Here is a 230686-nt window from a genome sequence, read left to right as displayed (position 1 = left end):
GTAAAAAATCACGTCATTTTGGCGCATATTTCAAGAGGATAAATATCTATGGCGACAATGAAGGATGTTGCCCAGCTTGCAGGAGTATCCACCGCAACCGTCTCACGAGCATTGATGAACCCAGAAAAAGTTTCATCATCGACACGTAAACGAGTTGAAGATGCCGTCCTTGAAGCTGGTTATTCACCCAATTCCTTAGCCCGTAATCTACGCAGGAATGAATCCAAAACCATTGTCGCGATAGTGCCTGACATTTGTGACCCTTACTTTTCTGAAATCATTCGTGGAATTGAAGACGCTGCCATGGAAAATGGCTACTTGGTTCTGCTCGGCGACAGTGGTCAACAAAACAAACACGATAATGCCTTAGTCAATCATGTGTTCACCAAGCAAGCGGATGGCATGTTGCTACTCGGTACCGACTTGCCCTTTGATGTCAGCAAGTCAGAACAGAAAAACTTGCCACCTATGGTCATGGCATGTGAATTTGCTCCTGAGCTTGAGTTACCTACCGTTCACATTGATAACTTGACCTCAGCTTTTGAAGCGGTCAATTACCTTACCCAACTTGGGCATAAACGTATTGCGCAAATCTCTGGCCCAGAGACCGCAGCCCTGTGCCAATTCCGCCAGCAAGGATACCAACAAGCTCTACGCCGAGCTGGTATCGAGAAACAAGATAAATACAATGTCTCGGCTGAATTCTCCTTCGAGGGTGGCGTACAAGCCACACGTAAACTGTTAGAACTGCCCGATCCACCTACCGCGCTTTTCTGTCACTCCGACACGCTTGCCATTGGTGCAGTACAAGAGGCCAAACGTCTTGGCTTCCGTGTTCCTCAAGATTTATCAATCGTCGGATTTGATGATATCCAGTTCTCACAATTTTGCGATCCACCATTAACCACCATTTCTCAACCTCGTTATGAAATTGGCCGCCAAGCGATCCTCATGATGTTGGAGATACTGCGAGGCCATGAGATCCATACAGGTTCACGTTTACTGGATACAGAATTGGTCGTAAGAGCCAGTACCGCTCAGCCAGGACGTTAGCATCGAGCCAAGTTACCACAAGGTATCTGGAAATGAGCTCTGCCCAAGTCACCCCTAGATGCTGTCTTCAGTTTGTGGTCACTTGGGTATCGAACTGAGTTACCTCTGGGGTCTAAATTCTCTATCTTTAAAGTGCGCCACAAGTTGAGCATGCTATCGTAGATAATGTTTATTTCGTTCTATTATTTTCATCGAGAACAAGCAAGATTCCTCTCAACAGGGTGTTTTCTGATGCTATTCTGGATTAACATATTTGGCAGAACCCTTGATGACCAGAAGTAACCGTGGCAAATAAAGATTATGTAAGACGTGGGCGTGGCGCGCCCAAAAAGTCGTCCAAGAAAAAAGTGTCCAGCAGAAAACCTTGGCGAAGTGGCTTGTTAGCGATTCTCCTTGTCGGCGGTTTTGGCTACGGGCTTTACCTACTTAACAACGACCCTGAACCACCAGCGCCTGTCGTACAATCTAAGACGACCTCTGCCCACAAAGCAAAGCCTGCTAAAGGTCTGCCACCCCCACCAGAAGAGAAATGGGAATACGTGGAGAGCTTGCCAAAGCGTGAAATAGAAGTCGTTGCCAAAGAAATTAAGGTTTCTAAAGTTCCTTATGTCATGCAATGCGGCGCTTACAAAAAACACAGCCAAGCCGAAGATCGTAAACTGGCCATTGCCTTTCAAGGCATCACCAGTCGAGTCATCAAAAAGCCCGGCAGCTCTTGGTATCGCGTTGTACTTGGACCCTACAAGTTCAAACGTGAAGCAGAAAAAGATCGCCACAAGCTCCAGCGCGCCAAAATCGAGCCATGTTCGATTTGGAAAGAGAATCTATAGGGGTTTAGGGTTTAGATCCTAGGGTCCTAAAATCCTAGGTCCTAGGTCCTTTCTTTTAAACCTACCTTCCCCCCTTGAATCCCAAAATCCCCTCCCCCATATATTGAGTTAAATCCAAAAAGAAATAATAAGAGGTCGACTGTGACTACCATTGTATCTGTACGTCGAAACAATAAAGTCGTCATCGCGGGTGATGGCCAAGTATCCTTAGGCAACACCGTCATGAAAGGCAATGCGCGTAAAGTTCGCCGCCTATACAACAATCAAGTACTGGCTGGCTTTGCTGGCGGTACTGCTGATGCCTTTACCCTATTCGAACGCTTTGAAAGCAAACTGCAAATGCATCAAGGCCACCTAACTAAAGCAGCCGTTGAACTGGCTAAAGATTGGCGCAGCGATCGCGCTCTACGTAAACTAGAAGCACTACTGGCCGTTGCAGATGAGACTGCATCATTAATTATTACTGGTAACGGTGATGTGGTTCAGCCAGAGAACGACTTGATTGCTATTGGCTCAGGTGGTTCCTTTGCCCAAGCAGCAGCAACCGCACTCCTAGAGAACACCGATTTAGACGCGCGCACCATTGCAGAAAAAGCCCTCAACATTGCAGGCGATATTTGCGTCTTCACTAACCATAACCATACTGTGGAAGAGCTAGAATCAACGGCAGAACTTCCTAAGCCAACGGCTTAATCGTAACGAAGTAAGGAAAGAATATGTCTGAAATGACCCCTCGCGAAATTGTTCATGAACTGAACCGTCATATCATCGGTCAAGACAAAGCCAAGCGTTCTGTTGCGATTGCACTGCGTAACCGCTGGCGTCGTATGCAGTTAGAAGAAAGCCTGCGTGCAGAAGTCACACCAAAAAATATCCTGATGATCGGTCCAACCGGTGTTGGTAAAACCGAAATCGCTCGCCGCCTTGCCAAATTGGCGAACGCTCCTTTTATCAAAGTAGAAGCGACCAAATTCACTGAAGTGGGTTATGTGGGTAAAGAAGTAGAAACCATCATCCGTGATCTAACTGATGTAGCGGTAAAAATGACTCATCAACAAGCCATGGAAAAAGTGAAATTCCGTGCTGAAGAACAAGCGGAAGAGCGCGTTCTTGATGCTTTACTGCCACCAGCGCGTGATGCTTGGGGCCAAAATGAAGAGAAAGAAGAGTCCTCTAGCACTCGTCAAACCTTCCGCAAAAAACTGCGCGAAGGGCAACTCGATGATAAAGAAATTGAGATTGATATTGCCGCTCCACAAATGGGCGTCGAGATCATGGCGCCTCCGGGCATGGAAGAGATGACCAACCAACTGCAAGGGATGTTCCAAAACCTTGCCGGTGACACAAAGAAAAAGCGTAAACTGAAAATCAAAGATGCGCTGAAGGCATTAGCTGAAGAAGAAGCCGCTAAGCTGGTTAATCAAGAAGAGTTAAAAGAGTCAGCGATCTTCAATGTAGAGAACAACGGCATTGTGTTCATTGATGAAATCGACAAAATCTGTAAGCGCGGTGAAAGCTCAGGCCCTGATGTGTCTCGTGAAGGCGTGCAGCGTGACCTATTGCCTCTTATTGAAGGCAGCACCGTCTCAACCAAACACGGAATGGTCAAAACCGATCACATCCTATTTGTAACATCAGGGGCTTTCCAAGTCGCTAAGCCTTCAGATCTCATTCCTGAGCTGCAAGGTCGTCTGCCTATCCGTGTTGAACTAGAAGCGCTAACCAGTAATGACTTCAAACGTATTCTTACTGAGCCTAAAGCTTCATTAACAGAGCAGTACATCGCTCTGATGCAAACTGAGAATGTTAACGTTGAGTTTACCGAAGACGGAATCAGCCAAATTGCAGAAGCCGCTTGGACCGTTAATGAAACCACGGAAAATATCGGTGCACGTCGTCTACACACGGTGATGGAACGTCTAATGGATGAGATCTCTTACGATGCTGCCGAACAAGCAGGTGCTAAGTTCGTTATTGATGCTGCATACGTGAAAGATCGTCTTGGTGACACGGTTGAAAATGAAGACCTCAGCCGCTTCATCTTATAATCTTTATCTTGTCATGTACGCTGAAAATGATGCGACATAGCAAACAATGTAACATGGCAAATAACGCAACGTAAAAATAACGCCTGCAACACAGCCTGTGTGCGAGGCATAAGTAATCAGAGCTGAGTGACTGCACTCAGCTCTTTTTTTACCTGAAGCACTTACACTTAATGGCTTTACTCTAAGACAGCCACCTAAGACCACTAGCCGATTGCTTCAGAGCGATGACGCTAATATTTAAGCTCGATGAGACTAATACTCCAGGTCGATAACACTAATATTTCAGGTCAAGCACACCAAACAGCCTAGCAAGGTGACTTGGAGATAAGACTTTGCTTGCTTGAGATCAATAGCGCAATACATAGAGTGTGCTTATACTGGTCGCATGAGTTACCTGCACAATAAGTCCATGAAACACACTTTATCTCTCTGGCTACAAGCCGCTCGGCCGAAAACCTTACCCCTCGCTCTCGTTTCAATTTTAACTGGCAGTGTCCTCGCCTACGCAAATGGACAATGTTCCATCATCATTACTGTGATGGCGTTTATCACTGCCACTTTGTTGCAGATTCTCTCTAATTTGGCCAACGACTATGGCGATAGCCAAAAAGGCACCGATAACGATCAACGTATCGGCCCAACTCGTGCCATGCAATCAGGGGCAATTTCGGCTCAGCAAATGCGTCGCGCCATTCTGTTTAATATCATGCTGACCATATTGTCTGGGTTGATATTAGTCTTTTATGCTTTAAATAGCTTTGAAAGCATCATGGCCTTCATTGGCTTAGGGTTCACCGCTATGGTGGCGTCTATCACTTACACCATGGGGAAAAAGCCTTACGGATATGTCGGTTTGGGTGATGTCTCTGTCTTTATCTTCTTTGGTTTGCTCGGTGTAGCAGGAACCTACTTTTTGCATACGGGTCACCTAGATACATCACTGGCTTTACCGGCGATAGGCTGTGGTTTATTGGCCGTCGCAGTGCTGAATATTAATAATATGCGTGACATAGACAATGACCGTGCTTGTGGTAAACGCACCATGGCAGTGCGACTCGGTCAAAACAAAGCCAAATGCTACCACCTACTTCTGCTTGGCATCGCGCTGTTGGTCTTTGTGCTGGCCTTAATGACATTCCATAGCCCACTGTGGCTTAATTTACCGTTTTTGATCAGCATCTATGTGGTCTATTGCCATGCACAAGTTGTCTGGCAAGCCAAGCAACCTATCGACTTTGCTCCAATGATGCCAGTGATTGTGAAGTGTGCTTTGATCACCAATATGCTATTTGCCACGATCGTCATCGCTCAAACTCTAATGAGATAAACATGAATTGTCATTGCATTGACTTAATGGCTGGATATACTCAAAGACAATAGTTTCTATTTGGAAGGCACGCTATGGAATACAATACCTCAGCTCTTTGTGATATCTACCTTGAACAAGTCGATGTCGTTGAACCCATGTTCAGCAACTTCGGCGGCCGAGCTTCATTTTCCGGTCAGGTAATCACAATCAAATGTTTTGAAGACAACGCACTCATTCGCGAAACTCTAGAACAAGACGGCATGGGTAGGGTATTACTCATTGATGGCGGTGGCTCCCTACGCAGAGCACTCATTGATGCTGAAATCGCAACCCTTGCGGAAGAAAACGAATGGGAAGGCATTGTCGTTTACGGTTGTGTAAGAGAAGTGGATGTCCTAGAAGACATGAACCTCGGTATTCAAGCCTTAGCATCGATCCCAGTGGGCGCAGCAAACCAAGGGGTTGGTGAAATCGATGTTCCCGTCAATTTTGGTGGGGTGAGCTTTTTGCCTGAAGACTATATCTATGCTGACAGCACTGGCATTATTCTTTCTCCAGAGCCACTCAACATTGACCTTGAGCTGGATTAATCTTACCGATAAATATCGATTCACGCTCTAACAACAGCGATACTGGCCCTGAAGGATACGTATCGCTGTCGCAAGGCAAGCGAACTATAAAATAATATCGCGAACTTCCGGGTCTTTGCGTTCTAAGTAGTGCGTCGACTTGATGCGGCGGATTGTACGACAACGACCACGAATCAATAACGTTTCAGTTGTTGCAACATTGCCTTGGCGAGAAATACCCTCAAGCAAATCGCCTTTCGTGATACCCGTTGCTGAAAAAATGACATTATCGCTGCGCGCCATATCTTCCATTTTGAGCACCACATTGGCAGAAACGCCCATCTGCTGACAACGTTTTAACTCTTCTGCACCATGAATGCGGTTTTCTTCGCTATCGCCTTTCACCTCATGACGAGGAAGAAGTCGGCCATGCATATCCCCATCTAGCGCACGAATAACCGCAGCAGATACTACCCCTTCCGGAGCACCACCTACACAGTACATCACATCCACTTCACTATCCGGCATACAAGTAAGAATCGATGCCGCGACATCACCATCAGGCACCGCAAAAACTCGCACACCCATCGCTTGCATTTCGGCAATTACAGCATCATGACGAGGTTTAGCTAACGTGATCACGACCAAAGTATCCAACGACTTATTCAATGCCTGGGCGATATTTTCAAGGTTAACCTTTAACGGCAGATTTAAATCAATCACTCCTTTCGCACCCGGTCCAACGACAAGCTTCTCCATGTACATATCTGGTGCAGTTAAAAAACTGCCTTTTTCACCAGCGGCAAGGACAGCAAGCGCATTAGATTGCCCCATTGCAGTCATGCGGGTGCCTTCTATTGGATCCACTGCAATATCGACTTCATCACCGCCCAGTCCAACTTGCTCACCAATGTACAGCATCGGTGCATCATCAATTTCACCTTCACCAATAACGATTTCACCGCTAATGTCTGTTTTATTCAGCAAGGTACGCATAACTTCAACAGCAGCGCCATCCGCAGCATTTTTATCTCCACGGCCGAGCCATTTATAGCCAGCTAATGCAGCGCCTTCCGTCACACGGGAAAATGCCATTGCTAAATCGCGTTTCATGATGTCTCCAATAAAATAAAAGGAAGTAAAATTTGCGCGGCGATTCTAACACAATGGCGGGTAAACGTTTGCTTTTTGCGCTGGATTTACTTGAACTAAATTGCATTCGATCAATACTTAGATGATTTTTTCGTCCGACAAACAGAAAACGTCTTACTGCAACAGAGTTTGTTATCGATAAAAATCAGCGTTTAGTGAGATTGCGCCGATTTTTTAATCAAATGATGCAAAATATCGAATATAGTGGGTGTTTCTCGTCGCGACGCTGAGTAGAATGAACTCATAGGTAAGGTGCACGCGAATGCTGCGTATCGTCCCAATGGAATAAAATAGGTAGGCCAAGATGTCTTTTGAAGTACTAGAACAACTAGAAGCGAAAATTCAAACTGCAGTTGACACAATCACTCTTCTTCAGATGGAAATCGAAGAGTTAAAAGAAGATAAAGTAAAGCTTGAAACAGAAGCGAATGATCTTCGCTCTCAACGTGAAGAGCTTGAGCAGAAGTCAAATCAAACTCAGCAAGAGCACGCTCAGTGGCAAGAGCGCATTCGTGCCCTGCTTGGCAAAATGGATGAAGTGGAATAAGTTTCCTTTCAGACTCAGAATCAACAACACCCGCTCAGGCGGGTGTTGTATTTTATAGGCCCACAAACCTGACCTCTTCCAACCAAAGCCTGCCTATCCAACCACGCCGTTGTCGTGACTTGAGTATACTTCCCCTATCCCGCATAATGAGTCATGTTACAAAAGTGGTGGGTGTATGAAGAGCATTGATAAAATTTTGCAAATCGTTAAACGGGACGGCAGCGTCACAGCAAAACAGCTCTCTTCAGAACTTAGCATGACCAGCATGGGCGCTCGCCAACACCTACAAGCACTTCAAGACGATGGGCTTCTCTCTATTAACGACGTCAAAGTGAAAGTAGGACGTCCAACCCGTCATTGGTCACTGACTCAAAAAGGCCACGAGCAATTTGCCGATCATCATGGCGAACTGACGATTCAATTTATTGATGTCGTTGAACAAGTATTTGGCAAGGAAGGATTAAATAAAGTCGTTCACGAACGTGAGAAACGCACGCTTCATAACTACCAGCAACACTTAGCCAATTGTCACACCCTTGCAGATAAGCTCAACATCTTGGTCCAACTGCGCGAGCAAGAAGGCTATATGGCTGAGCTAGAGCAAGACAGCGATGGGTTTATTTTGATCGAAAATCATTGCCCGATTTGTAAAGCGGCGACGCGTTGTCCCAACTTATGCCAATCTGAATTGAATGTCTTTCAAGCTCTACTGGGTTCGCAAACCACAATCGAACGCACAGAGCATATTATTGATGGCCACCGGCGCTGCGTGTACCGTATCTCGACTGTGTAACAAATTCTTATTGATGAGACAAAAGCGATCCCTCTGCTTTCACTTGGTTTGATTGAATTACGCTTTAATTAATAACATTATTAATTGGAGTGTTCTATGTCAGAGCCGATTCAACTGCCCCCTTTTGATGAACTGGTCAAGATGGCCGAACAGGATCCTGTCGCGTTTGAGCAGTTTCGTCACGATATGGCCAATAAAGCCATTGCTGGCGCATCAGAAAGAATGCAACCAAGGCTTCGAGCACAGCAAAGCCACATTGATCAGGTGATCAGTCACTGCAAAAACCCCAACCATACCAATGTCGTATTAATGAATGAATTGAGTAAGCAGATGGTCAAATTCAGAGAAGCCCTGATGGGCGAGACGCATTCTGATCAACAGGCAGAAATTATTGAGTTGAACGGGTTTAAGTCTGAGTGATTAGGCCCTAGGTCCTAGATTCTAGAACCTAGCTCCTTCTCTTTGGGCTACTTCGGCTCTGGTCCATATTGATTATCGCCGGACGTGCCTTTCATAAAACCGCATTCAACCAAAATCCAGATTCCACACACTAAACCAAGAAAACTCGACAATATCATTGAGATATCAGGCTCTGACGAAAGTTCCATCGTCGCGGGTGAAGCCAAACGAGCGGCAATCAGAGGAATCGTAAGAACTAACCAATAGGAAGACTTATCTCGGTCGTGCCAACGTTTTGCCGTAATGGCTAAGTCAGGAATAATCAGCAAAAATAAAAAAGTAGCAAGAAGTGTATCGGCATAAGCAGGGAACAGTGCACCAGTGCTCACCGTCAGGCCGATGACCGCAAGATAGTAGAACACATTCCATAGCCAGTAAGTCTTACGGCCAATACGCCCTTGAAAAGAAAATAGTAACGCTTGAATAGACATGTACTTTCACTCTAATTTAGAAAGCCATAGATTAGCCGAAGACTAAATTAAAGTACAAAAGAAACATGTTGATGAGTTAAATACAGAAGACGGGGCGCTTCGCTTACTGAGTAAGGGAAAGGCTGCCGAGAAAACTATCCTCTGACTATTTTCTGAAAGCTATCGATGTCCATATCCCTAATATTGACCGTCAAACTATGAATATGGCTGGCTGACTCTTGCAAGACTGCCATCAACGCACGTGACAGTTCGCGTTTCTGCTCCGGTGTACGCCCCACCAGCAAATCAAAATTAATATGAATAAAATCGACACTGTCGCCTTGCTCACCGACTAACCAATTATGGCAACGTAGCGTGCGCGATTTCACTGACGCTAATTCAAATAAACCGCTATCTAATGCCGCTTGATGCAAATCTTCTAGCAGGCCTTGCACGTTCACTTGCTCATCGACAGAGTTAGAATATTCTAAAACTAAGTTTGGCATTTTGTTTCCTTGTCATTGCTTGCGTCTGAGCAACATTTCCCAGCTCAGAGCTTTTCGTAAAACTCCCATATCATGTTACTTGCTTAACTTGTTGTATTCCTAGATAAATACCTAACTTTTCGGAAATAACATACCCAATATCCAATTTTCGCTGGCAAGGTTTGACCCAATTTAAGAGCAAAATCACGAACAATACCATCTCACTCAGATAAACAAGACATGACGCCAATCATGATCTGCAGGCATTATTCTGTTATATTCCTACGTAGATTTTTTACATCAATTGACTTTATACATAGAAGAGAAGGGAGATATTCCTATGCGTCGTCCTGTAGTGATGGGTAACTGGAAACTAAACGGTAGCAAAGCAATGGTCACTGAGCTACTAGCGGGTATTAACGCTGAACTTGAAGGCGTTGAAGGTGTTGACGTAGCCGTTGCTCCACCAGCTCTTTACATCGGTCTCGCTGAGTGCGTTATCGCGGAAGGCAGTAACAAAGTTATCCTAGGTGCACAGAACACTGACTTGCACAACAGCGGTGCATTTACTGGTGATATGTCTCCAGAGATGCTGAAAGACTTCGGCGCTTCTCACATCATCATTGGTCACTCTGAGCGTCGTGAATACCACAACGAGTCAGACGAGTTCGTCGCGAAGAAATTCAACTTCCTAAAAGAAAATGGTCTAACACCTGTTTTCTGTATCGGTGAGTCTGAAGCGCAAAACGAAGCGGGCGAAACTGAAGCCGTATGTGCACGTCAAATCAATGCCGTTATCGACACTTACGGTGTTGAAGCATTAAACGATGCCATCATCGCTTACGAACCAATCTGGGCTATCGGTACTGGTAAAGCAGCAACTGCTGAAGACGCACAACGCATTCACGCGTCTATCCGTGCGCTTATCGCAGAGAAAGACAAAGCAGTAGCAGAGCAAGTGATCATTCAATACGGCGGTTCTGTTAAGCCAGAAAACGCAGAAGCTTACTTCTCACAACCAGACATCGACGGTGCGCTAGTTGGTGGTGCATCTCTTGATGCGAAAAGCTTCGTAGCAATCGCTAAAGCAGCGGCGGCCGCTAAAGCATAATGGTGCTTTATCTTACTTTAACCTCTGAGGTTTAAGTAATCTGTTCTAAAGGGATGCACGAAGCATCCCTTTTGTTTTATGTGCCAACCCTGAACTCTGTCTCTATTCTAAAAATCCACCAAGCCATTTCTCCCTATTCTAAAACACCGTCATTCTAGCGAGCGCAGCGAGACTAAGAATCTCACTTCAGTACGCGCCAAAAACCGTCCTTCATCGCACTTCAATTAAGTCCACTTTATTCCAAGCAGCATAACCACTAAGCTGCTCTACTTTAGCTCTTCAGATACAAGAACTTAATACGCTTGCTCAAGGAGGAGCAATCAGTATGACGACTCAACTTTCAAACATAGCCAGTGTGATTCATCACGGCGGCAAAGATACCGTGACGGGCTCCTGTCATGAACTCAAACTACCGCACGGCAGCATCTTAATTGACTGCGGACTGTTTCAAGGTAAAGACTTGCATTTTGCAGGACGTAAACCTTCGTTAGAAATTGAATTTTCGATTAAATCCGTTCAAGCCTTAGTACTGACCCACGCTCATATCGATCACATTGGCCGCTTACCTTGGTTACTTGCCGCTGGATTCAAAGGCCCTATCTATTGCACTCAGGCCACTGCCGAATTAGTGCCATTAATGCTTGATGATGGGCTGAAACTGCAGCTTGGTTTAAACACTGCCCAGCGCCAACAGGTGCTCAGCTTAATCAAAAAACGCCTTAAACCCTGTCGCTACCAACAATGGATCCCACTTGGCCAGCAAACCTATTTGCGATTTCAGCATGCCGGGCACATTCTTGGCTCAGCCTATGTGGAATGCAAACTGGCCAACAATGAGGTAGTGGTTTTTTCTGGCGATCTTGGCCCGTGTGATACGCCTCTTCTGCCCGATCCGTTTTCTCCTGTTCGAGCCGATTATCTCTTTATTGAATCGACCTATGGCAACAAGCAACACGAAGCGATTGCCACACGCATTCAACGCTTAAACCGTATTATTGACCATGCTCTTGCCGATGGCGGTGTCATAATGATCCCAGCTTTCAGCGTCGGCCGAACACAAGAGTTGCTGTTTGATATCGAACAACTTATCCACCAGCGCAAACTCTCAGCTCAACTGCCTGTCATTTTGGACTCACCGCTGGCGAATAAGATCACCAAAACCTATCGACGTTTCAAAAAGCTGTGGGGGCAAGAAGCCAAGCAGCGTCTCGATAGCCATCGTCACCCATTAGCTTTTGAACAATGCATCAGCGTGCAAAGTCATCGAGAACATTTGGCGCTAGTCAATCGGCTTGCTTCAACGCAACAAGCCGCTTTGGTGGTTGCAGCTTCTGGTATGTGTCAAGGTGGCAGGATCCTTAACTACCTCAAGGCCTTACTGCCAGAGAGTAAAAATGATGTGCTGTTTGCTGGCTATCAAGCGCAAGGCACACTCGGGCAAGCCATTCAAAGCGGCCAAACCAGGGTTAACATTGATGAGCAAGTCATTGAGGTTAACGCTCAAATACACACGATTTCAGGTTATTCCGCCCATGCCGATCAAGCTGACTTATTACAGTTTATCGCTGGGATACCCACCCCACCCAAAGCGGTCCATTTGATCCATGGTGAACAACATGCCAAACAAGCCTTAGCAGACAAGATAACGCCAAGCGGAATTCAAGTTGTCTTATAAGAATTCTATTTTTGTATAAGAGTTTTACTTGCTTTATGAGAATCGCAGCCGTTTTGTTAGGTCACTGACCAAGCAAACCGAATAGAGAACCACAAGGAAGAATGATGTTACTTATTACCAACCGTCAGTTAAATCGCACTCATCACCGCTTCGCTAAAACCAATGAACTGAGCCAATCTTTACTGTATTGCGAACATCAAAATGGCCAGACGCAAGAAATTGGCAGTGACTCTTGGATGGAAGCCTTATTAAGCGCTAATGTTGAACGAGTGCTGCTGTATATCCATGGTTTCAGTAATCAGCCAGAAGCGGATGTGATTAAAAACAGCTTAAAAATGCAAACCATGCTCGATAACAGCCAACCAGGTTGCGTGGTTATTCCAATCATTTGGCCATGTGATAACGATTTTGGCATCATTAAAGATTACTGGGATGATCAACTCAGCGCCGAATTATCTGGTCATGTTTTTGCCAGAGCGTTAGGCAAGCTGATCAACTGGCAGCAGCAACACGCTCCTTGTTACCGGAAAATCTCGGTATTGGCGCACTCCATGGGCAACCGAGTTCTATTAAAAAGCTTAAACACGTTTGCTAAAGAGTTTGGCCATCAAGGTGTGCCACTGATGTTTGACGAGATATTTTTAATGGCGGCAGACATTGCCAATGATGCGTTGGAAGAGGATCAAGAAGGACGTTGGATTTTAGAAGCCGCGAATCAGGTGGTGTGCTTTTATGCCAAAGATGACTACGCGATGCCAGCCAGTAAAGTGATGAACATCCCACAGCGTTCTTACACGCGTCGTCTTGGTCAAACCGGACCAAAACATCACCTTGAGCGCGTAGAGTTAATCGATTGTTCGAGCTTTAATCAAAAACTGGATTACCCCAAAGGCCATACTTATTTTCTTGATGAAAGCAGCCCAGCTTGGCAGAGAGTGGTTGGGAAGGGATAGGGTCCTAGGGTCCTAGGGTCCTAGGGTCCTAGGGTCCTAGGGTCCTAGGGTCCTAGGGTCCTAGGGTCCTAGGGTCCTAGGGTCCTAGGGTCCTAGGGTCCTAGGGTCAAGGTGCGGTAAGTGGGTTTGGGAGTCAAGGCTTTTTAGTCGAAGCCTTGACTCAGATACAACCTAGTCGCTACCAAATAGGTCTCGGGTGTAAACTTTATCTGCAACATCCGCAAGCTCTTCAACCATACGGTTAGAGACAATCACATCTGCCGCTTGTTTAAAGGCATCAAGGTCTTTGATCACTCGTGAGTGGAAGAACTCTTCTTCTTGCAGCACCGGCTCATACACCACCACTTCAATACCTTTGGCTTTGATACGTTTCATAATGCCTTGAATGGAAGAAGCACGGAAATTGTCGGAGCCCGCCTTCATAATCAAACGATAGATCCCCACCACTTTAGGGTTACGCTTTAAAATAGACTCCGCGACAAAATCTTTACGAGTGCGGTTTGCTTCTACGATCGCACCAACAATATTATTCGGTACGTCTTGGTAGTTGGCTAGCAGCTGTTTGGTATCTTTAGGTAGGCAGTAACCACCGTAACCAAACGATGGGTTGTTATAGTGATTACCGATACGTGGGTCGAGCCCTACCCCTTCAATAATTTGACGCGCATCTAGGCCATGAGCTTCGGCATAAGAGTCCAACTCATTAAAGTAAGCCACACGCATGGCTAGGTAAGTGTTGGAGAACAGCTTAACCGCTTCTGCCTCGGTCGAGTCGGTAAACAGAACTTGAATATCTTGTTTTACCGCCCCCTCGACTAGAAGGTTGGCGAAGGTTTGTGCACGTTGACTACGCTCACCAACAATAATGCGCGAAGGGTGTAAGTTATCATACAGCGCCTTACCTTCACGTAAAAACTCTGGCGAGAAAATCACATTCTCACAGCCCAGCTCTTGCTTAACGCGCTCAGTGTAACCTACCGGCACCGTTGATTTGATCACCATCACTGCATCAGGGTTAATCGCCACAACATCCTTAATGACCGCCTCTACAGAAGAGGTATTAAAGTAATTAGTCACTGGGTCATAATCGGTCGGCGTCGCAATCACAACATATTCCGCACCTTGGTACGCCAACTGCTTATCTGTAGTGGCAGTAAAGTTAAGCGGTTTATTAGCCAGAAAGTCTTCAATCTCACTATCAACAATCGGTGATTGCTTTTGGTTAAGCAATTCAACTTTCTCGGCAATGATGTCTACGGCAACGACTTCGTGGTGCTGGGCAAGCAGCATCGCATTTGAAAGGCCAACATAGCCAGTACCTGCAACAGCAATTTTCATAGGGTAGATCTCAGGAAGTATTTTAGTTGAGGATAGCAGAACTCGTGTGTTTGCTTCAACAAACTCACACTTGCCGCCTTTACTAGACTCCTCTTACTTCATCTAGCACATGAGGTCTCTAAACAATCAAGTTTAAATCTACCTCAATGGATAGATTGTTTAGTTAAGTAAATCAATAGCATTCACGAAATCTATGGCGCAAGTTTTATTGATTAGTGCTTTGTTGGTGTAAAAAGTTGCTGTAGAATTGGGAAGTTTCAATCAAAATCACTATTGGCCGTTTTATGTTCCTTGAGCTTAGCTTTATCTTCTTTTCCTCATTTGCAATCTTGTTTCTTATGCGTAAAGTGGCCAAGCGAGTCGGCTTAGTGGATAAACCCAACGCCCGTAAAAAGCATGATGGCGCTGTCCCTCTTGTTGGTGGTATCTCAATTTGCTTAGTGTTAGCCCAATACCTTACCTTTAAGCCCAACATCATCGAACACAGTTGGCTTTATTTAATATGCATCATGATATTAACGTTTATTGGTGCCATTGATGACAAAATAGACCTGAGTTTTAAAATACGTATGGGCATACAAGCGCTCCTATCGCTTATGATGATCAACGTTGCAGGTTTGGAGTTACAAAGCCTCGGTAATATGTTTGGGGTTGGGGATATCTCACTTGGCTGGTTAGGCAGTTTGATTACCATTATCGCCGTGATAGGAGCCATTAACGCCTTTAATATGGTCGATGGTATTGACGGCTTGCTGGGTGGGCTTTCTATTGTGACCTTTGGAGCACTTGCAATCTTACTGCAAGTCGATAGCCAGCATGGCCTAGCTTATCTATGTGTGGTGATTATTGTGGCGATGCTGCCATACATCTGCATGAACTTAGGTATTTTAGGCCGAGAACGAAAGGTCTTTATGGGAGATGCCGGAAGCATGATGATAGGCTTTACTGTGATCTGGTTACTACTGGGAGTGAGTCAAACTCAAGGTTCAGAGCCTCTCATGCGTCCGGTAACAGCACTATGGTTAATTGCAGTGCCTCTCATGGATATGGCCGCCATTATGATCAGAAGAATTCGCAGAGGAGATTCACCTTTCAAGCCGGATAGAGAACACCTACACCATATATTCCAACGCCTTGGATTGAGCTCAAGACAAACCTTGCTTGTGATCTGCTTAATAGCAACACTTTATGCAGGCTTTGGTATATATGGTGAAGTAAATAACATCTCTGAAGTAGTAATGTTTGGCTTGTTTATTGGGTGTTTTGTTCTTTACTCGATAATTTTGGCGTATGTGTGGAAAATAACCAGCTTCTTACGTACTAAACTAAATAGCAGCAAGCACTAAACGCTATGAGTGGTTAAGTGCCTTATCAACATTTATTCAACTTGGTTAACAGACACTTAAATTAATTGCCATATTGAGTATCGCACTATTTATACTCTGGCTCTCCGGAGCTTGGGTGTTGGTTTCACCTAGGCTCAGTTGAGTAGTTGCGTTTAGGATAAATACCTACAGAAGAATCACTATAGGCCAATTTATAGTTAATTAAGCCTCGCTAAAGTTCTTGATTAGTTACCGAAACTTGTACTTTTGCAAATTGAGGGTTGAAAGGGCCTTCTTTGAACTCCAACAGCAATGCTTGCTCAGACAGACATTCCACGCTATGAATCTCATTAGGAAGAAACTCGATCACCTTTGCGCTCTCTCCATCACCTACAAGAAGTTCTGAAACAATACTTCCATTCATGTTGTAATGGCAAACTCGGATCAAGCCATGTATTACTACAAATATTTCCCATTGGTGAGAGTGTTCATGATAATGCGGTTCTACGTAACTTCCCTTTGTTAACGCAATGAATAGCCTCTGAACTTTTTCATCGTAACTTGTATGCAAATTAAGATGCGCTCTTTTTCTTGGCGAGACTTCAGCGGCTTGAAAAAGTGTCAATAAACTGTCATTACTATAGACTTTCATATTATCCCTTTAATGCTTCGAGAATCACTTTTGCTGCTACTGGAACTGAAAATTCTTGCTTAAGCAAGTAGTAAGCATTTGCTCCAATTTCTTTTCTTAGGGTGACATTTTTATAGAATAACAAGGCATTGTTAAACAAAGTTTCATCTTCACCATTAACAGAAATCATGCCCGCATTGTTGTCATTAACAATATCGAGTAAATCATTACCGCTATTAACACTACCTAAAATTGGAATGGACTGAACCATGTATCCTAGGAGCTTACCTGGAAAATTATGGGAGGTATGTTGAGCAGAAAGCGAAAACAGTCCAATATCAATATCCGCGAGGAGATCCTTGAACTCATTCTGATCTACCGAAGGAAGGTAAGTGAAATTATTAAGCCCCCACTCTTTAGCTAATTGGTTAATAAGAGCAACCTCATCGCCTTGGCCAACAAAAAGGAAATGTGCTTTTCTATATGGACTCATCGCTCTAGCTAGACGCATCAAATTCGCCATATCTTGAGCATGACCAATATTGCCTCCATAGAAGTAAATTATCTTATCTTCTAAATTTAGTTGGCGACGAATACTGCCTTTCTGAAAAGACAGTTTATGCGGGGCAAGCCCTGCCCAATTTCTTAATATTTCGGAAGTATAGCGATGGTCTGTAATCTCGTTAAAAAGTAATTGATTTTTTTCAGACATTAAGCCAATTGTATCGGCTTGCTCATAAGAAAGCTTTTCAAAGAATCGAAAATATCTTTCAATCAATGAACCTTGCTTTATCATGCCGGCGTCGATGACCCATTGGGGAAATAAGTCTCGCAAAACTAAGTATGCTTTACATTGACAACGTACTTTAATTTTTGAAACCAGTCCCCCAAAAAAGATCGATGGTGAGTAGTAAACAATACCATCGAACGTATCTGGCTTAACTTCATGAGAGATGGCATTCCAAGCACGAGTTGACAACAATGTTTCATTAATCGCTCGCTTTACTTTGGGGACATCTTTAATTGCACCACTGGCGAATCGCCAAACTTTTACATTATCTATAACGCTTTTTACTAACTTTGTTTGCTGCCCTTGTTCGGGGGTAATAACGGTAACATCATGTCCTAGCGCTGCGTAGTGGCAAGCCAATTCATGAAACATTTTTGCCCCAACACGTGTGCTATGGGGCAAGTAGTCATCAATAATTAAAGCTAAGCGCATTAATATTTTTTCCAAACAACACGATTCACGTAATCAGTGTACGAGTGAACAATGCGAACGACCTTATCTGACACATTCGGCATACTGTAGTCTTCCACTCTTCTTAATAAACGAGTTTCGCCACTTGGCTGACTTTCCAGTATCTGCAATCCCTGCATTATACGCTCAACCTCTAAGCCCACCATCATTACCGCAGCTTCTTCCATTCCCTCAGGACGCTCATGCGCTTCTCGTAAGTTCAACGCTGGGAAGTTCATAATCGATGACTCTTCATTGATTGTGCCACTGTCTGAAAGCACCGCTTTCGCGTTCTTTTGAAGACAGTTGTAGTCATGAAAACCTAACGGCTTTAGAAGCTGAATGTTGGTATGAAACTCAATACCTTGCGCTTCTATGCGGTTTCGTGTTCGAGGGTGAGTCGATACGATAACTGGGTATCCATACTTCGCCGCCACTGCATTCAAACTCTCCGCTAATTTAGCAAGCTGCTTTGGTGAATCAACATTTTCTTCTCTATGTGCACTCACAACAAAGAACTCACCTTTGACAAGACCAAGGCGCTCAAGAACGTCTGAGCTTTCGATTTGAGGCATGTAGTGGTTCAACACCTCGAACATTGGGCTGCCCGTTTTAATAACACGATCGGCTGGAAGACCTTCTGCTAACAAGTAATCTCGAGCAATCGTGCTGTAAGTAAGGTTGATGTCTGCTGTGTGATCAACAATGCGGCGGTTGGTCTCTTCTGGAACTCGTTGGTCAAAACAGCGATTGCCCGCTTCCATATGAAAGATAGGCACCTTACGACGCTTGGCTGGAATAGCAGAAATGCAAGAGTTGGTGTCACCTAAGACCAGCATGGCTTCTGGCTTTATCTCTTCCAGCACTTCATCCACTTTGATGATGACCTGGCCAATGGTCTCAGCAGCATTCTTGCCTGCGGCATTAAGAAAGTAATCCGGCTTACGAACCCCTAAGTCGTTAAAGAATACTTCGTTTAGCTCGAAGTCATAATTCTGACCGGTGTGCACTAAAATATGCTCACAGTGCTCATCCAATTTTGCTAACACACGAGACAGACGAATAATCTCAGGACGCGTGCCAACCACCGACATGACTTTTAGTTTCTTCATTTTTGTTCTCTTCGAGGTTTACAGTGGGAATGTAAAAGTATCAGGCGCTTCTCGGTCAAATATCTCATTTGCCCAAAGCATAACGATCATCTCTTCGTCGCCAATATTCGTAATGTCGTGTGACCAACCCGGTACGGTCTCTACGATTTGAGGAGCACAGCCTTCTGTCTCCAACTCATAGCGCTCGCCCGTCCCGATGTGTTCAAACTTAAAGCGAGCCCTACCCTTTAAGACAAGGAACTTTTCATTCTTGCTGTGGTGATAGTGCCCACCTCGAGTTATCCCTGGGTGCGCGGTAAAGAAAGAAAATTGGCCTGATTGCTTTGTTTTTAACATCTCGCTAAACACACCACGCTCATCACCATAACTAGGGATGGTATAGCTAAATTGCTCAGGTGACATATAGCTTAAGTAAGTCGAATACAATGCACGAACCAATCCTGTACCCACATCTTCCGTGACTAAGTTCTCTCGACTCTCTTTAAACGCGCGCAGTAAATCCGCGACCTCACCAACTGTGGTTGGGTACTCCGGTGAAACGGCTTTGGTCCCACTCGGCTCAGTACCATCAAGTAAAGCAATTAAGCTCCGACAAACATCATCGATATAAACTAGCGTTACCGGAGCTTTAGGGTCGTTGATGGTAATATCTATATCATTGAGCGTGTTGTAACAAAAGGTGGCCACAAAAGAGTTGTAGTTTGGGCGACACCATTTCCCAAAGACATTAGGAAAACGATAGATATAAAATGGCGCACCGCTTTCTTGCCCATACTGTTCAACACTCTGCTCGGCAGAGCGTTTGCTCTGACCGTATGCGTTATCTTGAAGAGCTTGGGTAGAAGAGCTCACTACAAGAGGGATCTTTCTGCCACTGGCTTTAAGTTGTTCAACAACAAAATCAGTAAAATCGGCGTTGCCCTCTTGAAATTCCGCTTCTGTTTTTGGACGATTAATTCCGGCTAAGTGATAAACAAAATCAGCTTCTGCTAACACCTGATTCGTTTGCTCACGTGAGGTATCACGGTCAATTTCAACAAGGTCATCATAGCCATGCTCACGAAGCATGACGCAAAGGTTTTTCCCAATGAAGCCCTTTGCTCCTGTTACAACAATCTTCATTTATACACCCTCTGGTACAACCAAGCTTCCCGCCTCAATATCGACAATGAAATCAAGCTTACGCAATAGCTGGACCATTCCATCAACATCCAAACGTTCTGTATTGTGTGAGTTGTAATCTTCAATAAGAGAAAGATCTTTCTCACCTTCTTCATTGTATTTTGAGTAGTTAAGATCTCGATTGTCTGATGGGATGCGGTAGTAGTTACCTTGGTCCTGCGCCACAAACATTTCTTCACGGCTACACAGTGCTTCGTAAAGTTTTTCGCCATGCCTTGTACCAATGATATTAACGATATGTTCTGGCTTATCGGTGATTTTTAACAAAGCTTTCACCAAAACGTCAATGGTAGCTGCAGGGGCTTTCTGCACAAAAATGTCACCGTTGGTTCCATGCTCAAATGCGTGTAACACGAGATCAACCGCATCATCCAAAGTCATCATAAAACGTGTCATATTCGGATCAGTTATGGTGATTGGTTGACCACTAATAATTTGGCGTAAAAATAGTGGAATAACCGAACCACGCGAAGCCATAACGTTGCCATATCGAGTTGCAGAAATTACCGTTTTTTCTGGGTCAACATTACGTGATTTTGCAACAATGACTTTCTCCATCATTGCTTTAGAAATGCCCATAGCATTAATTGGATAAACTGCCTTGTCTGTGCTCAAACAAACGACACGTTTCACTTCGTTCTGTATTGCGGCCTCAAGCACGTTTTCCGTACCTAATACATTCGTTTTAACCGCTTCCATTGGGTGAAACTCACATGATGGTACTTGCTTTAAAGCTGCGGCATGATAAATATAATCAACACCACGAGTGGCACTTAGAATACTATGGTAGTCTCGCACATCTCCAATATAAAATTTAAGCTTATCACTATTATATTTCTTACGCATATCATCTTGCTTTTTCTCATCACGAGAGAATATACGAATTTCTTCAATGCCTGTATTTAAAAACCGGTCAAGAACAGCATTACCAAATGAGCCCGTACCACCTGTGATTAATAACTTCTTCTTATCAAACATTCTAAAAACCCCAATTACCAGTAAAATAGTTTTTATCAGCCCTGAAAGGAACTGATTTATTTTTGGCTAACCTACTAAAAATACCGCATAAATCATCAACATTCTTGAAAGTAATTAAGCCGTCTATCCCCCCGAACTCCTTGTTCAAGGAGTTGATATATTCTCTTTCATAAACAATAGCTTGCCTATTGATGCTTAATGCTTCAAATATTGGCAAACAAACCGTTTCAAACAAAGAAAGAATGAGCACAGCATCGGATTGAATAAGCTGTGTATTGTATGATTCTTTGTCTAGTTTTCCTACATATTTTATATTTTCCCTAAATAAATTAATATCTAATGGCTCGGGTGAAGTAATAAAAAAAACAACATTATGAAATCCAAGCTTATCAATCGCAGCATATAGTAGATCGATATTCTTATTTCTATTCCCTAAATCAACAATAGGTACTAAAATCTTTAATTTAGACTTATCTATATGAAAGTTATCGAGATAAGCATATTTAGCTAAATTAATTGGAGTAACACCGGGCCAAGCTAAAAGATAATAGGTAGGTTTAAATATCTTTTTACAAAAATTAGCATATACAAATTTACTTTGAAACACATATTTTTGATTTACTCGACCGAATATCATAAGAGACATTCGAATCAAAAAAAACTTTAATGCCGAGCTGTGTAATATAAGATAATTATGAAAATAGGTTACTTTTTCAATACGTGTAAAGAACAAGTTAACATTGGAAAAACTAACTATCTTAGTGGATTTATATTTCACAACATAGAACAAAGAAAAAAATAATGCAAAGAGAACAGTCATTATTCCTTTTGTTTCAACCCGTTTCCAATAAAAATTGTTTGGTAATGAAATGGGAACATTGGGGCTAAGAAGTATATAGTCCGAACCATCGTTTGCGTGATGGGCCACATAGCTTTCTACAATCGTTAACGCTCCTCCTTCTCTTGCAGCGCTTGCATTAATGAGTATCCTATTCATAATCTTTCACTTTTAAGAATTCCTTTACCCAATTATCGACATGATATTTATGGTAAATTTTTTCACTTAACTCGACATATTCACCATCAATAAAATTGCGAGGTATTACTAGATTTTGACGGTCAATAATGTAGATATTACTGGGGTGATAGAAGTCATAGTTCACGACATCTTTATTTGTTGTTACTAATTTTCTTTTTAATCCTAGAGCTTCTAAAGTACGCATCGTAAGACCAGTCTGCTCTGGTTGAGTAATATCGAGTATAATATCTGATTCAGCCATAGCGTTTATAGTATCAACCTCATCTAGTGGTGCATAACTATATAAAGAGAAATCTTTACATAAGAAAAATCGAATGCTTTTTAAGCAATTAAGAATAATCGACTTTTTTGAACGATAAAGGTGCAAATAAAAGTCGTTTCTATCAATGCCATTTTGAAATATGATATCCTTGATAACTTCATTCCTATCGGAGTGGTCTGTACCAATAAAGTTAAAACGATATCTTTTATTTTTACAGGATGCCTTTTCATGAAGGGAATTAAAAAATAAAGGCTTGTGCCTAAGTCTGAGCTTATTGCTATCATTTTTATCAAAGCTAAATACAGCATCAAAGCAAGATATCTGAGACTTTAAAAGTGGTAAGTTTACTTCAAAATCCCATTGATACATCATAAAACAAGCGGTATTTATTGATTCTTTGAGAGTTAAAATACTTCTACGACTAAGATACTCACCTCTAATTACTAGTACAAGATCATAGTCCCCTTTGTTTTTTTTCAAAATTCGAGATATGTATCCCTCATGAGCTCTAATAATAATTTTTGGTGAAAGCTTATAGAAAAAATGGGACCATAAAGATTGCTTTTTAAAAGCATGCTCATCAAAATAGTCTACTTTCACACCCAATTTAGAGAAAGACTCAAGAATATGGAAACAAAACCCATATGCACTAGGAGCTATAAATAAAACTTTCAATTCTGCGCCTTAAAATATATAAAATAAAAAGTAAAAATGCGAATACAATAAAATAGTCTGTGTTCTTAAAGATGAAATCAAGCAGTCTAGAACGAGGACTAAATATAATATTTGGCAATACCATAAGTAATAGAGCTAAGATAGCACGATTAGATGATGCTAAATACATTATGGCATTGAGAAACATAGGTATACAAAAACCAATTAGACCTACAAAGCCAAGGCCTCCAATTACATATGCTTCTTGAAATAAGCTCCCACCAAAACTGAAACCTTTGCTTTTTGCATCAGGTGAGATTAAAAAATCAACTTTATCCTGCAGCATAAAATCTGGTGTGAGCACAACATCAAATAGGTTTATGATATCACCTGATAATAGACCTGATGACTTCAAGTCTACAGCATGTATCACAGCAAGGATTGATGTACCTTGATCGTATATAAAAGAATAGAAGACTAGAAAGCCTGTAGAAAAAGGACTGAGACCCAAACGATAGCTGGCAAAAAAATCGGCCAAGAGTATTATACTCAAGCCAATAAGGATTATTCTTCTAATGTTAACTCCTTTAGGGCTTATAATACTGTAGTAGTAAAATAAAATTGTCAATATAAAAGAGAAATAGTAACCCCTTATACCCGTCATCAAGTTTAGAATAATGAAAGGAAAAAACAAAACAAAGGCAATTTTAAATTCTCTCTTAGTCGGAATAGATACAAGAACCAGAAAGAATCCAAGCCTAAAAAACATTGCTGGAAGCTTTATAAAGGGTGGTGGATTGTAGGATATTTGGTGAGTAAATACACTCAAATAACCACCTTTCAAAAATTCAAGGTAGAACTGGTATTGTATATAATATGCTGGAAGTAGCCCAAACAACATAAAAAACATGCCACATTGAAGGTAAAATTTATTTCTCCTTAAAGCCCAAGTTACTTTAGACTTACCACTACTAGGTAATAAAAAAATTGAAAAGCAGAAGCATATTGAAAATACAAACAACATTCTTGCGGTAATAACAATACTACTAAACTTAAGGGTATGAAATGCCATAAAGTTTGGTACTGTAATATCAGTCAATCCGAGAGTGTGTAGAATGAATCTATTATAAATAAAAAGCCCAAGCATACCCCAAAATATCACAACTGGATGTAACCAATCATATTGAAAATTTTTCACAGTAACAAACGTTGAGATAAAATATGATAAAGTAACCAAACATGCATAAAGCAAAATCACCAAATCATCATTACCAATTATAACATTTTTGGCAACCTCACATACCAGAAATATAATAATCATAAAAGCAGCGCATATAAACTGCTCTAGTTTTAAGCTATAGGTATTCATTAATCACACTTGGAAAAACTAGTTCTTTATCCTGAAAATGCCCATCCTGAAGGTAATCAAAAATGAATTCATACAAGAATGATTCTACCTTTCTTGTATTAAATTTCTCAGTACATGCATGATAAATCAACTCCCTCAAGGAGCAGAAGTTACCATGAAAATCGTATGTGATACCTCGATGAGAATAGTAAGCTTCACCCAAACAAACAACATTAACTCCAAGCAATAAAGATTCGATTCCAACAGCTGAATTATTAAGAATAGAGCATGAGGACCCTACAATCATCTTTTTCAAATCAATGTAATTTTGAAAAGATACATTTTCATATTGATCGACTAGATCATAGATTCTACTATCGTACTTTCCTTGATATTGTGGATGTTCTCTAATTAGCAAGTGATATCCCTCAGGAATTACTTCGATCACGTCTTTAACCATTTGGTAAAAACATTGATAATGAGGTGCATGCTCTATTAGTTGAGCATCTACTGGAACTTGAAGATATAGAGCAATGTAAGGCTCATTCACACATTCAACCTCAACATTTTTCATTAGTTTCAGTTTGTTCGGTAAATGCTTTTTCATAAACGGTTCGAGATAGCCTTTAGAAAAACTAGGACCAAGACTTAGGTCTTTTGGAAAAAGACCTTCTAATATTCGTGGCGGATACATAAGAATTGTAGTCATAAACCTATATACCCTGTCAAGGAAACTAAACTGTTCGGCTGTCCAAAACTTTTCTCTTCGCATTCCTATAGAGCGAACAAATTCTGATAATTTATCGACTTCAAACTTCTTAAGTTCCCTAAAAGTGGGTTCAAAACTGATATTCGCATTGACCCCTTTGCGATCTATCATAGTCGTTCCAAAAGGACCTTGCTCAAAATATATAATTCTGACGTTATATTTTTTTGCTATATAAATTATAATAGCTGGAATCAATCTAGATTCACCAGAAGTTATTACATAGTCAAACTTGCTTTTGGCAAACTTTTCATCAAAATAATTTAGATATTTAACTGCATTTTTTCTAAGTGTTACTACCTCATCCTTACCAAAAAGATTTAATGCTTTGTTGTTAAATGAAATTAGCTTATCGATCAGATCCAAGTTATTATCAATAGAATACTTACCTTTCACGTTGGTAGAGATAGCCGGCATAACTGAGTGATATTTATTTTTCTTCCAATATCTATGTGCGCAAGGATATATACTAACATTGAAAAATTCCACCTCACTATAAGTATTATAAATATTTTTTTCTAAGAAAAGGAAGTATCTTGCAAAGTCATAAAAGTAAGTTACTGTCATTATTTTCATTTTCTAAAGCCTTCAATAACCTTAATAAACACAGGCTCCTTTACGATGTATAGTAAAATAGGATATGATATAATAGAATAAATAGATAAAATAGCTAAAGAGCTAAATCCTTGCCCTGCCAGTTTGAGCATTGATATAATAACGATTGAAATAAAGTACAAAAGAATAACAATAAATGTTCTATTTAACCTTTTACATAAATTTGAAAAAACCTGAATCTTATTACTTCTAATAATATATATTTGATAAATTAGAATCCCAAATTCGGCTAATACTGTACTATAGGCAGCACCATTATGCTTGTAAATTGGAGTTAGAAGAAGGTTAAAGCATATACATAGTACCGCTCCAATTGATAATGACTGAAGGACATACTTTTCCAAGTTTCGAGCATATAGAACTTGCATTCCCAAAAAGTTAGTTCCTATTGATATTATAATTAAGGTAGATAAGATCCTCAACGTTTCACTTGCATCTATGAATTCATTACCGGCGAATGAAACAACAATCAAATCGGAAAACATAGCCAAAAATATCGCTATTGGTGCACATATTATAAATATAAAAATAAATAAATCAGTGAGGCGTCCTGTATCAGTACTTTCTTTAATCTTTTGCCTCGCTGTATCAGCAAAAAACACCATTGTAATTGATGAAATAATCGTAATCACTACACGAACTAATCTAATTGCCGTACTATATAAACCTACATAATAATTTGAAGTTAATAATCCAAGAATTACACTATCAAGTACTGTATATACAGTTGATACTATTCGTGTAGATGAAAAGAATACTATATATTTAAAATGACGCATCAGATCTATATTAGTACATGTTAGCTTTACATACTTTCTAGACTCCATGAGATTAATTACATTAGCCAAACTAAGCCCCAGCAAACTAATGAATACATATTCGCCAACATTACTTGGTTGAGATATTAGGCTGTAGACCATAATTAAGGAAACTAACTTTACAATAAAATTCCTAACCATTAGTACTTTAAACTTTTCAATTCCCTGAAAAAACCAGTCAATTTGAAAGAAACTCAATACCAAGTTGAAACCTGCTAGCATATAAATAAATACATGTTCTCTAAAAGCATCAACATACATGATTAATGCAGCATATATAACAATAGAAACTAAAACTCCTACTGCATTTATTAATATAAGCTCACTAACTAAATAAGATAGTTTCGATTTATCTTCTCTACATTTCGCAACTTCTCGTATACCGTATATAGGAATACCCAAAGATGCGATTGTAGAAAAATATGTACCCAGACTGATGGCCAAATTCCCTAAACCTATACTATCAACGCCAAGAACCCTAGCAACATACGGATAGGTTAATAAAGGGAAAAGAATATTGAGTAAATAGTAACTGCAATTAAATAAAAGGTTTTTTAACTTGTGAGGTTCAAACAAGTTATTAGGATTCATTTCTTTAAAATTCCAACAAGTTTACCAGCTTCTTTTACCAACAGACTGCTTATTCCTTTATTATCCATTAATTCCAAAGCTGTACCCATCATTTCTGATGGCTCAACACTGTACGGTGAATAAGATGCCATACAATTTGCAGTTAAATCGAAGACACTTCGACCATGTTTTTCCATTGCTCTTCTTATGTCGCCATCTGTAATTATACCTAATTCAGGTCCGCTTTGAACGATACATAAACCTAGCATACCTTGTGATACCGTATTTACAACGTCCTGAAAAATTGTGTAGCTTTCGACTAAAGGCAAAGGTAGAGGGCTCATCTCATTTTTAACTCTGCTTAAAAGTCTCTTTCCTAGAGATCCGCCAGGGTGGAATCTCGCAAAGTTTTCTGGTCTAAAGTTTCGTTCTTCCATTAAAGCAACGGTTAAAGCATCCCCCATAACAAGTGTAGCAGTTGTTGATGACGTAGGGGCTAACTGAAGAAAGCAAGCCTCTTTGGGTACTGAGATATCTAAATGACAGTGAGAATTCTTCGCTAATGTAGAATCAGGACGGCCAGTCATCGCGATAAGAAAGTTGCCATTATCGCTCAAAAAAGGGAGCAGTTTCAGAACTTCTTCCGTTTCTCCTGAATTAGAGATAGCAATAAAAATATCCTCTGACTTTACCATACCTAAATCACCATGAAATGCCTCACCAGGGTGCATGTAGAAACTTGCTGTTCCGGTGCTCGCAAACGAAGCGGATATTTTCTTTCCGATAATACCAGATTTACCCATACCACAAATAATAACACGTCCCTTAGTGGTTAAAATGGCATTAACAGCCACTTCAAATGACTGGCCTAACTGCGTAGCCATAAATTCTAGACCGCAAATTTCTGTGTTAATAACTTCCCTAGCTCGTTCAATTACTGACATTTTCTTTTTCCATTATTAATTTAATATTAATGTAATCTTTTTCAGTATCAATACCGTGTGGTGGAGACTGTTCAAATATCGTTGCACCGATCGATAGACCATTGCTCAATGCACGTAACTGTTCCAGCTTTTCCATAGTTTCTAGATCAGACTCTGGGTATTTACAAAATTGTCGAAGACTCCTTACTGAGTATGCGTATATGCCTATATGCCTATATGCATATTCAATTGATGTCGGTTCTTCGCGGTTAAAAGGGATCGCTGAGCGAGAAAAATAAACCGCTCGACCATTCTCACCAATCGCGACTTTAACAACATTAGGGTTTATCAAGTCGTCAATAGTTCGAATAGGAGAAACTACAGTAGTAATATCAAAAGATGGCATCTTATTAGTGAATTTAATAAGGCATTGTATCAGTTGACTAGGAATTAGTGGTTCATCTCCTTGAATATTTATGATAACTGTTTCATCAGTCCACTTAAGCCTACTCGCAACTTCATTTAATCTATCTGTTCCACTAACATGCTCAATTGCAGTCATAATACAAGGAATCCCCAACTCGACCGCTTCTGAGTATATACGCTCATCATCTGTCGCTACTACAATATCTTTAGTTGGTATTCCTGCCTCATTAGCTCGTTGGAATACATGCCAGAAAATTGGTTTACCGCACAATGGGAGCAACGGTTTACCTGGGAGACGAGTAGAACCAAACCTAGCAGGTATCACAACTTTCATTACACTACTCATTGTTCTATGCCTTTAAGATCATCTGGACCAATTTTTTCTAATAGCGGTTGAAATATTTCTTTTAGATTAAGCTCATTTAAGCTCAACAATAATTGCCCTACAAAGATTTTCATCATCACAATACCACCTTTACATTCAGAGACCACCGCCTGCTTGCTCTCAAATTAGTTTATGTTCGCTTTCTGAAATTACCAATAAAATAAAGCCTTTCATTGCAGATAAATCTAGTACATCATAACCAAACAAAGTTATTTAATCTGAAATAATAAAACCATACCACTTTGACATACTAATGATTCCATCTGCAATGACTTCATATGCTTCAAACAGCCTTAACTTAATAGGTTTAGCTAATATTTAAGACATGGTATCAAGCTAATTTTGATTCAATAAAAGGACGGCGATGAACTACCTCATCAATCTCTAAAAGAGTTTCAAGGAGCTCTTCCATATGTTTTAAAGGTAACATATTAGGGCCATCGCATAGAGCATTATTAGGGTCAGGGTGAGTTTCAATGAATAAGCCATCGATACCTACTGCCACAGCAGCTCTTGCTATAGCAGGAACATGATAACGATTGCCACCTGTTGAACCATTCAATACCCCTGGCATTTGAACACTATGTGTCGCATCCATTACAACTTTACATCCCGTTTCCTTCATAATGGTTAATCCAGGCATATAGTTAATGAGCTGGCCAAAACCAAAGCTCGTACCTCGGTCACATAACCAAATATCCTCATTGCCAACTGCACGACATTTTTCAACCACTGGAGCCATTTCAGCAGGGTGCATCCATTGACCTTTTTTAATATTTACAGGCTTCCCCATAGAAGCGACCCTTTGAATAAAACCCGTTTGTCGTACTAAAAAAGCAGGGGTTTGGAGTACATCTACGACAGATGCAACCTCATCTAAAGGGGTGTCTTCATGGACATCAGTAATAATTTTTACACCTAATTGTTCTCTCGCTTTTTGAAGTATTTTCAAACCATCGTTAATTCCAGGTCCTGTAAATGCTTTCGCAGAAGAGCGATTTGCTTTTGTAAATGATGACTTTGCAATATATTCAATACCAAGTTTATCTGTTATTTCTTTTAATTTACCAAATGTGTCTACTACTAGCCCTTCAGACTCAATAACACAAGGCCCTGCAATCAAAAACATATCAACCTCATTTATTAAATTATTGTTTCAGTGGAATTCTCCAACTGATATATTATTTATCATTTTGAGACACCCTATTTCAGGCCGCTCATTCTAAATATGATTTTTTATTATTTAAAAAATCGCACCAATAGGAAACACAACCCTAGATTCAAAGTTCTGGGTCTTCCGTATCTTCTTTGCGAAATACAAAGTGCGCTAGAACAATAACAATAGCAAGCATTCCTCCAACTAAGGTACCTAGTATGCAAATCAGTGCTCTTTTCGGGCCTTCTTTCAATTCTGGCACCACTGCAGGGTCCACTACTTTGAATATGAATTCTTCTTGTACTTCAGCTAACATCAAGCTTTTGGTTTGCTCTTCAATTAACTTATAAAAAGTGCTTTGCATATCAGCAACAGCGGTTTTTTCTAATTGAGTATTGAGGTAGGCAAGATTTTGAGAGGTTTCCGCGATGGTGCGCTCACGCATCACTTTGTTGATGTCTTCGATTAGCCAATTCACCCACTGCTGAGCAATGTAAGGAGAATAGTGTTTTACTGACAATGTAAATAAACCACTCTCTTTATCTTGGTTGATCAATAAAACGTCTTTATTAAATTCTTCAAACGCTTCCTGAGCGCTTGGTTCGGCGCCACGTAAGCCTTTTGCTTCTCTAAGCCACTTGTCCGATTCTGGATTGTAAAGCTCTTCGTCGATGATTAACTGGTTATTGGCTAGGTCCCAGTCTTTAGCCGCCATTAATGGCACCAATAAGTCGTGCTTGGTAATAAACGCATCGATAAATTGGCGCGACTTGAGCACTTGAACCGCTAGATCGGTTTTTGATGATTCACCACCACCAAGGTTGATCCCCGCCATTGCAGCTAGGCCACCAAGTTGTCCTGCCATTTGTGACAAGCCACCACCATTCGAGCTTTCCGCCGGCGCTAGTAATGCGTCTGCTTTATAGATATTGGGCAAGCTTAACGCGTACAACACCGAACCAATGGCGAAAATGGCAGTGGTAATAAGGATAATCCACTTCCCTTTCCACAAGGCTTTAAACAGTTCGCGCAGATCGATTTCGTCATCTGCTGGCTGTTGAGCATGCGGCGGGTAAGGTAAATAATTCTGTTGGTGTTCTTTTTTTGGTTCCATGGATTCATTAGGTCCTAGGATCCTAGGGACTAGGATCGATAAAATAATTGATAGGTCCTAGGTCCTAGGATCCTAGGACCTAAATTACTTATTCGTGAATTTGTGTATTTTGGAGCTAGGGCCTAGTGCCTAGAGTCCTTATAACTTTGGTATTTTGCTTTAGGTTCTCTTACTGAGCCTTTTCTTCGCTTGATAAGTGCTGCAAGCATGGCTGAGATTTCTTTGGTTTCGCTTATTAGAACGAGCGCTTTTTGCTTATCAAGAAATCCCGCTTCTATCCCAATATAAAGTTGGGTAATCGCTTCACCCGCCGATCCTTTTGCAATGTAAAGAAACCTTGCAGACTCATTGGCCGTTTCACGCTCTTCACCCTCAGCGATGTTAGAAGCAATTGAGAGAGCACTTCTTGTTAATTGGTCTTTAAAGCCAAAGTTTTTACAACTTTCTAGCTCTTTGTAAACGTCACAAGATAAACGACAACTTCGCTTCCAAACATCTAGTTTTTCAAACCCCAGTTGTCGCATTACTCTTTCACCTTAGATCGATTTAAAAGTTTTAGGTTTTAGGTCCTAGGGTCCTAGGACCTATCTTTATTCCTAGTATCCTTTACTTCAACGCATTAATCGCTACACCGGTTTGGTATAGGATCTGCGTTGCAGCTGTCCAGGTGCTGAGAGCATCACGGTAATCGGTGTCAATTGGCACAACAATCGTGTCGCCTGCTTTTAGATCTTCATGATTGTTGCCGAACCAGTAGCCAGACGATGGTTTGTATACCGAGCCATCGGCACGGACAACAAAGATACGGTCTTCATCCGCTTGCTTTTTCGCGCCACCAGCTTTGTTCAGGTAGTCATCGACATCCAGCTTATCATCCAGCAAGTACGTAATAGGGACTTGAACTTCACCCATAATAGAAACGGTATTACGGAAGGTTGGCACAAATAAGAAGTCGCCGTCTTCCAACATAAAGTCTGCTGAGTGGTCACCTTTAAGAATACGGTTAAGCTGAACCACCATGCGTCCTAGAGCTTTACTATTGCTGGCTTCTTCAACAAACTTCAAGGTCTTTTCTGGGTCAGAAATTACCGAGTTGAAGTTGCCGTCAGCACGGAAAGCTTTTTTGGCCGTTTCTGCACGCATGTCTTGCGCGTATTGATTGAGCAGCTTCTGCTCTTGTAGGCGTAAAGCTTCACGAGTGAAAATTGCACCTTGAGGGTGAGCAAATTCTGTCAAGCCACCCGCACGTGTTAACAACTGATCGAGGGTTTCACCTTGGCGCACGGTGTACGTACCAGGGAAGCGCACTTCACCTTGAAGGGTCACAGTACTTTGCAGTTTCACATTTGGCTTTTCAAGGATATTTAAGCGGTCACGACCAGAGATCAACACATCTGCATTGCTATTACCTTGAATCGCTTTGCGCAAATCAACCCGTTCAACGTCAATCGATGCACGCTCATCAATATTATTGATCACCGTGTGTGCTAACTCAGCGTTGATGGTAAAGGCGTTATAAGTCAGCCCACCTGCTGCGGCCAGCAAGCTCGACACACTCATTCGTGGTGTGATTGGGTAACGGCCAGGATGTTTTACTTCACCAAATACTTCTGCAATTTGTGGCGCTAAACCTAAACGCGATTGCTGTTGCAACTGCAGTAAGACTGGCGCAAGCAAAGAACTGCGAGTATTTTGCTTGATGGCATCAAAGTCCTCTTGGGTGATTTCTCGGCCATGGAACATAATCTTAGGCTCGGCCATCACTAAACCTGAATTAACCTGCTGCCTATTACCTTGAAGATGAGCTTCTGCATTTAGGTTTTGAGAGCCCGATAAGTGACCTTGAGTCGTCATACCTTGAGCTAACATCTCTTGTGACAAGTTTCCTTGTGGCGCCGTGAGCAACGCAACAGATGAATTCAAGGCCGCTTGTTCTTTCTGTTGTGCTTGTTCCGCTTGCTGCTGTGCTTGCTCTAAGGTTTTCGCTTTGCTGGTCACTTCTTGTTCCGCAAAGGCATCAAGATCTTCATTGTTAAAGCGGTTAAACACCAATACTCGGTCACGCGATTGCAGTTCTAAGTTATCTTGGCTGTTAGGCGCTAAAATTGCGTTAGCCAAATTAATCTGGAACACTTCAATATCACGCTGTGGATTCACTTCACGAACTACAACGGCGTAATTAACGTCCGCGGTTGAGTTAAACGAGGTATCTACGGCTTGGAATAAGTTGGCAATACGTAGACCTGATTTCCATTCGACAAAGCCGGGGTGGCGAACATCACCTTCAATTTGCACATAACGCGTGAGCTCTTCGCTCTTGGTTAATACGTTGACTGTATCACCGTCTTTCACTTTGGTTTGCTTATCGCGAGCTTGGTTAAAATCAAGCGTAAGCGCGTTACGTGCGCCTTTGGCTGCGTAGCGTTTTATTTCAACCTGATCACGGTGAGCGTTTGCAGTAAAGCCCCCCGCCATATGAATCGCTTGTTGGTAGGTTTCACCCGGTTTGATTTCATAAATTGCAGGGCGGTTGACTTCACCGTCAATCGAAATGGTGTTACCCACTGGGCCAATGAACACCACATCACCGGGCATTAAGCGTACATCGTTGCGGGCATCGCCTTTTAATAGCAGGTCATACATATCCAGCTTGCGGATCACTTGGCCATTACGTTTGAGTTGAATATTACGTAACGCACCGCTTTCATCAAAACCACCACTGTAGTAAATCGCTTGCGAAATGGTTGTCAGCGCACTTACGGTGTAAGAGCCAGGTTTGTAAGCATCGCCCATGACAAATACTTGCATGGTACGCATTTTGCCCAATGAAATATCACTGCGTACACCAATCATTTGCTCTTTGACGCGTTGATTGAGTGATTCACGCACATCAGAGAAGCTCATCCCTGCGACTTGTACTGGGCCAAGAGAAGGAAAGTTGATGATACCAGCACGATTTACGCGTAGACGGTGGGTATTGTTCTCTTTACCAAACAGCTGAATGACGATTTCATCTCCGGCGCCTACCGTGTAATCAGCAGGAACAGGCACATCACCAACAGGAGCAAAAGTGGTCGGTGAGCCAGCAAATAAGTCCAAGCCAAATCGTTTTAAACCTTGTGGCTGTTGCTCCGCTTCCGCTTGCTGCTGCTCAGTGAGCACACGTTCACTGACCATGGGTCGAGGTGCCATCACTTGCGGATTATTGTACTCGCTCGACTGAGCTGATGAGCCGTTAGGTAGTGTAATACCATATTTACTGGCCAGCGCCTGTTGCTGATCCGCAGGCAAACTTTGAAACATTTTTATCTGTTCAGGGGTTGGCGTTTGCGCCTGTGCAGCCGACATCAAGGTGCTGGCTAACACACAAGCTGCAATTGAGAAATATCCTTTGAGCATGATCATTCGCTATGGTAAATCAAAATTGGGAAAGCCCAGCTGCTTTGAGCTGAGCCCGCTAATAATTAAAATAAAATTAACAATTAAAAACGGTGCTGAAAGCCTAAGGTAAAGGCATTAAGGCGCAAGTTTTCTTCTGATGCACTGTCTACAAACTCAAACACGACGGCGTTGTGTCGGCTTAACGCAAAATGCATCCCGACGCCAAAGCTAAAACCCTGCTCTTTAATAGAGCCATTTTGTTGCTGATTGATCTCAACGCTGGAATAGCCAGTAAGACCATACATGGCAAAGCGATCTGTGATAGGAACATTCATTTTGACATATGCACTGGCCAGTTGATCAACATTTAAGCCGCCGTCTCTTTGCATCGATGTGCCATAACGTGCCTCAAGTGCCAAGTAGTCATTAAAAAAGTACCCAGCTTGAGCTTGAATCAGTAATGGGCTGGCATCACTCACCTTGTATGAAGGTGATGGCGGGTTAAGTAGCTCAACCGATCCTAAAGAGGTCGATGATGTAGGAGCACGGTATTCTGCATCAGCATAACTGATTAATGCCCCAGCGTAGAAATCCGCCGATGCTGCAAACGAACTGAGCCCTAAACAGAGTGCACTCAGCGTCCCTAACCATGGTTGTTTATTCATTACGTATCTATTCCTGAGTATCGATGGACCATCATGCGGCCATGTATTTATGCACCTATCCCGTTTCCGGCCTCTAGCTACATTTAGCTACGCTACCGCCCAGCGGCATTACGCGTCAGCCACAGTTCGCGAGGTTATGAATCAATAACGCTATTGATAAAAATGTTAAATTTTGTGTACTATAATCAATCTGAATATCTTAAAAGATGTTTTGAGAAGACCCACACAAAAACTGACAAATTATGCACGGATCCGACTAAAACAGCAAGCTTAGCCGGGTCACTACGTCGCATCTTTAAAAACATCATCACATAACCAAAATCGTTCCATCAGGGTAATTATCTGAAAAGTTTGAAAGGTTCTATTTATCTGGGTTTCTGGGTTTGTAGATCCTAGGTTCTAGGTCCTAGGGTCCTAGGGTCCTAGGGTCCTAGGGTCCTAGGGTCCTAGGGTCCTAGAAGTAGCGTAAGGAAGTTTTGGTTAGGTGCAAGTTGAATACGGAATGATGAAAGAAACAGCTCCTAGGAACTAGGCCCTAGGATCCTAGGTCCTCAAAAACCTAGGACCTTAACTCCCCCTTTTTTTGCGAGTCTTTATTTAGAAAAACATTCATTAAGTAAGAAACTGTTTACATGCTGCTCGTTTTTTATCTAAAATGGGAGCTGGTATGTTATGAACAAACCAAACATCGATGTTTTAAAATCTGAAATACAAGGATTAATAATGAAGAATACAGCACTAGCTCTTCTTATGGCTCTAAGCGCATCAACTGCATTTGCAGCAGAAGAAGCAGGCAGCGCAGGTACAGCATCTGCATCTGCAACTGGTACTACTGCAGTAGCAGTAGGTGCAGCAGCAGCAGTTACTATTGTTGCAGTTGCAGCATCTGATAGCGACTCAACGTCTACTTCTACTTCTACTTCTACTTCAGTATCAACTAAGTAATTTAGTTTTGTAGAATGAGAGATAATCGCCCTGAATCATTCAGGGCGATTTTATTTGTACCAGCGTATTTATGAGAGAGCATCATGGCCTCCATCCTTCCTCCATCTTGGCGACGCCTGTTGATTGTCGCGCCTCTATTTGGCTTGCTTTTCGGCTGCACACAAAAATTTAATGATGTATCCGCCACCGTTCAAGAAGCTTACAGTAACTATATCGACGTTGAGATGTCCGCCGATGAGATCAACGCCGTGCCTTATGCCAGCGCCTATTTAAAAATTGGCGACCAAAAACAAGTTTTTGTGGTATTAGCGTTTGCTGAACCCAACCCATTAACAGGCAAGACCCAACTTAAATGGGTCAGTGCTGATAACGCCATGGTAGTGACCGAAAATGGGCACATCGTCAAAACTCTCGGTTTACAAGCGGGTAACCTTGCTGGGGTTTATGGTGACGTACCTAGCTACTCAACCACACCAACGATCAGTTACGCCCTTTCTTATGATTGGCCAGAACAATATCGCTATGGCTTCCCTGCTCAGGTGACACGCAGCTATCAAGGCAAACAAAGCGTAGAAACACCCCTTAACACTGTTCAAGCCGACGTCTATGAAGAACGGGTTGAGTTTCCGAGTTTATCCCGCGAAGTACACAACCGTTATTGGGTTAATGCTCAAGGAAAAGTGATTAAAACACGCCAACACTTAGGGCCTTCGATGGTACCTGTCGAATTGACCATTCTAAGAGAGTACAGCAAATCATGAGCAAAAGATGGTTACCTTTATCGCGCCTAGCGAAGATGATGACTTGGGCCAGTTGGGCATTGTTCTCTTCTGCGCTAACACAAGTACACGCTCAGCAAGATATTCCCTTACAAGTTGAACTGATTGGCACGCAGCAAGCCTTACAATTTCAGCAACCTGCCCGCCTTGAGCAAGTTTTAAAGCAGGCTCAAGCACAAGGTATGACTTTGCAGTACCCTTTGGCCGTGACGATTTTTGATCGCTCTCCACAAGCTGAGCAAAGCAGCATGGCACGTAAAAATTCGGTGTTGAATCAAATGATTCAGCATAACCTCGTCACTCATCCAACCTATCAGTTTATTCAGCAGAGTCAATTTGCTCCGCGAGTGCTGTCTGGCGTCGATATTGATGCGATTCGTCTAGATAAATTTGCCAATCCACGTTTAACCGGCCTACTGGCCCTGAGCGCTCCAGCACGAGAAGAAAACGTACTTTACTTGGGCAACCTCGATGGCCTTTACCGAGTCAGCAATTTGCCAGGCATCGCTTTAAAAGCGCAACTTGACAGCCTAGCCTCAACAAAAGAGCTCGCGACTCTGCCTCAACCGCCGATTCTGATTTACCCAGATGGAGAAGTGGTAGAGCCTCATCATGGCCGCTGGCTGACCACACAATATTACTTGCCACCACTGACCATGGTGTACATTCCATTTGAGGATTACCAAACCTCAACCATGGATCAAGACATCGTCCAACTGCTTAGTCAGCGTATCCCGACTGCAACGAAGAAATAACCATGAACCTGATTAGAACCCCTTTATCGCTCTGTTTAATCAGCCCAGCGTTGGTTTGGGCTCAAGAGATGCCTTTTGAAGTGCCGCCACTGCAACCCTCTCAAATGGACTTTGGTGGCGTTGGCTTGATGCAAATGCCAACCGGCCGTATGGCACCGGAAGGTGAATTTAACTTTGCCGTGACGGGCAGTGATGAATACCTGTTTTATAACGTTACTTTACAAGTGCTGCCTTGGCTAGAAACCACACTGCGCTACACCCTAGTTAACGATATGCTTTATAGCAGTGACCCTAGCTTTTCTGGTAAAACGAAATATACCGATAAGGGCATCGACTTTAAGGTTCGCTTATTGGAAGAGTCACACTATTTGCCTGAGTTGTCCGTGGGCATTCGTGATTTTGCCGGTACTGGCTTATTTGATGGTGAATACTTCGCGGCTACCAAGCGCTACTCTCACCCCAATGTCGGTACGTTTGATTTTACCTTGGGTTTAGGTTGGGGCTATTTAGGCACTCGTGACAATATCACTAACCCAGCCTGTAAAGCTTCCGATAAATACTGCTCTCGTCCATCCGACTATAAAGGAACAGGCGGCAGTGTCGATTTTGAACGTTGGTTTAAAGGCACTTCGGCTCTCTTTGGTGGCATTGAATATCAAACCTTATATGCTCCACTGCGTTTTAAGCTTGAATACGACAGTAACGACTATAGCGAAGATTTTCCTGTCATGCGCGGTGACGTTAATATGACACCCCACACGCCATGGAACATCGGTGCACTTTACCGTTTAGGCACCATGGGCGATCTGCGCTTAAGTTATGAGCGCGGGGATACTTTAGTTGCAGGGATTAGCCTCAATACCAACTTTAATGATATGCCATCGTTTTGGCGTGATACCCCAACTCCAGCCATAAGCCAACAGCAACCAGATCAGTTGTCGGATGTTGATTGGCAACGTGTCACAGAAGATCTGGATAAGATTGCAGGCTATCAAAATACCCAAATTTATGTCGATGGTGACACGGTATCTGTCGTCGGTGAACAGAAGAAATACCGCGATCGTAAAGAAGCGCATGAAAAAGCCGCAGCGGTATTAACCAACCAGATGCCTCAAGAGATTGAGACTTTTACCATCAACGAGCGTAATGGCGGTATTTTAAGCAACCAAACCGTGATCGATAAAAACAAGTATCGCGACTTTGCTGAAGTAAATTATCTCAACCCAAGCATTGAAGATGCCACCTCCAACTCAAGTGCACAGCCGCAAGGGACACCCACTTATGATGGCTTTGAGCGTTTTGATTGGGGCTTCTCGCCAAAGTTGGCTCAAACATTGGGTAACCCTGAATCATTCTATTTATTCAGTGTCGGTTTAACTGGCAGCGCTTCCTACTGGCTGACTGATAATCTCGAATTTGGCGGCTCTCTCTACTGGGATTGGTACAACAACTACGATAAATTTAACTTCGTCACTCCACCAGATGCGACTTCGGTTCCTCGCGTGCGTACCATGTTCCGTGCTTACCAAAATGAGCACCCTGTGACCATGTCTAACCTTCAAATGACGTGGTTCCAAGAGTATGGCGATAGCGTTGATCAGCAAGTTTATGCCGGTTATCTCGAGAGTATGTTTGCAGGGGTTGGTACCGAAGTGCTTTACCGTCCACAAGGCGCAAACTGGGCCATCGGTGCCGATATTAACCTGATCTCTCAGCGTGACCCGCAAAGCTACTTCGGTGTCTACGATCAAAAATGGCAGCAAATCCCTGAATACGGCCGCCCATTTGAAGTGATCGATAAAGGCTTTACTGGCTTTGTGTCTGGCTATTACTTCCCGCAATGGAATTTCCTACAAGACTTAATGATCCAAGTCGATGTCGGTCAGTTCTTAGCCGGTGATGTGGGTACTCAGATCAATGTCGCAAAACAGTTTAAGAGTGGTGTCATTGCCGGAGCGTTTGCTTCAATCAGTGATTTATCAGCCGATGAGTTTGGTGAAGGCAGCTTTACCAAAGGATTCTATGTCTCGATTCCATTCGATATTATGACGGTGAAGCCAAGTAATAATCGCGCCTTCTTTAGCTGGCAGCCTCTCACTCGAGATGGTGGTCAAAAGCTAGGACGTAAATACAGCTTGATTGAGCTAACGGATGAACGTAATCCGTGGTATCAACGTCCGAATGCGTCTGGGGAGTAGGTTTTAGGGTCCTAGAAGGAGCATACAGGGTGTTTCGTGTGTTTCAACAGTTCTTGAATATATTTTTGGTATACGGAATATGGGAAAGGTTCTAGGTTCTAGGTCATAGGTCATAGGTCCTAGGTCCTAGAACCTAGAACCTAGTTTATCCCTACCAATAGCGCTACTTTCCGTTTCTTGCTAAAATTCTGAAGAAAATTTTAATCTATGGTGGAAGTCTTATGATCATCGTAACTGGTGGTGCTGGCATGATTGGCAGCAATATTGTTAAAGCACTCAACGAAGCAGGAATTAACGATATTCTGGTGGTTGATAACCTAAAAAACGGTAAAAAGTTTAAAAATCTGGTTGATCTGGATATCACCGATTACATGGATCGTGATGACTTTCTTACACAAGTGATGGCTGGCGATGATTTCGGTCCTATCGAAGCGGTATTTCATGAAGGGGCTTGCTCTGCGACGACCGAGTGGGACGGCAAATACATGATGCTCAATAACTACGAGTATTCAAAAGAGCTGCTGCATTACTGCTTAGACCGTGAAATTCCTTTCCTTTATGCTTCATCTGCTGCCACATATGGCGAAACCGAAACCTTCATTGAAGAACGTGAGTACGAAGGTGCTCTTAACGTTTACGGTTACTCTAAACAGCAGTTCGATAACTACGTACGTCGCTTATGGCAAGATGCCGAGCAACATGGTGAGAAACTGTCGCAAATCACTGGCTTCCGTTACTTTAATGTTTATGGCCCACGTGAAGATCACAAAGGCAGCATGGCCTCTGTTGCTTTCCACCTGAATAACCAAATGAACGCAGGTGAAAATCCAAAACTGTTTGCAGGTAGCGGCCATTTTAAGCGTGACTTTGTTTATGTCGGTGATGTCGCAGCGGTTAACCTATGGTTTTTAAACCATGCAGTATCAGGTATTTTTAATTTAGGCACAGGTAATGCTGAGTCTTTTGAAGAGATTGCCAAAGCGGTGATCCAATACCATGGCAAAGGTGAAATCGAGACCATCCCATTCCCAGAGCACTTAAAAGGTGCTTACCAAGAATTCACTCAAGCCGATCTTACTAAGCTTCGTGCGGCTGGCTGTGACGTCGAGTTCAAAACCGTAGCACAAGGTGTCGCAGAATATCTTGCGATACAAAACGGTTAATCTTATTGCTATCAAACAAGGCAGGATATCCCCTGCCTTGTTTATTCTGTTATAGTTAAAAATATCAATTGAGTGATGAGCGACGGCTTTTTCCTTTGTACTAGGTACTTGCAAACTGATGACTGAACAACGTAATGACTTCGATCCTAAGGCCTATAACCCAGTCTTTCAGCGCCATTTCCTTGCGCCCAAATATTGGCTTACTTGGCTTGGGGTGATACTTGCTGTGCCTCTTTCTCTACTGCCTTTTAGCCTGCAAAAATGGCTGGCTAAAATCATCGCCAGCAAAATGGTTAAGTCTTCCAAAGGCCCAATTCATCGAATTAGAGTGAACTTCGAGCTGTGTTTTCCTGAAAAATCATTTGCAGAACGTGAAGCTTTAATTGAAAAGACACTTTACACCGCCGCTTTGTTTTTCTTTCGCTTTGGCTTACTCAGCTTACGTTCGTCTAAGTGGTTGCAGCGACGTTGTCAGATCCGTGGTTTAGACATCCTACAAAAGCACATTGATAACGATGAAAAAGTCATTTTGATGGTGCCACATTCTTGGGCTATTGATGTGCCAGCGGTATTGCTTGCTTCGATGGGCATGCCGGTATCAGCCATGGCAAAGAAACAGAAAAACGAAGTCGCAGATTGGTTGATGCACCGACAACGAGTGCAATATGGCGGCCGCGTTTACGAACGCTCTGGCGGTATTAAACCGTTTTTAAAATCGATTCGCGATGGCTATATTGGCTACTACCTGCCCGATCAGGATCATGGTCCTGAGCACAGTGTGTTTGTCGATTTTTTTGCCACTCGTAAAGCCACCCTGCCTGGCTTAGGTAAAATTGCCAAACTATCGCGCGCTAAAGTGTTGCCTATGTTCGCTTCAATAAATAGCGAAGATGGCTCGTTTGATATCGAAATCTTACCGGCGTTCGAGTTAGACAAAGGTGAAGAACAAGATGCACGTACTTGTAACCAAGCAATTGAGTACTTTGTTGCCAGTAAACCTGAACAATATATGTGGATACTGCAGTTGCTCCGCTCACAAGAAAATGGCAATAATTATTACAACCTCTTTAAACCGAGATATGATAGCGATTGGAAAGTTCAGTGAAAGTATTTGTCGTAAGCTTGGCTCGATCGCTAGATCGCCGAGAACGTATAGAAGAAAGGTTAAAACAACAGGGCGTTGAGTTTGAATTTTTTGATGCCGTAGATGGCTCTATTGACGGTTTTCTTCATTCAGAAAAAAACCGTCCAACCATTACTCAGCACCGCAAAGGGTATCAATTAAAAGCCAGTGAAGTAGCCTGCTTCTCAAGCCACTACGAGTTGTGGGTTCGCTGTACTGAGCTCGATGAACCGATAATCATCTTAGAAGATAACGTCGATCCTGTAGAAGGATTGAAGCAAATACTCGCACATACCTTTCCGCTGACTTCTACTTATGACTACATTAAGTTGTCTGCCACTAAGAAGCGGGTATTCACTCCAATCGCACCGATTGATGATAATCATATGCTCGGAGGCTACTCTGCTGGGACTTGTGGTACCACCGCTTATATTGTCACACCGAAAGCTGCCTCTAAGTTTGTTAGACATGCTCAAGAGTTTATCGAACCAGTCGATGACTACATGGAAAAACCATGGCGCCATAATGTTCAGACTTACAGCGTTGCCCCAGACCTTTTCACTAGAGCTCAAATCGCTTCAACCATTGGTACTAAAAGAAAAGACAAGTCGAAGATGACCCTACCTAATAAGATCTACGCAGAGCTCTTCAGAACCTACGAGTCCATTCTTAAGTTTATGTACTGGAAGAACAAAGCATGAAAATACTCATCATCGGACCATCTTGGGTTGGTGATATGGTGATGTCCCAGTCACTGTACATCGTTTTAAAGCAGCTTCATCCACAAAGCCAAATTGACGTAATTGCACCCGGTTGGTGTAAACCCATTCTTGAGCGTATGCCAGAGATCCACCAAGCGATTGAAATGCCTATCGGTCATGGTGAGTTCAACTTATTGGGTCGCCGTGAAATTGGCAAGTCTCTACGTGAAAAGCAATATGATCACGCTTACATTCTGCCTAAGTCGGCAAAATCTGCCCTGATTCCTTGGTTTGCCAATATTCCGCTTCGCACGGGCTGGAAAGGCGAAATGCGCTACGGGCTGCTTAATGACTTGCGTCCAAATATGAAGTCTTTTCAATTCATGGTTGAACGCTATGTGGCATTAGCCTATTCACAAACGGAGATGGTTGACTCCTCCTCACTGGGTGGTTTAGAAACCCTACCTCGCCCAAGCCTGTTTATTGATAAACAAGAGCAAGCTGAAGCTATTGCTAAGTTTAATCTCAACCAAGAAGCGCCTGCTATTGGCCTATGCCCAGGTGCGGAGTTTGGCCCTGCGAAAAAATGGCCCGAAGCGCACTATGCAGAAGTCGCCTCAGCAATGGCGCATTCAGGAAAACAAGTGTGGCTATTTGGCTCACAAAAAGACCTGGAGACCTGTAACAACATCAAACAATTAGTCCCTCAGGAACATCAGCACCAAATTCATGTTTTAGCCGGGCAAACAAGCCTGATTGAAGCAGTTGATCTGCTGGCGGCGTGTCAAACTGTAGTAGCAAACGACTCAGGCCTTATGCACGTGGCAGCGGCCGTTGGTTGTAATGTGGTGGCAGTTTATGGTTCAACCTCACCCAAATACACGCCACCACTGGCGGAAAAGGTAGAGATTGTTCACACTGACATTGACTGTCGTCCATGCTTTAAGCGTGAGTGTGAGTTTAAGCACCTTAAGTGTTTAACTGAGTTATCCCCGAAGCAAGTACTCAGTAGTATTCAAAAACTGGAAGCAATAACGGTCAGCTCATGCTAATTCGAGGCCTATATACTTTATTACTCGCCATCGCTTCTCCTTTGCTACTGTTTGGTTTGTATAAAAGCAAACCAAACAAGCCCAAGTTTGGCCAACGATGGAAAGAGCATTTTGGTATTACTCCAAAGCTAGAAGCAACTGAGCCCCCCATTTGGATTCATGCGGTTTCGGTAGGTGAAAGCATCGCTGCTATTCCACTCATTAAAGCGTTAAAAAAGAAAAACCCAACCCAACCTATTTTGGTCACCACCACAACCAGCACTGGTGCAGAACAAATTGCTAAGTTGGGTGACTTAGTTGAACACCGCTATATGCCTATCGATTTTAGCTTTGCCGTGAAAGGCTTTCTAAAGGCAATACACCCAAAGCAAATGTTGATCATCGAAACCGAGCTTTGGCCAAACACGCTTAATGTTGTCCATAATGCGGGAATCCCTATCATCGTGGTCAATGCTCGCCTATCTGAAAAGTCGTGTAAGAACTACGCCAAAGTTCAGCCACTGTTTAACCTATTAGCCCCTTGTCTGGATAAAGTACTTTGCCAGACAGAGTCAGATGCCGAGCGTTTCGAACGTTTAGGGGTCGAGAAAAACAAACTTTTTGTTACAGGCTCAATAAAGTTTGATATTCAAATATCGGATACGGTTAGAGAGCAAGGCAAAGCACTGCGCAATGAACTTGGCCGCGATCGCCCAGTCTGGATTGCAGCAAGTACCCACAAAGGTGAGGACGAGCAAGTTCTTGAAGCGCATAAACAAGTTCTAGAGTCACACCCTGACGCACTATTGATTCTTGTTCCTCGCCATCCAGAACGTTTCGACAACGTATTTGAGCTTTGCCAGAAGCTAGACTTTGAAACTGCTCGCCGTACAAGCCAAGAAGCCGTAACAACATCGACCCAAGTGTATCTTGGCGATACCATGGGTGAAATGTTAACTCTTATTGGTGCTGCTGATGTTTGTTTTATGGGTGGTAGTTTAATTGGCGATAAAGTTGGTGGACACAATGTGTTAGAGCCGGCAGCATTGGGGGTCCCTGTGATTACCGGACCAAGTTATTATAACTTTGAATTGATTGTATCAACACTACTCAAAAAAGAGATAATTAATATTATTGATCATAAACAAGCACTATCAGAATCTATTATTATCTTACTAAGCTCAAATCACAATATTAAGAATATAAATAAAGACTTAAAATACTTTATGTCACGACAAGTTGGCGTAATTGAAAGAACAACATCAATATTGATAGATGATAGGTAGAATATAATTATGAGAAAAAAGACCATTATCTCGATTGTCCCACACTTAAAAGGTGGAGGTGTAGAGAGCTCTGTTATAAATTTAAGTCAAGAGTTAGCTAAACTTGAGGATTGCTTTGTTCATATTATTACAACAAAGCCCTATAAAGGCCTAACACCAGAACCAAAATCTGTAATAATACATAAACTAAACACTGAAAAGAGAAATTTTCTTGGTTTAAAAATAGCCAACAAGAGTAAATGTAAAATCATCGATCATTACATTAAAGAAAATATTACACAAGATGAGCCAGACCTCATTATTTGCCACTTAGACACCATATCAAAAGTGATGAAATACTCTCGGTTTAAGAATGCTTATCATGTTGTTCATAGTAATCTTTCAAAAAATAAATTAAGCAAAAAAAACACTCTTGGCAAGCTCATCAAGAAAATAAAAATCTTTTTAATTTACAGAAATTTACCCGTCATTTGCGTCTCAAAAGGAATAGAAGAAGATCTAAACAAAAACTTTAAGATCAACAGGACCACAACTATTTATAATGGTGTTTCAACGGAATCAATAGCTACGCTCTCTCAAGAGGAATTCATTGCTCCTAACAAAGACTACTTTCTCCATATTGGCAATTTTAATGAAGCTAAACGGCAAGATCGCCTCGTAAAATCCTATATTGATTCTGATATAAAAGATACTGACCTTGTTTTACTTGGAGAAAGAGATACTGAAATAACCCAGAGAATACAAGGAATCATCACTGATAACCCCAATGCTGCTCAAAGAATTAAACTTCTTGGCTTTTGTGAGAATCCCTACCCATGGTTGGCAAATGCTGCTGGTTTGATACTTTGCTCCGATTATGAAGGCTTTGCTATCGTCATCGCAGAATCAATTGCATTAGGTACCCCTACGATATCGACCGACTGTCAAAGCGGCCCTAGTGAAATTTTTGGTGAGACGTATCAACATTGCCTTTGTGAGTTAAACAGTTCAAGTTTAAAAGAAAAAATCTTGGAGCTGCATAAGGAAAAGAATAAATTTATCGTGCCTCTTAATAAAAAGTTTACTGTAGAGTTTATGGCTACGCAGTACTACAATTTAGCTCAATATAGGTCAAAAAATTAAATGAATACAAAAAAACTTCCTTTAAAAGAAAAGATCGGATATTTGATATCACTTCCCCCATTTTTGTGGATTTTTTCGGGCCAATTGACGACCAATCATGCATACAAAGCCCTGGTGGGGTTGATAAGCATTTCACTAGTAATTTCTTGCTGCTACTACGGCCCTAAAGCGATTTTAAGTAATCTAACCAGTAACCGGTGGTTACAGATCCTTGCTTTGATGTTACTTTCTGCTATTCTTTTTCAAGAATACAATAATGGAAGCTCAACAGGGATGCTGAGAGCTTATGCCTGTATGCTCGTATTATTTATTTCTATACCAACATTTGAATCAAGAAGGATTTTCTCAAAGCTTCATTGGTATTTATTACTTTCTAGTATTGTTTTACTTACTAGTTCATTTTTACATGCTCATATTTGGCATACACCAAGAGCTTTATGGCCTATCAATGCAATCACTTTTACCACAATTTCAGCTGTTGTTGCCGCCTGCTCCCTTATCTACGCCTTACTATCTTCTTCTAAGCGAGTGCGTTCTGTTGGCTTGCTAAGCTTTACATTAAGTTTGAACTCGATATTAATAGGGCAAACAAGAGGAGTGATTTTAGCTTTGGTGGTTGCCGCAGCCATTATCATCATTCTGACCTATCGAAAAAAGCAGCTCTTAGTTAATCGCTTAGCTATTGTTGGTGTATTAAGTATATTTTCAATAATTCTGAATTCAAGCTCTATCATAGGGCGTATAAACTCAACAAAAAATGAAATAACGCACCTTAAGCAAGCACAATATACAACTTCTATCGGCATCCGTTTACAATTGTGGTCTTCGAGCATTTACCCTATCACTGATAACCCACTGCTTGGTATCGGTGACCAACATCAGGAATATCGTCAAAAGCTCTTTGAACAGAAATTACTTAAAAAGGAGTTCATTGCCTGGGACCATTACCACAATCAGTACGTAGACAAACTAGTAAGAAATGGTCTTATTGGGTTGATGCTATTTTTGTTACTTGTGACTTATCCGCTCACTCAGCTTCAGCGTTTAGATTTTCTGCCCCGTCTAATAGTGATCGGAACAATCAGTGTTTGCGCCACTGCTGCTTTGACTGATGTCCCTTTGACTCATGTTCAGCCCTTTATTATATTTGTCTCATTAATATCATTATGCTTAGCACAAGGAACTAATACAGGACGGCCTTGTGAGTCATCCAGCTAGGTACATAAATACGCTCTCGAAATAAACTAGACAAGCCTCAAAACGTTCATTTTGGGGCTTATTTTTATTTTTTGAATGGGCAGCTATCTAAAAGGGGGGGAGTATTTATATTGATATCGTATTGCTTGGGTAAAGCATATAAGTCTTCAAGGCTAGTGGACTCTGAAACTTTGCTTGGCAAATTACACTCTCGTCCCACAGAAAAGTAATAATCGAAGAACTTAAAGTCACCTCTTCCACTAAGTCATCAAAAGAAATATGGTGAGCAGGCACGCCATAAGCGTCAGCAATAATAATACCTTTCATTATTCACCTGCTCCGAGTCTTTCTAAACTGTATGAACCATCAAGCACACGTTGCCACCATTGCTGGTTGTTTAGATACCATTCAACGGTTTTTCGAATGCCACTTTCGAATGTTTCTTCAGGCGTCCAGTTAAGCTCTTGAGCAATTTTTGTTGCATCAATTGCATAGCGTATATCATGACCTGGTCGGTCTTTCACATACGTGATCAACGATTCATAAGATTCAACATCTGCAGGTTTGTTTGGTCGAAACTCTTCAAGTAACGAGCAAATGGTTTTCACGACTTCAATGTTCGCTTTTTCATTGTGACCACCAATGTTATATGTTTCACCGATTTCACCCTCAGTCACTACTTTGTAAAGAGCACGAGCATGATCTTCGACGAACAACCAATCACGGATTTGCATACCATCGCCATAAACTGGCAACGGTTTGCCATCTAATGCATTAAGGATCATTAGAGGGATTAACTTCTCTGGAAAATGGTAAGGTCCATAGTTATTCGAACAATTAGTAACAACGGTTGGGAAACCGTAAGTTCGCAGCCAAGCTCGAACTAAATGATCGCTGGATGCTTTAGAAGCGGAGTAAGGGCTACTCGGCGCATAGGATGTAGTTTCAGTAAACAAATCATCCGTACCTTCTAGGTCACCATACACTTCGTCGGTAGAAATATGATGAAAACGGAAAGTGGCTTTGCGTGTATCATCAAGTGTCGACCAATATTGGCGTGCCGATTCAAGAAGGTGATATGTTCCAATGACATTGGTTTCAATAAATGCCGCAGGTCCATCAATGGAACGATCTACGTGTGATTCCGCCGCAAGGTGCATCACGAGATCAGGTTGATGCTTTTCAAATACGCGATCAAGCTCGTCACGTTGACAGATATCAACCTGCTCAAAATGGTAACGTTCACTATCCGATACTTCCGCTAAGGACTCTAAATTACCCGCATAAGTCAATTTATCTAGGTTAATGACGGTATCTTGTGTATCACAAATGATGTGTCTTATGACTGCAGAGCCAATAAAACCAGCACCACCAGTTACGAGTATTTTCATTATGAATGTTACCGGCTTAATTATTGTGCTCACGTAAAGTGCGAGAAATCTTGTTTAATTGTAGTTGAATTTGCACTTAAACTACTCAACTTGGCTTGCCTTAATAAGATAGCCAAATTTAAATTTTTGACTGCTCGTCGTTAGCACCTAAAGACTTAAAGAGTACGTCTTTTCAAGCACAGCGAAGTCGCTTTCTTGCCAATGTATCTGGCGTTTCTTCAATTCTTTAAAAAACGAGCGCTTCAAACGCTCTAAATTGCCTTGCTTCCAATCACCATCCGGTTGCTGACGGCATTTATCAAAATCAATAATCCATACTTTTCTTTTGTCATCAATCAGAATATTGTGAATGTTCAGATCAGTATGATTCACGTTGGCATTGTGCATCTTGGCAATTTCTTGCCCTATCTTCTGATACATGGCTTCCGATAATGGCTTTTCTTGCAAAAGACTGACTAAGTCTTGAGCATTTGCAATCCTTTCACTTAATAAATCCGCTTTATAAGTTAAGCCTATTTTGACTGCTCTCGCAGCTATCGGTCGGGGAACATTGACCCCTGCATCAATGAGCAATTGCAGTAATTTAAGCTCTTGTGCGCTCCGAGTCTGCTCCCACCCTGCGAACCAATAATGGTCCTTGATAAGCTTACCAAACAAGCCACCACGACGATAATGGCGTAAAGCGACTTGTAAATCATTAAGTTGGATAAACCATGTAGTACCACGCCCAGAAGCACTACCCACAACTTTGTCTTGCTTTTGCCAATATTGAGCATCAAACAGCGATTGGTGTGGGTTATAAATGATTTGATCATCAAACCAAATCATACTGTTGTCTTGTTGGAGGCACTTAATCATGGTTTACACTCAGGTAGTGATAACATTATAGATAATGACCAGTAATAATGTACAGCCATACAAAGCCCGCAAACAGCATAGCGACCAAAACCGCAGCAGAGCCAATGTCTTTTGCTCGACCACTGAGTTCATGGTACTCCGTACCGATTCGATCAACAACCGCTTCTATGGCCGAATTAAGCAACTCCACAATCAATACCAATACCACCACTCCTAGCATGATAATGCGCTCTATAACGCTTAAATCTAAAAAGCAAACGGATATGATGGCAATGACCAGCAGTGCAAGTTCTTGACGAATAGCGGCTTCATATTTAAAAGCGGCTTTTAATCCTTGCATAGAGAACCCCGCAGCTTTGATGATGCGAGTTAGACCAGTATTACCCGGCTTACCAGAGGTTGGCGTTGAATTAGGCTGTTTTTGTGACATCGTTTTCTTCTTTCTTTGATTATAATAATTGCAAGTGCCCATTTTACATTTATTAGCAATGTCTGCATAATTTACTTGCTCTTAAATTATCTTACTAGACAGACACTATGTTCACTTCAGCTCCTGCCTCTCTGTGTATTTTACGATTATCCGCCTTGGGTGATGTGTGTAATGCCATTGCAACTGCTCAGGCGATTCAAAAACAATGGCCTACGACGCAAATTACTTGGATAACCAGCGCACTCGAAGCTCAACTCCTCCAAGCCGTAGAAGGTATTGAGATCATTGTTTTTGATAAAAAAGCAGGGTTCAAAGGCTATCAAGCTGTGTGGCGTCAGTTACAAGATCGTGAGTTTGATGCCTTGCTGCACATGCAATATGCACTTCGAGCTAGTGTGGTCACGTTAGGGATTAAGGCTAAGTACACCCTAGGTTTTGCTGCTGATCGCAGTCAAGATTTTCAAACCTTATTTACCAACGTAAAAGTTCCTTCCCCACCTTCACTGCATGTAGCAGATGGACTGCTGGCTTTTGCCTATCAGCTAGGGGTGGTTCCTACAGAGCCCACTTGGTCTTTAACTTATCCAGAAACAGATAAAGTGTGGGCAAATGCACAACTCCAGAAAGATAAACCACATTTACTGATCGTTCCAGGTGCCAGTAAAGCCTATAAGAACTGGCATGCTCAGGGCTATGTCGATGTCATTAACCATGCCCGCCAAAAAGGTTGGCAAGTTATCTTGGCAGGAAGCCCAGCAAAAGTGGAAGTTGATCTTGCAGAAAGTATTCAGTCATTACTGAGCGAACCTTGTCTAAACTTAGTAGGTAAAAGCTCCATTATGCAAATGCTGGCGCTGATTGATCACGTTGAGATGGTCATTTCGCCTGATACTGGCCCTGCCCATATGGCCAGTGCTATGAATACCCCTGTGATTGGTTTATATGCTCATCACAATCCAGCTCGCGTTGGACCTTATCGCTATTTGCAATACGCCGTTTCAGTGTATGAAGAGGCCATTTGGGCTGAAACAGGCAAAACCAGCCAACAACTGAGCTGGAGAACACGTGTGAAAGATGAAAAAGCGATGAATAGAATTTCCAGTCAATGTGTTATCGCCATGTTTGATCGCGTTTTACAAGATGTATATTCTTAATATCAATAAACTACATTGACGAATGACACAACTCAATCAGGAGATGACCTTGTCTAAACCCACGTTGGCAGTCGCCTTAATTGTAAAGAATGAAGAAAAACACCTTCAAGCTTGTCTAGAAACAGTAAAAGATTGGGTTGATGAGATTGTCTTGCTGGATTCAGGAAGCACCGATCAAACTGAAGCGATTGCAAGGCAATATACCGATAAGTTCTACACCAATTTAGAATGGCCGGGCTTTGGTAAGCAGCGTCAGCTTGCCCAACAATATGTCACTGCTGATTATGTGCTTTGGTTAGATGCTGATGAACAAGTCACACCAGAGCTGAAAGACAGTATTTTAAAAGCCGTCGAAAAAGATGAACCAAACACTCTGTACAAAGTAAATCGCCTGAGTGCCGCATTTGGTAAGTTTATCTATCATTCCGGATGGTCGCCAGACTGGATCGTTCGTCTTTATCGCACTAAGTATACTCATTACAATAATGCGCTCGTGCATGAAAAAGTTGAAGATAAAGGCTTTGCAATCAAAAAGCTGGACGGAAGACTGCATCATTATACGTATGAGAACCTCCATCATTATATCCACAAAACTACTGGCTACCTAAAAGCTTGGGCAGACGAGCGAGAGGGTAGGAAAAAATCCGGTCTCAGTACGGCTATCATCCATGCGTTAGCTAGCTTTTTGAAGATGTACATTCTCAAACGTGGTTTTCTTGATGGTAAGCATGGTTTCATCCTTGCATGGCTGAGCATGCATTCTACTTTCGTTAAATACATCGACTTATACTTACGCGAACAGGCAAAAAAACAATGAAAACAACGTTAATAATTACCACTTATAACTGGAAAGAAGCCTTAAAATCTGTTTTAGAAAGTGTAGAACGTCAAACTGTTTTACCTGATGAAGTCATTGTGGCCGATGATGGGTCTCGTAAAGATACTAAAGCAATGATTGACCAAATGCGTGAAGGTTTTCCGACGCCTCTGGTACATAGTTGGCATGAAGACAATGGCTTCCAGCTTTCTATGAGCCGCAACCGTGCAATCGCGAAAGCCTCTGGCGATTACTTAATTATGATTGATGGTGACATGGTGTTGTCACGGACCTTTATCGAATCTCATAAGCACGTGGCAAAACCAAATTGGTTTGTTCAAGGTGGTCGAGTTCTTACTGACGAAGCATGCAGCCGTGAAATTATGGAAAACGATTTGGTTCCTTCGGTGTTTAGCAAAGGGATCCGCAACCGTAAGAACTGCATTACCAACTCACTACTCTCGAGCTGGTTCTCATACGAACGCAACAACGACAAAGCAACTCGTGGCTGTAATATGGCGTTTTGGCGACAAGATGTCATCGAAGTGAATGGCTTCAACCAAGATTTTGTCGGTTGGGGACGAGAAGATAGCGAATTTGTTCATCGTATGCTAAATGCGGGTAAGTCACGCTTATACCTCAAGTTTGCCGGGGTAGGCTACCATCTCTACCACATAGAAAACTCACGCGCGTCGCTGGGTCAGAACGATGAGATCTTAGAAAACACGATTAAAAACAAGCTAAAACACTGCGAAAATGGTGTTGACCAATTTTTAGAACCTGAAAATGATTAATATCGGTCACACAAATCAATACAAGTAGACGTATACGAGAAAGTTTTACGATGAAAAAAGTTATATACCCAGGTACTTTCGACCCAATTACCAACGGTCATCTCGATATCATCACGCGTGCTGCAGACATGTTTGATAATATCATCATTGGCGTTGCAGCTAGCCCTTCTAAAAATACGTTATTTAGTCTGGATGAACGCGTCCAACTGGTCGAAGCATCCACTGCCCATTTAAGCAATGTATCGACAGAAGGCTTCAGTGGTCTACTGGTTGATTTTGCTCGTGAACAAAAAGCCAATATATTAGTCCGAGGCTTACGGACCACGGTTGACTTCGAATATGAATTTGGTCTAACGAGCATGTACCGTAAGCTCTTACCAGGTGTAGAGAGTGTTTTTCTAACACCCGCAGAAGAGTATGCCTTTCTTTCTTCAACCATTGTCCGTGAAGTCGCTATCCATGGAGGCGAGGTAACACAATTTGTGCCCCTTGCAGTCAATAACGCGCTCCTAACTAAATTCGACAAATCATGAAAAAGTTAAAATACTACTTAAGCAATATATTCCTTCCTTATTTACCTTCTTGTTTTTTCCGTTTCTATGCAAGAAATCTGATAAAGAAGCAAGGGACATACGAGCTAAAATATTTATTTGAGAGAGTTGAGTATTACAATAAATTAAATTCTGAATTTACTCTCACAAAGCAAGACTTAACTGAAGTCAGGAATTTCAAAAAAACAGGAGGGAGCACCTACTATTATGATTTACTTAAAGTAGTTAAGAGCTTCCCGGCCAAGGCAAAGTTCAAATACATCAATGGTGATGTCGTCGATATTCCCTCCGAGCCAACCTTTCTAAAAAGCAGACCCATTGAAGGTAATAACGCCAACTCAGTTCTGCTCAAGCTCAATGCTGTGAGACACTATAATTTTGTCAAGCAAGACAAACCTTATCAAAATAAAAAAGATCGACTTGTTTGGCGTGGGACTGGGTTTCGGCCAAATAGGAGAATATTACTCGCTACACATTTTCATAACCCTCGGTGTGATGTAGGTAGAGTAGACACTAAAGAGCAAGATCAATTACATTACGTCACGCCTCCGATGACGATAGCAGAGCAATTAGAGTACAAATTTATACTCAGCTTAGAAGGAATGGACGTTGCGACTAACCTAAAGTGGATTATGTCTTCAAACTCACTTTGCTTTACACCCAAGCTGCGCTTTGAAACATGGTTTATGGAAGGGAGACTCTTACCTGGCGTACACTATGTCGAGATAAAAGATGATTTTTCCGACATTAACGAAAAGATGGATTACTACCTTGCCCACCCTAAAGAAGCGGAAAACATCATCGCCAATGCGCATGCTTGGGTAGAACAATTCAAACACCCGCAGCGAGAGCGACTGATTTCATTAATGGTAGCCCAGAAATACTTTAATCTACAAGAAATCCCCCCGAGTAACACTGCGTAATACATTCAAGCACTTACCGTTTGATTCGACTCTCAGTTAACCACTAAATACTACCATTAAAAACAACAAATAAAGGCTACCTTAAATTCTGGGTGACCTTTAGTATTAACTAAAATTTATATTTAATTTTATTTAAAACTCTAAGAAACATATTTATTGGATTAAAAGTCTTTTTACCCTTACGTTTATTAGCAATACTCGATAAGTTTGCTTGCCGTTTCGCCACAACAATTGGGCTAATATAACCGTAACAACCGCTCAATTTAGGAATAGATAACCATTTATCGATGGGAACAGCGTAGGCTGTTTTTTGCATTTTGCTAAGGAGATCAACAGCCCTCAAAGGAGTTATACCATAGCATACCGTAGGAAAAGGCTTATTCTCCTCTACATCAGAGACTTTAAATGGTCTGTCTGATTCTAAAATATAACTAAAGTTCGTGAAGTTAATCAAGCCATATTTTTTAATATATTCGGATACATCCGCCCTAAGTAACCTCGAAGGTTCCTGTATAAATTCGATATTATCTTCGATGATTATTGCAGAGTTACCACTCGCAACTATTTTTTCCCAAGCTTGTGAATGAGTCTTAAAACAGCCGATTTCACCCGCCATGATGGCTTTTTGACGAAACTTATGGGAATAACTTTGATACTTTTTTTCAAGACAGAGGAGAGCATCATAAGGGTCTGATTGCACAAACTCAAAGTTAAACTCTTTAAGATAGCTGCGTATTCTCTCAACTCTTTCCTCGTTACCTGTTGTAATAACATATATTTTTAACGATGTATTAACGTTTGGTTCCATGAATATGCCTTAAAGTATTGAAAATTTGAGGTATACTGTTGGCAAGAATGGACTAATTCGAGCAAAGCAGTGTACCGTTAATTAGTGATTACTTAGAAAATTGATACCAAAATACTCCATAGTTTGAGCCATCTGTTTATCATTGCCCCCTTGGTAAACATTATACAAAGCAAGTCCTTTTCGCTTAGTAGATAACGTTATCACACTAGGATAAGTAACCAAACTGCGAGGCTTCGTTAGCTTGCTTTCAAAACCATTATAGTAAGTTAAGCATTTCAACCAAATATCATCAGCACATCGACTGTGCTGCATAAAGTCATTCTTTTGCTGTTCGAGGCCCATTAGAGAGGTGACGGGATAAAGGACACCACCAACCCCCGTTGGCATTATTAGATGATGCTTAATATGATCACAAGGGATATCATGCTGCCCATTCCACTGTCTATAGGCTTTTGGTTTGCCTTCAACATCTAAAGTAATGGTCTTACATCGGTGAGCGACCACTGCATTTGGATGCTGCGAGGACGCATGAACCAGCTCCTCCAACCAATTGGACGAATAAAGCACATCATCATCTGCCGTGACTAATAAAGCTTGTTCATTTTTATGATGTTTTAAGTATGAATAATAGATTTTTTTATATGAGCAAATATTTTCATCAACAAAACATAGTGTTAACCCACGCTTTTCCAAGCGTTTCAAACTAGAAGGTAACTGCTCTCTGCGCATATCTTGATTGGAGATATACAAGGTTAAGGAATTCATTGGAGCCGTTTGCTTCATTAACATTTCTATGATGATGAATACCTTATGCAGACGACGACCGTAGCTGGTAAGTGAGACATGAACAGGGCTGCTAGAATCAAAGTCTCTATTGTTTCGAACAACAAAATGAGCCCAACAAGCTTGCAGCATTAATTTCAAAGAAATCCATTTCTTTTTTACTTTTCTTAATTTTCTTAATTTTCTTATCATATCGACCAAACTATGAGAACTGCTTCTAACTATACATCTAAGCTAGCTAGACTTAAAAGTCAAAATAGTAATGATCATACCAGAAAAAATCAGATCATACGTAAACACTTAGATTACATTTTCAGCACTTATTGCTGACATTGTTCACAGAAAAACGTATTACGCTGACCGAGTTTCTGTTCTTGGATAATCTCTCCACATTCAGGACATGGCTCACCCGCTTTACCATAAACCAACAGTTCTTGTGCAAAGTAGCCGGGCTTCCCATCCGCTTGAGCAAAGTCTTTGAGTGTCGTTCCACCTTGCTGAATTGCCGTTTCTAAGGTCGATTTGATATTGTCGACTAACCGTTGCCACTCTTTGTTGTTTAGGCTACCTGCAGGTCGAGTCGGATGAATACGCGATTTGAACAAAGACTCATTGGCATAGATATTTCCGACTCCGACGACAGCTTTGTTGTCCATAATGAACTGTTTGACCGCAACACGCTTACTTTTAGCTTTGTCTATCATATATTCAGCGTTGAACTCTTCAGTCAGAGGCTCAGGCCCCATATGCCCTAATACCGAGTGAGATTCATTCGGTGCACTCCATAACCAAGCACCGAAGCGACGAGGATCGTTATAACGTAAGATCTTACCATTAGTCAGTTTAAGATCGACATGATCGTGTTTAGCTGCTGGAAAATCGGCATCAAGTACACGCAGTGAGCCTGACATGCCTAAATGCACAATCGCGGTTCCTTGATCGGTTTCAATCAGTAAGTATTTAGCACGCCGACTAATATTACGGATCACTTGCCCTTCTAAACGCTTAAGCTCTGGTGGAATATCCCAACGCAATTTTGGTGTCCGAAACACAAATGCCTTGATCGTCTGACCGACCATATGTGGGCTGATCCCCATACGACTCACTTCCACTTCAGGTAACTCAGGCATTAACTTCTCCTCACTCTCATTACTCTCATTACTCATTAGCTGACTAGCCTAATTGGAAAGCATTATTTTACAAAATTTTGCCTTATCGATTTGGCGTTCAATTAGGCATGATGTATTTGCCATCAACAGAAATCGCAATCCACTTATCTTGCCAGTTTTTAAACAGCCAAAAATTCTTAAGGCGGTAAAATGTGATCCTCTGTGGTTCTTCCACCCCTTGATACCAAATTTCAATACTTTCAGGCGCAGCTAATTGTGGCTTTAACTGCGCATATTGTTCAGCGGTCAGTTCCGTTCCTTCAAGAGATTGCCAACGCGACACAATCTCTTGCGCTGGGATCTCTGCTTTCAAATTGGATTGCCATTGGCCATGTTGTTTTTCAAGCGTCCATCCAGAAAAGTAAACGGCTCGTACGGGATAATCAGAGCGTAGCACTTTGGGGTAATCATTTTGTGGATCATCGATTAAATAAGTTTGAATCCAGGTAGGCGCATTAAGCAGCACCATAAAAGCAATAATGCCTAAAATAAGTATGTTATTCCAACGACGGCGGCGAGAAGGGCTGACACGCATAACAATTCCTGACCTTAATAGAAAAACTTAAAGTTAATAAGGATAACCCTATCAAAGCTTGCTAAGGTTGGCGAGGGCCAGAGATTTTTGATCATGAATTTTAGGTAATAAAAAACCCAGCTCGAAAGCTGGGTTTTCAAATCGACAAAGGGTAAAAACCAATTACTTGATTTTTGCTTCTTTGTACATAACGTGCTGGCGTACAACTGGATCAAATTTCTTGATCTCAAATTTGCCTGGCATGTTACGCTTGTTCTTATCAGTTGTGTAGAAGTGGCCTGTACCTGCTGAAGATACTAGACGGATTTTCTCACGAACGCCTTTCTTTGCCATTGCCTATTTCCTCTTAAACGTTTTCGCCACGTGCACGGATATCAGCAAGAACAGTATCGATACCTTTCTTGTCGATGATACGCATACCTTTTGCAGTAAGGCGTAGTTTAACAAAACGTTTTTCGCTCTCTACCCAGAAACGATGAGTTTGTAGGTTCGGCAGAAAACGACGCTTAGTAGCATTTCGTGCGTGTGAACGGTTGTTACCCGTTACTGGACGCTTACCAGTTACTTGGCATACTCGTGACATGAATGTCTTCTCCAAAATCGTTTCAGCTCGATATCAACCTTGGTGGCCGAACCTCTCTATTTCTCGGAAAGAAGTTTGAGGTTAAGAACCGCTATGGAAAATCCATACAAGGCTATCAAAGGTCGCGCATTATACTAACTTGATATGCATTGCTCAAGACCCGAACAGATCCTTTTTACAGGTTTTCGTGATCTTTTTTTAGACAGCAGGTTTTTCTAGCAGTCCAAGCTGAATTCAGTTAAAAATTTAGTGGCGAGGATGATAGCAGATTTTTAGCAACTAACAACCTAAAAAATGCACAGTTATATCCAACCCCTTTCTGCAAAGGAAACACTTTCACCATCACCAATGACAAAATGGTCTAAAACTCGAATATCCACCAGCGCCAAAGCATCGATTAATCGTCGAGTAATTCTTCTGTCTGCTTGGCTTGGTTCAGCAATACCCGATGGATGGTTATGAGCGAGGATAAGTGCTGCCGCATTATGATGCAGAGCCCGCTTGACCACCTCTCGAGGATAGACCGAAGCCGCATCCAGCGTGCCCTCGAATAAAATTTCATCTTTGATGACGCGGTGCTGATTGTCCAAAAAAAGAATATAGAAGGCTTCTCTTTGCCTGTCTCTTAATATAGATGAAAGATACAGTTTGGTTTGCTCTGGACTGGATAAAGCACTGCCTCGTTTTAATGTTTCAGCCAGATAACGCTGCGTCATCTCCAAAACCGCTTGTAATTGAACGTATTTTGCCTGTCCGAGGCCTTTATGCTGACAAAAAGATTTTTCTGATGCAGAAAAAAGTTGTCTTAAGGAGCCAAAATCTTTAAGTAAGAAGTCTGACAGCTCAATCACGTTCATCCCTCGGGTACCCGTGCGTAAAAATATCGCTAACAACTCGGCATCACTCAACGATTGCGGTCCACGTTGTAGGAGTTTTTCTCTTGGCATCGATTCATTGGGCAAAGTTTTCAGTGTCATTAAGCTGGCCTTTTTAAGCAACAAAGTCATTTCAAAGTTCATTGCACAAAATAAATCGTCAAAGGCGAAACTCACATTGCATTTTTTTGTGCTCCGCCGTACAACACTGAAATTGACTTTTTTGTCATTGACGAAAGACCTTCGTCCAGAGCAAACTTTGTCGGCATGATGAATATACCCAAGTGACCTCAAGATGCTTGATTCAGAGCGAGGTCACTGAGTCGAATTCAAGGAAGACAACGAAGCGGGATAGTATTCTATCTCCAAGTTGTCTGACGCAAGAAGTCGGCTCAGTGACACGCTCCCAAAGGGCGAGTGACCTTAACTCTCAGACTTTGTTAACGATTCTCAATGTAGGCTACTAAATCTTCGAATCGTTGCCGTGCCTGAGAGCTAAGGTCATCTCGCTGAACGCAGCATCTTGAGGTTACTTGGGTATATAACGAAATAGACTGAGGCCCATATCCAAGTGACTCGAAATTGGCAACTTGTTCTTTACCAGACAAGATGGCCCGTTCAATTGTGGTAAACTCAGCGCCAGATAGATTGGAGATATCATATGCACACACTCTCTGGAAAGAAAATCTTGCTTGGCATCAGTGGCGGTATTGCCGCTTATAAATGTGCTGAGCTCACTCGCCGCTTGATAGAAAGAGGCGCGCACGTTCAAGTTGTCATGACCGACGCTGCCAAAGAATTTATTACGCCATTGACCATGCAAGCCGTTTCAGGGCGCCCTGTCTCAGACAGCCTTCTTGATCCCGCAGCTGAAGCTTCTATGGGACATATTGAATTGGCGAAATGGGCTGATTTAGTTCTGCTTGCCCCTGCGACGGCAGATTTAATCGCTCGCATTGCTGCTGGTATGGGTAACGATTTACTTTCCACTCTGGTTTTAGCGACAGCTTCACCGATTGCCGTGTCACCGGCCATGAATCAACAGATGTATCGCAGTGCCGCCACTCAAGACAACCTTGCCACCCTAACACGTCGAGGGATGGAGGTTTGGGGACCAGCAGCAGGTGAGCAAGCTTGTGGTGATGTTGGCCCAGGGCGAATGCTCGAACCGATGCAATTGGTCGAAATGTGTGAGCAATTTTTTCAGCCCAAACTGCTTGCTGGTCAATCCGTGCTGATTACGGCCGGACCAACACGTGAAGCCATCGACCCTGTACGCTACATCACTAACCACAGTTCTGGGAAAATGGGCTTTGCATTAGCCAACGCCGCCGCACAACTTGGCGCCAATGTGACGTTAATCAGTGGTCCTGTCAGTTTAGCGACACCACCTAATGTAGAACGCATCAACGTCAATAGCGCGCAAGAGATGCACGATAGCGTGATGAAGCACGCCACCCAACATGATATTTTCATTAGCTGTGCGGCCGTTGCGGATTATCGTCCTGATACCGTCGCCAAACAGAAGCTGAAAAAGACCGAGAGCAACGAGCACATGACCATCAATATGGTTAAAAATCCAGATATCGTTGCATCAGTGGCTGCTCTAAAACAACAGCGTCCGTTTACCGTTGGTTTTGCCGCAGAAACCAACCAAGTCGAAGCTTACGCTCGTGACAAACTAGCACGCAAAAATCTCGATATGATTTGCGCCAATGATGTTTCTGTTGATGGGCAAGGTTTTAACAGCAACGACAACGCTATTACCCTATTTTGGTCACAAGGCGAATTGGCCTTGCCACTAGAGTCTAAACAAGCCTTGAGCGTTAAAATTTTACATCAGATACACCACTTAATGGACTAATGAGTGCTTTTTGCAATGCTGCTCTTCTGGTTCTGTTGCACCACGAACCTTAGTCATCAATTCAAAATGTTGGGGGGAGCAATAAAAGAACGCCTGCCACAAATTACACACAAACATGACAATTGGGGGATTAAATCTCCCATTACCTCTTTTGTGCTCTAGTTTGATGGTAAAGAGATCTTTATAATCCTCCCGCTTAACTATGTATTTTTTGGAAAGGAAATAAGAATGGCTGGTAGTAAAAAATCCAATCGTCGTGAAGAGATCTTACAAGCACTTGCACAGATGCTTGAATCGACAGAAGGAGCATCGCGCATTACTACAGCAAAATTGGCCAAGCAAGTTGGGGTCTCCGAAGCGGCACTGTATCGTCACTTCCCGAGTAAAGCTCGTATGTTTGAAGGGTTAATCGAATTTATCGAAGAAGCCTTAATGACACGTATTAATCGTATCTTAGAAGATGAAAAAGACACCTTAGAGCGTATCCGCATGGTGATGCATCTGATCCTTGCCTTTTCAGAACGTAACCCGGGCTTAACGCGCATTCTTTCCGGTCATGCGCTAATGTTTGAAAATGAACGTTTACGCGAGCGTATTAACCAATTGTTTGAACGCATTGAAACCCAACTTCGTCAAATTCTGCGTGAACGAAAACTGCGAGAGGGAAAGTCATTTCCTGTCGAAGAACGCATTCTAGCGGCACAAATACTCGGTCAAGTAGAAGGCAGCCTCAATCGCTTTGTACGCAGTGATTTTAAATATCAACCAACAGAAAACTTTGATGAATACTGGGCACTGCTCAGCGCACAAATTAAGTAGAGACTATGAGCAAAGATAAATACACCAAACCGGCGTTTTCTCTTTCCCTACTCCACCCTCGTTATTGGGGGGTTTGGAGCGGCTTTGGTTTATTAGCCTTAGTCGTTAATCTGCTCCCCTATCGCATGCTTCTTTCACTCGGCCAGACAATAGGCAAACTGGGCATGCGCTTTGGTAAAAAACGGGTTCATATTGCCACACGTAACCTTGAGCTGGCTTTCCCAGAAAAAACACCTGAAGAGATTCAGTCCATCGTCATTGAAAACTTCAAAAATACGGGGATGGCGCTGATTGAAACCGGGATTACTTGGTTTTGGCCGACATGGCGTTTCAAAACAATCATTGTTGAAAAAGATCTCATCGCCCTACGCATTAAGGCCGCAGAAGAGAAAGGCGTCCTGCTGTGTTGTGTGCATGCGCTCAATTTAGAGATCACAGCCCGCGCTTTTGCTGTGCTTGGTATGGCTGGTTATGGGGCCTTTCGTCCACACACCAATCCCGCTTATAACTTTATTCAATACTGGGGACGCTCTCATAACGGCAATAAACTGATAGATCGTAAAGATCTTAAGCAGATGATCCGAATTCTTCGTCGAGGCGAGCGCCTGTTCTATCTGCCCGACCATGACTATGGCCGTAATAAAGCTGTGTTTGTGCCATTCTTTGCGATTGAAGACGCCTCTACCACCACAGGAACAAGCATTCTAGCGTATACATCGAAGTGTTCGATTATTCCTGGTTCAGGGTTCCGTAACCAAAATGGCAAATACGAAATCATTGCAGACCAATGTATTGAAGACGATTACCCACAAAAAGATGAAGTCGCCGCAGCGGCTTATATGAATAAGTTTGTTGAGATGGTGATTTTACGTGCTCCCGAACAGTGGATGTGGTTACACAAGCGCTACAAGACAATGGCTGATGAGAACGTACCAAAAGGGATTAGGTATAAATAAGGGTTAAGGTTCTAGGATCCTAGGGCCTAGGTCCTAGGTCCTAGATATTATGCGCGGTATGTTTTATAGGCTTCGTTATCTTATGAGCAAACTTTGGGAATACGGAATACGGAGCGCTTCGCTTACAGAGAACAGGTCCTAGGGGCCTAGGGCCTAGACCCTAGGTCCTAGATATTATGCGCGGGATGTTCATAGCCTTCGGTAGCTTATGAGCAAACTTTGGGAATACGGAAGACGGAGCGCTTCGCTTACGGAGAACAGATCCTAGGGGCCTAGGACCTTTCTTTTAACCTAGGGCCTTTCTCTTAACCTATGACCTTTTCTTTAAATCCCAAACTCAGCACGGTAGGCTTTCACTGCGTCAAGGTGCTCGGTTGCATCACCTTTATCTTCAAGGTACGTGATCAAATCAGACAAGCTGACGATAGAAATGACCGCACAGCCAAAATCACGCTCCACTTCTTGAATTGCTGAAAGCTCGCCTTTGCCTTTTTCTTGGCGATCAATCGCAACCAAGACACCCGCCAGATCAGCACCATTCGCTTGGATAATTTGCATCGATTCACGAATCGCTGTGCCCGCAGTAATCACATCATCCACCAGCATAATACGACCTTCTAGTGCAGAGCCCACTAAGTTACCGCCTTCGCCATGGTTCTTCGCTTCTTTACGGTTGAAACAGTAAGGCGTGTCGACATCATGATGATCCGCTAACGCAACCGCCGTCGTGGTTGCAATTGGGATACCCTTGTAAGCAGGGCCAAACAACACATCAAACTCAATTCCTGAATCCGCCAATGCCGCAGCATAAAAACGACCAAGACGAGCAAGGTCACGACCCGTATTAAAAAGACCAGCATTAAAGAAATACGGACTTTTACGCCCAGATTTCAAAGTAAACTCACCAAACTTAAGAACCTGTTTCTCAAGTGCAAACTCAATAAATTCACGCTGGTATGCTTTCATTATTCTCTCTCAACTTTTACTGTGTAAATTTCTATTCGTATTCCAAGTACTAGGTCTTAGGTCCTAGGTCCTAGGTCCTAGGTCCTAGCAATAGGTAAAAAAATAGCTTCCTTAATGGGAAGCTATTTAAAAATCATTAATTTTCTAATGCCGCTTTCTGCGCCGCGACGATATCGCTAATGCCGATTTTGGCTGATTCGAGTAGCGCCATCAATTGCTCATGGCTAAACGGTTCACCTTCTGCGGTGCCCTGAATCTCGATCATCTTACCTTCTTCCGTCATCACAACGTTCATGTCTGTGTCTGCAGCTGAGTCTTCTACATACTCAAGGTCACATAGAACCTCATCACCGAGTAGGCCAACAGAAACGGCCGCAACGTGACCCTTCATTGGGTTTGCTTTCAGTTTGCCACTCTCAACAAGGTGTTGGAAAGCATCTGCCATGGCCACACTAGCACCACTGATGGATGCCGTACGCGTACCACCATCGGCTTGAATCACATCACAGTCAACAGTAATCATGCATTCGCCCATGGCTTTCAAATCCACAACCGCACGTAGGCTGCGAGCAATCAAGCGTTGGATTTCCATTGTACGTCCGCCTTGCTTGCCACTGGCTGCTTCACGACGAGTCCGTGAGTGTGTAGCACGAGGTAGCATGCCATATTCTGCCGTTACCCAACCTTTACCTTGGCCTTTCAACCAACGTGGCACCGATTCTTCAACGGTCGCATTACACAATACTTTGGTGTTACCAAATTCAACTAATACTGAGCCTTCAGCATAAGCCGTGTAGTTACGAGTAATTTTTATTGGGCGAACTTGATCCGCCTTGCGATCGTTTGGGCGCATGGGCATCTACCTTAGTAATGAGGAGAAGACGATTTGATTGGGCGCAGAGTATAACGGAATTAGCCTAATAAAGCTATCTGGTCGATCGCTTGTAACAATGACTGAGATCCCGCACATAGGTTGTGCTACTATTGCGCGGTAATTTTCAGCAAACAAAAGACAGGAAAATTCGATGATTTATAGTATGACTGCGTATGCACGCAAAGAGATAAAAGGCGACTGGGGCAGTGCCGTATGGGAAATCCGTAGTGTCAATCAACGCTACCTAGAAACCTACTTCCGCATGCCAGAGCAGTTCCGTGCTTTAGAGCCAGTACTGCGTGAGCGCTTTCGTAAACGTCTTGCTCGCGGCAAAGTAGAATGTAGCTTACGTTTTGAAGCAAACCCAGCAGCAAAAACAGAGCTCAGCATTAATGAAGCACTTGCCAACCAAGTGATCAAAGCTGCTGAACAAGTCATGCATATGACCGGTGAACTCAGCCGCATCAACCCTTTCCAAGTGATGCAGTGGCCAGGTGTCATGGAAACGCCAGAGCAAAACATGGACGAAATCAATAAAGCGCTTCTTGGTGCCTTTGATGAAGCAATCGACGAATTCATTGAAGCTCGTGGTCGTGAGGGTGATAACATGAAAGCGCTTATTGAGCAGCGTCTTGAGGCCATCACTGCAGAAGTCGTCAAAGTTCGCGCACGCATGCCTGAAATCCTTGAGTGGCAAAGAGAGCGCTTGTTCTCGAAATTTGAAGATGCCAAGGTTGAGCTAGACCCTTCTCGCGTTGAGCAAGAGCTGATTCTTTTGGCGCAAAAGTCAGATGTGGCAGAAGAGCTAGACCGCTTAGACTCGCACGTTAAAGAAACCACTAACATCATTAAAAAAGGCGGAGCCGTTGGTCGTCGTCTCGATTTCATGATGCAAGAGTTCAACCGTGAATCAAACACTCTGGCCTCTAAGTCCATCAGCACTGACATCACCGCCTCTGGTGTAGAACTTAAAGTACTGATCGAACAAATGCGTGAGCAGATCCAAAATATCGAATAACTTTCGCCTCACCTTATTCAAGCCCAGCATCAAACGTTGGGCTTTTTGTTATCTCGACCCGGCATCATGCACATTCTCAGCCTAGTCATCACGCTTCATACACAATCAAATCGCTTTTTTCAAAGGATGGACTACATTTAAAAGCAACGATAACAGAGGGTTAGTGCCCTTTGTTTCCGCTTAACCTCTAAAGGGAATGACATGAACAACACACTGATACTGATGCTTGGCGCTCTGGTTGCCGCCACTCCAGCTTTTGCCAGTAACGACACCATTACTGAACAAGCAGAGGTCACCACTCAACAAAGTGGGTTTGATGGCCCTAAAGTGAATGACACCTTAAATACTGTCGAAGATGTGATGGATGCCAGTTGGCTTACTGATGGTATGACCGTCACCATTATTGGTCATGTCACAGATTCCTTGGGTGATGATCAATACACGTTTAAGGATAAAACTGGTCAAATGAGCGTGAAAATTGGTCCTTATGTTTGGGGAGAACAAAAAGTCTCCCCCAAAGATCAAGTACAAATTGTGGGTAAAATCGCTAAAAATGATTCCAGTAGCGCGGTTATTGCCGACTCTCTAAAAGTGTTAAGTCACTAGTATTAAGCAACTGACGATTTGTTCTCGATAACGATTTTTTCGCAATAACAATCTGTTTGTGATAACAATTTGTTTGCAACAAGATCCGCTCGCAAGGTCAACAGCCCCGAACTAAACGCCCCAAATTCGAGGGGCGTTTTTGAACGTACTGCTTTCATCGGCCTAGTTTGACTCATTGCATGGTGGCACTACGCCACTCGCTGCTTTTTTTCGGCGAGACGCTTTTTCTTGCGGTATTTCGGATGATTGATCGGAATCGCAGCCAGTAGCTTTTTGGTGTAATCATGCTGTGGGTTAGCATAGATTTCTTTGGCACTGCCGGATTCTACAACCTTACCGAAATACATCACCGCGACTTTATCGGATACGTGTTTGACGACCGATAAGTCATGGGAGATAAAAATGATCGCCAGATTCATTTCTTGTTGTAATTGCAAAAGTAAGTTGAGGATTTGAGCTTGTACCGACACATCGAGCGCTGAAACCGACTCATCACAAATCAATAACTTGGGCTTGAGTGCAATCGCTCGCGCAATACCGATACGTTGGCGCTGACCCCCCGAGAACTCATGAGGGTAACGGTTGACCGCGCTTTCAGGCAGCCCAACTTTAACCAGCAGTTCTTTCACCCATTGTTTGCGCTCCGCAGAGCTACCGATATTGTGAATCACATACGGCTCTTCGAGGATCATCCCGATAGTGTGGCGCTGATTAAGAGATTCCATTGGATCTTGAAACACGATTTGCATGTCTTTGCGTAGTGGCCGCATTTGCTTGGCCGACAAACGGGTAATCTCCTGACCTTCAAAGAAAATCTTGCCGTCGGTAGGTTCAAATAATTTCAAAATAGTACGACCTAGGGTGCTTTTACCACAGCCCGACTCCCCAACTAAACCTAGCGTTTCTCCTTGTGCCACAGAAAAAGAAACGCCATCAACAGCTTTGATGGTGTAGCCCTTTTTAAACAGCCCTTTGCCCGAGACAAAGTGCTGCTTAAGATGTTCAATTCTTAATACTTCTTTTGTCATGAAGACCTCTCTATGACGTGTTCACTTTGTCTTATGAGTGCGCAAATATGCTGGCATCAATCGGTTTAATGTCGATCATTTGTTTCGGTTCATTATCCAAACTTGGCATCAATCCCATCAACCGCTCGGTATAAGGGTGCTGAGGGTTGTCAAATAGATCAAAGATCTCCGCTTTTTCGACGATACGTCCGCCGTACATCACCGCAACATCATCGCACACTTCAGCCACCACACCGAGATCGTGAGTAATAAAGATCATCGCCATGCCCGTTTCCTGTTGCAGCTCGTTCATCAGCTCAAGAATTGATGCTTGAACCGTTACATCCAACGCCGTGGTTGGCTCATCACAGATCAAAATATCTGGCTTACAGGCCAAAGCCATCGCAATCATCACCCGCTGACGCATGCCACCAGATAAATTATGCGGATACTCATTGAGGCGTTTTTCTGCCAGTGGAATTTTAACTTTTGCTAGCATTTCTACAGCGTACGCTTCACGCTGTTTACGATTGAGTTCTGGCCGATGTAGCTCAAGCACCTCACACAACTGGCGACCGATTGAATGAACAGGGTTAAGAGCAGTCATCGGATCTTGAAAAATAATCGCAATTCGATTGCCACGCATTTGATACATTTTTTCCGCCGGGAGAGTCACAAGGTTCGTCCCTCGGTACTCCACTTCACCGTGAACAATATTGCCATATGGTTTGGGTAACAGCCCCATGATGGCCATCGAGGTGACGCTCTTGCCGCTGCCTGATTCACCCACCAAACCCAAGGTCCGCCCCGCTCTAACCTCAAAGTTGACGCCGTGTAGGACTTTTACCGGGCCATCATCGGTGGTGAATTCGACTTCAAGGTCTTTGACGCGAAGAATGACTTCATTTTCCATGATTCCCCCTTACAGCTTATAGGTATCATCGACAACAACAACGGGAGCAAAAGTTTGGCCCGATTTCATTGCTTGTTGAGTTTGCTTTTTCACATCCGGATCAATCCAGTAAGTGCCATCGCCGATAATTCCGCCACTGAATAACGCCTCGGTCATTCGATTCATCGGCTTATCAGGCAATTTTAGCCACCGCCAGTGACCATAACGCACATACGGCACCATATAACCAGAGACAATCACATGCGCGTTGATAATGTCACGTTGAATATCATGACCTAGGCGGATTTTTTCATTCATATCCATACTGAAACGATACTGCATGATTTTCTCATCCAGCTCATCTGTGCTGTAATTGGTGAAAGAGTTGGTTTGTGGTTTGTTCGCATTATCGGAATGGAAATACTCCCAATAGGTTGGGATTTCAGAGGTTCCCATATCTAAAAAGGCAAGTTGGTGTTTTTTCTCGCGCACGTATTTGAACATGGATGAGCCATCGATTAGCTTCAGTTCAATCTCCAGGCCTGCTAATTTCGCTTGCTCGCGTAAAAAAGCAATCCGAGGTGTATGCAGTGGCGTGCTATAGGTAAGTTCGAAACTCAAACGCTGGCCTTTATCGTTGAGGCGAATGCCATCTGGACCAATCTTATCAAAGCCTGCTTCGGTAAAGGCTTGCGCGGCTTTTTGTGGATCAAATTTTGGAGCGACAGCATCCGGCAAAGTATATTTACCATGGCCAAAACCTGTTGGGTTCGGTTTACGGCTATAGTCTCCACGCATCAGATTTTCGATCATGCCATCAAAATCAATCGCAGAATGAATGCCTTTACGTACGTTGAGATCATCCAATAATGGCATGGCTGTATTTAGCCAAACACCTCCCGCCCCGACTGGATATTGATTGTAGCCCCAGAATTTTTCAATATAGCCTTTTTGGTACGGCGCAGTATTTGACTTGTCGTGCCACAAATTAGGCAACACTAAACCAAACGCATCTAATTTGCCTTTTTCAAAATGCTTTTTGGCAATGTCGTTATCACGAATAACGGTAATGCGGATCTTGTCGACGTTATAGCGGTTTTGATAATACTTATTGGAGTAACCCCACCAATCTTCACCTACATGCTTAAAGGTGACACTTTTGCCTTTTTTAATGTCCGCCAAGTAGTAAGCGGCTGTGGTCGGTTCACTCTTAAAGTTGTAATAGCGAACGAAATCATCATGAATGCCATCGCCATTGGCATCTTTTTTCGGATTAGCGTAAAAGTGAGCAGGTCGCGGACGCAACGCCCCCATACGAAGCAACAACTCTTCAGGGTTAAACTCGCTGGCAGCACGCACAGCAAAAGTTAAGTCGTCAAATTTGATCACTTCAGCAATGGTCTTGGTGTAATAATCATTATACCAAGGCTCTAGGATGTCTTTTGAGCGGTAAAAATCAAGCATAAACACAAAATCATCCGCCGTAACGGGGTGACCATCGGACCATTTTGCTTGTGGATTAAGCTTAAAGTACACCGTTTTATTATCTCCTGCTAATGCCCATTGGTTGGCTAATTCAGGAATAAAGTCGAGTGTATCTGGGTGACGAACCACCAGCCCCGGGGTTTCATCTAAAATAAACGAACGCAACCCCGAGTTAGCATCTGGCCCGACACTACGTAGGGTTTGTGGAAAGCTCGACATATAAGTACGATACGTCCCGCCACGTTTGGCTTGCGGTGAACCATACTGCGGCTCATCCCAATTGGTTTGCCAATCTAAGTCAGTCGGAAGCGTCGCTGAAATGGTCCCTAAACTCAAAGCGCTCAGGGTCGACGCTAAAAATAGTTGTTTCATAAACTTCCCTTTTTATGTTTTTTCACCACATCTTTTTAATGATCGTTATTACCTTTCATCATTAAACATAGCGTGTGAATTTTTTCGGGTCGAATGCCGCTCGAATGGCTTCACCGATGAAAGTCACCATCACCAAAACCAGCACAATAGAGGTCACAACAGAACTCACAATCCATGGTGAATCTAAGTTTGATTTACCCTGTTGCAGCAGTTCCCCCCAGCTCGGTGTCGGAGGCATCAAACCTAGGCCAAGGTAATCCAAAGCCGTCAGTGCAGTGATGTTGGCAGCAATGGTAAATGGCGCCAAAGTCACGATCATCACCATGGTATTAGGTAGAATGTGATTGAATAAAATCCTTGCAGTTGAAGCACCTAAAGCACGTGCAGCCATGACATACTCCCGGGCAGACTCTTTATAAGTCATGGTACGCATGTACCACGTCATCCCCATCCAACCGAAGAGTACGTTGATGGCAACAAATAAGGTAAAGGTAGGCTGTACAATCGAGACTAAGATCATGATGACGTACAAAAACGGCACCATCGACCAGACTTCAATTAAGCGTTGGACAAACAGGTCAAACTTACCGCCCCAAAAGCCCATCGCACACCCGACTGCAGTACCAATCGCGTATGAAATCGCCATCGTTAATAAGGCAAAACCCATCGCAGTACGAAAGCCGTATACCAGTCTGGCCAAGATATCTCGACCAATCACATCGGTCCCTAAGTAATGCTGAGTCTCCGCATTCGGTGCCGTTGGTGGGAAGTCTCCGCTAAAATCTTGCTCATAGGGGTTCCAAGGCACTATGGGTAAAATGACAAAATTATCACCACCTTGCTCTTGGAAGGTTTTTTGTAATTCCCGGTAGTTAACTTCACTAGAAGAAGCTTGACCAAATTCACTGCCTAAGCGGACATCACTGAAGACAGGAAAAGAGTAATCACCGTTGTACTTCACCACCAATGCTTTACTGTTAATCAGAAGTTCAGCAAATAACGAAAGCACCAACATCAATGAGAGGATCACAAAAGACCAGTAGCCTCGTTTAATCGCTTTAAAATGACGGATTTTCTTTTGAGTTAATGGACTGACTTTAATCATATTACGCTCCAAACTTCACTCGAGGGTCGACTAAAGCAACACAGACATCAGAAATGATATTACCAATCAGTAGCAAGACCGCATTAATCGCCACAATCCCCATGACCACCGGGTAGTCACGCTCCATGATCGACTCGTACCCCAGTAGGCCAATTCCATCAATATTGAAGATCACTTCGATAAGAAACGCCCCTGTCATAAAGAACAGCAACGAGTTGCCAAAATGAGAAGCGATGGGTATTAGGCTATTACGCAAAGCGTGTTTGCGCACCGCCTTGTTAAATGGCAACCCCTTGGCAATAGCAGTACGGATATAGTCTGACGATAAGTTTTCCATAAGGTTGTTCTTCATCGTCATCGTCAACGTGGCAAAATCACCAATCAAGTAACAGATCAAAGGTAATACCGCATGCCACATCACATCTTTAGCCCGCTCAAAAAATGTTTCATAGTCATCGAAGTCATCACCAACGAAGCCTCCCATTGGAAACCACTCTAAGTGATAGCTAAATAGTGTGATCAGCAAGACCCCGACCACATAACCAGGCAACGCGTAACCGACAAAAATGAGAATAGAAGAAGAAGAATCAAAAACGGAGCCGTGTTTCAAGGCTTTATAGTAGCCAAGGGGAATAGAAATAAAGTAACTAATAAAAAAAGTCATTCCACCATAAAACAGCGAAACAGGGAGACGTTCAGCAATCATATCCGAGACTGGCTCGTAATAGCGCGTTGATTCTCCAAGATCGAAAGTCACTAACCGCCCCAGCCACTCAATGTAGGCTTCCATGACAGGTTTGTCTAAACCATAAAAAGCGTTCAGCTCTGCAATCTGTTCTTCAGACAGAGCAGTACTGCCACCTGCGGAGGTCATTGACGCCGCACCGTCCCCTTGAGCCTGCATTTGAGAGAGCATTCGCTCAACAGGTCCACCGGGTACAAATCGGGTTATAGCAAAAATCAGAATAGTAATGCCGAGAAACGTTGGAATCACCAAAGCTAAACGGCGCAAAAAATATGACAGCATAAACAACTCACTCCTTGTTCTCTGTCCATTTAGGGAGAAGATAACGCAAACTATCCCCCCTGACATGGTGCTTTTTATTTGGCAGTCATTTGAGCTACTGAGACCGCTTCCTTTTGGCTCAGTCAGCCATTTTCCTGTTGCTGCAATCAATATTTATATCGAATTACCCTCTACTTCAAGTATTTGAAGCCGAAACACGACAAACTTCTTTTGTGTCTAAAAAATTGAAATGTTTTTGTAAAAAGTTATGAAAAACCACAAAATAAATTCACACAGGATATCAATCTGGCCGTTTTATCACTGAATTATCGTCTAAAAGCAACATTTGTGAAAAATAATGAAATAAAACCAGATATGTTAATTTGTGAAAGAAAGTTAGATGAGCCCTTTCATATCAAGGGGTATCATATTTTGATACCAATCACCTTACCTCTGTCATTCACCTCTCTGTTACAAAAACTCACAGTCAGCATATTATTCTGAAACTTTAAAGATATTCAGTATTAATATCGACATTAATTCATCAATACGACATAACGCATTAATGTTTATAACAAACACAAAATCAGCCCTTTTATTAGATGAATAAACTAAAAAATAAAAATAATAAGGATGAATAGACTAAAATATCACAACAAAACAGTATTTAACATTATTTTCACATTGGCACATAACTCTTTACCACTGGTTTGACTTCCTTTTTTCAACTCAGGTATACATGTTCCAAGCGTTAACGAAATATTAACGTCACATTTGGTCTCGATATGACCAAAGACAAGGAAGAATAAGAAAAAATTGGAGCAACAAGGATGTCTAAAAACACAACTGCTTTATCTGTTGCGATCAGCCTCGCTCTAGGCACCACGGCAGTGGCCCCTTTCACAGCACAGGCAGAAGAGCAACAAGTTGAAAAACTGCAAAAAATGAAAGTAACCGGTTCGCGTTTAACTCGCGCATCGATGGAAGGCAGCACCCCAGTTGCCGTCATCGGACGTGCAGAAATTGAACGTGCGGGTGACATTTCTATCGCTGACGTACTACGTAAAACTTCATTAAACTCTTTTGGTTCTTTCAGCGAAAGTTCGGGCAGCTCATGGCAAAGCCAAGCGACCGTCGCTCTACGTGGCCTTGGCGCTGAGCGCACCTTGGTATTGATCAATGGTAAGCGACTACCCGGCTCTGCCACTATGGGTGGGGGTGCGGCAAACTTAAATGTGATCCCTGCTGCAATCGTTGAGCGTGTAGAAGTCATGGCAGACGGAGGCTCTGCCGTCTATGGTTCCGATGCCGTTGCAGGTGTGGTTAACGTCATTTTAAAAGATGAGTTCGACGGCCTGAATATCACTGTTGGTAGTGGACTGCCTTCTCAAGAAGGGGGAGATGAGAAAAACTTCTCGATCGTCGCTGGTACTTCCGGTGAAAAAGGTAATATCTACTTCTCATTCGAACACGACGCAAAAGATGAAATCTATTATCGCGATCGTGATTACCTAAGTTCAAAAAATACGGGCGCAAGCAATTACTTCGACATGTCTGGCGTCAGCATTTATGGCCGAAATGTTTATCATGATGGCAAACTCAAGCCGCTCAATGGCTACGACACAGACGCGAAATGTGATCCTAGCAAAGGCTTTGTTGGCATAACGGAATACCCAGGTCTTGGTCCAATGTGTGGCTACGATTATACCTCAGAAGCGGCACAAACCGCGTCACTGGAACGAAATACAGTGTTTGTAAACGGTAATATTTTCTTATCGGACACAACAACTTTTAATGCGCAAATGCTGTTAAGCCGTAACCAAAGTTTTGGTCGCTTCGCACCTGCTGCAGGTTTCTTCCAAATCGATCCAAACACAGTCGGTGGTGCAAACTTCTTTACTGAAAATGGTCTTGACCCAGCAGCAGGCCCTGCCAGTGTCTACTATCGATTTACCAACGTGGGCACTCGTGATACCAACGTCACCGATTTTCAAGCCGATATGAAAGCGGGATTAGACGGGGCTTTTGAAACGGATGGCTTTGGTGAAGTTATCTGGGAAGCGGGCTATCACTTAAATTATTCCAACAGCAACGAACGTGGTACGGGTTATGTTTTGCGTTCACCAGCAGAAGCACTTGCCAATGCAGGTGAATTCATTAATGGTGAATTCAGTGCTGATGCGACGAAGGATTTGGCTGCAACCACCGCTCGTGAATCTCAAATGGAGATGCATCAATTTAATGGTGGCTTACAGTTTGATTTGGCAGAAGTGGGTGACATCACTATTCCCCTCTATCTCGGCGCTGAAATGACCACTTACGATTACTTTGATCAGTACGACTCACAAAGTGAAGCGGGAAATATCATCGGTAGTGCAGGTAATTCATCTGCTGGTGACCGTGAAACTTACGCGCTCTTTGCGGAATCGCTGTTAGCATTCACTGATGAGTTAGAAATGAACGTAGCGGTACGTTACGACCATTATAGTGACTTTGGTAGCGCACTTTCACCAAAAGCGTCTTTCCGCTATCAGCCACAAGACAACCTCATGTTCCGTGCTGGTGCAGGTATGGGCTTTAGAGCACCCTCTTTGAGTAACCTTTATGGTGCAGACAGTGAATCCAACGACTTCGCTAAAGATTACGTCTACTGTGAAGCGAATGGCATCTCTGAGGCTGATTGTCCAGAAAAGCAATACACGACTACACGCACCTCAAACAAAGATTTAGATGCCGAGACCTCAACCTCACTTAACTTTGGTATCAGCTACTCACCTATCGAAGATCTTGCCCTTACCGCGGATTACTACAACATCCGTATTGAAGATACGATAGTCATGAATACGCTACAAAGTATGATTGACCAAGAGCGCAGCAGTGGTCAGGCAAACGCCAACATCACTCGTGATGCAGCGGGCAGTATTACTCATGCGACCGTTCCACTATCGAACATTGGGGACCTTGAAACATCAGGGATCGACTTAAAGGTGAATTACCTTTATGACTTCGACCTGACTACGGTTCGCTACGACTTTGCTGGTACTTATGTACTTGATTACAGCAGCCCTGAGTACGTGAACGGCCCAACCAATAACAAAGTTGGCCGCAATGGCATGCCAGAGTATCGCTTCCAAACCGGTGTTGGATTTAACATTCTCAATGACCATGACATTTACTTTTCGGCGGATCACATTGCCTCTCAAGCGCAAGATGTCGATAAGAACTACAACAAAACGGGCAAGATACCAAGCTTGACCACATTTAATGTCGCGTACAACTACTCCACACCATGGGATGGAAAGCTGACAGCGGGTGTTCGCAACCTTACTGATGAAGATCCGGCTTTTGAATCCGATGGTGTCACCTATAACACTGACTTATACGGTATTCAGGGGCGTGTTTACTTCTTGAACTACTCACAAAACTTTTAAGCAAACTTTTGGCGCAGGTCATTTTCCTGCGCCACAACCGACTGACATTTTACACACTGACAAGGATGCAACTATGGCGTTAAAGGAATTTGGCGTAAGTGCAATCACTGCCGCTCTGTTGGCGGTAAGTGGAACAGCAATCGCAGCAGACTCAGGCACTGTGGTCGCGAATCAAGCGAAAGTAACCAAGTCTTCTCAGGCTTCACAACAAAAAATTGATCACTACGCAGAAAGTACAGAAAGCATGCTGAGCGAATACAAAGGCTTACTTCGCCAGATCGACAGCATGAAAGTCTACAACGAACAAATCAGCCGTATGGTTGAGTCACAGCAAGGAGAGCTGGATTCTCTCAACGCTCAGATTGCTCAGATCGACCAAACGGCAACGGAAGTGGTGCCCCTAACCTTAAAAATGATCGACGCATTAGATGAATTCGTGACCCTCGATCTGCCTTTCCAAAAAGAAGAGCGCACCATTCGTGTCCAAGAACTTCGTGACCTCATGGATCGTGCTGATGTCACCACATCGGAAAAATTCCGTAAAGTCATGGCGGCCTATCAAATCGAAGAAGGCTTTTCACGCTCGCTGGAGTCTTACAAAGCAAGCCTGGAGCGAAATGGGGAAACCGTGACGTACGATTTCCTACGTGTTGGTCGTACTGCCCTGCTGTTCCAATCACCTGATGGCGGTGAAACGGGCATGTGGAACCAACAAACTCGCCAATGGGAATCCCTACCTGAAAGCTACCGCCTTGCTGTACAACAAGGACTGCGTATCGCTAAGAAACAAGCGCCACCTGCGCTGATCAAACTGCCTGTATTTGCTGGGGAGGAATAAAAATGAAAGGATTCAAAACTCTAGCCGCTGGCTTACTTGCGAGTTTCATTATGGTCGCGGGCGTCAATGCCGACACTCCGAAAAATTTATCAGAACTGCTTAAAAACGTTCAATCAGAGAGTATCGTTGAGTCTAAGCAGAACAAAGTACGTGAAGCGGAGTTCAAAAATAACCGCGATCAGCAAGCCGCTCTCTTACAGCAGGCTCGTGATGAACTTGCCGCACAACAAACTCTAGGTGACCAACTGAAAGCCACCTTTGACGAGAACGACAAGCAGTTAACCGAGCTAACAGAAACTCTTCGCGTGCGTTCCGGCACCTTAGGTGAAATGTTTGGGGTCGTTCGTCAATATGCTGGCGAATTTAAAGGCTTATTTGCGGCGTCACAAAATGCAGTGCTGTTTCCTGAACGTGAAGCGCTTCTGACCAAACTGGCTGAGAGCAAAGCATTACCTTCTACTCAAGAGCTGGAAGCATTTTGGTACACCATTCTGCAGCAAATCGTCGCCTCAGGAGAAACAACCACGGCATCAGCAACGGTTGTTTACGGAGAAGGTAAAGAAGCCGTTCGAGACATCACTTTGGTTGGTGAATTCAACGCGATTGCAGACGGTAAATACGTCACTTATGTCCCTCAAACCGGTAAGTTTGAAGAACTGTCTCGTCAGCCAAGTAACAACATCACTGGTTTAGTTGGCGGCTTTGAAGCAGCAAATAACGCATACGAACCCCTTTTCCTCGATCCTTCACGTGGCGTGATCTTATCTTTGCTTGTTCAGAGCCCCACCGTGCAAGAACGCATCGACCAAGGTGGCGTTGTCGGCTATGTGATCCTAGCGATGGGAGCGGTTGGCGCACTGATTGCCCTTATCTGTTACGTACGTCTATTAGTGATTGGCAGCAAAATGCGCAAACAAGCCAGCTCAGACAGCGTGATACCAGGTAACCCTCTAGGTGAAGTAATTCAAGCTTACCAAGAGCATAAAGGGGACAACCTAGAAGATCTGGAAGCCAAATTAGATGAGATCATCTTACGTAATGCTCCAAGTATTGAACGCTTTGTGAGCTCAATCAAGCTGTTTGCTTCTGTAGCGCCTCTGCTCGGTCTACTTGGTACCGTTATGGGAATGATTGGTACTTTCCAAGCCATCACTCTATTCGGTACAGGCGATCCAAAACTGATGGCGGGTGGTATTTCTGAGGCACTAGTGACAACCATGCTTGGTCTAGTGGTCGCGATCCCACTGCTGTTCCTCTACACCATCGTACACAGTAAAGGCCGTCGCTTGGTGCAAACTCTTGAAGAACAGAGTGCAGGTTTCATCGCTCGCTATCAGGAAAAGCTGCATAAGGCCGAAAGCTAAGGAGGCGCTATGTGGTGGTTAATCGCAGAACTGGAATCAATTAGGCGCTTCTTGGGAATGGGTGGCGATGTACTCGTCGCCATTTTCATCCTCAGCTTTATGTTATGGGCAGTCTTGCTAGAACGTTGGTTTTACTTCGCTGCCGTCGCGCCAAAAGCCATGAAAAACACCATCAGCTCTTGGCAAGCACGTTCAGAGCATCAAAGCTGGAACGCTAAGATGATCCGACAAGAAATGGTCTCTCGTCAGGATATCGAGAATAAAAAGGGGTTACCCATCATCAAAGTGTTAATCGCACTTTGCCCTCTACTGGGTCTACTTGGCACCGTTGTCGGTATGATCCAAGTGTTCGATATCTTGGCAGTAACAGGAACAGGAAGCCCTAGAGCAATGGCCTCAGGGATCTCAAAGGCAACGATCCCGACACTTGCTGGGATGGTGGCTTCACTATCAGGACTTTTCTTCAGTACTCGTCTTGATCATTTAGCCAAAGTTACCACGCAGAAACTTGAAGATAAGTTAAAGCACATTGCCTGAGTAAACGGAAATAAGAGGTATAGGTCATGAAAAGACGCTATAGCAATAATAGCAGTGACGAAGCTGCTATCGATATGACTCCGATGCTCGACATCGTATTCATCATGTTGATCTTCTTTATCGTTACCACGTCGTTCGTGAAAGAAGCCGGTCTAGAAGTCAATCGTCCTACGGCAAGCTCTGCGCAAACCGTGAAAAAAGGGAACATCATGGTCGCTATCGGCGCTGCAGGTGATGTTTGGGTCGATAAACGCCGCATCGAAACTGATGCCGTACGTGCCAACATTGAGCGCCTTCGCGCAGAAAGCCCTGATGGTGCGGTTGTCATCCAAGCGGATACCGAAGCCAATGCTGGCGTGGTCGTAAAAGTGATGGACCAGATCAAGATGGCAGGTGTCGAAAGTATCTCCATTGCCGCAACCAATAAGGATTAAGCCTATGCGGTATTTGGCCTCCCTTGCCTTGGCGCTGATTGTCTCCCTCGGATTATTCTGGGGGATGGACAAGCTGGTAAATAAAGAGCGCCACGAATTAGTGTCAAATGAAGACCTCCGCATGGTGGAATTCATACGCATTAAACCCGATGAAAAAATACAGGAGAAAAAACGCGAATTACCCAAACCGCCACCACCGAAGCGCCCACCCCCTCCCCCAGAGATGAAGGTCACCGCAACGGTCAAGCCGGTTATGGAGCAAATTCCAATGGATATGCCAAAACTGGATCTGCCAGTCAATGTGACTGGTGGTTCGGTACTCGGTCACTACACCCAAGGTGGTGGAGCTAAATTGGCAGGAAGCGGCGGCCCCGTACCTTTGGCCACATTCCAACCTCAGATGCCACGTAAGGCAGCACGAGCAGGAATCGAAAAGGGCATCGTTTTAATCGAGTTTACCGTCAACCAACGAGGTGGGGTTCAGGACATCAAAGTACTCAAAGAAACGCCTCGCAAACTCGGGTTAGGTCGAGCCGCGAAAAAAACCGTTTCAAAGTGGACCTTTAAACCCAAGATGGTCGATGGTAAGCCCGCTGATGCCCGCTTATCACAGGAAATTGAGTTCTCAACCAATTAAGGAGTCACACAATGAAAGGATATATAAAGTGGTTGGCTTCTCTGGCGTTGATTTCAGGCGTGTCTAGCGCGCCTGTTATTGCCGCTAACCCGGAGCTATCTGACAGAACATTTCGGACAGTCAATAAAGTACAAGAGCTGATTGCTGAGGAGAATTACACCAAAGCCGTCGCCAAGATCAACGCGGCACTAAAAAGCTCGGGGAAAAAACAATATGACAAAGCCGTTTTGCTGCAACAAATGGGATTTCTATATTCATTAAAAGATGACTATCCCAAAGCTGCAAAATATTTTGCTCAGGCCTTAAGCCTTGACGCATTGCCAGTACCCGTAGCCCAGCAAGTGCGTTACAGCTTAGCCCAACTTTATCTCGCAGAGGGGCAATTTAAACAATCCGTTGTAACCATGAAGGAATGGTTTAAAACCGCACAGAGCACAGAAGAAAAACCACAAGCACACGCTTATATCACTCTAGCCAGTGCCTATGTTCAACTTGGAGATTACAAAAATGCAATCCCTCCCACCAAACAAGCGATTGCGATGAGTAAAAACCCGAGTGAATCTTGGTATCAGTTGTTGATGTCTGCCCATTACGAACTCAAACAGTTTAGAAGTGTGGCGGGGGTACTTAAGATCTTAACTACTGAGTACCCACAAAATAAGCGTTACTGGACTCAGCTCTCCGGCATATACATGGAGTTGAAACAAGAGCGCAATGCCTTATCCACATTAGAAATGGCCCACAAATTAGGTCTATTAGAAGGTGAAAAAGAGCATTTACGTTTGGTCAACTTCCAAGCTTATCAAGGTGTCCCTTATCGAGCAGCCACCACGCTACAAGCTTCCATAGAGCAAGGTCTGGTGACGCGCAGTGCCGCTAACTTAGAAAAGTTGGCTTCTTTCTGGCAACAAGCGCAAGAATTAGATAAGTCGATTGATACTTACCTTCTTGCTTATAACATGGCACCCACAGCCAAGACGCAGCTCAAAGTTGCTCGTTTAATGATTTTAGATAAGCAATATGCAGCAGCAACCAAGTTTGCCAAAAAAGCCGCGCCGGATGCCAAGCGAAAGGACAAAGGGGAACTGAGTTATATTCGAGGCATGGCACATTTTGAATTGAATCAGCCCAATCATGCTCTTAAAGCGATGAAAAATTCAGCTCTTGTACCAGAAATAAGCAATATGGCAGGCCCGTGGATAAACTTTTTAGAATCGCAAAGCTAAGCATGCATACGACAAATAGGAGACTTTGTTTATTCGCTGTACCCAAGTAACCTCAAGATGCTTGGGTATACACAAGTTCACCCCTAGGTAATGTGTAAATTAAGTGTGAGTCAGTCGCACGTTTGGGGGAAGTCTATGCTTCCCCTTTTTTTTCTTAGTCAATACCTAAGTCACCTCAAGATGCTGATGTCAGGTTGTTTAAAACCTATAATGCTTGTGAAGAATGTAGATAAAGGTATCTGGATTCAGAACGAGCAAGTACCACTTCTGCTGAAGGCTTAAATAATTCAACTTCTTGTAAGGACTTAAAGAAATCAAACTTTAAAAACGGCTCAATATCGCGACTCTCATCAGAGCGTCGACCCACTTCATGAATAATGAAAGTATTCGATTTTATATGGCTGTATTCGAATAAGCGAGAATACTGATAATGCTGGCCATTAGCGCTGAGCTCGGTTTCTAATAGCAGTTTACCATTACTCAATACATCAACTGAGTAAGCAAAATTAGCGCCAGAATCAGACAAAAACTGAGCATTCAGATGGTAACAAACCTCACTTGGTTCAGTTGCTTTTAACATCGTAGCACCTAAAAAAACCATAAACGCCATCAACAGCACACCTGACTTCTTAAAACGAAGAAACATAGATATTCCCTGCTGCTTTACTGATGATATAGGAATGATCTTGTGCAAAATTAAAGTCGCTGATATCGCTACAAGCCAAATTTTCTTGAGTAAAAATCAGCTCTGATGGAATGCCACAGTCTCCAACATGCAAACCAGAATTCGCCTTGTAAACTGGACTTGTCGGAAGCCGCGAAGTCTGGCGCAACAATAAAATCCCCCCAAAAAACACTGAAAGAAGCAACACGAAACCAAAATCGCGTATTCTAAATTGACGATCTTGGTTAAGACTAAACAGCTGTTTTAAAAATTGGCTTTGATAAAAGCGATATTTTTTTTCCGTCTCAGAATCTCTATCGTAAATCGTTTGTGGGGTGTAGCTTATTTCATCGTCATTAAACACATACCCTTCAGACATAGAAAGAAAGTAGCCCACACCACGTTGGCTTTTAATTTCCATGATTTTTTCAAGCGGTTTTAACTGCCGCCTAATTTTAGAGATTAACTGAATAAGATTTGAACTGTCTGCAGCATAGCTGCCCTTTGGCGAATCACCCCAAACTTGCTCAATGATCGATGAACTAGAACACACCTGTTGTTGCTGGGACAACAAGTAAAAAAACAGATTAAACTCATATTTGGTAAAATGTATCTCTATGCCATTTTCACCGTACAGTCTGCGATGGCTTTTATCCAGTTTCCAGAATACTTGCTTATTCATAAGAAAGCCCATAGATGGAAACACTGCGGCGTTTAGCCTTGTAAAATTCATCATTCGCACGAGTTGTATCTTGACCAAAAGCACCGATATTCAATAGGAAAATGTCTTTTCGGCCTTTTAAACGCTGTACAACTTGGTCTGCACGCTTCAACGATAAATTCAAGTTGTGGAAATCATCACCGATCACAGAGGCAGAACCAACAATTAATAAAGCATCGGCGTCAATAAATTCATTAGACGATGATATGTGCGAGAGGTCCCTATCATTGATTTCAAAAAAATCAGTCTCAAAATAGAGAGTTGAAAGATGTGTAAAGCGACTGGCGCTCAAGGTGCGATGAAGGAAAGAAAAATCACTTCTCTCACAGATATCATACGCAGCCGATTTAAACTCGCTCAACTTTTGCTTTAGTAGATAACTTTGCACTGAATGTGATTCGATCGTACGTCCCATAAAAGAATAGTAACTACCATCTTTTATTTTATTTTTCGGGATCAAGTATGCATCACAGTGATCAACAACATCATCTGCATAGGATAACTGTGTGATGCCAAAGAAAAAGGCAAAAGCACACAATAAGGTTCTCAAATTATGATTCATTTATATTTCCAATATAGTTTGAACTCGATTCTTGTAAAAGTTCATAGGCAATACGATCAGTAAGTAAGTCATCGTCATCAAATTCATCAATGTTAATAATACTGTATTGATCATGCCAGAGGTTCGCACATTCTAATGACTCAATCTCTGAGATATTAGAATCATCGTTAACAATGAAAATCGACTTAGCTGAAACATCGTGGATGTAATCTTTTTTTATTGTCTGGCAGAACTGTTGTAAAATATCTTTATCACTCTCTTTCTGATCTTGCTCAGATAACTTGTCATCAGTTAAAGCAGTAAGATGAATAACTGCCGTTCTGTTTGCTTTATTACTTAAAAAAGAGTGCTTCAACGCATAATTGACACCTTGAATGGGTGAGACAAACGGCGAACTAAAGCTCATTTGGTTCACGGTAGAGAGAAAAGCACGATAACTCGTTGTCTCCTCAATGACTGCTTTACTTGGGCAAGTCTGGCTGTTACCGAAATATTTATTCTTAGTAATGCTAAGCTTATTTAATGAACCAGGCTTAAACTCAGTAACAAGAGCGTCGTCTCTTGCATCATCTTCGGTATAGTCATAAGAGTGATCATAAAGAAAAGCATCGAAGTAATTGTCAATATAAAGATAATTTTGACCACTTTTAGCGTAATGGTCTGCTAATTCATTATATTTCATGAATGTTGGAGAAGACTGTAAATCCTCGATCGTCTGTTGCTGATCATTAACTTGATTATCAATGTCTTCCTTCTGGTTTAATAAATCTTCTAACTGCCTTTGCAACTCTTGTATTTCATCTTCAAGTGCTTCTTTTTCTGCGTTTAAATTATCGATTTCTTCTGGATCATCTGTTGTTGCCAGTAATTGATCAATTTCGTCAATGCGGGCTTGTTTTTGCTCAATCTGATGACGGGTATTAGCAATCAAATTATCGATATTTTGCTGTTGCTGCTCTAGAGCATCTAATATATCAAGTTGTGCATAATAGGCTTCCCACCATTGAAAAGAAAAACCATCTCCACGAGGAAAGGTTGTCCAGCATTTACCATTTATATTGATGCGATAGCCAAAAGGAACGACGGTCAAATTAGAGTTAGTGTGTTCAAATAAGACTTTAAGAGCATTATTCAGTGAATATTTGACACTATTGACCAAGTATTTAGTCTCTGAATCATCAGAAATTGTCACGATAATATTCAGATCCTCGTAATGCTTAGCTCGTATAGTCTTAGTTTCAACTTCAAATCCATCATCTGATACATCCGGTAATGCTTGCGTCAGTTTACGGTGTTGGGTCAAGTTAACTGTGGAAACAACAGAAATAACGTCATTTTCCTCATAGTTGTCATAAGACCAATCTCCTTTTGAATGATCAATATCCAGTCCATTTAGCTGTGCTATCGATTGGTTGATATCAGTAAGTGTGTCACCGCTAATTGAAATTAAATTATTAATTTCACGAGTGGTGTTAATTTGAACTTTAGCCGCTAAATAGCTACGGCTGATATCATAAGTGTAATAAGTGAACACAAAGGCAGAAAGCATGACTAATATAAATAAGGGGATAATCGAGCCTTGTTGCTTCTTCATTAGTGATGTATCCCATAGTGGGTCGAGGAAAACTTAACTTCAAACCAGTTATAGAGGGTATTGGGTATAGGAAGCGTATTGAAGCTCTCAATATGACGACATAGAGTCACTCGATAAACTGAGTGAAACTTATTAAAAGCATTAATTACTGGCTGAACAGATAATGCTTCATCTATGTCGCAGTGCCGACCATCAATATCATGATACAATTTTAATATATTGTAATTCTGTCCACTGGAGTCAATCTCTCCATACGCTAGCTCTTCAACAAAAATAGATATATTTCTTTCTTCAAGATGAAAAGCCTTAGATATCTTATTGATGTCTGTGCTAGATAGATTACCTGAAAACACATCATGTCTATTCGATATTAAACGCCCTATTTGAAAAGTCATATCAGATAACTCAAGTTTAAGAGAGGTGGCAGCAGAAAATTGCATAATAAGAAGCGTCAAAATCAACAGACATGGCATAAGTATCGTCGCTTCAACAGCAATGCTGCCGGAATCTGTATTAAATTGATTCATTTAAGATAATTAACTCCCTACTCAAACCTAAAAAGTCATCTGGAAATATTTTCGAGAATAACCAAGAAAATCTCTTGTAATCAAGTTGAAAGCTAATACGAATCACTTGAGATTCACCGATAGTACTTCTATTACATTCAATAGAATAAGAACTGTTTATAAGACTATTTAAATCATCAAAGCAATCAAAACGAAGGCTATCTTCATCTAAATTAATAACACTCTGATTCAAATTATAATTAAGAGATTCAATAAACTTCAGCTTCGATGCATCAAGATCATTATCGATAACGATAGAATTATAATCAAACAAATGTAATGCTCGAGTTATATTATAGTTAAATATACTTTCATTATGAACATATTGAAGAAAACCAACCATAACAATAAGGATATAAATCAGTATTGGAATAGTAAATATTGCTTCCACGGAAGCTGAGCCTGATTCACTCGTTAACTTTTGCATCTTTTATCGCTTCATAAATTAATAATACTTTGTCTTTATCTTTATATTTTTTATTTAATAGCTCGATGGCAATATCATCCTGACCTGAAATCACACCAGCCAGTACAACAGACTCCAGATCTTCCTTATTCGTTTCATAGGTATTATAAATCTTTAAGAAATTAGACTTGTCATTTGGCTGATAAACGAAGTGAGACAGGAGCATATTCTTATAAATAAACTCAGAGGTTGGATATTTTTTACTCAATGAGTTAAATTCCGTACTACATTGCTCTTTACCAAGATCATCACATTTGGCTAATAAATAGAGATTATCTACTTTTGCTGCCAGCTTGTTATCTTCTTGATAGGACTTGTGGGACTTTATTTTATCTAAGTAGTTTTTTGCACTTGCTTTATCATTATTTTCTAAATAAATAATAGCTAAAAGATAGAGATCATCATCCTTTAACTGCTTCTTACCACTCAGCAAAAATATAGCTCTATCACTTTGACCAATTTTATAAAAAGAATACGCCAACATGTAGTTTTCTCTGTCTGTAAGCAACTTCTTTTCAGATAATTGAGAAATCACCTTTTCGTAGCTTTTTAGGTTAAAAGTCAACTCAGGACCAATTTCAGAAGTCTTGGTTGCTTGACAAGCAGATAAACATAAGCCAAAAAGGCAATATATGATCAGTTTTTTCATTATAGTTTACTCATAAGATTGAGAACACCAGGAGCAATAATTTCAACAATGATTGGGAACATGATGAATAAAATAAGAGGCACGCCCATTTTAGCACTTATTTTCCCAATTTTTTCTTCGGTTTCAATAAAATGAAAACTTCGGGTTTCCTTAGATAACATTCGTAAAGCATCATTAACAGCAGCGCCACTTTCAACAGCATTCTCAAGTACAGCTGTGAAATCTTTTATTTCTTGAATTTCAATATTCTTTCTCAAGTTTTCACTTGCTACTGTGAATCCATTAGTCGAAATATCATTTGAGTATATATGAATGTAATTAGACAATGATAATGACATCGAACCGATATACTCAGAGACCGCAATTAATGCAAGCTCAATCGTCATACCTGATTTCGTTGCAGTTGCTAGCAAATCCAGAAAATAAGTAAAGTTTACTTTTATTCTAGTTCTTTCTTCCTTGATGAAGAACTTCTCAAAGAATAATTTAACTAAGATATTGTTAACATAAACAAAAACAATCACTATAGTAAAAGATTTAATTGACACTCCTGATATAAAAAAAATGAAGTAAATAAATAAAGCAACCTCTAAGAAAACACATAAAAAGAAGTTAGTTTTATGTTTTTTTCTATTAACCCTCCACTTGGTAGCATAGTAAACATTTCACTTTCAGAAAAGTACTTAGACAATAAACTATATAAAAAATCATCAAGTAACTTTTTCTTTTCAGAGATTTGGTTAAATATACTATAATATTCTTGTTTATCATCATGATCAGATATCATGAAAATAAAGTTATCAACATAATCTTGTTCCTTCTTCATATTTAAGCTATTAATTATAAAGATGAATACACCTATAAAAAATACAATAAGGCTTATAGCAACAATCATAATGAAACACTATTTATCATTTTTTGAATCATAACAAAACCAATTGTTACACTAACAACAACATAGACAATTATATACTTACCATATTGTTCATTAAGCAGGTAATTAAAATTATCTTGTGCCAAATTCTTTAATATAAACAACATAATGAAAGGTAATAATGCGAGTATCTTAGCTGCTCCCCTTGATTCAGAGGTCAGTGCTTGAGTTTTTTTTCTTATAACTTGTGAAGCAACAAGATCTTGAGCCAGCTCATTAAGTGAATCTTTAATACTCCCTCCACGCTTTAAGCTCATTTGCACGTTTGCACTGAAAACAATATAGCCTTTGTAAGGGTAAATTTTTTCTCCTGAAGCTAACGCCTCTTCCAAAGTATTACCAGCATGTACTTGTTTAATGATACGTTCAAATTCAAGGCGAATTTTTCCAACTGTATGACGGGATGCTGACTCCATAGCAGAAATAATCGTTCGGCCAGAAAGTAGATTCCTACTTATCATCCTTAAAGCAAATGCAAATTTATCTTCAAAGTAATCACTTAGCTTTCTTTTATACTCGTTTAAGATCTGATAAAAACCAATTAAAACCACTAGAGATATCAAAATACTCGTCAAAAAGTATGAAAATCTGAAAGTATCGGTAACAAAGAGCATAAAAGAAATATAAAATAAAACAACACCAATATGAATTATAAAATTACTTAGTCCATAAATATCGAAGAACATGATCAAAATATTTTGGCTCAAATACTTTAAGTAAAAATCGTTAAAACTCGCTTTTATTTTATCGAAGATATTATTTTCTTTAGATTCATTTATGATCGCATCTTCAATATAATCATCTAGTTTTTCTTTCCTAAAGGCCATTTTGAAATACCAAACTCATTTCGTTTTCTAAACCATTCGCTTTAACTTTACGGTCTAGAAGAGTAGATTTAACCTCATTAATATGCGTATCGGTCTTGTGATCGTATACAAAAATATCTTGGGTTGAGATCATGCCAGAATCATAGCTGCCGATTTCTGTTATATGTGTAATTTTACGTCTTCCATCAATAAGTCGGCTTGTTTGTATAATGATATCGACAGCTTGGCTTATTTGTTTCTTTATCGATTCCACTGACAAGTTGCTAGCCGTCATCATCATCATACTTTCTAAACGAATAAGTGCATCTTTAGGGTTATTAGAGTGTATAGTTGACATAGAACCATCATGACCCGTGTTCATTGCTTGCAGCATTTCAAATGCCTCATCACCACGACACTCACCAACAATAATTCTATCTGGCCGCATACGTAATGAGTTAATCACGAGTGAACGTATCGATACTTCACCAGATTCTTCACTACTTGCTGGTCTAGACTCTAAACGCACAACATGTCCATGTTGCAGCTGTAGCTCTGCTGCATCTTCGATAGTAACCACACGATGCCCATCATTAATTTCATTCGAGCACGCATTAAGTAACGTTGTTTTACCAGAACCTGTTCCACCTGAAATGATAATATTTGCTGCAGAGCGCACCATAACACTCAAATACAGAGCCATCTCTTCAGTCATTGATTCAAAATGGACAAGATCGACAATATCAAGCTTATCTTCACGAAACTTACGGATAGAAATACTGCAACCATCTAAAGCAACAGGGGGAACAATAATATTGACACGACTACCGTCTGGTAGTCTGGCATCAACCATTGGTGAGCTCTCATCAATACGACGACCTATGGGAGCAACAATCTTTTTCGCGATTCTTAAAACCTGTTCCTCGTTATGAAAAAATACATCGTATGCTCGATTAAGTTTACCATTGCGCTCGACAAAAGTTTCACTCAAGCTATTAACCATAATGTCACTTATTGTCGAATCAGACAATAGTTGTTCTAAAGGCCCGTAACCAAAAATATCATCTTTTATATCTTTGGTTAATTTCTGCCTATCTGACTCTGTTAATATAAAAGATGAACTAGATAAAAATTCAATGACCGTAGTGTAAATATATTCATACTTTATTGAGTCATCCTCACCTTGGATCTCGGTAATATCAACATTGTCTAGAACAAACTTTCTACATAAGACAAAAACATTTGAATCAATCATTTTTAATTAACCTATAAATTATTTCATCTCTAGATTTTTTTTCTTTAAAAAATCTTTTTCTTTTATTCAAGTTAAAATTATAGCTTATCTTCTGTCCTGTTTTCTTATAGATATTACCTTCATCTAGTAAATACCTGCCCTCATCATTTGAATCATATTTAAATGTCTTAATATTATTTTCTAAATTTTTACCTTCTTGCTCTGTGATATATTTGAGCATATAGACGGAATCAAGAGACGCATCTGTTACTAAAGTAACATTGTCAGAGCGATTTATTAGCTTGTGATAAATATCCAACTTAGAAATATAAAAAGGAACATATATAAAAATATATGAATAATCACCATCAAATAAATCAAAAAAACTCATCAACTTATCTGATATTTTATTTATAGAATTCAAGTTAGTATGATGTAATAGATCTATTGAAAAGTATGATAAGTTTTCTTCGATTTTTACAATATATTCCTGAGCAACTTTTATGTCTAAGCTTTCATCATTGATTAGAGAGTTTATTATTTTTGAATCAACTTTTTTCCCTATTCTTGCATCCAAAGAAATACTATACATATCAAGATTAATAAACAAAGTATTTAAGCTGGGACGCTGTTTAACATATGTGTGCAAGCTTTCATATAAATGTTGAAGGATCTGACCTCCATGACTTGAAGTTGTATCAGAAATCATAAACCAGTGGCTACTGCTCGATTTTGCAATACCAAAAAAGTATAAGATTACATTGAAAACCTGGTTAGTTTTATCGGATAAGCTTGTATACTCATCAATACCAGATGATTTTATTGTCCAATAGTAATCCAGTTCCTCTTTCTCTCCATAGAGTAATGTACCAACTCGCCCTTTAGTAACCTCTATAAACTTCTCTACTCCACCATTATCCTGTAAAGTAAGTTCATCACTAATAACATATACCTTAGACTTAAAATACAAGTTAAATAAGTTTTCGAGTGCGTCTAAACTATCATTGTACCTGATGACATCAACACTATATGCAGAAAAATAGTTCTGTATTTGCTCTATTAAATCTATGTTATTAGAAATAACAATGATGATATAAGGAGAAAATGATTTTGACTTTACACCAGATTGGGTTTTATTTACTTTTTTTAGTTTTTCGAGAATCATTTTGGCCAAACCTCTAGTGATGAACAAGCCGTTCCATTTACAAACTGATCAATTTCACTTTCATTCATCAAATGATGGCCACTGGGAACTTCCCAAGTTTCACACTTGATGAGCCTATGATCGCTTACATGCACTTCCCACAGTAATAATTTTCTGCCTTGATAACTTCCAATATTGGTAAACTTAGGGGAAAAGTCATAAATATTTTCAAGATCAATCTTTAATTGATAAAGTCTTTCTTTGGATATATTGTTTGTATGATATATATTGATGCCATGTATCCACGATACTGTACCATTCTTAATCTCTGAGTTTATCGCTTTAGAAAATGGAAGAGTATAGTTAATATTCTCTTCATTTTTTATTTCATGAACAATATATACATTTTCACCTTTAAAACTTTGACTGCATCCAAGCATAGAAAATAATAATATTGCAGATAAGGTTAACTTTAAACTAGTTTTCATAATGATACTTAGCATTCTCTATAAAATCTTTTATTTCAGGACGACTACTTTTTAAATCTATATTAGTAAAAACAGATAAAGACGATTTCATTTTGACTTGAGGAAGATTGGGTTGATCGATACTATTTTCAACAAAATTAACTTCAGCAAAAACCATTAGTTCAGTTTTGTTAGATTGAAAATTCTCAGAGGTAAATAATGCTCCAATAATTGGCAAGTAGCCTAATAGAGGTACTTTTGTTACAGCTTGGCTTTGACTATTATCAATCAGACCTGCTAGTACAAAAATATCGCCATCATGGACATTAAGCTCAGTATTTACTTTTCGAGTATTCAACTGTGGTGTTTGATTACCATCTAAATCGATAAATCCAGCGATTTGTGATGACGATATATTAGCCCTTAAATCAATACTTTGGTCTCTTTTTATTTCAGGTTTAAACTCAAGTTGTATACCATACTTTTTAAACTCGATATCAACATTACCATCGTCTGACTTTAAAACTGGTATTTCACCACCTGCTTCAAAGCTTGCAGTCGAATTGTTGGTAACAATGATCGAAGGTCTGGTCAGAACAGTAGCTAAATTATTTCTTGATAATATTCCGATCGTTGCTTTCAAGAAATCACTGGTTATCCCATCAATTTTGCTCCAGCCTGCGCTCCATTGAATGCCCAACTCTTCATCAATATGCTTTGATACTTCAGCCATAGTAAGTTTAATCTGGATTTGACGATTTTCAGTAATAGTCGTGTTATCTATATATTGAGAAGAGATGGCTTTCTTTATTAAAGTATTCAGTTCCCTTTTCTCGACACTATCTTTTATAGGCCCATTAATATATATTTTCCCTGCAACTTTTACAGCCCTGATATCTGAAAAACCTGCAGAATTAAGATATTTATTTAAACTTTCAATATCTTTATCAACATCACGAATATGAATAATATACTCTGTTGTTTCATCTTCACCTTTAACAATGACTTTACTCTTACCCGCAGCATGAGCAATAAAGTACAAGTTATTACTGTCGGTTAAGGTTACCCCAAGCATTTTTTCAGAACCTATCACTATATCTTTGGGTATATAAGACAAAGGAACATACCTTGTCTCATTAACCGACATTGATAAATAGACGCTTGCCTGAGTACCAAAAGCAATGAGTGGCAACATAAAAGCAAAAAATACTTTTCTATTTAATAATGTTGACATCATATTTATAACTTGAGCTAATATCATTGGCTTGAATTTCCTTTGAATAGTCAACTTCTAAAGTAGAGTAATTTTCTAAGTTAATTGTCTTTCTTGCCGACTTTACTATTTTAAAGTAACCAAGTTGATCAGCTTGAAGGTAGCGATCGATGAATCTGTTTTGTACTGAAAAAACGACTGGGCTTAGTTTTTCGTGTTCTTTATCAAATGGTTTCGTATTTTCTTCACCTTCTTCTACTTCACCAATCGTTCTGATAAATACATTCTTGGCAAAAAGCTTAATCTTCCTGTTATTCTTACTTCTCCCTGATTGGTTAAAATGCCAATAAATATCATAAAAGTCAGCTTTGAATTCTTCTACTGTGCTGCGATCAACTCTCATCACGACATCAGTAAAATCCCCACTATTGAGTTCCTGTAAGTTGCTCTTTTCGATAAGGGCGCCCGATTTCATTGACTTTTTAATAAAAAACACATTTGAAATTAAACTATCTTTATCACTTTCAGTAATATATTTATATCTATCTGCTTCATCAATTTGCGTTTTAATCGTTTTAAATGAATCATAAGATACTAAAGAGCCGGTCCCATAATCCTGTTTAATCGCCAAAGCTGATACTGTTATTTTTTCAATTTTTTTATCTTGGAGCTCTTTCTCATTAGTAGATATTTTATTTAACGCATCAGACTTATATATCCCTAGCGTCCCAAGAGCAATGATAAATATTGCTATTAAACCTATTGTCTTAAATCTCATGAAAAACCTTTATCTAAACAATATTGTTGAATGCATGACATAGGAAGCAATAATGGGTATGGCATACGGCACACCTTTCGAAGAGAATCCAACAAACTCAAACATCCTATTTAGCACTACCAGTTGAATTACTGCTAAAATCCCACCCACAACAGTCATATAAAATAAGAAATCCATGTAATTATCTACACCAATAAATGGCATAATAATCATAATGAGTTTGACATCACCCATGCCAATCAAACCTAGAGACCCAAGTAGAATTAATCCCGCAGAAATAGCAAGATATATAATTAACCCATACCAATGGAAGTCAATAGGTTCGCCTATCACTAGCAGTCCGAAGCAGAATTTGAAACACAGTAATCCCAGTAAAAATAGAACTCTTTTATTGTATATTTTCCTATATTTCATATCTTCAAAGCAAATGACCGATAGTAAAGTCATGATTATTGCATTTATATAAATCATTTTTTCATTTAACCATTTAGTGAAGAGCTATTTGTTCTGCTCATATCGATCAAGGCTTCATTAGTTGCATTAACGATTTCGCTACTTTCCGTTACGTATAAAATAAAACAGCTTATAACGCAGCCTATGATTGCGTATTCAACAGTTTCTAAACCTGACTCTGAATATATTAACTTTTTTAGTTGATTCAACATAACAAACCAAAAATAATTTTAACAATCTTATTAACCTAATTATATGTTGGTTAATAAACTACCATCTTAGATACAGCTTTTTGTCAGGAGTTTGAAAAAACACCTTTAGTCGAGAATAAATTCATTGTCTTTAAAAACATAAGCTTGATTTAAATTTCATTAATTAAGTCAAGGAAAAGTCAAATCTTTGTCACACAATCATGCTTTAGGTAAAATTTTCATAAAAATCAAAATTTACTTTTTATTTACTTAAATTGAAGTATTTTTCTCGTCAAATAAATAAATATTTTAAGAAAATTAATTATGTTATTTTTACATTGATTATCAATATTACATAGAAAATAAAAAGTTATTATCATTATTAATGTGGATCCACATTAAAATATATTCGACTATTGAAATCGTCCAAAGCCGAGACCTTTTCTAGGCTGTAAAAATCTAATTCCCTTAGGAGATTTAAAATGAACGCATTAAAAACTTTTATTAAAAACGAAGACGGTATCACAGCTATTGAATACGCAATCATTGGTGTTGCTATGTCTTCTGCTCTTTTCTACATCTTCAGCAGCGAAGGAACTGGGTTCCTAGAATCTCTAGAAGATGCATGGGAAAAAATGAGCTCCAACATCTCTCGTTCAGGTAACGTTTTAGGTAACTAATAGAACTAGGGTACTTGGAGAAATAACGTTTATTTCTTCCTTCTTTCCATATTATTTAAAGAGATTTATACATGAACACATTTAAAAACTTCCTAAACAACGAAGACGGTATCACTGCTATTGAATACGCAATCATTGGTGTTGCTATGTCTTCTGCTCTTTTCTTCATCTTCAGCAGCGAAGGAACTGGGTTCCTAGAATCTCTAGAAGATGCATGGGAAAAAATGAGCTCAAACATCTCTCGCTCAGGTAACGTTTTAGGTAGCTAATTCCTGATACTCTAAAAAGCCGTTACCTTTGTAACGGTTTTTTATTCACCTCAACACTTTTATCACTGAACCCTGCATAGTGTATATTCGCTAGCCACCGTCTTGAGAAGGTGATACCCTTCGACTCCATTTTTCTGGCAACTCTCTCTGACACTAAATCAATGACTTTGGTGTAGACACAATTAACGCCAGTGCTATCGTTTATAATATGCCGTCAATTTCTTTTCGGCAGTTCATCTAACCAACCGTGGAACAGTACAATGAGCAAGGGTACTCTCTATATCGTATCGGCACCAAGTGGCGCAGGTAAATCTAGCTTGATCTCAGCGATGTTGGAACGTAATCCAACTTACGCGATGAAGGTATCTGTGTCTCACACTACTCGTGATATTCGCCCAGGTGAAGTCGATGGCGTTCATTACCACTTTGTTGAGCAAGATACTTTCAAGTCACTGATTGCGAAAGGTGACTTTCTCGAATATGCAGAAGTGTTTGGTAACTTTTACGGCACATCTCGAGTATGGATAGAAGAGACGTTGAAAAAGGGCATTGATGTTTTCCTAGATATTGACTGGCAAGGTGCTCGTCAAATTCGCCAACAAATGCCACAAGCCAAAAGCCTATTTATTCTACCGCCATCAAATGGTGAACTCGAACGCCGCTTAAACACACGTGGCCAAGACAGTGATGAAGTGATTGCCAAGCGAATGGCTGAAGCAAAATCCGAAATTTCTCATTACAGTGAATATGATTACATCATTGTTAACGATGACTTCGATACTGCTTTGCTCGACTTCAAAGCCATACTGCGCGCAGAAAGATTGAAAGCAGAAAAGCAAGCGGCAAAATATAAAGGCATGCTTGACGCGCTTTTAGCTGAGTAACCGGGGAGCATTCCTCTATCTAACTCGTAACGGTCTTACTCACGACTGTATTTTTACTTACTACTTTTTAGACGATATCTAGGTTAACCCAAGGTTTCTGGGTATCTTTAAAAACGAAGTAAAAACCTCAAGAAAGTTATGTTAGTCTGATCTTATTGCTAGTAAATATGTTTCGAAGACTGTATACTTTCTCGTCATTCAAAATTTAGTTAATTATTGGAGTCCTCATGGCACGCGTAACTGTTCAAGACGCTGTTGAAAAAGTTGGCAACCGTTTCGACCTAGTACTGATTGCGGCACGCCGCGCTCGTCAAATGCAAACTGGCGGTAAAGATGCACTAGTGCCAGAAGAGAACGATAAGTCAACGGTTATCGCTCTACGCGAAATCGAAGAAGGTTTAATCACTAAAGACGTTCTTGATGCACGTGAGCGTCAAGAACAACAAGAGCAAGAAGCGGCAGAGCTAGCAGCAGTAAGTAGCATCGCTCACAACCGTTAATTCTGTCTTTAGAATTCATTTACCTTCCGGGCCTATAATTTGTATCTATTCGATAGCCTCAAAGATGTTGCCCAAGAATACTTAACAGAGCCTCAAATTGAGGCTCTGCGTCAATCTTATGTGGTAGCAAGAGATGCCCATGAAGGGCAAACCCGTTCTAGCGGGGAACCATACATCATCCACCCTGTTGCAGTGGCTAGAATCCTAGCTGAAATGCACCTTGATATTGAAACTCTCCAAGCGGCTTTATTGCACGACGTTATCGAAGATTGTGACGTCTCCAAAGAAGATCTTGAAGAGAAATTTGGCCTAACAGTCGCCGATCTGGTTGATGGTGTATCTAAACTGGACAAACTCAAATTTCGTGACAGGAAAGAGGCTCAAGCAGAGAACTTCCGTAAAATGGTTCTCGCAATGGTACAAGACATTCGCGTCATACTGATCAAGCTGGCTGACCGCACTCACAACATGCGTACTTTGGGTGCTCTTCGCCCGGATAAGAAACGCCGCATTGCACGTGAAACTCTCGAAATTTATGCCCCTTTGGCACATCGCCTGGGTATCCATAACATCAAGACTGAACTGGAAGAGCTTGGCTTTGAAGCCCTGTATCCAAATCGTTATCGAGTCCTAAAAGAAGTCGTCAAAGCGGCGCGTGGTAATCGTAAAGAAATGATCCAGCGCATCCATGACGAAATCGAGGGCCGCTTACACGATATTGGCCTAACAGTTCGAGTATTTGGTCGTGAGAAAAACTTGTTCTCCATCTACAACAAGATGAAAACTAAAGAACAACGTTTTCATACCATTATGGACATATACGCATTTCGGGTTGTGGTTGACTCTGCCGATACTTGTTATCGTGCACTCGGCCAAGTTCACAGTTTATACAAGCCACGTCCTGGTCGAATGAAAGACTACATTGCCGTTCCTAAAGCCAATGGTTATCAATCTTTGCATACTTCAATGGTTGGCCCACATGGTGTCCCTGTTGAAGTTCAGATCCGTACCGAAGATATGGACCAAATGGCTGATAAAGGGGTTGCGGCACACTGGTCTTATAAAGAGAAAGGCGATAAGTCTGGCACCACAGCCCAAGTCAAAGCACAACGCTGGATGCAAAGCTTACTTGAACTGCAGCAAAGTGCGGGTAACTCTTTTGAATTTATTGAAAACGTAAAATCTGACCTATTCCCAGATGAGATTTATGTCTTCACACCAAAAGGCCGCATCGTCGAATTACCTTTAGGTGCGACTGCGGTAGATTTTGCTTATGCAGTACATACCGATGTCGGTAATGCCTGTGTTGGTGCTCGTGTAGATAGATATCCATATCCTCTTAGCCAAGCTCTCAAAAACGGCCAAACTGTCGAGATCATCAGTGCACCTGGTGCTCGTCCAAATGCTGCTTGGTTAAACTACGTCGTGACATCACGCGCCCGTACGAAGATCCGTCAAGTACTCAAAACGATGCGCCGTGAAGAATCCGTTACTCTTGGTCGACGTTTGCTCAATCATGCACTTGGTCGACATTCGATTGATTCCATTTATCCCGAGAACATTCAAGAAGTACTGACTGATTTGCGCCTCGAAAGTATCGATGACCTGTTGGCTGCGATTGGCCTTGGTGAATTGATGAGCATCGTGATTGCCCGCCGTCTACTGGGGGACACAGATGAGCTGACCACAACCAGTTCGATCCCTAGTGATACCAGTCAAAAGCTTCCAATTCGTGGTGCGGAGGGGCTATTGCTGACTTTCGCTAACTGTTGTCATCCTATCCCCGATGATCACATCATTGCGCATGTCTCACCAGGCAGAGGGCTTGTGGTTCACCGAGAGACCTGCCCTAATGTTCGTGGTTACCAAAGAGAACCTGAAAAATACATGGCGGTCGCTTGGTCGAATGACTACAGCAAAGAGTTTATTGCCGAGCTCCAAGTTGATATGCTCAATAACCAAGGTGCGCTTGCAGAACTAACGAATGTCATCTCCAAAACGGGCTCCAATATCCACGGACTTTCGACCGAAGAACGTGATGGTAGAATGTATACCGTCACCGTGTTGCTCAGTACCAAAGATCGTGTGCACCTTGCCAGTATTATGAGAAAAATCAAAAGTATGGCACAAGCGACCCGAGTAAGAAGACGTAAGCACTAACCACTCAAAATCGATCTACCAAACCCTAGCCACCCGATAAAATAGGGTGGCTTTTTTATACCAAAATAGATTATGAACCTAGAACGTTACCATCGTATCCATCAGGTGCTCAAAGCACGCCAAACAGACCTTACCCTTTGTCTCGAAGAGGTCCATAAGCCCAACAATGTCTCAGCGGTTATTCGTACTGCTGATGCTACGGGGTTACACAAAGTGCATGCTATTTGGCCAGATGAAATGCGCACACTCAGCCATACTTCAGCAGGTGCTCGCAACTGGGTAGAGGTGGAAACTCATCATTCAATTGATGAAGCCATCACACAATTAAAAGCACAAGGCATGCAAGTCTTGGTGACAAATTTATCTGATAACGCCGTTGATTTTCGTGATATCGATTACACCAAACCGACAGCCATCATTCTCGGCAGCGAAAAAGTAGGCGCATCGGAACAAGCAAAAAAGCTCGCGGATCAGGATATTATTGTTCCTATGGTGGGAATGGTGCAGTCACTGAATGTCTCTGTTGCTAGCGCTGTGATTCTTTACGAAGCGCAGCGCCAACGTGAAGCGGCGGGTATGTATCAACGTGAAAACAGTGCTCTAGACCAAGAGACCATCAACCGTATTTTATTTGAGCGTGGTCACCCAGTGTTAGCCAAGGTAGCAAAACGCAAAGGGCTCACTTACCCACAACTTGACGAACAAGGCCAAATTGTTGCGGATGATGCATGGTGGCAAGAGATGCAAAGCAAGTAATCCACTCTAGTTATCCTGAACAGCGGTGAAGGAGCGTGATTCAGGATCGACTGTCTGAGCAGGCTAATGTTACTAACGTAAGCTTCACTTAGACACTAACGACAAGTCAATTCCTATGTCACTCCGTCCCCTCGGAATAACGGGGACAGCGAAATTCTACTCCTCACGAATACTTACCTATTTTTTCCTGTACAAAAACACAGCAACTTGGTTAACATACTACTATGTTAACCATTTTCTTGAGCCCCTTATGTCTGCCCAATTGTTATCTGCTGTTCCTTTAACCTCCTTGTCCGGCGTTGGCGCTAAAGTCGCAGAAAAACTGGCTAAAGTCGGTTTACATAACGTTCAGGATTTACTGTTTCATCTGCCATTGCGTTATGAAGACCGCACCCGTATCTACCCGATGGTAAAACTTCATGCCGGCTTATGGGCTGCGGTTCAAGGCAAAGTCATGGCAGTGGATACCACGTTTGGTAAACGAAAAATGCTGACGGTTAAAGTCAGCGATGGTAACGGCACTGTCACCCTAAGGTTTTTTAATTTTACCGCCGCGATGAAGAATAACTTTTCTCAAGGCAAGCCTGTTCATGCGTATGGAGAAATTAAACGCGGTGCAATGGGGCTGGAAATCGTTCACCCTGATTACAAATTTTATCTCAATGAACAGCAGCCAGATGTGGAACAAAGTTTAACTCCAGTGTATCCCACCACAGAAGGCCTGCGCCAAATCACGTTACGCAACCTTACTGATCAAGCCCTAACGCTATTAGATAAAGCCGCCGTCCAAGAACTCTTACCAACAGGGCTCTACCCTAATCAACTCTCGATGGCTCAGGCGCTGCATACTATCCACCGGCCTCCACCGAATATCAATTTAACCCTATTTGATCAAGGTAAGCACCCTGCTCAAATTCGTCTGATTCTCGAAGAATTACTGGCACAAAATCTATCCATGTTGGCTGTACGGAGTAAAGGAAAGCAAGATGCTGCGCTCCCTCTCACCGCTTGTGATACATTAAAGCAACAGTTACTTCAGCAATTGCCCTTTTCTCCGACCAATGCTCAATCGCGCGTCGTAAAAGAAATTGAAGCCGATCTCGAACAAGCACATCCGATGATGCGCCTAGTGCAAGGTGATGTTGGTTCAGGCAAAACATTGGTTGCCGCCCTTGCCGCCGTCCGAGCAATCGAACATGGTTATCAAGTGGCTTTAATGGCTCCGACAGAATTACTCGCTGAACAGCACGCCATTAATTTTTCGCAGTGGTTTGAAAAAATGGGCATCCAAGTTGGCTGGTTAGCAGGCAAATTGAAAGGGAAAGCAAAGCAAACTGAGCTGGCCAGGATTGCCAGTGGTGAAGCACAAATGGTGGTTGGCACTCATGCGCTATTTCAACAACACGTCGAATTCAAACGCCTAGCCTTAGTCATTATTGATGAACAACATCGATTCGGCGTTCACCAGCGCTTAGAACTGAGGGAGAAAGGCACCAAACAAGGCGTGTATCCTCATCAGTTGATCATGACAGCCACGCCAATACCAAGAACCCTAGCGATGACGGCGTATGCCGATCTTGAAACCTCGGTGATTGATGAATTACCACCGGGCCGAACGCCAATTCAGACTGTTGCCATACCTGATACCAAACGTGACGACATCGTAGAACGTGTTCGACATGCTTGTCTAAACGAAGGTAAACAAGCGTATTGGGTGTGTACACTGATTGATGAGTCTGAGGTTTTAGAAGCGCAAGCCGCCGCCGACACCGCCGAAGAGCTGCAACGTACATTGCCCGACGTAAAAATTGGCTTAGTCCATGGTCGAATGAAACCCAATGAGAAACAAGCGGTAATGCAGGACTTTAAAGACAATAAGCTGCATTTGTTGGTTGCAACGACCGTTATTGAAGTCGGTGTAGATGTGCCCAACTCCAGTTTGATGATCATTGAAAATCCAGAGCGTCTTGGTTTGGCTCAACTGCATCAGTTAAGAGGCCGAGTTGGAAGGGGCTCCGTTGCTAGTCACTGCGTCTTGCTTTACCACTCTCCTTTATCTAAAACAGCACAAAAGCGTTTAGGCGTTTTGCGTGAGAGTAACGACGGTTTTGTTATCGCTCAGAAAGACTTAGAAATCCGTGGACCGGGTGAACTGCTCGGAACCAAACAAACCGGTTTAGCTGATTTTAAAATCGCTGATTTAATCCGTGATCAGCACTTAATTCCTGAAGTTCAACGTATTTCGCGTCATATTCACCAGCAGTACCCCGATAATGCAGCGGCTATCATTGATCGTTGGCTTGGTGAGCGAGATATGTATTCCAAAGCCTAAAGGATGTCGTATTCGCCTTCATATCAGGTGATGGGAAGGCGAGTAACCAATCAGAGCAGCATATAAACGGCGTTATTGGGTTGGAAAACTGATCTGTGCCATCAAGCCGCCATCGCTGCGATTACGCATCGTGACCGACCCTGAATGCTGGCTAACGATACGCTTAACAATCGCGAGTCCTAATCCCGTCCCTTCACTACCCCGTGCTGTATCCCCGCGAGTAAAAGGTTCAAACAGTTTTGCCACCTGAGATGGCTCGATCCCCGGGCCATTATCTTCAATGCAGGCCCATACCAGTTTTTTGTCGGCGGTCATGCCCGTACTGATCTTTATCCAACCATTACCATAACGCTGAGCATTGACGACAAGGTTAGTCACAGCGCGTTTAATCGCAATTGGACTGCCCAAAGCTTCCAGCGGCAAGAGACTCAATTCTGTCTCTATTACTTGTTCATAACTGCCTTCTGCAATGGCAACCTCATTCGCGATAGTATTGAGGTCAACAAGCTCAAACGTGTCCTTATTTACCGGTTTAAGATAATCCATAAACTGGCTAATGATCTCATTACACTCTTCAGTATCACTAATAATGCCTTCAGCAAGGTAGCTGTCTTCGGGCGACATCATTTCGGTTGCTAAGCGGATACGTGTTAGCGGTGTGCGTAAATCATGACTGATCCCTGCCATCAACAGGGCCCGATCTTCTTCTAGCTGTTGTATCCCCTTGGACATCCGATTAAAGGCACGCGTCACCAAACGGATTTCTGACGCGCCTCTTTCAGGAATGGGCGCAGGAATTTCTCCTCGTCCAACGCCTTTAGCGGCTTTCTCTAACTCCAGCAATGGACGATTTTGCAATCGAATAAATAACCAACCACCAGCAATGATCAGTAAGGCCATAATCAAACTATTGCGAAATAAAGGAATAAAGTCCTCTTCTTGCAACTCTGACAATGGCACGCGAATGATGGAGTTAGGTAATTTATTGATTTTAACCCACAGAATATAACTCTCATCTCCCAGCAATAATCGTACTTCCGTCGGTGAATCGAGGGCTTGTGTCATCTCTGAGGACATTAAGTCTATCGACATCGCTTGCTCAAATTCATGCTTCATTTCACTATCAGCACGATGGACGGTCACCCCCAGCTTTTCTAATAATTGATGGCGCAATGGCGCATCCGCTTTGAGCAAATCATCCTGATCAATCACAATATTCAACTCATGCGCAATAATCTTGTTGAACTGCTGCAAACTGGGCATCAGAGCGTAGTTAAACAGGGCATAGTATGAAAAAGCTTGGCTGGCGAGCAAAAGGGTGATGAACAGCAAAATAGATTGGGTGAATGAGCTTCGAATGCGCATGAAAAGTCCTTGCACATCAGCCTCTCCAAAGGTACACGTTATCAGAGGCTGATGATTGATTCAGATCGAGGTTACTTAGGTATCAGCGTTACACTTCCTTACCATCTGGGACAAATACATAACCGAGCCCCCAAACCGTTTGAATATAACGAGGCTTGCTGGGGTCATCCTCCAACATACGACGTAAACGTGAGATCTGCACGTCAATAGAACGCTCCATAGCAGAGTACTCACGGCCGCGAGCCATATTCATCAATTTATCTCGTGACATCGGCTCACGCGCATTAAGCACTAAAGCCTTTAATACCGCGAACTCTCCGGATGTCAGTGGCATCGCCTCTTCACCACGGAACATTTCACGTGTGCCTAAATTAAGGCGAAATTCACCAAACTCGATAATTTTTTCTTTACTGCTTGGGGCACCTGGCAACTCCACCGTTTGGCGACGAAGTACGGCCTTGATTCGTGCCAATAATTCTCGTGGATTAAACGGTTTAGGTAGATAGTCGTCCGCCCCAACCTCTAGGCCGACAATGCGATCAACCTCATCCCCTTTTGCAGTCAGCATTAGAATCGGCAATGCATTATTCGCATTACGCAGTCGACGACAGATGGATAAACCATCTTCACCCGGCAACATTAAGTCCAATACCATAAGGTGGAAGTTTTCACGTGTTAACAGACGATCCATCTGCTCACTATTGGCCACACTTCTTACCTGAAAACCTTGCTCAGAAAGATAACGCTCCAATAGAGCACGTAAACGAGCATCGTCATCAACCACTAAAATTTTATGATTTTCTTGCATTGAAACATCCTTTCAGAAGCATCTGTAGCAAGAATGTATCACTGTTTTTTAAGATGCGCTTGTGCAAATTGTTACTCTTTTTATATTCCTCTCGCTTTTCACTCTTTCATGTGCTGATTTCGGCAGAATGGCGTGAGGAAGTAAAAAGGCATAACACTCAAAATGAGAGCAGAAACAGCTAGGTTTTGTCGTAAGAAATGCTATTGATGAACCATTCTTTTTCACCCTCTGGAGTGCGCACAACAAACTCTTCATCGACTTGCTTTTTGAGTAATGCGCGAGCCATTGGGGAGTCGATAGAAATGTACTCTTTTGCGTCACCGTAGATTTCTTCTGGCCCAACAATACGAAACTTCTTGATATCTCCTGCTTCATTTTCTATTTCAACCCAAGCTCCAAAGAAAACTTTCCCTTCTTGTTGAGGGGAATAATCAACAATCGTCACTTCAGGTAAGAACTTGCGTAAGAAGCGTACCCGACGGTCAATTTGACGCAATAAACGCTTATTAAATGTGTAATCTGCATTTTCTGAGCGATCGCCAAGGCTGGCCGCCCACGTGACGATTTTCGTGATTTCTGGGCGCTGCTCGTGCCATAGATAATCATGTTCTGCTTTCAGTTTGTTATAACCTTCTCGGGTGATCAGTTTGGTCTTCACTGCAATAATCCAAATTTATCTGTCAGGTTGATGATTTGCCCAAGTAACCTTGCTATTAATCCGCTTTTTGGCATCACTTGGGCTGATTCAGGTTACTTTTCGTAGTCAGGCTTTGGCGTAAGCAGATACTCGGCTTCACTGGCGACTAACGCCCCGTGCTTTAAAAAGTTTTTACCTAAAATCATACTGTAATGAAAACGACTGCGATCTTGTAAGTTGACTCGAATCTTTTTCTCTAATTCACCCAACTTCACGTGCATTTCTACCACAGGTCGAACACTGGCTTGTTCCCCGGTTTTCGCCGTAATTCGCATGGTATCCACCACAGGTTTAACAAATTCCTTTTTCACCCCATGATCATTTTCATAAGTAAAGCTGACCATCTCTTGGCCTTGTTGTTTGAAAAGCTTGATATTCTGTGCATTGATTGAACTCACATCCGCACCAGTATCAAGTTTCACCGGAAAAGAGAGTCCTTCGACTTCTGCAACTTCAATATGGCCAGCTCGAAATAAAGGTTTAGCATCCAACAAATGATCAGCACGGGTATTTAATAACACGCCTCCGCGACTGATTTCATGACCAAAAGTAAAATAAGGTTTTCCTTTGTCCTCTTTTTTCAACACATCAATCGCAAAGTTGAGTGTTTTCCTTTTACTTCCCAGTGTTATCTCACCTTCGACCACCGGACGAATCGTCTTACCAACCTTAAGCTTTTTCAACACGGGCTTCGTGATCTTTTCTTCTTTCCCTTCTTCTGTTGGTAAGTAAAAAGTCACTTGTTCTTGTTTGTCATGCTCGGTCAACTCAAAACCGTCCACTCGTAGCAAAGGCGTTTTAACCGCAAAAGTCGGATAAGCGGGCAACTGATGGCCATCAAGGTTGATGTTTTCTTGCGGAGAAATAATCAATGGCTTGGATTTCATGGCTTCTTTGAAGGGCTTTTTCACCCCACCGAGTAAGTTTTCCTTCTCGGTGTCGACAACAAAGAATTGGTTTAAAACATCCTTACCTAGTCTCACTTGCGAAGGGTAACCGCTGCGGTCACGCAAGTAGACCAACCACTGCTGCGTCTGGCCTTGATTAATCTGTACGGGTAAATAAACCAAAGGACGTTCGCCATGACTGGTTTTCAGCATTCGAACCAATGGAAGTTCCATTTGATGTCGCTTGCCATTTTCCCCTTCAAGAGTAAAAGAAACCTGCTGAGACTTCTCATCCACTTTAATATCCAAAGCATGCACACTGGTATAGTGATTAGTGTCTGAAATACTGACTCGATAGGTCACACCAGCAATATTGACCGTTTCTTTTTTACCAATCATCTGAGCATCTGGCTGAGCTTGAAGATAGTCATAGCCAGCAAAAACCCAAGCATGATTATCTAGGTAACTTTTACCGATTAAAATTGGACTGGAAAATTGGGAACGCTCTGTCAAATTCACCACCATATCGACCGTATGTCCTGCAATACTCATTGGCATGGTAATAGTAGGACGCAAAATGGGTTGTTTTTCTGAACGATTACGAATGGCACTGATACGCTCTAAGTCATCGGTAATTGTGACGTTCTTTCCCGTATAAGGGTGGCGCAGCGTAAAACTGACTTTGAGCTGATAAGGCTTAATTTTTTGATGATCGCGCGCGATCTTAGTGCCATTGAGATCATGCACAACAGCCCACATCAGCTCATTATCTTTAAGATGTTTAAAGTCTGGGTGCGTGCTGTAGACATGGATTTGCTCTGCATGCATGGACGAACTGTCCGCGCCAGTATCAATCTTCCCCGTAAACGGGACTTGCTCAAGCTCAGGAACCTCAGAATAGTAGACGTTCTCCATGCGGCCTAACACCATTTTATCATCGAGTTGATACACCGGGTTTTGCGTCGTCGCAGAAAGCGATTGCGACCAAGCATTTGGCTGTGCAAGTAAGGCACCAGAGAGGGCCAATATTAAAGACATTTTCTTCATCTGTTTTCCCATAGAGGCTAAGAACAAGTTGAAAGATTCACAGTAACTCAGTAAACGAAAAACTAAGCCATTAATTCAGTTACATTTTTGACATGCTTTGTCTGCTGTCCATTAGCAAAGGGTAAATTCTTACCGGAGTATTTTCCATTATTACTCTTATTTATCCCCAAATGACTTCAAGGTGCTTGCTTAAGAGCGAGGTCACTTGGGGAATAAAATACTTAGAGTGATGTTGCGTGCTGTAAGTTCAAAGCAACACGCTTTGCTTACAGACTTGATCAACGATTGATAATATAGAACAACGACCTTTTCGAATCGTTGCCGTGCCCGAGCACTCAGCTCGTCTCGTTAAAGGTCGTCTCGCTGAATATGGCATCTTGAGGTATATACCTAAGTGACCTCAAGATGCTTGGGTATAAAACATTGTAAATGCTGCTATGTACCCCCATGTTCTGTACCATACCAATACCTACATAAATTGAAAGAGAATACACGGATGAGCCAAGCTATCTGTCGCATGATTGCTCACGAGCTGAACGTTCGCCCCGAGCAAGTTACCGCCGCTGTTACATTGATCGATGACGGTAACACAGTCCCATTTATTGCTCGTTATCGTAAAGAGGTTACTGGAGGCTTGGACGATACTCAGCTCCGTAGCTTAGACAGCCGACTTTCTTATCTACGTGAAATGGATGAGCGTCGCCAAGCGATTCTTAAGTCGATTCAGGAACAAGGCAAACTCACACCTGAATTGGAACAAGCAATCACTCAAGCAGACAGTAAAACACGCTTAGAAGATTTATATCTGCCTTATAAACCTAAACGTCGCACCAAAGGTCAAATTGCGATCGAGGCCGGGCTCGAACCACTGGCCGACCAGCTCTGGAACCACCCTCAAACCGATCCAGAAGGCGAAGCAAATCAATACATTGACTCTGAAAAAGGGGTAGCTGACACTAAGGCGGCTCTTGATGGTGCACGCGCGATCATCATGGAGCGCATTGCCGAAGATGCTGACTTGCTTGAAAAGATTCGTACTTATCTCAATCGAAATGCTGAAATGTGTGCCCAAGTCGTGGAAGGCAAAGAACAGCAAGGGGAGAAGTTTAAAGATTACTTCAATCATAACGAACCTTTGAGTAAGGTTCCTTCTCACCGCGCGCTCGCCATGCTACGTGGCCGTAACGAAGGCTTCCTGACTTTGGCCATGGACGCCGACCCTGCTCAAGAAGAAGGCGTTCGTCAGTCTTATTGTGAAACCCTTATCGCCGATCATTATGGCGTGACCCTGAGTAGCGCTCCTGCTGATACATGGCGCAAACAGGTCATTAGCTGGGCATGGCGCATTAAAGTATCAATGCATATGGAAACCGAACTCATGGGCGCGATGAAAGAACGCGCAGAAGTCGAAGCCATAGAAGTGTTTGCCACCAATCTCAAAGATCTATTAATGGCAGCGCCTGCAGGACCACGTGCCACCTTAGGCCTCGATCCGGGCTTGAGAACGGGGTCAAAAATTGCGATCGTCGATGCAACAGGTAAAGTCCTGACGACTGAGACCATCTACCCTCACCCACCACAGAAGCAATACGACAAGTCGATGCAAATCGTTGACCAGTTGGTGCGCAAATATAATGTTGATTTAATCGCGATCGGTAATGGTACCGCCTCACGCGAAACCGACAGCTTTGTTGCAGACGTCATCAAGCGTGGTGGCTTGAAAGTACAAAAGATCATCGTAAGTGAAGCTGGCGCGTCGGTTTACTCGGCTTCTGAGCTAGCAGCAAAAGAATTTCCGAATATGGATGTTTCTCTGCGTGGTGCGGTTTCGATTGCTCGCCGCTTACAAGATCCTCTGGCAGAATTAGTAAAAATTGACCCGAAATCGATCGGAGTGGGTCAATACCAACACGATGTCAGTCAGTCTATGCTCGCAAAACGTCTTGATGCGATCGTTGAAGATTGTGTAAACGCAGTCGGTGTCGATGTGAATACGGCTTCTGCGGCTTTACTCACTCGCGTTGCCGGACTGTCGACCACCATCGCCCAAAATATCGTTACTTTCCGTGACGAGAATGGCCGTTTTGATGCCCGGACTGCTCTGAAAAAAGTCCCTCGCTTAGGGCCAAAAGCCTTCGAACAATGTGCAGGTTTCCTGCGTATTATGGACGGCAAAAATCCATTGGATGCCTCTGCGGTTCACCCAGAAGCATACCCTGTGGTGAAAGCCATTGCAGAGAAAAACAGTAAAGACATTAAAGCGTTAATCGGCGACTCAAGTTTTCTAAACAATCTGCATGCCGTTGATTACACCAATGAGCATTTTGGTGTACCAACCGTCAGCGATATCATTAAAGAATTGGACAAACCAGGTCGTGACCCGCGTCCGGAGTTCAAAACCGCAACCTTTGCTGAGGGCGTCAATTCGGTCGCAGATTTGGAACCAGGAATGGTTTTAGAAGGGGTTGTCTCCAACGTTGCGAATTTTGGTGCATTCGTTGATATTGGTGTTCACCAAGATGGTTTGGTGCATATTTCCGCTCTGACCGATCGCTTTGTTTCCGATCCGCGTGAGGTGGTAAAAGCTGGTGACATTGTCAAAGTCAAAGTGATGGAAGTCGATGTACAGCGTAAACGTATTGCTTTATCCATGCGCTTAAGCGATGAGCCCGGCCAGGATAACCGTAGCCAACGTTCATCCACACCACGTAGCTCTGCACCTCAACAACCGCGTCAACGCCAACCTCGTCGCGATGACTCATCATCCAACAGTGCGATGGGCGGTGCATTTGCGGCAGCTTTTGCTAAAGCAAAGAAGTAAAAACTCAATACACATCATATCGACTGCCCATAAGAAAACGGATAATCAGTAGATAAAAAAACGCTCCAACCCACTAACGGATTGGAGCGTTTTGTTTGCATAGGATCGTAAACCGTCATAACACCGCAATCACTTCTGACGGCGTATGAGGCGCAACCGAATGACCATAATGAAATTTGATCACTTTTCTGCGTTTTTCCATTAATCCTTGTTTGACCGCAGCCTCTAAAATGCGCTTAGGTAAACGAAAGCGTATCGTGTACCCCTTGCCTTGCTCTTCACTGTACGATGTAAGCGCAAGTAAACCAAAAAGACGCGCTAAAGGGTCTTCAGGTTCTTGATGCTCAGAGGCTTCAACGTCTTGTTCCATTTCATAGTCGGGATGCTGTGACGGATCCCAACGAGATTGACGCCGCCGCTTCTCATCGCTATTCACTTTGCGCTCTGCGTTGACTTGCGACAAAGCCACCGTTGGAGTGACCGGTTCTCGGGCTTTATTATCACGAGCCGCTTGTTCACTCTGCACATTTACCGATGGGGCGATCAGTGGCACACTGACATTGGCCGGTGATACAACCATTGCGAACCCTCCCAATCATCGCCCAACTCACCCTTTCCCATTTGGGAAAAGAGCAGTCAGAAGTTATATCGACCAATTTTTAATCAGCTTTAGCTTTTAATCATTTCAGCTCTAGCCATTGAAAGGACTCTACCCTGCAAACTGACGGATTTGCTCACAAAACTCATTCTGTTCAGTCATAAATGGAGCATGAGAAGAGCGACTGAAAATAAATTGCTGTGTATGAGGTAATTGTGTGTTCAGAGCACTTGCTACCTTGATCGGCACCAGTCCATCTAATCGACCATAAAGACGTAACACAGGCATAGAAAGCTTGCTCAACACTTCACGTAGATCGACATCGGCCAGAATATTCAAGCCAACCAATAATGAGTCTGGATTAGGTTGTGGTCGCGACAAAATGGCCTGTTTCAGTTGTTTGACATCCTGACGTGCAGAAGGGCTTCCCATCGCTTGTAACGCCATAAAGCGTTCAATTGTGAGAGAGAAGTCTTCGAGTAGTTGCTCCGTGAAAGCACTCAATATCTGAGGCTGAATACCTCGCCAAGAAGAATCCGCAGAGAATTTAGGCGAACTCGCTACGGTGATCAGTTTACTCACGCGCTCAGGCGCTTGCTCAGCAATGTATGTAGCAATCAATCCTCCTAATGACCAGCCCAACCAAACGGCTTGCTCTGGCGCTTGGACTAAGAGCATTTCTGCAATTTGGGCAAGATCTGCTGCATGGTACTGCGCACTATGACCATAACCAGGTAAATCGACAATATGCACGGTGAAGTCCTGCTTTAGTGATTCCACAGTCTGCTGCCATACTGCACCATTCATGCCCCATCCATGTAACAAAACCAAATCAGGCCCTTGACCCAGTGTTTGCCAGTATAAATTCGTGCTCACGCTCGCATAACCTCCGACTTATATGCTTCAAAACCCTGTTTAACACACGCTAACCTAGGGTTTGTTAACGACTTTTAAGGAATGAACGGCATGGTATTTCATCAGTGGCAAAACATCATGTCTCGCATGCTAAGCAGCCAATGTGGATTGTGCCACTTTCCTCTGCATACTTCACAACCATCAAATCCACTCAACTGGTGCCAACACTGCATCAATTATCTCACCGTTGTCAAACGATGCTCACGCTGTGGCTTGGCACTCAGCCCTTATGATGCAGAATATAGCGAACAATGTGGTCAATGCCTAGCTGAGCCTCCTCCTTGGCAACGCCTCTATACATTAGGAGACTACGATTTTCCATTATCCGGACACATTCAACGTTTCAAAGACCACGGTGAAATGTGGCAAGTAAACGCACTCACACAACTGCTGGCTGAGCGAATTGAACAGCCAGCTCCGCTGATCACTTATGTTCCGTTGCACTGGCAGCGCTACTTAACTCGTGGTTTTAACCAAAGCCATCTACTCGCACAACATTTAGCCAAGCATTTGCAGGTCAAACTGGGGACAAGGGTATTTCGCCGCGTCAAAAACTCACCTCCACAACGAGGGAGTAACAAAGACAATCGGCAAAATAATCTCCATCAGGCCTTCATTTTGCCTCGCAAACTCCCTGCGACACACGTTGCCATTGTCGATGATGTCGTCACTACCGGGAGTACGGTGCGACAATTATCCAATTTATTACTTGAAGTTGGCGTGGAAAGCATCGATATTTATTGCATCTGTAGAACTCCTGACCCTCGCTCACTTTAGTTCTCTGCCGAAGGAGATAACGGCAAAAAGACTAGACCACAGAGCGAACAGGAGTAAAATAGCCGTAATAACCTACAAATTCACTCAGGTACTTGTCGTGTCAAACATTACTATTACAGAAACAGCCCAAACGCATTTCGCTAACCTTTTAGGTCAACAGCCTGAGGGGACAAACATCCGTATTTTTGTCGTTAACCCAGGCACTCAAAATGCAGAGTGTGGTGTATCATACTGCCCACCAGAAGCAGTAGAAAGCACGGATACCGAGCTTTCTTTCCAAGGCTTCTCTGCTTTTGTTGATGAGCTGAGTTTACCATTCTTAGATGAAGCGGAAATTGACTTCGTTACTGACAAGATGGGCTCTCAACTGACGCTTAAGGCTCCAAACGCCAAAATGCGTAAAGTAGCTGATGATGCCCCTCTTTTGGAACGCGTTGAATACGCTATTCAAACTCAAGTTAACCCACAACTCGCTAGCCATGGCGGTCATGTCAACTTGGTTGAGATCACCGAAGATGGCGTCGCTATTGTCGCCTTTGGTGGTGGATGTAATGGCTGTTCGATGGTTGATGTTACTCTTAAAGAAGGCATTGAAAAAGAGCTACTTAATCAGTTTGTTGGCGAGCTTACTGCTGTTCGTGATGCAACAGAGCATGATCGCGGCGACCATTCTTACTACTAATCAATGCGCTCACCAAACGGTGAAATTAGCGACTGGTCACAGTGACATTAAAAATGGGAGGCACTGGCCTCCTGTTTTGTTTGTTCTCCCTGCGTTCTTCGCTGCATTATTATCATGCCATCAACCTTTGTGAACGATTTCTAGGAGCTAACAGATGTCGAAAAGGACGCCACCAAAGATACTTTCTTGTCAGACGGTTGCTCAATCCAAGCTGTTTCGAGTCGAGTCGCTCGACCTGTGCTTCTCTAATGGTGAACAACGCACCTATGAACGAATGAAACCAAGTGGACGCGACGCAGTAATGGTCGTTCCGGTGACTGAACAAGGTGACTTACTCTTAATACGCGAATACGCAGCAGGCACAGAGTGCTATGAGTTAGGCTTCCCGAAAGGCCTTATCGACCCAGGCGAGACTCCACAGCAAGCCGCAAATCGAGAACTCAAAGAAGAAATTGGTTTTGGTGCTCGCAGCCTAACGCCTCTTAAGCAAGTGATCATCGCCCCCTCACATTTTTCGAGTAAGATGACGCTCTTTCTTGGCCAAGATTTATACCCAGAACAGCAACAAGGGGACGAACCAGAGCCATTGGAGATCGTCCGCTGGCCACTTGCTCAAGCTGAAGACCTGTTAAGCCACTTAGATTTCCGTGAAGCCAGAAGTATCACAGCTTTATTACTGGCCTTACAACACCGACCAAACATCACTCCCAATCAAAACAAATAATAATAATTGCTCGCCATATTGTGAGAGAGGATAACGTATGCCCACAAACAAAGATGTATCCCACCTTCTACCACAAGTCATTGAAATTGCGCGGAGTGCTGGTCAGCTCATTTTAGATATTTATCAAAATAAGCAGTATCAAGCTTACACCAAAAGCGATGACACTCCCGTCACGAGCGCTGATATCGCTGCTCATAAGTTGATCGTAAAACGCTTGAGTGAACTCACACCAGACATCCCAGTCCTTTCAGAAGAAGCCGCAGATATTAGCTTGGAGCAACGTTCTCAATGGGGGCGCTACTGGTTAGTGGACCCTCTTGATGGTACCCAAGAGTTTATTGCTCGAAGTGGTGATTTCGCCACTATTATCGCCCTAATCGATAACAACATCCCAACAATGGGTGTGGTGTACGCCCCCGTTTCTGGTGTGACTTATTACGCTTACAAAGGGAAAGGAGCGTGGAAAATTCCAGATTTGGCAGAGAGTGTCAAAATCCACACCCACAAACATGAGCACGTGGGGCAGAATATTGCGATAGCCATCAGTCGTCGCCAAGATATCAATCGCATCACGACTCGTATGAGCCCAGCATGGAATTATGATTTGATCCCGCTTGGCTCAGCAGCGCTCAAAGCGTGTTTAGTCGCAGAAGGTGCGGTGGATTGCTACTTACGCCTTGGCCCGACGGGTGAATGGGATACAGCCGCGACTCAATGTATTGTCGAAGAAGCCGGTGGACGTATTCTCAGTACCCAATTACAACCACTTTCCTACAACGAGCGAGAAACATTAGAAAACCCTAACTTTATTGTATTAGGAGATGTCGATTTACCTTGGAATGAGATTCTGTTGGATAAAGACTAACCTTAACAAAAACCTGAACGGGCTTCTAAAATTGAGGCACTTAGGCAGAAAAAGAAGTAGAAGAGGTAGGGGTAGAAAAAAGAGCCATAATGATATGGCTCTTTTTTATTGCAGCGCTTCGTCACTGCATCAGCAGCAACTAAAATCGACCTTGATAGTCAAATTCATAACGCCCTTTAGGATTAGGGTCGCCGAGCCATTTCAGCTGCTCATTCATGCTTTGTGGGAACTCTGCACCAGGCTTAAACCAAGCTGTCGCCGAATAAGCTTGCTCTGGGGTTAGCTCGCCAGAGAACTCCGCAGACACTTGGCTGCTATTTTGGCTCCCTGATGCCTTAAGAAGGCTATTTTCACAGCTTAGGTTCGCAGTTGCTTCATCCAATTGCAGTTCCCCTACTGGACTCTGCACTCTGGCTTGAGTCAGAGTCAATGTCGCATCACCTGATTTGCACCATGGCGCGGCGTAAGTGGCTTGATTCACCTTTAGCGTCAAACGGCCACTGGCACCTACTGGTAAAGGAAGTTGTGCTTGCTGTAGCGCTTTATCGACTGGCATGGACACCTCAAGCTTCTCAGCATAGGGGCCATCCAATAAACCATAACCGACAAAGCCTTGGCCTTTGAAGTTTAAGTCGCTACCACGCCCAAATCCAACGTCAAACTCAGCCTTACCCATCAGTAAACTTGACCACTGAAAATCCCAGTTGAGTTTGCCTAAATTCTGTTGCTGCCATTGCACATTCGCAGCACGACCTTTCCACAAGGTTCCCTGTGGATTAGTGATCTCTAAACCTGGTGGTGTAGGAACCTGTGCTAGCACCCAAGATATTGGCAAGCCAGCAATCAGGCTTGCAAAAAAGAAGGTGACAAAAATGACTACATAAACAATGGTTTTCTTCACCTTAACCTCGCTTAAATTGCAGGCGATTTACATCTACCATACCCGCTTGTTCTGTACGATCGATATCAAGAAACTCCGTATCGATACCTTGCTGTTCTCTAAGGTAACGGAGCCAATCCACCAATTGATTAAACGCCAACGGTTTGATCCATACCTGTACACTTTCATCACGTGGCTGTACACGAATTAATTCAATTTTATAGCGGCGAGCAGACGAGGAAACCACTTGGTTCAGTGATTGACCAGAAAAGCTTACGCCACCGCTCTTGCGTAAAGCCGTAATCTCATCGGCTTTTTTCTGCACAAAGTTGAGAAACTGCTGCTCAGATTGAATACTTTTTTGAGCTTCCATCGCGCGCTGATTCATCGGTTGATATATGCCCCAATAGAGAATACCTATACCAAACACCACTCCAGCGACAATAACCATGCGTTGCTCACGTAAGGAAATGTCACTCCACCATGCTTGAAGTTGTGTGATTACTTTTTTCATTCTCACCTCACTTTTGTGTCAAGACAAAGCTACCAATCACCGCATCATTGTTACGATTCGACTGGCCTTGGCTGACATTAAACTGCTCTTCGAGCTTGACACGTGCTTGTTCGAATGGCTGAAAATCTGAGCTGCGTGCTTGAATGCGAACTTCGCCTTTTTTGCCATCGTACTTAAAATTGGTGATTTGTATATCTTGAACCTGACCTAATGTCTTAGGTAACGCTGCCAACCAAGGTAACATCCCTGCACTTCCTGCGCCTCCTGAGAGGTTATCTACTTCTGCTTTTAATTGACGTCTAAGAGAGTATTCGCCTCGGAACTTTGTTTTATCAGGAAAGATCTGCTTGATGATTCTCAGACTTTCATCTCGGTAGGCCTGGGCTTGTGCGTCATATTTATAGATCATCAACACATGTTGAACGATGGAGAGTGCTAACACGACACTGGCTGCAATCGCTGTTTTCTTCCATACCTTCAGGTGCTTGCCCCAAGACGATTTCGGTTTAAAGGCCCCTGTGAGTAAATTAATATTACTTTCTATCGCACCTTGGGCAAGTAAAGCCATCGCCATCTCTTCCGGCTTGGCAACCCAGTGGCTTAATAACGATGAGTCTGGCAGTGAGCTATGACACTCCAGTTTCAAGTCCTGATTATCCTGCTGTATATAAGCGGATAGATACAGATCTAACCAAGCCGCATCAACCACCACACCTTGGGTCGTTGAATGACGCATCAGCCATTGATCTCCTAATAAAACCGCACTGCTACTGCCATCTTGCGTCGGCAAAGCTAACACATCCGGGAGCATGCGTTTTATACTTAAATCTTGACTGGCAAAGCGTTGTAAAATAGTTTCAACCCAAGCACTTTCGACAGCACATATTTGTGCTTTATCACTTTGCTTACCTAATACGGTGAAATGAAGACTTTCAACATCTTGTGCAACTTCATCTTCGACCAAAAAAGGCAACATGCCTTCAAACTGACGTGCTGCACCAGGTGGGATGGCCACCTCTGTGAGCACACAATCACTGCCGGATAATAATACTATGATTTGTCGCTGATCAGCGTAAGACACCAGTTCATCAAGATGTTCCCAGCCGGCAACCTCACCACTGGCAATCACTTCCTGCTGCTGTGTCGACCATACCAACCATGGAATGGTACTTTGTTGTTCGCTACTCAGCCGAACGGTCAGAAACTCGCTCACTGATACCTCCAAAACGACGGCGAACCACGTTCACCGTATCTCTATCTGTACTTTGTAAAAGGCTACGAATACGCACCCGCGATTCACCCACTAATACCTGTGCATCTAACTCAAAAAAGGCACTGTCGACTGCTAAGTAGCCTCTCGCTTTCTTTTTTATCTCATCATTTAAGCCAGCAAATTCTGACTCAGCTAAAAAGTCTTCAACGCTATTCCAGCCATCAAACGAACGTTTTTCAATCAATTGAGCCGCGTTACTGTTATCAAGATAAGGGGCAAAGAGCGCCACTAGAATCGGAGCTTGCTCGACTTCAAGGGTATTGACATTGAGTTGCCATTCATCGGTAGGCAAGGCACACAGCATTGGCGATACTTTTTGATAAATATCCCCACTGACTTGGTACACTGAACGCAGTTCACTGATATCCGACAACCAACCATTAGCAGCTAAATAAGCCGGTTTCATGGCTTCATAGGTGCTGTCTTCTACCCCTGCCATGGTTCGAACCACATCATCTTGATCAAGGTATTCCCAAGTCGAATCTGCTACTACTTCGGCCTGATAAGGTTCAACCTCAACTTCTTCCATTAAACTTTGGAAGACTTTAACTAAATATGGACGGCTCGTTTGTCCTGTTGCAGGAGGCACTGTTGCCAAGACATTAAGATTAAAACACGCCTGCTTATCAACCACTCTTCCTTTCGCTTGACCATAATCAAGTGGGTAGACCTGCTCTTTAATTGCCCATGCCTGACTGAGGTTGATGGTTTCGCTGTCTTTATAACTCTGCTCTATTCCGAGCTTTGCTAATTCCTCGACACCTAAACTATACCAGTAAGCTTGCTGATAATTGATCTGATTAGAACCACGTTGAAAGTGCAAAAAGAGTCTTTCAGTCATGCTGGCTGCAATTGTGGTCATGATCGCCAAGAGCATCAGAATAACGATAAGGGCAACACCACGCTGACGTTTAACCATCATTGCCCTCCGTTGCATTATCATTTTGAGCACCTTGATTGCGGGAGTCATTGTTTCGAGAGTCGTCGCCTTGAGGATCATCACCTTGAGAGCCACCGCTGCCACCGAAACCCCCATCGCCGTTACGATCAGGTTTTTCACTCGCTGTCAGCTTGCCACCCGAAGTCAAGTACGTTCGAGAAATTTCGCCGTAATCTTGCAATGTGATCACCATTTTTATCGCTGAAGGAAGCGCTCCTTTCTCATCCCAAGTTTCTTTCCATGAACTGCCGTCATAGAAGCGTATGTCCCATTCATCGACTTGAGAAAGTAATGGCGTCACAACAGGTGTCTGGCCAGCAGGTGTATCTGGGTAACGCCACCATACTCGCTGCAGAGACTCCCCTTTTATGCGGTAACCCACTTTGGTGACTTCACCACGAGGAAACTGTTGCTGAGGATTATGCCAACCTGTTCGCGCAAACATGATGCCTTTAGTGTCTGAATTGAGCAGGTTCTCAGACCAAAACAGCAATTTTTCTGCTGGCTTTTCACCATTGGTACGCATCGACCTTGTCGCCATCTGACGAAAATCGTTATCCATCATGATCAAAGCACGTTGCAGCTCATTTAATCGCTGAGTTTTTTCTAGTGAAACCTGGTTGCTTCTCTGTACCTGAGAAACCACTTGATACGCCGCCATACTCATGGTGGCAAAGATAGCGATGGAGACCAGCACTTCAATCAGGGTAAAACCTTGTGGACCAGAAGAAAAAGGCGTTTTTAATCGCTGAGATTTACTGCTTAACATAACTTCTCACCGTAACAATAGGGCTGGCTTGTTCTTGTGTAGAAACGCTCACATCAAATGCCTTAAGTAAAGGCTGCGTGGTTGCAACAGGCTTTACTTGCCAATACCAAATTCGCCCCGCTAACTCTTCCGTGCCTTTTTTCGCTTTCAGTTTTTCAGATGAAAGCATGACATTGGCCATTTGATTGTCCACGACCATCGCGGCAAACATTTTATCTTCAAGGTAATTCACTGTCGTAATATGCTGGCTCACCGAACGAATCACACTGATTGCCGCTGTCGCAAATACGGCTAGCGCGACCAACACTTCAAGTAAGGTCATCCCTCGGGCTTTTCTGCTCGCAGTCGTCCGAGAACTTAAATCAGAATACCGCATTGTCATCCTCTTCTACTTCTTCTCCCGGTGCGATTAGGATGATCTCACCCGTGTCTTTACCGATCACACGCCAGCCATCGTTAAACGCATCGCCATCACTGGGATAAAAGGACAAGGTGAACGGCGTAATCTCTGAACTTGATAAAATAAAAACTTGCGGGGGCTTAACCTGTTTCTTCTGGTTATCTTCCTCAGCAAATCTATCTTCTTCAAATAGGCTACTGGGCTCAAATAACCGCTCATCCTCTTGCCAAGCGCCACCGCCGAGTTCCAATTGAAGTGATAGGCCATCTTCCAGTTTTGTTTCACTTGGGATCTGCTTGAGCTCTAAAGGCTGCCAACCCTCTTGATCCAAACTCAACAAAGCATATTGAGACTTTTGCTCATTCACTCGAAGGCCAAAATCTTTTCCAGCCAATACCGCTTCTTCATTCATGAGTTGTATTCGTTGGAAAAGGCTCTGTGCATACTTTTTTGATAAGTCATTTTTGCTTGAAGGCAACGTCGCAATAACCGCAACTGCGGTTAGCGACAACAAAACCAGCACCAATAAAATTTCTATCAGGGTAAAACCGTGTTGTTTATTCATGTATCTCATTGGTACTGGTTATTCACTCTAAATTATTTAACGTCTTGCATGTTCCAGTTGCCGATATCAGCTTGCGAGCCTTCACCGCCTTCCTGACCATCTGCACCTAAAGAAAAGATATCAACCTGACCGTTATCACCTGGGCTTAGGTATTGATATTCATAGCCCCAAGGGTCTTTTGGTAGGCGCTTGATGTAACCACCATCGCGGTAATTACGTGGCTCTGGGTTTGATGGCATAGTAACCAGCGCTTCAAGACCTTGGTCAGTAGTTGGGTAAACGCTGTTGTCCAGCTTGTACATATCTAATGCATTTTCTAGTGCAACGATGTCAGTGATTACTTTTTGTTTGTCTGCTTTGTCTTTGTTCCCTAATAGGTTAGGAACCACAACACTGGCCAAGATACCGATGATGACGATCACCACCATGACTTCTAACAAGGTAAAACCTTGCTGCTTAGCGCGATTTAGTTTCATTATTTTCTCCAAAGTTAGATTTAAGTAGGTTGTTTACTGAATCATCTAAGTGACGACAAGCAGCGTTACCCACTGATTAAATTATTCATTTCAAGCATTGGCATTAAGGTGGCAAGGACAATAAACAACACCAAACCAGCCATGATCGCGATCAATAGCGGCGTAAAAACACCCAAGGCAATATTGACAGTAGATTCGAAGCTTTGATCTTGGTTGTCCGCAGCACGCGTAAGCATACTTTCAAGCTCACCACTTTGCTCACCACTCGAAATCATATGCAGCATCATAGGCGGGAAGAGGCGTGTTTGCTCAAGAGCTTTACGTAAGCTCGCCCCTTCACGTACGTTATCCGCTGCTGCTAATACTTGCTGTTTGACGAAGCGGTTCGACATAACATCTACCGCCACTTTCATGCCTTCTAGAATAGGAATGGCACTCGAGGTACAAATCGATAAAGTGCGAGCAAATCTTGCGGTGTTAAGACCTTTTGATATTTTGCCAATGATGGGCAGACTGAGCAGTTTTCTATCCCAAGCTAAACGAAAGTCGGGCTTTTGCAGTGCCAACTTGAGGCCATACAACCCCACCACTACGACACTAAAAATCAGTAACCCCCACTCTTGGACAAAGTCACTGGCGGCCAGCAGTATTTGGGTCAATTGAGGCAACTCTTGACCCATTTGCAAAATAGGCTCAATCATCTTAGGCACGACCGAAGACAGCAATAGGGCCACAATACCGATCGAAAAGACCACGAGTACAACAGGGTAAATCAGAGCTTGTTGCAACTTAGAGCGCATTTTTTGGCGGTTCTCAACGTAATCCGCCAAGCGTTCCAAGATGGCATCTAAATGACCTGATTTTTCCCCGGCGGACACCATCGAGAGATAGAGCTCATCAAACACATGAGGGTAATCACCTAAGCTTTCTGCAAGAGGGTAACCCTCGGTCACTTTAGAGCGAACCGCTGCCATCATGGTGCGTATACGTGGTTTTTCAGCCTGTTCCGATACGGCTTTTAAACACTCTTCAAGTGGCATACCCGATTGAACAAGAGTCGAAAGCTGACGAGTAATCAAGGCCAGTTCTGAGGTTTTAAGGCCTCGCTTGAAACCTGTAGAAGTCGATGATTTAGCCGCTTTCGCTTTGACTTCAACCACTTCAACCGGTGTCAGACCTTGCTCTTTCAAACGCTGGCGCACTTGTCGAGCATTATCGCCTTCAATCGTACCTTTCTTTTTTTTCCCTGTTGCGTCGAGCGCTTTGTACTCAAATGCTGCCATTATGCTTCCTTAGTGACTCGCATTACTTCTTCCAAAGTGGTGACACCAAGACGCACCTTACTCAAACCATCACTTCGAATATTTGGTGAGTGTTCTCGTACAGCTTTCTCAATTTCTTGCTCACCGACTTCACTGTGAATCAGTTCTTGAATTTTCTCATTCACCATCAGCAACTCATGGATACCCGTTCGACCACGATAACCTTTGTGGTTACATGTTTCACAGCCACCCGCACGATGAAGAACCAGAGGCTCATTATCTTCTAAACCAAATAGTTTCTTTTGCTCTTTATCGGCTTCGTAAGGCTCTTTACACTCTGAACATAGAGTACGCACTAGACGCTGTGCCAAGACACCAAGCAAAGAAGAAGAAATCAAAAACGGCTCGATCCCCATATCACGTAAACGTGTGATCGCACCGACTGCGGTGTTGGTGTGTAATGTTGACATGACCAAGTGACCGGTCAAAGATGCTTGAACCGCAATTTGAGCTGTTTCTAAGTCACGTATCTCACCGACCATGACCACATCAGGATCCTGACGCAAAATAGCACGCAGACCACGGGCGAACGTCATATCAACTTTAGGGTTTACTTGGGTCTGCCCGATACCATCAATGTCAAATTCTATTGGATCTTCAACCGTTAAGATATTGCGCTCATTGCTGTTTATCTCTTGCAAGCCAGCATATAAAGTTGTCGATTTACCAGAACCCGTTGGACCTGTGACCAAGATGATGCCATGTGGACGTTGAATCAAGCGGCCAAAGTTGTCATGCACAGATGGCGTCATCCCCAAGCTGTGCAGATCAAGGCGGGTCGCATTTTTATCGAGTAGACGCATTACTACGCGCTCGCCATGTGACGATGGCATCGTAGACACACGGACATCAACCGCTCGACCACCAATACGTAGTGAGATACGACCATCCTGAGGCACACGTTTTTCTGCGATATCGAGTTTCGCCATGACCTTGACGCGCGAAACTAGCAACGGTGCCAACTTACGGCTAGGCGTCAAAACTTCACGCAAGACACCATCCACTCGGAAGCGAATTGAGAGTGTTTTTTCAAAGGTTTCAATATGGATATCAGAGGCCCCTTCTTTGATCGCTTCACCAAGCATGGCGTTGATCAACTTAATAATTGGCGCATCATCTTCCGACTCAAGTAAGTCTTCATTTTGAGGCAATTCTTCCGCAAGCGAGAAAAAGTCTTCACTATCGGCACCAATATCTTCCATCAGCTGACGCGCTTCAGAAGAGTCACGTTGATAGGCCTCAGTCAACTTTTTATCAAAGGCCTCTTGCTCAATAACTTGTGGAACAAAACTCTGTTTAAGCACCCGTCGAACTTCAACCAGAGCCGCTGGATCAAGCGGCTCCACATAATAGAGAACAGGGGGACGCTCAGGGTGTTCGCTTTCCAGTACTAATTTAAAGCGATTGGCAAAACTGAATGGTAAACGACGTACACTCAGAGCCATGTCTTGCATATCAGCCATTGCCTTTGTCCATTTGATCAAGGAAAGCCTGAATCTCTACTGGGTGGTTTTCTTCTTTACCAAATTCAGGCAACACAGGGATTTTAGCATCATCCATTAACTTCAAACCTTGCTGAGACTTGTACAATTGCTCTGCACGGATAAAGTTATATTTACGCTGGGTGATGCCATCTGCGCTCATGCCATTGCGAATAATGGTCGGCTTGATAAACACCATTAAGTTTTTCTTAGTGGTTTGAGACGTCGTCGACTTAAACAAATGACCAAGGATAGGGATATCACCAAGTAGTGGAACTTTTGACTCGCTTTCTGACGCCTCTTCTTCAACAATACCGCCAAGCACTAACATTTGACCATCTTGAACAATCACCTCAGTATTCACTTGGCGCTTAGCAAAACGCACGTCCACTGCGCCATTAGGGCCAAGTACTTTGGAGACTTCCTGCTCAATTTTAAGTTGTACAGAGTCACCCTCGTTAATCTGAGGGGTCACTTTAAGTTTCACCCCAACTTCCTTACGGTCAACCGTTTGGAATGGGTTATCATTGTTAGAGCCTGATGTTGAACCAGTAACAACCGGGACTTCTTCACCCACTATAAAGGACGCTTCGCTGTTATCCATGACAGTAATGTTTGGAGCAGAAAGTATATTCGCATTGGTGTCTGTAGATACGGCAGTAATAAGCGATGTCCAATCTCCCATCACGATACTCATCGCAGCACCATTCACTCCGCTTAGTGCGTTAGCTAGGGTTGTCCAGTCACCGGATTCAGTGAACTTACGCTCCACGTAACCACTTGCGTCAGCCTTATCATTATCAGGGTCATAAGTACTCTCTGTTCTTGTGGTGTCTTTTGCTTCCTCAAGACCAATCATCACATTGCCAATTGACGCCCCAGCATTATTATATTGAACCACAGCGCCATTCTCCAAGTTGCCCCACTGAACACCAAGGTTGATGCCATCGCCTTCCGCCATTTCAACAATCAAAGCTTCAATCAATACTTGAGCACGGCGAATATCAAGCTGAGCAATCACATCTTGCAACGCAAGCATAATGTCAGGTGGCGCAGTCAATACTAAAGAGTTCGTGGCTTCATGAGCAGCGATCACGACCTCACCACGCTTGGCTTTGCTGGCCCCTTTTTGGCCTGCTTGCTTCTCAGCTTGCAGATTGTCTGAGACGCCTTTCAAGACATCGACTAAATCTTCCGCCTTGGCATATTTAAGGTAAACCACTCGGTTATTACCTTTCGTTGCCATCTCAACATCCAATTGACGAATCAGACGCTTTAAGCGTTCACGTACTTTTGGGTCACCCGAAATTAAAATCGAGTTGGTACGGTCATCGGCAACAATTTTAGGTTCAAGAAAAGCGGGAGTACTTTTCTGGTTATTAGATTTATTTAACGCTTCAACAATACGCACCATTTCAGCAGCAGAGGCATTGCGTAGCTCGATCAGCTCAACGTCTTTGTTACCCGCTTGGTCGACACGCTTAATGATTTCTGCCAAACGATTAACCACAGCAGCACGCCCGGTGATCAAAATAATGTTGGCAGGGTCGTAATGCACCACGTTACCGGCACCGGCGTTATCAATCAATTGTCTCAGCAAGGGAGAAAGCTCACGAACAGAGACGTTACGCACTGCAACAACGCGAGTGATCACGCTATCACCCGGTTCTGCATTGGTACTCACGACTGGAATAGCAGAGGTCTTAGCATCTTTAGATTTAATGACTTTTAAAATGCCGTCTTCCATTTCTACGACAGCATAGCCATACACTTCCAACACATTGAGGAAAAAGCTGTAATATTGTTTTTCGTTTAACACGTCATAACTGCGTACATCAATTTTGCCGCGAACCGACGGATCAACGATGATGGTCTTTTCTAAGTTACGACCAACAATATTAATGAATTCTTGAATATCAGTGCCCTTAAAACTTGCACTGAAGTCGTTTGCCATCGCTCCTGGCGTACAGATAAGAGTACCTGCCAATAACCAAGTACTTTTACTAAACCAATGTTTCACGTATGTCTCCCTGAACTTACGCAGTTTGCCTAAGTATTATAATTGGATGTTAATGTCGTACTGTTGACCATCTCGTTCAACAGTTAAATTTAATTCTTGCGGATCCTGCATGATTGGCCCCAGTTGCTTGGCTGATGATGAGTCACGCAAGTCAATACCATTAAGCTCAATCGCGATATCACCCGGCTTTAAGCCAACAGCATTAAACAACGCTGCATCTCGCCCTGGTGATACTCGATAACCCGCTAGGCCACCTTCTTGCATTACCGGAGAAATCGTAATGTATTTAAAAACATTTGAACCGTCTTGAGCCAACTCTGCTCTGATTTGCTCGATCTTTTCACTTGCTACCGAGCTATTGATTTGTCTTTTTGGTGAATGATGTTGTTGTGGCGTTTCAGAAAGCTTTTTGTACTCTAAGCCTTCCAGCATAAGCGTTTCATCTCTACCCTGGTTTTCGATAATAACGCGATCGACCAACACGGCTTTCAACTCAGCACGCGTACCGTCAATTTGTTCACCAATACCATAGGTCGCTTGTTTGCCACGATTGGCTATCACCGCTAGACTGACTTCCAAGTTACTGCTTGCTACCGCGCCGACCAAGGTTAAATTTAAACGTGTTTTTGGCGCATCTTTGACCACAGGTTGCTCAACCACGACAGGCTTTTTCTCTGAGTATTGGCCAAAGAGATTAGCCTGTTGCAGAGATTTAAAATCAATCGAATCTTTATCACCGCCGACCGATGCTGCAGTAGCTTGTGGCTGCCATGGTGTAATATCCGAACTTTGCGGCACCACTAACCAGACGAGGCTACCCAATGACCAGCCAGCAACGGCAATGAAAAGGCCAGCCAAAGCACCACTCACCTTGCTTTGAATCACATGGTGATTGGACTTGATTTGAGTCAGTAGAGGGCTGCTTGATAATCCTGCCTTCAGCTCTAAGCGCTTCACTTAATCCGTTCCCTTATTCATATATCACTCAGCTTTAACTTAATTATAAGTAAGTATTATCCACTTTATGTCGTTATAATTGCGATAAAGTTGTAAGAAAAGTCTCTTTCTACAAAGAGCAGTGAACTATATCACAAATTTATATCAGAGCCCTTTTCTTGTGCTGTTTTTGTTACCCCCCTTGAAAAAAAACCTTTCAGCACCACCTAAAGTAAAATCAGTCACTTTTGCTCTCATATCGGGCGCAAATTAGATAACGTAAAATCCTATGAGTTCCATAAATTGTGCCGTAAGGCTAGATAAATGGCTATGGGCTGCCAGATTCTATAAAACCCGCTCCATTGCTCGTAATATGGTTGATGGGGGTAAAGTCCACTATAATGGTCAGCGAAGCAAACCGAGTAAAATCGTTGAGCTCGGTGCAGAAATTCGCCTGCGCCAAGGTAATGAAGAAAAAACGGTGATCATCGAAATCATTTCAGATCAACGTCGTGGAGCACCGATTGCTCAAACTCTGTATCGCGAAACAGAGTCGAGTATCAAGCTCCGAGAAGAGCACGCGGCCCAACGTAAGCTCAATGCTCACAACCCAAGTCCTGAACGTCGTCCAGATAAAAAACAACGCAGAGACATCATTCGATTCAAACATCAATAATCGCCGGAATGACTAACGAGGAAAGCACTCAATGGCAAATAACGTTTTAAACCGCTACCTATTCGAAGATCTTTCTGTACGTGGTGAGTTAGTACAGCTGGATGAAGCATACCAACGCATTATCTCCAGTAAAGAGTATCCGGCTGCTTTACAAAAATTACTCGGTGAACTGCTCGTTTCCACCACACTCTTAACGGCAACGCTAAAGTTTGAAGGCTCGATTACTATCCAACTGCAAGGTGATGGTCCTGTTTCTTTAGCGGTCATCAACGGTGACCATGATCAAAAGATTCGTGGTGTTGCTCGTTGGGAAGGTGACATTGCGGATAACGCAACCTTACATGAGATGATGGGTAAAGGTTACCTTGTGATCACCATTGAACCTAAAAAAGGTGAACGCTACCAAGGGGTTGTTGGCTTAGAGGGAGACACTCTTGCAGAGGTAATTGAAGGCTACTTCGCTAACTCTGAACAATTAAAGACTCGACTGTGGATTCGTACTGGTGAATATCAAGGCAAACCACACGCCGCAGGCATGATGATCCAGATTATGCCAGATGGTACCGGCGCACCTGAAGATTTTGAACATCTAGAGCAGCTTACTGATACCGTGAAAAGCGAAGAGTTGTTTAGCTTGCCAGCAAATGAACTGCTTTACCGTCTCTACAACCAAGATACGGTACGTTTGTACGATCCGCAACCTGTTGAATTCCACTGTGGCTGCTCACGTGAGCGAAGTGGTGCAGCGATCATCACAGTGGATAAAACCGAAGTCTATGAGATTATTGCTGAAGAGGGCTCCATCTCTCTGCACTGTGATTACTGCGGCACAACCTATCAATTCGATGAAGCAGAAGTCACAGCACTGTATAATCAAGCCACACCAGACGATAAGACAGTGCATTAATTATTTTAAATTAAAAAGCCTGTAATTTACCTTTCAAAGTGCCAGATCATACTGGCACTTTTTGTGACATCCTCCTCTTATTACTCTCTCAGAACGTAATAAAACAACCACTTAATTTTAGAAAATTAATAATCAATTTTACCTAGCGCAAAGGTTTGCGCCCACGATAAACTATTCATACCAGACGTGACGATCTTTAAAAGACATACTATAAACAAGGTTATGTTTTGAGCAACATCCCTGTTTTTTGCTTATTTCGTTGCTAGCATGGTGAGCAGAAAAAAATTAAAAAACATTATAAAATCCCTACAAAATCCTAATTAAGGAGCACCTATGACCGTTATGGAACATACAAAGGCTGCAACAATCGATTTAACCCAACATGGACTGCATAACGTCAAAGAGGTTATTCGTAACCCAAGCTACGAGATGCTATTTGAAGAAGAGACACGTCCTGAGCTTGAAGGTTATGAACGTGGTATCGTCACAGAACTTGGCGCTGTCGCCGTGGATACTGGGATATTTACCGGCCGCTCACCAAAAGATAAATACATCGTCAAAGATGCCACAACCCAAGAGCACATGTGGTGGACATCTGATAGCGTAAAAAACGATAACAAACCTATCGATCAAAACGTATGGCAAGAGCTAAAAACCCTGGTAACAAACCAATTATCAGGCAAACGACTGTTTGTCATTGACGGCTACTGTGGTGCTAACCCAGACAGCCGCTTGAGTATCCGTGTGATTACGGAAGTCGCTTGGCAAGCACATTTCGTGAAAAACATGTTCATCCGCCCAACTGAAGAAGAGTTGGCGACGTTTGAGCCTGATTTTGTTGTCATGAACGGAGCAAAGTGCACCAATGATAAGTGGCAAGAGCAAGGTTTAAATTCAGAAAACTTTACTGTATTTAACCTAACCGAGCGCATGCAGCTCATCGGTGGTACTTGGTACGGCGGTGAAATGAAAAAAGGCATGTTCGCAATGATGAACTACTTCCTGCCACTTCAAGACATTGCCTCGATGCACTGTAGTGCGAATATGGGTCAAGAAGGCGATGTCGCGATCTTCTTCGGTCTGTCTGGCACGGGTAAAACAACCTTATCTACCGATCCTAAACGTGCTTTGATTGGTGATGATGAGCATGGTTGGGACGACGACGGCGTATTCAATTTTGAAGGCGGCTGTTACGCTAAAACCATCAAGCTTTCTAAAGAAGCAGAACCTGATATCTACAACGCAATCCGTCGCGATGCACTGCTAGAAAACGTCACGGTTCTTAGCGATGGCTCTATCGATTTTGATGATGGCTCTAAAACAGAAAACACACGTGTGTCTTACCCACTTAACCACATCGAAAACATCGTTAAGCCAGTCTCGAAAGGCGGTCATGCTAACAAAGTGATCTTCCTATCAGCAGATGCATTTGGCGTACTTCCTCCTGTGTCTAAGCTGACGCCGGAGCAAACCAAGTACCACTTCCTATCAGGTTTTACGGCTAAGTTAGCAGGAACAGAGCGCGGCATTACCGAGCCAACACCGACCTTCTCTGCCTGTTTTGGCGCCGCCTTCCTGACGCTACACCCCACAAAGTACGCCGAAGTACTGGTGAAACGTATGGAAGCGGCAGGTGCAGAAGCTTACCTAGTCAATACAGGTTGGAACGGCAGCGGCAAACGCATCTCTATTCAAGATACACGCGGTATCATTGATGCAATTCTTGATGGTTCCATTGAAGAAGCAAGCACCAAACACATTCCAATCTTTAATCTTGAAGTGCCAACTTCACTTCCAGGTGTGGATCCAAATATCCTTGACCCACGTGATACCTACGTTGACCCACTACAATGGGAAAGCAAAGCGAAAGACTTGGCAGAGCGCTTCATCAACAACTTTGATAAGTACACTGACAACGCAGAAGGCCAATCACTGGTCGCTGCAGGGCCTCGGTTAGACTGAAGATTTCACTCAGCCCATTCGAGTTATTATCAAAAGTGAAAATTAGCCCCTTTCTTGAGGGGCTTTTTATTGAATCCAACACGAGATTAGTACAAGCTTAACAGTATCTCTCTCCGATTGGGTTCACGAATAGCTATGAAAATAGCAACACGCATTATATTGCTTTTGCTCATTTTGAGCATCGTGCTGCCTATTGCTTTTATGGCAACACTTACGACCTCATATTCTGATAACGTTTGGAATAAACTCTCTCAACACGTAGATTTGCCTTTTCAAGCCCATCGGGTTCATTATGATTTCCCTTACCATTTTTCTTTGTATCAAGTAGAACTTGATTCTGTCCCTAGCACCTCAATCAACCAAATCGATATTTGGGTAAACCCATCACTAAGAGAAAATGGTAAATGGGTGATTGATAGCTTACTTGTCGATGGCATTAGGCTTGCGCCTGAGACATTTAAACCAGAAGAAGCAGAACCAGCTGTGAATCCATGGCAGCAAGTGACACTCCATCAAATTGCGCTAAAAAATGCCCAATACGATGACAGCACTTTTTCGCTGGATAACTTAAATGTTCAGATTACATCGCCCACTTGGTCAGGGCGGCATCAAATATTGCCTTACGGCGACATTCAGCTCAGCGCAGATAGTCTCAAATGGCATGGAGAGAAATTTGCTAACCTACTCCTCGACCTCCAATACCAAGCACAAAATAGCACCTTGTATGGCGCTTCATTTCATTGGCGTGATAGCCTAGTTTCAGGGCAAGGCGAGCAATACTCACAAGGTTGGTCTTTAGTCAATGTCACGGTGGATAAATTACACCTTAACCAAGATCAGCTGAGCAATTTACTCGATAAACCTTGGCAACAATGGCCTATTAGGCTGAAAGATATCAATAGTCTCGATCTACTCAATGCAGACATTCAGTATGGAGATTGGCATTTTCAGCATGCTTCATTATCGCTAGAAAATGCATCCTTGCCCTTTTCTCTCTGGCAATCGAGTGCCAATCTCTCTTTGCAGGCCGACAGCATCTCTTTTCAAGATCAAGTCTTCATCAACCCTCATTTGCAAGCTCAATTCCAGCCTAATGATATAAACGTTGAAGATCTGAGTTTTGCTTGGCAGCAAGGACAAATCAATATAACAGGTCAGATTGAACCTAACCAATGGCAGATAAACTCAGCCAGTATTAACGATGTTAAATGGACCATAAAGCCTGACAACCGCTTACAATGGATGCACCATCTCGCGCAATACACCCCACCGACCAAGATCAATCATTTATCCGTTAAGCGCAGCCAAGTGATTCAACTGGCTCAAGCACCTTTCTGGCAAATTTCGGGGCTCAACCTAACGGGAAACAACCTACATATCATGCCAACACCCACACTATGGGAAATTTGGGATGGACGCCTTGAGGCCAGTGCCGTGAGTGCCAGCTATGATCAGTATCTTTCATCGCATGCGGCCTTAACCACCCAAAGTGTCGATGGTTTGTGGCAGCTTGAACAATTATTCTTACCACTGACACAAGGATATCTAAAAGCCTTGGGCCAGGTCGATTTAAATACCCCCAGCAAACCTTGGACCCTTCAACTGGACGCCGATGGGGTACCGGTAGAATTTTTTACCACTTATCTAGACACGCCAGGCCATTTTTCGGGTTTGTCAGATCTAGCGGTGAACCTGCATGGACTGGCAGGTGATCACCAAATGCTCGCCTACAGTTTATCAGGAGAAACCACAGCCAACTTCCGAGAGGCAACGCTAATTTTACCGACAGATGGCACCTCTAAAACGATAACATTAACCCCTCTTAAGCTGGAAGCGCAGCGTGGAACACTGAGTCTTGCTCCGATCAGCGTATCGGGCAATGACATTAATGGCCAAATCAGCGGTGAGTTTGATTTAGCCAGCAATCCGCTCAGTGGTTTAATTTACCAAATTGACACCCACTGCTGGCATGCAACAGGCGATCTTCTTAGTGGTGAGCAGCAGACAACTACCCGTTGCCAGACAAACGGGTCATCAGACTCTAGTACAGAGAAAGAAAACAAAGTGCAACAGGACAAGCCAAGCCTAACGGTGACAAAAACGGGCACAAAAGACTGACAGCGCCATCAAATCAATCAGCTAACAACAAATCTTGCACTAACAACGAAGTAATTTGGAATAATTGGGGAGTAGCATATAAGTGCCAGTAAAATCAACGGCAGCAACATCGCCACTGTAGATCACCACATGAATCACAATCCGTGCTTTACGCCCAGATGCCAAGCGATCTAAGTCACCACTGATACCATCAAGTGAAGTCATCGCAACTGGGTTTTGTTCGACAGGATGGCGATAACGAATTGCACTATCCGCCAAAACAATATCGCCATGCAAGTCTCGCTCTTTCATCAGCAACCAAGCCATTCCCCAGCCCGTTAAGGTAGCTAAAGTAAACGCAGAACCAGCAAATAAGGTATTGTGGGGATTCAGGTTGGGGTTCAGTTGAGCGCCACATTCGAATTGGTAGCCCGTATACTGGTTAATCTTAATCCCCATCTTATCTGCAATGGGGATTTGAGCTTCCCAACGTTGCTGCAGCTCAGTACACCAATCAGGGCGACGTAAAACGTTAGACATTGGGTCTAATTTTTTCACCATTTGCTGATGACGTACCGGCCCTCTGATGTCGGTCAACTCGCCACGTCGCTCAAAATGGTTTTTTTCATAAAATGCAATCGCATCCTCGCGAGCATTACAGACCAGCCGTTTTGCCCCCTCTTGCCGAGCCAGAGATTCTAATGCAACCAAAATTAGTGAACCTAGTCCTTTGCTACGTCGGTTGTTTTTTACCGCCATATAACGAATTTGACCATCGTTATCAGGCGTAATATACAAACGCCCAATCGCCATTGGACGACCTCGACTATCGACAATCATGCGATGATGACTCATGCCATCAAATTCATCTCGCTCAGAACCTATCGGCATTCGCCATGGCTCACGTAGCAACTGCCAACGAAATTGATAGTACTTTTTGAGTTGGTTGTCTGTTTGCGGTGTAATGAGTTTGAACATATCAATCCTTGAAAAGTACAAATCAAAATAAATAGAAAAATAGAGGCGAACTCATTCGCCCGAAGTGTAAGAAGCTTAGCCCAGTCGTTAGAGTAATCAGATCAGACCTGTAACCAAAACGTGACCGGGCCATCATTGATAAGAGAGACTTTCATATCGGCAGCAAAACGACCTCTTTGCGTTGGCAAAACCTGCTGACACAGGTCTGAGAAGTAATCATATAGACGCTCAGCATCGGCTGGGTCAGCACCACGAGAAAAGCCTGCTCTGGTTCCTTTTTTGGTATCGGCTGGCAAGGTAAATTGTGATACAACCAATACCTGGCCTCCAACCTGTTTGACGTTCAGGTTCATTTTTCCCTGATCATCTTCAAACACACGATAGGTTGTGACACGCTCCATCAAGCGCTTTGCTTTGGCTTCATCGTCCTCTTTCTCGACTCCGAGCAAAACCAGCAAACCTTGGTCGATCGAGCCCACAACTTCATCATCGACACGTACAGCCGCTTCACTGACTCTTTGAATTAGCGCTATCACCGTTTTCACTTCCTTCATGGGTTAATTTTAATTCAGCGCTTGAGTGTATCATCTCTAAATTATCTCTCCAGTGCTCTCTTTCCCCAAGCGCTGCCGTAATTTCTGCACCGATAAGTACAATAAGCCAACAGAGATACACCCACACAAATAAAATTGGGATCGCAGCCAGTGCCCCATAGATGAGTTGATAAGAAGGAAATTGAGTAATGTAGAGAGCGAACCCTTTCTTACTCAGTTCAAACAAAAATGCCGCTACCGCCGCCCCTGCTGCCCCATGTAAGAAATAGACTTTTTCATTTGGAACCAGAAAGTACAGCCCCATAAATGCAAAAAAAGACAGCAACATCGGCAACCAGCGTAATAGCAGGTTATAAGCACCATGAAGGGTTTCATTATCGATAATGTTGAGTGAAGTAACATAAGAAGTAGCAGCAATGCTGGCACCGACGAGAATCGGCCCCAACGTCAATACCATCCAATACATTGAAAAAGAAAAGATAGCACGACGTTTATCTTTAACACGCCAGATATAGTTTAAGTTTCTATCGATATTGGAAATCAGCATCAAGGCGGCAACAAACAAAAAAGCGCCGCCGACTGCAGTCATCTTGCCCGTATTGGCGACGAATTCTTGCAGCGCTTTATCCACCACTTCACCGGAAGCCGGCACAAAATTTTCAATAATATAGCCTTGTACTACTTCGCCTACATTTTCGAATACCGGAAACTTCGACAAAATCGACAGCAAAACGGTCAACATCGGCACAAGAGACAAGAGCGTGATATACGCTAAGTATCCGGCATTGACGTTAACACGATCATGCCCCATACGTTTGAGTAGATAACGCAGAAACGCAATACTACTTGGGAGAAGTTTACTGAATCTTGCCTTGTAACGCTCTGATAAGTGATCCATAGTTCATTCCATAAATTCGCATCGAGGACATTAAAAATGCCTTATTTACTGATGATATTTGTTTCTATTTTTACTTTAACTGGCTGTCAATCTGCCTACTATTCTGCCATGGAGAAAGTCGGCTACCACAAACGAGAGATTATGGTCGACCGTGTTGAAGATGCCAAGCAAGCACAGCAAGAGGCTCAACAAGAGTTTACCAGCGCACTAGAAGCTCTCTCAGCACTCACCAATTTTAAAGGTGGCGAGCTAGAAGATGTCTATAACAGCGTCAACGACCGGTACGAGGAAAGTGAAAAAGCAGCACAAGATGTACGTGATCGTATCGCTGCCATTGAAGATGTTTCCGAAGCCTTATTCGATGAATGGCAAGAAGAGCTCAACCTCTATACCAGTGCGAAACTGCGCCGCTCAAGTGAACAAAAACTGAAACAAACCCAAGCGTCTTATCACACTATGCTCAAAGCTATGCAGCGAGCCGAGCAAAAAATGACGCCAGTGCTGAATACACTGCGCGACAACACTCTGTATCTTAAGCACAACTTAAATGCCAGTGCGATCGGTTCTCTGCGTGGTGAGTTTTCTAGCTTGGAAAAAGAAATCCAATACGCCATAAAACAGATGAATGCGGCGATTGCAGAGTCCAATAAGTTTTTGCAACAGCTTAATCAAAACTAAGTATATACCCAATCATTGATAACAAGAGAGATAAAAAAGCCCCGAGTCATTTCCATGGCTCGGGGCTTTTATATTCAGTTGGCTAGTTCAGCTTATTTAGCCGCACGTGAAGCACGTTTACGATCGCTTTCCGTTAGGAATTTCTTACGAATACGGATGCTCTCTGGCGTCACTTCTACTAGCTCGTCATCGTCGATAAATTCTAGAGCTTGCTCAAGAGTCATGATGATTGGCGGAGTAAGAACCTGTGCGTCATCCGTACCTGATGCACGTACGTTAGTCAGTTGCTTACCTTTCAGGGCGTTTACCGTCAGGTCATTGTCACGGCTATGAATACCGATAACCATACCTTCGTAAACTTCGACACCGTGACCGATAAATAGACGACCACGCTCTTGAAGGTTAAACAAAGCGTTTGTTAGCGCTTTACCCATAGCGTTAGCGATCAATACACCATTGATACGTTGACCAATGTTACCGCCTTTGTGTGGGCCATAGTGATCAAACGTATGGTAAAGAAGACCTGAACCCGATGTCAGTGTCATGAATTCTGTTTGGAAACCGATCAGACCACGAGATGGCATGATGAAGTCCATACGAACACGACCTTTACCATCTGGAGACATATCTTTCAGCTCACCTTTACGCAGGCCGATGTTTTCCATGATGCCGCCTTGGTGCTCTTCCATAACGTCAATCGTTACAGTCTCGAACGGTTCCATTAGCTGACCATCTTCTTCTTTGATGATAACTTCTGGACGGGATACAGCAAGCTCGAAACCTTCACGACGCATGTTCTCGATCAGGATAGATAGGTGAAGCTCACCACGGCCTGATACGCGGAATTTATCTGGATCGTCAGTTTGCTCAACACGTAGGGCAACGTTGTGTACCAGTTCCTTCTCAAGACGCTCAAGGATGTTACGTGAAGTCACGAACTTACCTTCTTTACCAGCGAATGGAGAAGTATTAACTTGGAACGTCATGGTTACTGTTGGCTCATCAACAGACAATGCTGGTAGTGCTTCGACAGCATTTTGTGCACAGATTGTGTCAGAAATTTTTAGCTCACCAAGACCTGTGATAGCAATAATATCACCTGCATTTGCTTGCTCAACTTCATGGCGGTCTAGACCTAGGTAGCCCATTACTGTGCCAACTTTACCATTACGAGTTTTACCATCAGCGCTGATTACCGTCACTTGTTGGTTTGGCTTCACGCTACCACGAGTAACACGAGCAACACCGATAACACCCACGTAAGAGCTGTAATCTAACTGTGAAACTTGCATTTGTAGTGGACCATCTAGGTCTACTTCAGGTGCCGCTACTTCTTCAACGATAGTTTGGAACAATGGTTCCATGTTTTCGCCTGTTTCGCCTTCCTCTAGAGCAGCCCAACCGTTTAGTGCTGACGCGTAAACAACTTTAAAGTCTAACTGTTCGTCAGTTGCACCTAGGTTATCAAATAGATCGAATACTTGATCCATAACCCAATCAGGACGAGCGCCAGGGCGGTCAATCTTGTTGATTACAACGATTGGCTTAAGGCCATGAGCAAACGCTTTTTGAGTTACGAAACGAGTTTGCGGCATTGGACCGTCAACGGCATCAACGATAAGCAGTACAGAGTCTACCATTGACATGATACGTTCTACTTCACCACCAAAGTCAGCGTGTCCTGGAGTATCTACGATATTGATACGGTAGTCATTCCAGTTAATCGCAGTATTCTTTGCAAGAATGGTGATACCACGCTCTTTCTCAATGTCGTTCGAGTCCATGACTCGCTCTTCAGCTTCACCGCGAGACTCTAACGTGCCTGATTGTTGTAGCAGCTTGTCAACCAATGTTGTTTTACCGTGGTCAACGTGCGCGATGATCGCGATATTTCTTAATTTATCAATCTGTGGAGTAGCCATGGATATTGTTTCACTTAGATAAATGAAATGCCCCCGAACCGAGAACGGTTGCTCTCTGGTGGCATTTTCTGATTAAAAAAACGGCCATAATGTACCAGATTTTAGCAAAAAGCCTAGAAATATGTGATCCAGTCCTTAGCTTTTCTGTGAATTTTACGCGTAATCCACAGTTTACTCGGCACAATAAATGGTCTGAGTGCTACTTTACTCTAATAGTTGCACAATACAAATTGACTATAGAACAAAAAGTAGGCTGAATTGTAATCTGTTGCTCAGTACTGTCATGTTGACGAAATCAATGCGTGCCACAGTGTTAGCAACAGCAAGGTTTCACCGGTATGTTTTTCTGCACCAATATGATGCAAATCGTGCTCATTATGGTGCATAACTTTTATAACAAAGTAACCAAAAAAAACATAAGACATTGATAATAATAACAAATATTAATTGGCACAGTTTTGGCTTATACAGAGTCAGCATCGATTAACGACAGATTGAAAATATTAATCAATGCTAGATTTAACCCTTGTTTCCTTATAACAAGTTACTACCGCTTTAATAACACTGGAGGTTATCCAAGATGTCAGTAGAAAATGTTTTATCGCTGATCCAAGAAAACGAAGTTAAGTTTGTGGACCTACGTTTCACAGATACAAAAGGTAAAGAGCAGCATATCTCAATCCCTGCTCACCAAATTGATACTGATTTCTTCGAAGAAGGCAAAATGTTCGATGGTTCCTCCGTTGCAGGCTGGAAAGGCATTAACGAATCAGACATGGTTATGATGCCAGATGCCTCTTCTGCAGTGCTTGACCCATTCACTGAAGATGCCACGCTAAACATTCGTTGTGATATCCTTGAGCCTGCAACAATGCAAGGCTATGACCGCGATCCTCGTTCTATCGCTAAGCGTGCAGAAGACTTCATGCGTTCAACAGGCCTTGCTGACACCGTACTGATCGGCCCTGAGCCAGAGTTCTTCCTATTTGATGATGTGAAGTTCTCAACAGACATGTCAGGTTCTTTCTTCAAAATTGACGACGTAGAAGCAGCGTGGAACACAGGTTCTGATTACGAAGAAGGCAACAAAGGTCACCGTCCAGGCGTTAAAGGAGGCTACTTCCCAGTTGCTCCTGTCGATTCATCTCAAGATATCCGTTCTGCTATGTGCCTAGTCATGGAAGAAATGGGCCTTGTGGTTGAAGCGCACCACCATGAAGTAGCAACGGCAGGTCAAAACGAAATCGCTACTCGTTTCAATACGCTAACCACCAAAGCTGACGAAATCCAAATCTACAAGTACGTGGTGCACAACGTTGCTCACGCGTTTGGTAAGACAGCGACATTCATGCCTAAACCACTCGTTGGTGACAACGGCAGCGGCATGCACGTTCACCAATCTTTGGCAAAAGATGGTGTAAACCTATTTGCTGGCGATAAATACGGCGGTCTATCTGAAATGGCGCTTTACTACATCGGCGGCATCATCAAGCACGCCCGCGCCATCAACGCATTTGCTAACCCATCGACAAACTCGTACAAGCGTCTTGTACCAGGCTTCGAAGCACCAGTAATGCTAGCTTACTCAGCACGTAACCGTTCTGCTTCTATCCGTATTCCAGTAGTACCAAGCCCGAAAGCACGTCGTATCGAAGTACGTTTCGGTGACCCAGCAGCTAACCCATACCTAGCATTCGCAGCAATGCTAATGGCGGGTCTTGATGGCATTAAGAACAAGATCCACCCTGGCGAAGCGATGGACAAAGACCTTTACGACCTACCAGCTGAAGAAGCAGCAGAGATCCCAACGGTTGCATACTCACTGAAAGATGCACTAGAAGAACTCAACATTGACCGTGAGTTCTTAACGGCGGGCGGCGTATTCTCTGATGACTTTATCGATTCTTACATTGCGTTGAAAGAGCAAGATGTTGAGCGCGTCAATATGACCACTCACCCTCTAGAGTTTGAACTGTACTACTCTGTGTAACCTTGCTGTAGTGTCACTGTTCAAGGCATTAGTGTCACTGCTCAAGGTGTAGGAATCACAGCTTAAGGTATCGATGTCACTTAAGGCTCGCCAGTTTGGTGGGCCTTTTTTGCACAACCTTTTCAATTCTCTTCATATCAGCACAACAGCTCATCATATGAAGACCTCAAAGCAGTATCACCAGCAAATAAAGCCCTGAAAAGAGCCAGTGTGAACATTTCACTTTTTCTTATCGAGTCTATTTGTCATACTTAATTTTCATTGCACCAACTTGGTGCGTAGAGGTTTAACAACTCACAAGGACGTCATGTGGATATCAATCTTTCAGATGCAATTCTCACTAACATGGTTACTGCAACCCTGATTCTGGATGATCAGTTGACCGTTCATTACGCAAATCCAGCCGCAGAACTGTTGTTTGCACAAAGTGCGAAGCGTCTTATTGAGCAATCACTCTCACAATTAGTTGAGCACGCTTCGCTGGACTTAAGCTTGCTCACTCAACCTTTACAAAGTGGCCAAAGCATTACCGACAGTGATGTGACCTTTATTGTCGATGGCCGGCCACTGATGCTCGAAGTGACCATCAGCCCAGTCACGTGGCAAAAACAACTCATGTTGTTGGTTGAGATGCGCAAAATCGATCAGCAGAGACGCTTGACCCAAGAACTCAACCAACATGCGCAAAGGCAAGCTGCAAAACTCCTTGTACGCGGATTGGCTCATGAAATCAAAAACCCGTTAGGCGGCCTGCGCGGCGCGGCTCAGCTTTTAGAAAAACAGTTACCCGACCCGAGCCTTAATGAATATACCCAAATTATTATTGAGCAGGCCGACCGTTTAAGAGTACTAGTCGACCGATTACTCGGGCCACAAAAACCGGGCGAGAAAAAGCCACAAAACCTACACCAAATATTGGAAAAAGTCCGTCAATTGATCGAGTTAGAATCGCAACAGACAATCGACATTGAGCGCGATTATGACCCAAGCCTGCCAGAAATTTTGATGGATGCAGGCCAGATTGAGCAAGCCATGTTGAACATTGTGCGTAACGCAGCACAAGCCCTAGCCGAACAAAAAGAAAGAAAAATCACGTTAAAAACCAGAACCGTTCATCAAGCGAATATCCACGGGCAACGCTGTAAACTTGCTGCAAAGATTGAGATTACCGACAATGGTCCTGGTATTGCACCAGAGCTCAAAGATACCTTGTTCTACCCAATGGTGAGTGGTCGCCAAGGAGGCACTGGCCTTGGATTATCAATCGCACAAGACATGTTCGACCAGCATCATGGCAAGATAGATGTTGAAAGTTGGCCAGGCCAAACAATATTTACCATTCACTTACCGATATAAAACACAGCGGAGATTTATACATATGACTAAGGGGTATGTTTGGGTCGTTGATGACGACAGTTCCATTCGCTGGGTGATGGAGAAGACGCTCTCGAGTGCCAATATTAAATGTGAAACTTACGCCGATGGTGAAAGTGTTCTTATGGCTCTAGAACGCGAAGTGCCTGACGTTTTAGTCTCAGATATTCGTATGCCAGGCATCGATGGCTTAGAGCTGTTAAAACAGGTTCAACATCGTTACCCTGACTTACCTGTGATCATCATGACTGCTCATTCCGATTTAGATGCAGCGGTCAATGCTTACCAAAAAGGCGCATTTGAGTACCTACCCAAACCCTTCGATATCGATGAAGCACTCAACTTAGTCGAGCGAGCGATTGCACATTGCCAAGAAACGAAACGTGAACACACCCAAGGCACCGATTTAAAACAAGATACACCTGAAATTATCGGTGAAGCACCAGCGATGCAAGAGGTATTTCGAGCTATTGGTCGCTTATCACGTTCCTCGATATCAGTGCTGATTAATGGCGAGTCAGGAACGGGTAAAGAGCTCGTCGCCCAAGCATTACATCGCCACAGTCCAAGAGCCAACAAACCTTTTATCGCCCTCAATATGGCAGCCATCCCTAAAGATCTGATCGAATCTGAGTTATTTGGTCATGAAAAGGGCGCATTTACTGGCGCAAATAGTGTGCGACAGGGCCGATTCGAGCAAGCCAATGGCGGCACTCTGTTTTTGGATGAAATCGGTGATATGCCACTCGATATCCAAACTCGTTTGTTAAGAGTCTTGGCTGATGGGCAATTTTATCGTGTCGGTGGTCATTCCCCAATCCAAGTTGATGTACGTATTATCGCAGCCACTCACCAAAACCTTGAGCAGCGTGTTAAAGAAGGTGACTTTCGAGAAGATTTATTCCATCGCTTAAACGTGATTCGTGTGCATATCCCCGCTTTAAGGGAGCGTAAACAAGATATTGAACAGTTAGCTCAACATTTCTTAATTCGCGCTGCTGATGAGCTTGGTGTCGATGTAAAAACTCTGCACGCTTCCTCAGTGGAAATACTCAATCAGCTCGATTGGCCAGGTAATGTGCGGCAATTAGAGAACTTATGTCGTTGGTTAACCGTGATGGCAAGCGGGAGCGAGGTTCTTCCTAGTGATTTACCAAACGAGCTTATGGAAGAGCAAAAGGACTCACGAACAATTGAAGAGCACAGTTGGCAAACTCAACTCGCGTCTTGGGCTCGCACAGCATTAAACGAAGGGGATACCGAACTGCTTACTTATGCTCTGCCAGAGTTCGAACGCATTTTACTCGAAGCCGCTCTAGAACACACCAAAGGTCATAAGCAAGATGCCGCTAAGGTTCTTGGGTGGGGCAGAAATACGCTCACTCGCAAACTCAAAGAACTGTATAAAACCTCTGCGATCAGTGAACACTCAAGCCCTCTGTAGAAGAAAAGAATGCCTCAGCTCTTCGTCAAGGTGCTTAAGACAAGTTGAGCATCTTGACGTTACTTAGATTCTTGACGGTACTCATATATAAGCAATACATTAATAAATTGAATGACTCAACACTGCTCACCGACATTACCAATAAGCGCCTTGCTGCACCAAACAATCACGCCTGCCAACATCTTCTGTTAACACTGGCAAAAAAGTCACGAACAGAGGGGAAATTCCCTACATCATACTGACAATTTTAGCCAGTGTTCTTTATAATTATACCCAGTGACGCTTTACAGTGACTTAAACTCATTCAGTTAATGGCACTTGAGAATCTTCAGAAACGTGCTGGTTAACAACACTGACTTGGACCAACTTCATGATAACTAAAAATCTACCTCTTACCGATTTGCATCGCCACCTTGATGGCAACATTCGCACCAAGACCATTTTAGAACTTGGCCAACAGTTTGGTATTGCTCTCCCTGCTTACGATGTTGAGTCACTGACTCCTCACGTACAAATTGTTGAAGCAGAACCCTCTTTGGTAGCGTTTTTGTCAAAACTTGACTGGGGAGTTGCAGTACTTGGTGATTTGGATGCATGCCGAAGAGTCGCCTATGAAAATGTCGAAGACGCGTTGAACGCTCAAATCGATTATGCCGAGCTGCGTTTCTCACCTTACTATATGGCTATGAAGCACTCATTGCCAGTTGCTGGTGTGGTTGAAGCGGTCGTTGATGGTGTCCAAGCCGGTATGCGTGATTTTGGCGTAAAAGCCAACTTGATTGGCATCATGAGTCGCACTTTTGGCACCGACGCCTGTCAACAAGAGCTGGATGCGATCTTAAGCCAGAAAGACCAAATCGTCGCCGTGGATCTAGCCGGAGATGAGCTTGGCCAACCTGGTGAGCTTTTTGTTTCTCACTTCAAACAAGTTCGTGATGCGGGCCTTAACGTGACCGTTCACGCTGGAGAGGCCGCTGGAGCAGAAAGCATGTGGCAGGCAATCCATGAACTTGGTGCAACACGTATCGGCCACGGAGTGAAAGCTATCCATGACCCTAAACTGATGGATTACCTTGCAGAAAACCGCATCGGTATTGAGTCTTGTCTGACCTCAAACTTTCAAACCAGTACCGTTGAGTCTCTGGCCAACCACCCTATCAAACAGTTCCTTGATCACGGCGTACTGGCCTGTTTGAACACCGATGATCCCGCGGTAGAAGGCATCGAGTTACCCTACGAATACGAAGTTGCGGCACCAGCCGCTGGCCTCACTCAAGCGCAAATCCGTCAGGCACAAATCAATGGCCTAGACCTTGCTTTCTTAACCGACAGCGAAAAAGCAGCACTGAAAGAAAAAGTAAAAGATCGCGCATAACAATAGACCCAATTCACCGCGAGGTGCCGTGTTCAGCAAGACGAACTTAGCTCTCACCACCTAAAGGTGTAAGGGGTTTAAAGCAGAAAATAAAATGCCAGCGGTTGCTGGCATTTTTGATGAAAGCGCGCAGATCAGAAACCTTGGCTGCACGAGAGCTGGTTGGGTTTAGATCACTCGGGAAAACTGTTGCTGACGGGCTTTGATACGTAAGTATTTATCAAAGCTCATGCAGATATTACGGATCAATAACCGGCCACGTAATGTCACTCGGATTTCGTTCTCATCCACTTCAACTAACTGGTCATTAATAAAAGTGGCCAACAACGCTAAGTCTTCTTGGAAATAATGCTCAAACTGCACGCCAAATTCAGCTTCAATCGCTTTTTTATCTAACTTAAAATTGCAAATCAGCTGTTTGATGACTTCTCTACGTAGTAAGTCATCTTGGTCTAGAGACACACCCTTCCATAACGCATGGCGTAATTCGTCGACTTGGGCATAGTATTTTTTCAATTCCTTCTGATTCTGAGCATAAACATCACCAATCATAGAAATTGCCGAGACACCGAAGCCCACCAGATCACATTCACCTTGAGTGGTATAGCCTTGGAAATTACGATGCAGAATACCCTCTCGTTGCGCAATTGCCAACTCATCATCAGGCTTAGCAAAGTGATCCATACCAATGAATTGGTAACCAGCCTCAGTTAATGAAGTAATGGTTTCCTGTAAGATCGCCATTTTCTCTTGCGCTTGTGGTAAATCTTCCTCTTTGATCTTACGTTGAGCAGCAAAAAGTTGAGGCATATGAGCATAATTAAATATAGACAAACGCCCTGGCTGCATCGCTAACACTTTTTCCAATGTTTGAGCAAACGACGTTTTGGTCTGTTTCGGTAATCCGTAGATTAAATCCAAGTTAGTTGAACGAAAGCCAAGAGCTTTAGCATGCTCAACTAAAGCAAAAATAAAGTCTTCATCTTGCTCACGATTGACCAGCTTCTGCACTTCTTTATTAAAGTCTTGGACACCAATACTTAAACGGTTGAAGCCTTCACCACGGAGATGATCTAATAACGTCAATTCGATCTCACGAGGATCCACTTCAATACTGATTTCAGCTCCCGCATCGAAAGCAAATTCTTGACGTAATAGATTCATCAAGCGGGTAATTTGTTGCGCCGATAGAAAAGTCGGAGTCCCACCACCAAAGTGCAATTGTGTCACCGCTCTTCCTGTCAGTAACGCCGCACGTTGACGAATTTCATGTTCGAGCGCATCAAGGTATTGATCGGCCTTGTGAGAATGACGAGTAATGACTTTATTGCAACCACAGTAGTAGCAGAGCTGGTGACAAAACGGTATATGGATGTATAACGACAATGGCCGTTCTGGGTATTGAGTGCATGCCATATCGTAATCTGAGATGGTAAATGCTTCATGGAACTCCAGAGCAGTCGGATACGAAGTGTAGCGTGGCCCTGAATAATTATATTTATTCAGAATCGCTTGATCCCAGACAATTTGCTGTTTCGATTCAGTAACTTGATTCGACATGGTGATACTTTCCGTTAACAACAGGGAGGCAGAGGCTACCCCAAAAATTCAGAGTGAGTTGTGGGTCATACAACATTGGCCACCATACTCAACAGTGGCGCTTTTTTCACTAAAAAACCACAGAACTGCCAGCAGGATCACAAGCCCCTTCAAGGACAACAATATCGTTCTTGAAGGGGTATCACTAGATCATCTGAATGTTAATCTGATTATTCAGTGGTTGAATGTTTTTCTGCAACGTTTTGAGTTCTTCAATGATCGCATCATTTAAACGCGTCTCTGCTTTGTGGCGCGTCAGATTCTGCTGCATACGTTCTTTTTTGGCTAGCTGTTGGCGCTCTTCACCACGAGCCATATCTTTCACCGTGTGAAAGAGCTCAGAAATAGCTGGATAAGTGTTATCAAAATCAACCCGCTTCTCACCTTGCACATAATCCATAATGTTATAAACACGAATACTGATTTCGGATAAATCACATTGACCTTGGATACCAGCTTGGCAGAGTGTATGAACGTTTTCAAAAATATTCGCGTTACGTTTATCTATCGCCAATTTTTGATGTCTAAGCTGCAACTCCTTTTGCTTTTTCAATTGCAGAAGAAGGTAACCTGCATAAGAAGCCAGCGCGATAATAATCACAGCACCTGCAGTCGCTAATAAGGTTACGTTCATGGATAAATTATCCTTTATAATCGTCGAAGTTGATGTCTTCGAAATCTGACAACAAGTCATCGTCATTACGAGTGACTTTTGCCACAGTGAAGTCCTCTTCTTCTTGTTCAGGCTCCAACAAGCCTAACTGATTCATCAGTACTTCAATACGGTCAAGCTTCTCATCAACGTATTTCTGCAAACCTGTTCCCAAGTTTTCGCCCGCCTCAATGCGATCGAGCAATACGTTAAGTTGAGCGTCATTTTCCAGCATTTCTAACTCTTGCTGAGCAGACAAACGGCGCTCTTGCTTAGTCATTTTCTTCACTGGTTCAACAATTAACGGAATCTTTTTCTTGCTGCCCAAACGCGGATCGCGATTTTGCGCGGCGGATTGCTTCTTCTGCTCGTTGACATCAGAATTACGACCGCCTTGCTTAAGACCTTTGCGTTTTTTAGCACGCTTACGTAAACGGCCTTCAACATCAGATTCTGTACGATTACGAGTGACAATAAACTCAGGTGCGCCTGCGGCTCCTGGCTTCCTAGATTTTTTACTACGGCTCATTACTGGGGCTTCCTCAGTAAAATTACATCATTACCAATAAATTCGAGTTCGAGATTATCTCGCTCAGCTAGGAACTGGAATGTTTCACGGCTGAAGAATGCTACATGAGTGAGATCATTCTTATAATGCCATGTTTGAAAGGCTTCTTTACTCATAACCAACTTGGTCATGACGCCAATCCAGCCTCCTGGCTTAACTAAATTCAACCATTGCTTCCACACCACATCGGGGTGGTAGAGGTGTTCTATTACCTCTGTTGCTGTCATGAAATCATACTGCTTTTCTAGCACCGACGTATCTGGGTGGTAGTAAAGGTCATACAATGCCATGTCATGGCCCACTTGCTCTAACATGAGAGACAGAGTTGGGCCCGGCCCACAACCAAAGTCAATCCCTTTGGAGTGTGGACAAATTCGTGCTGCCATTGGCTCAGCCATCCTCGACAAAAAGCGTCGATAGCCCATATCTTCTGGGCTGTTCTCATGCAGATCATAGTGGGCTTTTTCTGTTTCCGCATCCAAGCGTTGGCTCGGATTAACAAAAACGAGCTGACACCGTTCGCATTGAAGATACTCTCGATGCTTATCTTCATAATAGTGATCAGTGTGCTGATTCTGGCATAAAGGACAAGTATGCATGCTGACTTCCTCAAACAGGGATGCGAAACATACCAGAAAGTGATGCTAGATTGGAGAGTTTCTGGGTATTTTTTCAACAATTATTGTCAAAAAACTTGTTTTATCGTTATCAAGACTTAAACGATTACAAGATATTTACGTCGACACAACATGATCGGGACAAGGTGAATCAATGAATGATGCGTCGTGAAGCGACTGGGGATAATCAGGCAAAAAAAAAACGGCAGATTAAGCTGCCGATTTCTGATTGCTATCTAAGATAGCTAAATAAGGTCGCATCGATGAGATGCTCCAACGATCCTGTTATTTTGTGTGCTTTCCCTGCCAATGATATTGTTCTTCATCGTCCTGATGAGTTTTGGCTATCCTTTTACTTCCTGTCTACTGAGCTCTTTCCTGAGCTTGATCCTTTCCGCTGTCTTAACCATCAGACGAGATGACCATCCTTATCCAGTAAGCTTCCTGCTTACCTGAGTCCTTATTTACCCCACTTCTTCGCTTACGCATTAAAATGGCTTTTCCTTGGCTTAGACTCTGCTGTTCAATCTCCTTTGAACTCCTCCTACTTTACGGTTTCAGCACAAACCAACAAGCTAGCCACTCACAATTATTTATAAAAACTTTAGCATGAAATAAAATTAGTTTTATTTTTCAGCCCCTTAAAAATCAACATGTCGAATTATCTGAACCATCTATAGCGGATCTCTTACAAGCTAACAGCAAGCTTTCTGAGGGGTGTAGATGCCTGTATCATCTTGTGATTACTAAATAAAAATGCCCCAGCGATAAACTGAGGCATTATGTTCAAAAAAAGAGCAAGGTGGGAGCAATTAGTGAAGACCACCCACATACTGCGATAAGGTATTAATATCTTCATCGGTCAGCTTTTTCGCGATGTCTCTCATCATGGCATTCATATCATTACCACGAGCACCATCACGAAACTTTTCTAACTGTGCTTTAATATAGTCAGCATGCTGACCCGAAATTTTCGGAAAACCTGAAAGGCTAGTCCCGTTACCACGAGGACCGTGACAAGCAATACAAGCGGTCAAGCCGCGAGCGGCATCACCAGCAGTATAAAGTATTTTACCTTGCTCAACTGCATTCTCTGGTGTGTTGTTCTCTGAAATAGGTAAGGAAGCATAATAAGCCGATAAATCAGCGATATCTTCATCACTGAGTGGCATCGCCATTGCACTCATAGCAGGGTCATAACGGCCTTGCTTACCGCCACTGCTCATACCGAGTTTTAGATCCTTCAACTGCTTTTCAAGATATTTAGCGTGCTGACCTGCAAGTTTCGGGTACATCGCGATTGGGCTATTTCCATCAGCCCCATGACAGGCAACACAAGTTTGTGATTTTGCTTTACCAGCTTCAATATTACCTTGGGCCCATACTGAGCAACTGGCTAAAAGACTCAAGACTAGTGCTAATTTCTTCATGACATTCCATTATAATTATCAAGCTTCCCGTACTACGGAATATGAACATACCGTGTACACTCATGGTACAATAGGCGACCTTATGCCGAGCACGGTTATATTACACAATTTCACATAAAAGTAATCAGTCGACGATACAAAGTCGAGATGGAGTTAACAGTGAGCGTAAAAATTCATTACCAAAACACGCATTTCATCACCAGCGCACCTGATATACGTCATCTACCAGAGGACGAAGGTGTCGAAATTGCGTTTGCAGGACGCTCAAACGCAGGTAAGTCGAGTGCACTTAATCGTTTAACCAATCAGAAGAGTCTCGCTAAGACCTCTAAAACACCAGGTCGAACTCAGCTCATCAACTTGTTCAAGGTGACAGAAGGGTGCCATATCGTAGACCTACCTGGATACGGTTTTGCACAAGTACCGGTTGAAATGAAAAACAAGTGGCAGAAGTCACTTGGGGAATACCTTCAAAAACGCGAATGCCTGAAAGGCTTAGTGGTACTGATGGACATTCGCCACCCGATGAAAGATCTCGATCAACAAATGATTTTTTGGGCGATCGATAGCCGCATTCCTGTTCAGGTTTTGCTCACCAAAGCAGACAAACTGAAAAGTGGCGCTCGCAAACAGACACTACTCAAAATCCGCAAGCAGGTTGAGACTTTTGGTGGTGATGTATCGGTTGATGTGTTCTCTTCATTAAAAGGGTTGGGTGTTGATCAGCTGCGTGCAAAACTGGATACTTGGTTTGCACCTGCTCTTGCACACTTAATGGATGAAGACGAGCAAGAAAATGCTCCAGAGAATGGCGAGCAAGATGACTAATTAACGAAAGTCTTCATTGCTTTCGAAGTTGGCCCTGCCTATGGTGGGGCTTTTTTGATCGCTACGGTTACCTTGTGCAGTTTTGCTTAGCTTTACCCAACAAGCTGAGTTTATATACCCAAGTGACCTCAAGATGCTTGATTCAGAGCGAGGTCACTGAGTCGAATTCAAGGAAGACAACGAAGCGGAATAGCAGGCTCTTTCTTATTTCTGTAAGAAGAACGGTTGTCTGACGAAAGAAGTCGGCTCAGTGACACGCTCCCAAAGGGCGAGTGGCCTTAACTCTCAGGCTTTGTTAACGATTCTCAATGTAGAACGACTATATCTTCGAATCGTTGCCGCGCCTGAAAGTTAAGGTCATCTCGCTGAACACAGCATCTTGAGGTTACTTGGGTATAAGAAATAAAAATCCCCGCCTTCCTGGCAGGGATAACGGGAGAGAAAAATCAATAATAATTATTATGTCTCCGAGCATTACTTAACCAAGAAGTGAATTCAATCACTTTATATAGTATCACTGATAATAAAATTAAATTATAAAGGTAATGCATATCTATAAAACATAGTTAAATCAATGGATTATATGATTAATTTCAGCAAAACTTAATCAACTTAGTTTACTTCAATAAAAAACAAAAATGTGATCAGGATTATTTTATAAGCTAATTAAATTAGCTAATTATATTATAAAAATTGCCAGACGGCTGGTATAAAGAGGCCTTTACCAGTCTTTGATAAGCAGATAAACCACTTGAAGTGACTAAACGGTAACTATGATGAGATGATCTTGCTGAAATAAAAAACGCCCCAGTCAAAAAACTGACTGGGGCGGCTGAATCAGCCTAATCCAATAACGTGAAACAAAAGGTCTGAAAGATAGAACATCTTACCTCTGTACCCTACGAGAGATAATGTACAACAATTGGTCATATTTGCAAATAGGTTTTGTAATTTTTTTTCATTAAAATTTTATTAAGCAACATTTCTTCTTTGACACAATATACTTTTTACAACACATAAAAAAAGCCAGCATATGTGCGCTGGCTCTAATAAAAACGATTACACCAACCAATAATGTGATTAGTGTGCTTGGTCCCAGTTATCACCATGCCCAGCTTCAGCAACCAGAGGCACCTTGAGATCGGCAGCAGACCCCATCAATTCCTGTACTTTACTTTCAATTTCGGACAAAGACGACTCTTCCACTTCAAACACCAATTCATCGTGTACTTGCATCAGAAGTTTCACTCGACCCTTACCTTCTTCTTGAATCCACTGATCAACCAGTAACATTGCTTTCTTAATGATGTCAGCCGCAGTCCCTTGCATCGGTGCGTTTATCGCTGCGCGTTCTGCCGCTTTACGACGCATGCCGTTACGAGATTGAATTTCCGGAAGGTGTAAACGACGGCCAAAAATCGTTTCGACGTAGCCTTGCTCTGAAGCCGCACTGCGTGTGTCTTCCATGTATTGCATCACACCTGGGTAGCGCTCGAAATACTTATCCATGTACGCTTGTGCTTCACCTCGAGAAATGCCCAGTTGTTTTGCCAAACCAAACGCACTCATGCCGTAGATAAGACCGAAGTTAACCGCTTTCGCACGGCGACGTTGCTCACTGGAAACCTCATCAATGGTCACTCCCATGATTTCTGCTGCCGTTGCTGCATGAATATCTTTACCGTCACGGAATGCATCAAGCAGCGCTTGGTCACCTGATAGGTGCGCCATAATACGCAATTCGATTTGAGAGTAATCGACCGCCAGAATCTTGTAACCCGTAGGGGCAACAAATGCCTGACGGATACGACGCCCTTCTTCGTTACGAATTGGAATGTTCTGCAAGTTAGGATCGGTAGATGACAGGCGACCCGTTGCCGTAACCGCTTGGTGGTAAGAAGTATGCACACGGCCCGTTGATGGATTAATCATTTTAGGCAGTTTATCGGTGTAAGTCGACTTAAGCTTCGCCAAACCACGGTATTCCAAGATAAGCTTCGGGAGTGGGTAATCTAGGGCAAGCTCTTGCAGCACTTCTTCATTAGTAGAAGGCGTACCTGATGGTGTCTTTTTGATGACTGGCAGACCCATTTTCTCAAACAGAAGCGCTTGCAGTTGCTTCGGCGAGTTCATGTTGAACTCTTGTTCTGCAATCTCATAGGCTTTCTGCTCAAGCTCATCCAGACGTGCAGCGATCTCTAACGACTGCGCGCTCAGCTTCATGTCGTCAATTAATACTCCGGTGCGTTCAATGCGAGACAACACTGGCACAAGTGGCATTTCGATTTCTTCGTATACGGTTTTTAGCTTTTCATCTTGTTCGATGTTAGCAAATAAACGGTTATGTAGGCGAAGTGTCACGTCCGCATCTTCCGCTGCATATGGAGAAGCTTCATCCAGCTCGATTTGGTTGAAGGTCAGTTGGTTCTTACCTTTACCTGCGATTTGCTCGAATGAAATGCAGCTGTGCTGTAGGAAGCGCAATGCCAAGCTATCCATATCATGCTTGCCACCTACACTGTTGTAAACATAAGACGCCAACATGGTGTCGTGCTTGATGCCTTTCATATCAATGCCGTATCGAGCCAGCACAGATGCATCGTATTTTAGGTTCTGACCGACTTTCGCCTGAGCATCATCTTCAAGAATTGGCTTAAGCTGTGCGAGTACCCAGTCACGATCCAGTTGCTGAGGGGCGTCTAGGTAGTCATGAGCAACAGGCACGTAAGCTGCAATGCCATCATCGGTTGCGAATGATAAGCCCACTAGGTTTGCCACCATGTAATCTAGGCTGTCAGTTTCGGTATCAAACGCAAATAATTCAGACGCTTTTAGTTTGTCTAACCAAGCATTAAATGAAGCTTCATCAAGAATGGTTTCGTATTGGCTACGGTCGATTTTTACCGCCGAAGTGTCCATATTGGCTTCAGATGAAGCTGAACCCCCACGCGCTGCGCCAGTTGATTCATCCGCTTCGACCACACCTGTGCCGCCTTCTAATAGCTCATTCAACCAAGACTTGAACGTCAACTGACCGTACAGTTTGATCAGCTCATCGGTGCTTGGTTGTGCTTTTAGCAATGATTCAGGCGTCTCTTCCAGCTCTACATCCAGCTTGATGGTCGCAAGTTCATAAGACAGTATGGCGTTGTCTTTGTTATCGACGAGCTTCTTCGCCATGGTTTTCGAACCACGGAAGCCAAGTGCCGCGATATCATCAAGGTTTTCGTACAGCTTGGTCAGGCCGCCAATGCCTTGCAACAGTGCCGTTGCGGTTTTATCACCCACACCTGGAACGCCTGGAATATTATCGACTTTATCGCCCATCAACGCTAAATAATCGATGATCAGCTCTGGTGGGATACCAAACTTCTCAATCACACCTTCGCGATCCATCACTACGTTGGTCATCGTGTTGATCAGAGTCACATTGTCATCCACCAACTGGGCCATATCTTTATCACCAGTACTGATCAAAACCGGCATTCCTTGCTGTGATGCTTGGTAAGCCAGTGTACCGATCACATCATCGGCCTCTACACCCGGAATACAGATCAATGGCAGACCCATAGCACGAATAACATTATGTAACGGCTCGATTTGACAACGTAAGTCATCTGGCATTGGTGGTCGATTGGCCTTGTATTCTGGGTACATGTCATCACGGAAGGTTTTACCCTTCGCATCGAAAACCACAGCAATACGCTCAGAAGCAAATTGACGCATCATACTGCGCAGCATGTTCACCACACCATAAACGGCATTAGTTGGGATATCACCGTTGCTCATTGTGCCGGGGTAAGCGTGGAAAGCGCGATAGAGGTAGGAAGATCCATCGATAAGAATCAAAGGGTTTTCAGGAATACTTGCCATAATTGTCTGTATCCAAATCAGTACTTAAAAGATCTGCTTAGGATGCCACGACTGGTGCCTTGAATCTATCTTGTTCGTTTGATCCTAGCAACGGAAATGGGTAATTTTTTGCTGTTAGTCCCACCTTGCCTGTGGATAACTCTGTTTACAAAAAATATTCACTGCTTATTAATAATTATAAAAAACGAACAAAAAATAAATTAAGTATCTGTTATTTAATTAATTTCATCAAACCAACAAGAAAGATCAATGATCCAGAAATGATCATGAGGTGTGGAAAAGTTACGCTACCTATCGTCAATGTGAATCTCAGAAAAGAAAAAAGCGACCCGATTGGATCGCCTAGCAGAATTGGTAAAACTGTTTTCTTGGATACGCAGTTTGACCAAGAAGCTATAAATTACACTGGAAGCAATGTGAGCAATGTCGTGTCAAAAAGAATGCGCGCAAGTGTTAAGCAGGCAAGCTTGCTATTCATGGAATATGAACTGACAAGTTTACTTGATTAATTAACCCGTTCGACTCTCTCAGACGCCGTTAATAATAATGATTCTCATTTAACAGTCAAGCCTTAAATGAGAAATAATCTCATTTATTTTCACAGCGCTTTAATAAAGTGAATTCTTGACTCACGAATATTAGCCTTTTCATCTATCTTTTCAATTAGATAATCATTTCTTAATAGTAGGCGAAGCATAGCAGGGAACTGATTACGTGATTTTACTTTTAACGTTTTATAACCTTGTTCGCTAACCCATTCTTCTTGAGCTTCCAGCAAAGTCTGCGCAACGCCTTCATTACGAGCACCAGCAACGACCCCACCGAGCCAACTATAGAACGTACTGTTATCCAGCTCATATCCGATTTTAAAGCCTAAAATAGCCCCTGATTTTTCTGCTATCAAGAGCAAATATTTTTTATCCCCAATACGCTCTGCCAGTGATTCAACCGTCTCTGTATTAGTAAATTCTGTCACACTCGTGACTACTTGGAGCACTTCCTCAAATGTGCCTTCACGAATCAACATCGTCATTATTTTTCTCTCCAGAAATAAAAATACCCAAGTCACTTCAAACGCTATATATCCAGGTTAGTGGGTATATATTCATTTGAGGTTACTTGGGTATAAGAAAAGCGACAATAGTTGTCAGCTTCTATTTTCTCACAGAGCGATAATTACTCTTCAACTAAATGCTGCGAAATCTGCAGGCTATCCTGAGCTAACCACTGGGCAACGTCTTTGGCAAAGTAAGTTAAAATGCCGTCTGCCCCTGCACGCTTAAAGCACAATAACGATTCCATCACCGTATCGCGCTCTTTTAACCAGCCATTCTCGAAGGCCGCTTTATGCATAGCGTACTCACCAGAGACCTGATAAGCAAACGTCGGAACTTGAAGTTCATTCTTAACTCGACGAACAATATCTAGATATGGCATACCTGGCTTGACCATTACCATATCCGCTCCTTCGTTGATGTCGAGCGCGACTTCTTGCAAAGCTTCATCACTGTTGGCAGGATCCATTTGGTAGTTTTTCTTATTGCCACCTTTTAAGTTAGACGCTGAGCCCACAGCATCACGGAATGGACCGTAATAGCTTGACGCATATTTTGCAGAGTAAGCCATGATCTGAGTATGAATATAGCCTGCCTCTTCAAGTGCCTCACGAATCTTACCAATCCGTCCGTCCATCATATCTGAAGGGGCAACCACGTCAGCTCCTGCTTCTGCATGAGACAGCGCCTGTTTAACCAGAACATCTGTGGTTTCATCATTAAGAACATAGCCTTCTTCATCAATGATGCCATCTTGGCCATGGGTGGTAAAAGGATCTAAAGCGACATCAGTAATCACACCGATCTGAGGCACATGTTGCTTCAATTCACGTACGGCTCTTTGGACTAGCCCTTCTGGGTTGTATGCTTCTGCGGCACATAGACTTTTTGCATCCTGATTGACGACAGGAAAAAGGGCAATCGCTGGAATACCTAAATTGGCTAAGTATTGCGCCTCTTCCAACATTAAATCGATCGATAAGCGCTCGATTCCTGGCATAGAGTCCACACTTTCTCGACGACCTTTACCCATTAAAATGAACATTGGATAAATCAAATCATTGACCGATATTTGGTTCTCAGCCATCAGACGGCGACTAAAATCATGCTTGCGCATACGACGCATACGACGTGCTGGAAAGGGACCTTGAATTGATACTGACACCATAATCTCCTTGTCTGGATAGTGGGGATGAGCAAATCACTTAAGAGCAAAATCATATCATTCTTGATAGGGCTTGCGAGTATCAATATGAAAAAATGGACTGAAAAAACCAAAAATGACCCGGAACGCACACTAAAGTATACTGATCATTAATTTAATCTAACGACAGCCATAGAGAAAAAAGATGATCGATACCCATGCACATATTTATGCCAGCGAATTTGATAACGACCGTGATGATGTCGTCAAACGTGCTTTAGATCAGGGCATTAGCCAAATACTTCTGCCTAACATCGATCTCGACTCTATCGCTCCTATGCTCCAAACAGAAGCGACTTATCCTGATGTTTGCCGTTCTATGATGGGTTTGCATCCTTGCTACGTGGATGGCAACGTTGAACAAACATTGGCCATCATCCGTGATTGGTTTAATCAGCACAATTTTATTGCTGTCGGTGAAATCGGTATCGATCTCTATTGGGACAAAACTTATCGTGCCGAACAAGAAATGGCCTTTGTCAGCCAATTAAACTGGGCAAAAGAGCTGGATCTGCCCGTCGTAATCCACACCCGTGATTCGATCGAAGAAACGCTGGCCTTATTACGTCAAGAACAAGACGGTCGACTAAGAGGTGTCTTTCATTGTTTTGGTGGCAGCATTGAAGAAGCAAGATCCATCAACGAGTTAGGTTTTCATCTAGGTATTGGCGGTGTTTCAACGTTTAAAAATGGCGGGATGGATAAAGTCATTCCAGATTTGGATATGAACTGGGTAATTCTTGAAACCGATTGCCCTTATCTGGCTCCTGTTCCTCATCGAGGTAAACGTAATGAACCTGCTTATACTTCTTTAGTCGCGGCACGAATTGCGGAATTAAGGCAAGATAGCATTGAAAATATTGATATTCTCACGACAGCCAATGCCGGCGCTTTGTTCAACTTAACCTAACAACAGCCAATTAACCGACCAATAATGGGATTAGTATCACACAATAGATGTATGGCATTTACATACTAAACTAATGACATATATATTTCCGAAAAAATAAGAACATATAGGGAATCGTATGTGTCAACATGGTGAGCATCTCAAACGTCATCAACGCCATTGGCTGCAAAAGCTGATAGGGATTAAAGAGATCTATATCTGCCAAAACTGTGGTTACAAATTAACCTTGCGATAAAGATCATCGCACTTATTCAGCAAGGTCTTTCGCTCTTATACCAATCACTCACCACTGTCAAAGTCAGACCGAAAGACCAACAGACTCCATACCCAAGTAACCTGAGTATCAATTGCTAGAGAAAACAAAAAAGCGGCTAAGAAAAACTCAGCCGCTTTTTTGATTCATGTTGGATAAACTGCTGCTTAATCTTCTTCCGCTTCTTGTGGTTCTGAACGTACATAAAAGCGGGCAAAAAATAGCCCTACTTCAAATAACAAGCACATTGGAATCGCCAGTAGCGTTTGCGAAATAATATCCGGAGGAGTAAGCAACATCCCAACAATGAATGCCGCGACAACAATATACGGCCTTTTCTCACTCAAGCTTTTCGGCGTCGTCGCCCCTGTCCAGCACAGTAAAATAATGGCAACAGGCACTTCAAATGCAATACCAAATGCCATAAACAAAGCTAAAACAAAATCCAGATAACTAGAAATGTCCGTGGCAAACTCAACCCCACCCAAAGAAATTGCAGTAAAGAAGCCAAATACGAGTGGAAAGACAACAAAATAAGCAAAAGCAACACCGCAATAAAACAGTAAAGAGCTCGAAAAAAGTAACGGCATCACTAAACGGCGCTCATGCTTATATAGGCCTGGCGCAACAAAAGCCCACACTTGATAAAGTATGAAAGGTACCGCGACAAACACTGAAGCGATAAGCGTCAGTTTTAAGGGGGTAAAGAAAGGCGATGCTACATCGGTAGCAATCATCGTCGCCCCCTCAGGCAATCTTTCAACCAAAGGTGCGGAAATAAACTCATAAATGTAATTAGAAAAGTAAATCAGCCCAATGAACACCACTAAGACCGCCAATATACAGCGTAATAGTCGATTGCGGAGTTCTAATAGGTGACTGATTAAAGGCTGTGTCTGCTCAACAGTCGACATGGCAAACCTCTTATGTAAAACCTGATCAAAAAGGAGCTACTTGGTCGAGCAGCTCCTCATTATGGGACTATTCGGCTTTTTCATCAGCCGCTGTCACTTTCGCCTCTTTCACTCTGCCATCGTGATTAATGTCAGTTGGCTTTGCAGTCGAGTCAGCTTCCGTGGCCGTTGGCTTCGCATAAGGGCGCTGGACCGATTGGGCCGCTTTCTTGAGTTCATCAACCGAAGATTTTAGTTCAGGAGAAATGTCTTCCATCCCCATTCTTTCGGCCTTACGCAAGTTTTCTTGCAACTCTTGAACCCTTAGCTCGTGTGAGAGTTCATCTTTCACACTGTTCGCCATCTTTTTGGCTGAGCCGATAAAGCGGGTCACACTACGAATCGCATGTGGCAGGCGCTCTGGCCCAAGCACAACAAGGCCAACCACAGAGATCAATACCAGTTCCCAAAAACCGATATCAAACACGTTCTATGCCTGCTCTTTATCTTTTTTAACGTCAGAAGTGGCTTCTTTCTTCTGCGTTTCTTCTAAGCTTTTTGTTTCAAAGTCAGCGTCTTTAGTCTTATTACTGGCTTCGTCATCACTCATAGCTTTTTTGAAGCCTTTCACAGCACCACCGAGATCACCGCCGATACCACGGAGTTTCTTCGTCCCAAATAGCAGCACAACAATTACGGCAATAATAAGAAGTTGCCAAACACTAATACCACCCATCTTATACACCTCGGTAGTTAAGTAAAAAGAATTCAATAGCTTAACGTTTATTTACGATAAACTCGCCAACTTAGCATCCAAAATGTGAAGCCAATTGCAAAACTTCCACTAGACAAAAGAGGCAGTTCACTATCTAACAATATGGCTGAGCATATTATCAATGTTGCCCCAATCCCAAAAAGAAAGCGCCCTGTTGCCTGCTGGCGTTTGCTTTCTCGGTAACCATGATACAAAGCATCGATACGTTGATTCATGGCTTTACCCTGCCTAAGGCTATCGTAGAGCAGTTCTGGTAGTTCTGGCAATTTTTCTGCCCAAAACGGCGCACGATCTTTGATAGCATTCAATAAAGCTTGTGGCCCAACTTGGTTCATCATCCACTGTTCAAGGAAAGGCTTGGCGGTCTCCCACAGATCCAATTGTGGATAAAGTTGGCGACCTAAGCCTTCGACATACAACAAGGTTTTTTGCAACAACACCAATTGCGGTTGCACTTCCATATTGAACCGTCGGGCGGTGTTAAATAAATTCAACAACACATGCCCAAAAGAGATTTCACACAATGGCTTAGCAAAAATAGGCTCACACACAATTCGAATGGCAAATTCAAACTCATCGACATTGGTATCTGCAGGAACCCATCCGGAATCAACATGTAATTCCGCGACTCGGCGATAATCACGATTAAAAAATGCCAAAAAGTTTTCAGCTAAATAACGCTTATCTTCGCTATTGAGCGTGCCTACAATGCCGCAATCCAGCCCAATCCACATTGGGTTATCGGGATGTTCTGGTTTGACAAAAACATTACCGGGGTGCATGTCCGCATGGAAAAAGCTGTCTCGAAACACTTGGGTAAAGAACACGCTCACACCACGCTCCGCTAACAGCTTCATGTTGGTGCCGTTGGCCTTTAGCCCTTCGATATCGGAGACCTGAATTCCATATATACGCTCAGAAACCATGACCGTTTCGTTGCTAAAATCAGGGTAAACTTCAGGAACGTACAACTCTTGGCTATCAGCAAAGTTACGTCTGAGCTGAATCGCATTCGCGGCTTCACGGCGCAGATCCAACTCATCAAGTAAGGTCTTTTGGTACTCACGAACCACTTCTACTGGCTTTAGCCGACGCGTAGCTGGCATTGCTTTGGACACTATACGTGCCAAACGGTGCATCAGTTTTAGATCTGAATCAATAATAGGGCGAATATCAGGGCGAATAACTTTCAGTACCACTTCTTGCCCGTTTTCTTTTAAACGTGCAGTGTGTACCTGAGCGATCGAAGCAGAAGCCAATGGTTGAAGATCAAAATCGCTAAACCACTGAGAGATAGGCCCACCAAGCGCTTGCTCAATTTGTTGTAGAGCCAGTTGCCCATCAAACGGGGTCACTTGGTCTTGCAGTAAGGCTAAAGGATCGGCAATGTGAGGAGGAAATAAATCACGACGCGTCGACATCATCTGACCAAACTTAATCCACACCGGGCCCAATGCCTGCAAAGCCAAACGCAGTCGCTCACCTAAAGGTTTGTCTGGGTGTTGATTCTTAATCCAAAACAGACTTTTACGCATCAATAATGGTGCTTGCGTTAATTTGTGCTCCGGTAATAGCTCATCCAGCCCATATTCAAGCTGGATTTTTATAATCTGGTATAAACGTTTAATCTCTGTTGGCGTCATGGTTTCTCCACAGGTGAAGACGTGGATTCTACCTGTTGAATCAAAGCATCCAAGCGAGCAGCCACACACGATGCTTGACTACGTAGGTCATCCACTTGGTCGCAAAAATGCGTTACTTCCAGCGCTCCGGGCGCTAATTTCCATTCTTCAGTCAGCACTTGACCAAAATGACGTTGATGCTTTTCAGTCTGCGCAGAAAAAAAGCGTCCGACACTCTTTGTGCTTTGAACTAACGTATGCGCCACTACATCTCCCGTAAGGCGGGATAGCCACTCTTCAATGTCCGGCTTACAATCGACCATTAACTGTGAAAATTTCTGCGCCAGTTGAATATCACCTTCTAATTCAAGCTTCTCTTGCTTGATCAGTCGCGTAATATTGGCTTGTTCACGCAATTCAGGTAACACACTCAAGTTTAGCGATAAGTAACAATCCGGCTGACCTTCATAGTCAGCCAGCACATCAATTTGCTGACTGAAGATAAATGTCAGGGTCTGGTTGACTTCTTTTAGGTGCACCTGAATCGCCTGCCCTTTTAAACGAGCTAAACGGCGCACCAAAGCTGGGTCATCTTGAATCAGGGTATTTAACGACGTTTCTATTACAGCCGTCATCAAGGGTTGAAATGGCATAGCGGATATCCTTAAAACTTGTAGCCACGATGCAGCGCTACAATACCACCCGTCAGGTTATAGTATTTGGTGTTTTCGAAGCCAGCTTCGACCATCATGCCTTCCAGTGTGGTTTGATCAGGGTGCATGCGAATAGACTCAGCTAAATAGCGGTAGCTGTCAGCGTCGTTCGCGACAAGTTCGCCTATTTTCGGTAGCAAATGGAAAGAGTAAGCATCGTATATCTTCGACAGCGGTTCTAGAATGGGTTTGGAGAATTCCAGCACCAATAGGCGGCCACCAGGCTTTAAGACTCGGAACATAGAGCGTAGAGCCTTATCTTTATCGGTCACGTTACGCAGGCAGAAGCTAATGGTAATCACATCAAAATAATCATCTGGAAATGGCAGTTCTTCAGCGTTGGCTTGCACATAATGCACATTACCAACAATCCCATTGTCACGCAGCTTATCACGACCCACATTCAGCATTGAGTTGTTGATATCAGCTAAAATCACATGCCCTTGCTCGCCAACAATACGCGAGAATTTCGCGGTTAAGTCGCCAGTACCCCCACCAAGATCAAGAATACGTTGTCCCGGACGTGCACCACTGCAGTCAATCGTAAAACGCTTCCAAAGACGATGAACACCGCCCGACATTAAATCATTCATAATGTCGTACTTTGCTGCGACTGAGTGGAAAACTTCAGCAACTTTGGTCACTTTTTCTTCTTTGGCCACTGTGGTAAAACCAAAGTGGGTGGTATCGTTATCGTCTAAGGTTTTATTGGGTTGCACGTTTGTGTCCGTCATTTTCATTCCTCTTTGGCAGCACTGACATCACATGGGACGCTGACTCACATTATTCTACGCCCACGACACTGCAGGCGATTAGTTTACTTTATCCTCACCCGGATGTCTTTCTACTAAAGAAGCATTTTCCGAAAATGCCTCACTCTGTGCCAGTTGGCTAAGGTTCGGAGAAATCGGACGTTTTACCTCGACCCCTAGCTGCTTAAAACTTTCGGCTTGACGAATCACATTGCCACGCCCTGTGGCGAGTTTATTCATCGCCCCTTGATAGCTCTGGTTCGCCTTATCCAATGCCCCACCGAGGCCTTCCATATCATCAATAAATAAGCGCAGCTTGTCATACAGCTTAGCTGCACGTTCAGCGATCAATTGCGCGTTTTCATTCTGGCGCTCGTTACGCCATAAGTTATCAATCGTACGTAGTGCCACCAGCAATGTGGTCGGACTGACTAAAATAATATTTTGCTCCATCGCTTCTTTGACCAAACTAGGATCAGCTTGAATCGCGACTTGGAAAGCGGGCTCTACAGGAATAAACATCAGCACATAATCAAGGCTCTGAATGCCTTTTAGCTGATGATAGTCTTTTAGACTCAATCCTTTGATATGGGCACGTAACGCCGCCAAATGATCATTAAGTGCGTGTTGACGTTGCCTGTCATTGTCGGCATTGAAATAGCGCTCGTAGGCCACTAGGGTCATTTTAGAATCGACAACAACCTGTTTATTTTGTGGCAAATGCACGATGACATCAGGCTGGTAACGTTTACCTGCTTCATTTTGCAAGCTAACTTGTGTTTGGTATTCATGCCCTTCGCGTAGACCTGACTCAGCGAGTACGCGGGCTAAAACGACTTCGCCCCAGTTACCTTGCTGTTTATTGTCCCCTTTTAGCGCCTGAGTCAAATTGACCGCCTCTTGGGTCATCTGCTCATTCAAACGCTGTAAGTTTTTCAATTCATGAACGAGAGTGTGGCGCTCTTTCGCTTCTTGGCTAAAGCTATCATTAACTTGCTTTTTAAACCCTTCTAGTTGTTCTTTAAGCGGCGACAAAAGCCCTTCTAAGCTTTGGCGATTTTGCACATCAACCTTGGCGGTTTTTTCTTCGAATAATTGGTTGGCTAAGTGCTCAAACTGTTGTTTTAAGCGAGCTTCAGCTTGCTCAAGGATCTGCAATTTATCTGCATTGGCTTGGTTGATCTGTTCATGGCGCACTTGCTGCTCACGAAGTTGCGTTTCAAGACGAGATTTATGCTCTCGCATTTGACCCAATTCATCAAAATATTGTTGGCGCTCTTGTTTCACCGCTTCGAAATAACGCAGCTTTTCCATCGCAGCCATCAATTTTCCGTGAGTTTGCCTCACATCAAACGCCGCTTTATCTCGTGCGTCATCCAAATCGTCCAACTCTTGTTGTGCCTGCTCTAAGCTGTGATTGACTTGTTCAAGCTGTTGTTGATGAAGCTGCTTTTCGGAGCTGAGTTGCTGCTCCAGCAGTTGAGTTTGGGTAATAAAGCGTTGTTTGACCCACCAACCCACGGCGACGCCGCTAACGGTTGCAGAAAAAAGTGATGAGAGGATCAAAGATTGATGCTCAAGAATCCATTGCATAGTAATCCACTAGCCTATATGTCTTTATCTCCAATAATGGTATTTTCACACTGGATAAATGTCCAGTTTGTTGGCTAAAAATCCTCACTAACAAGTGGCTTACTGGCTCACGTAAACCATACGTCCTGCCTTTCACGGCTCTACATCTCAGGGTTCCACATGAACTTTAACTCAGCGTCAAAGAGTGAAAAAAAAGTAATAAAAATATTATTTTCAGTCACTTACTAAAAAACACCATCATTATGCTCTACAGTAGATAATCGACACGTTTACTGGCAGGAACGCACATGACACGCACATTTCGTCGACAACAAGGAAACCAAGTTTACTTATTTCATTCTCTCGCGGAGTTAATGGCTAAGGCGACACCAGAACGCTCAGGGGATCGATTAGCGGGATTAGCGGCAGATTCCGCTACAGAACGTGTGGTCGCTCAGATGACACTCGCCGATCTACCGCTGCAGACGTTTCTGACCGAATCCGTCATTCCATATGAACTCGATGAAGTAACTCGCTTAATTATTGACAACCATGATGCCGTGGCTTTTGCCCCTATTGCACATTTTACTGTGGGTGATTTTCGAGATTGGTTACTCAGCGATCACGTCGATGGTTCCCAGTTAGCGCTGGTTCGAGATGGCATCACACCAGAAATGGCGGCTGCGGTTTGTAAAATCATGCGCAATCAAGATTTGATTTTGGTCGCCAAAAAGTGTCAAGTGATCACCGCATTTCGTAATACTATTGGTTTGCCTAATCGGATGTCTACTCGACTGCAGCCCAATCATCCCACAGACGACATCAGTGGTATCGCTGCCAGTATTTTTGACGGATTGATGTACGGAAGTGGTGATGCGGTGATTGGTATTAATCCTGCTACCGATAACCTTGCCCAAGTAACCGACCTGCTCAACATGCTCGATGAAGTTATCCAACATTATCGCATCCCAACCCAATCTTGTGTGCTCACTCACGTAACCAATATCATCCAAACGATCGAAAGAGGCGCTCCCGTCGATCTGGTTTTTCAATCGATTGGCGGCACGGAGGGGACCAATCGCGCTTTTGGTATTGACCTTGCTCTATTAAAAGAGGCACAACAAGCCGCTTTATCCCTCAATCGCGGCACGATCGGCAACAATGTAATGTATTTCGAGACAGGTCAAGGCACTTCTCTCTCTGCCAATGCCAATCATCATGTTGATCAGCAGACCTGCGAAGCTCGAGCATACGCGGTTGCCAAACAATTTTCGCCTCTTTTGGTTAATACGGTCGTCGGATTTATTGGCCCTGAGTATCTGTATGACGGCAAACAAATTATTCGAGCAGGGTTGGAAGATCACTTCTGCGCAAAGCTACTTGGGTTACCCATGGGCTGTGATATCTGCTACACCAACCATGCTTTTGCTGATCAAAATGACATGGACAATTTACTGACCTTACTGGCAGTCGCTGAGTGTTCTTTTATTATGGGGATCCCCGGCTCCGATGACATTATGCTTAATTATCAAACCACCTCTTTTCATGATGCTTTGTACGCGAGAAAAGTCCTTAATCTGCAGCCTGCTCCTGAGTTTGAGTCTTGGCTGAAAGAAATGCGTATCTTTGAGCATCGACAAGGGAGTCATTTACCTCGTCACCTTGACCCTCGTTGGGCCCAGTTGCTTGAACCAAGCTATTAAAGAGAATCTACTGATGCAAGCAAAAAAACCGCACTCCATGAATCACATTGTGATTGAGAATCCTTGGCTGCCTTTGCGTGAAATGACCGCAGCACGTATCGCTATCGGCCGTAGCGGAACCAGTTTACCTACCCAAGAATTACTCACCTTTCAGCTAGACCATGCGCAAGCGATCGATGCCGTACATAGTCAACTGGATAGCGCATTACTGAGTAGAAAGCTGAGTAATAGCCGCGAGATCGATGCCCTTTTCCCCGAGCAGATTTTCTTGTTAGACAGCCAAGCTCAAGATCGTATGACTTATCTACAACGTCCCGACCTTGGTAAGCAATTATCACCCCCAGCATATCAACGCTTAGCCCAGTATTCACAACAAGTTTCATCCCGTATCAATCTGGCTGTCGTCATTGCGGACGGGCTTTCTGCAACGGCCATTGCTGAACATGCCACGCCTTTTTTACAACGCTTGAGCTATGAGCTGCATAACGACCCCATATTCAACTGGGCATGCGCACCACTCAATATCGTTCGCCAAGGCCGAGTTGCCGTAGGCGATGATGTCTGTGATGCACTGCAAGCGGATATTGTCTTAGTATTAATTGGTGAGCGGCCAGGATTAAGCTCTCCTGATAGCATGGGGCTTTACCTGACTTGGCAGGCCAAATCTGGCACAAATGATGCTCAAAGAAATTGCATTTCGAACATTCGCCCACAAGGATTAAGCTACAGTGATGCGTGTCATAAGGCACTCTATCTGCTGCGTCAATTGCGCCGGCAGCAGCAATCAGGCGTGGAAGTCAAAGATAATAGCGTCCTATCAGAGCAAGCTGGCCAAAAAACATTGAATGATAAGCGCACTTTTTGCTTAATCAAAACCAAGTCCTCGAATACACTCTCAACACACGATAATTAGCCACTACGCTATCCACGACACAGAGGCACTATGAACGAGCAACGCGCTCTTATTTTTGGACTTTCCGCAGTATTACTTTGGTCGACTGTGGCTACCGCTTTTAAACTGACGTTAGCCGAGTTTAGCCCCATTCAGATGCTCACCATCGCGAGCATTGTGTCCGCTTTCGCCCTTGTTATCGTATGCAGCATACAAAAAAAGCTGCATTTATTAGGTAAGACTTTCCGCGCCAAACCTTACTATTATTTACTGCTTGGTTTGGTCAACCCACTGGCTTACTACCTGATCTTATTTAAGGCTTACTCGTTGCTGCCTGCTTCCCAAGCCCAAGCGATCAATTACAGTTGGGCCATTACCTTAACTCTTATGGCGGCGATATTCTTAGGGCAAAAAATTCGAGCAAGAGATTGGGTTGCTTGTGCATTCAGTTACTTGGGCGTGATTGTCATTGCCACCGAAGGGGATGTTTTGGGCATGACGTTTGAAAGTCCTCTGGGGGTGGGTTTGGCCCTGTTATCGACGTTACTCTGGGCCAGCTATTGGATTCTCAACACCAAAAATACCGCAGATCCTGTGGTTGGCGTATTGCTTGGTTTTTTGGTCGCGATTCCATTTGCTATTGCCATCAGCCTTTACGAAGGGGCCAATTGGCAGCACATCACCTTTAAGGGCTGGGCGGCGGTCACCTATGTGGGGTTATTCGAAATGGGCATTACGTTTGTTTTGTGGCTCTCTGCCCTCAAACTGACACAAAATACCGCCCGTATCAGTAATCTTATTTTTGCTTCACCGTTTATTTCACTTATTTTGCTGGCGACCATCATTGGGGAGACGATTCATCCAGCGACGCTCATTGGGCTGGTTCTGATTATCTTCGGTCTGGTTATCCAGCAATGGAAACCACGCAAAAACTCAGCCAAGACGACCGCATCGCAATAAATCTTCCGCTATCGGGCAACATCCTATTATCGAGCCCGATAGCGTGATTACTTACACTCGCTGCCCCGCAACAAAGCCGCTCGACCAACACCATTGGAAATTGTAGCCACCTAACCAGCCAGTGACATCCATCACTTCACCGATAAAGTACAAGCCTTTGATGTTCTTGCATTCCATGGTTTTTGATGACAAGTGATCAGTATCCACGCCACCTAACGTGACTTCAGCAGTGCGATAACCTTCGGTGCCATTTGGCGCGACGATCCAGTTCTCTAAACGCTCAACAATGGCGCTAAGCTCTTTTGGATTAAGCTGTTTAAGCGGTTTATCCGCCAGTTCTTTGCGCTCTATCAACACTTCAACCAGACGCTTTGGCAACACTTTGGCTAAGGTATTTTTTAGGCTTTGATTAGGATGCTTTTCTCGGCTGCGTTCGAGCAATTGCGTCACATCGTCATTCGGCACGAGGTTAATTGATACTTTTTGCCCTGCTTTCCAGAATGAAGAGATTTGCAGTACCGATGGGCCAGATAAACCACGGTGAGTAAATAATAAGGCCTCTTTGAACATGGTCCCGTCTTGAGCTGTAATCTCAGTGGGAATCGCGATACCAGAAAGCTCAGCAAAGTCTTCTTTGTCTTCTTTATGCAGAGTGAATGGCACCAGGCCTGCTGTAGTGGCAATCACCGGAATATCAAACTGCTCGGCCACTTTATAGCCAAATGGCGTGGCTCCCAATTTCGGCATTGACAGACCACCTGTCGCGATCACCAAAGAGTCACATTCAATCGGTTCAGTACCTGCATGCAGACGGAAGCCCACGTCGGTTTTCTCAATCGAATGGACATCACATTGATAACGCTGTTGAATGTTTGGCATGTCGCACTCTGCTAGGAGCATCTTAACGATGTCTTTCGCGGTAAACGCATCAACACAGAACAGCTGTCCGTGGTCACGCTCTTCAAATTCGATACCGTGCTTGCTCACTAAAGAGATAAAATCCCAGTTGGTGTATTGAGACAAAGCGGACTTTACGAAATGTGGGTTTTGGCATAAGTAATGGTTTGATTCAACATCGTAGTTAGTGAAGTTACAACGGCCACCACCTGAGATAAGGATTTTACGCCCTGGTTTTTTGGCATGATCAAGTACCAGTACGCTACGTCCACGTTTGCCAGCTTCCGCCGCACACATCAAACCCGCAGCCCCTGCGCCAATTACAACAACATCAAATTTCTTACTCATTGGTAACGCTCAATTACTTATTTGGTTGGCTTTGTGCAAAACCTGAAAAATAAAAAAGGATGTGCGTGGTGCACATCCTTGCTTTTTACTTGTTCATTCTACCGATAAATCGTGACTGGGAAAAGCGCTTAAATCAGCGGCGCAAATCGACTGGGTCAAAGGATAAAAGCGGCAAGCAAGGTCACGCCAAGCAATGCAGCCGATAAAATGAATAACCCACGCACACGCTCACACTTACCAGTAAAGATCTCATCATGATGATGATGATATTCTTTACTTTTAATGTAATGGAATAACCGGACTTGCTTGGTCACATTGCCGTGGGTAGTAAAAAAACCATTACCATCCACTTGTTGATAGAGTAAAGGGTGTGCCTCTCGCATAATGTAAATCAAAGAGCGAAGTGCGGTAAAATAGCGAGCCATGTTCACTGCTGTCACGGCCATGAGTGCCATCAAGATAGTATCACCACTGATCATCTTTTCCTCCCTACATCTTCACTTATGCTCAAGAGAAAAAGACGACCGTTGCGACTTTTACCCGCTGCTTATTGCGCAGGGTACGCGTCTATGCAGCTGGAGCACCCATAATGGAAGATGAACCTTCTTTTGCCATTTGAGCTAGGTCTTTATCAATGAAGAACAAGGCTTTACCATCTTCACCAACCAGCTCTATCTTATCTAAAATACCTTTGAACAACTTCTCTTCTTCGTGCTGCTCAGCGACGTACCACTGAAGAAAGTTAAACGTTGAGTAGTCTTGGCTCGTAAAAGCACCATGAGCTAATTTATTGATTTGCTCTGTAATCATGCGCTCATGTTCGTAAGTTTCACGAAAAACATCACCAAGACTTGCAAAATCATGCTTCGGTGCTTTAATTGCACCTAGGATCGGTAATGCGCCAGTTTCACTTACGTAGGTAAAAAGGCGTTGCATGTGCTCCATCTCCTCTACGGCATGAGCACGTAAAAATTCAGCAGCACCTTCAAAACCTTTATCTTCACACCAAGCACTCATTTGTAAGTATAGATTGGATGAAAAAAATTCTAGGTTAATTTGCTCATTCAATTGTTCAACCATAGTCTGAGATAGCATGTTAACTCCTATTTATTTGCATGCGTTTAACGTCACTATAACACGATTAATTGACTAAGAGCTTGTACCGCGTTTGCTTTAGATGAGATCACTTCTGCAAAATTATCCGACACTTAGTGCTAATCTGAGGGAAGAAACCCAGTAAGGAGAACACGATATGAGTTACCGACATATACTTGTTGCTGTTGATTTATCTGATGAGAGTAAAATGCTCATAAAAAAAGCCGTTTTACTCGCGCAACCATTGAACGCTAAGGTGTCTTTTATCCACATTGATGTCAATTATGCAGAGCTCTACACTGGGCTTATCGACATCAATATGGCAGAAGCACAACATCAAGCCATCGAAGCTTCTCGAACCCAGCTTGCCAATTTCGAAGAGTACGCCGACTACCCGATTACACATACCTTGGTCGGCAGTGGTGATCTCAGTAATGAGTTATGCGATACCATTCAAGCCTATAATGTCGATCTGCTCGTTTGTGGCCACCACCAAGATTTTTGGAGTAAGATCCTATCTTCAACACGCCAATTGATTAACTGCTCTCCCATTGACATGCTGGTTGTACCTCTAAGAGACTAAGTAATCATTGGCGGAAAGATAAAACTTGGTTAGACTTTCTTCTCATTTATGCTTAAGAAGAACATAATCAATGAGTTATCTCTATTCAATGACCCTAGTATGGGCATTTTCCTTTAGCCTGATTGGTGTCTATCTTGCTGGTCAGGTTGATGCTTGGTTCTCAGTTTTAATGCGTGTCGCGCTGGCCAGCTTGGTGTTTCTGCCCTTCATGAAATTCCGCGGCGTCAGTCGCTCACTGATTGCGAAGCTTATGTTAGTTGGCGGCTTTCAGCTGGGGTTAATGTACTGCTTTTATTATCAATCCTTTACCCTGCTCTCGGTACCAGAGGTGTTACTGTTTACGGTCTTTACACCACTATACGTCACACTTATTTATGATTTTTTAAAACGACGCTTCTCTCCGCTCTACCTTATCACTGCTGCCATTGCAGTCTCAGGAGCGGCATGGATTAAATTTGCGGGTATCAATGAAAACTTTTTATTGGGTTTTTTGGTCGTTCAGGCAGCGAATCTGTGCTTTGCGATAGGTCAAGTTGGCTACAAATACATTTTAGAAACCGAGGCGATTGATTTACCACAACACAGCGTATTCGGTTATTTCTTTTTGGGAGCCTTATGTGTTGCTACGCTTGCTTTTGCTCTGATGGGGAACCCAGATAAACTGCCAACGACCTTCACACAATGGGGTATTTTGGTTTACCTTGGTATCGTCGCATCAGGAGTTGGATTCTTTATCTGGAATAAAGGGGCAACGATGGTCAACGCGGGCGCTCTAGCCGTCATGAATAACGCGTTAATCCCTGCCGGCTTGATCGTTAATATCGTTATTTGGAATCGAGATGTCGACATCCAACGCCTGGCAATCGGTGGGTTGATTATTCTTGTCTCACTTTGGGTCAACGAAACATGGGTAAAGCCTCACGTCGAAAAGCAATTCAATCAGCAATAAACTCATCTTGATGTTAATTGTTGTTATCTAAAGCAAGCCGTTAGATCTCATTTTCATCTCTTCAAAACAAGCAGAGCACGATAATTTCGTGCTCTGCTTGGTGTGGTAACTCTCGACCTATCCACAATCTTTATCAACAATATTACGCTGTGTGAGTCGACTCGCCCATTGCGGCTTTCACATACACATCAAAACGATTCTTCTTGGTTTCAATCGCCATGCTAGGCTTTTGCTCATTGAGCCAGTTGGCGTAATCGGGGCGTTTAACAACCACTCGCTTACTGGCTAAGGCTAAAGCCGGAGCCAATAAATCATCAGCGTCTAGATCAGCCCCAACTAAGGACTGGAAAACGCGCATCTCTTTTTTGACTAACGCCGACTTTTTTTTGTTTTCTGGATGAGGATACATAGGATCAAGATACACAACATCCGGCTGCACAAAGTCCTTATCTTGCGCCAGCTTCTGTAAGGCATCATGACTTGATGCATGCACAAGCTTCATTCGTTCACTGACCCAAGTACCAATCTCGGGATCTTGTTTAGCGCGTGCTAAACCGTCATCAAGCAAAGCAGCGACTACAGGGTGACGCTCCACCATCTGCACATTGCAACCCAAAGAAGCCAATACAAACGCATCCCTACCTAGTCCCGCAGTACCATCTAATACCGTCGGTATCACACCCTTATTCAGGCCTGCCGCTTTGGCGATGGCTTGCCCTTTTCCACCACCAAACTTGCGTCGATGTCCCACCGCACCACCAATCAAATCAACAAAAATAGCCCCTAGCTTTGGTTCATCCACTTTACGCAGTTCCAAGCGTTCTGAGGTAAGTACTAAAGCAAAATCGCTGTCATCAGAATGAGTAAGCTGCCAGCGTGCAGCAAGTTCATCCAGATGAGACTGTTGAGAAAGGTCTTCACAAATCAATTGCAGTTGCAAAAGAGGACTCCAATATGGTCGATATATCTGGCGCTGAGTGTATACCTAAAGCACCCTGAGATGCCAGTCGCCATCGTCCGACTAGTTAGCAAGGTAAGCGGTTATCGCGTTTGAACCCTGTACGCAAACCTGAGGATATGTATAAAATACACCTAACCTCTCAAACAAAATAAGCACCTTATATGAATACCACTCAGCCTAAAATCGATGATCTCGACCGTGCGATCCTTAAGACCTTAATGGCAGATGCCCGTAAGCCTTATGCAGAAATGGCCAAGCAATTTGAAGTCAGTCCTGCCACGATTCACGTACGTATAGAGAAAATGAAAGCAGCGGGTATCATTGAAAGGACAGAAGTGATCATCAACACCAAAAAACTTGGCTACGATGTTTGCTGTTTTATTGGCATCAACTTAAATGCCGCACGCGATTATCACTCTGCATTGGAAAAGTTGAACGCACTGGATGAAGTGGTGGAGGCTTACTATACCACTGGGGCATATAACATCTTCGTTAAACTGATGTGTAAGTCGATTGAAGAGTTGCAATTTGTCCTGATCGATAAGCTGCAAGCCATCGATGAGGTGCAATCAACAGAAACGCTCATTTCGCTACAAAACCCGATCAATCGCAACGTAAACCCGTAATTTCAGCACATTAATCAGTTAAATAAACAAAAGGTTAATCAGTTAAATAAAAGGCAGCCTATTCGCTGCCCTTTGAACCTATTAAACCGTTGACTCTATTATGCCGCAATCCCAGAGTGACGCAATAAGGCATCAATTTCTGGCTCACGACCACGGAAGCGCTTAAACAAGGCCATTGGCTCCTCACTGCCCCCCATTTCTAGGATGTGGTTAAGGAAGCTTTGTCCTGTTTCAGGGTTAAAGATCCCCTCTTCCTCAAAACGCGAGAACGCATCCGAAGACAGCACTTCTGCCCAAAGATAGCTGTAGTAGCCGGCACTGTAGCCACCAGCAAAGATATGACCAAAGCTGTGTGAGAATCGCGCCCACTCAACCGCAGGCACTACCGCGACTTTTTCTTTCACGCTGGCTAATGTTTCCAGCACCTGAGCGCCCAGTTCTGGGTCGTAGTCAGTATGCAAGGTGAAATCAAACAAACCAAACTCAAGTTGGCGCAAAATACCCATCGCAGATTGGAAGTTTTTCGCAGCTAACATCTTATCAAGCATGGCTTTCGGTAAAGGTTCACCCGTTTCGTAGTGACCGGAGATAAACGCCAATGCGCCCTCTTCCCAACACCAGTTTTCTAGGAATTGACTTGGTAGTTCGACCGCATCCCAAGGCACACCATTAATACCGGAAACGGCACCCGTATCGACTTGTGTCAACATGTGATGAATACCATGACCAAACTCGTGGAACAAAGTCACGACTTCATCATGTGTGAACAGCGCAGGTTTGTCGCCCACTGGACGATTAAAATTACATGTGAGGTATGCCACTGGCGTTTGTAGTTCGCCAGATAAGGTGACGCGTCGACCACGACAATCATCCATCCAAGCTCCGCCGCGTTTATGTTCACGAGCGTAGAGATCTAAATAGAAGCTACCACGCAACGTGCTCTGGCCATCAAAGATGTCAAAGAAGCGTACTGAGTCGTGCCAAGTGTCCACTCCTTCGCGCTCGGTGACCGTCATACCAAACACACGATGTAAGACCTCAAACAAACCGCTGATCGCTTTGGACTCTGGGAAATAAGGACGTAACTCTTCATCAGAGATCTGGAACAAATGCTGCTTCTGTTTCTCACTGTAGTAAGCAATATCCCACACGTTCAGTTCACTCACACCGAACTCACTCTCAGCAAACTGGCGTAATGCTTCGATTTCACGTTCACCTTGCGGTTTGGCCTTAGTCGCCAAGTCGTTAAGGAAACCAAGCACTTGTGCAGGGCTTTCAGCCATTTTAGTCGATAGTGATTTTTCACTGTAAGTATTGAAACCCAGCAGACGCGCAATTTCATGGCGTAACTTCAACTGCTCAGCAATGATTTCAGTGTTGTCCCACTTACCAGCATTTGGTCCACGATCTGAAGCACGAGTGACGTACGCTTGATACACCTCTTGACGCAGTGCTTGGTTGTCGCAATAAGTCATCACTGGCAAATAAGAAGGGATATCTAAAGTAATCAAATAACCTTCTAGCTCTTTGGCTTCTGCGGCAGCCTTTGCTGCGGCTAAAGCCGACTCTGGCATTCCAGCTAACTCTTGTGCATCAGTAATATGTTTCGTCCAACCCATTGTGGCATCTAACACATTATTGGAGAACGTTGAGCTCAGCTCTGACATGCGCTTACTGATTTCACCATAACGGTGCTGCTCATCCGATGGCAAACCAATACCTGATAACTCAAAGTCACGCAAAGAATCCGTAATGGTTTTTTGTTGCGCTTGGGTCAACGTGGCAAACGCCTCACTGGCTTTGATCGATTTATACGCTTCATACAAACCTTTGTGCTGCCCAACCCAAGTGCTGTATTCAGAAAGAATAGGCAGACAGCTCTCATACGCCTCGCGTAAAGCTTCACTGTTGACCACCGAGTTCATATGACTGATTGGCGACCAAACTCGGCTTAAGCGATCGTCGGTTTGTTCGATAGGAGCAACCACATTCGCCCAAGTGGGCATGGCGTTGTCTTGCAATACTTCATCGATCTTCGCTCGGCAATCCGCAATCACTTGCTCCATTGCTGGCTTAATATGCTCAGGTTTAATGTGTGAAAATGGAGGTAAATCCGTAAACGTAAGAAGTGGATTAGACATGAAACATTCCTTTTTTGTTTTGGCTCTGTATGTCGGCCTAAAATAGGCGAACCCAATCAACAGGCAAGCCAACAACATGAATGGGGGATTTCCGTTTCCTTTCTCGATGCTGCGATGGCTTTGTGACCACTAGCGCTTACTCTGTCCTTGAGTCTCGTTTCTCCTCAACCAAGCCACACTGAAGCGACCATTTGATTGAGCTAAAAATAATAACGATGGAAATAATAACTAATAATACACCCAAGTAACTTCAAGATGCTTGAGAGATAAGGTCACTCGCTGAACACAGTATCTTGAGGTTACTTGAGTATAAATAGGGATGATTGAACACAATTTCAATAGTAAAACTGTGACTTCTAACAGAATCCTAGTTAGGTCCTGCAACTGAAGCGCAGTTGAGTATATAATGCTCGGAGTTATTGTATCTAAAACCCCAGACCACACTCAGTAAAAGAGTGTTTCGAGAGTTTAATTTGTTAAGTTATCGTCACAGCTTCCACGCTGGTAACCATGCCGACGTGGTCAAACATATCGTTCAAAGCCTAATCCTTGATGCACTTAAGCAAAAGGATAAGCCATTTGTCTATCACGATACCCACTCAGGTGTGGGCCGCTACGATCTGACTCATGAATGGTCTGAAAAAACAGGCGAGTACAAACAAGGTATCGCTCGGATTTGGGATAGCCAAGATCTTCCTGCCGACCTAACCAGTTACATTGAGTCGATCAAAACCTTAAATAACGGTGAAAAACTGCGTTATTATCCAGGTTCTCCTCGTGTCGCAAGAGCACAAATCCGTTCTCAAGACCGCATGGTACTGACCGAATTGCACCCAGCCGATCACCCACTTTTAGAACAAGAGTTCGAGCGTGATCGCCAAGTCAATATTTATAAAGAAGACGGATTTAAACGCCTTAAAGCCAGCTTGCCACCTCAAGAACGTCGTGGATTGGTATTAATCGACCCACCTTACGAGCTAGCAAAAGAATATCGCGACGTCGTTCAAGCGATCTATCAAAGCCACAAACGCTGGGCAACAGGCATCTACGCAATTTGGTATCCGGTGGTCAATCGCTGTGATATTGAAGACATGATTGAAGGATTAGAAGCGCTTGGCATTCGTAAGATCCTACAAATCGAGCTGGGCGTCTCAGCGGATACCAACGAGCGAGGCATGACCGCTTCAGGTATGATTGTCATCAATCCACCGTGGAAGTTGGAAAGCCAAATGAAAGAGATTCTTCCTTTTCTCCAACAAGCCATCGCGCCAGCGACAGGGCACTGGAAAGTAGATTGGATCGTTCCCGAGTAAACCCATTCTCATACCTTCCACAACAAAAGCGCAGCCAATCAACAGGCTGCGCTTTTTTATTCATTCGTGTGCCAATCAGAGAGCTTGTTTTTATCCACCGAATACGTTTGCCTCTTTGCTGACCCTTTTCTCATCGCTATTTGTCATAACCAAGGTCACTTTTTCTCATTACAGAAATTGTTAGACTCGCTTTATCATAGAGGAAAAGTAACAAATCATTCGGGGTATATTGAGTTCATTCCCTCTCACCCCAATGTAATTGTTATCAGAACGATTAATAAGCTTTTGGAGAAAGTAATGGCGACTCATTTTGACTATATCTGTATCGGTGGTGGCAGTGGTGGCATCGCATCAGCAAACCGTGCAGCAATGTACGGTGCTCAAGTAGCAATCATTGAGGCTCAAGACCTTGGTGGTACCTGTGTGAATGTCGGTTGTGTGCCTAAGAAAGTCATGTGGCACGGTGCACAAGTCGCTGAAGCAATGAACCTCTACGCGGAAGATTACGGATTTGATGTGGATGTAAAAGGCTTTGACTGGAGCAAAATGGTTGAGAGCCGCCAAGCCTATATTGGTCGCATCCACCAGTCTTACGATCGCGTTCTAGGCAACAATAACGTCCATGTAATCAAAGGATTCGCTAAGTTTGTTGATGAGAAAACCGTTGAAGTAAACGGTGAACACTACACCGCCGATCACATTCTGATCGCCGTAGGTGGCCGTCCAACCATTCCAAACATTCCTGGTGCTGAATACGGTATCGACTCAAATGGCTTCTTCGAGCTGACAGAACAACCAAAACGTGTTGCTGTGATTGGCGCAGGTTACATCGCGGTTGAAATCGCTGGCGTACTGCATGCACTTGGCACAGAAACGCATCTATTCGTTCGTAAAGAATCACCTCTACGTAGCTTCGATCCAATGATCGTAGAAACACTCGTCGAAGTCATGGCCGCTGAAGGACCCACTCTGCATACCCACTCGGTACCAAAAGAAGTCGTGAAAGAAGCCGATGGCAGCCTAACTCTGCATTTAGAAAACGGTGAAAGCCAAAACGTTGATACGCTCATTTGGGCGATCGGCCGTCACCCAACAACAGACGCGATTAACCTAGCATCAACAGGCGTTGCAACGAATGAGCAGGGCTACATTAAGGTCGACGAATACCAAGCAACGAATGTTCCTGGTATCTACTGTGTCGGTGACATTATGGAAGGCGGTATCGAGCTAACTCCAGTAGCAGTTAAAGCGGGTCGTCAACTTTCTGAGCGTTTGTTCAACAATAAACCAAACGCGAAAATGGATTACGATCTAGTCCCTACTGTGGTATTTAGCCACCCACCAATCGGTACGATCGGCTTAACCACACAAGAAGCAGAACAAAAGTACGGCAAAGATAACATCAAAGTCTACACCTCTGGCTTTACTGCCATGTACACAGCTGTGACAAAACACCGTCAACCATGCAAGATGAAACTGGTATGTGCAGGCGAAGAAGAAACCGTCGTTGGCCTACACGGCATCGGCTTCACCGTTGATGAAATGATTCAAGGTTTCGGCGTAGCAATGAAGATGGGTGCAACCAAAGCGGACTTCGATTCGGTTGTGGCTATCCACCCAACAGGCTCTGAAGAGTTTGTTACGATGCGTTAATCACGCTAATTGCGTTAGTGATATTGCGAACGTAAACAAATAAAAAGGGGCCATCAACAACATTGATGGCCCCTTTTTTCTCATTTTAATAGCATTTCACTGCTTTTCGAGTCACTTTTACTTAATTTCTTCAACCAGCTCTGCAATACCTTGCCAATCGCCATTGTCGATCATTGCGGTTGGTACCATCCACGAGCCACCACAAGCGACAACCGACTTAAGGGCTAAATAATCTTGAACATTGGATGGGCTGATTCCCCCTGTAGGCATGAACTCGACCGGATAAACAGCACTCAAGGCTTTGAGCATATTTAAGCCACCTGAAGGTTCAGCAGGGAAAAACTTTAGCGTGCGTAACCCCATCTCCATTGCTTGCTCAACCAAGCTTGGATTATTCACACCCGGTATAATGCGCATATTACGCTGCTGACAGTATCTTACTGTCGTTGGGTTGAGTCCCGGACTCACAATGAAATCGGCTCCGGACTCTATCGCCATGTCGACTTGTTCCGTAGTGAGCACTGTGCCAGCACCGATTAATAGATCAGGATACGCTTCACGCATAAGGCGAATCGATTCAGCCGCCGCCTCAGTGCGGAATGTAATTTCTGCACAAGGTAATCCGTTGTCCACCAGCACTTTTGCCAATGGTAAAGCATGTTCGATATGGTTAATGGCGATAACGGGAACGACTTTGATTGCCCTTAATCGTTGTTCAAGTGTTGTCATGGTGCACCTCAAGTGATTCAAAACGAGACGATTTTTATCGCTATTTTACACACATAACATTCAACAATGATGTGCCGCTTAACTGATTTGGCGCACGATCAGTAAATAAACCTTTCTTATTTTTACCCCAGTAAGGTAATTGCAACGGCCAGTTATCTTTTTCCATCAAACCAGAGTTACGTAGCGTTTTAAACTCGGAAGGGCTCGCTAGGTGCATCCCCAACTGCTGACACACTTGTTTAGAGCTTGCATAACTGAGTCGATTCCATGCCTTGCCATGTTCCATATAGAATTGATTATGATTCTCCGCCACATAAGGCACAGCAAAGCGCTTACCTTTCAGAATGGTTTGTAAACGGACCTGCACACTTTTAGTATCAGCGATGGCTGGCGCTTGAGTAGATTGACTCACAGCAGCGGCAGGCTTAGATTTAGGCTGAATTTGTGGCACTGCTTTTGTGCTTTTTGCTGGCGATGATAAGTCCGCACTGTTTTTTTTCAGTGGGGCACTCTTTTTTGCAATCGCGCGTAAAAATGCATCTTTATAAACGGCAAGCGTTTGCACACTCTGCAATTCATTCGACGCTTGGGCAAAATCGGTATATGGGCCAATCAAACAACGATAGCCTTTATCTTCCGGTTTCATCCACACATCTGTCGTGATCTTGTTATAAATGGTCTGAGCTTTGGCCACCGACATCGGCTTATCTAAGATGCCACATTGGATCCAAAAATAGTCTTTGTCTTTTGGCGGCACTTTTTTTCCCCATACGCCGTGACCGATTGGGCAAGATGCCTCCAGCACCGGCAGTTCGTTGTGGCTAGCCTGAGATGCTTGGCATAAAAACTCATTTGCCATTACCCCACCAGAAAACTGGACGAACACTGCCAGTAACCAAAGATTTAGGCCAACTGGGACACAACGAGGATAATTAGATGCCATTTTCATTTTCATTCGCTTAACTCTAAAATGTCGGTGATGCTGATATGTCGACCAGCATCAAAAAAACATAGACCATAATTGATAAGCAAAAAAAGAGCCGGAAATTCATCCAGCTCGATATTTAATTATAAATATTTTAATAGGCTCACTTACATTAAGTTAGAAAATTAATCCAAGCCACTGTTAGCCTTTGTAAATTTTGGGATTAAAGACATCTCGCAACCAATCACCTAACAAGTTAATCACCAAGACTAACGTGACTAGCACAATGCCAGGGAAAGCGGTAATCCACCAAGCTCCAGAGAAAATATAGTTAAAACCGATGCTGATCAAAGCGCCAAGCGACGGCTGATCGACAGGTAAGCCTAGCCCTAGGAAGGATAATGCCGCTTCTGACATAATCGCATTAGCAATCTGAACCGTTGAGATGACTAATATCGGAGACAAACAGTTAGGCAAAATATGACGAAACATAATGCGCGGCGCTTTAAACCCCATCACCCTTGCAGCTTCAACATACTCTTTATTCTTTTCCGCTAGGACTGAAGCTCGAATCGTCCGTGCATATTGCGGCCATTCAGCCACACCAATGATCACCACTAACATCACTACCGCATATTGACTGTAAAAGTCGCTACCAAAGCTGGCTTTGAAGATCGCTGAGACGATAATAGCAACCATCATGGTAGAGAAAGAGAGCTGAACATCAGCAAAGCGCATTAAGAAGCTATCGACACGTCCGCCAAAATAGCCCGCCGACAAACCAATAATGATGCCGAGAATAAGCTGCAAACCCACGGCCAAAAAGCCGATAGTTAATGACAAACGCGAGCCGTATAAAATGGTTGATAAGATGTCGCGTCCCTGTTCATCAGTACCTAAAACAAAACGCTCGTCACCTTCTTCCATCCAAGATGGCGGTAGTTCAGAGTCCATGATGTCGATAGTGGTAAGGTCATAAGGGTCGGTAGGCGCTAAAATAGGCGCAGTAAACGCAAGCACGACACATACCAGAAAGACACTAAAGCTAACCATAGCCACTTTATCGCGCTTAAAATAGTACAGAAAGTCAGAATTTTTAAAACGTTGCCAAGTTGACTGTATAGCAGTAGGAGCTGCTGTTGTATTTGCTTGACCCATAGTTACGCTCCTTTTCCAGTTAAATTGACGGTTGGATTGATCAAACCATATAGCAAATCAACAATAGTATTCGTGACAACAAAAATCAGACCAACAAAGATAACGTAAGCTGTGATCAGTGGTGTATCTACTCGATTGATCGCTTCAAGGAAAAGAGAGCCTGTGCCCGGCCATTGAAAGACCGTTTCGGTTAGAATGGTGTAGGCCACCATGGTACCAATTTGAACGCCACCCACAGTTAGCACTGGTAGCATAGTATTTTTAAGTGCATGTTGATAATAAATTTTATTTAGACTCAATCCTTTTGCTTTGGCAAATTTAATATATTCTGAGCTTAGCACTTCCAACATCTCTGAACGAACCAACCGTATGAAGAGCGGCAACATAATAGAAGCTAATGCAATACACGGTAAAATCAGATGCTTCAATCCATCAATGGTAAAAAAGCCCGATTCCCACCCCAACACATTAGCCGTTTCTCCTCGCCCATATGATGGCAGCCAGCCAAGCTCAATTGAAAAAACATACATCAGCATAATAGCGGTTAAAAAGACGGGAATAGAAATACCTATACTGCTCATTGCCATAACAAACTTGGTCAACAAGCTTTTGGGGTGAATGGCGGAATAAACCCCCAAAGGAATGGATAAGATGATAATAATCAACGTCGCACCAAAAACGAGCTCGAGCGTTGCAACCAACTTATCCAAAATAACCTCTACAGCAGGTCGCTTGAAGAAATATGAAGTGCCTAAATCACCATGTAAGGCGTTTTCTACAAAACGCGTATACTTAGCAATAAAGGGATCATTTAAGCCCAATTCATCACGCAATGCTTGACGTTCAGTTTCTGAAACCGACTGACCGACAAGTTCACGTAGCGGATCTCCGAGGTTATCCTGAATGGCAAACGCCACCAAACTGATCACAAACATCACTATCAGTGCCTGAAAAAGGCGCTTGACCAGAAACGAAAACATTCCTTGCCCCTTAACTGTCCATAGTTCTTGATTTAAACAGGAAGCCCGGCTGAAAACTCCGTTCAACCAAACTTAATCTACTGCGACTAAGAAGAGGAGCGGCCTCCTCTTCTCGTAATGATGAAAATTACTCAACCACCACTAAATCACCAAAGTAAGGCATGACCATTGGGTTAACAATATCAGCCGCTTTAACGTTAGATTTGGCACCCCACGCCTCACTTTGCCAATGTAACGGTACAAAAGCGGCATCGTTATATAATGTTGCTTCGACACTTTTTAGCATTTCAGCACGCTTCACCGCATCTGTTTCAACGTTCGCCGCTTCAACAATTTTATCCATGGCAGGGTTTGAGTAGTGGCCGCAGTTATACTGTCCACGTCCCGTTTCTTCATTACGAGTCATGGTGAGGAATTCACTAAAGTTTGCCGAGTCTTCGGTGTCCGCATGCCAGCCGATAAGCAACATATCTGCAGCACATTTGTCGAATTCCGGCCAATATTGTGCTTTCGGCATGGTTTTCAGATCAACTTTGATGCCAATTTTTGACAACATCGCCGCAGCCGCTTGAGCAACTTTTGCATCATTCACATAACGGTTATTTGGTGCCATCATCGTTAAAGTAAAGCCTTTTTCGTACCCGGCTTCTTTCATTAACTGTTTGGCTTTTTTGAGATCGTAGCGAGGCACCAATTTATCATCATGACCAACATAGCCGGCCGGACTCATTTGACCTGCAGCAGTAGCAAAGCCCTTCATGATTTTCTTAACGATACCTTGATTGTTGATCGCATGCACTATCGCTTGGCGGACACGAACATCCTTGAGGGCTTCATTACTGTTTTGATTCATTTGGAACATGATGATACGTGTTCCAGGTAGCGTAACCAAATCAATGCCTTCTGCTTGCTTCACACGTTTATGATCATTCGGTGCAACAGGATGAATCATATCAACCCCACCAGAAAGCAGTGCTGCCACTCGTGTTGCATCTTCTTTAATGGGAACCAAAGTCAGCTTATCTACATTTCCTTTCGACTCTTTATCCCAGTAGTCTTTAAAACGTTCAAATTCGACTTTCACTCCCTGCTCACGAGAAGTAACGATAAAAGGTCCCGTTCCAGATACGTTAGTCGAAGCAAAAGAGTTGCCATGTTTCACCAACTCAGCTTTATCTTTGCCTTCTTTGGTCTTACCTGAGTAAAACTTGCTGTCCATCGGAAAAATGTACGTGGCGGTTTGTAGTTCAAGTGGGTAAGGGCCTGTCGTCACTAAGTCAAAAGTATGATCGTCAATTTTTACAATCTTCTCATACGGTTCAAAAATCGCTTTAAAATCTGGAGAGTTTTGTAGCCGCTCAAATGTCCAAACAACATCATCAGCAGTCAACGTATTACCAGAATGAAACTTGACGCCTTGACGCAGTTTAAAACGGAATGTTTTATCGTCAATTCGCTGCCAACTTTCTGCTAGACGAGGCTCAAAATCCATATTTTGGGTAAAACGTACAAGGGGATCAAAGACCATGTGGGACATTTGCAGCGTACCACCGGATAATTGCTCATGTGGGTCTAGTGAAACCGGATCAGCAGCGTAACCAACTTTGATGTCAGCTGCCATTACATTAACACTGAACCCAGCGGCTATTAACGCAGCTGCGATTTTACTTTTCATGGTTTTCATTTGCATAACTCCTTCATGCAGGGGATCCAGCCCCTTGTTATTTCAAGCGGTCTTTGTCATGACTGACAAATAAAACAGTCAAATACAAACAAGGCTTACACTTTCTCTAATGTCTCCCTTAAGCCAGTAAACTCAGGCATTAGAGAAATCAGTTTTTTACTGTATTCATGTTGAGGATCGGTGAAAAGCTGCTCAGTCGGCGCAACTTCCAGTAAGGTGCCCATTTGCATGACACCGACTCGGTCACACATCTGGCGAATCACAGGCAGATCATGACTAATAAACAACATGGTGAGATTGAGTTCACTTTGTAAATCTTTCAGTAAGTTCAGAATCTGAGCTTGTACAGAAACATCCAAGGCTGAGGTTGGTTCGTCGCAAATCAGCAGCCGAGGGCGAGTCGCCAAAGCGCGTGCAATAGAGATACGCTGACGTTGCCCTCCGGAAAACTCATGAGGATATTTTACTCCAGCCATTTTTCCTAAACCTACGTGTTCCAACAGATCATTGACAATCTGGCATGTTTCTATTTCGTTTCTCGTCAGCTTATGAAAACGAATAGGCTCCGCGATGATGTCAAAAATTTTCATTCTTGGGTTCATTGATGTGTACGGATTTTGGAAAACCATTTGCATCTGGCGACGCAATGGTCGGCGGGCTTTTTCCGATTTTAATGCCGTAAGGTCGATGCCTTCAAAGCTCACTTGACCTGAATTGGGCTGATATAAACCGGCAATAACACGTGCAACTGTCGATTTACCTGAGCCAGATTCACCAACGAGCCCAAACGTCTCCCCTTCATTCACCTCAAAGCTCACATTGTTTGAGGCTTGTACATATTCACGACGACTTTCAAACAAAGAATCTTTGGTCACAAATCGCAGATTCACGTTCTTTACGTCCAGAAGAGGACCGGTGTAATCGCGTTGATCTTGACTTTGACCCAACCAGTGATTCTTTATGTCCAATTGTTCGAGCTCCGTAGCCTGCTCGATATAACTGACTAATGGGAAGCGATCGAGTTTCACATCTGAGCGAGGCACCGCAGAAATCAGACTGCGAGTGTAAGGATGATCAGGATCACCTAATACTTTCTTCGTAGGGCCAAACTCGACCAACTCTCCACGATACATCACTGCAACGCGATCGGTAACATTTGCAACCACGCCCATATCATGAGTGACCAACATACAACCCACGTTGTTTTTGATACACAATTCACGAATAAGATTAAGGATTTGGTCTTGGATTGAAACATCAAGTGCCGTCGTTGGCTCATCGGCAATAATCAGTTCAGGCTCACCAGCTAATGCTATTGCGATCACGACTCGCTGACGCATACCTCCAGAAAACTGATGCGGGTATTGTTTCAAACGATTCTCAGGTTGTGGGATCCCCACCTGTTGCATTAGCGAAAGTGCGCGCTCATAAGCTTCATCATCAGAGACATCCATGTTGGCATGAATGGTTTCTTTGAGTTGTTGCTCCACCGTAAAAAGTGGGTTCAGAGATGTCATAGGGTCTTGAAAGATAAACCCAATTTTAGAACCACGCACTTGGCGCATTGCTGATGCTGATAGTCTAGATATTTTCTCGCCATCCAAAAACACCTCACCACTGGCAATGTGGCCTGGCGGGCTAAGAAGATCAATAACAGCATTACCAACGGTAGATTTACCAGCTCCAGACTCGCCAACTACCCCTACGATTTCCCCTCGTTCAATATGAAACGAGAGTGATTTCACGGCAACATGAATGCCATGGCGGGATGGGTATTCAATTCGAAGATTTTGCACTTCCAATAGTGACATTTCGACCTCTACTACCTTGTCGGTGGCCTCTTCTCAGAACAATTACGCTCTAAGACCACCAGAATGAATCCGTTCAAACTCAGAATAATACTCTGAAATCTTAATGTGCTGACAATTTAACAAATACTTCAAGCAAAAGCAAGAAATAAACCAGATAAACTGATTTTTATTCCATTTAAAGCATTAAAAATGAATATAAATTCATATTCCCATATTTAACCACTCACATACACACCATGCTTTATGCTGATTTTTTTGCAAAAAAAGTGCTAAACTCTACTCGATCAGCTAAGAAAACCGCTTTAGAGTACCTATTTTTAATCTAATTAAATAAAAAATATTAATTCAATATTCTATATATATCGCTTTAAAGAGATAAATAAACAAGATAAATTTTAAATTTTTAGCATTAGACACTGAAATAGAGCACAAAGAGTAAACGTGAGGAACTTAGCAAAGAATTATTTAGTCGATGAACCTTGGTATTTATTCACTCTAAAAACACCCTAAAGCTAGCATCTGTCAGCGATATTTCATTTACTTCTATACTCAAGTAGTCTCAAGAAGCATGATTCAGAGTTTTTTTGAGATTACTTGGATATAAATATATGAAGCTGTCATTTTGCTGACAATGAGAGATAATCGAAGGATAAGAACAAAATGTGAGTGGAGAAGTTAAAGTGCTAAAAGCCATTTTTTTTGATATGGATGAAACCCTGTGTGGTACTGCGCAAGCCGATAAGATTGCTGGGCAAGAACTGGCAAACTGGATCAAACAAAGTCACCCAAGTATCAATGATCCGCAGGCTTTTGTGGTGCGCTACTTACAAGGTGTATATAAAAAGCTTAATCACGAATTTCCTCAACTGGCCTCTTTGCTCCCCGATGAGAACGCCTTCCGCTGTGGTCTCATTCAAACGATTTTGGCTGAGCAAAACATTCATATTAATGCCGAGCAAGCTGAACAAACTCAACAGTTTTTCAATACTGCACGCATGAATGCCTTTGATTTCTTCCCAGGAGTCAAAGATATGCTGAAAAAACTTCGTGCTGACTACACACTAGTGGTGATCACCAACGGGCCTATATTTTCCCAGCACCCTAAGCTTAAGGCTGTCGAGATGCAAGATTGGGTTGACCATATTATTGTTGGTGGTGAAGAGCCCGAAGAAAAACCTGCAGCCAGTATTTTTCAAAAAGCATTAAGGTTAGCCAATGTCACAGCCGAAGAAGCTATCCATGTCGGGGACTCATTGCCAGCAGATATTGCCGGAGCAAATCAGATGGGCATTGTCAGTGTATGGATAAATGCATCAGGTGAAAAAAATGCCACAGAGATCGTCCCAAACTTTGAGGTGCGAAAAACCACGCAGTTAAGCCAATTACTCACCTCAATTGTTTAAGCGTTAAGCGGAAGTAATTCAACCTGAGCAGCTTAATAGGCTTTAGGATCATGGGTAACCAAAAGCCTATTAAGCTGTACCTTGAGCGAGTTTTACTCACAACTGATTAACGATAAGCCCTAATTTGACGCTGGCAACTCTAGAAAGCAATAAAACCTCGATATTACTATCGAGGCTTTAAAGTAACAGCCGGTGCAAGGAATGTAGTACGTTAGAACACGATGTGGCGCGTTAGAACACATTGTGAGCATATTACTAAATTTTAAATGTAAAAAAGCCCCAGTCTTTCGACTGAGGCTCTCAATAGTGGTCGGTGAAGAGGGATTCGAACCCCCGACCCTCTGGTCCCAAACCAGATGCGCTACCAAGCTGCGCTATTCACCGAACTGTATTCGCTGATTCTCTGAAATCAGACTGGATACTTCAACTAAGAAGTCACCTTAATTAATGGGGTGGCTAACGAGACTCGAACTCGCGACAACCGGAATCACAATCCAGGGCTCTACCAACTGAGCTATAGCCACCATCAATTTTAGTGTTTACCGCCTTTTGGCCATAAACGTAATAGTGGTCGGTGAAGAGGGATTCGAACCCCCGACCCTCTGGTCCCAAACCAGATGCGCTACCAAGCTGCGCTATTCACCGACATAAGTTTTATCTTTCTTACAAAGATAGGAAGTGTCTACTCCCTCTATCATTCACAAAGGAATGAATGGGGTGGCTAACGAGACTCGAACTCGCGACAACCGGAATCACAATCCAGGGCTCTACCAACTGAGCTATAGCCACCATTAATTTTTACCGATATGTTCCTCCGGGAATGGCACGCCCGAAAGGATTCGAACCTTCGACCTTTGGCTCCGGAGGCCAACGCTCTATCCAGCTGAGCTACGGGCGCATACCCTATCGGCGGAGTGGAATAATACGGATATCACACTATGCCGTCTAGTACTTTTTTTACTTTTTTTATCGTTTGGTCTCTTTTTCGACAGTTATTCGTCTTTAAAGAGAGGTTTTGGTGTGATTCACGCCCTGTCATGAATAAGTTGTTGTTTATTGCAGCAACTTAACGGGATACAATTATTGGATGTTTTGTGTTGATTGACACTTCCATTTATCAGCGAACAAGTCAACTTAACGCAAACTTTTCTCAAGGTTCTAATCATATAATAAGTACACAGCAGATAAGCCATCCGCTTATCTCAGGAATGTGAAGTGGGTATATGGATATGTCACGAAAAATGATCAGCGTTTTGTTCGCTGCCTTAGCTTTTTCTAGTTCAGCATTGGCTGCAAAAATCAGCCAAGATGAATACGATGCGATTGCCGAGCGCATCAAACCCGTCGGTGATGTTTATCTGGCTGGTGCTCTTCCTGTAGTAGAAACACCTTCAGGGCCTAGGGATGGGGCGTCGGTTTATAGTACGTATTGTGTTGCTTGTCACTCAACAGGTGTCAGTGGCGCACCTAAGACTGGCGATGCCGCAGATTGGGCACCACGGATTGCTCAAGGAAAAGACGTGCTCACCAATCATGCTATCCAAGGCTTTAACGCTATGCCTGCTAAAGGAACCTGCATGGACTGTTCAGACGATGAAATTATTGCCGCGATTGATCACATGATCGAAGGGCTTTAATAGTTAACGCCTAAGATAATCAACACCTAATAACTGGACAAGCTTCGATTTAGAAAACACCAAGAAGCTTGTCCGAATACAAGCGCGCTAGCGAGGCAAAAGTAAACGTTGCATTGTCGTTTACTTTTTAAACATCGCTTTCAAATTAGCAATGTGTGCTTGCCCTTTGGCCATACGCTCTTCTTGGGAAACTGGCTTTTTGTTAATTTCCCATTCCACATCATCAAACGGCAGTTCATCAAGAAATCGGCTTTGTGTTGGCTTAAGTAATTCGCCAAATTGTCGTCGCTCTTTACACATAGTAAAAGTCAGCTCGCGTTGAGCTCGCGTAATCCCCACGTACATTAAGCGCCGCTCTTCTTCGACATTATCCTCATCGATACTGGTTTGGTGAGGTAAGATCCCCTCTTCCGAGCCAATCAGATACACGTAAGGAAATTCTAACCCCTTTGAGGCATGCAAAGTCATTAACTGAACCGCGTCGCTGTCTTCATCTTCTTCTCCACGTTCCATAATGTCACGCAGAGTCAAACGTTGAACCACTTCTTTCAGCGACTTTTCTTCTTGGTCGTAATTATCACCTTCAAGGTCGGCCACAATCCATGAATATAAATCTGATACATTTTTCATTCGCATTTCAGCGGCTTTTGGGCTGGCAGACGTTTCGTATAACCAATCTTCATAATGAATATCACGAACCAATGACCGAACCGCTTCAACGGTATCGCCACGTTCTGCTTGATCAGCAATCGCGACTAGCCACTGAGTGAAACGACGCAAGCTCTCAAGACCACGTCCTGATAAATGCTGTTCCAAGCCCATTTCAAAGCTGGCGGCAAACAAGCTTTTACCGCGCATATTGGCATAACTCCCCAACTTCTCTAACGTCACTGGCCCTATTTCCCGACGTGGGGTATTCACAATACGTAAAAAAGCATTGTCATCGTCTGGGTTCACCAACACACGCAAGTAGGCCATAATGTCTTTAATTTCAGCACGAGCAAAAAATGAGGTTCCTCCCGAAAGCTTGTACGGCACTCGGTTTTGCATCAAAGATTTTTCAATTAGACGCGATTGATGATTCCCTCGATACAAAATTGCGTAATCTTTATAGTCGGTTCGGTTGAGAAATTTATGAGCGATCAACTCTCCCGTCACTCGCTCAGCTTCGTGCTCTTCGTTCTTTGCCAATAGCACTTTAAGTTTTTCACCATCGGGGATTTCCGAAAAAAGTGACTTTTCGTAAACGTGTGGGTTATTGGCAATCAAAATATTGGCTGCACGCAAAATACGACTGGTCGAGCGATAATTTTGCTCCAGTTTTATCAAGCGTAGATTAGGGTAATCTTCGCCTAACAAAACTAAGTTCTGTGGCTTAGCTCCACGCCATGAGTAAATAGATTGATCATCGTCACCAACGACAGTTAAACGCCCTCTCTCACCCACGATCAGTTTAACCAAGTCGTATTGGCTCGTATTGGTATCTTGATATTCATCCACCAGCAAATAACGGATCCGATTCTGCCATCGTTGACGAACTTCTTGGTTAGTACGTAAAAGTTGTACTGGCAGTGAAATGAGATCATCAAAGTCGAGAGCGTTGTACGCTTTCATCTGTTTCTGATACATCTCAAAACAAAACGCAAAAAGTTGCTGCTGTTCACCTTGAGCGACTGCTTTTACTTGCTCTGGAGTCAACATGTCATTTTTCCAGTTGGAAATACAGCTCAGCAACTGCCGTAATAAATCCTTATCCCCGTCCAGCTGCTGCTCCGTTAATTCCTTGAGCAAGGCCAACTGATCTTGATCATCAAATAATGAGAACCCAGCTTTCAGTCCAAGCTGCTTATATTCTCTTTTGATGATATTCAAGCCAAGTGTATGAAAAGTAGACACCATCAAGCCTTTGGATTCGGCTTTACCCAGAGTTTGACCTACACGCTCTTTCATTTCACGTGCGGCTTTATTGGTAAAGGTAACCGCAGCAATATTCCGTGCCTTGTAACCACATTGCTGAACCAAATAAGCAATTTTATTGGTGATCACTCGAGTCTTGCCCGAGCCTGCGCCAGCAAGGACCAAACACGGTCCTGAGACGTACTTCACGGCTTCATCTTGTCGAGGGTTCAGCTTCATAAAAATTCTCTGCGGATCAAAGTTGGGGCGCCTATGATAAAGGTGCGTTCGCATGAAATCTACGCTTAGGTTTAACTTGTGCAATCTAATAGCACAGCGTACGATATACAGCGAATGTAGATGACGACTACCTGTTCACTCAGCAAGGACGCACCATGTCACCTTATATTTGGCATTCTGTAGAGTCATCAATGACATGTTGGCTCAATATTGGACACACACCTCCCTTACACAATAGCAGTAAGTGCGTAAGCGTGGTTAAAAGTCAGCGTCACATTTATTGAGAAAACATACTTTAGCACTTTACTCTTTGGCAACGTAATAAAGAGAATCAAAAGCGCTAAAGAATACCCTTGAAAATAGTTGGTTTCCCCATCATTCAACACTAACTTGGAGTTCTTAAAAGAATGAAAAAGTGGACTTTCTTTATGTTGCTTATCGCCACCTTGCTGTTTGGCAGTGTGATAGGCTTTAACATCTTCAAAAAAATGAAAACTGAGGAGTTTCTTGCTAGTCGACCTGAGCCTGAATTTCCTATTACTGTCACCACCGCAAGCAGCGAAGATTGGACTCCCTTCATTGATGTAATTGGCTTTATTGAACCAAATCAAGGGGTTACTTTAGCAAGCGAGAACAGCGGCACTATCACTAGCATTCAATTTGAGTCGGGCGACAAAGTCGAGAAAGATCAAACCTTGGTTGAACTTGATTCAGAAGTGCAAAAAGCCAACCTTGATAGCGCACTTGCTGCCCTCCCTGCCTCTGAAGGCAAGTACAAACGCTATCGTGGCCTGATTAAAACAGGAGCGATCTCTAAAGAAGCCTTCGACGAAGCTCAAGCAAATTACTTGTCGCAAAAAGCCAATATTGAAAGCTTACGAGCTCAAGTTGAGTTACGCCAAATTAAAGCGCCTTTTGCTGGTAAAGTCGGCCTGCGTAATGTCTTTTTAGGTCAGTTCCTTCAATCTGGCTCGAATGTTGTCCGCCTAGAAGACACCAGTGTCATGCGCTTTCGTTTTACAGTTCCACAAACAGATCTGTCAAAATTAAAACTCGGACAATCCTTACAAATCAATGTAGATGCTTATCCAGAAGTGAAGTTTGATGGCAACATCACCGCTATTGAGCCTGCGGTTAATTACCAAAGTGGCTTAGTGCAAGTTCAGGCCAGCATTCCAAATAGTGATGGCCGCCTACGTAGTGGTATGTTTGCTCGCGCTAAAGTCATTTTACCCGTACTGAAAAATCAAATTGTCTTACCACAGACGGCGGTCAGTTATGCGTTATACGGCAACACCGTTTACGTCGTTAACAAAGATGAAAATGACGATTTACGTGTTAAACAAGTCGTTATTACAACCGGTGAGCGCACAGGTGACAAAGTACACGTACTTGATGGCATTAAAGATGGTGAGAAAATAGTCACCTCTGGCCAAGTCCGTCTCAGTAATGATGTCAAAGTCAAAGAAGTGCAAAACGACGCTTTAGATACACCAGCGACGACACCGAAACTGTAATTGGAGCACGCAATGCGTTTTACCGATATATTTATTAAACGTCCCGTTCTAGCGGCTTCGATCAGTTTTTTGATCGCCTTGCTTGGACTGCAGGCGTTATTCCAGATGCAGGTGCGCCAGTATCCAGAAATGACCAATACCGTCGTTACTGTATCTACTGGGTACTATGGAGCAAGTGCCGACCTTATCCAAGGTTTCATCACTCAACCTCTTGAGCAAGCCATTTCTCAAGCTGATAATATTGACTTCATGACGTCACAAAGCGTATTGGGTAGTTCAACGATTACCGTTTACATGAAACTCAATACTAACCCAAGTGCCGCTTTGGCTGATGTGTTGGCGAAAACCAACTCGGTCCGCTCTCAGCTACCAAAAGAGGCTGAAGATCCAACCGTAACAATGTCGACAGGTTCAGATACTGCCGTCTTGTATATTGGCTTTACTGCCGCGCCGACAGAAAATGGCGAACCACTTAACTCAAGTCAAATCACCGATTATCTTGAGCGCGTGATCAAACCTCAATTGTTTACCGTTGGAGGGGTATCAAAAGTAGACTTGTATGGTGGCCTACCATATGCACTTCGAATCTGGCTCGATCCGGCTAAGATGGCGGCCTTTGATTTAGCCGCAACGGATGTCATCAATATCCTTAACGCGAACAACTATCAATCAGCGATCGGTCAATCCAATAACGAATTCGTACTCTACAACGGCAGTGCTGACACACAATCTAACACGCCAGAAGAGCTCGCTCAGTTAGTTGTGTCGACCGTAAATAGCCAAGTCATTCGACTTGGTGATATTGCAAAAGTAGATTTAGCGAAAAGCCATGATGTTTATCGCGCAATTGCGAACGGTCAGGAAGCGGTTGTCGCTGCGATCAATGCCGCACCAAGCGCTAACCCGATCAATATCGCCAAAGGTGTCCTTGAGTTGCTCCCTTCACTGGAGCGAAATATGCCTGACACCATTGAAATGGCGGTGATGTATGACTCCACCATCGCCATCAATGCATCGATAGAAGAAGTGGCAAAAACCATCATTGAAGCTGCCGTGATCGTCTTAGTTGTCATCACACTGTTCCTTGGTTCATTCCGTGCCGTACTTATTCCTATTATCACCATTCCTCTGTCTTTGATTGGCGTCGCCATGGTGATGCAGATGTTCGGCTTTTCGTGGAACCTGCTCACCTTACTTGCCATGGTTCTGGCGATTGGTCTCGTGGTTGATGACGCCATTGTGGTACTTGAAAACGTCGATCGTCATATTAAGTTAGGAGAGAGTCCATTCCGCGCTGCGATCATAGGTACTCGAGAGATTGCTTTACCCGTTATCGCCATGACGTTAACTTTGGGCGCGGTCTATGCGCCAATTGCACTCATGGGAGGAGTCACGGGAGCACTCTTTAAAGAGTTTGCCCTTACTCTCGCAGGTTCAGTGTTTGTGTCAGGGATCATCGCTTTAACACTCTCACCAATGATGTGTTCGAAGATGCTTATCGCAAGCCAAAAGCCAAGTAAATTTGAATCAACCGTTCACTACTTACTTGACCGTATGGCTGAGCGCTATTCGGCAATGCTCACGGCTGTAATGGCACACCGTCCAGTAGTGATTGGCTTTGCTGTCATCGTATTTGCTTCGCTTCCCGTGTTATTTAAGTTTATCCCTAGCGAATTGGCCCCAGCAGAAGATAATGGCGTGGTCATGCTACTGGGTACCGCACCGGCCAATGCCAACTTAGACTACATTCAAAACACCATGGATGAAGTCAACAAAACCTTGGTTGAGCAGCCAGAAGTGAAATACGCACAAATTTTCGCGGGCGTTCCAAACTCTAACCAAGCTTTTGGTCTCGCGGCGTTGGTTCCTTGGGGAGATCGTCAAGCCAGTCAGGCTGAAGTTGCGGCTAGGGTAAATGGCATGGTACAAGATATTCCAGCTATGTCAGTGACGACCTTCCAATTACCCGAGTTACCTGGCTCACCATCAGGTCTCCCTTTGCAATTTGTTATCACAACACCGAACAGCTTTGAAAGCTTATTTCAAGTCGCCTCTGACGTGTTGAGCAAAGTGCAGCAAAACGGCATGTTCGTCTACTCTGATCTTGATTTGAACTTCGGTTCGGCAACAATGCATATTGAGATTAATAAAGATAAAGCGGGGGCCTACGGCATTACGATGCAGTCGATCGGAGCCACACTAGGAACAATGATGGCTGATGGCTATGTTAACCGAGTGGATATAGATGGTCGCTCCTACGAAGTTATTCCGCAGGTAATACGCAGTAATCGACTTAACCCAGACAGCATCAATCAGTATTACGTAAAAACGTCGACTGGCACCTCTGTACCTCTAGCCGAACTGGTCAGTATTGAAGTCAAATCAGCACCACGTTCCCTGCCTCACTTCAATCAGCTCAATTCCGCAACCGTTGGTGCCGTTCCTGGCCCTGGAGTAGCAATGGGTGATGCAATTGCTTGGTTTGAAAACGACGTAGCCAGCTCTCTACCGAAAGGCTATCGATATGACTTTAATGGTCAAGCTCGTCAATACGTCACGGAGGGAAGTGCCCTATATGCAACATTCGGCCTCGCGCTCGCCGTTATTTTCCTTGTCTTGGCAATACAGTTTGAATCGATTCGAGATCCACTGGTCATCATGGTTTCCGTCCCATTAGCAATTTGCGGTGCTCTGATTGCAATGGCATGGGGCACAACAACCATGAATATCTACTCACAAGTTGGACTTATCACCCTTGTGGGGCTGATTACCAAGCACGGTATATTGATTTGTGAGGTAGCAAAAGAGGAACAATTGCATAAAAAGGCCTCAAGAATCGATGCTGTCATGGAAGCGGCTAAAGTTCGACTGCGGCCAATTTTAATGACGACTGCCGCGATGATTGCTGGTTTAATCCCGCTATTATTTGCCTCAGGTGCAGGTGCAGCACAGCGATTTAGTATCGGTGTCGTCATCGTAGCTGGTCTATTCATTGGTACTCTGTTCACTCTCTTTGTCCTGCCAGTTATTTATAGTTACCTTGCAGAACAACACAAGCCTATTCCGGTTTTTGTTGAAGATGATGAGCTGGAAGAACTGGTCAAAATTGATCAAGCGAAAGCAACTCCGCAAAGCTAATCATTGATGTAAATCACTCAAGGCCACTTCGGTGGCCTTTTTTTATTTTCATGGCTTTTTTGCTATCAAGGTGGCGACTTTGTCGTATCATTTGCATAAAATATGAATAAATCAAAAGGAGCTTTAGTCGCTATGTTTGACCCAAAGAAGTTAGAAAAAATTGCTAAACAAATTCACGATTCAATGCCACAGCCAGTTAAAGATTTAGGCACTGATGTCGATCAGAAAGTCCGCCAAGTCATTCAAGGACAACTTAATAAACTCGATGTTGTGAGCAGAGAAGAGTTTGATGTACAAACTCAAGTGCTTCTGCGCACGCGACAAAAACTTACTGAGATGGAAAGCAAGCTAGCAGAACTTGAAGCGAAGCTAGCTGAAAAGTAGTCGCCCTATTGATTGGAGCATTGTATTTACTACTGAAGCTTTCAATTTACCAAGCGTAACCAAACGAAAAAGGCTTAATCATTCCTGACTAAGCCTTATTCATTTACCAAACTCTAAGCTTGTGCATTATCTAGATAAACTTCACTGAGTTAAGCGTTATATTATCCGCCAACTGCAATTCTCTTCATGTCCGTCATGTATCCACGCAGCTCAGCACCAATATATTCTACTGGGTGGTGACGAATCGCATCGTTGACAGCGATTAGCGTTGCATTATCAACTTGATTCGATGTCTCGCTAAGCCCTTTACCAATCACATCAGTATCAACTGACGACATAAAGCTCTCACGTAGAAGTGGGGTTGCAACATTAGCAAATAGGTAATTACCATATTCAGCCGTGTCAGAAATAACAACGTTCATCTCATACAAACGCTTACGTGCAATTGTATTAGCGATAAGAGGTAGCTCATGCAGTGACTCATAGTAAGCTGACTCGTCGATGATACCTGATGCCGTCATCGCTTCAAAAGCAAGTTCCACTCCAGCACGAACCATAGCAACCATTAAAATACCGTTATCAAAGTACTCTTGCTCTGAAATTTCATAGCCTGTTTCAGGATAGTTTTCAAACGCAGTCTCACCCGTCTCAGCACGCCAACCAAGTAGGTTTGCATCATCATTAGCCCAGTCTGCCATCATTGTAGAGGAGAAGTGCCCAGTGATAATGTCATCCATGTGCTTGTTGTACAATGGACGCATCAAGTCTTTTAGTTGCTCTGAAAGCTCAAAAGCTCTAACTTTGGCTGGGTTAGATAGGCGATCCATCATATGTGTGATACCACCAAACTTCAGTGCTTCAGTGATGGTTTCCCAGCCGTATTGCAATAGCTTGCCTGCATAGCCAGGGTCGATGCCATCGGCAACCATCTTCTCATAACAAACAATTGAGCCAGCTTGCAGCATGCCACACAAAATGGTTTGCTCACCCATTAGGTCAGATTTCACTTCAGCCACAAAAGAAGACTCTAGACAACCAGCACGGTGACCACCTGTTGCTGCAGCCCAAGCTTTGGCGATATCCCAGCCCTCACCCTTAGGGTCGTTCTCTGGGTGAACAGCGATAAGAGTCGGTACACCAAAACCACGCTTGTATTCTTCACGAACTTCCGTACCCGGACACTTAGGTGCAACCATTACTACTGTGAGATCTTTACGGATTTGCATGCCTTCTTCAACAACATTGAAACCGTGTGAGTAACCTAGGGCTGCACCTTGTTTCATCAAGGGCATGACGGTTTCAACCACATTAGAGTGTTGCTTATCCGGAGTTAGGTTGACCACTAAGTCAGCTTGAGGGATCAAAGTTTCATAGCTACCGACTTCAAAACCATTTTGTTTGGCATTCTTAAATGACTGACGCTGCTCATCAATTGCCGCTTGACGAAGTGCATAGGCAACATCAAGTCCAGAATCACGCATGTTAAGACCTTGGTTAAGGCCTTGAGCACCACAACCAACGATGACCACCTTTTTGCCTTTGAGATAATCCGATTCTGTTGCAAATTCTTCGCGGTCCATAAAACGACAACGACCTAACTGATCGAGTTGTTCGCGCAGGTTTAAGGTATTGAAATAGTTAGCCATCGAGGTACTCCTTAATATTTTCCGTGGTGGGGAAATAGCATTTTCCTACCGAATGAGATCATACTAAATCAGACATAATGTTGCTTAAAGTGATATATTCACAATTAGTAATTGCAATTAATGCAACAAAGGAAAGCAAGTGAACATTAAACGGTTACAACTTTTTATTCACCTATGTGAGAGCAAAAGTTTCGCTAAAACAGCAGCTGCCATGCACTTAAGCCCATCGGCTTTAAGTCGGCAAATACAAAAGTTGGAACAAGAGACGCAACAACAACTGTTCTTGCGTGATAACCGCAGTGTCGATCTCACTATTCAAGGCCAAAAACTCCTCCCTGTTGCTCTAAGAATCTTAAGCGAATGGCAGCAATATCAAAATCACCTCAAAGGTACAGAAGAAGATTTGAAAGGAGAAATACGTCTATTTTGCTCGGTGACAGCAAGCTATAGCCACCTTCCCGAGTTACTTTCAGAGTTTCGCCTACAGCATCCTTTCATTGAATTCAAACTATCAACAGGTGATCCTGCCCAAGCAATAGATAAAGTCTTGGCAAATGAGGCTGATATCGCTATTTCTGCAAGGCCTGAACAACTTCCAACTAAAGTTATCTTCGAACCAATTAGTGAGGTCCCTCTATCTGTGATAGCCCCGGTTGGTATAAGTAGCTTCGCAGAGGAACTCCTACAAGATCCACCGAACTGGGCCAATATTCCCTTTATTCTTCCAGAAGCAGGAACAGCAAGAGAACGAGCCAATGTATGGCTCAAGCAAATGAAAATCAAACCGAATATATATGCTCAAGTCTCTGGACATGAAGCAATTGTCAGCATGGTTGCTCTCGGCTGTGGAGTCGGTATTGCACCTGATGTAGTGATTAACAACAGCCCTGTCAGAGAGAAAATTAACCGACTTAAAGTATTGCCTATCAGACCGTTTGAACTTGGTGTTTGCTGCACCAAAAGTCAATTAGATAACCCTTTAGTACAAGCTTTATGGCAAGTTGCTGAGAGCAAGTATATTCCTTCTTAGACTTTATCTTACATTATGTAAGCTTACTAAAAGCCCTAATATTGTCTACTAGGGCTTTATTTGAATCTATTGTGGAACAGCCGGGACGTCCAGTTCAGAAGTTGCGATCAATCTGGACTCATACCCCGAAAAGGAAAATCGCTTTTCTTTAAACGACAAAACCCAGTCCGAAGACTGGGTTTCTAAATAAATGGCGGAGCGGACGGGACTCGAACCCGCGACCCCCGGCGTGACAGGCCGGTATTCTAACCAACTGAACTACCGCTCCACACGGTGATAAACAATGTATTGTCTATCCGATATACGTCGTTCAAATCGCATATCTAATCTTTTTGCCTTCATCTTTTTTTAAAAAAAGATGAAAACGAATTAAAGCCTGGCGATGTCCTACTCTCACATGGGGAAGCCCCACACTACCATCGGCGCTAATTCGTTTCACTTCTGAGTTCGGGATGGAAATCAGGTGGGTCCAAATCGCTATGGTCGCCAAGCAAATTCTGTTTTAAATCCTGTTATCAGGATTTAAATAATCTGGAAAGCTGGTTACTTAATAAAAGTAGATTCTCTACACATTCAATTCGTTCTTGCTTTGAGTCCATCAAAACCCTTTGGGTGTTGTATGGTTAAGCCTCACGGGCAATTAGTATCAGTTAGCTCAACGCCTCACAACGCTTACACACCTGACCTATCAACGTCGTAGTCTCCGACAACCCTTTAGGATACTTAATGTATCAGGGAGAACTCATCTCAAGGCTCGCTTCCCGCTTAGATGCTTTCAGCGGTTATCGATCCCGAACTTAGCTACCGGGCAATGCGTCTGGCGACACAACCCGAACACCAGAGGTTCGTCCACTCCGGTCCTCTCGTACTAGGAGCAGCCCCTTTCAATTCTCCAACGCCCACGGCAGATAGGGACCGAACTGTCTCACGACGTTCTAAACCCAGCTCGCGTACCACTTTAAATGGCGAACAGCCATACCCTTGGGACCGACTTCAGCCCCAGGATGTGATGAGCCGACATCGAGGTGCCAAACACCGCCGTCGATATGAACTCTTGGGCGGTATCAGCCTGTTATCCCCGGAGTACCTTTTATCCGTTGAGCGATGGCCCTTCCATACAGAACCACCGGATCACTATGACCTGCTTTCGCACCTGCTCGAATTGTCATTCTCGCAGTCAAGCGGGCTTATGCCATTGCACTAACCTCACGATGTCCAACCGTGATTAGCCCACCTTCGTGCTCCTCCGTTACGCTTTGGGAGGAGACCGCCCCAGTCAAACTACCCACCAGGCACTGTCCGCAACCCCGATAAGGGGTCGACGTTAGAACATCAACACTACAAGGGTGGTATTTCAAGGACGGCTCCACCAACACTGGCGTGCTGGTTTCAAAGCCTCCCACCTATCCTACACATGTAGGGTCAATGTTCAGTGCCAAGCTGTAGTAAAGGTTCACGGGGTCTTTCCGTCTAGCCGCGGGTACACTGCATCTTCACAGCGATTTCAATTTCACTGAGTCTCGGGTGGAGACAGCGTGGCCATCATTACGCCATTCGTGCAGGTCGGAACTTACCCGACAAGGAATTTCGCTACCTTAGGACCGTTATAGTTACGGCCGCCGTTTACCGGGGCTTCGATCAAGAGCTTCGACCGAAGTCTAACCCCATCAATTAACCTTCCGGCACCGGGCAGGCGTCACACCGTATACGTCATCTTACGATTTTGCACAGTGCTGTGTTTTTAATAAACAGTTGCAGCCACCTGGTATCTGCGACTCTCAATAGCTCCATCCGCGAGGGACTTCACCGTCGAGAGCGTACCTTCTCCCGAAGTTACGGTACCATTTTGCCTAGTTCCTTCACCCGAGTTCTCTCAAGCGCCTTGGTATTCTCTACCCGACCACCTGTGTCGGTTTGGGGTACGATTCCTTACAATCTGAAGCTTAGAGGCTTTTCCTGGAAGCATGGCATCAATGACTTCACTACCGTAGTAGCTCGACGTCGTGTCTCAGCCTTAAGAGAAACCGGATTTACCTAATTTCTCAGCCTACGCACTTGAACCTGGACAACCGTCGCCAGGCCCACCTAGCCTTCTCCGTCCCCCCATCGCAATTGTAAGAAGTACGGGAATATTAACCCGTTTCCCATCGACTACGCCTTTCGGCCTCGCCTTAGGGGTCGACTTACCCTGCCCCGATTAACGTTGGACAGGAACCCTTGGTCTTCCGGCGAGGGGGTTTTTCACCCCCTTTATCGTTACTCATGTCAGCATTCGCACTTCTGATACCTCCAGCATGCTTTACAACACACCTTCAACGGCTTACAGAACGCTCCCCTACCCAATGCACAAAGTGCATTGCCGCAGCTTCGGTTTACTACTTAGCCCCGTTACATCTTCCGCGCAGGCCGACTCGACCAGTGAGCTATTACGCTTTCTTTAAATGATGGCTGCTTCTAAGCCAACATCCTGGCTGTCTGAGCCTTCCCACATCGTTTCCCACTTAGTAGTAATTTGGGACCTTAGCTGGCGGTCTGGGTTGTTTCCCTCTCCACGACGGACGTTAGCACCCGCCGTGTGTCTCCCGGATAGTACTTACTGGTATTCGGAGTTTGCAAAGGGTTGGTAAGTCGGGATGACCCCCTAGCCTTAACAGTGCTCTACCCCCAGTAGTATTCGTCCGAGGCGCTACCTAAATAGCTTTCGGGGAGAACCAGCTATCTCCAGGTTTGATTGGCCTTTCACCCCTAGCCACAAGTCATCCGCTAATTTTTCAACATTAGTCGGTTCGGTCCTCCAGTTGATGTTACTCAACCTTCAACCTGCCCATGGCTAGATCACCTGGTTTCGGGTCTATATCCAGAGACTGAGCGCCCAGTTAAGACTCGGTTTCCCTACGGCTCCCCTAGATGGTTAACCTTGCCACTGAATATAAGTCGCTGACCCATTATACAAAAGGTACGCAGTCACCCAACAAGTGGGCTCCTACTGCTTGTACGTACACGGTTTCAGGTTCTATTTCACTCCCCTCACAGGGGTTCTTTTCGCCTTTCCCTCACGGTACTGGTTCACTATCGGTCAGTCAGTAGTATTTAGCCTTGGAGGATGGTCCCCCCATATTCAGACAGGATATCACGTGTCCCGCCCTACTCGATTTCACTGAATGTGCGTTGTCAACTACGGGGCTATCACCCTGTATCGCCGGACTTTCCAGACCGTTCGTCTAACGCATAAAAAGCTTAAGGGCTAGTCCAATTTCGCTCGCCGCTACTTTCGGAATCTCGGTTGATTTCTTTTCCTCGGGGTACTTAGATGTTTCAGTTCCCCCGGTTCGCCTCGTTATGCTATGTATTCACATAACGATACGTGCTTATGCACGTGGGTTTCCCCATTCAGAAATCCCAGACTCAAATGGTTGTTACTACCTAATCTGGGCTTATCGCAAGTTACTACGTCTTTCATCGCCTCTGACTGCCAAGGCATCCACCGTGTACGCTTAGTCACTTAACCATACAACCCCAAAGAGTTTCAGAAGAAATCTTGAGTTTGTTGTTTAAACAACCAAAGTTGCTATCTCATTATTTGAATGAGCGAGATAGCGTTCGATTTTGCCGGACTCAAATATGTTTTGCTCCATTCGTTAAGAACGAAGTAAAACCCAAGAACACTTGAATGTGTATTGGTACCTACATCTTTAAAAGACATAGGATTTGAGAACTTTTATTAGATAACAATCAATCAAATTGTTATCTGTCAGCTTTCCAAATTGTTAAAGAGCAATGAACCTTAATGGTCATTTTCTAAAGACTTTTGCTTGGCCTTTCGGCGACAAAAATTCCAACCACATACTTTTTACTGAAGTGGTTTGGCTAATTTATCCAAAAATACTTAGAGAATGGTGGGCGATACCGGGCTCGAACCAGTGACCCCCTGCTTGTAAGGCAGGTGCTCTCCCAACTGAGCTAATCGCCCACATTGTTTTTTCATTCTCGTGGAGAGAATGGTGGGTCGTGCAGGATTCGAACCTGCGACCAATTGATTAAAAGTCAACTGCTCTACCAACTGAGCTAACGACCCATTTTACTTCAAAAAGAAGTGGTATCCCGTAGGGGAGTCGAACCCCTGTTACCGCCGTGAAAGGGCGGTGTCCTAGGCCTCTAGACGAACGGGACACTAAGTTGAACATCTTGGGGATGTTCTTTCTCTTTTACTTTATAAACCGTATCAATCTGTGTGGACACTCATCGTGACTCATTTGTCTTCACTTTTAAAAAGCGAAAGCAAACTATCCGTATCGTATAAGGAGGTGATCCAGCGCCAGGTTCCCCTAGCGCTACCTTGTTACGACTTCACCCCAGTCATGAACCACAAAGTGGTAAGCGTCCTCCCGAAGGTTAAACTACCTACTTCTTTTGCAGCCCACTCCCATGGTGTGACGGGCGGTGTGTACAAGGCCCGGGAACGTATTCACCGTGGCATTCTGATCCACGATTACTAGCGATTCCGACTTCATGGAGTCGAGTTGCAGACTCCAATCCGGACTACGACGCACTTTTTGGGATTCGCTCACTTTCGCAAGTTGGCTGCCCTCTGTATGCGCCATTGTAGCACGTGTGTAGCCCTACTCGTAAGGGCCATGATGACTTGACGTCGTCCCCACCTTCCTCCGGTTTATCACCGGCAGTCTCCCTGGAGTTCCCACCCGAAGTGCTGGCAAACAAGGATAAGGGTTGCGCTCGTTGCGGGACTTAACCCAACATTTCACAACACGAGCTGACGACAGCCATGCAGCACCTGTCTCAGAGTTCCCGAAGGCACCAATCCATCTCTGGAAAGTTCTCTGGATGTCAAGAGTAGGTAAGGTTCTTCGCGTTGCATCGAATTAAACCACATGCTCCACCGCTTGTGCGGGCCCCCGTCAATTCATTTGAGTTTTAATCTTGCGACCGTACTCCCCAGGCGGTCTACTTAACGCGTTAGCTCCGAAAGCCACGGCTCAAGGCCACAACCTCCAAGTAGACATCGTTTACGGCGTGGACTACCAGGGTATCTAATCCTGTTTGCTCCCCACGCTTTCGCATCTGAGTGTCAGTATCTGTCCAGGGGGCCGCCTTCGCCACCGGTATTCCTTCAGATCTCTACGCATTTCACCGCTACACCTGAAATTCTACCCCCCTCTACAGTACTCTAGTCTGCCAGTTTCAAATGCTATTCCGAGGTTGAGCCCCGGGCTTTCACATCTGACTTAACAAACCACCTGCATGCGCTTTACGCCCAGTAATTCCGATTAACGCTCGCACCCTCCGTATTACCGCGGCTGCTGGCACGGAGTTAGCCGGTGCTTCTTCTGTCGCTAACGTCAAATAATGCAGCTATTAACTACACTACCTTCCTCACGACTGAAAGTGCTTTACAACCCGAAGGCCTTCTTCACACACGCGGCATGGCTGCATCAGGCTTGCGCCCATTGTGCAATATTCCCCACTGCTGCCTCCCGTAGGAGTCTGGACCGTGTCTCAGTTCCAGTGTGGCTGATCATCCTCTCAGACCAGCTAGGGATCGTCGCCTTGGTGAGCCCTTACCTCACCAACTAGCTAATCCCACCTAGGCATATCCTGACGCGAGAGGCCCGAAGGTCCCCCTCTTTGGCCCGTAGGCATCATGCGGTATTAGCCATCGTTTCCAATGGTTATCCCCCACATCAGGGCAATTTCCTAGGCATTACTCACCCGTCCGCCGCTCGACGCCGTTATCGTTCCCCGAAGGTTCAGATAACTCGTTTCCGCTCGACTTGCATGTGTTAGGCCTGCCGCCAGCGTTCAATCTGAGCCATGATCAAACTCTTCAATTTAAAGTTTTTTCGGCTCAATGAATACTGACTTCAAAACTCATCCTTACTTAAAAGTAAGAAGTAATTTTAAAGCTATTACCATTCCAACAGAATGATAATGAATTGACTGTGCCAAGTCTTTCGACTCGTTTGGTCACTCAGTTCACTGAAACCTAATTTGAAGCTAAAGCTTCTAATTGGATTATCATCAACGAGTGCCCACACAGATTGATAGGTCTATATTGTTAAAGAGCTTTCCTATTGAGCCATGCTCAAATCGGACGGCCATTTTAGCGATTTAAAGTTTAGTGTCAACCACTTTTTTCAAACTTTTTCTTAGCGTTTCCGCTTGGCTAATTGGCTTACTAACTACCTACTTGCCTTTGAAACTTAAGCTTCGGAGCGTTGCCGTGTCAGTGAGGTGGCATTATAGAGATTGCGATCACATTGGCAAGCCCTTTTTTATGCTTTTTTTGTTTTTTTTACCATTTGGATACTTTTTACTCTAAAGTGCTCATTTTCAGCACTCTTCTAAGCAATATTTGTTTCTAACTAGGCTTTATCATAGGAAAAAGAATGAGCAACGTACGTAGTTATAAGGGAATTCGTCCAAATTTAGGTAAGCGCGTCTATATTGATACCACTTCCGTACTCGTCGGAGACATTCATATTGGCCAGGATTCAAGTATTTGGCCTTTCGTTGCTGCCCGCGGTGATGTTAATCATATTCATATCGGTCAACGGACTAACATTCAAGACGGTACAGTTTTACACGTCTCACATAAGAATATGGAAAATCCGCTAGGCTATCCGCTTATTATTGGTAATGACGTTACGATCGGTCATAAAGTAATGTTACATGGCTGTGTTATTCATGACAGGGTACTTGTGGGAATGGGGGCAATTATTTTAGATGGAGCAACGATTCAATCTGATGTCATGATCGCTGCAGGCAGTTTAGTACCACCGGGAAAAACTTTAGAGAGTGGGTATCTTTATGTTGGCCGTCCTATCAAACAAGCACGGCCACTTACAGACAAAGAAATCGCTTTCTTGCAAAAATCCGCGGATAACTACGTAAAGAACAAAGATGACTACCTAAACGAAGTTGAAGTTATTAACGATTAGCAGCATTAGTTAATAACAACACAGCCTTCTTCATTGAAGGCTTCATCCTCTATTAGTTGTTCTGCTATCTCTTCAACCTCAAAACGGTACTCTACAAACACGTCCATGATGGCTTGTTCTGTTTCCATTGAAAGGCCGCTGAGCTGTTCTAACTTCTTTTTAGTTATATAGCAGTCAATTAATGCTCCTGATTGTTGCGCTGTAAATTTAACTGACTGCGAGGCTGTGTGCCATGACTGAATATCCGTAAATAAAATCGCTTGATTCATCAGTTATTGACCTTCTAAGTTCTTTCTTAATTCATTCAAAACCTGTTTAGAACCAGGTCGTAATCCGCGCCATAACATAAAGCTTTCTGCGGCCTGTTCAACAAGCATCCCTAAACCATCCAATGTGTTCATCACACCGTTTTGCTTTGCCCATTGATTGAAAATCGTATTTCCTTGGCCATACATCATATCGTAGCTAACGGTGTTGGCTGAAAAGATAGCCGAAGAGATATCCGGAAGTTCACCATGTAATGAAGCAGAGGTGGAGTTGATCACTACATCATAGACTTGATTAATTGTTTCCAGGCTTTTTGCACTAACAGGCCCATATAAAGAAAAAGATTGTTCTAATTGCTGAGCTTTAGACAAGGTACGATTGGTCACTGTGATGAATTCTGGTTGCTGGTCGAGTAATGGCTTAAGTGCCCCTCGCGCTGCCCCACCAGCACCAATAATAAGAATACGCGCTCCCTTTAGCTCAACATTATGCTGTAGTAGATCCTGAACTAAACCCGCACCATCGGTATTGTCGCCAATAATCTCTCCATCATCGAGCTTTTTGAGGGTATTAACCGCACCAGCTAATCGCGCACGTTCAGTAAGACGGTCCGCAAATTGATACGCCTCTTGCTTGAAAGGTACGGTAACATTGCACCCTTTGCCGCCTTGAGCAAAAAAGTCAGTCATTGCTTTGGAAAAACCATCTATTGCAGCGCACTGTGCAGAATAACTCAACGCTTGGTTAGTTTGACGCGCGAACAAGGTATGGATAAAGGGAGATTTACTGTGTCCGATGGGATTACCAAACACGGCATAGTGATCGATCGGCTGAGTCATTTGTTTACCTTATTTAGATAACTGCGAATATAAAGTGAGGGTCACCTGATTAAAGATGACCCTATCACTATAACTTCGCAAGCTCAAGCCGCCCAAAAGCAAGGTTTTATGTGTTTGAGATGTTACCAATCTCGAGGCTTAAGGTAATCGCTCAGCTTGGCCTCAGGAGAGTCCTCCTGTGGTTCATATCGGTACTCCCAGCGTGCTAATGGTGGCATAGACATAAGTATCGACTCGGTTCGGCCGCCACTTTGTAGACCAAATAGGGTGCCACGATCATAGACGAGATTAAATTCTACATAGCGCCCACGACGATATAGCTGAAATTCACGTTCACGTTCACCGTAAGCCATATTCTTACGACGAGAGACAATTGGAAGATACGCTTGGCAGAAACCTTCACCGACTGCTTTTATGTAGTCGAAGCTTTTTTCGAATCCCCACTGATTGAGGTCATCGAAGAATAAGCCGCCCACTCCGCGAGTTTCATCTCGATGTGGTAAGAAGAAATATTGATCGCACCATGCCTTATGCTCTGCGTATACCTCGTCACCAAAAGGCGCGCAAAGTTGTTTTGCCGTCTGATGCCAGCTCTGGCAATCTTCGTCAAATGGGTAAAATGGCGTTAAGTCAAAACCGCCACCAAACCACCAGATCGGCGCTTCCCCCTCTTTCTCAGCAATAAAGAAACGCACATTAGCGTGTGAAGTTGGAATATATGGGTTTTTAGGGTGAATGACTAACGAGACTCCCATCGCTTCAAAACGGCGCCCGGCCAACTCGGGGCGGTGAGCCGTCGCAGAAGCTGGCATCTCTTTACCTTCGACATGTGAAAAGTTAACACCACCTTGTTCAAAGACCTGACCATCACGCAGCACACGCGTTCGACCTCCGCCATCGAGACGTTCGCCTTTATCACGCTGCCAAGCGTCTTCTACAAAAACGGCTTTGCTATCAGCTTGTTCTAATTGCTGACAGATTGAGTCTTGTAAAGACAGCAAAAACTGCTTTACGGCGTATTTATCAATTGAAGACATACTGAATTACCCACTAGTTAAAGCCAAATCTAACCTTGTCTTAGGACTTGCCCAGTTTTTGCATCACGAATCTCACTGGGTTTATCACGGCCACTGGTTTTTCCATCCAAGATAGCGACTAACTGCTGACCTAATTGCACTTCTACCTCCGCCGTTGTCATACAAGGAGGTTGGCCAGTTAAGTTTGCACTGGTCGAAGTAATCGGCTTACCGAAGGCTTGACACAGGTCCTGAACCAAAGGGTGATCGGTGACTCGCACCGCAATGGAATCAAATTGTCCTGAGACCCAACTGGATACCTTGCTGCTGGCAGGCATCACCCAAGTATAAGGGCCTGGCCAAGTCGCATGCACACGTTCAAGTTGCTGCTGGGTTAATTGAGACTCATCAATATAAGGTTGAAGCTGAGCATAACTTGCAGCAATCAGAATTAAGCCTTTTTCAACGGGGCGCTGTTTAAGAGTTAATAGCTTTTGAATCGCTTCAGGATTATCAGGGTCACAACCCACACCAAATACACCTTCCGTTGGGTAAGCTAATACATCACCATTTTTGAGTGCTTCAAGTGCTAATTCAAAGTTATTCACTGATCACATCCTGAGTTTTATTAATCGGGTGGAAGGGTAAGTGTACAAAAATTCATTCTCAGAGACTAAAGCAATTTTTTACAAAACCTCTATATCTTACATAAAACCCCACGCAAACGTTTGCCTAAGAAAAAAATCCTCGTATAATACGCGCAAAATTATCAGCTCACCTAATTTGCAGCTTGAAGGAGTTTAAGATGAAAGTCGGTATCATCATGGGATCTAAGTCCGATTGGCCAACAATGAGATTAGCCGCAGAAATGCTAGAGCAATTTGGCATCCCTTACGAGACAAAAGTGGTCTCTGCACATCGCACTCCCCAACTGCTTGCAGACTATGCGACCAGCGCCAAAGAACGTGGCATTAAGGTCATCATTGCCGGGGCAGGAGGCGCTGCTCATTTACCCGGTATGGCAGCGGCTTTTACCAGCGTTCCTGTCTTAGGCGTTCCTGTTCAATCCCGCGCGCTAAAAGGCATGGATTCTTTACTCTCAATTGTCCAAATGCCAAAGGGAATTGCAGTCGGCACGCTCGCGATTGGCGAAGCTGGTGCAGCAAATGCTGGAATTCTTGCCGCACAGATTCTTGGTACTCATGATGAGTCGATCATGCAGAAAGTTGAAGCCTTCCGCAGCGAACAAACAGAAACTGTGCTCGCTAACCCTAACCCAGCTGAGGATTGATCATTATGCATGTACTGGTTCTTGGTGCTGGACAGTTAGCACGTATGATGTCTCTTGCAGCAGCGCCATTGAATATCCAGATCTCAGCTTATGATGTGGTGAGTGGCAATATTGTTCATCCATTAACTCAACATGTACTCGGCCATGGCTTAGAGAATGCGATTGAACAAGTCGATGTCATCACTGCCGAATTCGAACATATTCCCCATGATGTACTCGAAGTGTGTCAAACAAGTGGCAAATTTCTACCAAGTGCTCAAGCCATTAAAGCAGGTGGTGATCGGCGTCTTGAAAAAACCTTACTTGATGATGCTGGCGTGCGAAACGCTCAATACTACGTGATTGATACTCGTGAAGACTTTAACTGTGCCATTGAACAAATTGGTCTACCCATGGTGCTAAAAAGCGCTTTAGGCGGTTATGATGGCAAAGGACAATGGCGCTTAAAAGACACGACGCAAATCGATACCGTTTGGCAAGAGATGGCAGCATGTATCGCAATGACGCCTTCTCAAGCGATCGTTGCTGAAGAATTTGTGCCGTTTGAGCGTGAAGTCTCGCTAGTGGGCGCTCGAGATAAAAGTGGCAATGTTGAGGTTTATCCCTTAGCGGAAAATGTTCACACCAACGGGGTTTTAAGTCTTTCAACCGCCATTGATGCCCCTGAGCTACAACAGCAAGCCAAGCAAATGTTTACTGCCATCGCCAACCATTTAAATTATGTTGGCGTCCTTGCCATAGAGTTCTTTGAGGTCAATAGCACGCTATTGGTTAATGAAATTGCACCGCGTGTGCATAACTCAGGTCATTGGACCCAACAAGGTGCTGAGACATGCCAGTTTGAAAACCATATCCGCGCAGTATGTGGCCTACCACTTGGGAGTACAAAATTGATCAGAGAGACTTCAATGATCAATATTCTGGGCGAGGATACCTTGCCAATTGAACTGCTTGCAATGAATGGCTGCCATATTCATTGGTACGGAAAAGACAGGCGTGCAGGCCGCAAGATGGGGCACATCAATGTTTGTGGTGATTACACAGGTGAACTGAATCGCAAATTATGCACCTTAGCTGACCTGCTTGACGAACGCACTTTTCCCGCTGTCCATCAGTTTGCTCAGCAATGGAAAATATAACCCAGCATCCATTTGCTACGCACTAAAAAGGTCGCCATCTGCGACCTTTTACAATTGAGCCTTACTGGGCCTGAATATGGTGGCACTTACGGTTAGCGCATTGTTGTTTTACTCCGCTCGCTGACTTCTTCTCGACCAATAATGTAAAACCACATACCTCACACTGCCCTGCTATCGGTGGTAAATTCACAGCAAACTTGCACTTTGGATAGTTGTCACAAGCATAAAAAGTTTTACCAAACCGTGTCTTGCGTTCCACTAAATGCCCTTTAGTACATTCTGGGCAACCGTGTTGCTCTTTAGGCTGCTGTTCTGGTTCAACTTGATTAATCGATTCAATATGATGACAAACAGGATAGTTGCTACAACCGACAAACATGCCATAGCGACCTTGCCGAAGTACCAATTCACTACCACAGTCAGAACAAGGCACGCCAAGTTCTTTTACTATGTGACCATCATTACCATGTAATGGCTTAATGTAATCACAACTTGGGTATTGGCTGCAGCCCAAAAACGGGCCTCGCTTGCCATGTTTGAGCGCTAACACGCCACCACATTGAGGGCAAACATTTGTGTCAAGAGCCGGCTCACGCACTGAAAAAAGCGTTGGATCGATTTTACTACTCATCACTACCACTGATTCTGATATAGTCGAATGACTTTAAAAGGCTGAGTACATATTAATGCAAAATACCCTGCTCTTTGGTGTAAAGTAGCTCTTCCATCAACGTATATGCATTTTCATTACCCGGCACATTAAACAGCACCATTAAAATGATCCATTTAAGGTCTTCGAGCTCAAACTCGTTGGTTTCTAACCCCATTACACGATCCACCACCATTTCTCGCGTCTCAGTCGTTAGAACATTTATTTGCTCTAAAAACAGCAGAAAGCCACGACATTCAAGATTTAAACGCATCATTTCTGTCGAAGTATAAACACGTGTCGATGACGCTGCGATGCAAGCGGAAATTGCGGAATGTTTATCACTTTGCTGTAAGGCTGCAAGCTCTTCCAACCAAACTAGGGCTTTATAGATGTCTTTTTGGTGAAAGCCTGCACGAAGTAGTTCGTCCTCTAATTCGTCTTGTTCAACCTGTAACTCTGCATCGCTATGGATGTAGGTTTCGAACAGATACATAAGTATATCCATCATCATAGCTAGCCCCTCCTCTTTCGAATATAGCCACCTGAAACTGCAACAACATGCCCTGAAAGCTCAAGCTCCAGGAGCTGCATCATGACCTCTTGCACAGGTATATTGGTCCTGCTTGAAAGAATATCAACTGGTGTAGCCTCATTTCCTACGTTAGCTAACAGTTCAGGAAATGGCAATTCTTCTTGATCAATTGATGCAGAAAATAAATCCTGACTCTGGTTAACAGACCAATTAAGTAAAGACTGGAGCTCACTCAGTACATGTTGAGTATTTTGTACGAGACAGGCACCGTTTCGAATCAATTGATTGCCTCCACTCGCGTTTGGAGCATTAATCGATGCTGGCAAAGCAAACACTTCACGACTCTGCTCTAGGGCATAACGCGCGGTGATCAAAGAGCCACTCTTTTCCGCCGCTTCCACAACTAATACACCGAGAGACAAACCGCTGATAATGCGATTACGGCGAGGAAAGTGTTCCGCACGAGGTTTGGCGCTAGGCCGAAATTCTGACACTAAGGCACCGCTTGCGGTAATTCGCTCTGCAAGGCCTCGGTGACGAGCAGGGTAAATATGCTCTAAGCCCGACCCTAGCACTGCGATTGTTTTTCCACCCGCTTGCAATGCACCATCATGTGCATGCCCATCGATACCTAATGCGAGACCACTGGTAACAACCAAAGCTTGCTGCGCAAAGTCAGCGGCAAAATAACGAGCATGTTGAACACCATCCACACTGGCATTTCGGCTGCCAACCATAGCGATTTGCGGTAAAGACAAACTGGCGACCTCTCCTTTAACAAACAATAAAGGCGGAGGCGCAACTGTCTGCTTTAAAAGAGGCGGATAAAACGGGTCAGATAAAGTAACAATATGATGCAATTCGGACGAGAAGCACCAATCTAAGCAGGCCTCAACTTCTTTATCTACAGTGGGCCAAGCTTGTAATTGTTTTGAAGACAGGCCTAAATGACGTAACTGCTCCTGTGAGTATTGAACAATATTCACAGGTGTATCTTTACTCAGTAACTTACTTAACGTGACGCCGCCGATACCCGGTAGGCAACTGAGTTTTAACCAGGCAGCAAGTTCGCGCTCATTTTCAAGACTCATGTATGCTCAGCCTCTTGTTCAGAGGGGATACAACAAAGGCCCCAGTTATGATTGGTTTGGTACTGCGTGCAATGATGGCAAGACTAAAATGACGGTAAGAACGGATCACAACCAACTCCCCTACCGATATCGGTGGCAAAGTAACCTTTTCAGCTGATTTTTCTGACGGTTTATCAAAGCTCGTGCCTAGGCTAAAACCTCGCACAGCTGCCTCTCTTAGCTCTAATACATTGCCTTGGTGTAATTCATCCAAAGTGCCCTTATTGAGCACGACAATGTTATCTGCGGCGCTCAGAGCAGTTCCTGTCATATTACCTAACACTTGCGCAGAGAGTCCCTTTGGAGCCGGAGAAAAAGGGAATGTAAGCACGGAAGGTGTTAGCTCTGACTCAACAAGAGGCAAAGCAACATCATCTAAAGTCACTTCTTGTCTTTGTGACGTCAGCGTTAATCCAGAAAATTCATGACCGCTTTCGATTAACTTTGCTTTAGCAATCAAGCGTACTGCCGTGACCTTATCCTTGGTTTTATCTCGGCTATAAACGGCAATCGGGCGGTATATCCCCCATTTTGCTTGCGTATGTTGGCCGCTGATATACAACGTATTTTGGCGAGTTGAGTATTGATGTCCGTGACGGTTACCGAGGACTTTTGCCGCTTGAAGTAATCGCTTATTCTCTAACAGACGATTTGAGGACCAATAAGACTGTATCGCACTCTCCCGGACACTGGATAACGCTTCCTTATTTTTCAATCGCATTTTTGGCGTGAGTTTTTTGGTTGGCTTGAGGCTCAATGTGGGTTGACCATCCACCCACTGTAATAAAAGAGTATCGCCAGGGTAGATCCAGTGAGGATTATCTACAGCGGGATTCAAACGCCACAACTCAGGCCATAGCCAAGGACTATCTAAATAAAATTGGGCGATATCCCATAACGTGTCACCCTTTACCACTGTGTAGATTTGCGGGGCACTTTCTTTTACTGTTAGTGTATTAACTTGTGCATGTGCTCTGGAATGAGCCCCGCCCCATAACACTAAAAAAAGGCAGCACATACGACAAAAAATCAGATTCATGACCTTATTCCTTGGTCTGTCCACTAATAACCAAAATGGAAATTGGTCTCAGGATGCTGTCATTTAGGTCATAAAATGTCTAGAATTGACCCAACAAGGTTTGTGCTGTTACGGCACAGTTCAATTTTTTCGAGTGAATATGTCTGTATTACAAGTATTAACATTCCCAGATGATCGCCTGCGTACGGTAGCAAAGCCCGTCGATGCGGTGACTCCTGAAATTCAAAAGATTGTCGATGACATGATTGAAACCATGTACGACGAAGAAGGCATCGGCTTGGCAGCGACCCAAGTTGATATCCATAAACGTATCGTTGTGATTGATATTTCAGACACACGTGATGAGCCAATGGTGCTGATTAACCCTGAAATCATAGAGAAGCGCGGGGAAGATGGCATTGAAGAAGGTTGTCTGTCAGTACCAGGGGCACGTGCGCTTGTGTCTCGTGCCGCTGAAGTAACGGTAAAAGCTTTAGATCGTGATGGCAAAGAATACACTTTCGACGCTGACGATCTGCTCGCTATCTGTGTTCAACACGAACTTGATCACCTAATGGGTAAACTGTTTGTCGATTACCTATCGCCATTAAAGCGTAAGCGAATTCAAGATAAGCTAGCAAAAATAAAACGTTTCAACGAGAAGCAGCAAAACGCCTAATCTCGTCGAACTCTACATAAAAAGGAAGTCTACCTTGAGCCAATCATTACGAATTGTCTTTGCAGGTACTCCGGATTTCGCCGCCCGTCATTTGGCGGCGTTGTTGTCTTCGGAGCATGAAGTCATCGCGGTTTACACCCAACCCGATCGCCCTGCAGGTCGTGGTAAAAAACTTACTGCCAGCCCAGTGAAAACCATCGCACTTGAACACGACATTCCCGTGTATCAACCGCAAAATTTTAAGTCTGATGAAGCAAAGCAAGAGCTTGCTGATCTCAATGCAGACATCATGGTAGTGGTGGCATACGGATTACTTTTACCTCAGATCGTCCTTGACACACCAAAGTTGGGTTGTATTAACGTCCATGGTTCCATCTTACCTCGCTGGCGCGGCGCAGCACCTATTCAGCGCTCAATTTGGGCCGGTGATGAGGAAACTGGGGTTACCATCATGCAGATGGACATTGGTTTAGATACTGGCGACATGCTAAGTATTGCCACTTTGCCGATCGAAGCAACCGACACCAGCGCAATAATGTACGAGAAGTTAGCTCAGCTTGGCCCTAACGCCTTGATCGAGTGTTTATCAGATATCGCTGCAGGTAAAGCAAAACCCGTTAAACAAGATGATGCACTCGCTAACTACGCTCAAAAGCTAAGCAAAGAGGAAGCTCGTATCAACTGGAGTGACGACGCTGAACACATAGAACGCTGCGTGCGTGCTTTCAACCCGTGGCCAATGAGCCACTTTATGGCAGCAGATAACAGCATCAAAGTTTGGCAGAGCCGTGTTGTTGACCAAAGCAGTGACCAACCCGCTGGAACCATACTGCAAGCAGATAAAACCGGTATTTATGTCGCAACAGGCAATGGCACTTTAGTACTAGAACAGCTGCAAGTTCCCGGTAAAAAAGCCATGCCAGTACAAGATATTCTTAATTCTCGCTCAGCTTGGTTTGAAATTGGAACTCAGTTGACTTAACTATTATTAAGAGTATAACCCAAGTTATTCGAACTTTTAGAGGGCAGAGATGCCCTCCTTTACTTTAAGGTACCTATCATGAATGTTCGCGCTGAGGCTGCTAACGTCCTGTATCTTGTGGTTGATAAAGGCCACTCTCTGTCAAGCGCTCTACCTGCGGCGCAACAAAAAATACGTTCCCGAGACCACGCCCTGCTGCAAGAAATGTGCTATGGCGCGCTGCGCTTTCTTCCTCGTCTGGAAACCATTGCGAACCAACTGATGGATAAGCCCTTAAAAGGCAAGCAGCGAGTTTTTCATCATTTAATTTTGATTGGTATTTACCAACTCAGCTTTATGCGTATTCCTGCCCATGCAGCAGTCGGTGAAACAGTAGAAGGTACCAAAGATCTCAAAGGCCCTCGTTTACGCGGCTTGATCAACGCAGTTTTGCGTAATTACCAACGTAATCAAGCAGAACTCGACCAAATGGCCGTCAGCCACAATGCAGGCAAATATGGTCACCCTAGCTGGCTGCTCAAACTACTTCAACAAGCTTATCCTGAACAATGGGAAAAGATTGTTGATGCTAACAATCAAAAAGCACCGATGTGGCTGCGCGTCAATCATCAACATCACAGTCGTGACGCCTACCAAGCGCTGCTCAAAAATGAAAACATTGATAGCACAGTACACCCACAAGCTATGGACGCCCTAAAATTAGCTTCACCCTGTGATGTCATGAAACTGCCCGGTTTTGACCAAGGGTGGGTATCTGTTCAAGACGCGGCCGCCCAACTATCGATGAATTACCTCACACCAAAAGACGGCGAGCTGATCTTAGACTGCTGCGCGGCACCTGGGGGGAAAACGGCTCATATTTTAGAACGAACGTCAGGCTCCAAAGTCGTGGCTATCGACTGTGATGAAACTCGCTTGCAGCGGGTACATGATAATCTTCAACGCCTTAATCTTCAGGCGAAAGTTATCTGCGGGGATGCACGCCACCCTCAAGATTGGTGGCAAGGTGCACAGTTCGATCGTATTTTGCTGGATGCACCATGTTCTGCGACAGGCGTCATTCGTCGTCACCCTGACATCAAGTGGCTACGTCGTGCTGAGGATATTACCGCCTTGGCCGAGCTACAAAGTGAGATTTTTGATGCGATGTGGGCACAACTTAAGCCTGGTGGCACCATGGTGTATGCGACATGCTCAATCACACCTCAAGAAAATGTCGAGCAAGTTAAAGCCTTTTTGGACCGTACCACAGATGCACAATTGGTGGACTCAGACCCACTGCAACCGGGGCGACAAATTCTGCCTGGTGAAGACGATATGGACGGTTTTTACTATGCCGTTCTAACCAAAAAACACGCAGAGTAAATAAGCGATATAGGGTGATAAGCAGCCAAGCTATCACCCAATGAATGAACGAGTAAAGCGTATGAAAATCATTATTCTTGGGGCTGGTCAAGTTGGTGGCACATTGGCAGAAAACTTAGTCGGTGAAAATAACGACATCACCATTGTCGACAAATGCAGCGACCGACTGCGTGAGTTACAGGATAAATATGACCTGCGCGTTGTTAACGGCCATGCCAGCCACCCCGACGTTCTCCATGAAGCAGGTGCTCAAGATGCCGATATGCTGGTCGCCGTCACCAATACTGATGAAACCAACATGGCAGCTTGTCAGGTTGCCTTCACGCTGTTCAACACCCCCAATCGTGTCGCTCGTATTCGTTCGCCTGAATATCTCGCTGAAAAAGAAGCGCTGTTCAAATCAGGTGCCATCCCTGTCGACCACCTGATTGCGCCTGAAGAGCTTGTCACCAGCTATATTGAACGCCTAATTCAATATCCAGGTGCACTACAAGTGGTCAGTTTTGCAGAGCAAAAAGTCAGCCTTGTGGCTGTTAAAGCTTATTATGGTGGACCACTCGTTGGTAACGCTCTGTCTGCCCTACGCGAACACATGCCACACATTGATACCCGTGTGGCCGCCATTTTTCGTCAGGGCCGTCCAATTCGCCCACAGGGCACGACAATTATTGAAGCCGATGATGAAGTGTTCTTTGTCGCAGCCAGTAATCACATTCGCTCAGTCATGAGTGAACTACAACGACTGGAAAAACCCTACCGTAGAATCATGATCGTCGGCGGTGGTAATATCGGTGCCAGCTTAGCCAAACGCTTAGAACAAACATACAGCGTTAAGCTGATCGAACGTAACTATCAACGTGCCGAGCAACTTTCCGAAGAACTCAGCAATACGATTGTCTTTTGTGGTGATGCTGCCGATCAAGAGCTACTCAGTGAAGAGAACATCGATCAAGTTGATGTTTTCATCGCGCTGACCAACGAAGACGAAACCAACATCATGTCAGCCATGCTAGCCAAAAGAATGGGCGCCAAAAAAGTCATGGTACTCATTCAGCGCAGTGCTTATGTGGATTTAGTCCAAGGAGGAGCGATTGATGTGGCGATCTCCCCACAGCAGGCAACCATCTCCGCGCTATTAACCCACGTTCGTCGTGCTGATATCGTTAATGTCTCTTCCTTACGTCGCGGGGCGGCTGAAGCCATTGAAGCGATAGCCCACGGTGATGAATCAAACTCTAAAGTTGTTGGACGTGCCATTGCCGATATCAAACTGCCGCCAGGTACCACTATTGGAGCCATTGTTCGCGGTGAAGAAGTACTGATTGCTCATGACCGTACGATAATCGAGCAAGACGATCATGTGGTGATGTTCTTAGTCGATAAAAAGTACGTACCCGATGTCGAAGCGCTGTTCCAGCCAAGCCCATTTTTTCTTTAGGACTTCGCTATGGTTAACTTACGTCCCGTACTGTTTGTTATTGGGCTTGTTTTATCCAAACTGGCCCTTTTTATGTACGTGCCGACCTTGGTGGCGTTTTTTTCTGGCACAGACGGTTTTTTGGAGTTTGCCCAAGCCATCGTGATCACCCATATTGCGGCTTTTATTTGTTTAACCATTGGCCGAACCGCCAAGTTCAAACTGGGTGTTCGAGATATGTTCTTGATCACCAGCTTCGTCTGGACAATCGCCAGTGTTTTTGCTGCCCTGCCGTTTGTTTTCATTAACCATATCAGCTTTACTGACGCCTACTTCGAAACCATGTCCGGCATCACTACCACAGGGTCAACCGTACTCAGTGGGCTAGATAATATGGCGCCGAGCATCTTATTATGGCGTTCCATCTTACAGTGGCTTGGAGGTATCGGGTTCATTGTGATGGCGGTGGCTATTTTGCCAATGCTCAACGTCGGTGGGATGCGGTTATTCCAAACTGAATCGTCTGATTGGTCCGATAAAAGCAGTCCAAGAGCTAAGACCGTCGCGAAAAACATCGTTCTGGTTTATCTGATGTTGACAGGCCTTTGCATTGGAGGGTTCTTACTGACAGGCATGACCTTGTTTGAAGCCATCAACCACGCTTTTACCACGCTTTCAACCGGCGGTTATTCAACCTCAGATGCTTCAATGAACCATTTTTCTCATGGTTCTCACTGGGTAGCGACTCTGTTTATGTTTCTTGGTGGTTTGCCTTTTCTACTGTTTATCGCTGCACTTCGCAAACGCAGTATTAAAATATTGTTCACCGATGCTCAAGTGCGCGGTTTTACCTATTTATTCTTGTTTCTTAGCGCGATTATCTCGGCTTGGTTAGTATTACGCGATGGTTATGACGTCATGGATGCCTTGCGCGTCTCGATGTTCAACATCGTCTCTGTTGTCACCACAACCGGATTTGGATTAGAAGATTTTACCGCTTGGGGTGCGTTACCGACGACGCTGTTCGCATTCTTAATGATGACAGGCGCTTGTTCTGGTTCAACATCTGGCGGGATCAAAATCTTCCGTTTCCAGATAGCTAAAACCTTGCTAAACAAACAGATAATGAAGCTTATCCATCCGTCTGGAGTCTTTGTACAACGCTACAACCATCGTCCTGTTAATGATGATATCGTGCGCTCTGTGGTTGCGTTTGGATTGATGTTTTTCATTACCATCATTTTTATTGCTGGATGCTTAAGTTCGCTCGGCTTAGATCCCTTTACCAGTATTTCAGGCGCCATTACCGCGGTTGCCAATGTTGGGCCAGGCATGGGCAGCGTAATCGGTCCAACCGGAAATTTCGCCCCACTACCTGATGCAGCAAAATGGTTACTGAGCTTTGGCATGTTACTGGGGCGTTTGGAGATTTTGACCATCCTTGTCCTATTTTTTCCTGCATTTTGGCGCCGCTAACTCACTTCAAGGGGAACAAAATGAAACCATGGCTGACTCTTGCCGCACTCAGTATCACACCACTCGCGAATGCCAGCGAAATTGTGACACTTCAAGATGGGCGTCAGATAACACTCCATAATGATTTTACTTGGCAATATGTCGATACATCGAAACCACAACCAGCCACCGATTCTTCTACAAATCAAGTCGATATTGAGCACATCCCTGTCATCACTAAGCCTGCTACTGCCAACATGACCAGCGGCGTAGTGACACTGAACAGCGATAAATCAACCATGCAATTGTCCGATTCAGGGCTAGAGATACTGATAGGCAAAGCAAGTTACGCTGAAGGGCAATTACACCTCCCCACGTCGTTAACGAACCAAGGCCATCAAGCGGTGATTTTAGCCACCATTGAGGTGGTCATTATGGATATGTCAGGCCATCAATTACAGCAACAGCAAGTCGATATTTGGCAATCGATAAAGCGCCTTCCGGAGACCTACTTACGACCAAAACAGGCCCAACAAGGGAAAACGATCGTGCTTAATGTCCCTGAAGCGCAGCAATATCAGCTGTCTGCTCAAATCGTTAATATCACCACTCGATAAAATCAACAACATACCCAAGTGCTTTCAAGGTGCTTGGGTATAGATTTACGCCAGTCGAACTTATTCCGAGCTTAAACTACGCTCTGGACAGGCTCGACAAAGTAGTAGATAGCAAAGAAATGGCACATACAGCCAGCTAGTACAAAGCCGTGCCAAATTGCATGATTAAAAGGTATTCGCTCGGCGACATAGAAAATCACCCCTATGGAATAGACTAGCCCTCCTAAAGCAAGCAATATCACACCTTGGCTATCCATATGCAGGACAAGTTGGTAAATCACTACCAAAGATAACCACCCCATAATCAGATAGGTCGCAAGAGAGAGCTTTTCAAATCGATAAACGAACGCGACTTTCATAATGATGCCAATCAAGGCAATAATCCAGATCGTGGTCATAAGCCCAATGGCTAAAGGGGTGCGCAGACTGACCAAAAGAAACGGCGTATAACTGCCAGCTATCAACAAATAAATGGCACAATGATCAAAGGTTTTTAACCAACGTTTCGCTTTAGGAGAAGCGATACCGTGGTACAACGTCGATGCTAAAAACAGCACGATCATGCTGGAGCCATAGATGGCCATACTGGTGATGGTCAATGTGTCTGCTTGATGAGCGATTGCTTTATTGAGCAATAAGACTAAGCCGACAATACCGAAGATGATACCAAAGCCATGGGTGAGAGTGTTCGCCAACTCTTCACCCCAACTGTATTGCTCTTGCTGTTTTTTAGACATGGGGCGCCTGTACTAATAGTTTAGATATTTTCCTAGTATGGCACACTTAGCTTACACGTGTAAGCCCAAACTACGCTTCTTGATACACCATCGTTTGTGCTAAGTAATCCAACACTAAGCATCCAGCTTGTTCGGGCTTAGTACCGATAGGAATATTCAATTGGCGTTTGAGCTTACCACCACCGAGCAAACTGGCTAGCATCCCTCGATGACCATTGCGTGCTCTATCCACCTCGAACCACAAACCAAGCGCCGTTTCATCACGATGTGCAACAAACTCTAATTCTCGCCACATACCATGATATGGCCCGTCGACTGGCACCATTTCAAATTCTTGAACAAATGGTAACGCAAAACCTTTTACCTCTTCGCATTCCACCTGACGAATCCTAAGTCCTTGAGATTCCAGCGCAGACAATATCGCATCCATCACAGGATCAGGGCGAACGGTCAGGATATCTTTATCTGTGGGATCGAGCGCCATTGAAATATCCAGTCCAGTCTCTAACCAAACTTTAGCATCACCAATGGTGATGGGTGTATTCCAAGGCACCTCTAAAGTAATATCAAACACACGGTCTTCACCAGGGTGAATGGTAAAACCATAAGGCAATGTCCATTGTGCCAAAACATGAGTTTGAGCAATGCGGCGTGAACGTTGGGTATGGCGGGCACCACGATCATCTGGCGCTTCCGCGATATAACGACAACACAACTTGAGCTCGATGTTATCAATCGGCTGTTGTGTTGCTCCGCCATAGACATGAATCGACACATCGATAGTCTGTCCAGGGTACAGCACATCTTGATGCAAGATAGAATCGACTTTGGCACTTCCAATCCCAAAACTTGCCAGTGTTTTTTTCAAAAATGACATAGGCACCTCCCTTGTCGAAATCTCATACTACTACTGCTGATAGTTGGATCAAAACAAATTTTCTCTCTCATTTATTACAAAATGCACAATATCATTACAAATCAACTGCTCAACTATCGACCAATAATAAGAAGGGTGATAATCTATCTACGATATGCATGCATATCATAATTCCTGATTCATTATTTGGATTGGCGTGAGCCAGAAAGAGCCAACCTTCAAGCTGTTGAAGTCAAACTCATAGTGAAGCAGGCCATTCGATTGGCAATGGATATGCCTGACCGTTAGGTAAAAAGATGCGCCCAACATCCGTCAGGTTCGCACATACAAACCGAAGTGCAACACGCCGCCGCAGTGGTTTCACCGCAGCAGCAAAAGCAAAACAAGTTGCGCCAACCATCACTTTAGTTGAGAAAAACGCCTTGGTGCAAAACCTCTCTAATAAAGTGACCCAAGCGGCTTAGTTTGAAAGCGCGGTTCACCCCGCGCTTTTCTTTTACATATCATCCTCTGTTTTCATTTTACTCTCCTACACTTTCTATTTTGGCATTGCGCTGCAATTTGATACCTTACACAAAACACCTATAGAATTTGTGGAGAAAGAGATGAAGTGTCATCGTATTGAAGAGTTACTTGAATTACTCGGACCAGAGTGGAATAAAGATCAGGATATGTCCCTCATCCAATTCATCGTTAAGCTGGCTGATGAAGCTGGTTATCAAGGTAAGTTAGAAGACTTGACCGATGATGTTCTGATCTACCACCTAAAAATGCGCAACAGCGATAAATCAGCAATGATTCCAGGATTAAAAAAGGATCATGAAGAGGATTTTAAAACCGCACTATTACGCGCACGCGGTATTCTTTAATGTATTGAGTGGAGCAAGGCGCTCAGCAGTAAGCCTATTCTACCCCTACCAAACCCACCAGCTCAGTCTATAACCTTTGTGAAAAGAACAGAGTTTTATTAATAGACTGACTGGTTCTCTCACAGAAAAGTCCCGCCAGTTTTCTCCAAATCTTGAGTTCCTCCAACAAACGTCGGGGAAATTGTCGATATAATCGATGGTTAATAGATGCGCACCAAAGGCACTATTCAATAATAAAGACTTCGTCCTCAAAAAAACCAAAGCATGCCATCAGAAGCACGGTCAAACGACACCATCAAGGAAGCACCATGAAGCAGGATAAAATTGATATTAAGGATGTCACTGTTAATAAATGTGATCCCAAAAGTACCACTGAGCAAGATCGATTTAACCCAAGCAATCGCATCTATGTTCGCGAGAGTAAGGGAGTTTACCAAACCCTAAGGCGCTATTTCGGCTGGTTATTGCTGCTTCTCTTTATGCTGCTACCTTGGTTATCCTACGGTGATCGACAAGCGATTTTACTCGATTTAAGCCACCAGCAATTTCACTTTTTCGCTCTCACTCTCTATCCACAAGATCTGACCTTATTAGCCCTGCTCTTTGTTATCGGTGCATTCGGACTGTTTTTTATTACCACCTTTTTAGGCCGAGTTTGGTGTGGTTACTTGTGCCCACAAACGGTCTGGACGTTTATGTACATTTGGTTTGAAGAAAAATTAGAGGGTCACGCTAATAAACGCCGTAAGCAAGATGCGAGTCCATTAACATCAAACTTAATTTTACGCAAAACCCTAAAACATTTAGCTTGGCTGAGCATCGCACTTGCCACAGGCTTAACTTTTGTCGGTTACTTTATTCCCATTAAACCTCTTGTTACCCAGTTCTTTACTTTTAACAGCGCAGCTTGGCCGACCTTTTGGGTGATATTTTTTACCTTTTGTACCTACGGCAATGCCGGCTGGATGCGTTCCATTATGTGTGTCCACATGTGCCCTTATGCTCGCTTTCAGTCAGCGATGTTTGATGATGACACCTTTGTTGTCGGCTACGATGCAAAACGAGGAGAACAACGAGGAGCGCGTCCACGTAAAGTTGAGCCTTCATCACTCAATCTTGGTGATTGCATTGACTGTAATTTATGTGTGCAAGTCTGCCCCACCGGTATTGATATCCGAGATGGCCTACAATACGAATGCATCAACTGCGGCGCTTGTATTGATGCCTGTGACCACACAATGGAACGTATGGGCTATCAAAAGGGTCTCATCAGTTACACGACCGAACACCGCCTAAGCGGCCAAAAAACTCACGTGATAAGACCAAAGTTACTCGGCTATGGCGCTGCCCTATTGGTCATGATTGGCTTATTCATCACTCAACTGGCCAGTGTTGATCCTGCTGGGTTAAGCGTACTGCGTGATCGTAACCAACTATTTAGAATCAACAGTGTTGGAGAAGTCGAAAATACCTATACCTTGAAGATCATCAACAAAACTCAGCAGCCACAAACTTACCAGTTAGATGTCTCTGGATTAGACGACGTGCATTGGTACGGAAAACACAGTGTCGATGTCCAGCCAGGAGAAATGTTGAATTTACCGATTAGCCTTGGCATTAAACCCAACACTCTTGACTCTGCAATTACTACTATTCAGTTTATACTCACTGACAGCAACCATGAATTTACAACACAAGTTGAAAGCCGCTTTATTAAAAAGCTCTAATTTATCCTTTTAATGGAAAAAGGTTCAGCAATGAGCCTTTTTATTTATATGTCTCAAGGCACGTTTAATTTTGACGCCCTCACTCCAGATTTTATGTGGTATGCCCTCGAAAGCATCGGCATTCGTGCCGAATCTGGTTTTCTCGCGCTTAACAGCTATGAGAATAGAGTTTACCAGTTTACTGATGAAGAAAAGCGACGCTTCGTGGTGAAGTTTTACCGTCCAGAGCGTTGGAGTCATGAGCAAATTCAAGAAGAACACGATTTTACTCTGGAACTGATCGATAACGAGATTCCTGTCGCACCACCTGTACGCATGAACGGCCAAACGTTACATCATTACCAAGGCTATAATTTTGCGTTGTTTAATAGTGTCGGTGGTCGCCAATTTGAAGTTGATAATCTTGATCAACTTGAAGGTGTCGGTCGATTTTTAGGCCGCATACACAAGGTAGGCAGTCAAAATACCTTCCAACATCGCCCCAGTATCGGCTTGCAAGAATACCTCTACCAGCCCAAAGCTATCTTACAAAATGCCAATATGATCCCAGTCCACCTAGAAAATAGTTTCTTTAATGATTTAGATCTGCTGATTCAAGCCATCGAGGCACATTGGCAAGAGGACGTTAACCCAATCCGCTTACATGGAGATTGCCATCCTGGAAATATTTTATGGCGTGATGGCCCAATGTTCGTCGATTTAGATGACGCGCGTAATGGCCCGGCCGTACAAGACTTATGGATGTTACTCAACGGCGACCGCCAAGACAAATTAACCCAGTTAGATATTTTATTAGAAGGCTACCAAGAATTTAGTGACTTTAATTCGGCACAATTGAAACTAATTGAGCCTTTACGTGGTCTACGAATGGTGCACTATATGGCATGGTTAGCAAAACGTTGGCATGACCCTGCATTTCCGCTCGCTTTTCCATGGTTTAATGAGCCAAAATACTGGGAAGGCCAAGTCCTTGCCTTTAAAGAGCAAATTGCTAATTTAGAGGAAACACCACTATCTTTAATGCCGCAATGGTAAGTCCGGCTGAACAAATCAAAATGGAGAGATTTAAATGAAAAAGCTGTTCGCACTGTTTTCTATGTTAGTACTGAGCCTATCTGTACAAGCTGCCCCTTACAAAGAAGGAGAGCACTACAAAATCTTAGATCTGGAACCATCCAGTAAACCGATGGTAGCAGAATTTTTCTCTTTTTACTGCCCACACTGTAATTCGTTTGAACCTATCATCAAACAACTGAAACAACAGCTTCCTGATGGTGTTGAACTGCAAAAAAATCATGTTTCCTTTATGGGTGGCAGCATGGGCCAGCCGATGAGCAAAGCTTTCGCAACCATGGTGGCACTACAAATAGAAGATAAAATGGTTCCGGTCATGTTTAACCGCATTCATCAAATGCGCAAACCACCACGCAATGAAGAAGAACTGCGCCAAATCTTCCTAGATGAAGGTATCGCAGATAATAAATTTGATGCGGCTTACAAAGGTTTTGCGATTGACTCCATGGTACGTCGCATGGATAAGAAATTTGAAAACAGCGGCTTAACTGGTGTTCCAGCAATCATTGTTAACAACAAATACCAGGTTACAGCAAGTAAATTATCAGTTGAAGAATACATTGCCTTAGTGAACTACCTACTGACATTAAAGTAACGTTTGATTGAGTAATAAGAGGGGGAGAGCTAAGTGCTCTCCCCTTTTTTATTCAAAATCAGCACCGCTTGGCTTGATCCTTTCACGAATATTCAAATACTTAAGAAATCTGGATTATTTAGCTTGGTCGGCTTTAGTCTCTGACGAGTGAATGGCTTTTAAACGCTGATCTTTTTCTTGCCAAACCCCACTCAGCCAATGCTGAAACTGACGCTTAAAAGGTTTGTCATTGAAATAATCACCCGTGACTTGCTCATTCAGTGGGCGTACATTAACCCTGACGACAATCTTTTTCATCCGACCAAATAACACATCTCTAAATGGCTTGTCAGAGCTGCCTGGGTACGCCAAGGTGACATCAATGATGCTTTCAAACTGCTCCCCCATTGCCCCCAAGGTATATGCAATCCCACCAGACTTTGGCTTAAGTAGATATTGGTAACCTGAACGCGTTTTTCGCTGTTTTTCTGCGGTGAATCGCGTTCCTTCAACGTAATTAACCACCGTTGTTGGAGTATGCTTAAACTTAGCACATGAACGCCGAGTTGTAGCTAGGTCTTGACCTCGTTTTTCTGGATGACGGATTAGGTACTCGCGAGAGTAGCGGCGCATAAAAGGCATATCTAATGCCCAGCAGGCCATCCCCATAAAAGGCACATATAATAATTGTTGTTTGAGAAAAAATTTTGGCATGGGTATACGATCTTTAAACACACAGCACAAGACAACAATATCCATCCAACTAAGGTGATTACTGATCAATAAGTACCAACCGTCTTTTCTGAGATCGTCACCGCCTTGAATATCCCATTCAACGCGATTGAACAGAGCCAGAATGAGTGCATTGTTCGTGGCCCACAACCACATCAACTTGTTAGCAACTTTCGTTCCTTGAGCCTTGAGAGCCTGAGTTGGCAAAAACCACTTAAATACGGCAGCAATACAAATAGCCATAGAACAAACTGTTGTATTGAGAATTATTAAAGAAGCATTAAAAATAAATAACAAATATGTCAACATAATACCTAATCATCAGACCGTTGATATGCGCGATAATGAAACAGTGTGTAATTATACGAATCTATTACCATTTGGGAATCTCTGTCAGATTGGTCTGCTCTGTTAAGGTTCATTCATCCATACATTAATTCCAGCGATCATCATAAGGAAATCATCAATGAAGCTAACCATCATCGCCTTATCTACCGCGTTTTGCATTGGATCTGTTCAGGCCCAATTGGCAAAAGAGGCAGGCATCAGTGGTAATATTTCGGCCAACGCTGGCTTTACATCCTCTCAATCTCACTTTAATACCAAAAGTAGCAATACCATCCACTCTTATAATGAGGATGCCGATCGCCACAGCTCGTTTATCGCAGCACCACTCGGCATGCTGGCCTACACCTATGGTGACCAACTCAATCGCCAGTTCTATATGGGTACCACTCGCTCAGATATTGCCATCGGCACACTGGCTTTCCAACTTGGCTACCAATACCAACTCTCAGATGGTCCTATTTTGGACTTGTCCTACTTACCGACCATTCTCAAAGGTGAAACTTGGCAAGATCCTTACCTACTAAACCAAGCAAGAAGTACCACTGACGAAGGTGGTAACGCTTTCCGTTTCCAAATTAAAAACCTGTTAAATAACAACCTTAATCTCGATTTGGCCTACGCAGTGAAGGATGTTGAGAATGATCAAGTAACAGATACCTCGCTGGCCCGAGACGCAGACATTTACCACTTTAAGGCGGATTATCGCATTCCACTGAGCCGCACTTCTATGCTTAAACCTGCTTTTACCTATGTTAAGCAAAACGCAGATGGCAAAGCAGAATCTTTTGATTCTTACAAACTCGATCTAAGCTGGTTTGCCTTTATTAAACGCCACAAATTGGCGCTTACCGCAGGCTATAAAATAAAGGACTATGACGCTGCCAGTCAGATCTTTGGTAAAGCTCGCAACGATAAGGCATGGAGCCTGTTTGCCGCCTATGAGTATAGTAATGTTTTTCAATGGCAAAATTGGTCGTTCGTGTCCTTAGCTGGCTACAGCGATACCCACTCTAACCTTTCCTTCTATGCAGAAAAGCAACTGGTCGTCTCTGCTGGCTTAAACTACAATTTTTAGCCATTCCTTCGCAGTAGGCAGCAGGCACCTAGCTTGCTGCCAAAGCTCATGGCACAGTTAAGGGCTTATGCTCCCTACACCGCCTGAGCAGTAAGCTGTTTGAGCAATCGGTCCATGGCTCGATAGCCTAGAGCTTCGGCTAAATGTGAACGCTCGATTTGTTGCGCCCCTTCAAGATCGGCAATGGTGCGAGCAACCTTAATGATGCGATGATAAGCACGGATCGACAAACCCAATCGATGCAGCGCATTTTCTAAAAACTCAGCATCACTTTTTTGTAAAGGACAGAAAGCCTCGATCTCGCGACTGCCTAATAGAGCGTTGACCTTGCCACTTCGATTTAACATATCATCTCTGGCTTGATTCACCCGCGCTTTCACCACCGAAGTCGGTTCTCCACGATCGCCGCCCTCAGACAAAGTTCCTTTCGGTAGCGCAGGGATCTCTAGCGACATATCAAAGCGATCGAGCAAAGGTCCAGACAGACGCCCCAAATAACGGAGGATCGCTTGTGGATTGGTTCGTGCTTGATTGCCTTCATAGTATCCAGTTGGACTGGGGTTCAGTGCCCCTACCAGTTGGAATCTTGCTGGAAAGCGGGTTTTACCTTGGGCCCGAGAAATAATGATCTCACCGGATTCTAATGGTTCTCGGAGCGAGTCGAGCACTTTACGATCAAACTCAGGCATTTCATCAAGAAACAGCAACCCATTATGTGCCAAGGAAATTTCACCAGGTCGAGGGATTGAACCTCCTCCAACTAAGGCTGCCATTGAACTTGAATGATGTGGAGAACGGAACGGACGCTGTTTCCAATTATGTTCATTGATATCACTTTGCGTCAAAGAAGCCACTGCGGCCGTTTGCATTGCTTCTTCGTCACTCATTTCCGGCAGTAAATCGCACAGTCGTGAGGCTAACATGGTCTTGCCTGTACCCGGAGGCCCCAAAAATAGTAAGTTATGATTGCCTGCAGCGGCAATTTCCAAGGCACGCTTACCTTGTTGCTGACCAATAATATCCTGCAAGTCACGACTCTGATTGCTGGCTGTATTTTTTCTCGGTGCTTGATAAAGATCCAACTGATGCTGACCACACAATTCAGCACAGACTTCCAATAAAGATTGTGCAGATTTATGATGCTCTTTCCCCACCAAAGCAGCCTGATCGCCATTCGCATGAGGAACAACTAAGTGACGCTGACTCTTATTTGCAGCCAGTGCCGCGGGCAGCACTCCTTTCACCCTTCTCAACCCTCCAGATAAAGCTAATTCGCCGACAAATTCATATTTATCCAACCTATCTGTCACGATCTGCTGTGAAGCTGCAAGAATTCCTAGCGCGATGGGTAAGTCAAATCGTCCTCCCTCTTTAGGTAAATCTGCTGGAGCAAGATTGACCGTGATCCGTTTGGCAGGAAACTGAAAGTTTGAATTAACGATCGCACTTCGAACACGATCTTTAGACTCTTTGACGGTGGTTTCAGGTAGCCCCACCAGAGTAAAGCCCGGCATCCCATTGCTGATGTGTACTTCGACACTGACCGCTGGAGCTTGAACTCCAACACTTGCCCGACTGTGAATGATTGCCAACCCCATAATTTCCTCAATTGTGTCCACGATGTAAACCAGATCTGTTAGATATAGCCTGCCTTTGTGAACAGTTAATATGAAAAAAGAATGAGTTTTTGCTTGTCATGTAACAGATTTGTATGTTACCACTAGTGATGAAAAGCATTTCGTAGAACATTAGATAAGATTTTAACGAAAAGAATAACGACAGACAGATGAATACATTCGCTCGCATCAACGCACTACTACTCCTGATTATCGTGGTCATTATTGACACCGCGCGGGGGAGTGTGAGCGAAAAGTAAACACACATTAGAAAAAGCCCCCGCACTGCAAAGTCCGGGGGCTTTTTTACAACTACATGTTGTCAACGGTCCAAACCGGACGGGTTAACGGGAAGAATGGGAGCGCACATGAAGTGCAACAAACAAGGAATTGACTACCAGCCTCAAGGTAGCAAAATAGGAGGTCTTCGATGACTGGAGCACAACTTGTCGTCGCGGCACTGAAGCAGCAAGGCATTGATACCGTATTTGGCTACCCCGGTGGCGCAATCATGCCAATTTATGATGCGCTTTATGATGGCGGCGTCGAGCACATTTTATGCCGACATGAGCAAGGGGCAGCAATGGCTGCAATTGGTATGGCACGTGCCACACAAGATGTTGCGGTGTGTATGGCCACATCGGGCCCAGGTGCAACCAATTTAGTCACAGGCCTTGCTGATGCCTTTCTTGACTCCATACCTCTCGTCGCCATTACAGGTCAGGTTGCAAGTTCTCATATTGGTACCGATGCCTTCCAAGAAATGGATGTGATTGGTATGTCTCTTTCTTGTACCAAACACAGCTATCTAGTAACGGATATTGCAGAGCTAGCACCGACATTGGCGGAAGCGTTCGAAGTCGCAAAGGCAGGTCGTCCGGGTCCTGTGGTCGTCGACATTGCTAAAGATGTTCAACTTGCCCAGACACCAACCACACAACTGCCCAGCTTCGCTAAGCCCGACGCACCGCAAGCCAGTCAAGCCGATATTCAGCGCGCTCAACAGGTGCTGAGCACATCCACCCGCCCTGTTTTATACGTCGGTGGCGGTGTTCAATTGGCTAAAGCAACCGAAGCGGTCAGAGAATTTTTACGTTTAAATCCCATGCCAGCAGTCAGCACTTTGAAAGGGTTAGGCACCATCGAGCGCCATGATCCTCATTACCTTGGCATGTTAGGTATGCACGGCACAAAAGCAGCAAACTTAGTCGTGCAAGAGTGTGATTTGTTGATTGTTGTTGGTGCACGCTTTGATGATCGCGTCACAGGTAAGCTCGACACCTTTGCGCCTAATGCCAAAGTCATTCATATCGACATTGATGCTGCTGAAATCCACAAACTGCGTCATGCTAATGCACCACTTAGGGGTGAAATTAAGGCCATTCTTCCTCAGCTTGAGCTCACCCATGACATCAGCCCGTGGGTCCATCATTGTGAAAGTCTTCGCAGTGGTTTCAAGTGGCGTTATGATCACCCTGGCGAGCTTATTTATGCGCCCCTGTTGCTCAAGCAACTGTCGGATATGATGCCTGATAGCGCCATCGTCTCTACCGATGTAGGCCAACATCAAATGTGGGCCGCTCAGCACATTCAGCCACGTGAACCACAAAACTTCATCACTTCTGCAGGCCTTGGCACTATGGGTTTTGGTTTACCTGCAGCAATGGGAGCGGCGGTGGCTCGTCCTGATGACCAATCTATCCTTATCACAGGTGATGGCTCGTTCATGATGAACATTCAGGAGTTAGGCACACTGAAACGTCGCCAGATCCCAGTAAAAGTTGTTCTGCTCAACAACCAACGTCTTGGTATGGTACGCCAGTGGCAGTCACTTTTCTTTGATGGCCGCCATAGTGAAACCATCCTTGATGATAATCCTGATTTCGTCATGCTGGCCAAAGCATTCGATATTCCGGGCCAAACCATAACCAAAAAAGAACAAGTCGAACCGGCTCTCAAAGCGATGCTAGAAAGTAAGACTTCTTACTTACTTCACGTTTTAATCGACGAAGAAGAAAACGTATGGCCACTTGTACCACCAGGTGCGTCAAACAGTGATATGTTAGAGAACACGTAGGAAGCACTCAAATGGACAGATATTTACTCGACATTAAAGCCGATGACAAACCGGTCCTGTTAGAGCGTGTACTTCGTGTCACTCGCCATAGAGGGTTTGTGATCAAACAGGTTGCAGCAACACAGAATCACGCCAGTAAAGTGGCGAGCGTCGAGCTGATTGTCGACAGTGATCGGCCAATCTCTTTTTTAGTTAATCAAATTGAAAAGTTGTGGGACATTCGCTCAGTAGACGTTCTCAAAATTCGTAATGATGAGCTTCCAAACCACAACCTACAACAACACGTCAGTGCATAAGGAAAGCAACACATGGCAACAAATACTGCAGATTTCATTTGGTTCAATGGCAAAATGGTTCCGTGGGCAGAAGCAAACGTACACGTATTAACTCACGCTATGCACTACGGCACCTCAGTTTTTGAGGGCGTTCGCTGCTATAATACGCCAAAAGGCCCAATTGTATTTCGCCACAGAGAGCATGCCCAACGCTTAAAAGATTCGGCCAAGATTTATCGTTTCCCGATCCCATTTTCAGTTGAAGAAATCATGGAAGCGACACGTGAAACACTGCGCCAGAATAAGCTTGATAGCGCGTACATTCGTCCACTCGGCTTTGTAGGCAACGTCGGGCTTGGTGTCTGCCCTCCGGTTGGTACAGAAATGGACCTGATCATTGCCGCTTTCCCTTGGGGCTCTTACCTCGGTGAAGATGCACTGGAAAAAGGTGTCGATGCAATGATTTCGAGCTGGAATCGTGCCGCACCCAACACCATCCCTACTGCAGCAAAAGCAGGCGGTAACTACCTATCTTCCCTACTGGTTGGCGGTGAAGCTCGTCGCCACGGTTATGATGAAGGTATTGCATTGAGCGTCGATGGCTACCTGTCTGAAGGTGCTGGTGAAAATATCTTTGTTATCAAAGATGGCGTGATCACAACACCACCAGCCACCAGTGCCATTTTACCCGGAATTACTCGTGACTCGATCATGACCATTGCACGTGATATGGGCTATGAAGTTCGTGAAGCCAATATTGCTCGCGAAGCCCTTTACCTTGCTGACGAAGTCTTTATGACGGGTACCGCCGCCGAAGTGGTCCCTGTTGCGAGCATCGATAAAATTGAAGTTGGCAGCGGTAAACGCGGCCCTATCACCAAAGTACTCCAAGAGGCCTACTTCGGCCTGTTCAAAGGCACCACTGAAGATAAGTGGGGCTGGTTAGACTATGTGTACCCCGAGCAGAAGTAAGAGAGATTAGCAATGCCAAAATACAGATCAGCCACCACAACACATGGCCGTAATATGGCAGGAGCACGCGCCCTGTGGCGTGCAACTGGCGTTAAAGATGAAGACTTCGGTAAGCCTATCATTGCTGTCGTAAACTCGTTTACTCAATTTGTTCCCGGTCACGTACACCTAAAAGACATGGGTCAGCTTGTAGCACGTGAAATTGAAAAAGCAGGTGGCATCGCCAAGGAATTCAACACCATCGCCGTAGATGATGGTATCGCAATGGGCCATGGAGGCATGCTTTATTCATTGCCATCTCGTGAGCTGATCGCCGATTCTGTTGAATACATGGTGAACGCTCACTGTGCCGATGCCATGGTGTGTATCTCTAACTGCGATAAAATCACACCAGGAATGATGATGGCCGCGATGCGACTTAATATCCCTGTCATTTTTGTTTCTGGTGGCCCGATGGAAGCGGGGAAAACTAAGCTGTCCGATCAGATCATCAAACTAGACCTCGTTGATGCGATGATCCAAGGTGCTGATCCAAAAGTGTCTGATGAACAAAGCGAACAGATCGAGCGCAGTGCATGTCCAACTTGTGGATCGTGTTCAGGCATGTTTACCGCAAACTCGATGAACTGCCTAACGGAAGCGCTCGGTCTTTCACAACCAGGTAATGGCTCAATGTTGGCAACGCACGCTGACCGTGAACAACTGTTCCTTAATGCAGGTCGTCGCATCGTTGAACTGACTCGTCGTTACTACGAGCAAGATGACGAGTCAGCACTGCCACGCAACATCGCTACGTTTGATGCTTTCGAAAACGCAATGGCACTGGACATCGCAATGGGTGGCTCAACCAACACCATTCTGCACCTACTGGCAGCAGCGCAAGAAGGTGAAGTGGATTTTGATATGGAAGACATCGATCGCCTATCTCGCCAAGTGCCGCATTTATGTAAAGTCGCGCCATCTACTCAGAAATATCACATGGAAGACGTACACCGTGCTGGTGGTGTGATGGCCATTCTTGGTGAGCTAGACCGTGGGGGTCTACTACACAATGATGCGCGCACCGTACTTGGTCTTTCGATGAAAGAGCAGTTGGCGAAATACGACATCATGCAAACCGAAGACAAAGACGTCCTGACGTTTTACCGTGCTGGTCCTGCAGGTATCCGAACCACACAAGCTTTCTCACAAGATTGTCGCTGGGATCGCCTTGATGACGACCGCGTTGAAGGCTGTATCCGAAGCATCGATCATGCTTTTAGCCAAGAAGGTGGCTTAGCGGTTCTATCAGGCAACATCGCATTAGATGGCTGTATCGTTAAGACAGCAGGCGTTGATGAGAGCATTCATAAGTTCACAGGCCCAGCCGTAGTATTTGAAAGCCAAGAAGACG

Annotated in this window: 216 protein-coding genes, 9 tRNA genes, 3 rRNA genes and 1 pseudogene (1 of these 229 running past the window's edge); 98 read left to right on the top strand and 131 right to left on the bottom strand. The window is 43.7% G+C overall.

The window, feature by feature from the left end:
- Positions 1 to 48 precede the first annotated feature (48 nt).
- The 6 genes from cytR to rraA all read left to right on the top strand — a co-directional run bounded on the left by cytR (position 49) and on the right by rraA (position 5830).
- On the top strand, positions 49 to 1053 hold the full coding sequence (gene cytR / locus BS333_RS01415; RefSeq protein ID WP_021708936.1) for a DNA-binding transcriptional regulator CytR: 1005 nt from the start codon (positions 49 to 51) through the stop codon (positions 1051 to 1053).
- Positions 1054 to 1337: 284 nt separating this feature from the next.
- Positions 1338 to 1883, top strand: a complete 546-nt coding sequence (locus tag BS333_RS01410) for an SPOR domain-containing protein (RefSeq protein WP_033003481.1) — start codon at positions 1338 to 1340, stop codon at positions 1881 to 1883.
- 141 nt (positions 1884 to 2024) lie between these two features.
- Positions 2025 to 2576, top strand: a complete 552-nt coding sequence (gene hslV, locus BS333_RS01405) for an ATP-dependent protease subunit HslV (RefSeq protein ID WP_021708938.1) — start codon at positions 2025 to 2027, stop codon at positions 2574 to 2576.
- A gap of 23 nt (positions 2577 to 2599) precedes the next feature.
- The gene (gene hslU / locus BS333_RS01400; protein WP_021708939.1) at positions 2600 to 3931 is read left to right on the top strand and encodes an HslU--HslV peptidase ATPase subunit; all 1332 of its coding nucleotides are present in this window, start codon (positions 2600 to 2602) and stop codon (positions 3929 to 3931) included.
- A gap of 409 nt (positions 3932 to 4340) precedes the next feature.
- Positions 4341 to 5258 carry a 1,4-dihydroxy-2-naphthoate polyprenyltransferase gene (locus BS333_RS01395; protein WP_021708940.1) on the top strand — a complete coding sequence of 306 codons (918 nt, stop codon included), beginning with the start codon at positions 4341 to 4343 and terminating at the stop codon, positions 5256 to 5258.
- A 74-nt stretch (positions 5259 to 5332) separates the two neighbouring features.
- Entirely contained in the window at positions 5333 to 5830 is a 498-nt protein-coding gene (rraA, locus tag BS333_RS01390) for a ribonuclease E activity regulator RraA (RefSeq protein ID WP_021708941.1), read from the top strand.
- A gap of 84 nt (positions 5831 to 5914) precedes the next feature.
- On the opposite strand, the gene glpX is transcribed toward rraA, so the two are convergent.
- Positions 5915 to 6922, bottom strand: coding sequence for a class II fructose-bisphosphatase (gene glpX, locus BS333_RS01385; RefSeq protein ID WP_021708942.1), 1008 nt, complete (start codon positions 6920 to 6922; stop codon positions 5915 to 5917).
- A gap of 343 nt (positions 6923 to 7265) precedes the next feature.
- Between glpX and zapB the strand changes: the two genes are divergently transcribed.
- From zapB to BS333_RS01370, 3 genes are all read left to right on the top strand, one after another.
- The gene (gene zapB / locus BS333_RS01380) at positions 7266 to 7508 is read left to right on the top strand and encodes a cell division protein ZapB (protein WP_021708943.1); all 243 of its coding nucleotides are present in this window, start codon (positions 7266 to 7268) and stop codon (positions 7506 to 7508) included.
- Between the two features lie 175 nt (positions 7509 to 7683).
- A complete protein-coding gene (locus tag BS333_RS01375) occupies positions 7684 to 8301 on the top strand; it encodes a helix-turn-helix transcriptional regulator (RefSeq protein ID WP_021708944.1) in 618 nt (205 codons plus the stop codon).
- Positions 8302 to 8397: 96 nt separating this feature from the next.
- On the top strand, positions 8398 to 8721 hold the full coding sequence (locus BS333_RS01370) for a DUF3135 domain-containing protein (RefSeq protein ID WP_021708945.1): 324 nt from the start codon (positions 8398 to 8400) through the stop codon (positions 8719 to 8721).
- A 47-nt stretch (positions 8722 to 8768) separates the two neighbouring features.
- Here the strand turns inward: BS333_RS01370 and BS333_RS01365 are convergent, their stop codons facing one another.
- Positions 8769 to 9191 (bottom strand): DUF805 domain-containing protein, encoded by a 423-nt coding sequence (locus tag BS333_RS01365; RefSeq protein WP_021708946.1) that lies wholly within the window; start codon positions 9189 to 9191, stop codon positions 8769 to 8771.
- A gap of 134 nt (positions 9192 to 9325) precedes the next feature.
- Positions 9326 to 9676, bottom strand: a complete 351-nt coding sequence (locus BS333_RS01360; RefSeq protein WP_021708947.1) for a 5-carboxymethyl-2-hydroxymuconate Delta-isomerase — start codon at positions 9674 to 9676, stop codon at positions 9326 to 9328.
- Between the two features lie 319 nt (positions 9677 to 9995).
- Between BS333_RS01360 and tpiA the strand changes: the two genes are divergently transcribed.
- The 3 genes from tpiA to BS333_RS01345 all read left to right on the top strand — a co-directional run bounded on the left by tpiA (position 9996) and on the right by BS333_RS01345 (position 13394).
- On the top strand, positions 9996 to 10766 hold the full coding sequence (gene tpiA, locus BS333_RS01355; protein ID WP_021708948.1) for a triose-phosphate isomerase: 771 nt from the start codon (positions 9996 to 9998) through the stop codon (positions 10764 to 10766).
- Positions 10767 to 11091: 325 nt separating this feature from the next.
- On the top strand, positions 11092 to 12441 hold the full coding sequence (locus tag BS333_RS01350; RefSeq protein WP_021708949.1) for an MBL fold metallo-hydrolase RNA specificity domain-containing protein: 1350 nt from the start codon (positions 11092 to 11094) through the stop codon (positions 12439 to 12441).
- A gap of 104 nt (positions 12442 to 12545) precedes the next feature.
- Positions 12546 to 13394 carry an alpha/beta hydrolase gene (locus tag BS333_RS01345; protein ID WP_021708950.1) on the top strand — a complete coding sequence of 283 codons (849 nt, stop codon included), beginning with the start codon at positions 12546 to 12548 and terminating at the stop codon, positions 13392 to 13394.
- A gap of 171 nt (positions 13395 to 13565) precedes the next feature.
- Here the strand turns inward: BS333_RS01345 and BS333_RS01340 are convergent, their stop codons facing one another.
- Positions 13566 to 14732, bottom strand: a complete 1167-nt coding sequence (locus BS333_RS01340) for a nucleotide sugar dehydrogenase (RefSeq protein ID WP_021708951.1) — start codon at positions 14730 to 14732, stop codon at positions 13566 to 13568.
- A 284-nt stretch (positions 14733 to 15016) separates the two neighbouring features.
- Here BS333_RS01340 and wecA point away from each other — a divergent pair, with 284 nt between their 5' ends.
- Entirely contained in the window at positions 15017 to 16078 is a 1062-nt protein-coding gene (gene wecA / locus BS333_RS01335) for a UDP-N-acetylglucosamine--undecaprenyl-phosphate N-acetylglucosaminephosphotransferase (protein WP_021708952.1), read from the top strand.
- Positions 16079 to 16289: 211 nt separating this feature from the next.
- On the opposite strand, the gene BS333_RS01330 is transcribed toward wecA, so the two are convergent.
- The 18 genes and pseudogenes from BS333_RS01330 to BS333_RS01250 form a co-directional block, all read right to left on the bottom strand.
- Positions 16290 to 16709, bottom strand: a complete 420-nt coding sequence (locus BS333_RS01330) for a WbuC family cupin fold metalloprotein (RefSeq protein WP_021708953.1) — start codon at positions 16707 to 16709, stop codon at positions 16290 to 16292.
- A gap of 1 nt (position 16710) precedes the next feature.
- Positions 16711 to 17910, bottom strand: coding sequence for a glycosyltransferase family 4 protein (locus BS333_RS01325; protein WP_021708954.1), 1200 nt, complete (start codon positions 17908 to 17910; stop codon positions 16711 to 16713).
- Complete coding sequence (gene wecB / locus BS333_RS01320) at positions 17910 to 19040, bottom strand: non-hydrolyzing UDP-N-acetylglucosamine 2-epimerase (protein WP_021708955.1); 1131 nt, start codon at positions 19038 to 19040, stop codon at positions 17910 to 17912. The genes BS333_RS01325 and wecB overlap by 1 nt, the downstream gene beginning before the upstream one ends.
- A gap of 18 nt (positions 19041 to 19058) precedes the next feature.
- Positions 19059 to 20162, bottom strand: a complete 1104-nt coding sequence (gene wbjC / locus BS333_RS01315) for a UDP-2-acetamido-2,6-beta-L-arabino-hexul-4-ose reductase (RefSeq protein ID WP_021708956.1) — start codon at positions 20160 to 20162, stop codon at positions 19059 to 19061.
- A complete protein-coding gene (locus tag BS333_RS01310; RefSeq protein WP_021708957.1) occupies positions 20163 to 21200 on the bottom strand; it encodes a polysaccharide biosynthesis protein in 1038 nt (345 codons plus the stop codon). It abuts the gene before it with no gap.
- A 1-nt stretch (position 21201) separates the two neighbouring features.
- Entirely contained in the window at positions 21202 to 22197 is a 996-nt protein-coding gene (locus tag BS333_RS01305; RefSeq protein ID WP_021708958.1) for a glycosyltransferase family protein, read from the bottom strand.
- The gene (locus BS333_RS01300; protein ID WP_021708959.1) at positions 22190 to 23176 is read right to left on the bottom strand and encodes a WaaS/CpsH family glycosyltransferase; all 987 of its coding nucleotides are present in this window, start codon (positions 23174 to 23176) and stop codon (positions 22190 to 22192) included. Before BS333_RS01300 ends, BS333_RS01305 begins: the two co-directional genes overlap by 8 nt.
- Positions 23151 to 24524, bottom strand: a complete 1374-nt coding sequence (wzy, locus tag BS333_RS01295; RefSeq protein ID WP_021708960.1) for an O-antigen polysaccharide polymerase Wzy — start codon at positions 24522 to 24524, stop codon at positions 23151 to 23153. The genes BS333_RS01300 and wzy overlap by 26 nt, the downstream gene beginning before the upstream one ends.
- On the bottom strand, positions 24511 to 25845 hold the full coding sequence (locus tag BS333_RS01290; protein WP_021708961.1) for a capsular polysaccharide export protein, LipB/KpsS family: 1335 nt from the start codon (positions 25843 to 25845) through the stop codon (positions 24511 to 24513). The genes wzy and BS333_RS01290 overlap by 14 nt, the downstream gene beginning before the upstream one ends.
- Positions 25842 to 27293, bottom strand: a complete 1452-nt coding sequence (locus BS333_RS01285) for a flippase (RefSeq protein WP_021708962.1) — start codon at positions 27291 to 27293, stop codon at positions 25842 to 25844. The genes BS333_RS01290 and BS333_RS01285 overlap by 4 nt, the downstream gene beginning before the upstream one ends.
- Entirely contained in the window at positions 27290 to 28216 is a 927-nt protein-coding gene (locus BS333_RS01280) for a KpsF/GutQ family sugar-phosphate isomerase (protein ID WP_021708963.1), read from the bottom strand. Before BS333_RS01280 ends, BS333_RS01285 begins: the two co-directional genes overlap by 4 nt.
- Positions 28203 to 28955, bottom strand: coding sequence for a 3-deoxy-manno-octulosonate cytidylyltransferase (gene kdsB, locus BS333_RS01275; RefSeq protein WP_237359103.1), 753 nt, complete (start codon positions 28953 to 28955; stop codon positions 28203 to 28205). Before kdsB ends, BS333_RS01280 begins: the two co-directional genes overlap by 14 nt.
- Before the next feature lie 8 nt (positions 28956 to 28963).
- Positions 28964 to 29086 carry a hypothetical protein gene (locus BS333_RS22475; protein ID WP_255209432.1) on the bottom strand — a complete coding sequence of 41 codons (123 nt, stop codon included), beginning with the start codon at positions 29084 to 29086 and terminating at the stop codon, positions 28964 to 28966.
- Between the two features lie 251 nt (positions 29087 to 29337).
- Entirely contained in the window at positions 29338 to 30150 is an 813-nt protein-coding gene (kdsA, locus tag BS333_RS01270) for a 3-deoxy-8-phosphooctulonate synthase (RefSeq protein WP_033003490.1), read from the bottom strand.
- A gap of 136 nt (positions 30151 to 30286) precedes the next feature.
- On the bottom strand, positions 30287 to 31276 hold the full coding sequence (locus BS333_RS01265) for a Wzz/FepE/Etk N-terminal domain-containing protein (protein ID WP_021708966.1): 990 nt from the start codon (positions 31274 to 31276) through the stop codon (positions 30287 to 30289).
- Positions 31277 to 31398: 122 nt separating this feature from the next.
- Positions 31399 to 31800 carry a four helix bundle protein gene (locus tag BS333_RS01260; protein WP_021708967.1) on the bottom strand — a complete coding sequence of 134 codons (402 nt, stop codon included), beginning with the start codon at positions 31798 to 31800 and terminating at the stop codon, positions 31399 to 31401.
- 82 nt (positions 31801 to 31882) lie between these two features.
- A pseudogene (locus tag BS333_RS01255) lies at positions 31883 to 34390 on the bottom strand (SLBB domain-containing protein); the annotation flags it as partial.
- A 368-nt stretch (positions 34391 to 34758) separates the two neighbouring features.
- Positions 34759 to 35322, bottom strand: a complete 564-nt coding sequence (locus tag BS333_RS01250; protein WP_021708969.1) for an outer membrane beta-barrel protein — start codon at positions 35320 to 35322, stop codon at positions 34759 to 34761.
- Between the two features lie 723 nt (positions 35323 to 36045).
- On the opposite strand from BS333_RS01250, the gene BS333_RS01245 reads away from it, so the two are divergent.
- The 11 genes from BS333_RS01245 (at position 36046) to BS333_RS01195 (ending at position 47643) form a co-directional block, all read left to right on the top strand.
- Entirely contained in the window at positions 36046 to 36267 is a 222-nt protein-coding gene (locus tag BS333_RS01245; RefSeq protein ID WP_033003494.1) for a hypothetical protein, read from the top strand.
- 83 nt (positions 36268 to 36350) lie between these two features.
- Positions 36351 to 37028, top strand: coding sequence for a YjbF family lipoprotein (locus tag BS333_RS01240; protein ID WP_021708971.1), 678 nt, complete (start codon positions 36351 to 36353; stop codon positions 37026 to 37028).
- Positions 37025 to 37801, top strand: a complete 777-nt coding sequence (locus tag BS333_RS01235) for a capsule biosynthesis GfcC family protein (RefSeq protein ID WP_021708972.1) — start codon at positions 37025 to 37027, stop codon at positions 37799 to 37801. The genes BS333_RS01240 and BS333_RS01235 overlap by 4 nt, the downstream gene beginning before the upstream one ends.
- Before the next feature lie 2 nt (positions 37802 to 37803).
- Entirely contained in the window at positions 37804 to 39999 is a 2196-nt protein-coding gene (locus BS333_RS01230) for a YjbH domain-containing protein (protein WP_021708973.1), read from the top strand.
- Between the two features lie 221 nt (positions 40000 to 40220).
- Positions 40221 to 41162: an ADP-glyceromanno-heptose 6-epimerase gene (gene rfaD / locus BS333_RS01225; protein WP_021708974.1), complete on the top strand. Its 942-nt coding sequence runs from the start codon at positions 40221 to 40223 to the stop codon at positions 41160 to 41162.
- 118 nt (positions 41163 to 41280) lie between these two features.
- Positions 41281 to 42267, top strand: a complete 987-nt coding sequence (lpxM, locus tag BS333_RS01220) for a lauroyl-Kdo(2)-lipid IV(A) myristoyltransferase (protein WP_021708975.1) — start codon at positions 41281 to 41283, stop codon at positions 42265 to 42267.
- Positions 42264 to 42986: a glycosyltransferase family 25 protein gene (locus BS333_RS01215; RefSeq protein ID WP_021708976.1), complete on the top strand. Its 723-nt coding sequence runs from the start codon at positions 42264 to 42266 to the stop codon at positions 42984 to 42986. The genes lpxM and BS333_RS01215 overlap by 4 nt, the downstream gene beginning before the upstream one ends.
- Positions 42983 to 44038, top strand: coding sequence for a lipopolysaccharide heptosyltransferase II (gene waaF, locus BS333_RS01210; protein WP_021708977.1), 1056 nt, complete (start codon positions 42983 to 42985; stop codon positions 44036 to 44038). The genes BS333_RS01215 and waaF overlap by 4 nt, the downstream gene beginning before the upstream one ends.
- Entirely contained in the window at positions 44032 to 45303 is a 1272-nt protein-coding gene (gene waaA / locus BS333_RS01205; protein ID WP_021708978.1) for a lipid IV(A) 3-deoxy-D-manno-octulosonic acid transferase, read from the top strand. The genes waaF and waaA overlap by 7 nt, the downstream gene beginning before the upstream one ends.
- Before the next feature lie 9 nt (positions 45304 to 45312).
- Positions 45313 to 46425: a glycosyltransferase gene (locus BS333_RS01200; protein WP_021708979.1), complete on the top strand. Its 1113-nt coding sequence runs from the start codon at positions 45313 to 45315 to the stop codon at positions 46423 to 46425.
- On the top strand, positions 46426 to 47643 hold the full coding sequence (locus tag BS333_RS01195) for an O-antigen ligase family protein (protein ID WP_021708980.1): 1218 nt from the start codon (positions 46426 to 46428) through the stop codon (positions 47641 to 47643).
- 105 nt (positions 47644 to 47748) lie between these two features.
- On the opposite strand, the gene BS333_RS01190 is transcribed toward BS333_RS01195, so the two are convergent.
- The 4 genes from BS333_RS01190 to BS333_RS01175 form a co-directional block, all read right to left on the bottom strand.
- Positions 47749 to 47949 (bottom strand): hypothetical protein, encoded by a 201-nt coding sequence (locus BS333_RS01190; protein ID WP_021708981.1) that lies wholly within the window; start codon positions 47947 to 47949, stop codon positions 47749 to 47751.
- Positions 47949 to 49013 (bottom strand): dTDP-glucose 4,6-dehydratase, encoded by a 1065-nt coding sequence (gene rfbB, locus BS333_RS01185; protein WP_021708982.1) that lies wholly within the window; start codon positions 49011 to 49013, stop codon positions 47949 to 47951. Before rfbB ends, BS333_RS01190 begins: the two co-directional genes overlap by 1 nt.
- 147 nt (positions 49014 to 49160) lie before the next feature.
- A complete protein-coding gene (locus BS333_RS01180) occupies positions 49161 to 49871 on the bottom strand; it encodes a 3-deoxy-D-manno-octulosonic acid kinase (protein ID WP_033003496.1) in 711 nt (236 codons plus the stop codon).
- A 25-nt stretch (positions 49872 to 49896) separates the two neighbouring features.
- Positions 49897 to 50301, bottom strand: coding sequence for a diacylglycerol kinase (locus BS333_RS01175; RefSeq protein ID WP_021708984.1), 405 nt, complete (start codon positions 50299 to 50301; stop codon positions 49897 to 49899).
- 107 nt (positions 50302 to 50408) lie between these two features.
- Here BS333_RS01175 and BS333_RS01170 point away from each other — a divergent pair, with 107 nt between their 5' ends.
- From BS333_RS01170 to BS333_RS01150, 5 genes are read left to right on the top strand one after another with little or no spacing between them, the layout of a single operon-like run.
- A complete protein-coding gene (locus BS333_RS01170) occupies positions 50409 to 51455 on the top strand; it encodes a glycosyltransferase family 9 protein (protein WP_021708985.1) in 1047 nt (348 codons plus the stop codon).
- A gap of 49 nt (positions 51456 to 51504) precedes the next feature.
- Positions 51505 to 52272, top strand: a complete 768-nt coding sequence (locus BS333_RS01165) for a glycosyltransferase family 2 protein (protein ID WP_021708986.1) — start codon at positions 51505 to 51507, stop codon at positions 52270 to 52272.
- Entirely contained in the window at positions 52269 to 53066 is a 798-nt protein-coding gene (locus BS333_RS01160; RefSeq protein WP_021708987.1) for a glycosyltransferase family 2 protein, read from the top strand. The genes BS333_RS01165 and BS333_RS01160 overlap by 4 nt, the downstream gene beginning before the upstream one ends.
- A 50-nt stretch (positions 53067 to 53116) precedes the next feature.
- A complete protein-coding gene (gene coaD, locus BS333_RS01155) occupies positions 53117 to 53599 on the top strand; it encodes a pantetheine-phosphate adenylyltransferase (protein ID WP_021708988.1) in 483 nt (160 codons plus the stop codon).
- Positions 53596 to 54540, top strand: a complete 945-nt coding sequence (locus tag BS333_RS01150) for a glycosyl transferase family 90 (protein ID WP_021708989.1) — start codon at positions 53596 to 53598, stop codon at positions 54538 to 54540. The genes coaD and BS333_RS01150 overlap by 4 nt, the downstream gene beginning before the upstream one ends.
- A 109-nt stretch (positions 54541 to 54649) precedes the next feature.
- Here BS333_RS01150 and BS333_RS01145 read toward each other — a convergent pair whose 3' ends face one another.
- The 7 genes from BS333_RS01145 to radC all read right to left on the bottom strand — a co-directional run bounded on the left by BS333_RS01145 (position 54650) and on the right by radC (position 59395).
- Positions 54650 to 55348 carry a glycosyltransferase family 25 protein gene (locus BS333_RS01145; protein ID WP_021708990.1) on the bottom strand — a complete coding sequence of 233 codons (699 nt, stop codon included), beginning with the start codon at positions 55346 to 55348 and terminating at the stop codon, positions 54650 to 54652.
- Positions 55349 to 55429: 81 nt separating this feature from the next.
- Positions 55430 to 56272: a hypothetical protein gene (locus BS333_RS01140; RefSeq protein WP_152428714.1), complete on the bottom strand. Its 843-nt coding sequence runs from the start codon at positions 56270 to 56272 to the stop codon at positions 55430 to 55432.
- A 179-nt stretch (positions 56273 to 56451) separates the two neighbouring features.
- Positions 56452 to 57261: a bifunctional DNA-formamidopyrimidine glycosylase/DNA-(apurinic or apyrimidinic site) lyase gene (gene mutM, locus BS333_RS01135; protein ID WP_033003499.1), complete on the bottom strand. Its 810-nt coding sequence runs from the start codon at positions 57259 to 57261 to the stop codon at positions 56452 to 56454.
- A 97-nt stretch (positions 57262 to 57358) separates the two neighbouring features.
- Entirely contained in the window at positions 57359 to 57835 is a 477-nt protein-coding gene (locus tag BS333_RS01130) for a hypothetical protein (RefSeq protein WP_021708993.1), read from the bottom strand.
- A 162-nt stretch (positions 57836 to 57997) separates the two neighbouring features.
- A complete protein-coding gene (gene rpmG, locus BS333_RS01125; RefSeq protein ID WP_004410866.1) occupies positions 57998 to 58168 on the bottom strand; it encodes a 50S ribosomal protein L33 in 171 nt (56 codons plus the stop codon).
- 13 nt (positions 58169 to 58181) lie between these two features.
- On the bottom strand, positions 58182 to 58418 hold the full coding sequence (gene rpmB / locus BS333_RS01120; RefSeq protein ID WP_005467944.1) for a 50S ribosomal protein L28: 237 nt from the start codon (positions 58416 to 58418) through the stop codon (positions 58182 to 58184).
- A 302-nt stretch (positions 58419 to 58720) separates the two neighbouring features.
- Positions 58721 to 59395, bottom strand: a complete 675-nt coding sequence (gene radC / locus BS333_RS01115; protein WP_021708994.1) for a RadC family protein — start codon at positions 59393 to 59395, stop codon at positions 58721 to 58723.
- A 559-nt stretch (positions 59396 to 59954) separates the two neighbouring features.
- Here radC and coaBC point away from each other — a divergent pair.
- The 3 genes from coaBC (at position 59955) to BS333_RS01095 (ending at position 62932) form a co-directional block, all read left to right on the top strand.
- Positions 59955 to 61157 carry a bifunctional phosphopantothenoylcysteine decarboxylase/phosphopantothenate--cysteine ligase CoaBC gene (coaBC, locus tag BS333_RS01105; protein WP_021709486.1) on the top strand — a complete coding sequence of 401 codons (1203 nt, stop codon included), beginning with the start codon at positions 59955 to 59957 and terminating at the stop codon, positions 61155 to 61157.
- A 228-nt stretch (positions 61158 to 61385) separates the two neighbouring features.
- Positions 61386 to 61976, top strand: a complete 591-nt coding sequence (slmA, locus tag BS333_RS01100; protein ID WP_021709485.1) for a nucleoid occlusion factor SlmA — start codon at positions 61386 to 61388, stop codon at positions 61974 to 61976.
- A 5-nt stretch (positions 61977 to 61981) separates the two neighbouring features.
- On the top strand, positions 61982 to 62932 hold the full coding sequence (locus BS333_RS01095) for a Kdo(2)-lipid IV(A) acyltransferase (protein ID WP_021709484.1): 951 nt from the start codon (positions 61982 to 61984) through the stop codon (positions 62930 to 62932).
- A 324-nt stretch (positions 62933 to 63256) separates the two neighbouring features.
- Here BS333_RS01095 and pyrE read toward each other — a convergent pair whose 3' ends face one another.
- Positions 63257 to 63898: an orotate phosphoribosyltransferase gene (pyrE, locus tag BS333_RS01090; RefSeq protein WP_021709483.1), complete on the bottom strand. Its 642-nt coding sequence runs from the start codon at positions 63896 to 63898 to the stop codon at positions 63257 to 63259.
- A gap of 136 nt (positions 63899 to 64034) precedes the next feature.
- On the bottom strand, positions 64035 to 64751 hold the full coding sequence (gene rph, locus BS333_RS01085; RefSeq protein ID WP_021709482.1) for a ribonuclease PH: 717 nt from the start codon (positions 64749 to 64751) through the stop codon (positions 64035 to 64037).
- Between the two features lie 172 nt (positions 64752 to 64923).
- Between rph and BS333_RS01080 the strand changes: the two genes are divergently transcribed.
- Both BS333_RS01080 and BS333_RS01075 read left to right on the top strand, forming a co-directional pair.
- Entirely contained in the window at positions 64924 to 65790 is an 867-nt protein-coding gene (locus BS333_RS01080) for a YicC/YloC family endoribonuclease (RefSeq protein WP_021709481.1), read from the top strand.
- A 201-nt stretch (positions 65791 to 65991) separates the two neighbouring features.
- Positions 65992 to 66396, top strand: coding sequence for a YgiW/YdeI family stress tolerance OB fold protein (locus tag BS333_RS01075; RefSeq protein WP_021709480.1), 405 nt, complete (start codon positions 65992 to 65994; stop codon positions 66394 to 66396).
- Positions 66397 to 66584: 188 nt separating this feature from the next.
- Here the strand turns inward: BS333_RS01075 and BS333_RS01070 are convergent, their stop codons facing one another.
- From BS333_RS01070 to BS333_RS01050, 5 genes are all read right to left on the bottom strand, one after another.
- On the bottom strand, positions 66585 to 67424 hold the full coding sequence (locus BS333_RS01070) for an ABC transporter ATP-binding protein (RefSeq protein ID WP_021709479.1): 840 nt from the start codon (positions 67422 to 67424) through the stop codon (positions 66585 to 66587).
- 31 nt (positions 67425 to 67455) lie between these two features.
- The gene (locus tag BS333_RS01065) at positions 67456 to 68316 is read right to left on the bottom strand and encodes an ABC transporter ATP-binding protein (RefSeq protein WP_021709478.1); all 861 of its coding nucleotides are present in this window, start codon (positions 68314 to 68316) and stop codon (positions 67456 to 67458) included.
- A gap of 9 nt (positions 68317 to 68325) precedes the next feature.
- The gene (locus BS333_RS01060) at positions 68326 to 70152 is read right to left on the bottom strand and encodes an extracellular solute-binding protein (protein WP_021709477.1); all 1827 of its coding nucleotides are present in this window, start codon (positions 70150 to 70152) and stop codon (positions 68326 to 68328) included.
- Between the two features lie 61 nt (positions 70153 to 70213).
- Positions 70214 to 71257 (bottom strand): ABC transporter permease, encoded by a 1044-nt coding sequence (locus BS333_RS01055; protein WP_021709476.1) that lies wholly within the window; start codon positions 71255 to 71257, stop codon positions 70214 to 70216.
- A gap of 1 nt (position 71258) precedes the next feature.
- Positions 71259 to 72284 carry an ABC transporter permease subunit gene (locus BS333_RS01050; RefSeq protein ID WP_021709475.1) on the bottom strand — a complete coding sequence of 342 codons (1026 nt, stop codon included), beginning with the start codon at positions 72282 to 72284 and terminating at the stop codon, positions 71259 to 71261.
- An 809-nt stretch (positions 72285 to 73093) separates the two neighbouring features.
- On the opposite strand from BS333_RS01050, the gene BS333_RS01045 reads away from it, so the two are divergent.
- The 7 genes from BS333_RS01045 (at position 73094) to BS333_RS01015 (ending at position 80730) form a co-directional block, all read left to right on the top strand.
- Complete coding sequence (locus BS333_RS01045) at positions 73094 to 75694, top strand: TonB-dependent receptor plug domain-containing protein (RefSeq protein WP_021709474.1); 2601 nt, start codon at positions 73094 to 73096, stop codon at positions 75692 to 75694.
- Positions 75695 to 75767: 73 nt separating this feature from the next.
- The gene (locus BS333_RS01040; protein ID WP_021709473.1) at positions 75768 to 76532 is read left to right on the top strand and encodes a DUF3450 domain-containing protein; all 765 of its coding nucleotides are present in this window, start codon (positions 75768 to 75770) and stop codon (positions 76530 to 76532) included.
- A gap of 2 nt (positions 76533 to 76534) precedes the next feature.
- Positions 76535 to 77896 carry a MotA/TolQ/ExbB proton channel family protein gene (locus BS333_RS01035; RefSeq protein WP_021709472.1) on the top strand — a complete coding sequence of 454 codons (1362 nt, stop codon included), beginning with the start codon at positions 76535 to 76537 and terminating at the stop codon, positions 77894 to 77896.
- Between the two features lie 9 nt (positions 77897 to 77905).
- On the top strand, positions 77906 to 78433 hold the full coding sequence (locus BS333_RS01030; protein WP_021709471.1) for a MotA/TolQ/ExbB proton channel family protein: 528 nt from the start codon (positions 77906 to 77908) through the stop codon (positions 78431 to 78433).
- Between the two features lie 26 nt (positions 78434 to 78459).
- Positions 78460 to 78867 (top strand): ExbD/TolR family protein, encoded by a 408-nt coding sequence (locus BS333_RS01025; RefSeq protein WP_021709470.1) that lies wholly within the window; start codon positions 78460 to 78462, stop codon positions 78865 to 78867.
- A 4-nt stretch (positions 78868 to 78871) separates the two neighbouring features.
- Positions 78872 to 79504, top strand: a complete 633-nt coding sequence (locus tag BS333_RS01020) for an energy transducer TonB (RefSeq protein ID WP_021709469.1) — start codon at positions 78872 to 78874, stop codon at positions 79502 to 79504.
- Positions 79505 to 79515: 11 nt separating this feature from the next.
- Entirely contained in the window at positions 79516 to 80730 is a 1215-nt protein-coding gene (locus tag BS333_RS01015) for a tetratricopeptide repeat protein (protein ID WP_021709468.1), read from the top strand.
- Positions 80731 to 80935: 205 nt separating this feature from the next.
- Here the strand turns inward: BS333_RS01015 and BS333_RS01010 are convergent, their stop codons facing one another.
- From BS333_RS01010 to BS333_RS00935, 16 genes are read right to left on the bottom strand one after another with little or no spacing between them, the layout of a single operon-like run.
- Entirely contained in the window at positions 80936 to 81376 is a 441-nt protein-coding gene (locus BS333_RS01010; protein ID WP_021709467.1) for a hypothetical protein, read from the bottom strand.
- Positions 81360 to 82076, bottom strand: a complete 717-nt coding sequence (locus BS333_RS01005) for a helix-turn-helix domain-containing protein (protein ID WP_021709466.1) — start codon at positions 82074 to 82076, stop codon at positions 81360 to 81362. The genes BS333_RS01010 and BS333_RS01005 overlap by 17 nt, the downstream gene beginning before the upstream one ends.
- Positions 82069 to 82677: an OmpA family protein gene (locus BS333_RS01000; RefSeq protein WP_021709465.1), complete on the bottom strand. Its 609-nt coding sequence runs from the start codon at positions 82675 to 82677 to the stop codon at positions 82069 to 82071. Before BS333_RS01000 ends, BS333_RS01005 begins: the two co-directional genes overlap by 8 nt.
- Positions 82667 to 84271, bottom strand: a complete 1605-nt coding sequence (locus BS333_RS00995) for a hypothetical protein (RefSeq protein ID WP_021709464.1) — start codon at positions 84269 to 84271, stop codon at positions 82667 to 82669. Before BS333_RS00995 ends, BS333_RS01000 begins: the two co-directional genes overlap by 11 nt.
- Entirely contained in the window at positions 84271 to 84798 is a 528-nt protein-coding gene (gene tadF, locus BS333_RS00990; RefSeq protein WP_021709463.1) for a tight adherence pilus pseudopilin TadF, read from the bottom strand. Before tadF ends, BS333_RS00995 begins: the two co-directional genes overlap by 1 nt.
- The gene (locus BS333_RS00985; protein WP_021709462.1) at positions 84785 to 85264 is read right to left on the bottom strand and encodes a pilus assembly protein; all 480 of its coding nucleotides are present in this window, start codon (positions 85262 to 85264) and stop codon (positions 84785 to 84787) included. Before BS333_RS00985 ends, tadF begins: the two co-directional genes overlap by 14 nt.
- Positions 85245 to 85952 carry a tetratricopeptide repeat protein gene (locus BS333_RS00980; RefSeq protein ID WP_021709461.1) on the bottom strand — a complete coding sequence of 236 codons (708 nt, stop codon included), beginning with the start codon at positions 85950 to 85952 and terminating at the stop codon, positions 85245 to 85247. Before BS333_RS00980 ends, BS333_RS00985 begins: the two co-directional genes overlap by 20 nt.
- Positions 85952 to 86500, bottom strand: a complete 549-nt coding sequence (locus tag BS333_RS00975) for a type II secretion system F family protein (RefSeq protein ID WP_081638516.1) — start codon at positions 86498 to 86500, stop codon at positions 85952 to 85954. Before BS333_RS00975 ends, BS333_RS00980 begins: the two co-directional genes overlap by 1 nt.
- Before the next feature lie 41 nt (positions 86501 to 86541).
- Positions 86542 to 86847 (bottom strand): hypothetical protein, encoded by a 306-nt coding sequence (locus BS333_RS00970; RefSeq protein ID WP_101903841.1) that lies wholly within the window; start codon positions 86845 to 86847, stop codon positions 86542 to 86544.
- Positions 86844 to 87713, bottom strand: a complete 870-nt coding sequence (locus BS333_RS00965; protein WP_021709459.1) for a type II secretion system F family protein — start codon at positions 87711 to 87713, stop codon at positions 86844 to 86846. The genes BS333_RS00970 and BS333_RS00965 overlap by 4 nt, the downstream gene beginning before the upstream one ends.
- Positions 87703 to 88947, bottom strand: coding sequence for a CpaF family protein (locus tag BS333_RS00960; protein WP_021709458.1), 1245 nt, complete (start codon positions 88945 to 88947; stop codon positions 87703 to 87705). The genes BS333_RS00965 and BS333_RS00960 overlap by 11 nt, the downstream gene beginning before the upstream one ends.
- Positions 88940 to 90091 (bottom strand): hypothetical protein, encoded by a 1152-nt coding sequence (locus BS333_RS00955; RefSeq protein ID WP_021709457.1) that lies wholly within the window; start codon positions 90089 to 90091, stop codon positions 88940 to 88942. The genes BS333_RS00960 and BS333_RS00955 overlap by 8 nt, the downstream gene beginning before the upstream one ends.
- Positions 90088 to 90558 (bottom strand): hypothetical protein, encoded by a 471-nt coding sequence (locus tag BS333_RS00950; RefSeq protein WP_156007098.1) that lies wholly within the window; start codon positions 90556 to 90558, stop codon positions 90088 to 90090. Before BS333_RS00950 ends, BS333_RS00955 begins: the two co-directional genes overlap by 4 nt.
- Positions 90548 to 91798 (bottom strand): type II and III secretion system protein family protein, encoded by a 1251-nt coding sequence (locus tag BS333_RS00945; RefSeq protein ID WP_021709455.1) that lies wholly within the window; start codon positions 91796 to 91798, stop codon positions 90548 to 90550. Before BS333_RS00945 ends, BS333_RS00950 begins: the two co-directional genes overlap by 11 nt.
- Positions 91752 to 92528 carry a hypothetical protein gene (locus BS333_RS00940; RefSeq protein WP_021709454.1) on the bottom strand — a complete coding sequence of 259 codons (777 nt, stop codon included), beginning with the start codon at positions 92526 to 92528 and terminating at the stop codon, positions 91752 to 91754. The genes BS333_RS00945 and BS333_RS00940 overlap by 47 nt, the downstream gene beginning before the upstream one ends.
- A gap of 9 nt (positions 92529 to 92537) precedes the next feature.
- Positions 92538 to 92975, bottom strand: coding sequence for a prepilin peptidase (locus tag BS333_RS00935; RefSeq protein WP_158297021.1), 438 nt, complete (start codon positions 92973 to 92975; stop codon positions 92538 to 92540).
- A 679-nt stretch (positions 92976 to 93654) separates the two neighbouring features.
- Between BS333_RS00935 and BS333_RS00930 the strand changes: the two genes are divergently transcribed.
- The 7 genes from BS333_RS00930 (at position 93655) to recG (ending at position 100753) form a co-directional block, all read left to right on the top strand.
- On the top strand, positions 93655 to 93852 hold the full coding sequence (locus BS333_RS00930) for a Flp family type IVb pilin (protein WP_021709451.1): 198 nt from the start codon (positions 93655 to 93657) through the stop codon (positions 93850 to 93852).
- Between the two features lie 71 nt (positions 93853 to 93923).
- A complete protein-coding gene (locus tag BS333_RS00925; protein WP_021709450.1) occupies positions 93924 to 94121 on the top strand; it encodes a Flp family type IVb pilin in 198 nt (65 codons plus the stop codon).
- Between the two features lie 260 nt (positions 94122 to 94381).
- Positions 94382 to 95005 (top strand): guanylate kinase, encoded by a 624-nt coding sequence (gene gmk / locus BS333_RS00920; RefSeq protein ID WP_021709449.1) that lies wholly within the window; start codon positions 94382 to 94384, stop codon positions 95003 to 95005.
- A 227-nt stretch (positions 95006 to 95232) separates the two neighbouring features.
- A complete protein-coding gene (gene rpoZ, locus BS333_RS00915) occupies positions 95233 to 95505 on the top strand; it encodes a DNA-directed RNA polymerase subunit omega (RefSeq protein ID WP_021709448.1) in 273 nt (90 codons plus the stop codon).
- Positions 95506 to 95544: 39 nt separating this feature from the next.
- Positions 95545 to 97665: a bifunctional GTP diphosphokinase/guanosine-3',5'-bis pyrophosphate 3'-pyrophosphohydrolase gene (spoT, locus tag BS333_RS00910; RefSeq protein WP_021709447.1), complete on the top strand. Its 2121-nt coding sequence runs from the start codon at positions 95545 to 95547 to the stop codon at positions 97663 to 97665.
- A 72-nt stretch (positions 97666 to 97737) separates the two neighbouring features.
- Complete coding sequence (gene trmH / locus BS333_RS00905) at positions 97738 to 98421, top strand: tRNA (guanosine(18)-2'-O)-methyltransferase TrmH (protein WP_021709446.1); 684 nt, start codon at positions 97738 to 97740, stop codon at positions 98419 to 98421.
- Positions 98422 to 98671: 250 nt separating this feature from the next.
- A complete protein-coding gene (recG, locus tag BS333_RS00900) occupies positions 98672 to 100753 on the top strand; it encodes an ATP-dependent DNA helicase RecG (RefSeq protein ID WP_021709445.1) in 2082 nt (693 codons plus the stop codon).
- 72 nt (positions 100754 to 100825) lie between these two features.
- On the opposite strand, the gene envZ is transcribed toward recG, so the two are convergent.
- The 4 genes from envZ to BS333_RS00880 all read right to left on the bottom strand — a co-directional run bounded on the left by envZ (position 100826) and on the right by BS333_RS00880 (position 105557).
- A complete protein-coding gene (envZ, locus tag BS333_RS00895) occupies positions 100826 to 102118 on the bottom strand; it encodes a two-component system sensor histidine kinase EnvZ (RefSeq protein WP_021709444.1) in 1293 nt (430 codons plus the stop codon).
- 88 nt (positions 102119 to 102206) lie between these two features.
- Positions 102207 to 102926: an osmolarity response regulator transcription factor OmpR gene (gene ompR, locus BS333_RS00890; protein WP_021709443.1), complete on the bottom strand. Its 720-nt coding sequence runs from the start codon at positions 102924 to 102926 to the stop codon at positions 102207 to 102209.
- A gap of 178 nt (positions 102927 to 103104) precedes the next feature.
- A complete protein-coding gene (gene greB, locus BS333_RS00885; protein WP_021709442.1) occupies positions 103105 to 103584 on the bottom strand; it encodes a transcription elongation factor GreB in 480 nt (159 codons plus the stop codon).
- Positions 103585 to 103676: 92 nt separating this feature from the next.
- The gene (locus BS333_RS00880) at positions 103677 to 105557 is read right to left on the bottom strand and encodes a putative ATP-dependent zinc protease (RefSeq protein WP_021709441.1); all 1881 of its coding nucleotides are present in this window, start codon (positions 105555 to 105557) and stop codon (positions 103677 to 103679) included.
- Positions 105558 to 106053: 496 nt separating this feature from the next.
- On the opposite strand from BS333_RS00880, the gene BS333_RS00875 reads away from it, so the two are divergent.
- Positions 106054 to 108378: a Tex family protein gene (locus BS333_RS00875; protein ID WP_021709440.1), complete on the top strand. Its 2325-nt coding sequence runs from the start codon at positions 106054 to 106056 to the stop codon at positions 108376 to 108378.
- Positions 108379 to 108493: 115 nt separating this feature from the next.
- Here the strand turns inward: BS333_RS00875 and BS333_RS00870 are convergent, their stop codons facing one another.
- The gene (locus tag BS333_RS00870) at positions 108494 to 108958 is read right to left on the bottom strand and encodes a hypothetical protein (protein WP_021709439.1); all 465 of its coding nucleotides are present in this window, start codon (positions 108956 to 108958) and stop codon (positions 108494 to 108496) included.
- A gap of 129 nt (positions 108959 to 109087) precedes the next feature.
- Positions 109088 to 109852, bottom strand: coding sequence for a pimeloyl-ACP methyl ester esterase BioH (gene bioH, locus BS333_RS00865; RefSeq protein WP_021709438.1), 765 nt, complete (start codon positions 109850 to 109852; stop codon positions 109088 to 109090).
- 90 nt (positions 109853 to 109942) lie between these two features.
- Between bioH and BS333_RS00860 the strand changes: the two genes are divergently transcribed.
- The 4 genes from BS333_RS00860 to cysQ all read left to right on the top strand — a co-directional run bounded on the left by BS333_RS00860 (position 109943) and on the right by cysQ (position 112939).
- Complete coding sequence (locus tag BS333_RS00860) at positions 109943 to 110668, top strand: ComF family protein (RefSeq protein ID WP_021709437.1); 726 nt, start codon at positions 109943 to 109945, stop codon at positions 110666 to 110668.
- A 97-nt stretch (positions 110669 to 110765) separates the two neighbouring features.
- Positions 110766 to 111350, top strand: coding sequence for a Fe-S biogenesis protein NfuA (nfuA, locus tag BS333_RS00855; protein WP_021709436.1), 585 nt, complete (start codon positions 110766 to 110768; stop codon positions 111348 to 111350).
- Positions 111351 to 111504: 154 nt separating this feature from the next.
- Positions 111505 to 112074 carry an ADP compounds hydrolase NudE gene (gene nudE, locus BS333_RS00850; RefSeq protein WP_021709435.1) on the top strand — a complete coding sequence of 190 codons (570 nt, stop codon included), beginning with the start codon at positions 111505 to 111507 and terminating at the stop codon, positions 112072 to 112074.
- A 37-nt stretch (positions 112075 to 112111) separates the two neighbouring features.
- Entirely contained in the window at positions 112112 to 112939 is an 828-nt protein-coding gene (gene cysQ / locus BS333_RS00845) for a 3'(2'),5'-bisphosphate nucleotidase CysQ (RefSeq protein ID WP_021709434.1), read from the top strand.
- A 139-nt stretch (positions 112940 to 113078) separates the two neighbouring features.
- On the opposite strand, the gene BS333_RS00840 is transcribed toward cysQ, so the two are convergent.
- From BS333_RS00840 to gspC, 12 genes are all read right to left on the bottom strand, one after another.
- On the bottom strand, positions 113079 to 113840 hold the full coding sequence (locus BS333_RS00840; protein ID WP_021709433.1) for a type II secretion system protein N: 762 nt from the start codon (positions 113838 to 113840) through the stop codon (positions 113079 to 113081).
- A gap of 1 nt (position 113841) precedes the next feature.
- The gene (locus tag BS333_RS00835) at positions 113842 to 114333 is read right to left on the bottom strand and encodes a type II secretion system protein M (protein ID WP_021709432.1); all 492 of its coding nucleotides are present in this window, start codon (positions 114331 to 114333) and stop codon (positions 113842 to 113844) included.
- 7 nt (positions 114334 to 114340) lie between these two features.
- The gene (gene gspL / locus BS333_RS00830; RefSeq protein WP_021709431.1) at positions 114341 to 115546 is read right to left on the bottom strand and encodes a type II secretion system protein GspL; all 1206 of its coding nucleotides are present in this window, start codon (positions 115544 to 115546) and stop codon (positions 114341 to 114343) included.
- The gene (gspK, locus tag BS333_RS00825) at positions 115515 to 116525 is read right to left on the bottom strand and encodes a type II secretion system minor pseudopilin GspK (protein ID WP_021709430.1); all 1011 of its coding nucleotides are present in this window, start codon (positions 116523 to 116525) and stop codon (positions 115515 to 115517) included. The genes gspL and gspK overlap by 32 nt, the downstream gene beginning before the upstream one ends.
- A complete protein-coding gene (gspJ, locus tag BS333_RS00820; protein WP_021709429.1) occupies positions 116518 to 117315 on the bottom strand; it encodes a type II secretion system minor pseudopilin GspJ in 798 nt (265 codons plus the stop codon). Before gspJ ends, gspK begins: the two co-directional genes overlap by 8 nt.
- Positions 117302 to 117697, bottom strand: a complete 396-nt coding sequence (gene gspI / locus BS333_RS00815; protein ID WP_021709428.1) for a type II secretion system minor pseudopilin GspI — start codon at positions 117695 to 117697, stop codon at positions 117302 to 117304. The genes gspJ and gspI overlap by 14 nt, the downstream gene beginning before the upstream one ends.
- The gene (gspH, locus tag BS333_RS00810; protein ID WP_021709427.1) at positions 117678 to 118280 is read right to left on the bottom strand and encodes a type II secretion system minor pseudopilin GspH; all 603 of its coding nucleotides are present in this window, start codon (positions 118278 to 118280) and stop codon (positions 117678 to 117680) included. The genes gspI and gspH overlap by 20 nt, the downstream gene beginning before the upstream one ends.
- A gap of 32 nt (positions 118281 to 118312) precedes the next feature.
- Positions 118313 to 118756 (bottom strand): type II secretion system major pseudopilin GspG, encoded by a 444-nt coding sequence (gene gspG, locus BS333_RS00805; RefSeq protein WP_021709426.1) that lies wholly within the window; start codon positions 118754 to 118756, stop codon positions 118313 to 118315.
- Between the two features lie 65 nt (positions 118757 to 118821).
- Positions 118822 to 120039 carry a type II secretion system inner membrane protein GspF gene (gene gspF, locus BS333_RS00800; RefSeq protein WP_021709425.1) on the bottom strand — a complete coding sequence of 406 codons (1218 nt, stop codon included), beginning with the start codon at positions 120037 to 120039 and terminating at the stop codon, positions 118822 to 118824.
- Positions 120039 to 121541 carry a type II secretion system ATPase GspE gene (gene gspE / locus BS333_RS00795; RefSeq protein ID WP_033003640.1) on the bottom strand — a complete coding sequence of 501 codons (1503 nt, stop codon included), beginning with the start codon at positions 121539 to 121541 and terminating at the stop codon, positions 120039 to 120041. The genes gspF and gspE overlap by 1 nt, the downstream gene beginning before the upstream one ends.
- On the bottom strand, positions 121534 to 123579 hold the full coding sequence (gene gspD, locus BS333_RS00790; RefSeq protein WP_021709423.1) for a type II secretion system secretin GspD: 2046 nt from the start codon (positions 123577 to 123579) through the stop codon (positions 121534 to 121536). Before gspD ends, gspE begins: the two co-directional genes overlap by 8 nt.
- Before the next feature lie 36 nt (positions 123580 to 123615).
- The gene (gene gspC / locus BS333_RS00785) at positions 123616 to 124536 is read right to left on the bottom strand and encodes a type II secretion system protein GspC (protein WP_021709422.1); all 921 of its coding nucleotides are present in this window, start codon (positions 124534 to 124536) and stop codon (positions 123616 to 123618) included.
- 268 nt (positions 124537 to 124804) lie between these two features.
- On the opposite strand from gspC, the gene hslR reads away from it, so the two are divergent.
- The 4 genes from hslR (at position 124805) to BS333_RS00765 (ending at position 130178) form a co-directional block, all read left to right on the top strand.
- On the top strand, positions 124805 to 125191 hold the full coding sequence (hslR, locus tag BS333_RS00780; protein ID WP_021709421.1) for a ribosome-associated heat shock protein Hsp15: 387 nt from the start codon (positions 124805 to 124807) through the stop codon (positions 125189 to 125191).
- 31 nt (positions 125192 to 125222) lie between these two features.
- A complete protein-coding gene (gene hslO, locus BS333_RS00775) occupies positions 125223 to 126098 on the top strand; it encodes an Hsp33 family molecular chaperone HslO (protein WP_021709420.1) in 876 nt (291 codons plus the stop codon).
- A 333-nt stretch (positions 126099 to 126431) separates the two neighbouring features.
- Entirely contained in the window at positions 126432 to 128060 is a 1629-nt protein-coding gene (pckA, locus tag BS333_RS00770; protein ID WP_021709419.1) for a phosphoenolpyruvate carboxykinase (ATP), read from the top strand.
- A gap of 135 nt (positions 128061 to 128195) precedes the next feature.
- Positions 128196 to 130178 carry an AsmA family protein gene (locus tag BS333_RS00765; RefSeq protein WP_050568013.1) on the top strand — a complete coding sequence of 661 codons (1983 nt, stop codon included), beginning with the start codon at positions 128196 to 128198 and terminating at the stop codon, positions 130176 to 130178.
- Between the two features lie 39 nt (positions 130179 to 130217).
- Here BS333_RS00765 and BS333_RS00760 read toward each other — a convergent pair whose 3' ends face one another.
- The 3 genes from BS333_RS00760 to BS333_RS00750 all read right to left on the bottom strand — a co-directional run bounded on the left by BS333_RS00760 (position 130218) and on the right by BS333_RS00750 (position 132587).
- Positions 130218 to 131135, bottom strand: coding sequence for a bifunctional GNAT family N-acetyltransferase/hotdog fold thioesterase (locus BS333_RS00760; RefSeq protein WP_021709417.1), 918 nt, complete (start codon positions 131133 to 131135; stop codon positions 130218 to 130220).
- Between the two features lie 101 nt (positions 131136 to 131236).
- The gene (gene dtd, locus BS333_RS00755; protein ID WP_033003639.1) at positions 131237 to 131671 is read right to left on the bottom strand and encodes a D-aminoacyl-tRNA deacylase; all 435 of its coding nucleotides are present in this window, start codon (positions 131669 to 131671) and stop codon (positions 131237 to 131239) included.
- Positions 131643 to 132587: a virulence factor BrkB family protein gene (locus tag BS333_RS00750; RefSeq protein ID WP_021709415.1), complete on the bottom strand. Its 945-nt coding sequence runs from the start codon at positions 132585 to 132587 to the stop codon at positions 131643 to 131645. Before BS333_RS00750 ends, dtd begins: the two co-directional genes overlap by 29 nt.
- A gap of 36 nt (positions 132588 to 132623) precedes the next feature.
- Here BS333_RS00750 and BS333_RS00745 point away from each other — a divergent pair, with 36 nt between their 5' ends.
- Positions 132624 to 133265, top strand: coding sequence for a DUF2959 domain-containing protein (locus BS333_RS00745; protein ID WP_021709414.1), 642 nt, complete (start codon positions 132624 to 132626; stop codon positions 133263 to 133265).
- A gap of 92 nt (positions 133266 to 133357) precedes the next feature.
- Here BS333_RS00745 and typA read toward each other — a convergent pair whose 3' ends face one another.
- The gene (typA, locus tag BS333_RS00740) at positions 133358 to 135187 is read right to left on the bottom strand and encodes a translational GTPase TypA (RefSeq protein WP_021709413.1); all 1830 of its coding nucleotides are present in this window, start codon (positions 135185 to 135187) and stop codon (positions 133358 to 133360) included.
- A gap of 580 nt (positions 135188 to 135767) precedes the next feature.
- Here typA and glnA point away from each other — a divergent pair.
- The 4 genes from glnA (at position 135768) to add (ending at position 141370) form a co-directional block, all read left to right on the top strand.
- Positions 135768 to 137177 carry a glutamate--ammonia ligase gene (gene glnA / locus BS333_RS00735; RefSeq protein WP_021709412.1) on the top strand — a complete coding sequence of 470 codons (1410 nt, stop codon included), beginning with the start codon at positions 135768 to 135770 and terminating at the stop codon, positions 137175 to 137177.
- Positions 137178 to 137486: 309 nt separating this feature from the next.
- Positions 137487 to 138533: a nitrogen regulation protein NR(II) gene (gene glnL / locus BS333_RS00730; protein WP_021709411.1), complete on the top strand. Its 1047-nt coding sequence runs from the start codon at positions 137487 to 137489 to the stop codon at positions 138531 to 138533.
- Between the two features lie 22 nt (positions 138534 to 138555).
- On the top strand, positions 138556 to 139995 hold the full coding sequence (glnG, locus tag BS333_RS00725) for a nitrogen regulation protein NR(I) (RefSeq protein ID WP_021709410.1): 1440 nt from the start codon (positions 138556 to 138558) through the stop codon (positions 139993 to 139995).
- 370 nt (positions 139996 to 140365) lie between these two features.
- The gene (gene add / locus BS333_RS00720) at positions 140366 to 141370 is read left to right on the top strand and encodes an adenosine deaminase (RefSeq protein WP_021709409.1); all 1005 of its coding nucleotides are present in this window, start codon (positions 140366 to 140368) and stop codon (positions 141368 to 141370) included.
- 168 nt (positions 141371 to 141538) lie between these two features.
- On the opposite strand, the gene hemN is transcribed toward add, so the two are convergent.
- From hemN to BS333_RS00695, 5 genes are all read right to left on the bottom strand, one after another.
- Positions 141539 to 142930, bottom strand: coding sequence for an oxygen-independent coproporphyrinogen III oxidase (hemN, locus tag BS333_RS00715; RefSeq protein ID WP_021709408.1), 1392 nt, complete (start codon positions 142928 to 142930; stop codon positions 141539 to 141541).
- 184 nt (positions 142931 to 143114) lie between these two features.
- Positions 143115 to 143603 (bottom strand): DUF2489 domain-containing protein, encoded by a 489-nt coding sequence (locus BS333_RS00710; RefSeq protein ID WP_021709407.1) that lies wholly within the window; start codon positions 143601 to 143603, stop codon positions 143115 to 143117.
- Positions 143604 to 143610: 7 nt separating this feature from the next.
- Positions 143611 to 144150: a Der GTPase-activating protein YihI gene (yihI, locus tag BS333_RS00705; RefSeq protein WP_021709406.1), complete on the bottom strand. Its 540-nt coding sequence runs from the start codon at positions 144148 to 144150 to the stop codon at positions 143611 to 143613.
- Positions 144150 to 144788, bottom strand: a complete 639-nt coding sequence (locus BS333_RS00700) for a class I SAM-dependent methyltransferase (protein ID WP_021709405.1) — start codon at positions 144786 to 144788, stop codon at positions 144150 to 144152. Before BS333_RS00700 ends, yihI begins: the two co-directional genes overlap by 1 nt.
- A gap of 830 nt (positions 144789 to 145618) precedes the next feature.
- Complete coding sequence (locus BS333_RS00695; protein ID WP_021709404.1) at positions 145619 to 146236, bottom strand: c-type cytochrome; 618 nt, start codon at positions 146234 to 146236, stop codon at positions 145619 to 145621.
- Between the two features lie 159 nt (positions 146237 to 146395).
- Here BS333_RS00695 and yihA point away from each other — a divergent pair, with 159 nt between their 5' ends.
- Entirely contained in the window at positions 146396 to 147064 is a 669-nt protein-coding gene (gene yihA, locus BS333_RS00690; RefSeq protein WP_021709403.1) for a ribosome biogenesis GTP-binding protein YihA/YsxC, read from the top strand.
- Between the two features lie 837 nt (positions 147065 to 147901).
- Here yihA and spfP read toward each other — a convergent pair.
- Positions 147902 to 147949, bottom strand: coding sequence for a small protein SpfP (gene spfP, locus BS333_RS22700; RefSeq protein WP_438356636.1), 48 nt, complete (start codon positions 147947 to 147949; stop codon positions 147902 to 147904).
- 195 nt (positions 147950 to 148144) lie between these two features.
- Positions 148145 to 150937: a DNA polymerase I gene (gene polA / locus BS333_RS00685; protein WP_021710948.1), complete on the bottom strand. Its 2793-nt coding sequence runs from the start codon at positions 150935 to 150937 to the stop codon at positions 148145 to 148147.
- Positions 150938 to 151068: 131 nt separating this feature from the next.
- Between polA and BS333_RS22260 the strand changes: the two genes are divergently transcribed.
- Positions 151069 to 151446 (top strand): hypothetical protein, encoded by a 378-nt coding sequence (locus tag BS333_RS22260; protein WP_227739117.1) that lies wholly within the window; start codon positions 151069 to 151071, stop codon positions 151444 to 151446.
- Between the two features lie 89 nt (positions 151447 to 151535).
- On the opposite strand, the gene BS333_RS00675 is transcribed toward BS333_RS22260, so the two are convergent.
- Both BS333_RS00675 and hemB read right to left on the bottom strand, forming a co-directional pair.
- Positions 151536 to 151970 (bottom strand): GNAT family N-acetyltransferase, encoded by a 435-nt coding sequence (locus tag BS333_RS00675; protein WP_021710946.1) that lies wholly within the window; start codon positions 151968 to 151970, stop codon positions 151536 to 151538.
- 143 nt (positions 151971 to 152113) lie between these two features.
- The gene (hemB, locus tag BS333_RS00670; protein ID WP_033004230.1) at positions 152114 to 153157 is read right to left on the bottom strand and encodes a porphobilinogen synthase; all 1044 of its coding nucleotides are present in this window, start codon (positions 153155 to 153157) and stop codon (positions 152114 to 152116) included.
- A gap of 184 nt (positions 153158 to 153341) precedes the next feature.
- Here hemB and BS333_RS00665 point away from each other — a divergent pair, with 184 nt between their 5' ends.
- Positions 153342 to 154106 carry a TatD family hydrolase gene (locus BS333_RS00665; protein ID WP_021710944.1) on the top strand — a complete coding sequence of 255 codons (765 nt, stop codon included), beginning with the start codon at positions 153342 to 153344 and terminating at the stop codon, positions 154104 to 154106.
- A 420-nt stretch (positions 154107 to 154526) separates the two neighbouring features.
- Here the strand turns inward: BS333_RS00665 and tatC are convergent, their stop codons facing one another.
- The 7 genes from tatC to rmuC form a co-directional block, all read right to left on the bottom strand.
- Entirely contained in the window at positions 154527 to 155273 is a 747-nt protein-coding gene (gene tatC, locus BS333_RS00660; RefSeq protein WP_021710943.1) for a twin-arginine translocase subunit TatC, read from the bottom strand.
- Positions 155274 to 155340: 67 nt separating this feature from the next.
- Positions 155341 to 155739, bottom strand: coding sequence for a Sec-independent protein translocase protein TatB (gene tatB / locus BS333_RS00655; RefSeq protein WP_021710942.1), 399 nt, complete (start codon positions 155737 to 155739; stop codon positions 155341 to 155343).
- A gap of 3 nt (positions 155740 to 155742) precedes the next feature.
- Positions 155743 to 155988, bottom strand: a complete 246-nt coding sequence (tatA, locus tag BS333_RS00650) for a Sec-independent protein translocase subunit TatA (RefSeq protein WP_021710941.1) — start codon at positions 155986 to 155988, stop codon at positions 155743 to 155745.
- A gap of 47 nt (positions 155989 to 156035) precedes the next feature.
- The gene (ubiB, locus tag BS333_RS00645; protein WP_021710940.1) at positions 156036 to 157670 is read right to left on the bottom strand and encodes a ubiquinone biosynthesis regulatory protein kinase UbiB; all 1635 of its coding nucleotides are present in this window, start codon (positions 157668 to 157670) and stop codon (positions 156036 to 156038) included.
- Positions 157667 to 158302 carry a ubiquinone biosynthesis accessory factor UbiJ gene (locus tag BS333_RS00640; RefSeq protein ID WP_021710939.1) on the bottom strand — a complete coding sequence of 212 codons (636 nt, stop codon included), beginning with the start codon at positions 158300 to 158302 and terminating at the stop codon, positions 157667 to 157669. Before BS333_RS00640 ends, ubiB begins: the two co-directional genes overlap by 4 nt.
- Before the next feature lie 11 nt (positions 158303 to 158313).
- Complete coding sequence (ubiE, locus tag BS333_RS00635; protein ID WP_021710938.1) at positions 158314 to 159096, bottom strand: bifunctional demethylmenaquinone methyltransferase/2-methoxy-6-polyprenyl-1,4-benzoquinol methylase UbiE; 783 nt, start codon at positions 159094 to 159096, stop codon at positions 158314 to 158316.
- A gap of 78 nt (positions 159097 to 159174) precedes the next feature.
- Positions 159175 to 160707 (bottom strand): DNA recombination protein RmuC, encoded by a 1533-nt coding sequence (rmuC, locus tag BS333_RS00630; RefSeq protein ID WP_021710937.1) that lies wholly within the window; start codon positions 160705 to 160707, stop codon positions 159175 to 159177.
- Positions 160708 to 160994: 287 nt separating this feature from the next.
- Here rmuC and BS333_RS00625 point away from each other — a divergent pair, with 287 nt between their 5' ends.
- From BS333_RS00625 to BS333_RS00615, 3 genes are read left to right on the top strand one after another with little or no spacing between them, the layout of a single operon-like run.
- Positions 160995 to 162389: an ethanolamine ammonia-lyase subunit EutB gene (locus BS333_RS00625; protein WP_021710936.1), complete on the top strand. Its 1395-nt coding sequence runs from the start codon at positions 160995 to 160997 to the stop codon at positions 162387 to 162389.
- Positions 162390 to 162402: 13 nt separating this feature from the next.
- Positions 162403 to 163302 carry an ethanolamine ammonia-lyase subunit EutC gene (eutC, locus tag BS333_RS00620; RefSeq protein ID WP_021710935.1) on the top strand — a complete coding sequence of 300 codons (900 nt, stop codon included), beginning with the start codon at positions 162403 to 162405 and terminating at the stop codon, positions 163300 to 163302.
- Between the two features lie 30 nt (positions 163303 to 163332).
- Entirely contained in the window at positions 163333 to 164241 is a 909-nt protein-coding gene (locus BS333_RS00615) for a DMT family transporter (protein WP_021710934.1), read from the top strand.
- Positions 164242 to 164292: 51 nt separating this feature from the next.
- On the opposite strand, the gene BS333_RS00610 is transcribed toward BS333_RS00615, so the two are convergent.
- The 3 genes from BS333_RS00610 to ftnA form a co-directional block, all read right to left on the bottom strand.
- Positions 164293 to 165486, bottom strand: a complete 1194-nt coding sequence (locus tag BS333_RS00610) for a BaiN/RdsA family NAD(P)/FAD-dependent oxidoreductase (RefSeq protein WP_021710933.1) — start codon at positions 165484 to 165486, stop codon at positions 164293 to 164295.
- A 155-nt stretch (positions 165487 to 165641) separates the two neighbouring features.
- Entirely contained in the window at positions 165642 to 165965 is a 324-nt protein-coding gene (gene uspB, locus BS333_RS00605; protein ID WP_021710932.1) for a universal stress protein UspB, read from the bottom strand.
- Between the two features lie 88 nt (positions 165966 to 166053).
- Positions 166054 to 166581, bottom strand: coding sequence for a non-heme ferritin (ftnA, locus tag BS333_RS00600; RefSeq protein WP_021710931.1), 528 nt, complete (start codon positions 166579 to 166581; stop codon positions 166054 to 166056).
- Between the two features lie 157 nt (positions 166582 to 166738).
- Here ftnA and uspA point away from each other — a divergent pair, with 157 nt between their 5' ends.
- Positions 166739 to 167164: a universal stress protein UspA gene (uspA, locus tag BS333_RS00595; RefSeq protein WP_021710930.1), complete on the top strand. Its 426-nt coding sequence runs from the start codon at positions 166739 to 166741 to the stop codon at positions 167162 to 167164.
- Positions 167165 to 167234: 70 nt separating this feature from the next.
- The gene (locus tag BS333_RS00590) at positions 167235 to 168113 is read left to right on the top strand and encodes a carboxylate/amino acid/amine transporter (RefSeq protein ID WP_021710929.1); all 879 of its coding nucleotides are present in this window, start codon (positions 167235 to 167237) and stop codon (positions 168111 to 168113) included.
- A 142-nt stretch (positions 168114 to 168255) separates the two neighbouring features.
- Here the strand turns inward: BS333_RS00590 and BS333_RS00585 are convergent, their stop codons facing one another.
- Complete coding sequence (locus BS333_RS00585; protein ID WP_021710928.1) at positions 168256 to 169053, bottom strand: class I SAM-dependent methyltransferase; 798 nt, start codon at positions 169051 to 169053, stop codon at positions 168256 to 168258.
- 182 nt (positions 169054 to 169235) lie between these two features.
- On the opposite strand from BS333_RS00585, the gene asnC reads away from it, so the two are divergent.
- Entirely contained in the window at positions 169236 to 169700 is a 465-nt protein-coding gene (asnC, locus tag BS333_RS00580) for a transcriptional regulator AsnC (RefSeq protein WP_021710927.1), read from the top strand.
- Between the two features lie 98 nt (positions 169701 to 169798).
- Here asnC and prlC read toward each other — a convergent pair whose 3' ends face one another.
- Entirely contained in the window at positions 169799 to 171841 is a 2043-nt protein-coding gene (gene prlC / locus BS333_RS00575) for an oligopeptidase A (protein ID WP_021710926.1), read from the bottom strand.
- A gap of 473 nt (positions 171842 to 172314) precedes the next feature.
- Between prlC and BS333_RS00570 the strand changes: the two genes are divergently transcribed.
- Complete coding sequence (locus BS333_RS00570) at positions 172315 to 173154, top strand: 23S rRNA (adenine(2030)-N(6))-methyltransferase RlmJ (protein WP_033004228.1); 840 nt, start codon at positions 172315 to 172317, stop codon at positions 173152 to 173154.
- Positions 173155 to 173451: 297 nt separating this feature from the next.
- A complete protein-coding gene (gene gorA, locus BS333_RS00565; RefSeq protein ID WP_021710924.1) occupies positions 173452 to 174807 on the top strand; it encodes a glutathione-disulfide reductase in 1356 nt (451 codons plus the stop codon).
- Positions 174808 to 174924: 117 nt separating this feature from the next.
- Here gorA and BS333_RS00560 read toward each other — a convergent pair whose 3' ends face one another.
- The 6 genes from BS333_RS00560 to BS333_RS00535 form a co-directional block, all read right to left on the bottom strand.
- Positions 174925 to 175536 (bottom strand): bifunctional 4-hydroxy-2-oxoglutarate aldolase/2-dehydro-3-deoxy-phosphogluconate aldolase, encoded by a 612-nt coding sequence (locus BS333_RS00560; RefSeq protein WP_021710923.1) that lies wholly within the window; start codon positions 175534 to 175536, stop codon positions 174925 to 174927.
- A 40-nt stretch (positions 175537 to 175576) separates the two neighbouring features.
- Positions 175577 to 176491 carry an SPOR domain-containing protein gene (locus BS333_RS00555; RefSeq protein WP_021710922.1) on the bottom strand — a complete coding sequence of 305 codons (915 nt, stop codon included), beginning with the start codon at positions 176489 to 176491 and terminating at the stop codon, positions 175577 to 175579.
- A gap of 171 nt (positions 176492 to 176662) precedes the next feature.
- Entirely contained in the window at positions 176663 to 177619 is a 957-nt protein-coding gene (locus tag BS333_RS00550) for an ABC transporter permease (protein ID WP_021710921.1), read from the bottom strand.
- A 2-nt stretch (positions 177620 to 177621) separates the two neighbouring features.
- Positions 177622 to 178599, bottom strand: coding sequence for an ABC transporter permease (locus BS333_RS00545; RefSeq protein WP_033004227.1), 978 nt, complete (start codon positions 178597 to 178599; stop codon positions 177622 to 177624).
- A gap of 127 nt (positions 178600 to 178726) precedes the next feature.
- Positions 178727 to 180283, bottom strand: coding sequence for an ABC transporter substrate-binding protein (locus BS333_RS00540; RefSeq protein WP_021710919.1), 1557 nt, complete (start codon positions 180281 to 180283; stop codon positions 178727 to 178729).
- Between the two features lie 95 nt (positions 180284 to 180378).
- Positions 180379 to 182094 (bottom strand): dipeptide ABC transporter ATP-binding protein, encoded by a 1716-nt coding sequence (locus BS333_RS00535; protein WP_021710918.1) that lies wholly within the window; start codon positions 182092 to 182094, stop codon positions 180379 to 180381.
- A 680-nt stretch (positions 182095 to 182774) separates the two neighbouring features.
- Between BS333_RS00535 and BS333_RS00530 the strand changes: the two genes are divergently transcribed.
- On the top strand, positions 182775 to 183497 hold the full coding sequence (locus tag BS333_RS00530; RefSeq protein ID WP_033004229.1) for an HAD family hydrolase: 723 nt from the start codon (positions 182775 to 182777) through the stop codon (positions 183495 to 183497).
- 307 nt (positions 183498 to 183804) lie between these two features.
- Here the strand turns inward: BS333_RS00530 and BS333_RS00525 are convergent.
- The 5 genes from BS333_RS00525 to BS333_RS00505 all read right to left on the bottom strand — a co-directional run bounded on the left by BS333_RS00525 (position 183805) and on the right by BS333_RS00505 (position 184395).
- Positions 183805 to 183881: transfer RNA gene (locus tag BS333_RS00525), tRNA-Pro, on the bottom strand.
- A 64-nt stretch (positions 183882 to 183945) separates the two neighbouring features.
- Positions 183946 to 184021, bottom strand: a tRNA-His gene (locus BS333_RS00520).
- Positions 184022 to 184065: 44 nt separating this feature from the next.
- Positions 184066 to 184142 (bottom strand) — tRNA-Pro (locus tag BS333_RS00515).
- A 68-nt stretch (positions 184143 to 184210) separates the two neighbouring features.
- A tRNA-His gene (locus BS333_RS00510) sits at positions 184211 to 184286 on the bottom strand.
- 32 nt (positions 184287 to 184318) lie between these two features.
- Positions 184319 to 184395, bottom strand: a tRNA-Arg gene (locus BS333_RS00505).
- Between the two features lie 325 nt (positions 184396 to 184720).
- Here BS333_RS00505 and BS333_RS00500 point away from each other — a divergent pair.
- A complete protein-coding gene (locus BS333_RS00500; RefSeq protein ID WP_021710916.1) occupies positions 184721 to 185134 on the top strand; it encodes a c-type cytochrome in 414 nt (137 codons plus the stop codon).
- Between the two features lie 120 nt (positions 185135 to 185254).
- On the opposite strand, the gene rep is transcribed toward BS333_RS00500, so the two are convergent.
- Complete coding sequence (rep, locus tag BS333_RS00495; RefSeq protein ID WP_021710915.1) at positions 185255 to 187270, bottom strand: DNA helicase Rep; 2016 nt, start codon at positions 187268 to 187270, stop codon at positions 185255 to 185257.
- Positions 187271 to 187677: 407 nt separating this feature from the next.
- Between rep and BS333_RS00490 the strand changes: the two genes are divergently transcribed.
- The 3 genes from BS333_RS00490 (at position 187678) to ubiK (ending at position 192309) form a co-directional block, all read left to right on the top strand.
- Positions 187678 to 188787 (top strand): efflux RND transporter periplasmic adaptor subunit, encoded by a 1110-nt coding sequence (locus BS333_RS00490; protein ID WP_021710914.1) that lies wholly within the window; start codon positions 187678 to 187680, stop codon positions 188785 to 188787.
- A 12-nt stretch (positions 188788 to 188799) separates the two neighbouring features.
- Positions 188800 to 191925 (top strand): multidrug efflux RND transporter permease subunit, encoded by a 3126-nt coding sequence (locus BS333_RS00485; RefSeq protein WP_021710913.1) that lies wholly within the window; start codon positions 188800 to 188802, stop codon positions 191923 to 191925.
- Positions 191926 to 192057: 132 nt separating this feature from the next.
- A complete protein-coding gene (ubiK, locus tag BS333_RS00480) occupies positions 192058 to 192309 on the top strand; it encodes a ubiquinone biosynthesis accessory factor UbiK (protein ID WP_021710912.1) in 252 nt (83 codons plus the stop codon).
- 161 nt (positions 192310 to 192470) lie between these two features.
- Here the strand turns inward: ubiK and ilvC are convergent, their stop codons facing one another.
- A complete protein-coding gene (gene ilvC / locus BS333_RS00475) occupies positions 192471 to 193955 on the bottom strand; it encodes a ketol-acid reductoisomerase (protein ID WP_021710911.1) in 1485 nt (494 codons plus the stop codon).
- Between the two features lie 139 nt (positions 193956 to 194094).
- Here ilvC and ilvY point away from each other — a divergent pair, with 139 nt between their 5' ends.
- Entirely contained in the window at positions 194095 to 194985 is an 891-nt protein-coding gene (gene ilvY, locus BS333_RS00470; protein ID WP_021710910.1) for an HTH-type transcriptional activator IlvY, read from the top strand.
- Positions 194986 to 195176: 191 nt separating this feature from the next.
- Here the strand turns inward: ilvY and BS333_RS00465 are convergent.
- The 7 genes from BS333_RS00465 to BS333_RS00435 all read right to left on the bottom strand — a co-directional run bounded on the left by BS333_RS00465 (position 195177) and on the right by BS333_RS00435 (position 200834).
- A tRNA-Asp gene (locus tag BS333_RS00465) sits at positions 195177 to 195253 on the bottom strand.
- 106 nt (positions 195254 to 195359) lie between these two features.
- Positions 195360 to 195476 (bottom strand): 5S ribosomal RNA (gene rrf, locus BS333_RS00460).
- A gap of 128 nt (positions 195477 to 195604) precedes the next feature.
- Positions 195605 to 198493 (bottom strand): 23S ribosomal RNA (locus BS333_RS00455).
- 386 nt (positions 198494 to 198879) lie between these two features.
- A tRNA-Val gene (locus tag BS333_RS00450) sits at positions 198880 to 198955 on the bottom strand.
- Positions 198956 to 198984: 29 nt separating this feature from the next.
- Positions 198985 to 199060 (bottom strand) — tRNA-Lys (locus tag BS333_RS00445).
- A 19-nt stretch (positions 199061 to 199079) separates the two neighbouring features.
- Positions 199080 to 199155: transfer RNA gene (locus BS333_RS00440), tRNA-Glu, on the bottom strand.
- 127 nt (positions 199156 to 199282) lie between these two features.
- Positions 199283 to 200834, bottom strand: a 16S ribosomal RNA gene (locus BS333_RS00435).
- Together the 16S, 23S and 5S rRNA genes with 4 tRNA genes alongside form the textbook arrangement of a ribosomal RNA operon.
- Positions 200835 to 201389: 555 nt before the next feature.
- On the opposite strand from BS333_RS00435, the gene BS333_RS00430 reads away from it, so the two are divergent.
- Positions 201390 to 201941: a gamma carbonic anhydrase family protein gene (locus BS333_RS00430; protein ID WP_021709745.1), complete on the top strand. Its 552-nt coding sequence runs from the start codon at positions 201390 to 201392 to the stop codon at positions 201939 to 201941.
- A 5-nt stretch (positions 201942 to 201946) separates the two neighbouring features.
- Here BS333_RS00430 and BS333_RS00425 read toward each other — a convergent pair whose 3' ends face one another.
- The 4 genes from BS333_RS00425 to tsaC all read right to left on the bottom strand — a co-directional run bounded on the left by BS333_RS00425 (position 201947) and on the right by tsaC (position 204671).
- Positions 201947 to 202210: a DUF1488 family protein gene (locus tag BS333_RS00425; RefSeq protein ID WP_021709744.1), complete on the bottom strand. Its 264-nt coding sequence runs from the start codon at positions 202208 to 202210 to the stop codon at positions 201947 to 201949.
- 3 nt (positions 202211 to 202213) lie between these two features.
- Entirely contained in the window at positions 202214 to 203047 is an 834-nt protein-coding gene (gene aroE / locus BS333_RS00420) for a shikimate dehydrogenase (RefSeq protein ID WP_021709743.1), read from the bottom strand.
- A gap of 122 nt (positions 203048 to 203169) precedes the next feature.
- The gene (gene hemF, locus BS333_RS00415) at positions 203170 to 204084 is read right to left on the bottom strand and encodes an oxygen-dependent coproporphyrinogen oxidase (RefSeq protein WP_021709742.1); all 915 of its coding nucleotides are present in this window, start codon (positions 204082 to 204084) and stop codon (positions 203170 to 203172) included.
- 29 nt (positions 204085 to 204113) lie between these two features.
- Positions 204114 to 204671 carry an L-threonylcarbamoyladenylate synthase type 1 TsaC gene (gene tsaC / locus BS333_RS00410; RefSeq protein WP_021709741.1) on the bottom strand — a complete coding sequence of 186 codons (558 nt, stop codon included), beginning with the start codon at positions 204669 to 204671 and terminating at the stop codon, positions 204114 to 204116.
- 197 nt (positions 204672 to 204868) lie between these two features.
- On the opposite strand from tsaC, the gene purE reads away from it, so the two are divergent.
- On the top strand, positions 204869 to 205354 hold the full coding sequence (gene purE, locus BS333_RS00405) for a 5-(carboxyamino)imidazole ribonucleotide mutase (protein ID WP_021709740.1): 486 nt from the start codon (positions 204869 to 204871) through the stop codon (positions 205352 to 205354).
- A 5-nt stretch (positions 205355 to 205359) separates the two neighbouring features.
- Positions 205360 to 206493, top strand: a complete 1134-nt coding sequence (locus tag BS333_RS00400) for a 5-(carboxyamino)imidazole ribonucleotide synthase (protein WP_021709739.1) — start codon at positions 205360 to 205362, stop codon at positions 206491 to 206493.
- Between the two features lie 61 nt (positions 206494 to 206554).
- Here BS333_RS00400 and BS333_RS00395 read toward each other — a convergent pair whose 3' ends face one another.
- From BS333_RS00395 to BS333_RS00380, 4 genes are read right to left on the bottom strand one after another with little or no spacing between them, the layout of a single operon-like run.
- Positions 206555 to 207124, bottom strand: coding sequence for a DNA topoisomerase family protein (locus BS333_RS00395; protein WP_021709738.1), 570 nt, complete (start codon positions 207122 to 207124; stop codon positions 206555 to 206557).
- A 52-nt stretch (positions 207125 to 207176) separates the two neighbouring features.
- The gene (locus tag BS333_RS00390) at positions 207177 to 207656 is read right to left on the bottom strand and encodes a DUF494 family protein (protein WP_021709737.1); all 480 of its coding nucleotides are present in this window, start codon (positions 207654 to 207656) and stop codon (positions 207177 to 207179) included.
- A 2-nt stretch (positions 207657 to 207658) separates the two neighbouring features.
- On the bottom strand, positions 207659 to 208768 hold the full coding sequence (gene dprA, locus BS333_RS00385; RefSeq protein ID WP_021709736.1) for a DNA-processing protein DprA: 1110 nt from the start codon (positions 208766 to 208768) through the stop codon (positions 207659 to 207661).
- Entirely contained in the window at positions 208758 to 209846 is a 1089-nt protein-coding gene (locus BS333_RS00380; RefSeq protein ID WP_021709735.1) for a LysM peptidoglycan-binding domain-containing protein, read from the bottom strand. Before BS333_RS00380 ends, dprA begins: the two co-directional genes overlap by 11 nt.
- 139 nt (positions 209847 to 209985) lie before the next feature.
- On the opposite strand from BS333_RS00380, the gene def reads away from it, so the two are divergent.
- The 6 genes from def (at position 209986) to BS333_RS00350 (ending at position 216340) form a co-directional block, all read left to right on the top strand.
- Positions 209986 to 210504 (top strand): peptide deformylase, encoded by a 519-nt coding sequence (gene def, locus BS333_RS00375; protein WP_021709734.1) that lies wholly within the window; start codon positions 209986 to 209988, stop codon positions 210502 to 210504.
- 34 nt (positions 210505 to 210538) lie between these two features.
- Complete coding sequence (gene fmt, locus BS333_RS00370; RefSeq protein ID WP_021709733.1) at positions 210539 to 211486, top strand: methionyl-tRNA formyltransferase; 948 nt, start codon at positions 210539 to 210541, stop codon at positions 211484 to 211486.
- Positions 211487 to 211564: 78 nt separating this feature from the next.
- On the top strand, positions 211565 to 212851 hold the full coding sequence (gene rsmB / locus BS333_RS00365) for a 16S rRNA (cytosine(967)-C(5))-methyltransferase RsmB (protein WP_021709732.1): 1287 nt from the start codon (positions 211565 to 211567) through the stop codon (positions 212849 to 212851).
- A 61-nt stretch (positions 212852 to 212912) separates the two neighbouring features.
- Positions 212913 to 214289: a Trk system potassium transporter TrkA gene (gene trkA, locus BS333_RS00360; protein WP_021709731.1), complete on the top strand. Its 1377-nt coding sequence runs from the start codon at positions 212913 to 212915 to the stop codon at positions 214287 to 214289.
- Between the two features lie 9 nt (positions 214290 to 214298).
- Positions 214299 to 215744 carry a TrkH family potassium uptake protein gene (locus BS333_RS00355; RefSeq protein WP_021709730.1) on the top strand — a complete coding sequence of 482 codons (1446 nt, stop codon included), beginning with the start codon at positions 214299 to 214301 and terminating at the stop codon, positions 215742 to 215744.
- 20 nt (positions 215745 to 215764) lie between these two features.
- Positions 215765 to 216340, top strand: a complete 576-nt coding sequence (locus tag BS333_RS00350; protein ID WP_021709729.1) for a DUF3157 family protein — start codon at positions 215765 to 215767, stop codon at positions 216338 to 216340.
- 71 nt (positions 216341 to 216411) lie between these two features.
- Here BS333_RS00350 and trhA read toward each other — a convergent pair whose 3' ends face one another.
- Positions 216412 to 217077, bottom strand: a complete 666-nt coding sequence (gene trhA / locus BS333_RS00345; RefSeq protein WP_021709728.1) for a PAQR family membrane homeostasis protein TrhA — start codon at positions 217075 to 217077, stop codon at positions 216412 to 216414.
- A gap of 70 nt (positions 217078 to 217147) precedes the next feature.
- Complete coding sequence (locus BS333_RS00340; RefSeq protein ID WP_021709727.1) at positions 217148 to 217954, bottom strand: sporulation protein; 807 nt, start codon at positions 217952 to 217954, stop codon at positions 217148 to 217150.
- A 296-nt stretch (positions 217955 to 218250) separates the two neighbouring features.
- Here BS333_RS00340 and BS333_RS22140 point away from each other — a divergent pair, with 296 nt between their 5' ends.
- The 5 genes from BS333_RS22140 to BS333_RS00320 all read left to right on the top strand — a co-directional run bounded on the left by BS333_RS22140 (position 218251) and on the right by BS333_RS00320 (position 222219).
- A complete protein-coding gene (locus tag BS333_RS22140; protein WP_021709725.1) occupies positions 218251 to 218418 on the top strand; it encodes a hypothetical protein in 168 nt (55 codons plus the stop codon).
- Between the two features lie 141 nt (positions 218419 to 218559).
- The gene (locus BS333_RS00335) at positions 218560 to 218823 is read left to right on the top strand and encodes a YihD family protein (protein ID WP_021709724.1); all 264 of its coding nucleotides are present in this window, start codon (positions 218560 to 218562) and stop codon (positions 218821 to 218823) included.
- A 308-nt stretch (positions 218824 to 219131) separates the two neighbouring features.
- Positions 219132 to 220550, top strand: coding sequence for a cytochrome c oxidase accessory protein CcoG (gene ccoG, locus BS333_RS00330; RefSeq protein ID WP_021709723.1), 1419 nt, complete (start codon positions 219132 to 219134; stop codon positions 220548 to 220550).
- A gap of 48 nt (positions 220551 to 220598) precedes the next feature.
- Positions 220599 to 221585, top strand: a complete 987-nt coding sequence (locus tag BS333_RS00325) for a serine/threonine protein kinase (RefSeq protein WP_021709722.1) — start codon at positions 220599 to 220601, stop codon at positions 221583 to 221585.
- A gap of 34 nt (positions 221586 to 221619) precedes the next feature.
- Positions 221620 to 222219 (top strand): thiol:disulfide interchange protein DsbA/DsbL, encoded by a 600-nt coding sequence (locus BS333_RS00320; protein ID WP_021709721.1) that lies wholly within the window; start codon positions 221620 to 221622, stop codon positions 222217 to 222219.
- A 114-nt stretch (positions 222220 to 222333) separates the two neighbouring features.
- Here BS333_RS00320 and BS333_RS00315 read toward each other — a convergent pair whose 3' ends face one another.
- Positions 222334 to 223239, bottom strand: a complete 906-nt coding sequence (locus BS333_RS00315; protein ID WP_021709720.1) for an acyltransferase — start codon at positions 223237 to 223239, stop codon at positions 222334 to 222336.
- Between the two features lie 157 nt (positions 223240 to 223396).
- Here BS333_RS00315 and BS333_RS00310 point away from each other — a divergent pair, with 157 nt between their 5' ends.
- Positions 223397 to 224353, top strand: a complete 957-nt coding sequence (locus BS333_RS00310; RefSeq protein ID WP_021709719.1) for a DUF2860 domain-containing protein — start codon at positions 223397 to 223399, stop codon at positions 224351 to 224353.
- A gap of 74 nt (positions 224354 to 224427) precedes the next feature.
- Here BS333_RS00310 and BS333_RS00305 read toward each other — a convergent pair whose 3' ends face one another.
- Positions 224428 to 225951, bottom strand: a complete 1524-nt coding sequence (locus tag BS333_RS00305; RefSeq protein WP_021709718.1) for a YifB family Mg chelatase-like AAA ATPase — start codon at positions 225949 to 225951, stop codon at positions 224428 to 224430.
- Between the two features lie 448 nt (positions 225952 to 226399).
- On the opposite strand from BS333_RS00305, the gene ilvG reads away from it, so the two are divergent.
- The 4 genes in view from ilvG to ilvD are tightly spaced (at most 12 nt apart) and all read left to right on the top strand, a layout consistent with a single transcriptional unit that may run on beyond the window.
- A complete protein-coding gene (gene ilvG / locus BS333_RS00300) occupies positions 226400 to 228046 on the top strand; it encodes an acetolactate synthase 2 catalytic subunit (RefSeq protein WP_021709717.1) in 1647 nt (548 codons plus the stop codon).
- A gap of 11 nt (positions 228047 to 228057) precedes the next feature.
- Positions 228058 to 228342 carry an acetolactate synthase 2 small subunit gene (gene ilvM / locus BS333_RS00295; RefSeq protein ID WP_021709716.1) on the top strand — a complete coding sequence of 95 codons (285 nt, stop codon included), beginning with the start codon at positions 228058 to 228060 and terminating at the stop codon, positions 228340 to 228342.
- Between the two features lie 12 nt (positions 228343 to 228354).
- Entirely contained in the window at positions 228355 to 229293 is a 939-nt protein-coding gene (gene ilvE / locus BS333_RS00290) for a branched-chain-amino-acid transaminase (protein ID WP_021709715.1), read from the top strand.
- Between the two features lie 12 nt (positions 229294 to 229305).
- Positions 229306 to 230686, top strand: partial view of a dihydroxy-acid dehydratase gene (gene ilvD / locus BS333_RS00285; RefSeq protein ID WP_021709714.1) — the 5' portion only. 461 nt of this gene lie beyond the right edge of the window; the window shows 1381 of its 1842 coding nt (coding positions 1-1381); the start codon lies at positions 229306 to 229308; its stop codon lies beyond the right edge, outside the window.

The sequence above is a fragment of the Vibrio azureus genome, assembly GCF_002849855.1.
Taxonomy (GTDB): Bacteria; Pseudomonadota; Gammaproteobacteria; order Enterobacterales; family Vibrionaceae; genus Vibrio; species Vibrio azureus.
This window is presented reverse-complemented; position numbering and strand designations above follow the sequence as displayed.

Bases quoted from the DNA above. Each gene is read 5' to 3' on its own strand.
- cytR (WP_021708936.1), top strand. From the start codon at position 49: ATGGCGACAATGAAGGATGTTGCCCAGCTTGCAGGAGTATCCACCGCA.
- hslU (WP_021708939.1), top strand. From the start codon at position 2,600: ATGTCTGAAATGACCCCTCGCGAAATTGTTCATGAACTGAACCGTCAT.
- BS333_RS01395 (WP_021708940.1), top strand. From the start codon at position 4,341: ATGAAACACACTTTATCTCTCTGGCTACAAGCCGCTCGGCCGAAAACC.
- rraA (WP_021708941.1), top strand. From the start codon at position 5,333: ATGGAATACAATACCTCAGCTCTTTGTGATATCTACCTTGAACAAGTC.
- glpX (WP_021708942.1), bottom strand. From the start codon at position 6,922: ATGAAACGCGATTTAGCAATGGCATTTTCCCGTGTGACGGAAGGCGCT.
- zapB (WP_021708943.1), top strand. From the start codon at position 7,266: ATGTCTTTTGAAGTACTAGAACAACTAGAAGCGAAAATTCAAACTGCA.
- BS333_RS01375 (WP_021708944.1), top strand. From the start codon at position 7,684: ATGAAGAGCATTGATAAAATTTTGCAAATCGTTAAACGGGACGGCAGC.
- BS333_RS01370 (WP_021708945.1), top strand. From the start codon at position 8,398: ATGTCAGAGCCGATTCAACTGCCCCCTTTTGATGAACTGGTCAAGATG.
- BS333_RS01365 (WP_021708946.1), bottom strand. From the start codon at position 9,191: ATGTCTATTCAAGCGTTACTATTTTCTTTTCAAGGGCGTATTGGCCGT.
- BS333_RS01360 (WP_021708947.1), bottom strand. From the start codon at position 9,676: ATGCCAAACTTAGTTTTAGAATATTCTAACTCTGTCGATGAGCAAGTG.
- tpiA (WP_021708948.1), top strand. From the start codon at position 9,996: ATGCGTCGTCCTGTAGTGATGGGTAACTGGAAACTAAACGGTAGCAAA.
- BS333_RS01350 (WP_021708949.1), top strand. From the start codon at position 11,092: ATGACGACTCAACTTTCAAACATAGCCAGTGTGATTCATCACGGCGGC.
- BS333_RS01345 (WP_021708950.1), top strand. From the start codon at position 12,546: ATGTTACTTATTACCAACCGTCAGTTAAATCGCACTCATCACCGCTTC.
- BS333_RS01340 (WP_021708951.1), bottom strand. From the start codon at position 14,732: ATGAAAATTGCTGTTGCAGGTACTGGCTATGTTGGCCTTTCAAATGCG.
- wecA (WP_021708952.1), top strand. From the start codon at position 15,017: ATGTTCCTTGAGCTTAGCTTTATCTTCTTTTCCTCATTTGCAATCTTG.
- BS333_RS01330 (WP_021708953.1), bottom strand. From the start codon at position 16,709: ATGAAAGTCTATAGTAATGACAGTTTATTGACACTTTTTCAAGCCGCT.
- BS333_RS01325 (WP_021708954.1), bottom strand. From the start codon at position 17,910: ATGCGCTTAGCTTTAATTATTGATGACTACTTGCCCCATAGCACACGT.
- wecB (WP_021708955.1), bottom strand. From the start codon at position 19,040: ATGAAGAAACTAAAAGTCATGTCGGTGGTTGGCACGCGTCCTGAGATT.
- wbjC (WP_021708956.1), bottom strand. From the start codon at position 20,162: ATGAAGATTGTTGTAACAGGAGCAAAGGGCTTCATTGGGAAAAACCTT.
- BS333_RS01310 (WP_021708957.1), bottom strand. From the start codon at position 21,200: ATGTTTGATAAGAAGAAGTTATTAATCACAGGTGGTACGGGCTCATTT.
- BS333_RS01305 (WP_021708958.1), bottom strand. From the start codon at position 22,197: ATGAATAGGATACTCATTAATGCAAGCGCTGCAAGAGAAGGAGGAGCG.
- wzy (WP_021708960.1), bottom strand. From the start codon at position 24,524: ATGAATACCTATAGCTTAAAACTAGAGCAGTTTATATGCGCTGCTTTT.
- BS333_RS01290 (WP_021708961.1), bottom strand. From the start codon at position 25,845: ATGAAAATAATGACAGTAACTTACTTTTATGACTTTGCAAGATACTTC.
- BS333_RS01285 (WP_021708962.1), bottom strand. From the start codon at position 27,293: ATGAATCCTAATAACTTGTTTGAACCTCACAAGTTAAAAAACCTTTTA.
- BS333_RS01280 (WP_021708963.1), bottom strand. From the start codon at position 28,216: ATGTCAGTAATTGAACGAGCTAGGGAAGTTATTAACACAGAAATTTGC.
- kdsB (WP_237359103.1), bottom strand. From the start codon at position 28,955: ATGAAAGTTGTGATACCTGCTAGGTTTGGTTCTACTCGTCTCCCAGGT.
- BS333_RS01265 (WP_021708966.1), bottom strand. From the start codon at position 31,276: ATGGAACCAAAAAAAGAACACCAACAGAATTATTTACCTTACCCGCCG.
- BS333_RS01260 (WP_021708967.1), bottom strand. From the start codon at position 31,800: ATGCGACAACTGGGGTTTGAAAAACTAGATGTTTGGAAGCGAAGTTGT.
- BS333_RS01250 (WP_021708969.1), bottom strand. From the start codon at position 35,322: ATGAATAAACAACCATGGTTAGGGACGCTGAGTGCACTCTGTTTAGGG.
- BS333_RS01245 (WP_033003494.1), top strand. From the start codon at position 36,046: ATGAAGAATACAGCACTAGCTCTTCTTATGGCTCTAAGCGCATCAACT.
- BS333_RS01240 (WP_021708971.1), top strand. From the start codon at position 36,351: ATGGCCTCCATCCTTCCTCCATCTTGGCGACGCCTGTTGATTGTCGCG.
- BS333_RS01235 (WP_021708972.1), top strand. From the start codon at position 37,025: ATGAGCAAAAGATGGTTACCTTTATCGCGCCTAGCGAAGATGATGACT.
- BS333_RS01230 (WP_021708973.1), top strand. From the start codon at position 37,804: ATGAACCTGATTAGAACCCCTTTATCGCTCTGTTTAATCAGCCCAGCG.
- rfaD (WP_021708974.1), top strand. From the start codon at position 40,221: ATGATCATCGTAACTGGTGGTGCTGGCATGATTGGCAGCAATATTGTT.
- lpxM (WP_021708975.1), top strand. From the start codon at position 41,281: ATGACTGAACAACGTAATGACTTCGATCCTAAGGCCTATAACCCAGTC.
- waaF (WP_021708977.1), top strand. From the start codon at position 42,983: ATGAAAATACTCATCATCGGACCATCTTGGGTTGGTGATATGGTGATG.
- waaA (WP_021708978.1), top strand. From the start codon at position 44,032: ATGCTAATTCGAGGCCTATATACTTTATTACTCGCCATCGCTTCTCCT.
- BS333_RS01200 (WP_021708979.1), top strand. From the start codon at position 45,313: ATGAGAAAAAAGACCATTATCTCGATTGTCCCACACTTAAAAGGTGGA.
- BS333_RS01195 (WP_021708980.1), top strand. From the start codon at position 46,426: ATGAATACAAAAAAACTTCCTTTAAAAGAAAAGATCGGATATTTGATA.
- BS333_RS01190 (WP_021708981.1), bottom strand. From the start codon at position 47,949: ATGAAAGGTATTATTATTGCTGACGCTTATGGCGTGCCTGCTCACCAT.
- rfbB (WP_021708982.1), bottom strand. From the start codon at position 49,013: ATGAAAATACTCGTAACTGGTGGTGCTGGTTTTATTGGCTCTGCAGTC.
- BS333_RS01180 (WP_033003496.1), bottom strand. From the start codon at position 49,871: ATGATTAAGTGCCTCCAACAAGACAACAGTATGATTTGGTTTGATGAT.
- BS333_RS01175 (WP_021708984.1), bottom strand. From the start codon at position 50,301: ATGTCACAAAAACAGCCTAATTCAACGCCAACCTCTGGTAAGCCGGGT.
- BS333_RS01170 (WP_021708985.1), top strand. From the start codon at position 50,409: ATGTTCACTTCAGCTCCTGCCTCTCTGTGTATTTTACGATTATCCGCC.
- BS333_RS01160 (WP_021708987.1), top strand. From the start codon at position 52,269: ATGAAAACAACGTTAATAATTACCACTTATAACTGGAAAGAAGCCTTA.
- coaD (WP_021708988.1), top strand. From the start codon at position 53,117: ATGAAAAAAGTTATATACCCAGGTACTTTCGACCCAATTACCAACGGT.
- BS333_RS01150 (WP_021708989.1), top strand. From the start codon at position 53,596: ATGAAAAAGTTAAAATACTACTTAAGCAATATATTCCTTCCTTATTTA.
- BS333_RS01145 (WP_021708990.1), bottom strand. From the start codon at position 55,348: ATGGAACCAAACGTTAATACATCGTTAAAAATATATGTTATTACAACA.
- mutM (WP_033003499.1), bottom strand. From the start codon at position 57,261: ATGCCTGAGTTACCTGAAGTGGAAGTGAGTCGTATGGGGATCAGCCCA.
- BS333_RS01130 (WP_021708993.1), bottom strand. From the start codon at position 57,835: ATGCGTGTCAGCCCTTCTCGCCGCCGTCGTTGGAATAACATACTTATT.
- rpmG (WP_004410866.1), bottom strand. From the start codon at position 58,168: ATGGCAAAGAAAGGCGTTCGTGAGAAAATCCGTCTAGTATCTTCAGCA.
- rpmB (WP_005467944.1), bottom strand. From the start codon at position 58,418: ATGTCACGAGTATGCCAAGTAACTGGTAAGCGTCCAGTAACGGGTAAC.
- radC (WP_021708994.1), bottom strand. From the start codon at position 59,395: ATGACACTGAAAACTTTGCCCAATGAATCGATGCCAAGAGAAAAACTC.
- coaBC (WP_021709486.1), top strand. From the start codon at position 59,955: ATGCACACACTCTCTGGAAAGAAAATCTTGCTTGGCATCAGTGGCGGT.
- slmA (WP_021709485.1), top strand. From the start codon at position 61,386: ATGGCTGGTAGTAAAAAATCCAATCGTCGTGAAGAGATCTTACAAGCA.
- BS333_RS01095 (WP_021709484.1), top strand. From the start codon at position 61,982: ATGAGCAAAGATAAATACACCAAACCGGCGTTTTCTCTTTCCCTACTC.
- pyrE (WP_021709483.1), bottom strand. From the start codon at position 63,898: ATGAAAGCATACCAGCGTGAATTTATTGAGTTTGCACTTGAGAAACAG.
- rph (WP_021709482.1), bottom strand. From the start codon at position 64,751: ATGCGCCCAAACGATCGCAAGGCGGATCAAGTTCGCCCAATAAAAATT.
- BS333_RS01080 (WP_021709481.1), top strand. From the start codon at position 64,924: ATGATTTATAGTATGACTGCGTATGCACGCAAAGAGATAAAAGGCGAC.
- BS333_RS01075 (WP_021709480.1), top strand. From the start codon at position 65,992: ATGAACAACACACTGATACTGATGCTTGGCGCTCTGGTTGCCGCCACT.
- BS333_RS01070 (WP_021709479.1), bottom strand. From the start codon at position 67,424: ATGACAAAAGAAGTATTAAGAATTGAACATCTTAAGCAGCACTTTGTC.
- BS333_RS01065 (WP_021709478.1), bottom strand. From the start codon at position 68,316: ATGGAAAATGAAGTCATTCTTCGCGTCAAAGACCTTGAAGTCGAATTC.
- BS333_RS01060 (WP_021709477.1), bottom strand. From the start codon at position 70,152: ATGAAACAACTATTTTTAGCGTCGACCCTGAGCGCTTTGAGTTTAGGG.
- BS333_RS01055 (WP_021709476.1), bottom strand. From the start codon at position 71,257: ATGATTAAAGTCAGTCCATTAACTCAAAAGAAAATCCGTCATTTTAAA.
- BS333_RS01050 (WP_021709475.1), bottom strand. From the start codon at position 72,284: ATGCTGTCATATTTTTTGCGCCGTTTAGCTTTGGTGATTCCAACGTTT.
- BS333_RS01045 (WP_021709474.1), top strand. From the start codon at position 73,094: ATGTCTAAAAACACAACTGCTTTATCTGTTGCGATCAGCCTCGCTCTA.
- BS333_RS01040 (WP_021709473.1), top strand. From the start codon at position 75,768: ATGGCGTTAAAGGAATTTGGCGTAAGTGCAATCACTGCCGCTCTGTTG.
- BS333_RS01035 (WP_021709472.1), top strand. From the start codon at position 76,535: ATGAAAGGATTCAAAACTCTAGCCGCTGGCTTACTTGCGAGTTTCATT.
- BS333_RS01030 (WP_021709471.1), top strand. From the start codon at position 77,906: ATGTGGTGGTTAATCGCAGAACTGGAATCAATTAGGCGCTTCTTGGGA.
- BS333_RS01025 (WP_021709470.1), top strand. From the start codon at position 78,460: ATGAAAAGACGCTATAGCAATAATAGCAGTGACGAAGCTGCTATCGAT.
- BS333_RS01020 (WP_021709469.1), top strand. From the start codon at position 78,872: ATGCGGTATTTGGCCTCCCTTGCCTTGGCGCTGATTGTCTCCCTCGGA.
- BS333_RS01015 (WP_021709468.1), top strand. From the start codon at position 79,516: ATGAAAGGATATATAAAGTGGTTGGCTTCTCTGGCGTTGATTTCAGGC.
- BS333_RS01010 (WP_021709467.1), bottom strand. From the start codon at position 81,376: ATGTTTCTTCGTTTTAAGAAGTCAGGTGTGCTGTTGATGGCGTTTATG.
- BS333_RS01005 (WP_021709466.1), bottom strand. From the start codon at position 82,076: ATGAATAAGCAAGTATTCTGGAAACTGGATAAAAGCCATCGCAGACTG.
- BS333_RS01000 (WP_021709465.1), bottom strand. From the start codon at position 82,677: ATGAATCATAATTTGAGAACCTTATTGTGTGCTTTTGCCTTTTTCTTT.
- BS333_RS00995 (WP_021709464.1), bottom strand. From the start codon at position 84,271: ATGAAGAAGCAACAAGGCTCGATTATCCCCTTATTTATATTAGTCATG.
- tadF (WP_021709463.1), bottom strand. From the start codon at position 84,798: ATGAATCAATTTAATACAGATTCCGGCAGCATTGCTGTTGAAGCGACG.
- BS333_RS00985 (WP_021709462.1), bottom strand. From the start codon at position 85,264: ATGCAAAAGTTAACGAGTGAATCAGGCTCAGCTTCCGTGGAAGCAATA.
- BS333_RS00980 (WP_021709461.1), bottom strand. From the start codon at position 85,952: ATGAAAAAACTGATCATATATTGCCTTTTTGGCTTATGTTTATCTGCT.
- BS333_RS00970 (WP_101903841.1), bottom strand. From the start codon at position 86,847: ATGATTGTTGCTATAAGCCTTATTGTATTTTTTATAGGTGTATTCATC.
- BS333_RS00965 (WP_021709459.1), bottom strand. From the start codon at position 87,713: ATGGCCTTTAGGAAAGAAAAACTAGATGATTATATTGAAGATGCGATC.
- BS333_RS00960 (WP_021709458.1), bottom strand. From the start codon at position 88,947: ATGATTGATTCAAATGTTTTTGTCTTATGTAGAAAGTTTGTTCTAGAC.
- BS333_RS00955 (WP_021709457.1), bottom strand. From the start codon at position 90,091: ATGATTCTCGAAAAACTAAAAAAAGTAAATAAAACCCAATCTGGTGTA.
- BS333_RS00950 (WP_156007098.1), bottom strand. From the start codon at position 90,558: ATGAAAACTAGTTTAAAGTTAACCTTATCTGCAATATTATTATTTTCT.
- BS333_RS00945 (WP_021709455.1), bottom strand. From the start codon at position 91,798: ATGATATTAGCTCAAGTTATAAATATGATGTCAACATTATTAAATAGA.
- BS333_RS00940 (WP_021709454.1), bottom strand. From the start codon at position 92,528: ATGAGATTTAAGACAATAGGTTTAATAGCAATATTTATCATTGCTCTT.
- BS333_RS00935 (WP_158297021.1), bottom strand. From the start codon at position 92,975: ATGACTTTACTATCGGTCATTTGCTTTGAAGATATGAAATATAGGAAA.
- BS333_RS00930 (WP_021709451.1), top strand. From the start codon at position 93,655: ATGAACGCATTAAAAACTTTTATTAAAAACGAAGACGGTATCACAGCT.
- BS333_RS00925 (WP_021709450.1), top strand. From the start codon at position 93,924: ATGAACACATTTAAAAACTTCCTAAACAACGAAGACGGTATCACTGCT.
- gmk (WP_021709449.1), top strand. From the start codon at position 94,382: ATGAGCAAGGGTACTCTCTATATCGTATCGGCACCAAGTGGCGCAGGT.
- rpoZ (WP_021709448.1), top strand. From the start codon at position 95,233: ATGGCACGCGTAACTGTTCAAGACGCTGTTGAAAAAGTTGGCAACCGT.
- trmH (WP_021709446.1), top strand. From the start codon at position 97,738: ATGAACCTAGAACGTTACCATCGTATCCATCAGGTGCTCAAAGCACGC.
- recG (WP_021709445.1), top strand. From the start codon at position 98,672: ATGTCTGCCCAATTGTTATCTGCTGTTCCTTTAACCTCCTTGTCCGGC.
- envZ (WP_021709444.1), bottom strand. From the start codon at position 102,118: ATGCGCATTCGAAGCTCATTCACCCAATCTATTTTGCTGTTCATCACC.
- ompR (WP_021709443.1), bottom strand. From the start codon at position 102,926: ATGCAAGAAAATCATAAAATTTTAGTGGTTGATGACGATGCTCGTTTA.
- BS333_RS00880 (WP_021709441.1), bottom strand. From the start codon at position 105,557: ATGAAGAAAATGTCTTTAATATTGGCCCTCTCTGGTGCCTTACTTGCA.
- BS333_RS00875 (WP_021709440.1), top strand. From the start codon at position 106,054: ATGAGCCAAGCTATCTGTCGCATGATTGCTCACGAGCTGAACGTTCGC.
- BS333_RS00870 (WP_021709439.1), bottom strand. From the start codon at position 108,958: ATGGTTGTATCACCGGCCAATGTCAGTGTGCCACTGATCGCCCCATCG.
- BS333_RS00860 (WP_021709437.1), top strand. From the start codon at position 109,943: ATGGTATTTCATCAGTGGCAAAACATCATGTCTCGCATGCTAAGCAGC.
- nudE (WP_021709435.1), top strand. From the start codon at position 111,505: ATGTCGAAAAGGACGCCACCAAAGATACTTTCTTGTCAGACGGTTGCT.
- cysQ (WP_021709434.1), top strand. From the start codon at position 112,112: ATGCCCACAAACAAAGATGTATCCCACCTTCTACCACAAGTCATTGAA.
- BS333_RS00835 (WP_021709432.1), bottom strand. From the start codon at position 114,333: ATGAAAAAAGTAATCACACAACTTCAAGCATGGTGGAGTGACATTTCC.
- gspK (WP_021709430.1), bottom strand. From the start codon at position 116,525: ATGGTTAAACGTCAGCGTGGTGTTGCCCTTATCGTTATTCTGATGCTC.
- gspJ (WP_021709429.1), bottom strand. From the start codon at position 117,315: ATGTTAAGCAGTAAATCTCAGCGATTAAAAACGCCTTTTTCTTCTGGT.
- gspI (WP_021709428.1), bottom strand. From the start codon at position 117,697: ATGACAATGCGGTATTCTGATTTAAGTTCTCGGACGACTGCGAGCAGA.
- gspH (WP_021709427.1), bottom strand. From the start codon at position 118,280: ATGAATAAACAACACGGTTTTACCCTGATAGAAATTTTATTGGTGCTG.
- gspG (WP_021709426.1), bottom strand. From the start codon at position 118,756: ATGAAACTAAATCGCGCTAAGCAGCAAGGTTTTACCTTGTTAGAAGTC.
- gspF (WP_021709425.1), bottom strand. From the start codon at position 120,039: ATGGCAGCATTTGAGTACAAAGCGCTCGACGCAACAGGGAAAAAAAAG.
- gspE (WP_033003640.1), bottom strand. From the start codon at position 121,541: ATGGCTGATATGCAAGACATGGCTCTGAGTGTACGTCGTTTACCATTC.
- hslR (WP_021709421.1), top strand. From the start codon at position 124,805: ATGAGTTCCATAAATTGTGCCGTAAGGCTAGATAAATGGCTATGGGCT.
- hslO (WP_021709420.1), top strand. From the start codon at position 125,223: ATGGCAAATAACGTTTTAAACCGCTACCTATTCGAAGATCTTTCTGTA.
- pckA (WP_021709419.1), top strand. From the start codon at position 126,432: ATGACCGTTATGGAACATACAAAGGCTGCAACAATCGATTTAACCCAA.
- BS333_RS00765 (WP_050568013.1), top strand. From the start codon at position 128,196: ATGAAAATAGCAACACGCATTATATTGCTTTTGCTCATTTTGAGCATC.
- BS333_RS00760 (WP_021709417.1), bottom strand. From the start codon at position 131,135: ATGTTCAAACTCATTACACCGCAAACAGACAACCAACTCAAAAAGTAC.
- BS333_RS00750 (WP_021709415.1), bottom strand. From the start codon at position 132,587: ATGGATCACTTATCAGAGCGTTACAAGGCAAGATTCAGTAAACTTCTC.
- BS333_RS00745 (WP_021709414.1), top strand. From the start codon at position 132,624: ATGCCTTATTTACTGATGATATTTGTTTCTATTTTTACTTTAACTGGC.
- typA (WP_021709413.1), bottom strand. From the start codon at position 135,187: ATGGCTACTCCACAGATTGATAAATTAAGAAATATCGCGATCATCGCG.
- glnA (WP_021709412.1), top strand. From the start codon at position 135,768: ATGTCAGTAGAAAATGTTTTATCGCTGATCCAAGAAAACGAAGTTAAG.
- glnG (WP_021709410.1), top strand. From the start codon at position 138,556: ATGACTAAGGGGTATGTTTGGGTCGTTGATGACGACAGTTCCATTCGC.
- add (WP_021709409.1), top strand. From the start codon at position 140,366: ATGATAACTAAAAATCTACCTCTTACCGATTTGCATCGCCACCTTGAT.
- hemN (WP_021709408.1), bottom strand. From the start codon at position 142,930: ATGTCGAATCAAGTTACTGAATCGAAACAGCAAATTGTCTGGGATCAA.
- BS333_RS00710 (WP_021709407.1), bottom strand. From the start codon at position 143,603: ATGAACGTAACCTTATTAGCGACTGCAGGTGCTGTGATTATTATCGCG.
- yihI (WP_021709406.1), bottom strand. From the start codon at position 144,150: ATGAGCCGTAGTAAAAAATCTAGGAAGCCAGGAGCCGCAGGCGCACCT.
- BS333_RS00700 (WP_021709405.1), bottom strand. From the start codon at position 144,788: ATGCATACTTGTCCTTTATGCCAGAATCAGCACACTGATCACTATTAT.
- BS333_RS00695 (WP_021709404.1), bottom strand. From the start codon at position 146,236: ATGAAGAAATTAGCACTAGTCTTGAGTCTTTTAGCCAGTTGCTCAGTA.
- polA (WP_021710948.1), bottom strand. From the start codon at position 150,937: ATGGCAAGTATTCCTGAAAACCCTTTGATTCTTATCGATGGATCTTCC.
- BS333_RS00675 (WP_021710946.1), bottom strand. From the start codon at position 151,970: ATGACGATGTTGATTCGTGAAGGCACATTTGAGGAAGTGCTCCAAGTA.
- BS333_RS00665 (WP_021710944.1), top strand. From the start codon at position 153,342: ATGATCGATACCCATGCACATATTTATGCCAGCGAATTTGATAACGAC.
- tatC (WP_021710943.1), bottom strand. From the start codon at position 155,273: ATGTCGACTGTTGAGCAGACACAGCCTTTAATCAGTCACCTATTAGAA.
- tatA (WP_021710941.1), bottom strand. From the start codon at position 155,988: ATGGGTGGTATTAGTGTTTGGCAACTTCTTATTATTGCCGTAATTGTT.
- ubiB (WP_021710940.1), bottom strand. From the start codon at position 157,670: ATGACGCCAACAGAGATTAAACGTTTATACCAGATTATAAAAATCCAG.
- BS333_RS00640 (WP_021710939.1), bottom strand. From the start codon at position 158,302: ATGCCATTTCAACCCTTGATGACGGCTGTAATAGAAACGTCGTTAAAT.
- ubiE (WP_021710938.1), bottom strand. From the start codon at position 159,096: ATGACGGACACAAACGTGCAACCCAATAAAACCTTAGACGATAACGAT.
- rmuC (WP_021710937.1), bottom strand. From the start codon at position 160,707: ATGCAATGGATTCTTGAGCATCAATCTTTGATCCTCTCATCACTTTTT.
- BS333_RS00625 (WP_021710936.1), top strand. From the start codon at position 160,995: ATGACACGCACATTTCGTCGACAACAAGGAAACCAAGTTTACTTATTT.
- eutC (WP_021710935.1), top strand. From the start codon at position 162,403: ATGCAAGCAAAAAAACCGCACTCCATGAATCACATTGTGATTGAGAAT.
- BS333_RS00615 (WP_021710934.1), top strand. From the start codon at position 163,333: ATGAACGAGCAACGCGCTCTTATTTTTGGACTTTCCGCAGTATTACTT.
- BS333_RS00610 (WP_021710933.1), bottom strand. From the start codon at position 165,486: ATGAGTAAGAAATTTGATGTTGTTGTAATTGGCGCAGGGGCTGCGGGT.
- uspB (WP_021710932.1), bottom strand. From the start codon at position 165,965: ATGATCAGTGGTGATACTATCTTGATGGCACTCATGGCCGTGACAGCA.
- ftnA (WP_021710931.1), bottom strand. From the start codon at position 166,581: ATGCTATCTCAGACTATGGTTGAACAATTGAATGAGCAAATTAACCTA.
- uspA (WP_021710930.1), top strand. From the start codon at position 166,739: ATGAGTTACCGACATATACTTGTTGCTGTTGATTTATCTGATGAGAGT.
- BS333_RS00590 (WP_021710929.1), top strand. From the start codon at position 167,235: ATGAGTTATCTCTATTCAATGACCCTAGTATGGGCATTTTCCTTTAGC.
- asnC (WP_021710927.1), top strand. From the start codon at position 169,236: ATGAATACCACTCAGCCTAAAATCGATGATCTCGACCGTGCGATCCTT.
- prlC (WP_021710926.1), bottom strand. From the start codon at position 171,841: ATGTCTAATCCACTTCTTACGTTTACGGATTTACCTCCATTTTCACAC.
- gorA (WP_021710924.1), top strand. From the start codon at position 173,452: ATGGCGACTCATTTTGACTATATCTGTATCGGTGGTGGCAGTGGTGGC.
- BS333_RS00560 (WP_021710923.1), bottom strand. From the start codon at position 175,536: ATGACAACACTTGAACAACGATTAAGGGCAATCAAAGTCGTTCCCGTT.
- BS333_RS00555 (WP_021710922.1), bottom strand. From the start codon at position 176,491: ATGAAAATGAAAATGGCATCTAATTATCCTCGTTGTGTCCCAGTTGGC.
- BS333_RS00550 (WP_021710921.1), bottom strand. From the start codon at position 177,619: ATGGGTCAAGCAAATACAACAGCAGCTCCTACTGCTATACAGTCAACT.
- BS333_RS00545 (WP_033004227.1), bottom strand. From the start codon at position 178,599: ATGTTTTCGTTTCTGGTCAAGCGCCTTTTTCAGGCACTGATAGTGATG.
- BS333_RS00540 (WP_021710919.1), bottom strand. From the start codon at position 180,283: ATGAAAACCATGAAAAGTAAAATCGCAGCTGCGTTAATAGCCGCTGGG.
- BS333_RS00535 (WP_021710918.1), bottom strand. From the start codon at position 182,094: ATGTCACTATTGGAAGTGCAAAATCTTCGAATTGAATACCCATCCCGC.
- BS333_RS00500 (WP_021710916.1), top strand. From the start codon at position 184,721: ATGGATATGTCACGAAAAATGATCAGCGTTTTGTTCGCTGCCTTAGCT.
- rep (WP_021710915.1), bottom strand. From the start codon at position 187,270: ATGAAGCTGAACCCTCGACAAGATGAAGCCGTGAAGTACGTCTCAGGA.
- BS333_RS00490 (WP_021710914.1), top strand. From the start codon at position 187,678: ATGAAAAAGTGGACTTTCTTTATGTTGCTTATCGCCACCTTGCTGTTT.
- BS333_RS00485 (WP_021710913.1), top strand. From the start codon at position 188,800: ATGCGTTTTACCGATATATTTATTAAACGTCCCGTTCTAGCGGCTTCG.
- ubiK (WP_021710912.1), top strand. From the start codon at position 192,058: ATGTTTGACCCAAAGAAGTTAGAAAAAATTGCTAAACAAATTCACGAT.
- ilvC (WP_021710911.1), bottom strand. From the start codon at position 193,955: ATGGCTAACTATTTCAATACCTTAAACCTGCGCGAACAACTCGATCAG.
- BS333_RS00430 (WP_021709745.1), top strand. From the start codon at position 201,390: ATGAGCAACGTACGTAGTTATAAGGGAATTCGTCCAAATTTAGGTAAG.
- BS333_RS00425 (WP_021709744.1), bottom strand. From the start codon at position 202,210: ATGAATCAAGCGATTTTATTTACGGATATTCAGTCATGGCACACAGCC.
- aroE (WP_021709743.1), bottom strand. From the start codon at position 203,047: ATGACTCAGCCGATCGATCACTATGCCGTGTTTGGTAATCCCATCGGA.
- hemF (WP_021709742.1), bottom strand. From the start codon at position 204,084: ATGTCTTCAATTGATAAATACGCCGTAAAGCAGTTTTTGCTGTCTTTA.
- purE (WP_021709740.1), top strand. From the start codon at position 204,869: ATGAAAGTCGGTATCATCATGGGATCTAAGTCCGATTGGCCAACAATG.
- BS333_RS00400 (WP_021709739.1), top strand. From the start codon at position 205,360: ATGCATGTACTGGTTCTTGGTGCTGGACAGTTAGCACGTATGATGTCT.
- BS333_RS00395 (WP_021709738.1), bottom strand. From the start codon at position 207,124: ATGAGTAGTAAAATCGATCCAACGCTTTTTTCAGTGCGTGAGCCGGCT.
- BS333_RS00390 (WP_021709737.1), bottom strand. From the start codon at position 207,656: ATGATGATGGATATACTTATGTATCTGTTCGAAACCTACATCCATAGC.
- dprA (WP_021709736.1), bottom strand. From the start codon at position 208,768: ATGAGTCTTGAAAATGAGCGCGAACTTGCTGCCTGGTTAAAACTCAGT.
- BS333_RS00380 (WP_021709735.1), bottom strand. From the start codon at position 209,846: ATGAATCTGATTTTTTGTCGTATGTGCTGCCTTTTTTTAGTGTTATGG.
- def (WP_021709734.1), top strand. From the start codon at position 209,986: ATGTCTGTATTACAAGTATTAACATTCCCAGATGATCGCCTGCGTACG.
- rsmB (WP_021709732.1), top strand. From the start codon at position 211,565: ATGAATGTTCGCGCTGAGGCTGCTAACGTCCTGTATCTTGTGGTTGAT.
- trkA (WP_021709731.1), top strand. From the start codon at position 212,913: ATGAAAATCATTATTCTTGGGGCTGGTCAAGTTGGTGGCACATTGGCA.
- BS333_RS00355 (WP_021709730.1), top strand. From the start codon at position 214,299: ATGGTTAACTTACGTCCCGTACTGTTTGTTATTGGGCTTGTTTTATCC.
- BS333_RS00350 (WP_021709729.1), top strand. From the start codon at position 215,765: ATGAAACCATGGCTGACTCTTGCCGCACTCAGTATCACACCACTCGCG.
- trhA (WP_021709728.1), bottom strand. From the start codon at position 217,077: ATGTCTAAAAAACAGCAAGAGCAATACAGTTGGGGTGAAGAGTTGGCG.
- BS333_RS00340 (WP_021709727.1), bottom strand. From the start codon at position 217,954: ATGTCATTTTTGAAAAAAACACTGGCAAGTTTTGGGATTGGAAGTGCC.
- BS333_RS22140 (WP_021709725.1), top strand. From the start codon at position 218,251: ATGCGCCCAACATCCGTCAGGTTCGCACATACAAACCGAAGTGCAACA.
- BS333_RS00335 (WP_021709724.1), top strand. From the start codon at position 218,560: ATGAAGTGTCATCGTATTGAAGAGTTACTTGAATTACTCGGACCAGAG.
- ccoG (WP_021709723.1), top strand. From the start codon at position 219,132: ATGAAGCAGGATAAAATTGATATTAAGGATGTCACTGTTAATAAATGT.
- BS333_RS00325 (WP_021709722.1), top strand. From the start codon at position 220,599: ATGTCTCAAGGCACGTTTAATTTTGACGCCCTCACTCCAGATTTTATG.
- BS333_RS00320 (WP_021709721.1), top strand. From the start codon at position 221,620: ATGAAAAAGCTGTTCGCACTGTTTTCTATGTTAGTACTGAGCCTATCT.
- BS333_RS00315 (WP_021709720.1), bottom strand. From the start codon at position 223,239: ATGTTGACATATTTGTTATTTATTTTTAATGCTTCTTTAATAATTCTC.
- BS333_RS00310 (WP_021709719.1), top strand. From the start codon at position 223,397: ATGAAGCTAACCATCATCGCCTTATCTACCGCGTTTTGCATTGGATCT.
- BS333_RS00305 (WP_021709718.1), bottom strand. From the start codon at position 225,951: ATGGGGTTGGCAATCATTCACAGTCGGGCAAGTGTTGGAGTTCAAGCT.
- ilvG (WP_021709717.1), top strand. From the start codon at position 226,400: ATGACTGGAGCACAACTTGTCGTCGCGGCACTGAAGCAGCAAGGCATT.
- ilvM (WP_021709716.1), top strand. From the start codon at position 228,058: ATGGACAGATATTTACTCGACATTAAAGCCGATGACAAACCGGTCCTG.
- ilvE (WP_021709715.1), top strand. From the start codon at position 228,355: ATGGCAACAAATACTGCAGATTTCATTTGGTTCAATGGCAAAATGGTT.